The sequence below is a fragment of the Alteromonas sp. 38 genome, assembly GCF_902506055.1.
GTDB lineage: Bacteria > Pseudomonadota > Gammaproteobacteria > Enterobacterales > Alteromonadaceae > Alteromonas > Alteromonas lipotrueae.
Genome location: NZ_LR733300.1, coordinates 576,713 through 807,398, shown reverse-complemented (window position 1 = coordinate 807,398; position 230,686 = coordinate 576,713). Strand labels below are relative to the sequence as shown.

The 230,686-nt window shown below is 44.2% G+C and carries 194 protein-coding genes, 2 tRNA genes, 1 pseudogene and 1 riboswitch (2 of these 198 cut by a window edge); of the genes and pseudogenes, 101 read left to right on the top strand and 96 right to left on the bottom strand.

What is annotated here, in order from left to right; translation table 11 throughout:
• The 7 genes from FLAVO9R_RS03415 to FLAVO9R_RS03385 all read left to right on the top strand — a co-directional run.
• Positions 1-977, top strand: the 3' end of a protein-coding gene (locus FLAVO9R_RS03415) for an LPS-assembly protein LptD (RefSeq protein ID WP_159528784.1). It extends 1,258 nt beyond the left edge of the window; only the last 977 of its 2,235 coding nucleotides appear in the window; its start codon lies beyond the left edge, outside the window; its stop codon occupies positions 975-977.
• A 54-nt stretch (positions 978-1,031) separates the two neighbouring features.
• On the top strand, positions 1,032-2,318 hold the full coding sequence (surA, locus tag FLAVO9R_RS03410) for a peptidylprolyl isomerase SurA (RefSeq protein WP_269748487.1): 1,287 nt from the start codon (positions 1,032-1,034) through the stop codon (positions 2,316-2,318).
• Between the two features lie 15 nt (positions 2,319-2,333).
• Positions 2,334-3,317 (top strand): 4-hydroxythreonine-4-phosphate dehydrogenase PdxA, encoded by a 984-nt coding sequence (pdxA, locus tag FLAVO9R_RS03405; RefSeq protein ID WP_013785394.1) that lies wholly within the window; start codon positions 2,334-2,336, stop codon positions 3,315-3,317.
• Positions 3,314-4,141, top strand: coding sequence for a 16S rRNA (adenine(1518)-N(6)/adenine(1519)-N(6))-dimethyltransferase RsmA (rsmA, locus tag FLAVO9R_RS03400; protein WP_159528780.1), 828 nt, complete (start codon positions 3,314-3,316; stop codon positions 4,139-4,141). The genes pdxA and rsmA overlap by 4 nt, the downstream gene beginning before the upstream one ends.
• Before the next feature lie 9 nt (positions 4,142-4,150).
• Positions 4,151-4,525, top strand: a complete 375-nt coding sequence (gene apaG / locus FLAVO9R_RS03395) for a Co2+/Mg2+ efflux protein ApaG (RefSeq protein ID WP_013785396.1) — start codon at positions 4,151-4,153, stop codon at positions 4,523-4,525.
• A 12-nt stretch (positions 4,526-4,537) separates the two neighbouring features.
• Positions 4,538-5,353 carry a symmetrical bis(5'-nucleosyl)-tetraphosphatase gene (locus tag FLAVO9R_RS03390; protein ID WP_159528778.1) on the top strand — a complete coding sequence of 272 codons (816 nt, stop codon included), beginning with the start codon at positions 4,538-4,540 and terminating at the stop codon, positions 5,351-5,353.
• A 226-nt stretch (positions 5,354-5,579) separates the two neighbouring features.
• Positions 5,580-7,604 carry a HAMP domain-containing methyl-accepting chemotaxis protein gene (locus tag FLAVO9R_RS03385; protein ID WP_159528776.1) on the top strand — a complete coding sequence of 675 codons (2,025 nt, stop codon included), beginning with the start codon at positions 5,580-5,582 and terminating at the stop codon, positions 7,602-7,604.
• A 99-nt stretch (positions 7,605-7,703) separates the two neighbouring features.
• On the opposite strand, the gene lysC is transcribed toward FLAVO9R_RS03385, so the two are convergent.
• The 6 genes from lysC to FLAVO9R_RS03355 form a co-directional block, all read right to left on the bottom strand.
• Positions 7,704-9,068: a lysine-sensitive aspartokinase 3 gene (gene lysC / locus FLAVO9R_RS03380; protein WP_159528774.1), complete on the bottom strand. Its 1,365-nt coding sequence runs from the start codon at positions 9,066-9,068 to the stop codon at positions 7,704-7,706.
• 72 nt (positions 9,069-9,140) lie between these two features.
• Positions 9,141-9,590, bottom strand: a complete 450-nt coding sequence (locus FLAVO9R_RS03375; RefSeq protein ID WP_159528772.1) for a DUF192 domain-containing protein — start codon at positions 9,588-9,590, stop codon at positions 9,141-9,143.
• A 70-nt stretch (positions 9,591-9,660) separates the two neighbouring features.
• Positions 9,661-12,273 carry a bifunctional aconitate hydratase 2/2-methylisocitrate dehydratase gene (acnB, locus tag FLAVO9R_RS03370; RefSeq protein WP_159528770.1) on the bottom strand — a complete coding sequence of 871 codons (2,613 nt, stop codon included), beginning with the start codon at positions 12,271-12,273 and terminating at the stop codon, positions 9,661-9,663.
• 309 nt (positions 12,274-12,582) lie between these two features.
• On the bottom strand, positions 12,583-13,503 hold the full coding sequence (locus tag FLAVO9R_RS03365) for a DNA ligase (protein WP_159528768.1): 921 nt from the start codon (positions 13,501-13,503) through the stop codon (positions 12,583-12,585).
• 202 nt (positions 13,504-13,705) lie between these two features.
• Positions 13,706-16,519, bottom strand: a complete 2,814-nt coding sequence (locus FLAVO9R_RS03360; RefSeq protein WP_159528766.1) for a bifunctional aconitate hydratase 2/2-methylisocitrate dehydratase — start codon at positions 16,517-16,519, stop codon at positions 13,706-13,708.
• 437 nt (positions 16,520-16,956) lie between these two features.
• Complete coding sequence (locus tag FLAVO9R_RS03355; RefSeq protein ID WP_232370570.1) at positions 16,957-18,114, bottom strand: PQQ-dependent sugar dehydrogenase; 1,158 nt, start codon at positions 18,112-18,114, stop codon at positions 16,957-16,959.
• Positions 18,115-18,319: 205 nt separating this feature from the next.
• Between FLAVO9R_RS03355 and FLAVO9R_RS03350 the strand changes: the two genes are divergently transcribed.
• The 5 genes from FLAVO9R_RS03350 to FLAVO9R_RS03330 all read left to right on the top strand — a co-directional run bounded on the left by FLAVO9R_RS03350 (position 18,320) and on the right by FLAVO9R_RS03330 (position 25,898).
• A complete protein-coding gene (locus FLAVO9R_RS03350) occupies positions 18,320-18,790 on the top strand; it encodes a hypothetical protein (RefSeq protein ID WP_159528762.1) in 471 nt (156 codons plus the stop codon).
• A 200-nt stretch (positions 18,791-18,990) separates the two neighbouring features.
• Positions 18,991-20,559: an AMP-binding protein gene (locus FLAVO9R_RS03345; protein ID WP_159528760.1), complete on the top strand. Its 1,569-nt coding sequence runs from the start codon at positions 18,991-18,993 to the stop codon at positions 20,557-20,559.
• Between the two features lie 139 nt (positions 20,560-20,698).
• The gene (locus FLAVO9R_RS03340; protein ID WP_232370569.1) at positions 20,699-24,022 is read left to right on the top strand and encodes a hybrid sensor histidine kinase/response regulator; all 3,324 of its coding nucleotides are present in this window, start codon (positions 20,699-20,701) and stop codon (positions 24,020-24,022) included.
• Positions 24,015-25,118, top strand: coding sequence for a response regulator (locus FLAVO9R_RS03335; protein ID WP_159528758.1), 1,104 nt, complete (start codon positions 24,015-24,017; stop codon positions 25,116-25,118). The genes FLAVO9R_RS03340 and FLAVO9R_RS03335 overlap by 8 nt, the downstream gene beginning before the upstream one ends.
• Before the next feature lie 198 nt (positions 25,119-25,316).
• Entirely contained in the window at positions 25,317-25,898 is a 582-nt protein-coding gene (locus FLAVO9R_RS03330) for an acyloxyacyl hydrolase (RefSeq protein ID WP_159528756.1), read from the top strand.
• Positions 25,899-26,098: 200 nt separating this feature from the next.
• Here FLAVO9R_RS03330 and FLAVO9R_RS03325 read toward each other — a convergent pair whose 3' ends face one another.
• The 12 genes from FLAVO9R_RS03325 to phoB all read right to left on the bottom strand — a co-directional run bounded on the left by FLAVO9R_RS03325 (position 26,099) and on the right by phoB (position 42,230).
• On the bottom strand, positions 26,099-27,424 hold the full coding sequence (locus FLAVO9R_RS03325; protein ID WP_159528754.1) for a tetratricopeptide repeat protein: 1,326 nt from the start codon (positions 27,422-27,424) through the stop codon (positions 26,099-26,101).
• A 4-nt stretch (positions 27,425-27,428) separates the two neighbouring features.
• Positions 27,429-28,037: an energy transducer TonB gene (locus FLAVO9R_RS03320; RefSeq protein ID WP_159528752.1), complete on the bottom strand. Its 609-nt coding sequence runs from the start codon at positions 28,035-28,037 to the stop codon at positions 27,429-27,431.
• A gap of 3 nt (positions 28,038-28,040) precedes the next feature.
• Positions 28,041-28,448, bottom strand: a complete 408-nt coding sequence (locus FLAVO9R_RS03315; protein ID WP_013785412.1) for an ExbD/TolR family protein — start codon at positions 28,446-28,448, stop codon at positions 28,041-28,043.
• Between the two features lie 29 nt (positions 28,449-28,477).
• Complete coding sequence (locus FLAVO9R_RS03310; RefSeq protein WP_159528750.1) at positions 28,478-28,996, bottom strand: MotA/TolQ/ExbB proton channel family protein; 519 nt, start codon at positions 28,994-28,996, stop codon at positions 28,478-28,480.
• 2 nt (positions 28,997-28,998) lie between these two features.
• A complete protein-coding gene (locus FLAVO9R_RS03305) occupies positions 28,999-30,366 on the bottom strand; it encodes a MotA/TolQ/ExbB proton channel family protein (protein WP_159528748.1) in 1,368 nt (455 codons plus the stop codon).
• 13 nt (positions 30,367-30,379) lie between these two features.
• On the bottom strand, positions 30,380-31,138 hold the full coding sequence (locus FLAVO9R_RS03300) for a DUF3450 domain-containing protein (protein ID WP_057793840.1): 759 nt from the start codon (positions 31,136-31,138) through the stop codon (positions 30,380-30,382).
• Positions 31,139-31,293: 155 nt separating this feature from the next.
• Positions 31,294-33,990 carry a TonB-dependent receptor domain-containing protein gene (locus tag FLAVO9R_RS03295; protein WP_159528746.1) on the bottom strand — a complete coding sequence of 899 codons (2,697 nt, stop codon included), beginning with the start codon at positions 33,988-33,990 and terminating at the stop codon, positions 31,294-31,296.
• 95 nt (positions 33,991-34,085) lie between these two features.
• A complete protein-coding gene (locus FLAVO9R_RS03290) occupies positions 34,086-38,159 on the bottom strand; it encodes a hypothetical protein (protein ID WP_159528744.1) in 4,074 nt (1,357 codons plus the stop codon).
• A gap of 208 nt (positions 38,160-38,367) precedes the next feature.
• Positions 38,368-39,177, bottom strand: a complete 810-nt coding sequence (locus FLAVO9R_RS03285; RefSeq protein WP_159528742.1) for a prolyl hydroxylase family protein — start codon at positions 39,175-39,177, stop codon at positions 38,368-38,370.
• Between the two features lie 25 nt (positions 39,178-39,202).
• Positions 39,203-40,165, bottom strand: a complete 963-nt coding sequence (locus FLAVO9R_RS03280; protein WP_159528740.1) for a PstS family phosphate ABC transporter substrate-binding protein — start codon at positions 40,163-40,165, stop codon at positions 39,203-39,205.
• Entirely contained in the window at positions 40,166-41,467 is a 1,302-nt protein-coding gene (gene phoR / locus FLAVO9R_RS03275) for a phosphate regulon sensor histidine kinase PhoR (RefSeq protein WP_159528738.1), read from the bottom strand. It abuts the gene before it with no gap.
• 73 nt (positions 41,468-41,540) lie between these two features.
• Entirely contained in the window at positions 41,541-42,230 is a 690-nt protein-coding gene (gene phoB / locus FLAVO9R_RS03270) for a phosphate regulon transcriptional regulator PhoB (protein WP_013785421.1), read from the bottom strand.
• A gap of 202 nt (positions 42,231-42,432) precedes the next feature.
• Between phoB and FLAVO9R_RS03265 the strand changes: the two genes are divergently transcribed.
• Both FLAVO9R_RS03265 and rdgC read left to right on the top strand, forming a co-directional pair.
• Positions 42,433-44,169, top strand: coding sequence for a sensor histidine kinase (locus FLAVO9R_RS03265; protein ID WP_159528736.1), 1,737 nt, complete (start codon positions 42,433-42,435; stop codon positions 44,167-44,169).
• A 93-nt stretch (positions 44,170-44,262) separates the two neighbouring features.
• Positions 44,263-45,174, top strand: coding sequence for a recombination-associated protein RdgC (rdgC, locus tag FLAVO9R_RS03260; RefSeq protein ID WP_159528734.1), 912 nt, complete (start codon positions 44,263-44,265; stop codon positions 45,172-45,174).
• A 119-nt stretch (positions 45,175-45,293) separates the two neighbouring features.
• On the opposite strand, the gene FLAVO9R_RS03255 is transcribed toward rdgC, so the two are convergent.
• Positions 45,294-45,860, bottom strand: coding sequence for a helix-turn-helix domain-containing protein (locus FLAVO9R_RS03255; protein WP_159528732.1), 567 nt, complete (start codon positions 45,858-45,860; stop codon positions 45,294-45,296).
• A 167-nt stretch (positions 45,861-46,027) separates the two neighbouring features.
• Here FLAVO9R_RS03255 and FLAVO9R_RS03250 point away from each other — a divergent pair, with 167 nt between their 5' ends.
• Positions 46,028-47,191 carry a benzoate/H(+) symporter BenE family transporter gene (locus FLAVO9R_RS03250; RefSeq protein ID WP_159528730.1) on the top strand — a complete coding sequence of 388 codons (1,164 nt, stop codon included), beginning with the start codon at positions 46,028-46,030 and terminating at the stop codon, positions 47,189-47,191.
• 48 nt (positions 47,192-47,239) lie between these two features.
• Here FLAVO9R_RS03250 and FLAVO9R_RS03245 read toward each other — a convergent pair whose 3' ends face one another.
• A complete protein-coding gene (locus FLAVO9R_RS03245) occupies positions 47,240-48,076 on the bottom strand; it encodes an HDOD domain-containing protein (RefSeq protein WP_159528728.1) in 837 nt (278 codons plus the stop codon).
• Between the two features lie 385 nt (positions 48,077-48,461).
• Here FLAVO9R_RS03245 and FLAVO9R_RS03240 point away from each other — a divergent pair, with 385 nt between their 5' ends.
• On the top strand, positions 48,462-50,171 hold the full coding sequence (locus FLAVO9R_RS03240; protein WP_159528726.1) for a dipeptidyl-peptidase 3 family protein: 1,710 nt from the start codon (positions 48,462-48,464) through the stop codon (positions 50,169-50,171).
• A 151-nt stretch (positions 50,172-50,322) separates the two neighbouring features.
• On the opposite strand, the gene FLAVO9R_RS03235 is transcribed toward FLAVO9R_RS03240, so the two are convergent.
• From FLAVO9R_RS03235 to folB, 4 genes are all read right to left on the bottom strand, one after another.
• Positions 50,323-50,691, bottom strand: coding sequence for a histidine triad nucleotide-binding protein (locus FLAVO9R_RS03235; RefSeq protein WP_159528724.1), 369 nt, complete (start codon positions 50,689-50,691; stop codon positions 50,323-50,325).
• A gap of 148 nt (positions 50,692-50,839) precedes the next feature.
• On the bottom strand, positions 50,840-51,640 hold the full coding sequence (locus FLAVO9R_RS03230) for an undecaprenyl-diphosphate phosphatase (RefSeq protein WP_159528723.1): 801 nt from the start codon (positions 51,638-51,640) through the stop codon (positions 50,840-50,842).
• 8 nt (positions 51,641-51,648) lie between these two features.
• Entirely contained in the window at positions 51,649-52,143 is a 495-nt protein-coding gene (gene folK, locus FLAVO9R_RS03225; protein WP_159528721.1) for a 2-amino-4-hydroxy-6-hydroxymethyldihydropteridine diphosphokinase, read from the bottom strand.
• On the bottom strand, positions 52,143-52,496 hold the full coding sequence (folB, locus tag FLAVO9R_RS03220; protein ID WP_159528719.1) for a dihydroneopterin aldolase: 354 nt from the start codon (positions 52,494-52,496) through the stop codon (positions 52,143-52,145). The genes folK and folB overlap by 1 nt, the downstream gene beginning before the upstream one ends.
• 238 nt (positions 52,497-52,734) lie before the next feature.
• On the opposite strand from folB, the gene plsY reads away from it, so the two are divergent.
• Entirely contained in the window at positions 52,735-53,337 is a 603-nt protein-coding gene (plsY, locus tag FLAVO9R_RS03215; protein ID WP_159528717.1) for a glycerol-3-phosphate 1-O-acyltransferase PlsY, read from the top strand.
• A gap of 63 nt (positions 53,338-53,400) precedes the next feature.
• Here plsY and FLAVO9R_RS03210 read toward each other — a convergent pair whose 3' ends face one another.
• Positions 53,401-54,744 carry an alkaline phosphatase family protein gene (locus tag FLAVO9R_RS03210; RefSeq protein WP_159534359.1) on the bottom strand — a complete coding sequence of 448 codons (1,344 nt, stop codon included), beginning with the start codon at positions 54,742-54,744 and terminating at the stop codon, positions 53,401-53,403.
• 68 nt (positions 54,745-54,812) lie between these two features.
• Positions 54,813-55,826 (bottom strand): tRNA (adenosine(37)-N6)-threonylcarbamoyltransferase complex transferase subunit TsaD, encoded by a 1,014-nt coding sequence (tsaD, locus tag FLAVO9R_RS03205; RefSeq protein ID WP_159528715.1) that lies wholly within the window; start codon positions 55,824-55,826, stop codon positions 54,813-54,815.
• A gap of 550 nt (positions 55,827-56,376) precedes the next feature.
• On the opposite strand from tsaD, the gene rpsU reads away from it, so the two are divergent.
• The 4 genes from rpsU to rpoD all read left to right on the top strand — a co-directional run bounded on the left by rpsU (position 56,377) and on the right by rpoD (position 61,465).
• A complete protein-coding gene (gene rpsU / locus FLAVO9R_RS03200) occupies positions 56,377-56,592 on the top strand; it encodes a 30S ribosomal protein S21 (RefSeq protein ID WP_012517258.1) in 216 nt (71 codons plus the stop codon).
• A 352-nt stretch (positions 56,593-56,944) separates the two neighbouring features.
• Complete coding sequence (locus FLAVO9R_RS03195) at positions 56,945-57,391, top strand: GatB/YqeY domain-containing protein (RefSeq protein WP_159528713.1); 447 nt, start codon at positions 56,945-56,947, stop codon at positions 57,389-57,391.
• A 141-nt stretch (positions 57,392-57,532) separates the two neighbouring features.
• Positions 57,533-59,314 carry a DNA primase gene (dnaG, locus tag FLAVO9R_RS03190; RefSeq protein ID WP_159528711.1) on the top strand — a complete coding sequence of 594 codons (1,782 nt, stop codon included), beginning with the start codon at positions 57,533-57,535 and terminating at the stop codon, positions 59,312-59,314.
• Between the two features lie 324 nt (positions 59,315-59,638).
• Positions 59,639-61,465, top strand: a complete 1,827-nt coding sequence (gene rpoD, locus FLAVO9R_RS03185; protein ID WP_013785437.1) for an RNA polymerase sigma factor RpoD — start codon at positions 59,639-59,641, stop codon at positions 61,463-61,465.
• 229 nt (positions 61,466-61,694) lie between these two features.
• Here the strand turns inward: rpoD and FLAVO9R_RS03180 are convergent, their stop codons facing one another.
• The 5 genes from FLAVO9R_RS03180 to FLAVO9R_RS03160 all read right to left on the bottom strand — a co-directional run bounded on the left by FLAVO9R_RS03180 (position 61,695) and on the right by FLAVO9R_RS03160 (position 69,761).
• A complete protein-coding gene (locus FLAVO9R_RS03180) occupies positions 61,695-63,314 on the bottom strand; it encodes a methyl-accepting chemotaxis protein (protein ID WP_159528710.1) in 1,620 nt (539 codons plus the stop codon).
• A gap of 149 nt (positions 63,315-63,463) precedes the next feature.
• Positions 63,464-64,621, bottom strand: coding sequence for a topoisomerase IV (locus FLAVO9R_RS03175; protein WP_159528708.1), 1,158 nt, complete (start codon positions 64,619-64,621; stop codon positions 63,464-63,466).
• Positions 64,622-64,653: 32 nt separating this feature from the next.
• The gene (locus tag FLAVO9R_RS03170; protein WP_159528706.1) at positions 64,654-65,058 is read right to left on the bottom strand and encodes a phosphate ABC transporter substrate-binding protein; all 405 of its coding nucleotides are present in this window, start codon (positions 65,056-65,058) and stop codon (positions 64,654-64,656) included.
• 527 nt (positions 65,059-65,585) lie between these two features.
• The gene (locus FLAVO9R_RS03165) at positions 65,586-68,696 is read right to left on the bottom strand and encodes an efflux RND transporter permease subunit (RefSeq protein ID WP_159528704.1); all 3,111 of its coding nucleotides are present in this window, start codon (positions 68,694-68,696) and stop codon (positions 65,586-65,588) included.
• Between the two features lie 3 nt (positions 68,697-68,699).
• Entirely contained in the window at positions 68,700-69,761 is a 1,062-nt protein-coding gene (locus FLAVO9R_RS03160) for an efflux RND transporter periplasmic adaptor subunit (protein ID WP_159528702.1), read from the bottom strand.
• Positions 69,762-69,972: 211 nt separating this feature from the next.
• Here FLAVO9R_RS03160 and FLAVO9R_RS03155 point away from each other — a divergent pair, with 211 nt between their 5' ends.
• From FLAVO9R_RS03155 to FLAVO9R_RS03135, 5 genes are all read left to right on the top strand, one after another.
• Positions 69,973-70,428, top strand: a complete 456-nt coding sequence (locus FLAVO9R_RS03155) for an NUDIX hydrolase (RefSeq protein ID WP_232370567.1) — start codon at positions 69,973-69,975, stop codon at positions 70,426-70,428.
• A gap of 116 nt (positions 70,429-70,544) precedes the next feature.
• Complete coding sequence (locus FLAVO9R_RS03150) at positions 70,545-71,312, top strand: class II aldolase/adducin family protein (RefSeq protein WP_159528698.1); 768 nt, start codon at positions 70,545-70,547, stop codon at positions 71,310-71,312.
• A 66-nt stretch (positions 71,313-71,378) separates the two neighbouring features.
• The gene (locus FLAVO9R_RS03145) at positions 71,379-72,563 is read left to right on the top strand and encodes a mandelate racemase/muconate lactonizing enzyme family protein (RefSeq protein ID WP_159528696.1); all 1,185 of its coding nucleotides are present in this window, start codon (positions 71,379-71,381) and stop codon (positions 72,561-72,563) included.
• Between the two features lie 64 nt (positions 72,564-72,627).
• Entirely contained in the window at positions 72,628-73,914 is a 1,287-nt protein-coding gene (locus FLAVO9R_RS03140; RefSeq protein ID WP_159528694.1) for a hypothetical protein, read from the top strand.
• The gene (locus FLAVO9R_RS03135; protein ID WP_159528692.1) at positions 73,911-74,264 is read left to right on the top strand and encodes a hypothetical protein; all 354 of its coding nucleotides are present in this window, start codon (positions 73,911-73,913) and stop codon (positions 74,262-74,264) included. The genes FLAVO9R_RS03140 and FLAVO9R_RS03135 overlap by 4 nt, the downstream gene beginning before the upstream one ends.
• A 55-nt stretch (positions 74,265-74,319) precedes the next feature.
• On the opposite strand, the gene FLAVO9R_RS03130 is transcribed toward FLAVO9R_RS03135, so the two are convergent.
• Positions 74,320-75,189 carry an amidohydrolase family protein gene (locus tag FLAVO9R_RS03130; protein WP_159528690.1) on the bottom strand — a complete coding sequence of 290 codons (870 nt, stop codon included), beginning with the start codon at positions 75,187-75,189 and terminating at the stop codon, positions 74,320-74,322.
• A complete protein-coding gene (locus tag FLAVO9R_RS03125; RefSeq protein WP_159528688.1) occupies positions 75,186-75,935 on the bottom strand; it encodes an SDR family NAD(P)-dependent oxidoreductase in 750 nt (249 codons plus the stop codon). Before FLAVO9R_RS03125 ends, FLAVO9R_RS03130 begins: the two co-directional genes overlap by 4 nt.
• Before the next feature lie 244 nt (positions 75,936-76,179).
• On the opposite strand from FLAVO9R_RS03125, the gene FLAVO9R_RS03120 reads away from it, so the two are divergent.
• Entirely contained in the window at positions 76,180-77,940 is a 1,761-nt protein-coding gene (locus FLAVO9R_RS03120) for an acyl-CoA dehydrogenase family protein (protein WP_159528686.1), read from the top strand.
• Positions 77,941-78,081: 141 nt separating this feature from the next.
• Here FLAVO9R_RS03120 and FLAVO9R_RS03115 read toward each other — a convergent pair whose 3' ends face one another.
• Together FLAVO9R_RS03115 and FLAVO9R_RS03110 are read right to left on the bottom strand one after the other, a co-directional pair.
• Positions 78,082-78,612 carry a DUF3016 domain-containing protein gene (locus tag FLAVO9R_RS03115; protein ID WP_159528684.1) on the bottom strand — a complete coding sequence of 177 codons (531 nt, stop codon included), beginning with the start codon at positions 78,610-78,612 and terminating at the stop codon, positions 78,082-78,084.
• 248 nt (positions 78,613-78,860) lie between these two features.
• The gene (locus FLAVO9R_RS03110; protein WP_159528682.1) at positions 78,861-79,226 is read right to left on the bottom strand and encodes a hypothetical protein; all 366 of its coding nucleotides are present in this window, start codon (positions 79,224-79,226) and stop codon (positions 78,861-78,863) included.
• A gap of 309 nt (positions 79,227-79,535) precedes the next feature.
• On the opposite strand from FLAVO9R_RS03110, the gene ccoG reads away from it, so the two are divergent.
• From ccoG to FLAVO9R_RS03085, 5 genes are all read left to right on the top strand, one after another.
• Positions 79,536-80,969 (top strand): cytochrome c oxidase accessory protein CcoG, encoded by a 1,434-nt coding sequence (ccoG, locus tag FLAVO9R_RS03105; protein ID WP_159528680.1) that lies wholly within the window; start codon positions 79,536-79,538, stop codon positions 80,967-80,969.
• On the top strand, positions 80,966-81,937 hold the full coding sequence (locus FLAVO9R_RS03100; RefSeq protein ID WP_159528678.1) for a serine/threonine protein kinase: 972 nt from the start codon (positions 80,966-80,968) through the stop codon (positions 81,935-81,937). Before ccoG ends, FLAVO9R_RS03100 begins: the two co-directional genes overlap by 4 nt.
• Positions 81,938-81,981: 44 nt before the next feature.
• Positions 81,982-82,197: riboswitch (cobalamin riboswitch) on the top strand.
• Between the two features lie 52 nt (positions 82,198-82,249).
• On the top strand, positions 82,250-84,178 hold the full coding sequence (locus tag FLAVO9R_RS03095; RefSeq protein ID WP_159528676.1) for a TonB-dependent receptor plug domain-containing protein: 1,929 nt from the start codon (positions 82,250-82,252) through the stop codon (positions 84,176-84,178).
• A 197-nt stretch (positions 84,179-84,375) separates the two neighbouring features.
• On the top strand, positions 84,376-85,008 hold the full coding sequence (locus tag FLAVO9R_RS03090) for a thiol:disulfide interchange protein DsbA/DsbL (protein ID WP_159528674.1): 633 nt from the start codon (positions 84,376-84,378) through the stop codon (positions 85,006-85,008).
• 121 nt (positions 85,009-85,129) lie between these two features.
• Complete coding sequence (locus tag FLAVO9R_RS03085) at positions 85,130-85,732, top strand: HD domain-containing protein (protein ID WP_159528672.1); 603 nt, start codon at positions 85,130-85,132, stop codon at positions 85,730-85,732.
• A gap of 163 nt (positions 85,733-85,895) precedes the next feature.
• Here the strand turns inward: FLAVO9R_RS03085 and FLAVO9R_RS03080 are convergent, their stop codons facing one another.
• The 11 genes from FLAVO9R_RS03080 to FLAVO9R_RS03030 form a co-directional block, all read right to left on the bottom strand.
• Positions 85,896-87,071 carry an alginate export family protein gene (locus FLAVO9R_RS03080; RefSeq protein WP_232370714.1) on the bottom strand — a complete coding sequence of 392 codons (1,176 nt, stop codon included), beginning with the start codon at positions 87,069-87,071 and terminating at the stop codon, positions 85,896-85,898.
• 274 nt (positions 87,072-87,345) lie between these two features.
• Positions 87,346-88,212, bottom strand: a complete 867-nt coding sequence (locus tag FLAVO9R_RS03075; protein ID WP_159528668.1) for an ABC transporter ATP-binding protein — start codon at positions 88,210-88,212, stop codon at positions 87,346-87,348.
• Between the two features lie 15 nt (positions 88,213-88,227).
• A complete protein-coding gene (locus FLAVO9R_RS03070) occupies positions 88,228-89,223 on the bottom strand; it encodes an ABC transporter permease (protein ID WP_159528666.1) in 996 nt (331 codons plus the stop codon).
• Positions 89,224-89,259: 36 nt separating this feature from the next.
• The gene (locus tag FLAVO9R_RS03065; protein ID WP_159528664.1) at positions 89,260-90,675 is read right to left on the bottom strand and encodes a CmpA/NrtA family ABC transporter substrate-binding protein; all 1,416 of its coding nucleotides are present in this window, start codon (positions 90,673-90,675) and stop codon (positions 89,260-89,262) included.
• A 421-nt stretch (positions 90,676-91,096) separates the two neighbouring features.
• Positions 91,097-92,413: a methyl-accepting chemotaxis protein gene (locus tag FLAVO9R_RS03060; RefSeq protein WP_159528662.1), complete on the bottom strand. Its 1,317-nt coding sequence runs from the start codon at positions 92,411-92,413 to the stop codon at positions 91,097-91,099.
• 199 nt (positions 92,414-92,612) lie between these two features.
• Positions 92,613-93,608 carry a glycosyl transferase family protein gene (locus tag FLAVO9R_RS03055; protein WP_159528660.1) on the bottom strand — a complete coding sequence of 332 codons (996 nt, stop codon included), beginning with the start codon at positions 93,606-93,608 and terminating at the stop codon, positions 92,613-92,615.
• On the bottom strand, positions 93,592-94,491 hold the full coding sequence (gene cobA, locus FLAVO9R_RS03050) for a uroporphyrinogen-III C-methyltransferase (RefSeq protein ID WP_159528658.1): 900 nt from the start codon (positions 94,489-94,491) through the stop codon (positions 93,592-93,594). The genes FLAVO9R_RS03055 and cobA overlap by 17 nt, the downstream gene beginning before the upstream one ends.
• Before the next feature lie 150 nt (positions 94,492-94,641).
• On the bottom strand, positions 94,642-97,431 hold the full coding sequence (locus FLAVO9R_RS03045; RefSeq protein WP_159528656.1) for a nitrate reductase: 2,790 nt from the start codon (positions 97,429-97,431) through the stop codon (positions 94,642-94,644).
• Positions 97,432-97,474: 43 nt separating this feature from the next.
• The gene (gene nirD / locus FLAVO9R_RS03040; protein WP_159528654.1) at positions 97,475-97,828 is read right to left on the bottom strand and encodes a nitrite reductase small subunit NirD; all 354 of its coding nucleotides are present in this window, start codon (positions 97,826-97,828) and stop codon (positions 97,475-97,477) included.
• A gap of 14 nt (positions 97,829-97,842) precedes the next feature.
• Positions 97,843-100,392 (bottom strand): nitrite reductase large subunit NirB, encoded by a 2,550-nt coding sequence (gene nirB, locus FLAVO9R_RS03035; RefSeq protein WP_159528652.1) that lies wholly within the window; start codon positions 100,390-100,392, stop codon positions 97,843-97,845.
• 349 nt (positions 100,393-100,741) lie between these two features.
• The gene (locus FLAVO9R_RS03030; protein ID WP_159528650.1) at positions 100,742-102,307 is read right to left on the bottom strand and encodes a SulP family inorganic anion transporter; all 1,566 of its coding nucleotides are present in this window, start codon (positions 102,305-102,307) and stop codon (positions 100,742-100,744) included.
• A 331-nt stretch (positions 102,308-102,638) separates the two neighbouring features.
• Here FLAVO9R_RS03030 and FLAVO9R_RS03025 point away from each other — a divergent pair, with 331 nt between their 5' ends.
• Complete coding sequence (locus FLAVO9R_RS03025; RefSeq protein WP_057793943.1) at positions 102,639-102,923, top strand: hypothetical protein; 285 nt, start codon at positions 102,639-102,641, stop codon at positions 102,921-102,923.
• A 242-nt stretch (positions 102,924-103,165) separates the two neighbouring features.
• The gene (locus tag FLAVO9R_RS03020; protein WP_159528648.1) at positions 103,166-104,530 is read left to right on the top strand and encodes a nitrate regulatory protein; all 1,365 of its coding nucleotides are present in this window, start codon (positions 103,166-103,168) and stop codon (positions 104,528-104,530) included.
• On the opposite strand, the gene FLAVO9R_RS03015 is transcribed toward FLAVO9R_RS03020, so the two are convergent.
• The 4 genes from FLAVO9R_RS03015 to FLAVO9R_RS03000 form a co-directional block, all read right to left on the bottom strand.
• Positions 104,507-105,112, bottom strand: coding sequence for a nucleotidyltransferase family protein (locus FLAVO9R_RS03015; RefSeq protein ID WP_232370566.1), 606 nt, complete (start codon positions 105,110-105,112; stop codon positions 104,507-104,509). The genes FLAVO9R_RS03020 and FLAVO9R_RS03015 overlap by 24 nt on opposite strands.
• 77 nt (positions 105,113-105,189) lie before the next feature.
• Complete coding sequence (locus FLAVO9R_RS03010) at positions 105,190-105,864, bottom strand: phosphatase PAP2 family protein (protein ID WP_159528646.1); 675 nt, start codon at positions 105,862-105,864, stop codon at positions 105,190-105,192.
• 79 nt (positions 105,865-105,943) lie between these two features.
• Entirely contained in the window at positions 105,944-106,258 is a 315-nt protein-coding gene (locus FLAVO9R_RS03005) for a BolA family protein (RefSeq protein ID WP_159528644.1), read from the bottom strand.
• Between the two features lie 7 nt (positions 106,259-106,265).
• Entirely contained in the window at positions 106,266-106,895 is a 630-nt protein-coding gene (locus FLAVO9R_RS03000; protein ID WP_159528642.1) for an alpha-ketoglutarate-dependent dioxygenase AlkB family protein, read from the bottom strand.
• A gap of 30 nt (positions 106,896-106,925) precedes the next feature.
• Between FLAVO9R_RS03000 and FLAVO9R_RS02995 the strand changes: the two genes are divergently transcribed.
• Together FLAVO9R_RS02995 and FLAVO9R_RS02990 are read left to right on the top strand one after the other, a co-directional pair.
• On the top strand, positions 106,926-108,176 hold the full coding sequence (locus tag FLAVO9R_RS02995; RefSeq protein WP_159528640.1) for a methyltransferase: 1,251 nt from the start codon (positions 106,926-106,928) through the stop codon (positions 108,174-108,176).
• Between the two features lie 9 nt (positions 108,177-108,185).
• The gene (locus FLAVO9R_RS02990; RefSeq protein ID WP_159528638.1) at positions 108,186-108,809 is read left to right on the top strand and encodes a peptidylprolyl isomerase; all 624 of its coding nucleotides are present in this window, start codon (positions 108,186-108,188) and stop codon (positions 108,807-108,809) included.
• Here the strand turns inward: FLAVO9R_RS02990 and FLAVO9R_RS02985 are convergent.
• From FLAVO9R_RS02985 to efp, 5 genes are all read right to left on the bottom strand, one after another.
• Positions 108,806-109,324 carry a GNAT family N-acetyltransferase gene (locus FLAVO9R_RS02985; protein WP_159528636.1) on the bottom strand — a complete coding sequence of 173 codons (519 nt, stop codon included), beginning with the start codon at positions 109,322-109,324 and terminating at the stop codon, positions 108,806-108,808. The two genes, FLAVO9R_RS02990 and FLAVO9R_RS02985, sit on opposite strands and share 4 nt — an antisense overlap.
• A complete protein-coding gene (locus FLAVO9R_RS02980) occupies positions 109,312-110,025 on the bottom strand; it encodes a gamma-glutamylcyclotransferase (RefSeq protein WP_159528634.1) in 714 nt (237 codons plus the stop codon). Before FLAVO9R_RS02980 ends, FLAVO9R_RS02985 begins: the two co-directional genes overlap by 13 nt.
• A 24-nt stretch (positions 110,026-110,049) precedes the next feature.
• A complete protein-coding gene (locus FLAVO9R_RS02975; protein WP_159528632.1) occupies positions 110,050-112,494 on the bottom strand; it encodes a TonB-dependent receptor in 2,445 nt (814 codons plus the stop codon).
• Positions 112,495-112,733: 239 nt separating this feature from the next.
• Positions 112,734-113,702: an elongation factor P--(R)-beta-lysine ligase gene (gene epmA, locus FLAVO9R_RS02970; RefSeq protein WP_159528630.1), complete on the bottom strand. Its 969-nt coding sequence runs from the start codon at positions 113,700-113,702 to the stop codon at positions 112,734-112,736.
• 191 nt (positions 113,703-113,893) lie between these two features.
• The gene (efp, locus tag FLAVO9R_RS02965) at positions 113,894-114,463 is read right to left on the bottom strand and encodes an elongation factor P (RefSeq protein ID WP_013785484.1); all 570 of its coding nucleotides are present in this window, start codon (positions 114,461-114,463) and stop codon (positions 113,894-113,896) included.
• 36 nt (positions 114,464-114,499) lie between these two features.
• On the opposite strand from efp, the gene epmB reads away from it, so the two are divergent.
• Positions 114,500-115,525: an EF-P beta-lysylation protein EpmB gene (gene epmB, locus FLAVO9R_RS02960; protein ID WP_159528628.1), complete on the top strand. Its 1,026-nt coding sequence runs from the start codon at positions 114,500-114,502 to the stop codon at positions 115,523-115,525.
• 2 nt (positions 115,526-115,527) lie between these two features.
• Here the strand turns inward: epmB and FLAVO9R_RS02955 are convergent, their stop codons facing one another.
• The gene (locus FLAVO9R_RS02955) at positions 115,528-115,719 is read right to left on the bottom strand and encodes a hypothetical protein (RefSeq protein WP_013785486.1); all 192 of its coding nucleotides are present in this window, start codon (positions 115,717-115,719) and stop codon (positions 115,528-115,530) included.
• Positions 115,720-115,878: 159 nt separating this feature from the next.
• On the opposite strand from FLAVO9R_RS02955, the gene FLAVO9R_RS02950 reads away from it, so the two are divergent.
• The gene (locus tag FLAVO9R_RS02950) at positions 115,879-116,193 is read left to right on the top strand and encodes a hypothetical protein (RefSeq protein ID WP_159528626.1); all 315 of its coding nucleotides are present in this window, start codon (positions 115,879-115,881) and stop codon (positions 116,191-116,193) included.
• A gap of 92 nt (positions 116,194-116,285) precedes the next feature.
• Here FLAVO9R_RS02950 and FLAVO9R_RS02945 read toward each other — a convergent pair whose 3' ends face one another.
• The 9 genes from FLAVO9R_RS02945 to nudF all read right to left on the bottom strand — a co-directional run bounded on the left by FLAVO9R_RS02945 (position 116,286) and on the right by nudF (position 129,547).
• Complete coding sequence (locus FLAVO9R_RS02945) at positions 116,286-117,635, bottom strand: hypothetical protein (RefSeq protein WP_159528624.1); 1,350 nt, start codon at positions 117,633-117,635, stop codon at positions 116,286-116,288.
• 103 nt (positions 117,636-117,738) lie between these two features.
• A complete protein-coding gene (locus FLAVO9R_RS02940; RefSeq protein WP_159528622.1) occupies positions 117,739-118,416 on the bottom strand; it encodes an HAD family hydrolase in 678 nt (225 codons plus the stop codon).
• A gap of 142 nt (positions 118,417-118,558) precedes the next feature.
• Positions 118,559-120,061, bottom strand: coding sequence for a GAF domain-containing protein (locus FLAVO9R_RS02935; RefSeq protein ID WP_159528620.1), 1,503 nt, complete (start codon positions 120,059-120,061; stop codon positions 118,559-118,561).
• A gap of 7 nt (positions 120,062-120,068) precedes the next feature.
• The gene (locus FLAVO9R_RS02930; protein WP_159528618.1) at positions 120,069-124,571 is read right to left on the bottom strand and encodes a chemotaxis protein CheB; all 4,503 of its coding nucleotides are present in this window, start codon (positions 124,569-124,571) and stop codon (positions 120,069-120,071) included.
• A gap of 469 nt (positions 124,572-125,040) precedes the next feature.
• Entirely contained in the window at positions 125,041-126,936 is a 1,896-nt protein-coding gene (gene parE / locus FLAVO9R_RS02925; RefSeq protein ID WP_159528616.1) for a DNA topoisomerase IV subunit B, read from the bottom strand.
• Positions 126,937-127,150: 214 nt separating this feature from the next.
• A complete protein-coding gene (locus FLAVO9R_RS02920; protein WP_159528614.1) occupies positions 127,151-127,735 on the bottom strand; it encodes a YqiA/YcfP family alpha/beta fold hydrolase in 585 nt (194 codons plus the stop codon).
• The gene (locus FLAVO9R_RS02915; protein WP_159528612.1) at positions 127,732-128,487 is read right to left on the bottom strand and encodes a metallophosphoesterase family protein; all 756 of its coding nucleotides are present in this window, start codon (positions 128,485-128,487) and stop codon (positions 127,732-127,734) included. The genes FLAVO9R_RS02920 and FLAVO9R_RS02915 overlap by 4 nt, the downstream gene beginning before the upstream one ends.
• On the bottom strand, positions 128,484-128,879 hold the full coding sequence (locus tag FLAVO9R_RS02910) for a DUF1249 domain-containing protein (RefSeq protein ID WP_171008969.1): 396 nt from the start codon (positions 128,877-128,879) through the stop codon (positions 128,484-128,486). Before FLAVO9R_RS02910 ends, FLAVO9R_RS02915 begins: the two co-directional genes overlap by 4 nt.
• 41 nt (positions 128,880-128,920) lie before the next feature.
• On the bottom strand, positions 128,921-129,547 hold the full coding sequence (gene nudF, locus FLAVO9R_RS02905) for an ADP-ribose diphosphatase (RefSeq protein WP_159528610.1): 627 nt from the start codon (positions 129,545-129,547) through the stop codon (positions 128,921-128,923).
• Between the two features lie 292 nt (positions 129,548-129,839).
• Here nudF and tolC point away from each other — a divergent pair, with 292 nt between their 5' ends.
• A complete protein-coding gene (gene tolC, locus FLAVO9R_RS02900) occupies positions 129,840-131,207 on the top strand; it encodes an outer membrane channel protein TolC (RefSeq protein ID WP_159528608.1) in 1,368 nt (455 codons plus the stop codon).
• Between the two features lie 258 nt (positions 131,208-131,465).
• Complete coding sequence (locus tag FLAVO9R_RS02895) at positions 131,466-132,308, top strand: ion transporter (RefSeq protein ID WP_159528606.1); 843 nt, start codon at positions 131,466-131,468, stop codon at positions 132,306-132,308.
• 116 nt (positions 132,309-132,424) lie between these two features.
• Here the strand turns inward: FLAVO9R_RS02895 and prsT are convergent, their stop codons facing one another.
• Positions 132,425-135,202, bottom strand: a complete 2,778-nt coding sequence (gene prsT, locus FLAVO9R_RS02890; RefSeq protein ID WP_159528604.1) for an XrtA/PEP-CTERM system TPR-repeat protein PrsT — start codon at positions 135,200-135,202, stop codon at positions 132,425-132,427.
• 216 nt (positions 135,203-135,418) lie between these two features.
• On the opposite strand from prsT, the gene FLAVO9R_RS02885 reads away from it, so the two are divergent.
• The 3 genes from FLAVO9R_RS02885 to FLAVO9R_RS02875 all read left to right on the top strand — a co-directional run bounded on the left by FLAVO9R_RS02885 (position 135,419) and on the right by FLAVO9R_RS02875 (position 139,852).
• Positions 135,419-137,185, top strand: coding sequence for a DEAD/DEAH box helicase (locus tag FLAVO9R_RS02885; RefSeq protein WP_126873180.1), 1,767 nt, complete (start codon positions 135,419-135,421; stop codon positions 137,183-137,185).
• Positions 137,186-137,309: 124 nt separating this feature from the next.
• Complete coding sequence (cysG, locus tag FLAVO9R_RS02880) at positions 137,310-138,695, top strand: siroheme synthase CysG (RefSeq protein ID WP_159528602.1); 1,386 nt, start codon at positions 137,310-137,312, stop codon at positions 138,693-138,695.
• Between the two features lie 179 nt (positions 138,696-138,874).
• Entirely contained in the window at positions 138,875-139,852 is a 978-nt protein-coding gene (locus FLAVO9R_RS02875; protein WP_232370565.1) for a hypothetical protein, read from the top strand.
• Positions 139,853-140,117: 265 nt separating this feature from the next.
• Here FLAVO9R_RS02875 and FLAVO9R_RS02870 read toward each other — a convergent pair whose 3' ends face one another.
• The gene (locus tag FLAVO9R_RS02870) at positions 140,118-141,095 is read right to left on the bottom strand and encodes a transposase (protein WP_159528600.1); all 978 of its coding nucleotides are present in this window, start codon (positions 141,093-141,095) and stop codon (positions 140,118-140,120) included.
• 131 nt (positions 141,096-141,226) lie between these two features.
• On the opposite strand from FLAVO9R_RS02870, the gene FLAVO9R_RS02865 reads away from it, so the two are divergent.
• Complete coding sequence (locus FLAVO9R_RS02865; RefSeq protein ID WP_232370564.1) at positions 141,227-143,137, top strand: agarase; 1,911 nt, start codon at positions 141,227-141,229, stop codon at positions 143,135-143,137.
• 57 nt (positions 143,138-143,194) lie between these two features.
• Here the strand turns inward: FLAVO9R_RS02865 and FLAVO9R_RS02860 are convergent, their stop codons facing one another.
• Together FLAVO9R_RS02860 and FLAVO9R_RS02855 are read right to left on the bottom strand one after the other, a co-directional pair.
• Complete coding sequence (locus FLAVO9R_RS02860; protein ID WP_232370563.1) at positions 143,195-145,375, bottom strand: multiheme c-type cytochrome; 2,181 nt, start codon at positions 145,373-145,375, stop codon at positions 143,195-143,197.
• 90 nt (positions 145,376-145,465) lie between these two features.
• Positions 145,466-146,104, bottom strand: coding sequence for a family 16 glycosylhydrolase (locus tag FLAVO9R_RS02855; protein WP_159528598.1), 639 nt, complete (start codon positions 146,102-146,104; stop codon positions 145,466-145,468).
• 59 nt (positions 146,105-146,163) lie between these two features.
• On the opposite strand from FLAVO9R_RS02855, the gene FLAVO9R_RS02850 reads away from it, so the two are divergent.
• Positions 146,164-147,426: a TonB-dependent receptor domain-containing protein gene (locus FLAVO9R_RS02850; protein WP_159528596.1), complete on the top strand. Its 1,263-nt coding sequence runs from the start codon at positions 146,164-146,166 to the stop codon at positions 147,424-147,426.
• A 73-nt stretch (positions 147,427-147,499) separates the two neighbouring features.
• Here FLAVO9R_RS02850 and FLAVO9R_RS02845 read toward each other — a convergent pair whose 3' ends face one another.
• Complete coding sequence (locus FLAVO9R_RS02845; protein WP_159528594.1) at positions 147,500-148,897, bottom strand: PhoH family protein; 1,398 nt, start codon at positions 148,895-148,897, stop codon at positions 147,500-147,502.
• Between the two features lie 383 nt (positions 148,898-149,280).
• Here FLAVO9R_RS02845 and rapA point away from each other — a divergent pair, with 383 nt between their 5' ends.
• The 6 genes from rapA to FLAVO9R_RS02815 all read left to right on the top strand — a co-directional run bounded on the left by rapA (position 149,281) and on the right by FLAVO9R_RS02815 (position 158,217).
• Positions 149,281-152,109, top strand: a complete 2,829-nt coding sequence (rapA, locus tag FLAVO9R_RS02840; protein ID WP_159528592.1) for an RNA polymerase-associated protein RapA — start codon at positions 149,281-149,283, stop codon at positions 152,107-152,109.
• Positions 152,109-152,897, top strand: a complete 789-nt coding sequence (locus FLAVO9R_RS02835) for a pseudouridine synthase (RefSeq protein ID WP_159528590.1) — start codon at positions 152,109-152,111, stop codon at positions 152,895-152,897. The genes rapA and FLAVO9R_RS02835 overlap by 1 nt, the downstream gene beginning before the upstream one ends.
• 127 nt (positions 152,898-153,024) lie before the next feature.
• Positions 153,025-153,891 carry a DUF3530 family protein gene (locus FLAVO9R_RS02830; RefSeq protein ID WP_159528588.1) on the top strand — a complete coding sequence of 289 codons (867 nt, stop codon included), beginning with the start codon at positions 153,025-153,027 and terminating at the stop codon, positions 153,889-153,891.
• Positions 153,892-154,027: 136 nt separating this feature from the next.
• Positions 154,028-154,351, top strand: a complete 324-nt coding sequence (locus tag FLAVO9R_RS02825; protein ID WP_159528586.1) for a hypothetical protein — start codon at positions 154,028-154,030, stop codon at positions 154,349-154,351.
• A gap of 118 nt (positions 154,352-154,469) precedes the next feature.
• Complete coding sequence (locus FLAVO9R_RS02820; protein WP_159528584.1) at positions 154,470-155,804, top strand: AmpG family muropeptide MFS transporter; 1,335 nt, start codon at positions 154,470-154,472, stop codon at positions 155,802-155,804.
• A gap of 226 nt (positions 155,805-156,030) precedes the next feature.
• Positions 156,031-158,217, top strand: coding sequence for a response regulator (locus tag FLAVO9R_RS02815; protein ID WP_159528582.1), 2,187 nt, complete (start codon positions 156,031-156,033; stop codon positions 158,215-158,217).
• An 81-nt stretch (positions 158,218-158,298) separates the two neighbouring features.
• On the opposite strand, the gene FLAVO9R_RS02810 is transcribed toward FLAVO9R_RS02815, so the two are convergent.
• The 7 genes from FLAVO9R_RS02810 to rppH are packed head-to-tail and all read right to left on the bottom strand — an operon-like array spanning position 158,299 to position 165,704.
• Complete coding sequence (locus tag FLAVO9R_RS02810) at positions 158,299-159,258, bottom strand: sensor domain-containing diguanylate cyclase (protein WP_159528580.1); 960 nt, start codon at positions 159,256-159,258, stop codon at positions 158,299-158,301.
• On the bottom strand, positions 159,258-160,283 hold the full coding sequence (locus tag FLAVO9R_RS02805; protein ID WP_159528578.1) for a response regulator: 1,026 nt from the start codon (positions 160,281-160,283) through the stop codon (positions 159,258-159,260). The genes FLAVO9R_RS02810 and FLAVO9R_RS02805 overlap by 1 nt, the downstream gene beginning before the upstream one ends.
• 9 nt (positions 160,284-160,292) lie before the next feature.
• Positions 160,293-161,126, bottom strand: coding sequence for a thymidylate synthase (locus tag FLAVO9R_RS02800; RefSeq protein ID WP_159528576.1), 834 nt, complete (start codon positions 161,124-161,126; stop codon positions 160,293-160,295).
• 12 nt (positions 161,127-161,138) lie between these two features.
• Positions 161,139-161,942 carry a prolipoprotein diacylglyceryl transferase gene (gene lgt / locus FLAVO9R_RS02795; RefSeq protein WP_159528574.1) on the bottom strand — a complete coding sequence of 268 codons (804 nt, stop codon included), beginning with the start codon at positions 161,940-161,942 and terminating at the stop codon, positions 161,139-161,141.
• Positions 161,943-161,946: 4 nt separating this feature from the next.
• On the bottom strand, positions 161,947-162,753 hold the full coding sequence (locus FLAVO9R_RS02790) for a sulfite exporter TauE/SafE family protein (RefSeq protein WP_159528572.1): 807 nt from the start codon (positions 162,751-162,753) through the stop codon (positions 161,947-161,949).
• A 60-nt stretch (positions 162,754-162,813) separates the two neighbouring features.
• Complete coding sequence (gene ptsP, locus FLAVO9R_RS02785) at positions 162,814-165,105, bottom strand: phosphoenolpyruvate--protein phosphotransferase (RefSeq protein WP_159534349.1); 2,292 nt, start codon at positions 165,103-165,105, stop codon at positions 162,814-162,816.
• 56 nt (positions 165,106-165,161) lie between these two features.
• Positions 165,162-165,704, bottom strand: a complete 543-nt coding sequence (gene rppH, locus FLAVO9R_RS02780; protein WP_041453052.1) for an RNA pyrophosphohydrolase — start codon at positions 165,702-165,704, stop codon at positions 165,162-165,164.
• A 116-nt stretch (positions 165,705-165,820) separates the two neighbouring features.
• Between rppH and mutH the strand changes: the two genes are divergently transcribed.
• Positions 165,821-166,495, top strand: a complete 675-nt coding sequence (gene mutH, locus FLAVO9R_RS02775) for a DNA mismatch repair endonuclease MutH (RefSeq protein ID WP_159528570.1) — start codon at positions 165,821-165,823, stop codon at positions 166,493-166,495.
• A gap of 69 nt (positions 166,496-166,564) precedes the next feature.
• Here the strand turns inward: mutH and FLAVO9R_RS02770 are convergent, their stop codons facing one another.
• Positions 166,565-167,650, bottom strand: a complete 1,086-nt coding sequence (locus tag FLAVO9R_RS02770; protein ID WP_159528568.1) for a helix-turn-helix domain-containing protein — start codon at positions 167,648-167,650, stop codon at positions 166,565-166,567.
• Between the two features lie 36 nt (positions 167,651-167,686).
• Positions 167,687-169,192 (bottom strand): CYTH domain-containing protein, encoded by a 1,506-nt coding sequence (locus FLAVO9R_RS02765; protein ID WP_159528566.1) that lies wholly within the window; start codon positions 169,190-169,192, stop codon positions 167,687-167,689.
• Between the two features lie 177 nt (positions 169,193-169,369).
• Between FLAVO9R_RS02765 and FLAVO9R_RS02760 the strand changes: the two genes are divergently transcribed.
• Complete coding sequence (locus tag FLAVO9R_RS02760; RefSeq protein WP_201299236.1) at positions 169,370-169,972, top strand: TIGR04211 family SH3 domain-containing protein; 603 nt, start codon at positions 169,370-169,372, stop codon at positions 169,970-169,972.
• A 120-nt stretch (positions 169,973-170,092) separates the two neighbouring features.
• On the opposite strand, the gene FLAVO9R_RS02755 is transcribed toward FLAVO9R_RS02760, so the two are convergent.
• The 5 genes from FLAVO9R_RS02755 to FLAVO9R_RS02735 are packed head-to-tail and all read right to left on the bottom strand — an operon-like array spanning position 170,093 to position 177,987.
• A complete protein-coding gene (locus FLAVO9R_RS02755; RefSeq protein ID WP_159528564.1) occupies positions 170,093-171,430 on the bottom strand; it encodes a sensor histidine kinase in 1,338 nt (445 codons plus the stop codon).
• Positions 171,423-172,103: a response regulator transcription factor gene (locus FLAVO9R_RS02750; RefSeq protein WP_159528562.1), complete on the bottom strand. Its 681-nt coding sequence runs from the start codon at positions 172,101-172,103 to the stop codon at positions 171,423-171,425. The genes FLAVO9R_RS02755 and FLAVO9R_RS02750 overlap by 8 nt, the downstream gene beginning before the upstream one ends.
• A gap of 13 nt (positions 172,104-172,116) precedes the next feature.
• A complete protein-coding gene (locus FLAVO9R_RS02745; protein WP_159528560.1) occupies positions 172,117-175,248 on the bottom strand; it encodes an efflux RND transporter permease subunit in 3,132 nt (1,043 codons plus the stop codon).
• Positions 175,241-176,617, bottom strand: a complete 1,377-nt coding sequence (locus tag FLAVO9R_RS02740; RefSeq protein WP_159528558.1) for an efflux RND transporter periplasmic adaptor subunit — start codon at positions 176,615-176,617, stop codon at positions 175,241-175,243. Before FLAVO9R_RS02740 ends, FLAVO9R_RS02745 begins: the two co-directional genes overlap by 8 nt.
• On the bottom strand, positions 176,614-177,987 hold the full coding sequence (locus FLAVO9R_RS02735; protein WP_159528556.1) for a TolC family protein: 1,374 nt from the start codon (positions 177,985-177,987) through the stop codon (positions 176,614-176,616). Before FLAVO9R_RS02735 ends, FLAVO9R_RS02740 begins: the two co-directional genes overlap by 4 nt.
• 165 nt (positions 177,988-178,152) lie before the next feature.
• On the opposite strand from FLAVO9R_RS02735, the gene FLAVO9R_RS02730 reads away from it, so the two are divergent.
• Positions 178,153-179,400 (top strand): YHYH protein, encoded by a 1,248-nt coding sequence (locus FLAVO9R_RS02730; RefSeq protein ID WP_159528554.1) that lies wholly within the window; start codon positions 178,153-178,155, stop codon positions 179,398-179,400.
• Positions 179,401-179,548: 148 nt separating this feature from the next.
• Here FLAVO9R_RS02730 and putA read toward each other — a convergent pair whose 3' ends face one another.
• On the bottom strand, positions 179,549-183,346 hold the full coding sequence (putA, locus tag FLAVO9R_RS02725) for a bifunctional proline dehydrogenase/L-glutamate gamma-semialdehyde dehydrogenase PutA (RefSeq protein ID WP_159528553.1): 3,798 nt from the start codon (positions 183,344-183,346) through the stop codon (positions 179,549-179,551).
• 423 nt (positions 183,347-183,769) lie between these two features.
• Between putA and FLAVO9R_RS02720 the strand changes: the two genes are divergently transcribed.
• From FLAVO9R_RS02720 to rpoS, 11 genes are all read left to right on the top strand, one after another.
• Complete coding sequence (locus FLAVO9R_RS02720) at positions 183,770-185,392, top strand: methyl-accepting chemotaxis protein (RefSeq protein ID WP_159528551.1); 1,623 nt, start codon at positions 183,770-183,772, stop codon at positions 185,390-185,392.
• 141 nt (positions 185,393-185,533) lie between these two features.
• Positions 185,534-187,252: a TIGR03545 family protein gene (locus tag FLAVO9R_RS02715; RefSeq protein ID WP_159528549.1), complete on the top strand. Its 1,719-nt coding sequence runs from the start codon at positions 185,534-185,536 to the stop codon at positions 187,250-187,252.
• 107 nt (positions 187,253-187,359) lie between these two features.
• Positions 187,360-187,650 (top strand): cell division protein FtsB, encoded by a 291-nt coding sequence (gene ftsB / locus FLAVO9R_RS02710; RefSeq protein ID WP_159528547.1) that lies wholly within the window; start codon positions 187,360-187,362, stop codon positions 187,648-187,650.
• A gap of 5 nt (positions 187,651-187,655) precedes the next feature.
• Complete coding sequence (ispD, locus tag FLAVO9R_RS02705; protein ID WP_159528545.1) at positions 187,656-188,387, top strand: 2-C-methyl-D-erythritol 4-phosphate cytidylyltransferase; 732 nt, start codon at positions 187,656-187,658, stop codon at positions 188,385-188,387.
• Positions 188,378-188,851, top strand: coding sequence for a 2-C-methyl-D-erythritol 2,4-cyclodiphosphate synthase (gene ispF / locus FLAVO9R_RS02700; RefSeq protein WP_159528543.1), 474 nt, complete (start codon positions 188,378-188,380; stop codon positions 188,849-188,851). The genes ispD and ispF overlap by 10 nt, the downstream gene beginning before the upstream one ends.
• Positions 188,848-189,918, top strand: coding sequence for a tRNA pseudouridine(13) synthase TruD (gene truD, locus FLAVO9R_RS02695; RefSeq protein WP_159528541.1), 1,071 nt, complete (start codon positions 188,848-188,850; stop codon positions 189,916-189,918). The genes ispF and truD overlap by 4 nt, the downstream gene beginning before the upstream one ends.
• A gap of 10 nt (positions 189,919-189,928) precedes the next feature.
• The gene (gene surE / locus FLAVO9R_RS02690) at positions 189,929-190,672 is read left to right on the top strand and encodes a 5'/3'-nucleotidase SurE (protein ID WP_159528539.1); all 744 of its coding nucleotides are present in this window, start codon (positions 189,929-189,931) and stop codon (positions 190,670-190,672) included.
• A gap of 42 nt (positions 190,673-190,714) precedes the next feature.
• Complete coding sequence (locus tag FLAVO9R_RS02685; protein ID WP_159528537.1) at positions 190,715-191,350, top strand: protein-L-isoaspartate(D-aspartate) O-methyltransferase; 636 nt, start codon at positions 190,715-190,717, stop codon at positions 191,348-191,350.
• Positions 191,347-191,925, top strand: coding sequence for a YqaA family protein (locus FLAVO9R_RS02680; protein ID WP_159528535.1), 579 nt, complete (start codon positions 191,347-191,349; stop codon positions 191,923-191,925). The genes FLAVO9R_RS02685 and FLAVO9R_RS02680 overlap by 4 nt, the downstream gene beginning before the upstream one ends.
• A gap of 10 nt (positions 191,926-191,935) precedes the next feature.
• Positions 191,936-192,799, top strand: a complete 864-nt coding sequence (locus tag FLAVO9R_RS02675) for a peptidoglycan DD-metalloendopeptidase family protein (RefSeq protein WP_159528533.1) — start codon at positions 191,936-191,938, stop codon at positions 192,797-192,799.
• A gap of 72 nt (positions 192,800-192,871) precedes the next feature.
• Positions 192,872-193,864: an RNA polymerase sigma factor RpoS gene (gene rpoS, locus FLAVO9R_RS02670; RefSeq protein ID WP_129736278.1), complete on the top strand. Its 993-nt coding sequence runs from the start codon at positions 192,872-192,874 to the stop codon at positions 193,862-193,864.
• Positions 193,865-193,926: 62 nt separating this feature from the next.
• On the opposite strand, the gene folA is transcribed toward rpoS, so the two are convergent.
• Entirely contained in the window at positions 193,927-194,415 is a 489-nt protein-coding gene (gene folA, locus FLAVO9R_RS02665; RefSeq protein ID WP_159534347.1) for a type 3 dihydrofolate reductase, read from the bottom strand.
• Positions 194,416-194,762: 347 nt separating this feature from the next.
• Here folA and FLAVO9R_RS02660 point away from each other — a divergent pair, with 347 nt between their 5' ends.
• Genes FLAVO9R_RS02660 through FLAVO9R_RS02640 form a run of 5 tightly spaced genes read left to right on the top strand, consistent with a single transcriptional unit; the run spans position 194,763 to position 196,746 of the window.
• A complete protein-coding gene (locus FLAVO9R_RS02660; protein ID WP_159528532.1) occupies positions 194,763-195,131 on the top strand; it encodes a hypothetical protein in 369 nt (122 codons plus the stop codon).
• Between the two features lie 12 nt (positions 195,132-195,143).
• Entirely contained in the window at positions 195,144-195,689 is a 546-nt protein-coding gene (locus FLAVO9R_RS02655) for a hypothetical protein (protein WP_159528530.1), read from the top strand.
• 31 nt (positions 195,690-195,720) lie between these two features.
• Entirely contained in the window at positions 195,721-195,927 is a 207-nt protein-coding gene (locus tag FLAVO9R_RS02650; protein WP_159528528.1) for a hypothetical protein, read from the top strand.
• Between the two features lie 4 nt (positions 195,928-195,931).
• On the top strand, positions 195,932-196,429 hold the full coding sequence (gene sodN, locus FLAVO9R_RS02645) for a superoxide dismutase, Ni (RefSeq protein ID WP_159528526.1): 498 nt from the start codon (positions 195,932-195,934) through the stop codon (positions 196,427-196,429).
• Positions 196,430-196,431: 2 nt separating this feature from the next.
• Positions 196,432-196,746: a S24/S26 family peptidase gene (locus FLAVO9R_RS02640; protein ID WP_159528524.1), complete on the top strand. Its 315-nt coding sequence runs from the start codon at positions 196,432-196,434 to the stop codon at positions 196,744-196,746.
• A 56-nt stretch (positions 196,747-196,802) separates the two neighbouring features.
• Here FLAVO9R_RS02640 and cgtA read toward each other — a convergent pair whose 3' ends face one another.
• The 3 genes from cgtA to rplU form a co-directional block, all read right to left on the bottom strand.
• Complete coding sequence (cgtA, locus tag FLAVO9R_RS02635; RefSeq protein ID WP_159528522.1) at positions 196,803-197,999, bottom strand: Obg family GTPase CgtA; 1,197 nt, start codon at positions 197,997-197,999, stop codon at positions 196,803-196,805.
• Between the two features lie 172 nt (positions 198,000-198,171).
• The gene (gene rpmA, locus FLAVO9R_RS02630) at positions 198,172-198,429 is read right to left on the bottom strand and encodes a 50S ribosomal protein L27 (RefSeq protein ID WP_013785541.1); all 258 of its coding nucleotides are present in this window, start codon (positions 198,427-198,429) and stop codon (positions 198,172-198,174) included.
• A gap of 15 nt (positions 198,430-198,444) precedes the next feature.
• On the bottom strand, positions 198,445-198,756 hold the full coding sequence (gene rplU, locus FLAVO9R_RS02625) for a 50S ribosomal protein L21 (RefSeq protein ID WP_013785542.1): 312 nt from the start codon (positions 198,754-198,756) through the stop codon (positions 198,445-198,447).
• A gap of 792 nt (positions 198,757-199,548) precedes the next feature.
• Here rplU and ispB point away from each other — a divergent pair.
• Positions 199,549-200,523, top strand: a complete 975-nt coding sequence (gene ispB / locus FLAVO9R_RS02620) for an octaprenyl diphosphate synthase (protein ID WP_159528520.1) — start codon at positions 199,549-199,551, stop codon at positions 200,521-200,523.
• A 5-nt stretch (positions 200,524-200,528) separates the two neighbouring features.
• Here ispB and FLAVO9R_RS02615 read toward each other — a convergent pair whose 3' ends face one another.
• The 3 genes from FLAVO9R_RS02615 to FLAVO9R_RS02605 all read right to left on the bottom strand — a co-directional run bounded on the left by FLAVO9R_RS02615 (position 200,529) and on the right by FLAVO9R_RS02605 (position 205,094).
• Positions 200,529-201,248, bottom strand: coding sequence for a ZIP family metal transporter (locus FLAVO9R_RS02615; RefSeq protein ID WP_159528518.1), 720 nt, complete (start codon positions 201,246-201,248; stop codon positions 200,529-200,531).
• Between the two features lie 178 nt (positions 201,249-201,426).
• Positions 201,427-202,746, bottom strand: a complete 1,320-nt coding sequence (pepQ, locus tag FLAVO9R_RS02610; protein WP_159528516.1) for a Xaa-Pro dipeptidase — start codon at positions 202,744-202,746, stop codon at positions 201,427-201,429.
• 284 nt (positions 202,747-203,030) lie between these two features.
• Entirely contained in the window at positions 203,031-205,094 is a 2,064-nt protein-coding gene (locus tag FLAVO9R_RS02605) for a transglycosylase SLT domain-containing protein (RefSeq protein ID WP_232370562.1), read from the bottom strand.
• Positions 205,095-205,543: 449 nt separating this feature from the next.
• Between FLAVO9R_RS02605 and fadB the strand changes: the two genes are divergently transcribed.
• Positions 205,544-207,694 carry a fatty acid oxidation complex subunit alpha FadB gene (fadB, locus tag FLAVO9R_RS02600; RefSeq protein ID WP_159528512.1) on the top strand — a complete coding sequence of 717 codons (2,151 nt, stop codon included), beginning with the start codon at positions 205,544-205,546 and terminating at the stop codon, positions 207,692-207,694.
• An 18-nt stretch (positions 207,695-207,712) separates the two neighbouring features.
• Complete coding sequence (gene fadA, locus FLAVO9R_RS02595) at positions 207,713-208,876, top strand: acetyl-CoA C-acyltransferase FadA (RefSeq protein WP_013785548.1); 1,164 nt, start codon at positions 207,713-207,715, stop codon at positions 208,874-208,876.
• A gap of 89 nt (positions 208,877-208,965) precedes the next feature.
• Here the strand turns inward: fadA and FLAVO9R_RS02590 are convergent, their stop codons facing one another.
• Positions 208,966-209,934: an integron integrase gene (locus FLAVO9R_RS02590; RefSeq protein ID WP_159528510.1), complete on the bottom strand. Its 969-nt coding sequence runs from the start codon at positions 209,932-209,934 to the stop codon at positions 208,966-208,968.
• Positions 209,935-210,218: 284 nt separating this feature from the next.
• Between FLAVO9R_RS02590 and FLAVO9R_RS02585 the strand changes: the two genes are divergently transcribed.
• The 16 genes and pseudogenes from FLAVO9R_RS02585 to FLAVO9R_RS02515 all read left to right on the top strand — a co-directional run bounded on the left by FLAVO9R_RS02585 (position 210,219) and on the right by FLAVO9R_RS02515 (position 220,835).
• Positions 210,219-210,464 (top strand): hypothetical protein, encoded by a 246-nt coding sequence (locus FLAVO9R_RS02585; RefSeq protein ID WP_232370561.1) that lies wholly within the window; start codon positions 210,219-210,221, stop codon positions 210,462-210,464.
• A gap of 146 nt (positions 210,465-210,610) precedes the next feature.
• Positions 210,611-210,946: a hypothetical protein gene (locus tag FLAVO9R_RS02580; protein ID WP_159528508.1), complete on the top strand. Its 336-nt coding sequence runs from the start codon at positions 210,611-210,613 to the stop codon at positions 210,944-210,946.
• 109 nt (positions 210,947-211,055) lie between these two features.
• Positions 211,056-211,382, top strand: a complete 327-nt coding sequence (locus tag FLAVO9R_RS02575; protein WP_159528506.1) for a hypothetical protein — start codon at positions 211,056-211,058, stop codon at positions 211,380-211,382.
• 118 nt (positions 211,383-211,500) lie between these two features.
• Positions 211,501-211,827 (top strand): hypothetical protein, encoded by a 327-nt coding sequence (locus FLAVO9R_RS02570; RefSeq protein ID WP_061997017.1) that lies wholly within the window; start codon positions 211,501-211,503, stop codon positions 211,825-211,827.
• Positions 211,828-212,047: 220 nt separating this feature from the next.
• Positions 212,048-212,269: pseudogene (locus tag FLAVO9R_RS20415) on the top strand (hypothetical protein); the annotation flags it as partial.
• A 423-nt stretch (positions 212,270-212,692) separates the two neighbouring features.
• Complete coding sequence (locus tag FLAVO9R_RS02565; RefSeq protein ID WP_159528504.1) at positions 212,693-213,193, top strand: YcxB family protein; 501 nt, start codon at positions 212,693-212,695, stop codon at positions 213,191-213,193.
• A 114-nt stretch (positions 213,194-213,307) separates the two neighbouring features.
• The gene (locus FLAVO9R_RS02560) at positions 213,308-213,712 is read left to right on the top strand and encodes a hypothetical protein (RefSeq protein ID WP_159528502.1); all 405 of its coding nucleotides are present in this window, start codon (positions 213,308-213,310) and stop codon (positions 213,710-213,712) included.
• Positions 213,713-213,838: 126 nt separating this feature from the next.
• Positions 213,839-214,240 carry a hypothetical protein gene (locus FLAVO9R_RS02555; protein ID WP_159528500.1) on the top strand — a complete coding sequence of 134 codons (402 nt, stop codon included), beginning with the start codon at positions 213,839-213,841 and terminating at the stop codon, positions 214,238-214,240.
• Positions 214,241-214,801: 561 nt separating this feature from the next.
• Entirely contained in the window at positions 214,802-215,209 is a 408-nt protein-coding gene (locus tag FLAVO9R_RS02550; RefSeq protein WP_159528498.1) for a hypothetical protein, read from the top strand.
• A 1,066-nt stretch (positions 215,210-216,275) separates the two neighbouring features.
• Positions 216,276-216,773: a hypothetical protein gene (locus FLAVO9R_RS02545; protein ID WP_159528496.1), complete on the top strand. Its 498-nt coding sequence runs from the start codon at positions 216,276-216,278 to the stop codon at positions 216,771-216,773.
• Positions 216,774-216,890: 117 nt separating this feature from the next.
• Positions 216,891-217,553, top strand: coding sequence for a hypothetical protein (locus FLAVO9R_RS02540; protein WP_232370560.1), 663 nt, complete (start codon positions 216,891-216,893; stop codon positions 217,551-217,553).
• A gap of 535 nt (positions 217,554-218,088) precedes the next feature.
• Positions 218,089-218,526 (top strand): hypothetical protein, encoded by a 438-nt coding sequence (locus FLAVO9R_RS02535; RefSeq protein WP_159528492.1) that lies wholly within the window; start codon positions 218,089-218,091, stop codon positions 218,524-218,526.
• A gap of 149 nt (positions 218,527-218,675) precedes the next feature.
• Complete coding sequence (locus FLAVO9R_RS02530) at positions 218,676-219,005, top strand: hypothetical protein (protein WP_159528490.1); 330 nt, start codon at positions 218,676-218,678, stop codon at positions 219,003-219,005.
• Between the two features lie 59 nt (positions 219,006-219,064).
• Positions 219,065-219,442, top strand: coding sequence for a hypothetical protein (locus tag FLAVO9R_RS02525; protein WP_159528488.1), 378 nt, complete (start codon positions 219,065-219,067; stop codon positions 219,440-219,442).
• Between the two features lie 382 nt (positions 219,443-219,824).
• Positions 219,825-220,196 (top strand): hypothetical protein, encoded by a 372-nt coding sequence (locus FLAVO9R_RS02520; RefSeq protein WP_159528487.1) that lies wholly within the window; start codon positions 219,825-219,827, stop codon positions 220,194-220,196.
• 126 nt (positions 220,197-220,322) lie between these two features.
• Positions 220,323-220,835: a hypothetical protein gene (locus tag FLAVO9R_RS02515; RefSeq protein WP_159528485.1), complete on the top strand. Its 513-nt coding sequence runs from the start codon at positions 220,323-220,325 to the stop codon at positions 220,833-220,835.
• 2,628 nt (positions 220,836-223,463) lie between these two features.
• Here FLAVO9R_RS02515 and FLAVO9R_RS02510 read toward each other — a convergent pair.
• Together FLAVO9R_RS02510 and FLAVO9R_RS02505 are read right to left on the bottom strand one after the other, a co-directional pair.
• Positions 223,464-223,539: transfer RNA gene (locus tag FLAVO9R_RS02510), tRNA-Ala, on the bottom strand.
• Positions 223,540-223,596: 57 nt separating this feature from the next.
• Positions 223,597-223,673 (bottom strand) — tRNA-Ile (locus FLAVO9R_RS02505).
• A gap of 399 nt (positions 223,674-224,072) precedes the next feature.
• Between FLAVO9R_RS02505 and FLAVO9R_RS02500 the strand changes: the two genes are divergently transcribed.
• The 12 genes from FLAVO9R_RS02500 to FLAVO9R_RS02445 all read left to right on the top strand — a co-directional run bounded on the left by FLAVO9R_RS02500 (position 224,073) and on the right by FLAVO9R_RS02445 (position 230,167).
• Positions 224,073-224,462, top strand: coding sequence for a hypothetical protein (locus FLAVO9R_RS02500; RefSeq protein WP_159528483.1), 390 nt, complete (start codon positions 224,073-224,075; stop codon positions 224,460-224,462).
• Positions 224,463-224,593: 131 nt separating this feature from the next.
• The gene (locus FLAVO9R_RS02495; protein ID WP_159528481.1) at positions 224,594-224,980 is read left to right on the top strand and encodes a RidA family protein; all 387 of its coding nucleotides are present in this window, start codon (positions 224,594-224,596) and stop codon (positions 224,978-224,980) included.
• Positions 224,981-225,073: 93 nt separating this feature from the next.
• On the top strand, positions 225,074-225,523 hold the full coding sequence (locus FLAVO9R_RS02490; protein ID WP_159528479.1) for an acyltransferase: 450 nt from the start codon (positions 225,074-225,076) through the stop codon (positions 225,521-225,523).
• Between the two features lie 146 nt (positions 225,524-225,669).
• Positions 225,670-225,903 carry a ribbon-helix-helix domain-containing protein gene (locus FLAVO9R_RS02485; protein ID WP_159528477.1) on the top strand — a complete coding sequence of 78 codons (234 nt, stop codon included), beginning with the start codon at positions 225,670-225,672 and terminating at the stop codon, positions 225,901-225,903.
• Positions 225,890-226,153, top strand: a complete 264-nt coding sequence (locus tag FLAVO9R_RS02480) for a type II toxin-antitoxin system RelE family toxin (protein WP_159528475.1) — start codon at positions 225,890-225,892, stop codon at positions 226,151-226,153. Before FLAVO9R_RS02485 ends, FLAVO9R_RS02480 begins: the two co-directional genes overlap by 14 nt.
• A gap of 78 nt (positions 226,154-226,231) precedes the next feature.
• A complete protein-coding gene (locus tag FLAVO9R_RS02475; protein ID WP_159528473.1) occupies positions 226,232-227,050 on the top strand; it encodes an alpha/beta fold hydrolase in 819 nt (272 codons plus the stop codon).
• A gap of 46 nt (positions 227,051-227,096) precedes the next feature.
• A complete protein-coding gene (locus FLAVO9R_RS02470; RefSeq protein WP_159528471.1) occupies positions 227,097-227,471 on the top strand; it encodes a hypothetical protein in 375 nt (124 codons plus the stop codon).
• Position 227,472: 1 nt separating this feature from the next.
• Positions 227,473-228,030, top strand: a complete 558-nt coding sequence (locus FLAVO9R_RS02465) for a hypothetical protein (RefSeq protein ID WP_159528469.1) — start codon at positions 227,473-227,475, stop codon at positions 228,028-228,030.
• Between the two features lie 531 nt (positions 228,031-228,561).
• Positions 228,562-228,774 carry a hypothetical protein gene (locus FLAVO9R_RS02460; protein ID WP_159528467.1) on the top strand — a complete coding sequence of 71 codons (213 nt, stop codon included), beginning with the start codon at positions 228,562-228,564 and terminating at the stop codon, positions 228,772-228,774.
• Positions 228,775-228,920: 146 nt separating this feature from the next.
• A complete protein-coding gene (locus tag FLAVO9R_RS02455; protein WP_159528465.1) occupies positions 228,921-229,388 on the top strand; it encodes a nuclear transport factor 2 family protein in 468 nt (155 codons plus the stop codon).
• Positions 229,389-229,399: 11 nt separating this feature from the next.
• Positions 229,400-229,888 carry a GNAT family N-acetyltransferase gene (locus FLAVO9R_RS02450; protein WP_159528463.1) on the top strand — a complete coding sequence of 163 codons (489 nt, stop codon included), beginning with the start codon at positions 229,400-229,402 and terminating at the stop codon, positions 229,886-229,888.
• 45 nt (positions 229,889-229,933) lie between these two features.
• Complete coding sequence (locus FLAVO9R_RS02445; RefSeq protein ID WP_159528461.1) at positions 229,934-230,167, top strand: hypothetical protein; 234 nt, start codon at positions 229,934-229,936, stop codon at positions 230,165-230,167.
• 482 nt (positions 230,168-230,649) lie between these two features.
• Here FLAVO9R_RS02445 and FLAVO9R_RS02440 read toward each other — a convergent pair whose 3' ends face one another.
• Positions 230,650-230,686, bottom strand: the 3' end of a protein-coding gene (locus FLAVO9R_RS02440) for a 2OG-Fe(II) oxygenase family protein (protein WP_159528459.1). Its footprint extends 875 nt past the window's final position; 37 of the gene's 912 nt are visible here — the last part of the coding sequence; its start codon lies off the right edge, out of view — the gene reads right to left on this strand; its stop codon occupies positions 230,650-230,652.

The following is a 230,686-nucleotide window of genomic DNA, read 5'->3' as shown; positions in this document are numbered from 1 at the left end:
CTATGCCTATTCGTGCTGCATGGGGTGAATTTGTTGCTGAAACCACCGTGTTGCAAACTGTCTATAAACAAGAAAATATTCAAGATACTGACTTAGAAGAAAATGTAGAGCGTACTTTAGGTCAAGCTCGCCTATTCGGGGCGCTGTATTTCGAAAAAGATTCTTCATGGTTTGGTAACGATACCGCCATGACGTTAGAACCTAAAATTCAGTATCTTTACACCTCGTATGAAGACCAAACAGCGATTGGGCTGTATGATTCAACGCCTCTGTTAACCGACGTTGAAGGGTTATTCAGAGGACAAGAATTTACCGGATTGGATAGAATTTCAGATAACAACCAAGTTACCCTCGGCATAACCAGCCGAATATTGGATAAAAACAATAGGGAACAATTTGTACTTAGCTTGGGTCAGATATTCTACCTTGAAGATAACAAGGTCATTGCCGCGACTAAAAATCAAGACCGTTCGGCGCTAGCCGCTGAGATGGACTGGCGGTTTAACAAAAACTGGTACGCCCATTCTGATATTCAAGTGACCACCGACACCGACAAAGTTGACTTAAGCAGTGTTGGCTTAGAATATCGACAAGATGCAAAGCGATTTATTCAGTTAAGTCATCGATATGTTCGTGATTTAAGTGGTGAAACCATTGACCAAGTGGGAATATCGGCGAGTTGGCCGATTGCTGAAAACTGGCAATGGGTGGGTCGAACTTACCGTGACATTGAGCGCGACCGCAGTATTGAGACTTATGCAGGTATCCAGTATGAATCCTGCTGCTGGGCAATACGATTAGTGGCAGAAAGAAGTTTAAGTAACCGCTACGATTCATCGGGAGAGCAATCTACCGACGATTTCGATACTGGTGTGTCATTACAATTTATATTCAAAGGTATCGGTACGTCTGGTACACAAAGAAGCATGTTACAAGATGGCATGTTTGGCTATCGTCAGCCATATAGTTTAAATTAATCCGTTGTAGCGTAGGGAGTAGCCCTACGTTAAGCATTAACCAATAATAAAAGAGTGAGTATGAAGTTCATAATCCGGGCCTTGTTAGTCAGTGCAGTGTTGTCGTTTAGCAGCTACGCGCAAGAAGTAATGCTTGACCGCGTAGCGGTTATTGTCGATCAGGGTGTTGTACTTCAAAGTGAAGTAGATGCACTGATGAATGACGTTAAACGTAACGCAGAGGCAAATGGGCAAGACCTTCCTTCTGACCGCGCACTGCGTACTCAAGCCATTGAGCGTTTGATCACCAAGAGTCTTCAGTTGCAGATGGCACAAAGAATGGGTATACAAATAAGCGACCCACAGCTTGAACAAACCATTGCAAATATTGCTGCAAACCAAAATACCACGGTCGATGAATTACGCAGACAATTGCGTTTAGAAGGCATCGCTTATGAAGATTACCGTGAAGATATACGCGAAGAAATCGTGATGGGTGAAGTGCGTCGCGCGAATGTTCGTCGCCGTATTTATATTACCGATCAAGAAAGAGAAACCCTTATTGAACTCATGGAACAACAAGGTGCAGAACAAGAAGAATACCGTCTAGGCCACATTCTTGTTGGTTTCCCATCTGATCCTTCTGACGACCAAATCAATGCAGCAAGAGAGCGAGCAGACAAAGTACTTTCTCTATTAAATTCTGGGTCAGATTTTGCTAAAATAGCTATCGCATCATCATCAGGTAACGAAGCGTTAGAAGGTGGTGACATGGGTTGGCTGAACATTAACGCTATGCCTACCTTGTTTGCTGAAGCGATTCAGGGTAAAGCAAAAGACGAGCTAGTCGGCCCTATCCGAAGTGGTGCTGGTTTTCATATCTTGAAAGTATTAGATACTCGAGGCATTGAAAAAGTCACTATTGAAGAGGTTAACTCTCGTCATATTCTCGTTAAGCCTTCAATCATACTTAGTGAAGACAAAGCAAAAGCGATGCTAGTTAAGTTCAGAACTCAACTTGAAGCGGGTGAAGTTGAATTTGAAGAGCTCGCTAAAGAACATTCAGAAGATCCAGGTTCAGCCCTTAAAGGCGGCGAACTTGGTTGGTCAGATCCAAACAACTACGTACCAGCTTTTAAAGACGCCCTTGCGCAATTATCAGCCGGTGAATACAGCGACCCAGTACGTTCAGTACACGGTTGGCACTTAATCCAATTAATCGATAGACGTGTAGACGACGCAACAGAGCGCCGCAAAGAAGACAAAGCGTATCAGCTTATTTTCAATAGAAAGTTTGCAGAAGAAACGGAAAACTGGTTACGTGAAATGCGCGACGCTGCCTACATTGAAGTTATCGAGTAATATATAGAAGCATAAATGACACCGATAAAAATTGCAGTAACACCAGGTGAGCCCGCCGGTATTGGGCCAGACTTAATCATAAAGCTGGCTCAAGAATCATGGCAGGCTCAGTTAGTAGTATTCGCCGATGGCGAAATATTAGAGACCAGAGCGAAAGCACTTGGTTTACCGCTTACATTGCTTCCTTATGATGCATCAAACCCGCAGGTTCAGCCCGCGGGTTCGCTGTTTATTAAGCAAATAGATAAAGCCGCCGATGTGGTTGCCGGAACCCTAGATAGCGAGAACGGTTTATACGTAGTAGAAACCCTTCGACAAGCATGCCAAGCAAACATGGAAGGTGACTTTCATGCGGTAGTCACCGGGCCGGTGCACAAGGGCATTATCAATAAAGCTGGCGTATCTTTTAGTGGCCATACCGAGTTTTTTGCTTATCAGTCCAATACGATTGATGTTGTCATGTTGTTGGCAACAGAAGGCTTAAATGTCGCACTAGCAACTACTCATATTCCTTTAGAATATGTGTCTCGCGCCATTACTAAAGAACGCCTTCACAAAGTGCTCCATATTATTAACACCGACTTTAAACTAAAATTTGGTGTTCGCAATCCGCATATTTACGTGTGTGGGCTTAACCCCCATGCAGGTGAAGATGGACATATTGGCACAGAAGAAATTCAAACCATTATTCCGGCGCTAAACGAGTTACGTGAAGAAGGGCTAAATATTACCGGGCCACTTCCTGCCGATACTATATTTCAGCCTAAATATCTGGAAGATGCAGACGTTGTGCTAGCGATGTACCACGACCAAGGCCTTCCCGTGCTAAAATATAAAGGGTTTGGTGCTTCGGTTAACATTACCCTTGGCCTCCCATTTATAAGAACATCCGTCGATCACGGTACTGCACTCGATTTAGCAGGCCATGGTAATGCCGATCCTGGCAGTTTCAGAAAAGCATTGGAAAAAGCCATTGAGCTTGCACATCATCAACAATGAGTAAAACACATTTAGGCCACACGGCCAGAAAACGCTTCGGACAAAACTTCCTACACGACGATTATGTGATTGGACAAATCGTGTCGGCCATTAATCCGCAACACGAACAAAACTTGGTTGAAATAGGCCCCGGATTAGGCGCGCTCACCGATCCAGTTTGCGATGAAGTTGAAGCACTTACCGTTATCGAGCTTGACCGAGATTTGGCTAAGCGTTTACGAGAACATCCGTTTAACGGCGATAAGCTAACTGTTATTGAACAAGACGCGATGACCATGGATTTCACTGAGCTGGCTAAAACTATGCACGTGAAAGATAAAGGGTTGCGCGTTTTTGGTAACTTACCGTATAACATTTCAACACCGCTTATGTTTCACCTGTTCTCTCACGCAGCGTGCGTAAATGACATGCACTTCATGCTACAAAAAGAAGTGGTGAACCGTTTAGCCGCAGGGCATGGCTCTAAAAGCTATGGTCGATTATCGGTAATGGCGCAATATTATTGTAAAGTTATGCCGGTACTCAATGTACCACCAGGTGCCTTTAAGCCCCCCCCAAAAGTTGATTCTGCGGTAGTACGTCTAATCCCACATAAAACACCGCCAGTGGATGTGGTATCAGTGGCTACCCTTGAGCGAGTATGCGCACAGGCGTTCAATCAACGTCGCAAAACAATACGAAATTCGCTGAAAGAAAGTCTTACTGAAGCACAAATCAGCGCGCTGGGTATAAACCCAACCGTAAGGGCTGAAGTACTATCCTTGCAGGATTTCGCCACATTAGCGAATGCAGTATCAGCGTTAGAAGAAGCACAAGAAAATTAAAGTTAGCTTATGAATGAGTCTGAAATTAAGGTGCGGGTGAAAACCCGTCACCTGCCCGAGCACCTCCCCTCTGATTCGCCACAATTTGCGTTCGCTTATCACGTGACCATTGTGAATGACAGCCAAGAAACGGTTCAACTTATTAATCGTTACTGGCAAATTACCGATGCTAACGGTAAAACATCAGAGGTGAGCGGCTCAGGTGTTGTTGGAAAACAGCCTATATTAAAACCAGGCGAAGATTTTGACTATACCAGTGGGGCTGTACTTGATACCCCTGTAGGTAATATGCAAGGCTATTACGAAATGGAGCGTGAAAACGGGGAACGTTTTCGAGTTCCGATTGAAGTATTCCGTTTAGCGGTTCCCAACATTCTTCACTGATTTTTGAGATTTATGACTTATCGCAACACCTTCGTCGTGGGTGATATTCAAGGCTGTTATCGCGGGCTACAGCAACTGCTGGAGAAAGCCGAATTCTCTGCGGATAAAGATAAACTCTTCGCCGTTGGCGACCTAGTTGCCAGAGGCGAAGACTCGTTAAGCACCTTAAGGTTTCTAAAAAGCTTAGGTAGCAGTTTCGAGACAGTGCTAGGAAATCACGACCTTCACTTGCTGGCGGTAGCGAACAACATTCGCAAACCTAAGAAAGCTGATAACCTTGAGCCTTTACTTAATGCTCCCGACTTAAAAGCACTACTCGATTGGCTTCGTCAATTTCCCTTAGCTAAAAAAATTAATGCTAACCATACCATCGTACATGCCGGTCTCTACCCACATTGGAGTACTGACACCCTCGTCAGCTTAAGCGATGAAGTTAGCAAACAGTTACAAGCGAAGCACTATACTGACTTTTTAAAAAACATGTACGGCAACACACCGGTCACGTGGTCTGATAAACTTGAAGGTGTACCACGAACCCGCTTTATTGTGAACGCATGCACTAGAATGCGCTTTCTAAACGCAGATACTAGTTTAGAGTTTGAGACCAAAACCCACCCTGCTCAAGCTTCGAAATCGGTTACGCCTTGGTTCAAGATAGACAATGCTCACCTCCAGGCGCAAGAACAGGTTCTTTTCGGTCATTGGGCTGCACTAAACAGCGAGACGCAAGATAATCGTTTTGTCGCGCTAGATACCGGGTATGTTTGGGGTCAAGAAATGACCATGCTGGATATCAATACAGGTAAACTCATCAGAGTACATGCGTAATTTGCTTAATTGATGCAGCAGACTACTAAATCGCATATTCTTGTGCTTTACTTGTTAACTTAATGGCTTACCTGCCGATACTTTGGTTATATACGTTAGTCTATAATCCCATTACCGTTCATGTTATACATTTTAATACCTTCCTCTAGGGCATTGGGGTGTATTTTGGACGTAGTGCGGGGTAGTATCGTCACGCAAAAAAATAAAAAATAGTCTAGGAGTTTCAATGAAGATTACAGTAGCCACTCGCGTAATCGGCGGTTTTGTAGCAATTACTTGTCTACTGATTGTCATTAGCGTTGTTTCGTTGTTCAACCTCAATTCCATCGGTTCAGCAACCGAAGAGGTAAATGACATAGCGCTTCCTACAGTAGCGGGTAGTAACGCCCTAAAAGCGAACTTCCTAAACATGGGTAGATTGACGTTCGAAGCCTATATTGAAGAAGATTTATCGGGTCTTCAAGAAAAGCGCACAGCATTCAATAAAAGCCGAGATATGTTCGAAGCTGAATATAAAAAGCTTGCCAGTGCAGTTGCCGACGAACCTGAACTTCAACGTAAATTGAATAGCATTCGTGCCTCCTATGACAATTACATAAAGAATGTTGAAGCGGTTTATCTGAATCACCAAAAATTTATGGACATTCGCAACACCATTGACGATCGACTAGGTGACGCTGAAGATAACGCTGACGATGCATCTACTTACTTACTAGACTTCTCTGACCTAGATACAGTGCAAAGCGATCCTAACCTTAGACGCGCAGCCGACATTGGTAGTCAACTAGAAACCTCACTACTCTCTCTACTTACCGTTTCATATGAATACGTAAAGACCGAAACTATCGTACGCTCACAAACCCTAGGTAACGAAGTTGACTTGGTGGTAGACAAGGTTGCTACTTTGCTTAGTGATATGGGCCAAGCAGCTGGACAGCGAGATCAATCTGGTACCCTTAGCGATATTAATGAATTGGTAAACGATGCCCTAAACGCTATTAAAGCCAGTGACGGCGTTATGGCGCTGCATGTAGAAAGACTAGAGCGCAGAAATGATTCTGAAAGTGCGCTGAATGCGTCAGATAAAAATATTGCGAACGGTATTGTGGAACTTGAGCAGCTTCTCGCCCTTGCAGATGCCAAAGCAAAAGACATCGAAAACCAAGTTAACAGCGCTATCACTACAGGTAATATTATTATTAGTGCAGTGGTTATTCTCTCTATCGCGATAGCTATCATTATTGGTTACATAACAGTACGCGCGATTACTCGCCCGCTTTACCGCGTGAACGAATTACTTACCGTGGCATCATCTGGAGACTTAACACATCGCCTAGACGATTCTGCTCAAGATGAGTTTGGCTTATTAGCTAAAAACTGTAATAACCTAATTGGCAACCTCAAAGAGCTGATTTCAGGAATTAATACCCGTGCAGAGCAACTTGCCGCGGCATCAGAACAAACCTCAGCCGTTACCGCGCAAACCACGCATTCAATTCAAGATCAAAAGTCACAAATTGGTCAAGTGGCAACGGCCACTACAGAAATGCATTCTACCTCGCAATTGGTAGTGCAAAACGCTGAAGATACACTGAGTCAAATTCGCCATGCTGACGCAGAAGCTGAAAATGTACGTCAAATCTCGCTTGAGAATAAACGTATTATCGAAATTCTTGCAAAAGACGTACAAGACGCAGCAGATGTTATTAACAAACTTCATCAAGACAGCGCCAGCATCGGTGGCATTCTTGATGTTATCCGCGGCGTGGCCGACCAAACTAACCTTCTAGCCTTGAATGCGGCCATTGAAGCTGCACGTGCGGGTGAGCAAGGTAGAGGCTTTGCGGTAGTTGCTGATGAAGTACGTACGCTAGCGAGCCGTACGCAACAGTCTACGCAAGAAATTAACGCTATGATTGAGGTGCTTCAAGCGGGTGCTGAACGCGCGGTATCGGTAATGAATCAAGGTAAAGAGCAGACCGTAGCGTGTGTCGAGCAAACGGAAAAAGCGACTCAGGCGCTTGATATTATTTCTGAAGCTGTACATAAAGCCCACGACGTAAGTTCTCAAATTGAACAATCAGCACGTGAGCAAAATACCGTGTCTCAAGAAATTAGCGAGAAGCTTGAAACTATCGTTAATATTGCTGAAGAAACTACGTCGGGTGCTCAGCAAACCTCTGACTCTAGCCACGAAGTGGCAAGGCTTGCTGAAGAACTACAGCAATCTATCCGTCAGTTTAAGGTATAACACCACATTGGGTATTTAGTGTCATTGAATACTCTACGTTAAATGAAAAAGGGAAGGTTAACACCTTCCCTTTTTTGTATATGAAAAACACATAACACGCTACTCAAAGAGCGCTTTATGTAAATCCTTCACTATTTTATCGCTGTCTGTTTCATTCACTAGGAATGAAAGGTTGTGCGGGTTAGCACCGAAACAAATCATGCGTAAGTTAAAGTCAGATACCGCAGCAAAAATCTTGCTAGACACCCCAATTGCGGTTTGCATGTGGTTACCCACCACCGTGACTAAGTCGTAACCGTTCTCTACTTTCACATCACAGATAGTTTCAAGTTCTGCAATGGTTTCTTTATTTAAGCGCTGTGCCACTGAATTGGCAGGATTGTCTAAGGTAAACGACACCGAGATTTCTGATGTAGTCACCAAGTCCACACTTAGCTTGTGCTTAGCAATAATGGCAAAAACCTGCTGTAGGAAGCCCTGTGCGTACATCATCTTAGGTGTTTTCACTGTTACCATAACTTGGTCTTTACGGCGAGTAATGGCACGATAAGGTGGCTCTTCCACGCAATCTCGAACAATCCAAGTACCGCCTTTTTCTGGCTCTTTACTTGAACCTACAAACACTTTAATGTTTTTACGAAGGGCTGGTTCCATGGTGGCAGGATGCAGTACCTTAGCACCAAAGGTCGCCATCTCAGCCGCTTCCTCAAAACTAAGCTCTGGCAATGGGCGAGCCGCAGCAGTAATACGTGGGTCGGTGGTATAAACCCCTATCACATCGGTCCATATTTCACAGGCATCGGCATCTAAGGCTTCAGCAATAAGCGCAGCCGTAAAGTCAGAACCGCCACGCCCCAATGTAGTAGTGCGACCTTCATCATCGGCGCCCACAAACCCTTGTGTAACCACAATGGCATTTTCAATTTCAGGGGCCAGCAATTGCTTTGCCAAAGCTTCAATAGTGTCTATCTGTGGCACTGCTTCACCAAATTCACTGTCGGTGCGCAAGACTTTGCGTACATCGAAGTTCATGGTAGTCACATTTTGTTCGCCTACTTTTTGTTCGGCTAAGACTGCACTGAACATCAATGACGACATGCGCTCACCCATAGAAAGCAACTGATCTTTCAAATCGTTTCTATGTAAAATCTCTTCGTGGAATGCTAGCGATTTCATTTCATCTAGCAAATCATTTAGCTTGCTTTCAACCGAGCTCTTATCTGCAAGCTTGTTGAGAATGGCAAGTTCAATATCAACAATAGATTGGCAAGTAGATTCTATTTGCTCTTGGGTAAGTGGGCTGTGCGCTAAATTCACCAGGTGGTTTGTCACCCCTGCTGATGCACTAACAACCACGATACGGGTCGCACTGTTTGAGGCAACAATTCGCGCACAGTTTTGCATCACTTCATAGTTCGCAACACTGGTTCCGCCGAACTTGGCGATGGTTAAAGCATTTGCCACGATTTTACTCCGAATTTCTTTTACCGAGCATACTGCTCGATACCGACCGGCGAATTAATTATTCGCACCGGTTTAACGATTAATTTCTATCTGGTCACCCACACTTATATTGTGTGAAGCGAACCACCCTTGGTTCATTTCTAGCGCGTAGAGTACCTCTTTAGTTGCCTGCACTGACGTTAGGTCGTGAGGCTCTAGAGGTTTTATATCTGTAATTACGCCATTTCTGTCGATATAGGCGACATCTAAAGCAACATTGGTATTCTTCATCCACATGCTGGCGTATCGCGGCGATGCAAATTTAAAGAACATTCCACAGTCATCACACAGTGATTCTCTGAACATTAACCCTTGAGCACGTTGTTCAAAAGAATGCGCGTATTCCATTTGGTAAAGTTTTCCATCAATCGTTAAAGTAACTTGATCAAACTTTACGCTAGGTTCCATTTGCGCGCTGGCATTTAAAGCGCCATACCCTAGAAGCACAAAAAGCGCGATTGCGATGACAGTAGTTTTAGCCATTAGACATTCCTTTTACCCATAAAAAAAGCCGGACACTTACGGCGCCCGGCTTTGTAGTTTATACACTAAATCAGGCAACATTCAACGTTGGAATGATATTGGCCTTTGCCTCTTCCTCTGCCTTCTTGAAACTTGGCATTTTATCGAAGTTTAAGTAACGGAATACTTCAGACGACATGGAGTTAATTTTGCTCGCATATTCCATGTATTCTTCTGCCGTGGGAATACGGCCAACGATAGCACCTACCGCCGCTAATTCAGCCGACGTAAGGTACACATTCGCCCCGTCACCTAAACGGTTAGGAAAGTTACGAGTAGATGTAGACAGTACTGTGGTGCCCGCATCTACACGGGCTTGGTTACCCATACACAATGAACACCCGGGCATTTCTGTACGCACGCCCACTCGCCCATAAATGTTGTAGTAGCCTTCTTCCATCAACTGAGCCTTGTCCATTTTCGTGGGTGGCGACATCCACAAACGGGTAGGTAGGGTTTTATTGAACTGCTCAAGTAACTTACCGGCCGCTCTAAAGTGACCAATGTTTGTCATACATGAACCAATAAAGACCTCATCTACGTTCTCACCAGCTACTTCTGATAAGGTTTTCGCATCATCAGGATCGTTAGGGCAACAAACGATAGGCTCCTTAATATCGCTAAGGTCTATCTCGATAGTTTCTTTGTACTCAGCATCTGCATCGGCGCGCATAAGTTCAGGGTTGGCCAACCACTCTTCCATCTTCTGAGCACGGCGTTCAAGCGTACGTGGGTCACCGTAACCTTCGTTAATCATCCAACGAAGCATAGTGATGTTTGAGTTCAGGTATTCAGCAATAGACTCTTCTGAAAGGTTAATACTGCAGCCCGCCGCAGAACGCTCTGCCGATGCATCAGATAATTCAAATGCTTGCTCTACCGTTAGGTGTTCCAGCCCTTCAATTTCAAGTACGCGACCAGAGAACGCATTAATTTTGCCTTTCTTCTCTACGGTAAGTAAGCCTTGCTTAATACCGTATAACGGAATGGCGTGTACTAAATCACGCAGGGTAATGCCCGGCTGCATTTCGCCTTTAAAACGAACCAGAATGGATTCAGGCATATCAAGGGGCATCACACCAGTTGCTGCAGCAAAAGCCACTAAGCCAGACCCTGCTGGGAATGAAATGCCCAATGGGAAACGGGTGTGTGAATCGCCACCGGTACCTACTGTGTCTGGCAACAACATGCGGTTTAACCAGCTGTGAATAATGCCGTCGCCGGGGCGAAGGGATACTCCGCCTCGGTTCATCATGAAGTCTGGCAAGGTATGCTGAGTTTCAATATCAACAGGCTTAGGGTATGCCGCGGTATGACAAAACGACTGCATGGTTAAGTCGGCAGTGAAACCAAGACAGGCTAAGTCTTTTAGCTCATCTCGCGTCATAGGGCCTGTAGTATCTTGCGAACCAACAGTGGTCATCTTAGGTTCGCAATAGGTGCCGGGGCGAATGCCTTCTACGCCACATGCTTTACCTACCATCTTCTGGGCAAGAGTGTAGCCCTTACCGGTATCGGCTGGTTGTTCTGGCGTGCGGAACAAATCTGTTGCGCCTAAACCTAATGTTTCTCGTGCTTTTTCAGTGAGCGCGCGGCCAATAATAAGGTTGATTCGACCACCAGCGCGTACTTCATCTAAAATGACTTTAGATTTGTATTCGTACTCAGCTAACACTTCACCTGTTTCATGGTTGGTAATTTTGCCTTCAAACGGGTAGATGTCGATAACATCGCCCATATTCATTTTTTCTACATCAGCTTCAAAAACCAAGGCCCCAGCGTCTTCCATAGTATTGAAGAAAATGGGTGCTACTTTGCTGCCAATACATACACCGCCGCCGCGCTTATTTGGCACGCCAGGTAAATCTTCACCAAAGAACCACAGCACTGAGTTGGTGGCCGATTTACGTGAAGAGCCGGTTCCTACCACATCTCCTACAAAGGCAACGGGATAACCTTGGTTTTTTACATCTTCGATTTGCTTCATTGGACCTTTAACACCATGCTCTTCTGGCTCTAAGCCATTACGGGTCATCTTATAAGCGGCTAAGGCGTGAAGAGGAATGTCTGGGCGCGACCACGCATCTGGGGCGGGAGACAAGTCGTCGGTATTGGTTTCACCGGTTACTTTAAATACAGAGTAAGTGATTTTATCGTCCATTAATTTACGCGAGGTAAACCACTCACCTTCTGCCCACGACTTAATAATGTCAGTGGCAAATTCATTTCCGGCTTTGTGTTTTTCTTCAACATCATGGTAGGCGTCAAACATAAGCAACGTGTGCTTAAGTTCTTTAGCCGCTAGTGGCGCTAGGCCCTCATCGTCGAGAAGCTCAACTAATGTCACGATGTTGTAGCCACCATGCATGTTGCCTAGAAGCTCAATGGCCTTTTCTTTTGAAATTAACGAGCAGCTGTCCTCGCCTTTAACGATAGCACTTAGGAAACCGGCTTTAACGTAAGCGGCCTCATCTACGCCTGGTGGAACACGTTCAGACAACAATTCTAATAGGTTGTCTGCTTCGCCTTCTGGTGGATTTTTAATTAACTCAACCAAGCCTGCTACCTGTTCAGCATTTAGCGGCTTAGGAGGGATCCCTTCAACAGCACGTTCTTCTACGTGTTTGCGATAGTCTTGTAACACGATGTCTTCCTCTTGGTTTAGCTTGCGCAATGGGAATAACGGTCTTGTACGGTCTTGACGCAAGGTGTGATTAAAAATACTTCATAAGTATAACGATTAACCTGCCTAAATTAAATTTTTGAGGCTTTTTATTCGTTTATAGTCGCCATTCAGCGCACTTAATATTGAACGATTAAAACTATTAAAAAACCATAAATAAAACCCTAAAACTAATCAAACTTGTTGAATGTCATTATTCCCATCATTAACGGTATGGCGGCAATATTCGTTAAAAGCAACCTAGGTTTAAAACCACAGAGGCATATTATCTTATAAATCGGGAAGGTCTTTGTCTGGGCGTACATGCCTAAAGCTTGCAAATCGGGGGATCCCCTTCTTTGTTACGCCAAAGTATTTGTAGGTGATCCAACTGTTCTTTGGTGGCGGATATCGGCGCTGTTTCATACTAAACCCCGTGCCGATTTTAAATTGTACACCCTCGGGCGTTTCTACAATAAGCGAGCCCATCATGCCGGCGAACTTCCCCTTCCCTTTTACATAGCCAATCACTTTGGCTTCAGCATCGTTAAACCGTTTCGCTTTTAATAACTGATTACTACGCCCGTCCTGATAAAAGGCCGCTTTATGATGTAGCATTAGGCCTTCACCGCCCTTTGCGGTTACCTCATCTATTTTCGCTTCAAGAAGCCGCTGATTGCTCAGTGTAAACTGCGGGATCATAGTTAAACTATTGCTATTTGCTTGCTTTACCAGTGCCTCCATCGTAGACAAGCGTGTGGCAAACGGGACATGACTGACGGGCATATCAAACAGCATCATCTTCACCGTCCTCCAGCGTTCATCAGGCGTATGACTAAGTACAATAGAAGCGATAGCTTCAAAACTGCTTCGCTGAGTCCATAACTCTCCATCAAGGGCTACATCAGGCCAGTTCTTGGTAAACCACTCAGGTGCGTGAATTTTATTACCGTTTCGGGTAAGAAGCTGCGTGCCCGTCCACCGGGCACGCACCCCATCTAACTTTTCGCTAACGAAATACTCAGCAATATTGATGTAGTCATTTGCCTTGTAGGTCGTTGCCGTTTGAATAGGCGTTACACCCTGCTCGGGCACGCGTTTAATGAGATTAGGCATTGCGTGAGTGACAGGGGTGGCAACGGGAGTGGCAAATGAAACTGGAGGCAAGCTTATCGCGAGTAGCGCCAGTGAGATAACATGTTTAATATTCATTTTGGCATTCTTGTTAAAAAACAAAAAAGCTTACGCTTATCACTCCCTGAGTAAACTGGGCTTAGGGCGGGTTTACATGAAGGCTTAGAATACAGGCGGAATACAGGCGGAAATACAGGTGGGAATAGAGATATAAAAAAGCCCCAACCGAGGTTGAGGCTCTATATGCTAATTGCTATTTAACGTAAGGTTAAATGGCGTTTTAGCTAACTGTTTTAACAGCAACGCTTGGCTCGAACTTAGCTTTAACGCTTAAGTCTTCTGCAGGCGGCGCGAAGTCAGTAAGGTTAATACCCTCAACCGCAGCTTTGTACTCTTCCATAGTAGGGAAGCGACCTAGCACAGCAGACAGCACGACTAATGGTGTTGAACCAAGAAGTGACTCACCTTTCTTCTCGTTAGAATCGGCAACAACACGACCTTGGAACAAGCGCGTAGAGGTAGCAATTACGGTATCACCAGGTTCTGCTTTTTCTTGGTTACCCATACAAAGGTTACATCCTGGACGCTCTAGGTACATGATGTTGTCGTACTTGGTACGCGCAGATTCTTTTGGCTTGTCGTCGTTAAACTCGAAACCTGCGTACTTAGTAAGAATGTCCCAATCGCCTTCCGCTTTTAGTTCATCAACAATGTTGTATGTTGGTGGTGCAACAACAAGTGGTACGTTAAACGACACGCTGCCATTTTGCTTTTCTAAATTACGAAGCATTTGAGCGATAATCTGCATGTCACCTTTGTGAACCATACAAGAACCAACAAAGGCTAAATCAACGGTTTTGCCGTCGTAGAAAGAAACTGGACGAATAACGTCATGGGTATAACGCTTAGAAACGTCATCGTTATTTACGTCTGGGTCAGCTATCATTGGCTCGTCGATTTGGTCTAAATCAACAACCACTTCTGCGTAGTATTTTGCGCTGTCATCTGGTGCAAGCGCTGGCTCTTCGCCAGACTCGATTTCAGCAATACGCTTATCAGCAAGGTCAATCAAACCTTGAAGCATGTTGGCATCGTTTTCCATGCCCTTGTCGATCATTATCTGAATGCGGCTCTTCGCCACTTCTAGCGACTTGATCATAGTCTCGTCGTTAGAAATACAGATTGAGGCTTTCGCCTTCATTTCTGCTGTCCAGTCGGTAAAGGTAAACGCTTGGTCAGCAAGCAAAGTACCGATTTGCACTTCAATAACACGACCTTGGAACACATTCTCACCGCCAAATTGCTTCAGCATTTGAGCTTGAGTAGCATGAACAACGTCACGGAAGTCCATGTGGCTCTTCATGTGGCCTTTAAAGGTCACTTTCACCGACTCTGGAATTGGCATCGCCGCTTCACCTGTCGCAAGCGCTACCGCTACCGTACCCGAGTCAGCACCGAACGCGACACCTTTAGACATACGAGTATGTGAGTCACCACCAATGATAATAGCGCGATCGTCAACGGTAATATCGTTCAATACTTTGTGAATAACGTCAGTCATAGCATGGTAAACCCCTTTAGGGTCGCGTGCCGTGATTACGCCAAAGTTATTCATGAAAGACATAAGCTTAGGAATATTAGCTTGGGCTTTCTTATCCCATACCGACGCTGTGTGACAGCCCGACTGGTATGCACCGTCGACAAGCGGAGAAATCGTTGATGCTGCCATCGACTCTAGCTCTTGGCATGTCATCGGGCCGGTTGTATCTTGTGAGCCTACAATGTTTACTTTAACGCGAACGTCCGAGCCAGCGTGAAGCGGAGTCTCAGACTTAACGCCTACCGCATTGCGGTTAAAGATTTTTTCAACAGCTGTTAGACCTTGGTTCGCTACAGATACTTCTTTCGAACGTGCATAAACTTCAGGTACGTCTGTGCCTAACACTTTCGCAGCAAAAGTTTGTAACTGCTTACCAAACGTTACCGCGTAAGAACCACCGGCTTTCATAAACTCCATTTTTTGCGGAGTGAAAGCGCTTGATATATCGGCAAGTTCTTCTGAGCCGTTGAACAGTTTCTTCGCTTTAGTATCGATAGTAAGCACGGTGCCAGTAGCAACAGAATATGCTTCTTCTAACACTGGATCGCCGTTAGCATCGCGAACCACTTCACCGTTGGCATCCGTCTTTTTAACCCAGTTTTTAAGGTCTAAACCAATACCGCCAGTAACGTCTACGGTCGTTAAGAAGATAGGTGCGATACCGTTAGTACCTGCAACCACTGGCGCTTTGTTCACAAATGGAATGTAAGGGCTTGCTGCCTCACCGGCCCAAAGTGCAACGTTATTCACACCAGACATGCGCGAAGAACCTACGCCCATGGTGCCTTTTTCAGCAATAAGCATTACTTTAGCGTTAGGGTGCTTTTTACCTAGCTCAACAATTTCTTGCTGTGCTTCAGGCGTGATCATGCACTGACCGTGTAGCTCGCGATCTGCACGAGAGTGAGCTTGGTTACCAGGAGAAAGTAAATCAGTAGAGATATCACCTTCTGCAGCAATATAAGTTACTACATCAATTTTTTCTGGTACGTCAGGCAATTTAGTAAAGAACTCTGCTTTTGCGTAGCTCTCAAGAATGTCTTTTGCTATCACATTACCTGCGTTGTACGACGCTTCTAAACGCTCTGTATCAGCCTCGTATAAGTAAACCTGTGTTTTTACTACTTCAGCAGCTGTCTTAGCGACCGCTTCATTGTCTGAAAGTGCCAAATCTAGAAGCACTTCAACAGACGGGCCACCTTTCATGTGTGAAAGCAGTTCTAACGCAAACTCAGGTGTGATTTCAGCAACAACTGACTCACCTAGTACGATTTCTTTAAGGAATGCAGCTTTTACACCTGCCGCACTTGTTGTACCTGGCAGTGTGTTGTAGATGAAGAAGTTAAGAGAATCTTCACGGTGCTCGTTATTCGTATCTTTAATTTGAGCAATAATTTCTGACAGCAAATCGGCACTGTCGATAGGCTTAGGGTGTAAACCAAGTTCCGCTTTACGGGTCTCGATTTCGGCCATGTATTCTGAATACAAACTCATATAATTCTCTCGGTCTTGGTTATACGTAGGTATTTTTTATACGCAGGGGTTAATTATACGTCGGTCTTAGCTATACGCATGAAATTATAGTGGTTATTTTAACTGATTTTTACGCATCAGGTAATCATTAGAAAATGGCAGAATGGCGCAAAGCCCCATTTACACTTTTCATTAACTTCTGCATATTTATATTTTGCTTATTAGGCAGATAAAAACCAATTTATTAAAATAAAAAATAATCACTAATTATCATTGAGTTAGAAAAAACGTCTAGCATTAAGCTCATTCTATACTGCATTTTGAGGCAATATTAAAAGCAAGCTATACAAAGTACGACTTATCTTAGGTATTTTTCGTATTTATGGTCGAACCAGATGAAATAATAAACAATAATGTTGTAAATTTACAATATTTTCTAGTTCTTGGCTTGAATGCACTTAATTTGAGCCTGTTACAGTAGCAAACGACTCAGGTGATAGTAACTGTATTAGCTCAGCACTTTCCCCATCAGTCAGCGCATAAACACCGCCATCTTGCCCCACTGCCACATCGCGAACCCGTTGATTTATTGTAGAAAAAACTCTTCGATACTGAAAGGGTTGGCTTGATAAGTCTACCGCGTAAAGTGCCTTCGCTTTTAAGGCAGAAACAAGCAAGTGATTAGAGAGTGTGGGGAAAGCATTGTGGTTGTATACCGCCATAGACGATGGCGCTATAGATGGCGACCAATCCACGAGTGGATCCACCATGCCCTCATAGTGATTAAACGGGGAAATCGTTGCCCCCGAATAATCTTTACCTAGCGTGACCACCGGCCAACCATAGTTCATTCCAGGCTTGAGCTTGTTTAGCTCATCACCGCCATCCGGGCCGTGCTCATGCAGGTAGACATCACCATTTTGCAATTTCACTAACCCTTGTGGGTTCCTGTGCCCTAAGGTGTAAACAAACCGCGCATTGTTAAACGGAACATTTGAGGCGGGCTTTCCATCTACAGTAAAACGAAGCACTTTCCCTAACTGTGAACTTAATACTTGGGCCTGCTCCCGATAATCGAAACCGTCACCTGTGGTCACCAACCAAGTGCCATCTTTCATGGCGACAAGCTTGCCACCAAAATGCACTGGTGTAGCCTTGCTGTCTTTTATTTCCAATACGGGTGTTAACGCTTTAATTTGCCCATCATCGGCCAAAACACCCCGCATCACGGCCAAACGATTCGCTTTGTCAGTGCCCTTCGAGTAGGAAAAGAGAATGACTTTCGAGGTGCTAAAATCGGGAGAAAGCGCCATGTGCAGTAGCCCGCCCTGCCCTTTTTGATAAAGCTGTGGAAGTGGCAATACCTGTTGAGGCAAGGAGTTTCGTGCCGATGCTTTTGCCAAGCGGGTTTGTTGGAATAGAGCAGGCTTGTCTGAACTAATCACAATAGAGGGCACGGTGACAATCGTGCCGTCTCGTTCGGCTACTAACCAATGACTATTGGGCAATTGCAAAAGTGCTTTGGGATAATGCAGTTCATCGGCAATTACCGTGGTTATTGCTGCGTCAGAAGTTTGTACCTCAAGAGCACCTTTACCAGACGTATTTGCTGACACACAGAATGTTGATAATAAATTCAAGCACGTGAGCATTATTAAGGTTAGATTTCGTGTAGGTCGTGGTGCTTGGTTTTTTATACTACCAGGCATTTCCAACCCGCTTTGGCTAAACATAATTTCCTTCCCCCTATTTATTAAGCTAGCTTAGCATGCAATAGTATTTTGATTGTTATAGCACCTTAAAATAACGTAAAGAGCGGTTATGTGGTCTTTTATCAAAAGTTTTGTTCCTGCCTGGTTAGCAACCTTTTTAGTAGCTAGCAGTTTGCACACGTTCCAAGTACTAAAAGCACTGTCCAGCCTTGGGGTAGAAATATCATTCCCTGAGTGGTTATCAACTGCTTGGAAGGATATTGTAGGCTTGCTCCCAACTTATGGCATTATTATCGCTATTGCACTGTTACTTGCGTTCAGTGTTGTCACTATCATTCGTAAATACGCCATGAAGCATAAGGTTACAAAACCTCGCTTTATCACATTAACGAGCGTAGCGGGCGCCACTAGCATCGCTGTTGCGCTGCTTGCCATGCAGCCTATTCTCAACGTTACGCTGATTGCGGGAGCTCGCGGGTACGATGGCTTTTTATATCAATGTTTCGCGGGTTTATTGGGCGGGTTTATTTATGGCTTACTACGAGTAACTATTACATCGCGCCCACTATCAAATAGCTAACAGTTCCGTACTCCCAAGCGCTAATGCCACGCTCAAGTCAATGCCTTCTGAACCTATTCAATGCTATTCAAGTCGCCGGCAATCATCACTTAGGTGAATATTTAGCTATAATGTAATAGGTATGTAAATAAAAATGAACATTTGTTACTGTATCCGCACAGTCATCTTTCATTGAAACCTCTCATTCAGGATAAAGCATTATGTTAACGTACCCAGAAAACGTTACTTGCCTGGCCGACAATATTGAAGCCGTTCTTACTAAGCATGCTGACAAGCCTGCGTATACCGCATTAGGTCAAACCCTTACCTTCAAAGAGATAGACGAAAAATCAGCTGCCTTAGCGCGCTACTTCGCTCATGAAGCCAAGCTAGAAGCTGGCGATAGAATAGCTATCCAGCTGCCTAACTTAATCCAAAACCCTATTGCCGTTTATGCTGCCCTGCGCGCAGGCTTGATTGTTGTTAACACTAACCCGCTTTACACCGAGCGGGAAATGAAGCATCAATTTACGGATAGCGGCGCGACAGCGTTAGTGATCTTAAGTGATTTACTGCCTAAGTTTGATGCCATTAAAAGTGAAACTCAAATTAAAACCGTTGTTGCTACTTCAGCGACTGAATTATTAGATGCTGCTACGGCTCCGGCTATAGCGGGCACAGTGTCATTAACCGATGCGATGAAAGCTGGTGCAGATTTGCCTGGTGTAGTCAGACCCAAAACAGAGTTTGAAGCCCTTGCCATGTTGCAATATACGGGAGGCACTACTGGTGTGTCTAAAGGCGCAGCCCTTAGCCATAAAAACGTGATGAGCAACAGCGTTCAAATGCTCGATCACCTAGGCGGCTTTTTCAAAGAAGGTGAGGAAGTGGTTGTTTGCCCCCTTCCGTTGTATCACATTTATGCTTTTACCGTTTGTATGATGGCGCTGTTCGCGAAGGGCAGTCATATTGTGCTTATTCCCAACCCTCGTGATATAGACGGCTTTATTCAAACCTTAAAACCGCACAAAATTACGGCGTTTGCAGGTATTAATACCTTATTCGTTGGTTTGGGTCGTCACCCAGAATTTGCCAAACTCGACTTTTCAAAACTACATTTGACCATGTCTGGTGGTACGGCGCTTACCCAAGGGGCGGTGTCTATATGGAAACAAGTAACGGGTAATACGATTACTGAAGGTTACGGATTATCAGAAACCGCGCCAGTGGTTTCTTTCAACCTTCCTGGCAAAGAAGAAATTGGAACCGTTGGTAAACCACTGCAAGATACTGAAGTCGCTTTACTAGATAGCTACGATAACCCGATAGGCGAAGGCGAGTCAGGGCAAATTGCGGTTCGTGGGCCGCAAGTGATGCTTGGCTATTGGAACAGAGACGATGAGACCGCAAAAGTCATGACCAAAGATGGCTTTTTTAAAACCGGTGACATCGGGGTTTGGGTTGAATCAGGGGCACTTAAAATTGTCGACCGTTTGAAAGACATGATTATTGTTTCTGGCTTTAACGTTTACCCCAATGAAGTAGAAGATGTACTCACCGCTCACCCAGACATCATGGAAGCCGCTGTTGTTGGCAAGCCAGATGATAAGTCGGGTGAGCGAGTATGCGCGTTCATCACCGTCAGCAAGCCAGTGAGTAACGATGACATCATTGCCTTTTGCAAAGAAAGCTTAACCAACTATAAAGTCCCTAAGGAACTTACCGTTTTAGAAGAACTTCCTAAATCTACCGTTGGGAAAATTCTGCGTAGAGAGCTTCGTTCAGCCTAAATTGTCTTGGCGATAATTGCCGTTAATATGAATAAAATCAGGTTATTGCTACCAAAGAATAACCTGATTTGTTTGCTGCAATACCATTTTCATTCTATACATAATCTATGAAGCCTAACGTAAGTCTGCTCCCAACGCTGTGAACTCCCTTTTAATCAAGCAAATCAAAGCTGCTTTTTCTTGTGAAAACAACGAAGAAGGCGAACTTTGGTTAGACGATATACTTAATAAAACCTCTTTATTAGACAACCATGATGCATCCCGCCTTACCACGGGCCTTAGTGCATTGCTCGCCTCTATTGACAATACATACCGCCAACATGGTCTTGAAGCAGAAGGTAAGACAACAAGCGGCGGTTATGCACGTCAAAATAATATGGATAGGCCACCTATAGCTCAGGGGCAAACTTCGCCTCAAGAATTAGCAGCCATAACCGACAACCTTGTTCAATCGGTAAATACATTATTAACAGCGCAAGCGCGCCCCGAAATTGATGACGATATTGCTAGCTTAACGTCGCTGTCTACCTTGGTATTAGACTTAATTACTGAGCAGCAACATAAAGAGAACGACATGCTGATCCAAAGGCGAGCTATGGATGAGCACAGCATTGTTGTAACTCTCGACCTAAACGGCACTATCTTAAGTGCTAATGATAAGTGTTGTCAGTTATCTGAATTTAGTCGAGACGAGCTTATTGGAAACAATGCAGATATGCTCAATGTTAAAAATGTTCCCCTGCCCACACGCCTAGCCATTCTTCAGTCCTTATTTAAAGGTGAGATATGGCACGGAGAGCTTCAAAGTATTACTAAATTCGGTACCCCTTGGTTTGTATTTTGTACCATTGTGCCCAACGTTAACGACCAAGGCCGTGTTGAAAACCTCGTGGTACTGTGTACAGATATTTCCAATCAGAAAAGGTTGGAAGAAAGATTAGAGTCCGGTAGACAGTTCTATCAGAGTATTACCAACAGCATCGGTGAAGGCGTATATGCCGTAGATGCAAAAGGCAAAACCCAATTTCTTAACCCTGAAGCATCTCGCTTGTTAGGCTGGGAATTAGAAGATTTACAAAGCCACAGGTTCCACAATGCTGTTCATTATCAAAAAGAAGATGGCACACTTTTATCTCGAGATGAATGCCCCGTAAATCATGCGATTTGTGAGGGAAAAACCTACAACTCTGATGAAGACTTCTTTACCGATAAGCGAGGACGCATCTTTCCGATTTCAATTGTTGCCGTTCCCCTTGAAGACATTCAGGGCGAACCCAACGGGCACGTAGGTGTGTTTAGAGATATAAGTGGCCGCAAAGGGTTAGAGCGACAGCTGCAACATGCCTACAAAGAAGCCGCTAATGCCAACAAAGCCAAGGGTGATTTTTTAGCCACAATGAGCCACGAAATTCGCACTCCAATGAATGCCATCATTGGCTTAACCCATTTAGCACTTGAAACCGACAATTACACGCAGCAGCAAAGTTACATGACTAAGGTAAAAGGCAGCGCTACCTCGTTGCTTACGTTAATAAACGGCATTTTAGATTTTTCCAGAGTTGAAGCCCAACAAATTGAATTACACCATGCTGATTTCAATCTTGCCGATATGATGAACAAGCTCGCACAAGTGTTTCAACATAAAGCGCGCCAAAAGCACTTGCAGTTACTTTTCGATATGCGCTTAGACATAGACGTTACCTGTAAAGGTGATAGCGACAAGATTTATCAGGTATTGGTTAATTTATTGGGAAATGCAATCAAGTTCACTCGTCACGGATTCGTTAAATTAACTGTCAACCAAAAAGCTGAAGCTCTGTCCTTTTGTGTAAGCGATACAGGTATTGGTATTAATGACGACAACAAAGAAAAACTGTTTAACGCCTTCGTACAAGCCGATGCATCTATTTCAAGGGAATATGGCGGTACTGGGTTGGGCCTGGCGATTAGTAAGCGCTTAGTCGAGCTAATGCATGGTGAACTTGAATTTACCAGTGAGCTTGGCAAGGGAACTCAATTTTGTTTTACCCTCCCGGGTATGGTTCATGAAAAGCGTCATGGAAAGGTTAGTGAAATAGACACTAAAAATTTGAAGCAAGCCATGCCCATACGGGAATTGAATCACCCATTATTGTGTGTGAATACGAGCCATGATATGGATGAAGCGAATAATATTTTAGCACACACACTGTCGCGACTAGCCATACCCTGTAAATTTATTAAGCCAAATGCAGGCGCTTTCCCAGTCACGCCTCACGACGCAATTGTGATACTTCCGGCTCAGGTTGCAGCATGGCAAACCTTCGTTAACCACGTAAAACTTGGTGAATATGAAAATCTGAACCTTGTGTGTATTGTAACGCCTATCGACACTGAAGAAGCCAAGCGACGATTACAACCTATTAAACTCAACACGCTTAATATTATAGAGTTACCCTTTACTGACGTTCACATCTTACGAGAGTTATTCCCTACCTCTAGCTCCACTTCGCCAACTCACGCTGATGGACTGGAAAGCAAGATATGGCGTAAGCGACGATTAGCTGGAAAGCACGCCTTGTTGGTTGATGATGACAGTATAAGTCTTGAAATTGCGCAACAAATTTTACTTGATGCGGGGTTGAAAGTAACCACAGCAACCTCTGGAGAGCAAGCCTTAGCACTGGGTAAGAGCAACGATTTCGACGTAGTTCTGCTCGATTGCATTCTTCCAAATATGAGCGGATTCACTGTTGCTGAGGAACTAAATAATTTAAATGGCTGGCACTGCCCTATTATTGCACTTAGTGCGGATGATAGTCGCGAGAACAAACAAGAAGCATCTAGCGTTGGTATGTGTGCGCACTTGTTAAAGCCCGCAACCGCGGCTGAAATATTACATGTCATCGACATCAATATTCACACTTCTGCCAATTTAAATAACATGCATGACAGTAACGACCCCTACCTCACTTCCCTCGGTGAATTTTACTCTAATTACGGAAATGCAGAGTTACTCGCGCAGCTTATTAACATTATGATTGAGAATGACTCAAAGCATGATGCTATTAACTCGCTATTGGAGGATGCTAGAAAAATAGGTGCTAATACCTTGGTTTCCGCGTTAGAAGGGCTGCCAAACAGCTTTGAAAAAAACACCAATTATGCGCATAAAATATCCAACATATCTTTCACTTTAGACGCCACTCTTCGACTTATTGCGCATACGCTTTCATTGCCAATAGAGTATGATGAAAACGAAGTAGAAGAGACATTATCTATCTCAGATTTGTCAGCGGTGATCACAAGCCTTGAATCTTACGATGCCGAGGCGGTGTCTATGCTATCAGCGCTTTACAATAAACATGCATCATCAGCATCGGCACATACGTTAAACCATGCAAGGCAACTTGTCAGTGTTTACGATTACGGCCGAGCGCTAGAAGAACTTTTACGTTTAAGGGATACACTGCTAAATGGCTGATAACCAAAAGTCGAAAAAAACGGAATTCAGCGTGCTAGTCGTTGACGACGAGCCAGCAAATATCGATTTATTGCAGGGAATTTTGTCGCCCTATTATCAAGTAAAAGTAGCGCCCACTGGGCATATCGCATTAAAAGTCGTAGAGCAATTCACCCCAGACCTTATCTTACTCGATATTATGATGCCGGGTATTGATGGTCATGAGGTATGCAAACAAATTAAGACTTCCCCCGAGCTTGCCCCAAGACTCGCTAAGGTGCCTATCATTTTTGTTACGGCTTTAGGTCAAGGTCAAGATGAAGAGAAAGGATTTGCATTAGGTGCAGTGGATTATATTACAAAGCCTATCTCACCTGCGTTGGTGCTTGCTAGAGTAAAAACTCACATCTCGTTAGCACATCAAGTGAGAGTAACTGAACAAGAAGTTAAAATCAGAACCCAAGAGCTGCTTCTCAGTCAGCAAAGCGCTATTAGCATGTTGGCCGCAGCAGGGCATTACAACGATAATGACACCGGTCATCACATCTGGCGCATGGCCGCTTATTGTCAATGCTTAGCGTTAGCCTCTGGTTGGTCCCCCGAAAAAGCCTCTTTATTGGCACAAGCCGCGCCAATGCACGACACCGGGAAAATCGGTATCCCTGATAGCATTTTAAAAGCCCCTAGGCGACTTACCTTTGATGAAATGGAAGTGATGCGTACGCATGCGGCAATAGGGTATGAAATATTAACTCGCAGTAATTCCCCTTTATTTAGCTTAGCGGCAGAAATTGCGCGCTATCATCATGAGAAATGGGATGGCAGTGGATACCCTTATTCATTGAAGAGTGAACAAATTCCATTAAGCGCGCGCATTGTGGCAATTGCAGATGTGTTTGATGCCCTGACGATGAAGCGCCCTTATAAAAAAGCCTGGTCGGATGAAGAAGCATTTACCTACATCGAAGGTGAATCAGGCAATCACTTCGACCCAGAATTAGTGTCCACTTTTTTGTCTATCAAAGAAGAAGTGTTGAAAACAAAAGTTTATTGGAATGAACTTGAAACTAGAAATGAACTCCCGTCAATAGAAGCCTTCCTCCCCAAAACGTTATAAAGGCGGCCCTATTAAGAGAAAGCCGTTATTTGCGAAGAAGTTTACGGTAAAACCGCGAATTTTAGCGTTCATGTGTTAGTTTAATTTACGCTAACTTATCAGAATAAAATTGTTATATTTAATCGATTAAAACACGTCTTTTTTTAGAATTGGGTTACCCGTGTTCTTCCCTCATATAGGGCGTTGGAGGAACACACTATGACTAACACACACATCGTTACACTTACGGCATTACTCGCACTATTACTTACCCCACTTTCTGCTAGTAGCAGCGAGAGCCAATCGACTAGCCTATGGCCCACGCAAACACAAAGCGCCCATGGCTATGCTATCGACTTTATACGCGGGGAAGGCGCTGTAAATGGCATCAAATTAGCTTATCAATATAATATCGACCAGCCTTTAAACGTAAGTTGGCCTATGACTTTAACCATGGAAACCAGCGCAAACTTTTGGGAGTATGGCGACGATAACCAGTACGACTCAAATGTCGTACTCGCCCTTTCACCTATCTTACGGTTTCCACTGACCACGGTGTTTAATAAACCTATCGATTTAGAACTTGGGATTGGGGTGTCGTTGCTAGACGATACACAATTTGCGGGTAAAGACGTGTCTACCCATTATCAGTTTGAAGATAGAATTGGATTTTCAACGACGTTTGGACAATACCAAGAGTACCGCGTGTCGTTGCGATATTTTCATTACTCGAACGCGGGGTTTAAGAAGCCTAATCCTGGATTAGATTTTGTTTCATTATCTTTTAGCCAACGTCTTTAAGGGGGAGAGCTCAGCTAAATGAGCTATTAATTACGTTGGCACAAACAAAAACGCCGCAGGCTCGTTTAACTTAGCTTGCAGCGTTCTCTCAACACGCATTAGGTCACGTGTTACATCAAATTTAACGGCTAATAGCTAGCACTTAAAATACGTTTAAACGTGCTAGCTATTTAAGCAGCGACTGTGTTTATAGATAATGTTTAGCTATTACCAAGTTCAGTTTCAATGATTTCAGCTTGTCTCTTTTCAGATTGAACAAACTGTTTCCACTGCTGCGCCATAGCACGGCTTTTCTGATGCTTTTCAGCTTCAGCAAGTTGATTAAGTGCAAGTGCGTACTGCTTTTGATTGTAAAGGGCCATGCCTTTAATCAAATACACCAAGCCAGGGTTACGCATCTCACCTTTTTCAACGGCGCGATCTGCCGCTGCAATAGCGTCGTCCCAGCGTTGTTCATTAAGTAAGATTTGCGCTAACTGAGCGTCTAACTCACCATCTTCTGATAATTCTGCTGCTTGCATCATCACCGGAATCGCTTTGTCTTGCTCTTTGGCTAGCGTCCAGCTTTGGCCTAAAAACTTAAGGTTTCGAAGGTTTTCTTCCAGCACGCCCTCTTTCATGGCTTGTTCCATCAACAATGCACCTTTATAAGGAGCACGGTGATAGTAATACAATTGAGCCATGTTAAAGATATCAGCAGGCGATGCTATAAAACCCTGCTGGTAAGCCGTTTCCATAATCGCAAGCTGCTTACGCTCTTCGCCTAACTCGCCGTACATACCAGCCAGTTGTATCCAATATTTTGGTTCGCTGTAAAGCTTTACTAGCTTGATCAAAACATCTTTTACTTTAGCAGGCTGCTTAAGTTCATAGAACACCGCGCGTTGAAGAATAAGCCATGCTTCATCGGGCAACATGCCTTCTGCTTCATGTTCCTGAATGGCTTGTGTTATCCAATCAGCTGCATCATCGTAACGCTTGTTCTGGTAATACGCCTGTGCTTTTAACACCTTATTTTTAGGTGGAATAACACCGTCGTTTAATACTTCCCAGCGTTCGATAAACTCAATCGTTTTATCGTAGTTACCTTGCATCAAATGCAACTGCGCTAAGCTGAAAAGTGTCGACATTTCGAACTTCTCAGGAATAGGTTGCTGGTTTACCACGTTTTCAAACGATTCCAACGCTTTGTCGTAGTTTTCATCGTTGTAGTAAATAAAGCCGAAAAAGTTATACATCATGGCTTTTTCGTAGCTATTCATCGAGTCAGATTTATCTTCTACCTCTTTAAGAATAGCAACAGCTTCTTCTACATTCCCCGCATCGTCGGCGGCTGATTGTGCTCGCGCTAACTGCTCGTAAACCTTTCCGCGAAGTGTAGGTACACGACGGGTTTTCTTATCACTGGCTTTTTGTTCCTGGGCAACTGCATCACCGGCAACCAACATAGTAGGGACAGACACAGTTGCACAAACAACTGCAAACGCCAGTGCACTAAGCAATGTATTCGTTTGTTTTTTTCTCATGTCATTATCCGTCTATCTGGAAGGTAATACGGTTTTGAATACCAGACACTTCCGTGGCTTCGCCATTGACCACTCGAGGCTTATATTTAAACTTCATTGCGGCATCCATTGCTGCTTGTTCAAATATGCCTTCAGGGTTGGCTTCTATCACGATAGGGTCTCGTACTGCGCCTTGCTTAGTTACCGTAAACTCAACAATAACAAAGCCTTCAATTCCACGTTGTAAAGCACGTCTTGGATAGACCGGCGCAACCTTAACAATGGGTAAATACTCGCCATCACCAGACTCAAGGGCTAACCCACCGTCTAATGAAATATCATCACCAACATCTGCACCGAAGTCCATGGACGTCCCTTCAGCATCCGGAGTAGGTGAATCCATTTGAGGCTGTTCCATTTGTGGTGGCGGCTGATCTGGCGTAGGTGGCTTCTTAGGCTTACGATCTTTTTTCTCGACCTGTTCGTCCTGCTTAACCCTAACAAAGTCAAGTACACTACCCTTTGGCGGTTCCGTTAACGCACTGCCACCCATCTTGATGAGTGATTGCATCAAGAAGAACAGGCCCAACGTGATCGCAAGGGATATAACAAATGCGATTATATATCGTGGCATGATTTATGGCTCTTGAGCTGCAATCGAAACATCAAAAACACCTGCCGCACGGGAGGCATCCATAACTTTAATAAGAGTTTCAGTCGTCGATTCTTTATCTGCTTGAATCACAACGGTACCCTGCGGATTTTCAGCGTGAAGACGCTCGATGTTCGCCTGTACTGCACGCTCATCAATGCGACGCTTATTGATCCAAATTTCGCCTTTATCAGAGATAGCGATAAGAATGTTAGCCCGGTCTTTTTTAACAGCAGTGGCTGCTTCAGGACGGTTAACATCAATACCCGCTTCTTTTACGAAGGATGCGGTTACGATAAAGAAAATCAACATGATAAATACAACGTCCAGCATGGGCGTCATATCGATGGCTGCTTCTTCTTCATCAACTAGGTTTTGAAAATGTTGCTTCATAATTTTTACCTTACCTTAATGCCGTAGCATTAACGTTGAATAGTCAATGCATCCTCAAGATGCGTGCGTTCAGATTTCACCATACGGTTAAGCCACGTAGAGGCGAATACGCCTGAAAGTGCACCAACCATGCCCGCCATAGTGGGGATAGTGGCTTTCGATACGCCTGATGCCATAGAGCGGGCATTACCCGAACCAGCAATAGCCATTACATCGAACACTTCAATCATACCGGTTACCGTTCCCATCAAGCCAAGTAGCGGACAAAGCGCTACCAAAGACTGAATAATCGGGATGCTACCGTTAAGACGCATAGTTAACTGTGAAATCGTTTTCTGACGAACTTGTTGTGCAATCCAAGAAGCGCGGTCATGACGTGCAGTCCACATCGACACCGCCTCTTTCTTAGCTTGTTTATGCCAAACCATCAGATACATGGCACGCTCGAGGATCAAAAGCCACATAACGAATATCAGCAGACCGATGACCAAGAGAACCTGGCCACCTGTTTCTGTGAAATCGCGAATTGCTTCTAGAAACTCGATCATGATTAGCTCCGCTCTGCGCGCTCTGCAATAACGCCAGACGCTTGTTCTTGAAGAATGTATACAATGTTCTTAGAACGTGTATTTAGCATGGCGTATAGCAGGGTCATCGGAATAGCTACTACCAGGCCAAGAACCGTTGTGACTAGTGCTGTTGAAATACCACCCGCCATTAGTTTCGGGTCGCCTGTGCCAAACAAGGTAATTGCTTGGAAAGTATTAATCATACCGGTTACGGTACCTAATAGACCCATCAGCGGAGCCACTACTGAAATAATCTTGATGATAGTAAGGTTACGCCCTAACTTAGGCACTTCGCCCAAGATAGCTTCAGTAAGGTGAAGCTCTAATGCTTCAACGTCAGCGTTTGGATACTCGTCACGTACTTTAAGTACACGGCCAAGTGGGTTGTTAGCTTTAACTTCTTTGCTCTTAAGCTGCTTGTTCACTTTCATGCGAATAAGCGACAAGGTAATCAAACGCTCAATGGCTAGTAGCAAACCGAACGCACCAACGATAAGGATGATGTACCCTACTACGCCGCCCTGCTCAACACGCTCTTTAAGGTTTGGCGCTTGTACAAGCAGACCTAGAATTGAACCACCTGTTGGGTCTATACCAAACTGAACTAACTCACCGCCAGTCGACTCTTGAAGCTCTGCAGCAGAGCTATTGTAACGGTCAGCAGGCTGACGGATAAGTTCTGAAACCGTACCAGTCACACCGTTGTATTCAAGGTATTTACCGTCAGCAACTAATGCGAAAGGCCCTACGCGTACCACTTCTTTTGATACTTTCTGGCCACCAGCTTCAACAACATCGGTTGTGAACTTAGTGACTTTACCTGACTCAGTCATTTCACGTTGCATTTCAAACCATACACGCTCAATTTCTTCGATAGAGGCAAGCTTTGAGCTTGAGCCCATGTCTTGTGCCATTTTATCCAAAAAGTCTGAACGACCTGAGATTTGAGCTGAAATCATTGAGTTATAAAATTTGTTTTTCGTGTCGCCAGCAATCTGCTGAAGAACACCAAACAATTCTTTTAATGAACCTAAGCGAGTGTCCAATGCACCGTTAAGGTCTGCCAATTTGAATTCATTTTCTTCGAATTGCGTTTCAAGCTGTTCTGATTGGGCCAACATCTGGTCGCGACGAGCGCGGGTGTCACGCAATACTTGATCTTGCTCAGCACGTTGAGCAACGAAATCGCGCTCACGTTGTTTGTTTTGCTCAGACTGGGCAAATTGACCTTCTTCTAGCTGCTTAAGCAGTGCATCAAGGTCCATTGCGCGGTCGTTCTGCGCTACTGCACCAGCGCTTAAGCTAAGGGCTACTAGGCCAAAAGCGATACGTTTTACTGAATTAAACATTCTCATCAACCTCTTAGTCTGTGATAGCCACTGGTAGCATTAATAAGTCTGGGGCAAGTTGCTTCTTCGCCATGCGCAGACCTTTGGTAATTTGTGTGCGGTAGCTGCTGTCTAGCTCTTCCCACTGGCGAGTTTGCTTGTTCCAAACACCTTGTGAACTAGCATCACGAGTTTGATAAATAAGCGCTGTGCGACCTAGGCGTAAAAACTCAACGTCACGCTCTTGGCCATTAATAGTATGCAAACCACTGTAAGCTTCCATGGTGCGACCGTAGTCCATCTCAACTTGGTACGCTTCCATTACACGACGGAATTTTTCAGATGCGGCAACATCTGCACGGTCCATCATGGCTTTTAAATCCATTACGCGGTTTTTACGTTCTTCAGGAAGAAAAGGTACGTCTAGGGCAATGAACTGCTCCATGCCGTCAATCATTCGCATCATAAGCGGGGTAATTTGACGCTCAACAACCGATACTTCATCGATAGCGGCGTTCAAATCATCCATTTCTTGTTCTTGGCTACTAATTTGCTTACGAAGTTGGGTGTTATAAACTTCCAAACCTTCTATTTCTTTCATCAATGTTTTGAATTGCTGAAGTTTGCTGTCAATCTGATCGGTAATACCGTTGATTTTTTCCTGCGACTTCGCAGCAGATTCATTAATTTTCGCCGCCTCATCGATAACGGGATTTAGTACTTCATCGTCTTGTGCTAGTACAGGTGTCGCCACAAGCGCGCCTGCTATAAGCAAAGAATTGATAAGCTTCATACATTCAAACCTTTAAAGTTAAAAGAAATCGGGATTACCGACTATAAAATTCTGGGCGTAGGATAGGAGTTTTCCATGACAGTTTTATTACATAACCGTCATATTCAGTAGACAAACACACAATAAAAAGCCCGGAGAATTCCGGGCTTTCTAAATTAGAAGTCGTACTTCACGCTAGCGCTAATGCCTGTGCCGACTGATTCACGGCGCAACAGTAGCCCCTCCTGTTCAATTTCTTTATCCTCATTGAGGATATTTTGAAACTTTAATTTTACGGTGGTATTAAAGTCAGGGTAGTAGGTGTAAACAAAATCTAAAGAATGGAAAGGGTTTTCAATACCATCTTCAAATCCGCGAACACCTGGCGCAATAATACGTTCACCAAACGAGTTATACACCAATGAAGCCGAGTGCTCTCCATTGTCTGAATCCCAACCTAATTGAAGGTTAGCAACCCACTCTGAATGGCCCACTAAACGACGCTGGTCGTTAGTAATGGTTGCCGTAATAGTACCGCCATAAGCTTCACGTGCTTGCTGTGAGAACAAAGAGTCTTGATCACCGCTGCCAATAGTCACTTCTGAATCCGATACTGTCATGTTACCGGATATGAAGAAGTTGCTCATTGAATCGCTAACGAAGCTAAGGTCGTGTAAAAATTCGACTTCAAGCCCGTACAACTCACCTTCTTCACCGTTAGCGGTAAGCAACTGAGGTACACCCTCACCACCATCGAACTGAACCATCTCGATAGGGTTTTCCATGTCTTTATAGAATAAAGCGACAGATACGTTATTCCCCTGAGACATGTACCATTCCCAGCGAACGTCAATATTCATTAGCTCTGTTTCTACCAAAGATGGTGAGCCACGAACAAGGAATTCGGTAAGCGGATCGATAAAGAATGTGGTGCTGATATCACGTAAATCAGGACGAATTAACGTTTGGCTGATGTTGAAACGATACTGCATTTCATCATCAGCAATATACGTCAACGCGAATGAAGGTAGGATGTCATCTTCGTTGTAAATACTATCAACAATTTCATCTGTCTCTGCTGCAAACTCATTCGAGTGTTCAACATAAGGCACTGAAATTTGCTGGAACTCTTCCCAACGTGCACCACCACTTAGACGCCATTTCTTATCGATAAAGGCATCTACCATCAAGTAACCGGCAGTCAGCTTACTTGCTGCAGAATACTTATCACCTTCACCGGTATTGTCTTGGAATAACGAGCTACCGGTTGAGCTTGCGTAGAAGTCTGGGTTATTAATATTTTCTTCTGAGAAAATATCATACAGACGGTTACCCACTTTAAACTCATCATTGATACCAAAATGACGGATCGCTAAATCGATATTAACGGCATCACGAGTTTTCTCGTAATAGTCGAAACCCGCCTTAATTTCAATATCATACCCGTCTCCATAGAAGGGGGTAGAGACATTAAAACCATAAGTATCAGATTCATCTTGAAGGCTTTGATATTGACGGTTTAAGTTAGTCCCTGAAGTATCATCAATACGTTCAAGCTCTAACGCACCTGCGTCGTCATAAAATAACTGGTAAGTGACTTCCATAATATCTGGCGCTTCACGTGAGGCACGACTCGTACCTGCATACCAATCAAAGAATACGCCGTTAGCAATATCAAGGAAGTTGTGAGTTCCTTTCAACTGAGACGATACCATTTCACGTTCTTCGAAAATGATATCCATACGACTGAATTCTTCAACGCCCACCGTTGTTTCACTGTCGTCGAAGTATTCGCCGTCGCGCAGGCGGTCGCGCATGTCATGCAGCATCATATTAACAAGTTCAATTTTGTGGTTGCTATTTAACTCATAACCCACGTTGAACATGCCGCTCCAACGAACATTTTGTTCGGTAGAAATCATGTCACGATATTTAGTAAAGCGGGGGTTATCTTGTCCGCCACCAATATCATTACCCAATTGCTCTTCGGTTATTGACCATTCGTTACTGTAAGAAACCGTCGCAAGAAAACCCAATACACTGTCATCGTCAAACGTGTAACGATTACCCAAGGTGGCGCCAAAATTGAAGTCTGGTTCGGCAGACTTACTTTCAGGGCCAATATCCCAATTGAATGAATTTAGGATTTCTTGTGTTTGCGCTAACGTGCGTGAAGAATCACCTTCAAACCCGTCTGAACCAGAGGCCGCTAGGTTCGATGCTATGATAGACGGTAAGGCACGTGTGCCATCATCTCGTCCAGTCCAATCGTCGCTGCCACCGTCGTAGAAAAAACCATCGTTACTGTTTTCTGAATTCCAACCTGCCCCACCGGACATACTGAAAACAAATTCAGTAGGAATAGATTTAGTACGAATATTAACGTTACCACCACCAAAATGACCTGGCATATTGGGTGAAAACGATTTTTGAACGTTCAAGCTTTCAATGATGCTTGAAGGGAATAAATCTAGCGGAACCACCGAACGCGTTGGGTCAGGGCTCGGTACTGTCATACCATTTAATTGTGTGCTTGAGTAACGTTCACCCAAACCACGAACGTAGATGAACTTGCCATCTACCAATGTCAATCCAGTTACACGACGAAGTGCCGCCGCAGCATCACCATCACCGGTACGTGCAATTTGATCTGCACCCATGATATCGGCAACAAACGCTTGGTTTTGACGTTCTTGCATTACCGCTGTTGCTGTTCCTTTTAATCGGGTACCTGTAGCAACAACTTCTTCAATCACTTCATCTTCTGATTGTTGCGCTATTGCCGTGGTAGACAATAAGCTTGAACCCAGAATAGTAGAAATGGCAAGCGTCAGACTACCTAACTTGAATATTGACGATTGATTATTTTTCATTATGGAAACTCCTATGGGACTGTAGTTAGGAAGACCTTTCATCACAAAAGCTAAGGCGCGCAAGCGCCTTAGCTTCAATGAATGACGAAAGTGAATTAGTCTTCAAGACCTACAGTTACCCAGCCTAGTGTCCAGTTAGCTTCGCCATCGAATGCACCTTTATAATCGGTGCTATCGAAGAAGCTATCTAGCGTAGACGCATCAAAACCAGAACCAAGTAACGCTGAATCACTGCTTGGAACATAACCGGTTGCATCATCGAAACTTAGCGCGTCAATATCTGCAACAACGGTGTTACCGTCTTGTGCTTCAAACCATTCTTGGGTTGTTGCCGTACCAATTACGTCAGAACCAAATGCGCTTGTAGACTCACAAGCCACTGTAGAGTGGGTAACGGTAAGTGAAGCATCTGCTGCGTTTGCAATTGATTCATCACCATTAACGCGTAGACAGTTTTTGTAATCAACGCCGCCAGTTACTACTAAGTTCTTAATGGTTCCTGCTGTACCGTTGCGAAGACGTACGCCGTTGGTTTCTGTAGAACCAATGATGGTTACGTTAGAAACAGTAGGCGTTGTTAGTGGTGTCCAAGTAGGGTTATCTTCGTTATTGTCAGCTTCAAATGCGTTGTCGCCGCCGTTAAGGCCCTGCTTGATAAGTACGTACTGTGCTTTACCCGTCCAACCGAAAGACCAATCTAGTGAGTCATCACCAATGGCAGTTAGAACTAGGTGACTAACGTTTACCGAGCCACCAAAGAACTCAACACCATCGTCTAAGTTTTCGTGCACTTGGATGAAGTCTACTTCTGTACCACTACCAACACCTGCAAATGAGATACCGTTTAGTTCATCACCAGCAGCAAGTGCTTTACCTGCATGCTTAACAATAACGTAGCGGAAAGTACCAGAGCTATCTTCTGCATCAGCGCCGCCGTATAGACCAGCATCACCTTCAGCAGATACACCACATGATGCTAATTCCGCATCTGAGGTTGCGTCGTCGTCGCCTGTGTTACACAAGTTAGTAGGTGCATTACCTAAGATAACTAGACCACCCCATTGACCGATAGTGGTTTCGCCACCCGTCATATCTTCAGATGAAGTGAAAGTGATAGGCAATGTTGCAGTACCAGACGCTTCCATTTTCGAACCGCGGCGTACTACTAAGAAATCGTCGCCATCTTCACCAAATACGGTAGTACCGCGTTGGATATAAAGCGTAGCGTTATCAGCGTTATCGTTACCTACAGCTGTGCGGCCTTTAATCAACCAATGAGCATCGTTGGTTAAAGAAACGTCTGCGGTAAAGATAGTATCAGCAGCTAGCTGATACACTGGCTTATCAGTAATCGCGGCAAAGCTGCCTGAAACGTCAGTGGCCAATCCTTGCTCAAATGCGTTAGTCACATCAGAAGGAATTGAGTCGTTTACTGCAACAGTCCAACCGTCCATCCAGTTGTTTTCGCCGTCAAATGCACCGATGTAGTCAGTTGATGTGAAGAAATCACTGTCTGCAGACATATCAACGCCAGCGCCAAGCAATGGAGAACCAGAACGAGGTGTGAAGCCATCGGTAGAAAGCATCAGTGCGTCAGCCGTTTGTACACTGTTTCCAGTTTGGCCAGTAAACCATGCTTGTGTCGTTTCGCCACCAATTTCGTCAGAACCGAAATTATTAGCGGTTTCACACGCAACCATTGAGTTTTCTACTGAAAGCGCACCCGATTCTGCGTTGGCGATAGACTCAGCACCGTTAACTCGTAAGCAGTTTTTATAGTCTACGCCGCCAGTGACGACTAAGTTACGTACTGCACCTGCGGTACCGTTACGTAGACGCACACCGTTTGTATCATCGGCACCAACAATAGTTACGTTCGAGATAGTTGGGCTAGTAAGCGGCAACCACGCAGGGTTATCTTCGTTGTTATCCGCTTCGATAGCGTTGTCGCCACCTGCAGCCGATTGCTGGATATAAACATTTTGTGCGTTACCAGTCCAACCAAATGACCAGTCAAGTGAGTCATCGCCAATATCAGTCAACACAATGTTACGAACGCTTACTGTACCACCGAAGAATTCAACGCCGTCATCAAGGTTTTGGTGAACTTGAATAAATTCAACTTCAGTACCAGAACCAATACCTGCAAATGAAATACCGTTTAATTCATCTCCTGCCGCTAATGCGCGACCTGCGTGCTTAACGACAATATAGCGAAGCGTACCTGAGTTATCTTCAGCATCTGCACCACCGTAAAGCCCTGCATCACCTTCCGCTGCTACACCACATGCTGCTAATTCAGCGTCAGAAGTATCTGAATCGTCACCCGTGTTACATAGGTTAGTAGGTGCATTACCAAGAAGTACCAAACCACCCCATTGACCAATAGACGTTTCTTGACCTGTTAAGTCTTGAACCGACGTAAAGGTAATTGGCGCGTTGGCCGTACCTGCAGCTTCAATTTGAGAGCCACGACGCACTACTAAGAAGTCATCGCCTTCTTCACCGAAAACGGTTGTGCCTTGTTCAATGTAAAGTACCGCGTTGTCTGCGTTATCGTTACCAACAGCTAAGCGACCTTTAATTAACCAGTAAGCATCGTTAGTTAACGTTACATCACTGGTTAGTGTTGTATCTTCAGCAAGTTCATAAACTGGCTTGTCAGTTAATTCTGGGAAGTTAGCTGAAACATCTGTCGCAAGACCTTGCTCGAAAGCAGTCTGAATATCAGTTGGGAATCCACCGTTTACACCAACCGTCCAGCCTGTAGTCCAGTCTTCACCAGCAGGGTCAAATGCGCCAATGTAGTTTCCACTGTTTGCTAAAGGCGAAGCTGACGTAGGGAAATACCCGTTATCTTCAAAAAGAAGTTCAGAAGGTGTTAGTACACTATTGCCGGTTTGGCCTTCGAACCACGCTTGCGTAGAATCGCCACCAATTTCATCTGAACCGAAGTTGTTTGCTGGGGTTTCACAAGCAACTACAGAGTTAGTGATTGAAAGCTCACCAGACTCTGCATTCGCAATAGACTCGTCGCCATTTACGCGCAGACAGTTAGCCGCTAATGTAGAGCCGGTAACGACTACATTAGATAGCACCCCTGCTGTACCGTTACGTAACCGCACACCGTTAGTCTTGTCAGCACTTACAATCGTGACGTTAGAAACAGTCGGTTTGGTAAGTGGTAACCAAGAAGGGTTATCTTCGTTGTTATCCGCTTCAATGGCATTGTCGCCACTGTCTGCAGATTGCTGAATGTAAACGTTGGTTGCACTACCCGTCCAGCCAAAAGACCAATCTAGAGAATCGTCACCAATGTCAGTTAGCACTACATTGCTTACGCTAACCGTACCACCGAAAAACTCGATACCGTCATCAAGGTTTTGGTGAACTTGAATGTGATTAACTGTCGTTTCAGAACCGATACCAGCAAATGAAATACCGTTTAGTTCATCACCAGACGCCAAGGCTTTACCAGCATGCTTAACAACCACATATTCTAGTGTACCAGAATCATCTTCTGCGTCGTTTCCGCCGTATAGGCCAGCATCACCTTCCGCAGACACACCACAAGACGCTAGTTCGTCGTCAGACGTCTGGTCATCGTCACCTGTGTTACAAAGGTTAGTGGGTGCATTACCTAGTAATACCACACCACCCCATTGACCAATTGATGTTTCTTCACCAGTAACGTCTTGGATAGATGTCATTACAATTGGCGCTGAAGATGAACCAGACGCTTCAATTTGTGAACCACGGCGTACTACTAAGAAGTCGTCACCGTCTTCACCGATAACTGTTGTACCTTCTTCAATGGTAAGTACTGTTGAATCCGCGTTGTCGTTACCAACTGCCGTACGACCCTTAATGATCCAGTGTGCATCATTCGTTAACGTCATGTCTTGCGTTAACACTAAGTCGTCGTTTAAGCGATAAACAGGCTTGTCAGTAATTGTAGAGAATTCGCTTGATGCATCAGTCGCCAAGCCTAATGAAAATGGCGTATCAACATCAGGGGTAGTTGGCGTAGTTGGGGTAGTCGGCGTGGTAGGAGTCGTTGGAGCTGCAACAACTTCGTCACCTTCATTAATATTTATATCGCCACCGCAACCTGCAAGAATAAGTGCTGTCGTGATTGCACTGATCTTAAAAACATTACGAATTTCCATTAAATTCTCCAGTTAGATCTTAGATTGAATTTCAAAGTCCGGTAGAGATTAAATGAGAAGGGTGACATTTTTGTTACAAATGTACATTAAGATGGAAATATTTGGAACTTTTGTAAGTCGCCTTTTATGGCTTATAGATTGTGTTGTTTTTTAATGGGTTAGAGTGAAGTTTGAGTGTTACAGCAACTGATTTATATTGTTAGAAGGACTAGTTTCTATCTCGAAACCACTTAGTTATGACGTTTTTATTACCCGCGGTCACCGGTTCGGCATAATGCATAGTATTAAAATTAGGCGTGCCTGTTTGGGTCAAATTATTCCATATCAGTGCTGCGCCTCGGCAGGGCTTTACCGACACGCCGATTTTTGTAAAGTGAGTATGCCCCCCCTCCAAGCTATCGTCTAAATAAATCATGCAAGTCCATGTCCGCTGGCCCCTTTTTTTTGCATGTTCTAGATACTGTGGAGTGCCTGGTGGGAAGAAATCAAAATGCGGTTTAAAATATTGCCCCTCCTCATAATGTTGCGCTTGAATCACCTCTTTTTCTCCTATGCCCAAACCTAAGAAGCTGACAATGCGGCTATCTATAGAGGTAACTAATGCACTATCCATGAAAGCGAGTTCGCAGGTTGAAGAAGTTCTGATCCCCTTAGCGGAAGGTGCACCAGTCAGTTTTGAAGGAGTAAGCTTACTTGAGGAAAGACTAATGACATCCTGGCACTCCTGCGCAGATAAAAAGTTATCAACGCGATAAAGCTGAACTACCTTTTCATCGTACAAACAGGCCACATTGTTAATTGAAGGCTGATGTAAAAAAGTGGGATATGCGAGCTTGCGATAAAATTCTACATCCCGATCAAAAACATAGTTTGCTGGTAAATTACTGGCTAAAAGCGTGCGAATTGTTTCTGCATCGAACCCATTTAGGGTCAACTGTTCAGCAATCACAGGCGGTGCCGTGCCAGCTAAAAGGTTTTTTACTACCCATGTTTTCCAGCGTGATGAAACGTGCTCCACAATTATACACCTGCTTTTGCGCTAACTAATCAACCAACCTACGCTGTCGTAGCAGCATATCTTCCCGAATAGGAAAGTACCCATCACGGGATACTTGTTCTTGCCCTTGTTCAGATAAAATATATCGCAAGAACTCCCTTTCAAGCGTAGGCAGCGGCTCACCAGGCTTTTTGTTTATCACCAAATACAAGAAGCGAGAGAACGGATAAGACTCACTGCGTACGTTATCTATGGTAAGTGGCACTAACGAATCTTTAGTTTCACCTAACGGCAGCGCCCGCACCCCTGCGGTTTTATAACCATAGGCCGCATAACCCATGGCGCCTTTGCCTGACGCAACAGAAAGTACCACTGAAGCCGACCCTGGCTGCTCGTTTACCGTATTTCTAAAATCACCGTCACACATGGCTATAATTTTAAATAGCCCATAGGTTCCTGATACCGAGTTTCGCCCGTACAAGCGAATTGGGGCGCGATATCCATTAGCATCAATGCCTAACTCCGACCATTTATTGATTGGTCCATCCCCACCACAAAATTGTGTTTGGGAGAAAATAGAATCAACTTGATTTAGGGTAAGCCCTTGCAATGGGTTTCTGCGTTCCACAAAAATAGCGATGGCATCCATCGCGACCTTAAGGACTAAAGGCGGATAACCGTGCTTGCGGGTAAAATCTCGAATTTCACTAGGCTTTAATTCTCGGCTCATTGGACCGATAGTGGCTGTACCTTCAATAAGCGCAGGGGGCGCAGTAGAAGACCCCGAAGCTTGAATTTGGAAACCCACCTGCGGATAGAGAGCTTTGAACTCTTGCGACCAAAAAGTCATTAAATTCGCGAGGGTGTCTGAACCTACCGAAGTGATCTTTCCTGCCACCCCAGGTTGGCGTTCGTATTCTAGCTCATGGGCAGTTTCAGCCCTCACCGAGCCTGATACAAGAAGCAATACAGCCACATTGCACAAGGCGATGAATTGCTTTATTCGCATTTAACTTTGCTCCGCAATTAACTCTTTATCCAGCACAAAGGAAAACTGACTGCCGTCACCTAATGTACTCGCAATGTCTAAACGTGAATTGTGATGGCTAAGTACGTGCTTCACTATCGACAACCCTAACCCGGAACCACCGGTCTTGCGAGACCGTGCTTTATCGACACGGTAAAAACGCTCGGTAAGTCGATTCAGGTGATTAGATTCAATACCGTCACCATTATCGTGCACCGCGAACTTTGCGCCTTCCTCATCATGCCGCCAATATACATGAATTTCACCACCAGGTGGAGTGTAGTGCACGGCATTAAATACTAAGTTAGAACAAGCACTTCGCAGCTCGGTTTCAACCCCAAAAACTTTAAGGTCAGTATCAATATGAAACTCAATGTGATGCTGTTTTTCTTTATTCAGCGCCTGCGCTTCTCGCTCTATCTGAGAAAGTACCGTGGGAATATTAACCACATTTTCGTAAATGCGTTCAGAGCTGGCTTCAATGCGAGACAACACCAATAAATCTTCAATCAAATTTTGCATACGATGAGTTTGCGCCGTCATCTCCTTCATGGCTTTTTGCATAAAAGGATCGGCAGTCTCATCCACCGGCAAAATTTCTAAATACCCATTAATTACCGTAAGGGGCGTTCTTAATTCATGTGACACATTGGCGACAAAATCTTTACGCATGGCCTCTAACTGAGAAACACGGGTAATATCACGCGCAATTAACAACAGGTGTTCGTCACCATAAGGCATAACCCGATATTCAAAGGTTTTATGCGGGTTGGTGGGTGATGGTACTTCAATAGGATATTTGAAATTTCCAGCATGGAAGTACTGAATAAACTCTGGGTGACGTAGTAAATTATCGAGCCTTCTGCCCGCATCCTGTGGCCACTTCAAGCCCAAATCCAGCCGAGCTAAGCGGTTACACCAAATAATACATGCTTTTGAATCCACCACTACCGCGGCATCGGGTAAGGCTTCAGAGCCCTCACGAAATCGCTTCACGAGTTCACCTAGCTCTTTACGCTTATTTCTGTTTCTGCGCTGTAGGTAATAAATGCCTTCGTAAATATGTTCCCACACACCACGCACGGTGGGCGGTGACATTTTACGACTATGCCACAACCAGCGATTAAGCTTGTATAAATGCCAATAGTTGAAGATAAGCAGCAAGGTGGCGCCAATGGCTACAGCAAATAACATGTCATTCATATACCAACCGATTAGCGCGAATACCAAAAGGTATAGCACTAGTCGAAGGGTACTTCTCAGCCATGAGAACGGGTAGTACATAGTGAATGCGCCCTGAAACAGTGAAACGCGGAGAGCGAAGAGACGCTATCGGCGTCTCTTATCCGCTGGGAATTTAGAGTTTGGTAGAGAAACGGTAACCGGCTCCACGCACGGTTTGAATCATAGCATCATGCCCATGACGAGAGATAGCTTTGCGTAAACGTCTGATATGCACATCAACCGTTCTATCTTCCACATATACATTCGTCCCCCAGACATTGTCGAGTAATAGCTCACGGCTATAAACGCGCTCTGGATGGGTCATGAAGAAGTGTAGAAGTTTAAACTCGGTTGGACCCATGTCTAACGGATCTTCGTTGGCCATAACGCGATGAGACACAGGCTCAAGTTTCAAGCCATTAAATTCAATAGGCTCTTCATTTGACGTAGGCGTTACTCGTCGCATCACCGCTTTTATTCGAGCAATAAGCTCTTTAGGTGAGAACGGTTTAGTGACGTAATCGTCAGCACCCGCATCAAGACCGCGAATTTTATCTTCTTCTTCGCCTCTTGCGGTAAGCATGATCACTGGGATATCACGAGTGAACTCATGTTGCTTTAAACTCTTGGCCAATTGAACGCCGCTTCCACCAGGTAGCATCCAATCGAGTAAGATTAAATCTGGGTAAGGTTCACATATTTTTTCTTGTGCTATGTCGTAATCTTCGGCTTCAATAATATTAAAACCAGATTGCTCTAACACAAACTTAAGCATTTCACGGATGGGCGCTTCGTCCTCAACCACCAAAACTGTACGAGACATTATTATTTTCCTGCTCATCACAAAACGCCGCTATTATTAATGTGCACTGTGACACTTTTATTAAAACGATTACATTAATGTGTCAAGTTTTCTACAAAGATAGGTTATATTTTCTTCATAGAGGTTGCTTGTTTATTCATACATTTACGCATATTCTTGGCAATAAAGGTCAAGTAAATTGTAGACAGAGGAATGTTGTTCAATGGCGGCGGTAAAAACTGGGTTATCAAGAAAACTGCTGACACGAGTGCTCTCTGTATACTTCATTCTTACGCTTATTGTTACCGTTGGACAGATTTTCACTGAGTATTTAAGCACCAAAGATCATGTTGAAGACGAATTACAAACGTTAAAAAACACCTTCTCAACCAGCTTAACCCGCGCCCTGTGGGAATTGAACACCGAACAAGCAAGCTCAATAGCAGAGGGGCTATTAGAGCTTCCTATTGTTGAAGGTGTGCAAGTTAGAGATGAAAATGGCAATCAAATTGCCGACTACGGATTAAGTATTCAGCGTGCTCGATCCCCCATTGAAGAAGAACTTATAGAAGACCACCGAGGTGGTATTTTTAGCTATAGCTTTCCATTAATATTTAAATTTTCAGGCAGGGAATCAACCGTAGGCGATGTCACGCTATACTCAAGTTTCGATACTATTTTTGGCCGCATCGAAATTGGGATCTTTTTTCTTATTGGTAATGCGTTAATAAAAACGACCTTCTTGGTATTTCTTTTTATGACCGCGTTTCGCACCATGCTGTCGGAACCCTTGGCTGAAATTACCCATCAAATGGAAGGGTTCGACCCGCTTCATCCGGAAGAAAGTAAGCTTTCAGTAAAAATAAGTGACGATAATGAATTACTGCAACTTAAAGAATCGTACAACAATGTTATCGACGATTTAATTGTATCTAATAACAAGTTAACTAGTGCACAAAATCAGCTGTCACATGCCAATAAAAAGCTAGACGATCAGAACCTTATTCTAGAGCAAGAAGTTGCCAAGAAAACATCTTCGCTCTCTCAAATTATGCTTAGCCTCGAACAGCAAAAAGACGAACTTATCGCAAACCAAAGAGAGCTTCGACAAGAGAACGAAAACAGGCAATACATAGAAGACGAGCTTCGCAAAAGAAATACGGAATTAGCGAACTCAATGGGAAATTTACAACTCGCCAAAGACCAATTGGTAGAGTCTGAGCGCATGGCCTCTCTTGGCGGTTTGGTCGCGGGGATTACCCATGATGTGAATACGCCACTGGGTGTTGGTGTCACCGCAGCCAGTTTTTTACAAGAGCGACTCGATAACTTAAAAACTGGTTTTGAAGAAAAAAGCCTGACGACTAAAAACATGGAAAACTTCATTAATGAAGCAGAACAAACAGCGAATCTCCTCTTAACTAACTTAAATAGAGCGTCTGAGCTTATCGCTAGCTTCAAACAAGTCGCGGTGGATCAAACCAGCGAAACTGAGCGAGAGATAAACCTTAACGATTATATTCGTGACATCATTAAATCGCTTAAACCAAGCTTCAAGCATAGTAATCATGACATTGTGGTACATTGTCCTGAAGATCTTTATATTCGCTGTGCACCAGGAGCCATTGCCCAAATTGTAACAAACATGATTGTAAATTCGTTGGTCCATGGTTTTGAAGACACTAACGATGGCAAAATTACGCTAGATGTGAGTGCTGATAACAACACCATAGAAATGCGTTACGGTGACAACGGAAAAGGCTTGTCCAATGATGACTTAGACAAGTTGTTTGACGCCTTCTTTACCACTAAACGGGGAGAAGGGGGCAGCGGACTTGGCACACACATTATGTACAATCTTGTTACTCAATCTTTGTCTGGCCACATTGAAGCGCAGAGCAAACCTGGCGAGGGCCTTCAATACACCATTCGCTTTCCGATGAAGAGTAAACCTGCTTAACAAAAAATCTCTTTAGCTCCCGTACTATATCCGTTGCACCGCATTCGCTAGCTTGGTACGCTTGCCCACCATTTTTAAAAGAGATAGCCTCAAATGTGGTTTAAAAATATAAAAGCCTACCAAATTACACAGCCACTTTCCCTTGACGATGGCGATCTGGAGCGCGTGCTAAGCGAACAAGCTTTTCGCCCTTGTAAGAGTCAAGACTTAGCCACTATGGGCTTTGCCTCCCCTTTCTCTCAAGCTGGCAAACAAGGCACCATGTTTCAGCGCGTTGGACAACGTTACTGGCTTACCGTTAAGAAACAAGAAAAACTACTGCCTGCCGCGGTGATTAATGCCGAACTGGACGATATGGTTGCCAAAATTGAAATGGAAACCGGTTCGCCTGTGGGGAAAAAGGCGAAAGCCGATCTTAAGCAGGAAATTCAAACTCGCTTGTTACCTCAAGCGTTTACTAAAAACACTTATACCCATGGGTTTATATCGTTAGAAGATAACCTTGTGGCTGTTGATGCATCTGCCGATGGCAAAGCTGAAGCCTTTTTAGCATTGGTAAGAAAAGCCATTGGCTCACTGCCTGTTGTGCCTTTAGCACGACACAGTTTGCAGTCTGAACTTACTCACTGGCTTACTGATGCTGCGCCAGATGGCATAGCACTACTTGAAGAAGCTGAGTTCAAGTCGACAGATGATGCTGGCAGCATTATTCGCTGCAAAAACCAGCCTCTTGATAGTGATGAAATCACGATTCATTTGGATGCAGGAAAGCTGGTACAAAAAGTGGCTTTTGAATACCAAGATACCCTAACGGCTGTTATTGCTGAAGACGGTTCGCTAAAGCGTATTAAGTTTACCGATAGATTAAAAGAAGAGACTGAAGACATTCCTAAAGACCAAGTTGAAGCGCGCTTAGATGCGGAATTTGCGTTGATGTCTGCAGAGCTTTGTACTTTGCTAAACTTCTTGCGAGAAACGCTCAAATTGAATGACGCGAACACTTAATATAATTTTTAACTAGCGCATAACTAATACGTGTTGAGCAGTGCCTCATGGGCACCGCTCAACACTTTATTTATCTTACCCACCAGCTTTTCATCTAACCATTTTCCTCTCATCTGCCTCTACAACACCGGATAGTGGATAATGTTAATAAACCGGGTCTCCCCACTTTCGTCTTTATAGCCATGTACTTGATCGGCCTTTATTAAATACTGCTCGCCCGCCGTGATGGTTTTACTCTCATCGCCTTGCCTCAAGCTCAACCTGCCCTCAACACAATGAATATGCTCTGTCACCCCACTTTGATGGGCCGTAGAACACTGCTCATGAAAATGCGTTAAGGTAATCTCAAAGACCTCAAAACCTTTGTTTACATCAAAAGGAAAAAGGGTTTTCACTTGCATGTTTGGGTCGTGAATAAAGCCGTGATTAACGTCGAATTCAGACTGTGCGTTTGACGCTATAAAGGAGGAAAACGAGGCGTTTAACCCTGTCGCAATCTTCCACAAGGTAGCGATAGTAGGGCTTGATTCTTGCCGCTCTATTTGGCCTAACATAGCTTTAGACACACCGGTTAGCGTGGCGGTTTTATCAAGAGACAAGCCCATATCATTACGTAATTGCTTCAAACGCGTAGAAATACTTAACGAAAAATCCCCCGCATGTAGTGCATCGCTGTTGTTATTCATATGTCACTGCTACTTATCGAATACCCACAAATAGAATCGATTGAGTATTTTAAAAACAAAATACCTTGTGCGTTATAACGCACAAGTGTAAAGTAAGTTAAACCTGTACGTTATAACGCACAGAGTATGAAGTAATTTTGAAACGGGTTCAAATCATTGAGGCAAAGATGAAATCAAAATGGCAGATTAGCCACATTTCTTCAGGGTTAACCGCAGTCACCGTTGGCTATAGCAGCGCCGTTGTTATTGTTATCGATGTTGCCCGTAAAGCGGGGGCGAGCCCAGATATGGTCATAAGCTGGCTTCTCGCATTAGGCTTAGGAATGGGCATTTCCTGTATCTTCTATTCTTGGCTAATGAAAATGCCAGTGGTCACCGCCTGGTCTACCCCTGGTGCGGCCTTTTTATTAGGTAGCGTTGAACAGTACAGCCTTCCTGAAAGTATTGGTGCCTTTATCATCTGCGCAGTACTTTCCCTAGTTACCGCGCAAAGTCGCAGTTTGCTCAATCAAATAAGCCGAATTCCGGCAAGTATCTCATCAGCGCTTCTGGCAGGTATTTTACTGCCTATCTGCATATCAATATTCACTGATGTAGAACAATACCCTTATATCGTTGCCGGTTTTCTGGCAATCTATCTTATTGGAAGCCGCTTTTTCCCTCGCTACCTTATGTTGTGTTTACTGGCCGTTTCTATCGCTACAAGTAGCTGGTTAAACCAAGCGCTCGCGTTAACGCTCGCACTACCAACCCCCGTATGGGTAAGCCCTGAATTTTCAGTAACCGCCTCTATAGGGCTTGCCGTTCCCCTGTATATTATCACTACCCTTTCTCAGAATTTACCTGGCATTGCGATACATCATGCCCACGGTTATCACCCCGACCATAAAAAAGTGCTAAGCGGCATTGCAATATTGCAGGGTGTGCTGGCGCCGTTTGGCGGGTTCACGTTTAATCTTGCGGCAATAACCGCAGCTTTGTGTATGGGGGAAGAAGCAGACAAAGATAAAACCCAGCGCTACAAAGCGGCCATTGCCGCAGGCATTGGCTACCTATTTATGGGTCTGCTCGCGTCTGTTGTGGTGGTTCTATTCGTTTCAATGCCTCCTATTGTGGTGCACTTACTGGCAGGGCTTGCGCTACTGGCTACCTTACAAGCCGCCTTGGTTAAAACGGTAGAAAGTGACAAGTACCGTCACGCAGCCTTGGTCACCTTTTTATGTACGGCGTCAGGCTTCAGTCTTTTCTCCATCACGTCAGCGGTGTGGGGCCTATTACTGGGCTTATTACTCATGTTGGTTGAAAGCAACAAACAAAAAAGCCGAACATAAGTTCGGCTTTAATTAGTCATGCTTTACTCGCATTATTGTAGCAAAGCGTTAGGCAAATATTTGCTTCGCTGCACTGGCAAGGTCGGTAAATTCATCGGAGTGAAGTACCGCCACATCATCAATAACATCACGCTGTATGGCTAAGTTCAAAACAGCGTCTTTTTGACTGTCCATTGCGCCAGAAACGGCCGCACCAACACGAACGAAATCTATGTAGGTAACCTGTTCAGGTATATAGCTCAAATCTTTCCAGCATTTGGCTACATTCACAAACTCTTCACCGAAGCCCCATTCTCGCATGATGCTAGCGCCAATTTGACCCGCTAGTTTGTCGATGGCCACTTCTAAAAAGGTTGGATTCGCAAACACTTCAGGGTGTCTTTCGGCTTCGGTCAGAATAGGTAATACGCCAATGTTATGGGTTAACGCTGTTAGCGTCATAATATCCATACTCATTTCACGCTTTTTCGTACGAGTAATATAGAGCTGCATTACCGCCATTGAATTGGCCACGATATTAACCGTATTCGCCCACTCTTTTTGTAGATAAGCGCTCACTACGTCGTTTTTAGAAACGAACAGCTGTTCCATGGCAAGCGCGGTTGAAATGTTTTTGATTTGGCGTAAACCAATACGGGTTACCGCTTGGCTGATAGAATTTACTTTGATACTGCGGCCCATATAAGCACTGTTCGCAATTTTAATCATTCTTGCGCTTAGCGAGGGGTCTTGACCGATAACATCCCCCATAGCACTTAGATTGATATTAGGATCATCCGCTGACTTTCTCACTTTTAAAGCAATAGCCGGTAACGTAGGAAGTACGAGTGTGTCGTTTGTTATTTTTTCAACAAGAATTGTTGAGAGCGCATTTTGTGTAGACATATACCTACCCTTAGATATGTTTCAAATAGCCACTAAAAGGCAATGAATTTAAGATACCCGCGGTTACACTGTAATCCTTGTTTGCGAGTAAATGACCAAGTTGCAGTTGCTCAGAGACTTATTATCCCACTATACGCTACGCATATGAAAAGCATAGCTTTATGATAGCAGGAAATCACATTCCCCATATGTTATAACCGTTATTGAGCTTAAATAATATTGAACCTTTTACTAACTCAATATTGAATAGTATTATTACGCGTTATGAACAGTGTAGTACATATGCCTTTACATGAAACCTTGATACACATCAAAACGCCGCTCGCTAACGTGTTACTTTATTGTATATTCTTATCCTGCTAATAAATCTAAAACAGAAAACGTTATGATAAAATTTTCACCTAAACATTACTCTACTCTTGCCGTGGCGGTTGCCACAAGTTTATTTATGAGCGCCTGCTCCAAGGCCCCCCAAGAAGCCGTATCAAAGGCCCCCCCTTCTGTAGAGGCTTCGCACACCGCATCACCAGATAGTACGCTTCTTGTGGATGAGTCTCGATTATCTATTTATCATCCCGTTGAACTGACCAGTGACTTATCCCATTTAAGCGACAACCAACAAAAGATGATAGGTTTGCTTATTGATGCGTCTAAAATAATGGACGACTTATTTTGGAAACAAGCTTTCTTCGGCGATAAAAATGCGTTTTTAAATAGTATTGAAAGCGACGACGTTAAACACTTTGCTTCAATCAACTATGGCCCATGGGACAGATTGAACGGCGATAACGCGTTTCTAGCGGGCTATGAAGAGAAAGCCCTAGGTGCTGAATTTTATCCTCACAACATGACAAAGGCTGACTTCGCGACCGCCACGTTCGATGACAAACAAGGCTTATACTCGTTGGTGAAGCAAGATGAAGCTGGCAACCTTTACTCTGTGCCCTACTCTGAGGCGTACAAAAGTGAACTAACCGCTGCATCAAAGATTCTAAAAGAGGCAGCTGAACTTGCCGAAGATCCAAGCTTTAAAGCCTACTTAACCCTGCGTGCACAAGCATTACTTACCGACGATTACTTAGCCTCGGATATGGCGTGGATGGACATGAAGACCAACCCTGTAGAGTTGGTAATTGGTCCGATCGAAAGCTATGAAGACCAGCTATTTGGTTATCGCGCTGCCTTTGAAGCCTACGTTTTGGTAAAAGATTTAGCGTGGAGTGAAAAACTCGCAAAATACGCCGCTTTTCTTCCAGAGCTACAAAAAGATTTACCTGTACCTGCCCAGTACAAAGCGGAAGTACCTGGCTCCGATGCCGACTTAAACGCCTATGACGTGGTGTATTACGCGGGGCATTCAAATGCTGGCAGTAAAACCATTGCAATCAATTTGCCTAACGATGAGCGTGTACAGCTTGAAAAAGGCACCCGTCGTTTGCAACTGAAAAACGCGATGCGTGCCAAATTCGACAATATTCTTATTCCTATTGCGGATATGTTAATTGCACCTGAGCAACGTGATCATATTACGTTTGATGCGTTTTTTGCTAACACCATGTTTCATGAAGTGGCGCATGGCTTAGGTATAAAAAACACCCTTGATGGTAGCGATACAGTAAGAGGCTCACTTAAAGAACACGCCTCTGCATTAGAAGAAGGTAAAGCTGACATTTTGGGTCTTTACATGATTCAAAGCTTACTTGAAAAAGGTGAAATTTCAGAGGGTACACTTGAAGATTACTACGTCACCTTTATGGCCGGCATTTTCCGCTCAGTACGTTTTGGGGCGTCTAGTGCCCACGGTAAAGCGAATATGATCCGCTTTAATTTCTTTGCACAAGAAGGCGCTTTTGAGCAAACTGAAGAAGGTGTTTATCGCGTTAATGTTGAGAAGATGGGCGCAGCAATCGCCGCATTATCTGAGCTTATTTTAACCCTGCAAGGTGATGGCGACTACGATGGTGTTGCAGAGCTTGTAGCCAGTATGGGCGTGATTAAACCACAGCTAGCGGCAGATTTAGCGCGCTTAGAAGCGGCAAACATTCCTGTCGATATTCACTTCGAACAAGGTAAAAAGGTACTTGGTTTGAACTAACCACTATTTATCGATAACTGGCTCAGTAAAGACTAAGCCAGTCAGTTGCCTATCTATGTCAAGCAACTGACTGGCTATTTAACTCACTATTCTACCTTGAAAGGTTTTTCAGAACGTTTTTCAATTCAAGGGCTTTTACTCCAAGCGCTATCTATTCTAAGCGCTTTGCGGTATCAGTATATGGCGGCCAGCCCATAATTTTACCGGCTAGCACATGTAAATGTATGTGGTACACCGTTTGCCCACCAAATTCATTACAGTTCATTACCGTGCGGTAACCCTGCTCGTCCACGCCTAGGTCAGCTGCAACTTTTGCGGCGACGTACGACAAGTGTCCGACTACCTCTCTATCTTCTTTCGTGATGTCATTGATAGTCGGGATCGCTTTTTTCGGGATCACTAAAAAATGGACCGGCGCTTGCGGGTTAATGTCTCTAAACGCCAACGAGATATCATCTTCATAAAGGATATCTGCTGGTATTTCTTTATTGATAATCTTCGTAAAAATAGTGTCTAACATTGCGTACTCCCTACATCAATTATAGTAACCATACTGCATTGCATAACGCTTCAAAAGAGGCGCGCTCCCTAGAAAGAATTCGCCCCGTTATTACGCTAACACAGTCTTTTGTGAACCCGAGCTTATGCGAACAGCGTGTGCGAACCGCTTATACAAAAACGAACCAAAGCAAAATGACGCCTAATAGTAAACGGTAAATCACAAATGGAAGCATACCAATTCGAGATATCCAGCTAAGGAAAAGGTAAATACATAAGTAAGCACTCACAAATGAAAACGCAGCGCCATAAAGCAACGCAGACCAATCGACCGCTTCGTTAGCTTGCAATAAATCGAGGGTGGCGAGCAAACCTGCGCCCAAAATAACGGGAATAGAAAGTAAGAACGAAAAGCGCGCACAACTCTCTCTATTTAACCCCAACATCAAACCTGCGGTCATGGTAATACCCGAGCGTGAAGTACCAGGAATAAGTGCCAGCACTTGCGCTAACCCAATCAACAATGCTTGTTTCCAATTAAGCGATGTTAAATCTTGGGTGCGTTTCGCGGTGGCGTCGGCATACCATAGGGCAAGGCCAAAAATAATAGTGGTAGCGGCAATAACAAGGGCGGTTCTGGCGTTAAGTTCTATCCAGTCTTTCATTACAAAGCCAATAATCACAGCAGGTATAGTCGCGATAATCACATACCACGCTAACTTACTGTCGGTGTTTTGCTCTTTTGTAAAGCCCTTAGTTACCCAAGCCACTGTCATTTGTGCAATTTCTTGGCGAAAATAAATCATTACCGCCAGTAAGCTTCCCACGTGAACAGCAACATCAAACGCTAACCCCTGACTTACCCAGCCAAATAATTCTGCGGGCAGTAAAAGATGCCCAGAACTGCTGATAGGTAAAAATTCGGTAACGCCCTGAATAATAGCCAATATGATTATTTCGAACAGTGTCATTCCGTTGCTTAGCTCCAAGTAAAATTGATGGGCGAGAGTGTTTGTTTTTCTTTATCAAATGCCTGCCAAAGCGCCTCGTAGGTTTTACCTTCAACAGGATGAATATCATTAGGGACCAATTCAGCTAACGGCCATAATACAAAGGCGTTATACAGAATCTCCTCCCGAGGTAGCACAACGGGTTCATGGGTAATGTGGTCGTCGTATGTGAGTAAATCTAAGTCCAGTGTACGGGAACAAAATTTCTTTTCCCCGTGTTTACGGCCATTGTCGCTTTCAATCTGACGAAAGGTATCTCGCACTTCAATAATACTCATAGAAGTAACGGCTTTCGCCACTAGGTTATAAAAGGCACTGCCATCAAAGCCGACTGACTCACTCTCATATACCGAAGAGTAACTAACGTCATCGAAATTCTGTTTAAGCGCTTTGATACTTTCTCGTATGTAGTGTTCTTTGTCGATATTAGAACCCACACTGATTAAAATGGTATGACGCCCCACTAGGACTTTTCCTGATACATTGCTACTGCCACCGTTTGTGCATTAGGAAGAATATTCGGCTTCACAATTTTAAGGCGAATGGCATGGGCCGGAAAGGTGGTTAATACCTTGTGCATTACCGCGCCGCCAAATGCTTCTAACAGCATAAAACGACTCGTTTTTCCTACCTCGGTAATACAATCAGCCACGTCGGCATAGTTAATGGTATCGTCGACATTATCCGATTGCATTGCTGCATCTAGGTCAGCGTCGAGTTCAACATCGAGCAACAGCGTGGTTAAACGCTCCCGTTCCCAATCATACACACCAATAAGAGTATCGACAGCCAGCCCTGTTATATATATTTTTCCCATAAACCTTTTCATTCTTATGACCATACTGGTCTTACTACCACGTTAACTTCTTCTCAAAAGGTGGTATATCACTTTTGAATGGAGTAGCTTTACGCTTTACGTTATTCGCCATGGGGCGATGGTGGCACAACTATACCGTTGTACTGCAAGTGGGGGCAACACGCACAATAGCATTCGCCCCATATTATTAGTGTAGATATACGTTTAGTGTACAAAGCAGCAGGTTAAAGCAGCAATAATGATACCGTTAGCCCTTTTAATGATTTGCGTAGCCTATTTGTTTGGCTCTTTATCGAGCGCGGTAGTTATTTGCAAGTCATTCTCTCTCCCCGATCCTCGTACTGCAGGCTCTAAGAACCCCGGCGCCACCAATGTATATCGAATTGGTGGCAGAATTCCGGCATTGCTTGTGCTGGTAATGGATATTTTAAAAGGGACTATTCCGGTTTACTCAAGCTACTTTTTAGGCTTAGACCCCGTGCTTTTAGGCCTAGTCGCAATTGCCGCATGTTTAGGTCATATTTTCCCTTTATATTTTGGCTTTAAAGGGGGCAAAGCAGTAGCAACGGCATTTGGTGCCATGTTACCCATTGGCTTAGATTTAGCTGGTTTGCTTATTTTGAGCTGGGTTATTGTGGTGTTTCTTACCGGCTATTCGTCACTTGGCGCCTTGGTAGCAGTAAGCCTTGCCCCGCTTTTTACTTGGTTAATAAAACCCCTTTACACCGTTCCAGTCATCATGCTCTCTTTGCTGATTATCTTGCGACATCGCGACAACATCAAAAGATTAATAAGCCGCTCTGAAGGCAAAATTTGGGACAAAGGCAATACCAAAGAGTAAGTAAAATTACGTTAGCCTGCACGTTGAATTTCAGCTTGGGCGTATGCTAAAGCTTGCTAAGCGTCATTGTTCTTTTAAACCTTCGCGCAATACCTTAATTTCACCATCGATAGAGGAAAGTAGTGCTAAGCCCATAATTTCAGCAAGCGCGGGGTATATTTCTAGATTACTGAAGGCTGGAAGTACTTTACCTTGTTTAAACGAAGGCCCGGACGCCACGAATAGCCCGCCCATGTCAGGTAACGTATTGAGATAACCATGGCTACCCTTACTCACATGAGTATTTCCTTCGCTTTTAAACCGTGCAGGCGGAGCAACTTCCATAATAATATCACCGGTTCGCGCATTGTACTGTGAATGCCTGACGCCGCGCTCAACGGAGGTGAGCACGATGAATTTCCCTTCGGCCAATAACCGGAGTCGGTTTTTCTCATCTTCAATTTGCTCGTGTGTAACCTCTGGCTTAGCATATAGACGCACTTGCGCACCATTGTTAAGCACGGTGAAATAATCGGGAATATTTAATGACTCAACCATAATCTGATGGCTATCTTTGACGTTGGTCATACCGTGATCAGATACCACAACAAAATTAACGTCTATCGAAAGCGCATTTAATCGGTCGTACAATTGCCCGATTAGCCTATCTACCCTTGCAACAGCCTCTTTTGTTTTCTCCGACCTAGGACCTTCGTCGTGCCCCACAGTGTCAGTCAATGAGAAGTAGCCTGAGACAAAAAGTGGCCTTGCAGCTTCCGGCAGACTTAACCATTGAACGATTTGATCTACCCGTTGTTGGTAATCTGCATGCTTCGAGTAGTGATAAAGATAAGTAGGCAGTGCTCCTGCTATTCTAGCGTCAGATTCAGGCCAGAAATAGGTTGCTGCTTTGTGCCCCTGAAACTCGGCCAAAAGCCAAAGGGGCATCGCAGTAATCCAGCTGCTGTCGCCTTGTGCCTTCCCCATAGAATATTGAGCATAGCGCCCCTCTTTACTGGGTCGCAACTTGTCATAAAAACGATTATCGACAATGCCGTGATGTATGGGTAGTAACCCAGTCACTATGGAAATATGGTTGGGGAAAGTATTGGCGGGATAGACAGGTATTAACGACGTGCTTCGAACACCGGCCTTAGCAATTCGTGCGAGATTTTTTGCATTATGCAGCTCGATGTAATCATGTCTAAACCCATCTAAAGATATAAGAACCACATGATTTTTGTGAATTTCAGCCGACTGACTCGAGGCCAGATTCTTATGGGTAACCGCATCCTTATTAATTATGGTGTTATTAATTGCATGCTTATTTACTGCATGGGCACTAAAGGCCGCTAGCGACAACCAACTAGCGGTAAGTAACGTGCCAATAAACTGTATTGTGAGCCAAGCGCTACCACGAAAAAACACCACTAGATTTCCTACATGCTAAAGAAACTTACTATTTAGCATGATAATACCCTGTGATGACAACATTATTATACTGGCGCTAACGTATCCAGCGGCCAGCGAGGTTTAGCTTGCGAAGAAAGCCCTAATACTTCACCAGCTTTCAAACGCTGCATCCCTGCATAAGCTATCATGGCGCCGTTGTCGGTACAGTACGCTAAGTTAGGGTAGAAAACCTCACCGCGTAAATCATCCATCAAGGTTTTCATTTGTGCTCGCAACATCGTATTCGCGCTTACGCCGCCAGCAATTACTAAGCGCTTCATACCCGTTTGTTTGAGTGCTCGCTTACACTTAATAATGAGTGTGTCGATTACCGCTTCTTGAAACGCGTATGCAATATTAGCTTTGGTTTGTTCGTTGTCATCGGCAGCGCGGATGGTATTAGCCGCAAAAGTTTTCAAACCGCTGAAGCTGAAATCTAAACCAGGGCGGTCTGTCATTGGCCTTGGGAATTTGTAGTGTCCTGGCTCGCCTTTTTCTGCCAGCTTGGCTAATAAGGGCCCTCCAGGGTAATCGAGCCCCAATAGTTTGGCCGTTTTATCAAAGGCTTCACCAGCTGCATCATCTATCGACTCACCGAGAACTTCGTAGCTGCCTATACCTTCTACTTTTACCAACATAGAGTGACCGCCCGATACTAACAATGCAATAAAAGGAAATTCAGGCGCGTTGTCTTCTAACATGGGGGCGAGTAAATGCCCCTCCATATGATGTACACCTACTGCGGGTACACCCCACGCGTAAGCTAAAGAACGCCCTACGGAAGAACCTACTAGTAAAGCACCTACAAGGCCTGGGCCTTGGGTGAAGGCTACGCCGTCTAATTCGTTAGGTTGGGTGTTAGCATCACTAAGCGCTTTTTCGATAAGCGGGATAATTTTTCTAACATGATCCCGTGACGCAAGTTCAGGCACTACACCACCGTAATCGGCGTGTAATTTAACTTGGCTGTATAATTCGTGTGACAATAATCCCGCAGTATCGTCATAAACGGCGATTCCCGTTTCATCACAAGAAGTTTCTATTCCTAATATACGCATACTATTCCTAATATTTGCATTGAGCCAAACCTTACTTTTACATCTTTAACATCAATGTTTACGGTACAACAAACACCAAAGGCTTACTTAGTTATCGAACCTGTCGAGCACAAGCTATAGCCGAATCGCAAGTATTGAGCATAAAGTATTGAGCATAATCAGCATCATTTACCCTGCAAGAGGATACTTGAGTTACCTCAGCACTTATTGCAACAAAGTTTATTGCAATAGATCAGCACCTGACCTGTTTGATCATCTGCGATCTGTGATATGATCCACTCAACCAATGCGGGATCGCGCTGAATTCTTCTTCTCACGTAGACAGATAAAAGGTATTACCTTGTCTCAGAGGGCGCAGAGTTTACCTTTATTCCGCATATCTTGGAATGGTGCTTCGTTTATTTGCGCAATATTGCCTATTTTTTGGCAATTCAGTCTTTACTTTCTGTTCGGAAATGATTAGAATTTCGCACCATTTTTAACCCGGGTGGCCTTTTTAGCGCTCAATTTCCCGGAATTATACAGCAAAAGTTTTGAGGTGAGTGTTTAAATGCCTATCGTTAAAGTTAGAGAAAACGAGCCGTTTGATGTAGCGCTGCGTCGTTTTAAGCGTTCTTGTGAAAAAGCAGGTGTATTGTCTGAAGTTCGTCGTCGTGAGTTCTTCGAAAAGCCTACTTGGGAACGCAAGCGTAAGAAAGCCGCTGCGAAAAAGCGTCATCTAAAGAAATTAGCTCGTGAAAACGCACGTCGCGTAAAACTCTACTAAAACAGGGTTAACTTACGAGTCTGAAAGGTGTTGCATTTGCAGCACCTTTCGCGTTTCTGGGGTACAGAAAACTTTCATTCGCGCTTGTTATTCTTTATTAACATCTAGCGCGGCGGTATTAACATCTAGCGCGGCGGTATTAACATGCAGTGCGTCGGTGAATATCAAGACCCTCTGATAGACTCTCGATTTTTAATACCCCACTGACTCGCCCGTTATCGATAGTGTATGCCTTTTTATGAGTATCCCTACATAGAATGTTTTTTTACTTTTTTCTTTTTATAACTTTTTTCTTTATACCTTTATAATGACTTTCCTTCTTTGTTGAAACTTTACTTAATTTGGGAGCATCATGGCTTTAATAGACGATTTAAAATCTGCACAAAAAGATGCAATGCGCGCTAAAGCGAAATTACGTCTAGGCACCATTCGCATGGCAATAGCAGCCATTAAACAACGTGAAATCGACGAGCAAATCACCCTTACTGATAGCGATATTCTTGCAGTACTAACCAAGATGGTTAAACAGCGTCAAGATGCCGCTTCTCAATTTGATGCCGCTGACCGTGATGACTTGGCCAGTAAAGAGCGTGAAGAGATTATCGTGTTGGAAGGTTTTCTTCCGCAGCCTTTAACCGAAGACGAGCTTGCCACCTTAATTGATGAAGCTATGGTAAGTACCGGTGCTCAAGGTATGCAAGATATGGGTAAAGTGATGGGTAGCCTAAAATCACAAGTACAAGGCCGCACAGATATGGGCGCACTAAGCGCTAAAATAAAAGCCCGTTTAAATGCCTAAATATCGATAAAAATCGAGTGGTAGAAATAGAACTAGCCAGGTTTGTGTAATCGCAAACCTGGTATTTTCATTATTTACCTTCCCTGTTAAAGTACTTTTTTGTGCTACCCTAATTACCGTTATAAGCATTAGTGTCTCCCCATGGCCGGAAAAATACCTCGCGATTTTATTGATGATCTTCTCTCACGCACCGATGTTGTAGACATTGTTGATAGTAGGGTGAAGTTAAAAAAAGCGGGCAAAAATTATCAAGCTTGCTGCCCTTTTCATAATGAGAAAAGCCCTTCTTTTACCGTAAGCCAAGAAAAGCAGTTCTATCATTGCTTTGGTTGTGGTGCCCACGGCAACGCGATTTCCTTTTTGATGGAGTTCGACCGCCTTGAGTTTGTTGAGGCTATTGAAGAACTCGCCAAACTCTACGGATTAGAAGTACCGAGAGAAAAAGGCCACTTGCCTGTGGTTAGCGAAGAGAAAAAGCAACAGCAGCAAGACGACTACTCACTAATGGAACAAGTTGTTCGCTTTTTTCAACACCAACTTAAACAAGATGAAAATAGCGGCAAAGCCATAGATTATTTAAAAAGCCGTGGGCTTAGTGGCGATATCGTTAAGCAATGGGAAATAGGCTATGCACCAGACAGTTGGGATGCGTTGCTAAAAACCTTTGGCAAAGACCAAGCCCGAGTAAAACAGCTTATCGACTTAAAATTGGTTAATCAAAACGACCAAGGCAGACGCTACGATTTTTTTCGCGACCGAATCATGTTCCCCATTCGGGACAAACGAGGCCGCGTAGTCGGTTTTGGTGGCCGCGTATTAGAAGACGGCGGCCCAAAATACTTAAACTCCCCTGAAACCCGTATTTTTCATAAAGGCAGCGAGCTCTTTGGTTTTTACCAAGCTCGTCAACAGAACCGTCAGCTCGACGCAGTACTCATAGTTGAAGGTTATATGGATGTGGTGGCGTTAAGTCAATTCGGTATTAACCAAGCAACGGCTGCACTTGGCACCGCCACCACGGCTGAACATATGCAAATGTTAGTGCGCGCAACCCCGCATATTGTGTGTTGTTATGATGGCGACCGAGCAGGTCGAGAAGCGGCGTGGCGCGCATTAGAAAATGCCCTGCCCGCGTTAAAAGACGGTGTCAGACTGTCTTTCTTATTCTTACCTGACGGCGAAGACCCAGATACTATGGTAAGAAAAATTGGTAAAGATGCCTTCATGGAAATGCTTGATAATGCAATGCCATTGTCACGCTTCTTCTTCGAAAACCAATTGAAAACACATAAAGTGGGTACACCGGAAGGTAAAATAGCGCTTCGCAAAGCAGCCATGCCATTAATTGAGAGTGTGCAGGGTGACGACCAAAAGCAAATGCTATTAGAAGAGCTTGCTAAACACACCGGTGAATACGACAGATTTAAGTTGCAGCAGGATATATCCAAAGCGAACCATGCCAGTAGCAAGCCCGCATATTCAGCGAATAGAAACCAAGTGGGTAAAGCTCGCTTGTCACCGCTACGCATGCTGATTAGGTTACTGCTAGACTCTCCCTCGTTAGCCACACGTTGTGATGACGTGCAACCTTCCGTATTTGAAGGGAGTGACGCAACCGGAATGGATCTTTTATTGGATATTCATCGCTATTGCGCGCAATATCCCCAAGCAACCACTGCACAGCTGGTTGAAAACTTCCGTAATCATCCCCATTCTTCTACTATCGCGAAATTATTGTTACAAGAACATCTTGTTAAAGACGAGGATGCTGAGCGTGTTTACAGCGACAGTTTTGCTCGATTACTCGATTGGCATTTCGATAGCCGCATAGAAACTTTAATTTCCCGCTCTCGGGTTCAACCACTCACTCAAGTGGAAAAAGAGGAACTGAACTTGTTAATGAAGGAGCGCCAGAAAAGCTGACCATAAGGTCGAGACTAATAACTGGCTAAAAAAACAGCCGTCAATCTGGTAAAACCATTAGTAATTCTGCTATACTGGCTAATTCGCTGCACGCACGCTTATAAGCATAAATGTGAACAAATTTGCAGCAATGTCAGTAGCAATTATAAAGCCGAACAAAACGGGCAGAACCAAACCCGGGCAGGTGTGCACCGTTTAATATGACGTGACACCGAGCGGAAGCGGCATTGATACAACAGTAGTACTACAGAGAAATAATGTACATACCTCTTTGGTATGGGTATTTCTATTGCAAACTAATTGAATGTGAGAAGTGTAGGTTATATGGCGCAAAGCAAGCAGTCTCAGATTAAACTCCTGATTGCAAAAGGTAAAGAGCAAGGTTACTTAACCTTTGCAGAAGTTAACGACCACCTGCCGCAAGATATTGTCGATTCTGATCAAATTGAAGATATTATTCGCATGATCAACGACATGGGAATTCAAGTTTCTGAATCTGCTCCAGATTCAGATGAACTTCTCATGCAAGAAGCAACCGCCGATGAAGACGCAGCTGAAGCTGCTGCTCAAGCGCTTGCTACAGTAGAAAGCGAAATTGGGCGTACCACCGACCCTGTACGTATGTATATGCGTGAAATGGGTACGGTTGAGCTTCTTACTCGTGAAGGCGAAATTGAAATTGCCAAGCGTATAGAAGATGGAATTAATCAGGTTCAGTGCTCTGTTGCTGAATACCCTGAAGCCATCACCTATTTGCTCGATCAATGGGACTTGTACGAAGCAGAAGAAATTCGCATCAGCGACATTATTTCTGGTTTTGTTGACCCGAATGATGATCAAGATCTTGCTCCTACGGCCACGCACATCGGCTCTGAACTTTCAGAAGAAGAACTGGAAGATGAAGATGACGACGATGATGAAGAAGACGAAGATGAAGGCGGTGTAGACCCTGAATTAGCCCGCGCTAAGTTTGGTGCCCTTCGTGATCAATACATCAAAGCACGTGACGTTATCGAGAAGAAAGGCCGCTCTCATGCTGCCGCTCGTGAACAAATCAATGCATTGAGTGAAGTCTTCAAAGAATTCCGTCTAGTGCCTAAGCAATTTGATCGTATGGTTAAAAACATGCGTTCAATGATGGACAAAGTGCGTATCCAAGAACGTCTTGTTATGAAGTTCTGTGTTGTTAACGCTAAAATGCCTAAGAAAGATTTCATCAAGGCATTTGCAGGAAACGAAACGTCTTCTGCTTGGTTAACAAAAGCGATTAAAGCTAACGCAGCTTATTCTGACGCATTAGCCGTTAACAAAGAAGAAATTGAACGCTGTATTAGCAAGATGAACCAGGTTGAACAAGAAACTGGTTTGGTTATTGCTGATATCAAAGACATCAACCGTCGTATGTCAATTGGTGAAGCAAAGGCTCGCCGAGCGAAGAAAGAGATGGTTGAAGCTAACTTACGTTTGGTTATTTCAATTGCTAAGAAATACACCAACCGTGGTTTGCAATTCCTTGACCTTATTCAGGAAGGTAACATCGGCCTGATGAAGGCGGTAGATAAGTTTGAATATCGCCGTGGTTATAAGTTCTCAACTTATGCTACCTGGTGGATTCGTCAGGCAATTACCCGTTCTATTGCCGACCAAGCGCGTACTATCCGTATTCCTGTGCACATGATTGAAACGATTAACAAACTTAATCGTATCTCTCGTCAAATGCTACAAGAAATGGGTCGTGAGCCAACACCTGAAGAGTTGTCTGAACGCATGCTTATGCCAGAAGACAAAATTCGCAAAGTGTTGAAAATAGCTAAAGAGCCAATCTCAATGGAAACGCCAATTGGCGATGATGAAGATTCGCATCTAGGTGATTTTATCGAGGACAGCACCATTATACAGCCCCTCGATTCTGCGACCGGCGGTAGCCTTAAAGACGCAACACAAGAAGTGTTGGCAGGGCTTACAGCACGTGAAGCGAAGGTACTTCGCATGCGTTTCGGTATCGACATGAATACTGACCATACACTTGAAGAAGTGGGTAAACAGTTTGACGTTACCCGTGAGCGTATTCGTCAAATTGAAGCGAAGGCATTGCGTAAGCTACGTCATCCTAGCCGCTCTGAGCAGCTACGAAGCTTCTTAGACGAGTAGAATATTCACAAGTATTAGAACAATTAAAAATCCCCTGCTTTGTCAGGGGATTTTTTTAACTGAGTTAGCGCTAAGCTGTGGTACAACATGGTCACTTGCCAAAGTAATTACGTTCCATTTGCGGCGCTAATTATTCAGTAGCTCCGCGATTTGTACTGGCCGATAGCAACTTAATGCCAGATACAAAAACGCCCTCAATGTTGAGGGCGTTTTTATATTTAGTTAGCGGTTATACGCGGAACTGCTTTGCTATCAATTCTAAATGCTGTGCTAAATCGGCAAGTTCGTTACACATAACACCTAATTCGCCCGAACGACTAGAAGTTTCCTCTGTACGTTGGTGAATTTCTTCAACGTGCTTCACAATGTCTACCGCCACTGAACGTTGATCTTCAGTGTTGTGCGCAATCTGTTCGTTCATTTGATTAATGCGACCGATTGTACTGGTTATTGTTTCTAAACTAACACCCGCTTTATTAGCTGTTTCAACACTATTGGTTGCTTGCTCGGTGCCGCGAGACATTACTTCCACTGCTGAATGCGCTGCGCTCTGTAGCTGCTCAATAGTGCTCTGAATCTCTTCAGTCGATTGTTGAGTACGTGATGCAAGGGTACGAACTTCATCAGCAACAACAGCGAAACCACGCCCTTGCTCACCCGCCCTAGCAGCTTCAATGGCGGCATTAAGCGCCAGTAAGTTAGTTTGCTCGGCAATGCCTTTAATCACATCGAGTACCGAGCCAACTTTGTTCGAATCTGACTCAAGACGCCCAATCACATCAGCGGTTTCACGCACGTTTTCGGCTAACTGCTGAATACTGGAAACGGTTTGTTGTACAATTTGACGGCCTTCGCCAGCGGCGCTAGTCGCTTCGTTAGCATCACCTGCAGCTTGTGCGGCACTGTGTGCTACGCCGTCTACTGAACCACTCATTGTATCAACCGCGAGTTTGGCGTTTTGTGCAGACTGCTGTTGAATATCAATAGTACGCTGGGTTTCCTCCGTTAGGCCGCGAAGGTTTTGCGCCAAGTTAGATAACGGTAAACTCGCCTCAACCACGTCTTTCACTACGCCTTGCAGTTTGTCCATAAACTGATTAAACCAATACACCAACTCGCCAATTTCATCTTCACTTTTCGTTGCGATACGAACGGTCAAATCACCGTTTTCTTGGGCAATATCTTTAAGCGAGCGCACTACGTCATCGATGCTTTTCTTAATACCTTGGACGATGGGCACCGCGGTAGCAAACAACAACAAGGTGACGACAATAGTCATTATCACACCGGTACTGATTAACGAAATATTTGCCGCGTCGGTTTTCGCAAAAGAAGCATCAAATGCAGATTGCTGCTCATCTCTAAAATTTGTCATTGAAGCAATAACAGCATCGTACGAACCGTTCATCTGCTTAGATAGTTGACCTAAGCGGCTAAAGTCAGCCGTTCCATCAACCATTGACTGAGAAACGTCGTACGCCACTTCAAAATAATCATCGAACCCAGCAGAAATCTTTGATATCGCGGGGCGAAACTCAGGGCTGATTGCACTTATCTCGTCTAGCCCAGCTTTTGCATCTGTGGCCAATTCACTCGCAGCGCTCAATGTATCTTGGTCGCCTGTGGTTACCGCACTACTTAGCGTGTCCCTGACTTTTTGCATATCTACCAAGGTAGAGGCAGACAATTGAAGTGCGGGAAACTGAACGTTTTCAACTTTCTCGAGGGTGTCGTCATTGTTAAGTGCAACGTAAACCGTAATTAAGAGGTAAATAATAAAGCTTAGTGCAGCAATTCCCGGTATCAGAAAAATCTTTGTTGCGATGGGCATTTTTTTTAGAAAACTCATTTTTATCTCACCAGTTACGTCACGTTACTTTAAGCACGGCCACAGATCATGGCTTTATAATTCTATATCTTCACATTCTTAAAAAACTTTAGAAATATCTTAGCCCCCCTCATTACTGAGCGGGGCCTAAACTTTGCTATAAACGAAGACTAGAAAGTGTAGTTAACACCCACTCTCAATAGCGTCGCATCATTCGCGTCGTTTGCATCATCTTCGAACCAAGTGACTTCACCTTTAACCGCGAAACCAGGCTCAACATCGTATCGTAAACCTGCTGTTAATGCAGAAGTATCTTCCAAAGTCGATGCAGCTACAGCTGCAAAGCCTTGATACAACGATGACCATGTTCCGTCAGTAACGGCATCGCCAGTAGATATAGTAGAAGGAACATCGTTTAAGTAAGTTGCAACATCATCAGGATCTGACTCTTTATGTTCATAAGTAATGTGTGGAGTGAACTTACCGAAACGCATTCCCGCGGTAATATACCAAGCATCATCATTTGCGATAGGAGCTTCATCAAATGAAATGTGGGTATATTCTGCACCTACAAACCAATCGTATTTATCTATATTCACGGCAAGTTCGAAGAAACCAACGGTATCATCTTCAATTAAGAAGTTTTTTGAAAACTCAGTGACAGTAGGAACGATCGGAGAAAATTGATTAATGCTATTAGTTAAAAATTCTAGATCTTCATTTGGACTATTAAATTTAGCTTGCGCATAAATAGTACGAATATTGAACCAATCACGAGTGGCCTCAAAAGAAATACCAGTAAGGTTATCCGCCTCTAATGTACCGGATTCTGAACGTCCTGCAAAAAGTTGTGCTCCATATTCCCAGTCACCCGCGTAGTTGCTGTAATCGTAACGAACACCATCAATATTGTTGATAAGTACGCCGTAAACCGATTGTGGCGGTGTTAGCCAGTGGTACGAATAACCCACATCCAAAGAAGCAGAATATTTGAATAATGGCAGGCGAACTCTTCCAGCACTGATACTCGAGTTATTTGAAAGTGCATAAGTCATATATGCCCATTCGAAACTTGCATCGTAATCGTCACTTCCACGACCAACAAGCTGCGCTGTTGCAGAAAGCTTCTCACTAACATCACCACGCACTTGAAGTCCGAAAACACTCGCAGGCTCGAAATTAAAATCGCTGTCGTAACCGTATACCGCTTCGTCATCATCTAGTGTCATACCACCGATAAGGTTGGCGAACCCATTGATTTTTATGTCTGCAACCGCTGGCATGGCGATTAAGCTAGCAACTGATAAAAGGGCAAGTTTGGTTTTCATGTTAAATCCTTAAAAATTCTTAAACTGTGTAATCAAAAAGTGGCAACTACGCGAACGCTTCCGTCTACGGAGCCAGCATCTACATAGCCAATTGCACCTGGGTCTGCAGCAACAGCTGAAACCACCTCGGCGTCGCTACCTAATGCTTTAGGAGGCTGACCTTTCCCAGTAAAAACTAATTTAGACCAAAAAGCGGTAAGCTGAGACGCTGATTTATTCAAAACTTTACCGTTGAATTCGTCTGTAGCGGCCTGCCCTTCAGCAAGTGCTAGCGGTACTACCTTCGTGCCGTTTGGAAAAGCTTTCATTTTGTTAAGGAAGAGTCGGCTGATTGAATCTTTGTCTAATGCATCGCCGTTAGACGGGTGAACTATCACTGCTACATCTGCAAAAGCCATGCTGCTGCACAAACTTGCTGCTAGTATCCACTGTTTCATTACATGTCCTCTAAGTCGTATTTGTTTCGGTAGCGCAATTAAAAGAACGTTAACCTTTAATCTACCTATACCGATGTGCTTATTTTTTATTCTTACTCATACAAATATCTTCTGTGCTTCAAGATTAAGATAAGTATTAGCAAGGATTAGAAAAACTGCCAACTGAGATACAAAAAATTTGCTTTAAATTTCGTTGTGTTCAGCATAGCCCTAATACAGTTGGCGCAGTTTAGGGTAGAGAGGCGTAGAAGCAACTATACAAAAGGATAAAGGTATTGGCAGAACTTATAACTTCATACGTAAAAATAGCAGAGATGTGAAAAACAATTAAATATAGTTGTTAAAATTCAGTTAGATAAAAAATCTCCAGAGTTCTATTTAGGAGTGGCGAACGATATTATTGTATAAAAACATATACCTTAATACCGCCCGACTTTTTGAACTTTTCCGTACTTATTGGTTAAGCACTGAGCAGAATCATAGTAAATGAGTGTCTAAAAACACGATCTTACCCTAGATGTGAGGGCTTAATTTTCTTCGCCTTTACGGTAGGGAATTTCAACTTCTAAGCGTTCTATTTCAACGGTTCTTTGCTGGGGGGAACCTGTGTTTCGAGCAAGCCAACTGTAAGCCGTCGGTACCACATACAATGTCATAAAGGCAGAAACCAGAACACCCGCAGCGATAACCATACCAATTACCATGCGACTTTCTGCGCCAGGACCAGACGCAAACACTAAGGGCAAAGAGCTAAATACCGTAGTAAACCCGGTCATAACGATAGGGCGAAGTCGCTGAGCAGCTGCCCGTCGTAGTGCGTCTTCGAAGTTCATACCTGCATCTCGAAGTTGATTAGCAAACTCCACAATCAAAATACCGTTTTTCGCCGCAAGACCAATCAGCATAACCAGCCCTATTTGGCTATAAATGTTAAGTGTCATACCGGCAAAATAGAGTCCGATAAAAGCGCCCACCAGCGCAAGAGGTACAGTTAACATTATAACTAGCGGATGTACCCAACTTTCAAATTGCGCAGCGAGAATTAGGTATGTGACCGCAAGCGCCAACAAGAACACATAGATAAACGAATTCCCTTGTTCTTGATAAAGCTGTGACTCGCCTTTGTAGTCGATAGACACATTGTCAGGTAGCTCTGTGCGTACGATATTCTCGAGGTAAGCTAAGCCCTCTCCTAACGTATAGTCGCCGGCTAAGTTCGCTGAAATGGTGACAGCACGCATGCGATTATAACGATTTAAGCGTGAGGAAGTCGCCTGCTCTTCGAAAGTAAGCAAGTTGTCCATGGGAATAAGCTCGCCGCTTCTTGAAGAACGAACATAAAGATTATCGATACTATTTGGGCTTCTAAAATCAGCCTCTATACCCTCGATTATAACATCGTACTCTTCGCCCCTATCTAAAAATGTAGAGACCGTACGTTGCCCTAACATGACTTCTAAGGTACGGCCAATATCACTTATAGACCCCCCCAAATCAGCCGCCCTATCTCTGTCTATATTGACCAGAAGCTGAGGTGATGTTTCTTTATAATCAGAGTCGATACGAACTAAGTTTCGATTTTCTGAGGCCTTTTCGATTAGGATGTCACGCCACTCAACTAAGTTCTCGTAGGTATCACCTTGCAATACAAATTGTACGGGCCTACCAAAACCTGCGCCTGAAATACCACTTCGCATAATGGCGAAGGCTCTCACATCAGGCACGGCATCAAGCTTCGCACTTATTTCATCCATCAATGTGAAGGTGCTAAAATCACGCTCATCCCAATCGGCAGAGCCAACAATGGCGATCCCGGCATTGTTGCCAAACCCTGGAGTACGTACCAGTAACCTACCTATTTTACCGCTTTCACGGTAAGGCATTAGGATGTCTTCGATAAGTTTAAGGTTAGCGGCATTACTTTCGAAACTCGCGCCTTCTTGGGCATTCATTAATATGTAAAAGTTTCCCCGATCTTCTTTAGGCACGAATTCACTAGGTAACTTTTCTGAGATTTGTACTAGTGCCACCACTGAAACAATTAGCAATAGCACCATGATAAACGGCTGGTGAATAGTACTTCCCAAGCTTTTAAAGTAGCGGTTTTCGAGGGCATGAAAACGCTTATCCATCCACGCGCCAAATCCTACTGAACGCGTCCTTTTTTTAAGAATTTTCGAGGCCATCATAGGCGAGAGGGTTAATGCGGTGAAACTAGAAAACGCCACAGCAGCAGCAATAGCCAGGGCAAACTCAGTAAACAAACGCCCTACATTCCCTTCAAGAAACACTAAAGGTACAAATACAGATATCAGTACCAAGGTAGTTGCAATAACCGCAAAGCCAACCTCTCTAGCGCCTCGATAAGCGGCTAATATGGGAGGTTCACCCATTTCTATTCGCCGGGAAATATTCTCAAGCACCACGATGGCATCATCTACCACCAGCCCAATCGCTAACACCATAGCAAGTAAGGTAAGTAGGTTGATAGAGAAGCCTAACGCGTACATCACAATAAATGCTGCCACTAGAGACACGGGTACAGTGACTGCAGGAATAAGTGTGGCGCGCACATTTCCCAAGAAGAGGTAAATAACAATTACCACCATAAGCATGGCTATGGCGAGGGTTTCATAAACTTCATTAATCGATGCCTCAATAAATACTGAGGAGTCATAGCTAGGCACAATGAAAATATTGTCCGGCAAGGTTTCTTCAATTTTTCTGATTTGCGCTTTTGCTGAGCGAGCAACATCTAAAGTATTCGCTTTTGATTGCTTTATAATGCCCAAACCAATCATGTTAACGCCGTCACCTCTAAACTCGGTTTCGTCGTCTTCAGCCGCCAACTCTACATTCGCAATTTCCCCTAAGCGAACGAGGTATCCATCGTCCCCTACTGCTACGGTTAACGCCGCAAAATCTTCTGGCGATAAGAACGTACGCGCTACACGTACTTCAAAGTTTCTATCGAGCGACTCAACTTCACCAGCGGGAAGTTCAACGTTTTCAGAACTAATGACACTTTCAACATCGCTTACGGTAATACCACGGGCAGCCATAGCGTTTCTATCAAGAAATACTTTCATGGCATAGCGACGACCACCACCAATTTGAACCCGTGCAACCCCATCGGCTACCGATAGGCGGTCCACTAGGAAGCGCTCTGCGTAGTCGGTAAGCTCCATGGTATTAAGGTTTGTACTACGCAGGTTGTACCACACAATGGCACTTTGATCGGAATCGGCCTTTGAAACTTCTGGAGGATCGGCCTGATCAGGCAAATTATTCAGTGCCCGACTCACTCGCTCTCGCACATCATTAGCGGCAGCGTCGATATCTCTGGATAATTTAAATTCTATGGTGATATCAGAACGTCCATTGGTCGACGTTGAAGTAATATTTTTAATCCCTTCAATACCCGAAATTCTGTCCTCGAGTAGTTGAGTAATGCGGGTTTCAACAATATTCGCCGATGCGCCTGTGTATTTGGTTGAAACCGATACAATGGGCGGGTCGATGTCTGGGTACTCACGAAGCGCCAACATGGAAATGGCGACCACGCCAAATATAATCAGTAGCAGATTGATAACCGTTGCAAATACCGGCCTTTTTACTGAAATGTCAGATAACAACATGGCTTAACCCTCGTTGTTACGGTTAAGAACGTTAACAGCAGATTGATCGCGTACTCTAAGCGTGCCTTCCGTAATCACTTCGTCACCGGCTTTAAGTCCAGAGACAATTTGAACGATACCAGGTCGGCGTTCGCCAATAACCACCTCGCGTTGATGGGCAACATCGCCTTCTACCACATAGACATATTGAATATCTTGCACTGGTACTAAAGCTTTCTCAGGAATAATAAGTGTATCAAGCACACGTTTTTCAACCACGATGGTAAGTAGCATGCCCGGCCTTAATCGTTGGTCTTTATTGTCGATAATTGCGCGTACGCTAATAGCGCGGCTGATGGGGTCTAATCGGGTATCAATATGCGTGATTTCACCACTGAACATTTCACCTGGATAAGCCACCGATGTCGCCGAAACCTTCTGGCCTTTTGCTACACTCGCCAATTGGTTCTCGGCAATGCTAAAATCAACTTTTACTACGCTAATATCATCAAGGGTGGTAATAACACCAGCGGGCTGCACCAATGAACCAATACTGACTTGTCGTGCACCAAGCACACCAGAAAATGGCGCGCGAATTTGCAAGTCATCAACCTGCGCTTCAGCGATGTCTAATTGCGCTTCTAATCCTTTTACACGCGCTTGTTGTTCATCAAGTAACTGTTCTGAAGCCGCGCTAGACTCACGTAAGTTAAAAATACGGGTGTATTGGCGCTTTGCTTCATCAATATTGGCGCGCAATTCAGCAACCCGAGCCAGTTCTTCATTATTGTTTAGCTGAATAAGCACTTGGCCAGCCTTCACACTATCGCCATCTTCGAAGTTAACTGAGCGCACGGTTTCGGTAACTTGCGCAGTGACTGCTATCGATTCATTCGCTCTGGCAGTACCGAGGGCTTCAATGGTTATCGCCATTGCGCCTTGCTCTACCAATATGGTTTTCACTGTTGTCGCCAGAGAGCCGCCTTTTTTCACCTGTTCTTCTGCAGGCAAGTTTACATAGACAACCACAGCCGCTAGCAATAAAGCACCTATTAATAATGGAGATAGTAATTTGCGTGAAGACATAACCTTTCCTATTGGTAAATATGCACCACGTGATAAAGTAACCAAGTTGGTGCATTAACGAGATTCAGGGTCGCGTTCAAACCAAATCCTTTATCTACGTTTTTATTATTATTAACTTTTTCTGAATAGTATTTTACCCAAACTAATGAGTATCAATTTTCGCTTATCATCCATTTTGGTAGTTTTAACGCTTTTTGGATGTACAAAGAAGGTGCCTGAAGCACCTTTTTGCCGAAGCACGAATAACGAGGAGCATACTCAAAATGCCGCCGCATGCATCATTAAAGTGCAAAACAAAGCGCTTTTGATCAAACATCGCCTTTCAAACCGTTTAGATTTCCCCGGTGGCGGAAAAAAAGAGGGCGAATCATTAGTTTGCGCAGCCCACCGAGAAACATGGGAAGAAACAGGTTTCAATGTCGAGGTAGGTGAAAAATTGGCCGTTACACAAAATGGTCTCGCGCTATTTGAGTGTACATTAAATGCTGGGGTAGAACACTTGCCAGATGTGTTTGATGCGCCGCCATGGGCAAAACTAGAAGTGATTGAATTGGTAAAGGCCGACCCCTTTTTGCTCACCCATGTTCAACTTCGCTTTCCTGATGATCTAATTGCGTTTCGCGATAGCTTTAATAAAATTAAAGCAAGCCAATCTCAGCAAGAATAACGTGTGTTTGGTTGTGCCAATGCCCTTGCTTTGGTAATTTGATTACCCGCTGTTATTAGAAGGGGTTAAGCCATCATTATCTTCAAGTTTAGCCTGCTATATTTAGGAGACAGGCCATGTATTCATTAGCTCCTCTTAGCCTTAAAGGCAAAGTGTCTGAAATAGAATGGCAAACGCGCGTCGATTTAGCCGCATGCTATCGACTGGTTGCTGATATGCGTTGGGGCGACCTTATCTATACGCATATTTCGGCTAAAGTCCCCGGCACCGACCATTACTTAGTTAACGCCTTTGGGTTAGGATTTGACGAAGTAACCGCGTCTAACCTTGTAAAAGTTGATCTTGAAGGTAATATCCTTGATGACTCGCCTTACCAAATAAACCCCGCCGGATTTACTATCCATAGTGCCATTCATGAGGTTCGTCACGATGCAATGTGCGTTATTCACTTGCACACACTCGCCACCATTTCTGTGGCATCGGTAAAAGGCGGATTAAAGCCTTGGAGCCAGTATTCTTTATTTTCACTTCCCTCGCTGTCGTACCATAGTTATGAAGGTTTGGCAGTAAACGACAGTGAAAAGAAAAGCCTTCAAGATGATTTAGGCGATACCAACCATATGCTGCTGCCTAATCACGGAGGGTTAACTGTCGGCCCCACCGTAGGCGATGCTTTCATGCGCTTTTATGATTTACAAAGAGCCTGTGAAATTCAGCTGGCGCTCATGCAGTCGAACGAAGAAGTTATTGAGATACCGCAGCCTATTATTGACGGCATTTATCAGCAAGCCAGCGTAGTGCACAGTGGTGAAACCGGCGGCCAGAAGGCCTGGCCCGCCATGCTAAGAAAAGCCTACAAGCTCGACCCTGGCTTTTGTGAATAATCCATATTATGCGTCGTTGCCAGTGCCGCTAGCGACGACGACAAACAGACAATAGAGAAACCATAAATGAAAGTAACCAAAGTAGAAATATTTGATATTGAGTGCCCAAAGCGCCCAGCGTGGAACCCTGTTTTCGTACGAGTGTATACCGATGAAGGCATTACCGGTGTCGGTGAAGCAGGCTTAGCTTACGATTGGGGTCATAGTGCTGCAGCGCACATGATAAAAGAAATTGCAGAAGCCATGCTAATTGGCTTCAACCCATTCCACACTGAGCTATTGTGGTCGCGTATGTTACGTGAAGGCTTTTGGGGCTTAGGTGGTGGACCTGTTATTTATGCAGCCATGAGTGCTATTGATACTGCACTTTGGGACATTAAAGGCAAAGCCCTAGGCTTACCCGTTTACGAACTGCTGGGCGGGAAAACCAATGGCAAACTGCGCAGCTATGCCAGCCAATTGCAGTTCGATTGGGATAAAGAAGTCACTAAGCTAAACGACCCGGCCGACTATGCACGCGCGACCGAAAAAGCGTTAAAAGATGGCTACGATGCCGTGAAAGTAGACCCTATTGTTTACGATAAAGACGGTGTCACCCACTTCGATCGCACTAAACTTTTCTCTAAGCCAGAACTAAAGCTATTTAAAGCCCGTTTACAAGCCATACGCGACACCATGGGTGAAGACGGCGATATTATTTTTGAATGCCACAGCTTGTTAGGGGCATCTACCGCCATCCAGCTTGGCGATATTGTTGAAGAAATTGGCTGCTTGTATTACGAAGAACCCGTCAATTACTTGAATTCAAAACTACACGATAAAGTGGCTAAAAACGTAAACGTACCGATTGCTGGTGGTGAACGCTTGTATCATCGCTGGGACGTGCGCCCTTATTTAGAAGACCAGTCTATTGATGTACTACAGCCTGACGTAGGCTTGTGTGGCGGCTTTACTGAAGCGAAAAAAGTATGTGATTACGCCGATATTTATGACGTGCGCATTCAAGCCCATGTATGTGGTGGGCCGGTGGCGACAGCAGCAAGTTTGCACTTAGAAACCGCAATACCTAATTTCTTAATTCACGAACACCACACCTACGCCATTAAAGACTGGAACCGTGAACTTTGTCTGCAAGACCCACAACCCGTAAACGGCTTTATTGAAGCGCCAGATACCCCAGGGTTAGGCATCGATTTGAATGACGAGATTGTTTACCGCTCGCCTCATATGACAATAACTGAACTTAAATAGCGAAACACATAGATTGGGGCAATGGTTCTCCTTGCCCCGACTGTTTTCAAGGATAAGAAGAAGTATGTCAGCCTCGCCTTCCCCATCGACTATATTATGTTCGTCGCCCGTCTCGATTGTTACTTACACGCCAATCGCGTTAACCCGCAAATTCAGTGCGCTTACGCCGTCTTTAACCAGTAAAGTTGAAGAAGCCATGCACCGCCAAGATTGGGTGCTCAATCAAGAAAGTAAACTGGACATGGGTTATGTATCAACAGACTCAGACTTATTAAGCCCCATGTTTACCCCATTGGTAAAACTTGAAATCGATCATGAAAGTCCGGCTTTTCAGCATGCGTTTTCAACCCTAGAAGAAATAGGTCTTCAGCTTCAGGGGTTGAATTTACGGTTATATCAAACCGGCATTGCGACCTTACAAGCTACATTGGCACCCGCATCTGAGGCTCAACTCACTCTGTGTTGGCAGAAAATTAAAAGCAGAGATATCGAACAAAGCCTGTCTTTAATTTTACAAGCGGCAGGAGGTGTAATGATTAACTTGCTGAACACCACCTTCGATACACTGAGTAAACGCTGTAAGTTACTGACCTCTGAACTTACAGACAATGATGCGGTATTGTGGACTGGACGTTGTTATATTACCCGCGTTCCAGAATCTACCGAAGAAGCCAAACAGGTGTTTTCAATTATCCACGAAAACCCACCCAACAATTGTGAGAACAATGAGGCTTTCTTTCGTTCGGGAAATTGCCTATTTTTAAACAATGATATTTCGCTGTCGTTGGATAACCGACGGGTTTTGTTTTTACTTCAGCATTACAATGCTATGTTGTATGCCTATCAACAATCGATGAGCAACGCCTATCATCAGCTGCAATCGCTTAAGGCACTGTCGTCGGGCAGACGCAGAAAAGCCCTTGAAAAGTTGATCCAGCGCATGGTTTCAATTAGAACCCTAGCGTATATTCGATTGGAGTTTTGCGATTCGCTTCGAGGCCTGCAAGGGAGTCGAAAACCATTGGCGAACGCACTCATAGATGCATGGGAAATTATTGCCGTAGAAGACAGTTTACTTGATAGGGCAGCCTATATTAATAACGCAATATCAAGTTACGAGAACCAACTTAATCGTGCTATAAATAAATCGATTGAAGTAATACTCATGTTAATTGGGGGTATTTCTTTGGTAGATATTACCAATAATTTTGTCGCCGCCTCACACTCTGTGAAGCACGATTCAACGTGGGGTATCTACGATATATTCTCGCTAATGTCATCTGAAAACACGGTTAACTTAGCCTTAATAGCGGTGCTATTAATGGCCTTACTATTTGCGAAGAACAAATGAACAAGCGTACTAAATTTACGATTATATTGACACCAGGTTCACACGCTTACGAGCCAGTGAAACACGCGTTAAACGAATATTTATCTACCTATTATGGTGGATGCACACACATTGATTGTGAAGGTTCATGGCGCGAAGATGCCTGCGAATTCAAGCCTCGCTACGACGCCAGTTTGATCACAGAAAAATCACTCTGTGTGTGGTGCGCGGTAATGCCAGATAAAGCAGAGCGCTTTGTGGATGAGCTTCGTGCCTTCCTCACTATATTGAAAAAACAGCAAAGCGCAGAATTTAGCTTTATTCATATAGAAAGCCAGACGGTGGCCGCCCACCATCAACTTATAGACTAATACGAGGCTTAAGGATTTAGCGTAGCACCTTGTAAGCGGGGCTGAGAAGAGTCGTTTAAATATCTACGCCATACCAACGCGCGGTATTGTTTGCCATTAGGCTACACTTTGCGTCAAGGGTAAAATTTGCCAGCATTTTTTCGTATTGTTGCCACAGTGTTTGATAACTGTGGCTCCAGTTAGAAAGTGGGAAGTTACTTGCTAACATTACTCGCGACACACCAAATATAGCGACTGTTTCCACGACCACATTTTGCGCACTGCGCCAATGCCAATCTCTGCACTGCATTTCCCATCCCGAAAGCTTTACCGCCACGCGAGAACACTGAGCAAGTGCTTTCATATTAATACGCCACTGCTTAACGTAGGCAGCTGTAACGGCAGAACTTAATAGTGCCGCACCTGTGTGATTAATAATAACTTGCAGTGTCGGTCGTGCTTCTAATAGCCTAAGTAATGCATTGACCCCCTTGCTGTCACCCACATCCAATTGGGCATCGAAAGACAACCCATATTCGCTACAACGCTTCAGCGCATGTTTTGTTTTAGGGTGGGTTAATATAGAGGCGGCTTGTTCATCTAAAATATGGCGAAGCCCCGCCACTGAAAAGAACCCTGCTAATATTTCTATATGAGACAAGGTACTTTCACTACACAAATCGATACTTGCAACGCTTTTAAAAGGTAGTTGAGCACGCTGTTCTAAATAACGGATTTCGCGCCAAGGGCGTTGATTATCGAACCCTGCCTCAATATGCACATAACCAGCAAGAGTGTGACCGCTGGAAAGTGTTAAACTTCTCTCACCGCACGCCAACGCAATGGCTTGCTTATCCTGCCAATACGGCGGGTTTTGCGGCTTCAGCCAGTGATAATCACCCGCCTCTTGGGCAAAGAAATGTAGATGACCATCGACGATATTCACTTGGCGGTATAACCGCCATCAACAGCGTGTAAGCTGCCAGTAATAAAGTTCGCTTTTTCACTGCAAAGAAAGTACACCAGTTCAGACACATCTTCGGGTTGGCCAATTCGGCCAATGGGTTGCTCGGCGGCCTCTTGGGCTACGACTGCGGTTTTATCAGCACCTGATGCTGCAACGTACTTGTCAATGGCGTGGTGAAACAAGGGCGTTTCAATCGTGCCAGGGCATACTGCGTTGGCTCTGATATTAAAAGGGGCATAATCCAGTGCTGTGGTTTTTGCCATAGACGCTAAGGCAGACTTTGTTAACCCATAGGCAAAAGAGTTTTGTTTACCCACAAAACACTGATCTGAACCCATCATCACAATAGCCCCGCTTTTTTGTGCTTTCATGATAGGTAATGACGCTTTAATTGCGCCGTACGCCCCCTTAATATTTAGGCTCATCACCTTATCAAGCAATGCTTCATCGGTGTCTTCAATGGTTGCCGACACGTGCATGCCTGCGTTACAGACCAACGCATCTATACGGCCATATTTCACCGCGATATTATCAATAGCATGACGCACCTGTTCCACATTACTGACATCACAAGCCACCCATTCAGCGTTAGTTGGTGTGTCGTCAAAATCTCTTACATCTAGGTTTATCACTCGGTAGTCATTTTCACTGAATGTATGACAAACCGCTAACCCTATTCCTAAGCTACCGCCGGTAACGACACAAACTGATTTTCCGTGGCTCATGAGTACTCAACTTCTTAATACATGGAATTAACTATAGTTATAGGATGCCAGCGAGCTATCGAAAAGCAAGCTTTGGCAAAGATTATGATGGCCTGTGATATAAATTTAAAGGCGTTGAGTGGTTATTGTACAAATACAGCGATATTATTTTTCATTAACTTTCCCTTAACGGGCTACTCTGTCTATGCTATTTGTGTCTATAATGTGGCAAAATTAAAACACTTGTTTGAAAAGGGAGTCTTCCATGCCTCTGTACCACGCCCCTACTACCGATTTTCAGTTCTTACTTAAGGACTGGTTAGGCCTAGATGCCCACTATGAAAAGTTGGGTATCAGCGATTTTGATAGCGAACTGGCTAACGAGATTATTGCACAAGGCGCTAAATTCGCCATTGATGTTGTTGCACCATTAAACCGTGAAGGTGATGAAGAAGGCTGTAAGCTGGAAGACGGAAAAATCACCACACCGAAGGGTTTTGCCGACGCTTATCAGGAGTATGTAGCCAATGGCTGGAACGCCATGCTAGGCACAGCTGAATATGATGGCCAAGAACTTCCCTACACCATGGCAGTGCCTGTGCATGAAATGCTAAATGCCGCAAACCTAAGCTGGCGTTTAACGACTATGCTGACAGAAAGTGCCACATTAGCGGTGACTAAACATGCTAGCAAGGAATTAAAAGACAAGTATCTCGCTAAACTCATCAGCGGCGAGTGGACAGGTACGATGAACTTAACCGAACCGCATGCTGGCACCGACCTTAGCTTACTTAGCACTAAGGCTGAACCACAAGGTGACGGAAGTTATAAAGTGACAGGTAATAAAATATTTATTACTGCTGGCGATCAAGACTGGAGCAGCAATGTTATTCATTTGGTACTTGCTCGCTTACCCGATGCGCCTAAAGGCGTGAAAGGCATTAGCTTGTTTTTAGTGCCCAAGTTAATGCTTGATGATAATAACGAGCCAAGTACTGCGAACTCGTTATCTGTGGGAAGTATCGAACATAAGATGGGTATCAAGGCGAGCCCGACCTGCGTGATGAATTTCGATGAGGCTACGGGCTGGCTAGTGGGTGAAGAAAACCAAGGCTTAGCCTGTATGTTCACTATGATGAACGACGCACGCTTCCAAGTTGGCTTACAAGGTCTGGGAGCTGCAGAAGCTTCTTACCAAGGTGCGTTAACGTATGCCCGTGAGCGAGTTCAATCTCGTGCGCCGCAAGGCATTCAAAACCCTGACGGAAAAGCCGATCCTATTGTATTTCAGCCTGATGTAGCCCGTATGCTACTCACGCAAAAATCACAAATTGAAGGTAGCCGCGCACTCTCTTTGCTTTACGCAAAGTACATGGACATAGAAAAACTAGGCACTGACGAGGAAAAAGAAAATGCAGATAAAGTGTTGCAGTTTCTTACACCAATTTGCAAAGCCTACATGACAGATATGGGCCTTGAAACTACTAGCATTGGGGTGCAAGTATTTGGTGGTCATGGGTTTATTCGTGAGTGGGGCATGGAGCAATTGATGCGTGATGTACGTATCGCTATGCTGTATGAAGGCACTAACGGTATTCAGGCATTAGATTTAATTGGTCGAAAATTAACCCGCGATGGCGGGCAAATGATGGAAGCAACTTACGGGGCGTTTGCACAGTTGGTTGCTGATATTAGCGATGCTGAAAACAAAGGGCTGGCGCAAGGTCTACTTGACGATTGGCGTGCATCATCGGCTGACTGCCTAGGTATGGATGGCACTACTGCAGCAGCGGCAGCAGCAGATTACTTAGCCTATTCTGCCTACTCGCTAATTGGTGTGCTGTGGTACAGCATGGCAGATAAAGCGGCGAGTACAGATAACGCGGTGCTAGCTTCTTCTAAGCAGAAAACCCGTGACTTCTATATGCAGCGAATATTGCCGCGTCGCAATGCACATAAGCAAGCATACTCAGCAGGCTATGAAAGCACACTGGCTATATCTGGCAGTGAATTCGATTACATTTAACTATAATCGTTAAGTAAAAAAAAACCGCCGATAAAGGCGGTTTTTTATTATCTTATCAATACAACAACAGCAAACTAAAACCCGTTAAGCTCTGGTGTTGTTGCTGCTCATTGGCACCATCACAAACGATGAGCAGCGGTGTTAATCGTGACTCACTATGCTTTGTGCAAACGTATCGTTAAACCAATCTTCAATCATGTTCTTCTCGTAAACCAGATTATCGGTGCTCAGCCTACGATTAACAGTATTCATGAACATCATATCTTTAATCTTAACGTCTTCGCTTTTAAGCACGGTGTTATCACTGCCAGAAAGTACATATGAAAACGACATTCTGGGAATGTCTATTTCCTTAATGATCCTTACATCAGTAGCAGACTGCCCCATACCAACAAAAGATGCAGGCCAGACCTGACCGGCTAAATCTAAGTCTGTTACGGTAATTAACAGCTTTTGATCTTCGGGAAGTTTTTCAGCGAGTTCAATAAAAAATTCATCGAGCTCTTTAAAAGTACGCTCTCTAAAGTGCACGCGAGATTCATTCGACGGCTTAACATCTCGGTAAGACTTTGGTTCTTTCCAAGTTACTTCAACCTGTGCTGCTTGCAACACACCAGACATACCCACGCTGGCGAGCAATACCGCACATAAACTTAACTTAGCTATTTTCATGTAACCCCCTACCTTGTTTTTAGAAACCCGGTATTAGTCAGCTACAAAGACTGAGTAAGCGGGTAACGGCGCTTAGTGAAGCATGGTTTCAACCATAGCAATGCTACTACTTTTATCACAACTATATGCTCAATAATAGCACAGGTAGCTGAACGTAAAGTGAATGGCTTTATCTATATACACGGTCAAAATGGGAAGAATTAGAGGACACAAGAAGCAAAGAAAAGAAACAAAGCGTTTATCGCTAATTATTTATCGGGTTCGAGTAACTTTGATTGCTCTATCAGTGTACATAACTGCTTGCGGTTGTCGCGACTAAAGTTAGGGTTTATATCGGTGGTTTCGCAATAAGCGCTATGAAAGCGCGTTACCGTTGAACGACTTGCCAGTATTCTTCGAAGGTAGTTCGCTTCGAATTCTTTTAAAGGAGCCAGCTGCGCCGCGGCCTGATTTCTTAACGTATCCAACTCTCGTTGTTCAGGTAACTCAGAAATAGAAACAAACCAACCTGAGACGGTACTTTGTATATCTGAAAAAAAGTACTGAACAAAAGGCGAGCGCAGCACAATCACCAATAATACAATTTCAGCACAGATGACAAAGAAACGAAGCATTTAAAATTATTCCACTACTACACTTAATTTAAACAACGCAGCTATCGTTAGTTATTTTTAATAAACACTTTCATCAAAAAAATCAAAAAGATAATTACTTGTATAATTTTCATTCGGTATTAAAAACTATTATCGCTATAAGAGTCAACTAGCATTAAGTAAAGGCATACCGATAAAATATAATTTCTGAACTTTCAGTATTGACTGAAAGATAAATAAAGATGATCATTGATCTATGTTAAACACGCTGAAATTTCAGCTGTTATAATGCGCCGCGCAATACAAGAAGTTGGCTAAGGTTTTGAAAAAATGAACGAACAGATTCCGGTTAAAAACGTTACCCCAGTAAAGGTGTACAAACCCGCATCATCCACTGAAGGGAAACGATACGATTCGCGCAGTCGCATTTATGTTCGTGCGGTTAAAGGCCCTCTTGAAACATTCAGGCGTTTCTTTGGTTTGTTTTTCCTCGCCTTATTTGCCGCTATTCCGTGGATTAAATTCAATGGTCAGCAAGCGGTGTTACTCGATATTGTAGAGCAGCGCTTTTCTATATTTGGGTTAACCTTATGGCCGCAAGATTTAACCTTACTTGCTTATATTTTTATCGTGGGTGCATTCGCGCTTTTTTTCGTGACGACCTTTGCAGGCAGAGTGTGGTGTGGTTTCATGTGCCCTCAAACCACCTGGGTATATATCTACACGTGGTTTGAAGAAAAAATAGAAGGCCCAAGAAATAAACGCATAAAGCTAGATGCGCGAAAAATGGACGCGGATAAGTTTGTTCGCAAAATCCTCAAACATACGGCCTGGGTGGCAGTTGCCTTGCTTACCGCACTCACCTTTGTGGGATATTTCACCCCAATCGGCGCGCTCTTTATTGATTTTTTCACCTTCAACACGGGTTTCTGGGCAGCGTTTTCAGTGGTCTTTTTCGCGGTATGCACATATGCCAATGCGGGATATATGCGTGAAATCATGTGTACCCATATTTGCCCTTACGCGCGTTTTCAATCTGCCATGTTCGACAAAGACACCTTTACCGTTTCATACGATGCGAAACGGGGCGAACAACGAGGTCCGCGTCCGCGTAAATTAAGCCATGAACAGGTTCACGAAAAAGGCTTGGGCGACTGTATTGACTGTAATTTATGCGTACAGGTTTGTCCTACCGGTATTGATATTCGTAACGGCTTACAATATGAGTGTATTAACTGCGGCGCGTGTGTAGATGCGTGTAACGGCGTAATGGATAAAATGGGTTACCCCAAAGGGCTAATAAGCTTTACGTCGGAAGAAGAGCTGGCGGGGGGTAAAACACACATTGTACGGCCTAAGCTTATCGGCTACCTTATCGTTCTTATTGTCATGACAGGGTTATTGGTTGCTGACATTGTGACCCGCGTGCCTCTGGAAATTGACATTATTCGCGACCGTAATTCGTTATATCGCGAAACCAATGAAGGGTTAATTGAGAATGTTTATACCGTTAAAGTACTCAACAAATCTCAACAAACTCAGACCTATACCATTTCGGTTCAAGGGCTGCCTGAATACACCTTTATTGGTAATAAAGAAGTGACGGTACAAGGTGGTGAGGTTTATAGCACACCGATTTCGGTTGCAACTGACCCGTATAATCTGGAAGATGTGGTAACAGACATTCAATTCACCGTTACCACTACCACCGATTCAGGTGAAAGTGTAACGGTTAATGAGCCAACCAAATTCCTTTATCGATGAAAGATTTTTCGTTTTCTGGATTAGATCCAGACACTATATTAGATGCCCTGGAAACTCAGGGCATTTTTCTTCAAAGCGGCTTACTTGCTCTCAATAGTTACGAGAACCGGGTTTACCAATTTCAAGCCGATGACAACAAGCGTTACGTGGTTAAGTTTTACCGCCCCGCCCGTTGGACAGACGCGCAAATTATAGAAGAACACAGCTTTGCCCAAGAACTTGCTGATAACGAAATTCCTATTGTGGCGCCCTTAGCGCTAAATGGAAAAAGCCTTCACCATCATGGAGATTACCGCTTTACGGTTTTCCCTTCTGTAGGTGGGCGCCAGTTTGAGAACGATAATTTAGATCAACTTGAATGGATGGGACGCTTTATTGGCCGTATTCACCGCGTATCTCAAGCGAAAACTTTTAAGCAACGCCCAGATATCGACACGCAAAGCTATTTAGATGAACCTAGACAGGTTTTAGAAAATAGTACCTTGTTGCCCGATCACCTCAAAACGGCCTTCTTTGCTATTTTGAACCCCGTTATAACTGCGGCTTCCTCATCATATAAAGCCACCGACGTTATTCGGCTACACGGCGACTGCCACCCTGGAAATATTCTCTGGCGTGATGGCCCTACCTTTGTTGATTTAGATGATTGTCGAATGGGCCCCGCCATTCAAGATTTGTGGATGATGTTAAGCGGTGATCGCCAGCAGCAGTTATTACAACTTGATACATTGGTTGAGGCTTATGAAGAATTTCAGCCGTTTAATACTAATCAACTTGCGTTAATTGACCCCCTTCGCGCCATGCGTATGGTGCACTATATGGCATGGCTGTCTCGCCGCTGGGAAGATCCAGCCTTCCCTCGCGCTTTTCCGTGGTTTGCCGACGATAAATACTGGGAAGGTCAAATTCTTGCGTTAAAAGAACAGCTTTCTGCCATGCAGGAACCGCCTCTTAAAATCGGGTATTAGATCGCAAAACCTGAACACACTCGCTATTTATTAGGCACTTAAGCTATACTCCTTCGCGCTTAGGTGCCCATCAATGGGTTAAACGGGAAATCAGTGAAATCTGATGCTGCCCCCGCAACGGTAAACTCAGTGTGAACACACACATTCTCCTAAACACGCCACTGTGTCATCGCTATTTATATCGCGACATGGGAAGGCCGAGAAACCATACATTGTATTGGTGAGTGAGCCCGGATACCGGCCTAGCTTCACGGCAGTTAATCTGCTTACATTCACCCTTGTACTCGGGCGGAGTACATAGCGAGAAATACAATGAAATTTCAAACACACTTTACCTGCACTGCAGTTTATGCTGCCGTGGCAACACTGCTGTCTGCACCCGTTTTAGCGCAAACTCCTGATACCATTGAAACACTTACCGTTACTGGCACCCGTTTACCTGTACAAATAGCCAAGCTACCTGCATCGGTAAGCGTACTAACCGAGCAAGATATTCAAGCCTCAGGCGCAGTACAACTTACCGATTTAATTCGCGGCTTACCAGGTGTGAGCCTTTCTCAATCAGGTAGCCCAGGCGGCCTTACCGAACTTCGTGTTCGAGGCAGCGAAAGTAATCACTTACTGGTGCTTATTGATGGCGTGGTGTCTAACGACATTGGCCAAGGAAGCTTGATAGACTTGGCCCACTTGACCTCAGCGAACGTGGTACGTATAGAACTACTGCGTGGCCCGCAAAGTGCCTTATGGGGCAGTGGTGCGATTGGTGGCGTATTGAGTATCACCACCAAAGCAGGTGAAGGAACCAGCACAAAACCCAGTGTTAATTTAAGTGCAGGAATAGGCACACAAGGTACTTACCACGGCAGCATAAATGCCGCCACCAAAAATGGCGATGTGGCAGTGCGCACCTACGCCAATTACCTAAAAACAGATGGCGATAACATCTCACGCATTGGTAATGAAGATGATGGTTATGACAACATGACCGCAGGCATCAACATCGATTACGCATTGGCAGATGCACACACATTGAGCGCGAAATTCCGCAGCACCCAATACGAAAATGATTACGATGGTACTGACTATGTTACCACCGGATTGCCTGCAGATGCCGACAATGTGACTGATGGTAGCCAACTGAGCACTAAGCTAGCATGGCGCTTCGCACCAGATGCTTCGGCTTATGCATCTACTGTGTCTTTCGATTACCGAAAAGATGATAATGAAAATACCACATCGGGTGCCGATGCGGGTGGCACGACTGGCGAGCGACTAGCACTTAACTGGACAAGCTTTTATCGCTTCGACAATTGGCAAGTGGCAGGTGGTGCTGAATACTTACAACGTTTGTTTGAACAACGTGGCCCTGTGGTGTTTGGCGATCCTAATCAAAAGCAACATGACAATACCACCAGCCTATTTGGTGAAGCTACAGGTGACCTTGTTGAGAATGTTTTCGCAACCTTAAGCGCACGATTCGATAACAACAGTGAATTTGATGACGCCGTTAGTTATCGCGCGGGCCTTACATGGCAAGTATCAAAAAGCTATGCGCTATTTTCTAGCTACGGCAAGGCCATTAAAACCCCAACCTTTACTGAGCGATTTGGCTATTTCCCAGATAGCTTTATTGGCAACCCAGACTTAACGCCTGAAGAGAGTGAAGAATGGGAAGTTGGCGTAAAAGCACATTGGAATTCGGTTTCGGCACAAGTAAGCGGTTATAGTGCCCAACTTGAAGATGAGATTAATGGCTTCGTTTTTGATACCACTCAAGGCGTGTATACCGCTGCGAATACAGACGGTGAAAGTAGCCGTGACGGCGTAGACGTTGAAGTAACGTGGCTTAGCGATTTAGCGAAGGTATCGGCGTCGTATAGCTATTTAGACGCCGAGCAAAACGATAATGGTATTGCTAACACCGAGCTTCGACGTGCACGACACCAAGGCGCATTATCGGCATTGTCTGATTTAGGCACCAAGAAATTTAGCCTTTATGCAAGACTGGCCTATACCGGAACACATTACGATACTTATTTCCCACCCTACCCAGCTAATGCAGAAACGTTGGGGCTGTCAGCTTACACACTAGCGTCAGTTAACCTTGGTTATAATATTTCTGAAAAGTGGGCGTTATCATTAAAAGTAAATAACCTTTTTGATACCGACTACGAGGATATCGTAGGCTATGCAGGCCAAGAACGTCGTGCATTGTTATCGGTGAGCTACAACCACCAGTAACTCCGAATATGTCGCTTTATAGACTCAAATAGCGATACTTCATTCGCTTCTTCTTTAAGAAGAAGCGAAACTTTCTGGTCTTATATCATCCATTCGTTGCATTTTTCCGCTCGCTTGTCGCGTAAACTAGTGCCCAATAAAAGCCTGTGGTAACCTCAACACTGATAGATAGATTTGAAATCAAAGGATTCAATTACATGAAGAAGTTTGTAGTATTGTTTGTAATGGCAATGCTTTTGCCATTAACCGCATGCGCCCAAGAAGGCGCAGCAAAGTGGAAAGAAGGTACCCATTACACGGTATTAGATGAAGAAGCGACCAAAAAGCCAGTTATCACGGAATACTTCTCTTTCTGGTGCCCACATTGCTTCCAATTTGAGCCAATCGTAAAACAAATTAAAGAGAAAAAAGGCGAGAACACTAAGTTCGAAAAAGTGCATGTTAACTTTATGCGCTTTACAGGCCCTGATGTTCAAGATGCCGCCACCCATGCCATGTTGATTGCCCGCGCAATGAAACAGGAAGATGCGATGAACACGGCTATATTCAACTACATTCATAAGCAACGCGCAACCATTACCAACCTTAAAGATTTGCGAAACATCTTTGTGGTAAACGGTGTTGATGGCGCTGAGTTTGATAAGTTAGCCACCAGCTTTGGTGTAAACAACATGATTCGTAAGAACCAGCAGCTTATCGACAAGAACCGAGATTACTTATCAGGCGTACCAAGCTTCGTTATTAATGGTAAATATCAGCCTACATTTACTGCTGAAATGACATTTGATGATATTGCTGATTTGATTGTTTGGTTATCTGAACAAAAGTAATTGCTAGGATTATTGAAGTAGGCCCCAACATGCCTATTTCAGTACAAGATTAAATGGGCCGTAGCGGTTAACGCTAAGGCCCATTTTCATTTTTCAATGCGAAAAAAAGCCGGAGCTATTCATGTCGTTTCTACCCGAAGATTTCAGTGCCTTTATTTGCGAATTAGACCAACTAAAAAGCGTTAAACGCCAAATAACCTTGCCTTGTGATGGCGATCGTCAGGAAAACTCTGCCGAGCACAGTTGGCATGTTGCATTGATGGCCAGTACCTTGGCACATTATTCCGAGAAGCCTATAGATGTCGCTCGGGTTATACGTATGATTTTAATTCATGATGTAGTGGAAATTGATGCAGGCGATTTGTTTGCCTTCAACGAGGACTCAGAACACGACGCGCAAGCACAAAAAGAGCTTGATGCGGCGAAGCGTATTTTTGGATTACTGCCCAGTACCTACGCCGATGAATTACTGTCATTATGGCTAGAGTTTGAAGAAGCGAAAACCCCTGATGCCGAGTTTGCCAAGGCGATGGACCGGGTGCTTCCTGTGTTTCAAAACATGCAAAACCAAGGTGGTAGTTGGAATAAACATGCTGTTACCAGAGATAAGATAGAAAAGCGTAACTTACATTTGAAGCATTGTGCGCCTAAGTTATGGGATTACGTCACTCGTCAATTAGATACCGCGGTACAAAATAATTGGCTACTTCCAGCACAAAGCTAAAACGGTAAAACGCGCTGACGTTCACACTTATAAGCGACAAAAAAGGCGCTAGAGAATCTGTTCTCTAGCACCTTTTTTATGAGCTTTTTTGGTGCAACCTGTTGGCAACGCTTAGTTGATGTCGCTTTTTATAAAATCTCCATCAAACACCCTTTGAGCTCGATTAAAAACGCGTACTTGCCCACATCCACAACTTGTTGGCATCTACCTTAGTGTCACCCGCAGAGTAGCTACCATACTTCACCGCGAGAGTGACTTTATCCATCACTTTAGTCACGTACTGCACGTTAATCTCGCTACCTAAATCATCCACTTCTGCGGAAGCTTCATCGGCACTAAAATCATGGTAGGCCAACAACCATTTACCACCGGCTAATTTTCCGGATACCGAAAAAGTAATATCTTGAAGTCCCTGTGCAGGCGTACCTAAGAATTGATCAGTCCAACCGTTAAATTTATGCAGGGTGGCCAGTGGCGTGGCAAAGCCGTATGCACCATCGTCAGAACCCAGCAATTCATAGTCAACCTTTGCGGTAATGCCTGAAAAAGTAGCAGCAAGGTTGGCATTAATATAACTAGCATCATAATCGGTAGCGGTGTCGCCTGAACCTGACTCGCTGCTTTGCGTAGCAAATTCAGCGCCGTATGCCCAGTTCACCGTCTCACCTTTCATACTGCCGTTATAGCGAATACCGTAGGTATCAAGCGCATTATCGGTGTCATTGTCAATTTCTAACAAATAGCCATAAGCGGTAAATTTTCCTACCGCTGTTTTGAAACTTGCGTTAAATAAATGGTCTTTTGAATCAAAGTCGGCGGCTTCTGCGAATATTCGATTTCGCTGGGTGAGGTATCCATAAAAGAAATTCACTTTCTCGTTAAGCGCATAGGTAGCAGTAACACCATCAAAGGTCTGCCTATCTTGACGCCATCCCACATGCCCAACGAATCTGTGATTATCGAGGGCAATCACTTGTCTGCCCCCTTTGAGTGTTAGCTTTTCATTCTTATACTGAATAAAGGCTTGATCCACTTCTGTGGTTTCAGGATCTGCAATCACTGAATACTCACCTACTTTATAGCCAGTAGGGCCTACTGTATAATCGCCCTGCCCCATAACAATACGGCTATCTTCCACTTCTGCGGTAAAGGAAAACCCGTTCAACGTTCCGGATTTAAAACCTAGGCGAGTACGAAGTGTTAATGCGCTAGCATCATCAAGTGCATTATCCTGGTCGACTGATTCATAACGTAAGTTCAAGTCTGCCCATGCAGACGCTTCACTAAGTACATCATGCCAGCTCTGCGCCATTGATGGCGCACTAAAACACGCCAACATAGCACTTGTCAGTGCTGCTTGAGCAAAGCGCTTTTGTACCGGTTTAAGTCTATATGACGGTGCTTCTGTCAGCGATGCTGATGCTTTTATATCTTGCGTATTCATGTGCGTTCCCTTGTTATTAACGATGTTAACGTTTGTTGGTTAGCGTTCTTATTGACGATTTTTAGTTAAGGGGCTCCCTCCCAGTAAAAAATGGGATAAGCACCTAAGGGTTTAAATAAGTTTTAGCGACTTATGTTGTCGCGCTTTGAATTAGCGTTAGACGCCTAACTCAAGCTGCGTCGGATTTACTGTTCGCTTTTTTTGCAGAACCACCTCCAGCTTGGTTAGATTTGATATGAGAAGACACTGGCTCAATTTTTTTTTGCTTATCGTACAAAAAGGTCAGCACTTCATGCCGATAGTGGTTGTACTGAGGGTTGTCAGCAAGTTTAAGTCTGTCTCGGGGTCTGGGCAGCTCAATATCAAGTATTTCACCTATAGTCGCTGCTGGGCCGTTATTCATCATCACTATTCTATCGGAAAGCAATACTGCTTCATCGACATCATGCGTGATCATAATCACTGTATTACCTAGATCTGCATGGATTTCCATCAATGAGTCTTGCAAGTGCGCGCGCGTTAGCGCATCTAGTGCCCCAAAGGGCTCATCCATGAGTAAGACTTTAGGCTCCATGGCTAACGCGCGAGCAATACCAACACGTTGCTTCATACCCCCAGATATTTCACTGGGTAATTTATCAAGAGCGTGGGTCATATGCACAAGTTCTAGGTTATGCATGATCCAATCTCGCATTTCCTTTTTAGACTTACCACGCATGGTGTGCTTTACCGCCAGTTCCACGTTTTTATAAACGCTCAACCAGGGCAATAACGAGTGATTCTGAAAAACAACCGCACGTTCTGGCCCGGGGCTTTTTACTTCAGCACCGTCGAGTATGACGCCGCCCGTGGTGGCTTGGTGTAAACCCGCCACAATATTTAGCACGGTTGATTTACCACAGCCCGAGTGACCGATTAATGAAACAAACTCACCTTTCGAAATTTTAAGGTTTACATCAGTAAGTGCCGTAAACGGGCCTTTCGGTGTAGGGAAATCGATGCCTACTTGTTCTAATTCCAAGTGTTTAGCTTGCATGTTCTTTCTCCTTAATTACCGTAATACGCTGGTTTTGTCCCAGCTCACTGCACGTTGAACCGACAACATTATTCTGTCTAGTATGAAACCAATGGCACCTATAGTGAGCACCGCTACCATGATGCGTGCTAAAGATTCTGAACTACCATTTTGAAATTCATCCCAAACAAATTTGCCAAGGCCTGGGTTTTGCGCCAGCATTTCTGCCGCAATCAATACCATCCACCCGATGCCAAGGGAGAGTCTTAACCCTGTGAATATCATAGGGATGGAAGAAGGTAGTATAATTTTTGTTAAATGAGAGGTAGGCGTTAAACGAAGTACCTTGCTCACGTTAATTAGATCCTTATCGATAGCAGACACCCCAACCGCCGTGTTAATTAACGTAGGCCAAAGGCAGCATAAGGATACCGTGAGTGCCGAGGTAACAAATGATTTTGAAAACATAGGATCATCGCTAACGTACAGCGCGCTCACTACCATAGTGACCAATGGCAACCATGCTAAAGGTGACACGGGTTTAAACAATTGAATCAGCGGATTGATAGCTGCATAAGCTGATTTACTTAGCCCACATAAAATACCGACAGGGACGGCAATCACTGAGGCAATGAGAAACCCCACCATGACGGTATAAAGACTTGTCCATATTTGATCAAAGAAGGTCGGTGAACCGGTGAACTCGCGAGTTTTTGGTTCGTAAGTTGGGTCTTGTGCAACCCGCGCGGCGTTGCGCTCTTCTTGTCTTGTGTAAAACGCGTCAGCTTTATCTCGCTGAGCACTGTGCTCAGTAATAAGCGAGCCTGCCTGCTCCCACACTTGAGCAGGGCCAGGAAATTGCCCGAGTGAGGTATCAATACTTTTTGCCACACCATTCCAAATAGCGAGGAACATCAAAAGGCCAATGAGAGGCAGTAGTAAAGCGGGCGCTCGACTATAAACCGCCCCCATGGTGCCGCTCATTGGTGATTTGGCTGGCGAAAAGCTTAATATATTTGCCATCTTACTCATGTTGTTCTCCGCTAATTGTGTATGACAGTGAAACTGTTAAAGAACAGTTTCACCCTTTAGCCCAATACCAAACTGTTCAAGGTAAGCATTTGGCTTGCTACCGTCGTAGGTAACGCCATCGATAAATTCAGATTGAGGTGGTTTGAAACCAGTTTCAGTGGCAAACGCAGGGAAGTCCGTTGCTTTTGCTTTTCCTTCGGCAATAAGCGCTTTTGCCGCCATCGCGTAAACCTCAGGCTTGTACACTTTGCGTGCCGTTTCTTTATACCAGTCGTCTGGTTTAGGCTCTGAAATTTGTCCCCAGCGGCGCATTTGCGTTAAATACCAAATCGCGTCACTGTAAAATGGATAAGTAGCGTTATAGCGGAAGAATACGTTGAAGTCTGGTACTTCACGCTTATCGCCTTTTTCGTATTCGAAGGTGCCTGTCATGCTGTTAGCCAATACATCTTCATCAGCGCCAACATAGTTACTTTTCGCTAAGATTTTTACTGCTTCTGGGCGGTTAGCATTGTCATTTTCGTCTAACCACATGGCGGCGCGAATTAACGCTTTTACTACACGAATGTGGGTATTAGGATACTTTTCAGCCCATGCTTGGCTCACACCAAATACTTTTTCTGGGTTATTTTTCCAAATTTCGTAATCAGTAATAACCGGAACACCAATGCCTTTAAATACCGCCTGCTGGTTCCAAGGTTCGCCTACACAGTACCCATAGATAGTGCCCGCTTCCATCGTAGCTGGCATTTGAGGAGGTGGTGTAACTGATAGCAAAGCTTCAGCATCAATTTGGCCAGCATTATCGCCTTTGTGAGGTGCATAGTAGCCTGGGTGAATACCACCGGCAGCAAGCCAGTATCGAAGTTCGTAATTATGCGTCGATACGGGGAATACCATACCCATGTTAAATGGCTTACCTGCATCACGATATTCATCAACCACTGGCTTTAAGTAATCAGCTTTGATTGGGTGAACAGGCTTGCCATCTTCTACCGGAATATGGGCTTTCATTTTTTCCCATATTTCGTTTGAAACAGTGATGCCATTCCCATTTAAATCCATACTAAACGCCGTCACAACATGTGCTTCAGTACCAAAACCAATGGTTGCGCCAAGCGGTTGCCCTGCCAGCATGTGAGCACCATCAAGTTGGCCGTCGATGGTTCGATCAAGCAATACTTTCCAATTTGCCTGGGCTTCTAAGGTTACATATAAACCTTCGTCTTCAAAAAAACCTTTTTCATAAGCGATGGCCAATGGCGCCATGTCGGTCAGTTTAATAAAACCAAATTTTAATTCTTCTTTTTCTGGCCAACCCACTTTTTCATCGCTTTGTGCGCTAGCGAGTGGCGCGCCTAAGGTGAAGGAAAGGGCAATCGCAGCGGTTATGCCTGCTGCCATTTTTTTCTTTATTTGTTTGAGCACTGAAACGTTTTTAAACTTGGTCATTTATGTTTCCTTTAGCCAAAAAAAAACCCACCAGCGTAGACGAATAAACGTCGCGCTTGGTGGGCTTCGATGCCAGGCCTGTAATCATTAATTAATGAGATACAGGCGAACTTATTGTTTGGGTGTTGGTTGTTGGTTGTTGCTACCAGTACTTAATGTACTTTTTTGTTTTGGTGTCGCTTAATAGTGTAACTACGCCTGATAAAGCAGAGTTCGTGCCAGAACCTTAACCCATTGAATTTACGGGATTTAACAAAATCGCAAATGGTAATCATTCTTTTACATGAACAATAACAGTGCGTTTATTGCACTAGAAGTGTTCGATGCACGGCATAGGGATGATTGATGCACAGCGGGGAAGAGAATAGAAACACGAGGGAGACACCACACTCTCCCTCAGTGCTTTATTTGTCGTTTGAGGCTATAGCCGTTGGGTGAATTGACCAATGGCGTTTACGACTTCTGAAGAGCCATTTTGAATTTCGTTCATAACTTTGCCTGACTCTGTTGAATACTCAAGCGCTTCTCTTGCTTTTTCCTGCCCCGCCTCAATGAGCTGCACCGCATTTTCAGTGAGCTTTCTGTTTTCATTTACAACACTTACAATTTCTTCGGTGGCAGTACTGGTTCTTGACGCAAGTTGACGCACTTCATCCGCAACAACGGCAAAGCCTCTTCCTTGGTCACCCGCTCTGGCCGCTTCAATTGCCGCATTCAGCGCCAGTAGGTTGGTTTGATCGGCAATGCCACTGATGCTTTTAACTAAATCTGCCACTTTTTGCGACTGCTCATCGAGTTCACGAATACCCTCGCTTGCCGTCCCCATCTGCGAAGTGAGTTCCCCCATAATACGCACCATGCTACCCACAACCTCTTTACCTTTCTGGGCTTGCTCTCCTGTACCTTCCGATATATTAAAGGCAACATTAGCGGCTTCGGAAATAGCAAACTCCCGTTGCATTTGTTCGGTAATAACGGTGGCAAACTTAACCACTTTGTAAAGTACGCCTTTGTCGTTTCGTATGGGGTTGTAAGATGCCTCTAACCACACTTCATTACCGCGACTATCCACTCGCTTAAAGCGGCTTGAAAACATTTTCCCCTGCGCAAGGTCGCTCCAAAATTGTCGGTATTCTGGTGTGTCAACTTCATCTGCAGGACAAAATATTTTATGGTGCTTACCGACTATTTGCTCTGATGAATAGCCCATAGAAGATAGAAAGTTATCGTTGGCTTTAAGAATAATACCCGTTAGGTCAAACTCAATCACTGCAGTGGAGCGATGCAAGGCCTCAAGCATGTCTCTCATTTCACGGCTTTTATTGATATTTGAGGTTTGCTCTGCCATATACAAGGCAAGCCGTTCGACCGCCCCGCGGTCGTTAAGAATGGGGTGCAGTATGCCTCTAAACCAACGGTCCTCGCTGTTAGCATTAGCAAGATTAATCGCACCATGCCAATGCTGAGCTTGCTTTATCGCAGAAATAAACTCTTTCGTGGCGGCTTGACTCATTACTCCCTGAGGAATGAGACTATCCATAGTTTTTCCATCAAGTGCATTGGATGAAAAATCCATTACATCTGAAAAGCTGTCGTTGACTCGATTGATTCTTCCGCTTCTATCTAATTCGATGTAGAGCATTTCAGCTCTGAGTTCACTTTCCACCGTATGAAATGATTCAACATCTTTGCGTAAGCGCTCCACTTCTTCTAACAATTGCTTATTCTTAAAAAACATCCCGTACTCCTCGACATTCGGATATAGCATCTCGCTCACATAAACTTCTCATAACGCTCATGAGAGCGAGCGAGGATACAAAGTCGTTATTGCTTAAATTGGTTGATCTAAAGATAGCAGAGGATTTACAAGTTACTTAATTATTAGAATAATTTGGAAATGATTTGATTCTTAGACAACAGCATTAACCCCAAATGGCCTAATGCTGAGTGAAGGGTAACGCGGTTTTATCTCGTTGTACCCACAGATTTGTGGCAAGGCCTCTCGCTTCATCTACGTCACAACCTTCAAGTAAAATAAGGTAGCTCACCAAGGTAGCGTGAATAGCTTGTTCACCATAAAGATGCGAAGTATCGCCCCGCCAAACCGCAAGCATATCGCTCACGTTCATTTGCGTATCTTTAAGAGCCATTTTTTCTGTTAACTCAGGAAGTATGATTTCTTCGGTACTTCCATTGCGCGTGACATAGAGTTCGGTTTTTCGTTCACTGTTTACTTCCGGATCTCCCCCATCGCCACGAAAGCACAGCGCTTCGAACGCGGGAAAACTTTCATTCACACGACAATGTTTATGATCAAGGTGCATGTGATAAACCCCCTGCACACAAAAAGGGGCCGACGTCGGGTTCAGCAAGCGCGCCAAGGTATTTGCGCATGAGCGTAACCCAAATACTTCACGTAATTTTATGATGGTATTGAGCGCTGGCAATAAATGCGACAAATCGAGATAAGTGGCACCAAATTCACGCATTTGGCGAGAGGCATCGGCAATACTGTTTACTTCTACAAGCCCCAATGCAGGTAACGCTTTGCTAGCATATAACCGACCCGAACCTGGCTCATGGGCGCCGTGCAGCATAATGGTATAATTATTTTTAGCCAGCACCGCGCACGATAATAGATACCAAGGTAACTGGCGGCGCTTACCGGCATAACAGCCCACATCTAATGTGGGTGTTAAGTTAGCAAGTTCAGGCTCCAGTAATTCACGGCATGCATCAATAAACCCAATGACTTCTTCTGGGGTTTCTTCTCGCGTACGCAAGAGCATTAAAAATGCACCACGTTGATCGCCGGTAACTTGATTAGACAGTACCATTTTCATAGACTCGTAAGCTTCTTGGCGGGTAAGACTGCGCCCACCTTTTTGGCCCTTGCCGATGATTTTTATATAGTTGCTAAATTGCTGAGACATGCTGCTTATTGTGTAAAAGTGATGTATTGACGAGTTGTCGTGACTCTATCACTTTTCCAAAAATAAGTAACGTAGGGCCGCTAACATTGGCGTTAGAGACTATACTACCAATGGTACTCACAGTACCTTCTATCACCCGCTGTTGCGGACTTGTCGCATTTTCTACTGCGGCTACAGGCCAATCATCGGCAATGCCGTGTTTTACCAAAGCATCACATAGCAAAGACAAACGACTCAACCCCATGTAAACCACCACGGTTTGAGAGGCAACACTTTTAGCCAATTGGGTCATATCTGGCCATGTTTCAGGGTTTTGAAAATGTGCAGTAATAAAGCTCACTGCCTGCGCACAGCGCCTATCAGTAAGTGGGATCCCCGTATAAGCAGACATGCCTGAAGCCGCCGTAATGCCAGGTACAATAGCAAAAGGAATGCTCGCTTCTGTCAGCGCTATGGTTTCTTCGCAGGTTCTAGCAAACAATGCAGGGTCGCCACCTTTAAGTCGCACTACACAATGACCTGCCTTCGCTAGCTCAACCACCTTCGCGCTAATCTCTTGCTGCTTCATACTGTGCTGACCACAGCGTTTACCCACATATTCACGTTTCACATGACGGGGAATTTCCGCAATAACATCTTTGCCCACTAATGCATCAAACAACACTATATCAGCTTGTTTGATTAATCTAAGCGCCTTAAGGGTGAGTAATTCAACATCGCCTGGGCCAGCCCCAACAATGTACACTTTGCCTTCTTTCTTGCTACGTGGCGCGCTTTTTCCGTTGCCTAACCATCCACTTAAAAAACCTGATGTGGAGTAGCTAGCAGGTTGCGATAATGCATTGCGAAACAACAGCCCAAAGGTGTTAACTAAAGTGTTCATGATAACCTCTCCAGAGCAAAGTTCGTCGTCGCTCTTGTGATAATAGCTATTGTAGGAGTCACGTTTATGCAAGATGCTTTGCTAGTAACATTGCCAGTAGCATTCTCGATAGTATCCTGTGTAGCCTTCTTATCAGCTACGCGCTTGGTGTTAACTTTCACGAGCGACGTCTTCTACTGGGGTGGCATATTCGTTAATTAATGTTGCTAAAGCCGGTTTGCAGGAACCGCAATTTGTGCCGCACTTTAACGAATCGCCCAATGCAGAAACTGATGAGCACCCTGCTGCTACCGCTTTATTAATGGTTTTTTCCCTCACAGAAAAACAACTACACACCACAGGGCCATTTAAAAATTCTTCGTCGACTTCACAGTGTAAAAAATTAGCGAGTTTTTCAGGGTTGAAACTTTGCGTTAATGCGCTGTCTACCCATGAATTTGGTACATCATACTTTGGCTTCGTACTGGGGCTGTGCGCACCAAAAAACGCCATAAAACAAAACGAATCTTGATAAGTACAAATAAGCACTTGGCTGTCGGCGGTTTTGTGTTGATAGCACACCCAAGTTTTAGGTAGTTTTTCTAGCAACCCTTTGATTACCGCTTGCGATTCAAGTTGGCTGGCAATGGATACGCCCAGCCCATTATCGATTAAATATTTAGCCCAGTAGCCGTTATTACTTTCCACTACCTCGCTCAGCACTTTTACGATATCCAATTCGCCATTTGCCACTTGAATGTCATCACTAATATAGAGCTTTCCGTAGCTTGAAAAGTTATGGGGCGTAATGGATACCGCACCATGTTTTAGTTCTGGCTGCCCTGAAATAGGATCGGTTGCCGGCGCATAAAGTTTTGCCAGCTTGCTGTGCGAACCCCACCCCCCAGACCAATGAATAGGAACGAACACATCGCCTTGGCGCTGACGTTTATCGATTTGCACAGGGAAAATACAGGGTGTTTCGCCGCTCACTTTACTGCTGAGAGAAACATAGTCATTTGCGGCCACACACAATGCTTTGGCATCTTCGGGATGAATATAAATATTGGCGTGCGCAGTATGGGCATGAAGTAAAGGCGCCTTGCCTGTTCGAGTCATGGTGTGCCACTGGTCACGCATTCGCCCGCTATTAAGCACAAACGGAAATTCACGCGAGGTAACTTGAATAGGAAGAGAAAACTGCACGGCGACAAAATTTGCTTTGCCCGATGGGGTAAAAAACACTTTGTTATAAAAGGGGCGAACAGCTGAAAGCGTTTTATCGCTATTGGTATTAAGTGGCCATTGTACAGGCGCCATTGCATCATATTGAGCCTGAGATTTCCCGGTTAAGGGGGAAAGGTTGAGCAATCGCGTGCCGTCGTTTTTGTATGCCGTTAACCGGGCGTGTTCATCAAATATTTCGCTAGGGTGAGAGTAGGCAAACGCGCTGGCAAAGCCCATTTTATTAGCTACATCACACATAATTTGCCAATCGTGTTTGGCTTCGCCTGGAGGCGGCATAATGCCTCGTTGACGGGAAATTCTGCGCTCGGAATTAGTGACGGTACCGTCTTTTTCAGACCACCCGGTTGCAGGCAGTGCAATATCAGCAAAGGCAAGGGTATCGTTACTTTGTACAATATCTGATACCACCACCATGTCGCACTTTTTCAGCGCCGATTCAACTTGCTCACGATAGGGCATACTCACCACAGGATTTGTGCCCATTATCCACACAAACTTGATTTGTCCCGCATCCATAGCTGAAAACAAGTCTACTGCTTTTAATCCGCCGCACTCTGGCATAGCCGGAGACTGCCAAAACGCTTTTACATTTTCACGGTGGTTGGGGTTTTCAATATCACAGTGGGCCGCCAGCATATTGGCTAAACCACCCACTTCCCTGCCCCCCATGGCATTGGGCTGACCGGTTATAGAAAAAGGGCCGCAACCTGGCTTGCCGATAAAATCCAATGCCAAGTGACAATTAATAATGGCGTTAGCTTTATCTACCCCAGCTGAAGATTGGTTAACACCCATGGAATAGAAAGTAACTGCAGTGTCAGCATTGATAAACCAATCATAAAAAGTGGTTAAATCCGCCTCATTTAAACCGCACAGACTAGCCACGTCTTTTGCATCAATGGCGTTGGCACTGCTGACGGCTTCATCTAGCCCTTGGGTAAATGCGCTAACGGCAATCTTATCTATTGCCCCATTGTTGTGAGCAAATTGAAGTAACCCATTAAATAACGCAACGTCACTGCCTGCTTTTAGCGGTAAATGTAAGTCTGCGATAGTGCAGGTCTCAGTTTCTCTGGGGTCAATCACCACCACTTTCATGTTTGGATTGCGCAGCTTAGCCCTCTGAATACGCTGGAATAGCACAGGGTGCGCCCACGCAGCGTTGCTGCCTGTGAGCACCAATAATGAGGTACATTCCAAATCGGTGTAATCGCAAGGCACCACATCTTCACCAAACGCACGTTTATAACCGGCAACGGCAGATGACATACAAAGCCGTGAGTTCGTGTCTATATTGGCGCTGCCAATAAACCCTTTCATGAGCTTATTAGCAACATAATAATCTTCAGTGAGTAATTGCCCTGAAACATAAAACGCAACGGCATCCGGCCCATGTTCAGCAATAGTCTGGGTGATTTTATCAGCCACCGCGCGGGTAGCCGTGTCCCAATCTACCTTCGCACCTGCCATGGTTGGATGAAGCAAACGGCCGCTAAGATCGTTTGTTTCGAGCAGGTTTGTGCCTTTTACACACAGACGACCATAATTGGCCGGATGCTCGGGCGTACCAGTAACCTTGTCCAGGGAGGTAATACGCCCGCTAACGTTGCAACTGATATCTACACCACAACCCACACCACAATAAGGACAGGTGGTTTGCTTTTGCCGTAGTCGTGGTTCCAGCATAGTGGTTTTTGGTGTAGCCATATTCATGGATAAACTCTCTTAATAAACAAAAACAACATAGAAAAGTGGGTTAGACAGCAACGAGTATTCGCTCACCTTCCACTTTCACGTCATACGCCACTACGCTTACGTCATCACGTTCAATACACTTGCCTGTGGCCAACACGTAGTGCTCTTTATAAAGAGGCGATGCCACCACAATATCATCCGCTATGGAGCCTATAAGGCCACGATATAGCACGTTTGCTTTGCCGATGGGGTCCCAGTTGCTAATGGCGTAAAGAAACTGCTCGCCACCTCTCATCACACTAAACAGTGCCACTTGCTGACCTTCAATAAGTGCACAAACACCGCTGTTTGTTACCACGTCATCAATGCCACACACGTCATGCCAAAGGGGCGCCACTTCTGTATTTGCTGTCATCAGTTTGTTCCTTATTAAATTACGTCAACCGCAATGAGGTTGTCGGCACCTTTAGATTTCTCTAATTCAGTGGCAGGCCTAACTTGACCTCGCTCAGAGACAAACTGAATGTTTGTGTCGGTGCCATCTGTGTTAACGAATTGACGGAAACGTTTACGCGATGCTTCGCTTTCAAGCGTGGTTTTCCACTCACACTGATAAGCACCAACAACGGTTTCCATTTGAGCTTCTAAATCAGCGTTAATGTTAAGCGAGTCATTCATAACAACATCTTGCAGGTAAGCCAAACCACCTTCTAAGTTATCCATCCATACCGATGTACGTTGCAATCTGTCGGCGGTGCGTACATAAAACATCAATACCCGGTCGATGTACTTAACCAGCGTTTCGGTATCTAAATCGGTGGCGAATAAATCGGCATGACGAGGCTTCATACCGCCGTTTCCGCATACATATAAATTCCAGCCATTTTCGGTGGCAATAACACCAATATCTTTACTTTGGGCTTCTGCACATTCCCGCGTACAGCCGGACACGCCGAATTTAATTTTGTGCGGCGCGCGTAAGCCCTTGTAACGGTTTTCTAAATCGATGGCGGTTTTCACCGAATCTTGAACGCCGTAGCGACACCAAGTGCTACCTACACACGACTTCACCGTACGAAGGGCTTTAGCGTATGCATGCCCAGTTTCGAAGCCGCCTTTGACAAGGGCTTCCCAAATATCAGGAAGTTGATCGACCCGTGCGCCAAATAAATCAATTCGCTGACCACCGGTGATTTTGGTATACAGGCTGTATTTCTTGGCAACTTCGCCTAATAAAATTAGCTTTTCTGGCGTAATTTCTCCCCCCGCCACGCGAGGAACCACAGAATAAGTACCGTCTTTTTGCATATTACCAAGATAAATATCGTTGGTATCTTGCAGGGGTAAATGCTCTTGTTTAAGTACGTAATCGTTATACACAGACGCTAAAATAGAGCCTGCTGCTGGCTTACATATTTCACAGCCAAGACCAGTTCCATGCTTGTCGAGTAATTCGTCAAACGAAGTGATGCCGTTCACTTTTACAATATGAAATAGCTCTTGGCGGGTATGATTGAAATGCTCACAAATGGCTTTCGAGACTTCTACCCCTCGCTTTTCAAGCTCACTATCAACCACATTTTTAAGCAGAGCAGTACACCCACCACAACCGGTGCTGGCTTTCGTACAGCTTTTAACTTCGCCAAGGCTGCAACAGCCCTCGTCAATAGCCGATACAATGTCGCTTTTTGCCACGTTGTGACAGGAGCAAATTGTGGCGGTGTCCGGTAATGCATCAGCCCCTAACGCTGGCGCAGCACCTGAACTTGGCAGAATAAGCGTTTCAGGGTTTTCTGGTAAATCAATGCCGTTTAAGGCGTACTGCAATAAGGTGTCGTAGTCGCTGGTATCACCGACTAACACCGCACCCAATACTTTCTGCTGGCTTTCATCTACCACCAACTTCTTGTACACGCCTTCAGGCTGGTTAAAATAGGTGTAGCTTTGTGCGCCAGTATTACGTTCGTGTGCATCGCCAATAGAACCTACTTCTACACCCATCAACTTAAGTTTAGTACTCATGTCGGCGCCAGTGAATACAGTATCACCACCAGTTAACGCACTTACCACTGCGCGAGCCATGGTGTAACCTGGCGCAACTAAACCAAATATGCGGTTTTGCCAAAGCGCACATTCGCCCACGGCAAAAATGTCAGGATCGGAAGTTAAGCAGTTGTCATCGACAACAATACCCCCACGCTCCCCAAGCGCTAGCATGGATTTTCTGGCCAGTTGATCTGATGGACGAATACCCGCTGAAAACAGCACCATATCGGTCTCAAGAAAAGTGCCGTCGGCAAATACCATGCGATAACGTGCTTGCTCCCCAGCTTCGATAACCTGTGTTGCTTTTTGGGTATGAACGGTTACCCCTAACGACTCAATTTTACTGCGAAGTACGTCGCCCCCCGTTTCGTCTAACTGCACGGCCATCAGCTGAGGCGCAAATTCCACCACATGGGTTTCAAGTCCGGCTTCTTTCAACGCGTTTGCCGCCTCAAGGCCCAATAAGCCGCCCCCCACTACCACACCGACTTTGCTTTCTCGAGCAGAGTTTTCAATGGCAATCAGGTCATCAATAGTGCGATACACTAAACAATGTTCTTGATTGTTTCCGGGGATAGGCGGGACAAACGGGTAAGAGCCGGTGGCAAGTACCAATTTATCGTAGGGAAATACCTGACCATCTTCGGTTAACGCCTTTTTTTCGTCGCGCAGCAAGTCAGTTACTATGGCGTTCGTTACCACATTAACGCCCCAATCACGATATACATCAGCGGTTGTCAGCGCTAAGTCATCTGCGCTAGCGCCACTAAAGTAAGAGGATAAATGTACTCTATCGTAGGCCAGTCTCGACTCACCACACAACACGGTGATATCAACGTTATCGCTACTTTGATGAAGCTGTTCAACAAAATGGTGCCCTACCATTCCGTTACCAACGACGAGAATTCGCGTTTTAGATGCCAAAGATGTCATGGTCTCTCCCTTTATTCGGGACAAAAAAAAGCCCGCATCAACTTTCGTTGTTGCGGGCTTCATTGCCTATCAAGCGCTACGAGTTTTCATAGCTATCAAATTTTTGTGAGCTAGGTTGCTCTAAACATACACACAATTTTTCACACTACAAAGTATATCCAATATTAGTGCCATGTCATTACCAGCCTGTTTTATATAGATTTATTAAAAAACCGGCTTTTCGAGTCACCTTATTTTGCACCAAATAAAAGCATTTGCGATATCATTTGGTGCACTCACATTGCTCTACCTTACTCTCCAGCCCTGGCAAGCACCTGAGCATTCACACCAAGGCGATTGCCACCAACTGTTAAGCCAGCTTATCGGTAGCAACACGATAACGAGGATCTTCATTCACGTTAATTTCTACGAACTTGTCAGCTTTACGCAGTAAGTTGCGACACTCGTCACTGATATGGCGAATATGCAGCTTCTTGCCTTGCTGTTCGTATTTATCAGCTAACGTATCTAAGGCATCAATACCTGATGAATCCCAAATTCGCGATTCTTTAAAGTCGATAACCACGTGCTCAGGATCATTGGCAATATCAAACAAGTCTTTGAAGTGGGTCACTGAACCGAAGAACAATGGTCCTTCTAATTCATACACTTTCCAATCATCGCTATCAATGTGGCTCTTAATTTCGATATGACGAGCGTGCTTCCACGCAAATACCAAGGCAGACACAATTACACCCACCACAACCGCAATCGCAAGGTCAGCAATGACCGTTACTGCGGTCACTAAGAACAGAACAAAAGCGTCCTCTTTATTTACACCACGAATAATGCGGAACGATGCCCATTCAAAGGTAGCAATAACCACCACGAACATAACGCCAACCAATGCCGCTAGCGGGATCATTTCAATTAATGGCGCAGCAAAAAGAATAAAGGCAAGAAGCACCAATGCTGCAGTAATACCTGATAAACGTCCACGACCACCAGAGTTGATGTTAATCATGCTTTGACCAATCATGGCACAACCGCCCATGCCGCCAAAGAAGCCATTTACAGTATTAGCCACACCTTGACCCACACATTCTTTGTTGCCACGGCCACGGGTATCTGTCATTTCATCAATAAGCGATAATGTAAGGAGTGACTCAATCAAACCAACCAGACACAGAATGATTGAAGTAGGCAGAACAATCATCACAGTTTCCCAGGTAAACGGCACCATAGGGATAGCAAAAGTAGGTAGTTCACCGGCAAGGGTAGCGCTAGCTTTCTGTGCTTCAGGTAGCAAATCACGCACGAAATCGATAACCGTACGGGCTTCTAAATCTAGCCCGTGCACCATAGCCGTTACGGTAACAATAGCCACTAAAGACGCTGGTACCGCAGTGGTTAACTTAGGCAGTAAGTAGATAATCGCCATAGTAAGCGCAACCAACCCAAGCATCCAGTACAACATGGTTCCTTGCATCCACTCCAACTGACCGAGGGCATTCACTACTTTAAATTGACCTAATTGGGCAAGAAAAATAACAATTGCTAAGCCGTTTACAAACCCGAGCATTACCGGGTAAGGCACCAGTCGAATAAATTTCCCGAGCTTGAACACCCCGCAGAGTATTTGCAGTAAACCGGCTAAAATAACAGCGGCAAACAGATATTGAACGCCATGCTGTGCCACTAATGCCACCATGACCACGGCCATGGCACCTGTCGCACCAGAAATCATTCCCGGACGTCCGCCAATGGCCGACGTGATAAGTCCCATCATAAATGCGGCGTACAACCCAATCATGGGCTCAACGCCAGCAACAAATGCAAAAGCAACCGCTTCTGGTACCAGTGCAAGTGCAACGGTAATACCAGAAAGCACGTCATTTTTTACATTACTATCTCGATTAGTAATTAAATCAAACATGTTTTCTCAGGAGTCTAGAGGTTTTAGGAGTCGTGCGTTGCCAGATTAGCTGTGGATGCTGTAAATCACTGTCATGCACAAATTTTGCGTGCGATTCTACCACTAATAATGCTGAAAATCTTTTAATAGAATGTTAATCGTACAGAGGATTTTAAGCTGACAAGGCTGACTTTCCATGGCATCGTAATAAGCTTAGTTTTTGCCGAGCAATTGATTTGCCATTGATTCGTCATTGGCGCTCTCAGTTGTATTCACACTGACTGTTTCAATCTACGTTGCTGATCCTTTTGTTGGCGGCGAGGTGTATTTGACCAACCGATAAGGAGTGGAAGTGGTCCCTTATTTACTCACAATTTTATGCGTGCTGGTGGCCGGCGCTATTCATTGGGCGTTTCCAAAAACCTTTTGGAAATCTACGTTAATGTCTACTGCAGTCATTTTACTGTTTTCTATTGCCGCATTATTTATCTTCAAAGCATCCGGCATGTTAATGACTGAAACCGGTGAAGATCCTGACTTTTCAGGAAAGTTATTGATGATTACTGCTTTGATGTCTTTCTTCGGCCTTCTTATTTCTATTTTTGTTGGCTGGTTTCTCCGAGTAGTAAGGGCGTAATACCAAATATTGAAGTAGGTGCAAGGCTAAGATCATCTCAACTTGCACCATTATTGAGCATCTATGATGAGACGCTCAGTATTGCTGATTAATATTTGCTGGAAAATCCCCCAACATTGAATCAAACGAAAAAATTATCCGCATAAAAACAGCAACTTAAATCAACTTCATCAAGAGTGGTTCGTTAAGGCATAGGCATTGCTTTTGTTAGAAGCTAAGTCCGCTAAACTCCTAGATGTATCATGCAAACAGACCATGAAATAACGGCCACTACGCATTATAGCGATGCCACTAAGCGTTTCTTGCTTGCCGCTAAACGAGCTGAAATTACTGTGCTTGAGCAGCTATCCAGCAACTGCCGCATTGTTATTTCCGTTCGAAACATGGTGCATGCCCTACAGCGGGAGCGTGGTGCCACCAACATTTATTTAGCGTCTAAAGGCGAAAGATTTTCGCAGCAACGTGCTACCCATATTGAAGCCAGCTGTGAAGCCGAATCTATGTTGCGCAGCCAACTTAAATCATTGTATTTAACCGAAAGTCATGACACCGCAAACCCTCGCTTATTAAGCAGCATTACGTTAGCGCTTCAAGGTATTGACTACCTCCCGGTTCTTCGTGAACAAGCGAAAAAACTCACATTGTCTCCGTTAGACTCCACCCGCGCTTATTGCCGCTTAGTGGCAGGGCTACTTACGGTAATTTTTGAAGCGGCAGACATTGCCAGCGATCCAGTAATTACCCGCCTTTTAGTTGCACTATTTAATTTCATGCAGGGTAAAGAGTATGCAGGGCAAGAACGTGCATGGGGGGCTATTGGCTTTGCAGAGACGCATTTTGATAAACGCCTGTGCGACAAGCTCAGCGCACTACAGCACGCTCAGCAACATCACTTTACCGTGTTCAATGAATTCGCACGGACTTGCCATAAAGACGCCTACGAGCTTTTAGATGACAGCCCTGCCGCACATGATATTAATCAATTACGGAAAATGATTGCACAGCTTGCTGATGGTAGCCCCATTGCGGCTGAAATTAGTGAAGTGTGGTTCGATGTAGCCACGCGGCGTATTGATGCAATGCAAGAAATTGAAAATAAGCTGACCGACAGCTTAACGAAAGAAGCGCAAACCAAAGTAAGTAACGCCCATCATGAAATGAAAAACCATCAGCGGTTAATTGAAAGCTTTACCGATGAACACGCACAAGATGGCTCCCCCCTCACTATGCTGTTCGACCCTAGCATGCCAGGTTTGGTGGAAGACAGTGAGCTCGCGTTGCTACAGACTGATATGACTGGCTCGAGTAAAAATGCTGATATTAGCGAACAGACACAAACCTTGTCTGCACATCGCTCATTTTACGATTTATTGAGAGGGCAAGCACAGTATATTGAAGACATGAGTCGTGAGTTAGAAGAAGCTAAACGCGCCATTACCGAGCACAAGCTGGTGGATAGAGCCAAACTCATTCTGATGCAGCAATTTCAACTAAATGAAAATGATGCGTATCGAAAACTACAAAAGCAGGCCATGAATGAGCATAAAAAGCTGACCGACATAGCCGCGACCGTGGTTGAAATATCAAATAGCGCTAACCAACGCTGAATCTAAAGTAAGTTGCGGCCACGTTACTAGCCAGTTTTTCGTTTTCACCCGCTGGGTAAATACATCGCCTCTAGGATGGCGGGGGTTTATCGAAATCGTACCGGCAAAATTACTTGATAGCCCATAGGGTGCAAGCATATCAAACTTATCGCCCTCTTTATTTGGGCAAAGCCTAATAGCCACACAGGTTTCTTGTTCTATCCAATAGCTAATCGCTTCTTCACAGTCTTTATACGCGTTGTGACCGTGGTGCACATGCATACGAGCCTGATTCTTCACTTGCCAGTGGGCTGAAGGTACCTGCGCAGACAACGCATTTTCTATGTGGAGCTCTGATTCTTTTGAAGTATCTGATGGGTTGAAGTAGATAACATCGATGTCATTTAACGGCGTTGGTTTCTTATAGCCGTGACTATCATCCCATATAGCATTACGCAGAAACCCCGCCGCTAAATAACCTTGGGGTAACTGTAGCGATTTTAATGCAGCCAAGCATTGCATCCGGTATAAGTCGTGAGACATCATACGGATAACGGCTTGCTTAGCGTGTTCTGGGTTTTCTCTAGGATCGCATATGTTCACAACTTGTACCTAGTTTGGTCTTCGTATTGTGGCCGCCCTAATTTCCCCTAGCAGTTTGGCCTTCCACGTCTAGAAAACTAAGGGTTATTTCGAATGCGCAGATTTCTTTGCCATTTAATCACATAAAAACTAAACGCGGCAATGGTTCCGCCACCGAGCCACCCAGCAATGACATCGGTAGGCCAATGCACGCCTAGCTGTACTCGACTCAGGCCAATAACAAATACCAATAGTGTAGTCAGAGAATATACCCATATTTTCAATTTAACTTTTGTAATAGAAAAGCAAAAAAGCCTAGCAATACAGAAGTAAACAAGGGTAGACATCATGGCATGTGCAGATGGAAAGCTTTGCGTTAATACGGTAACTTGATGGCCAGACAGCGGCGGCCTAGGGCGGTCTATACCGACTTTAAGTACAAAGGTAATCACCAATCCTGCAGCTACCGCTATTAATAGCGTAAATGCTTTATTGGGATGCCCGGTTAATTTCAAAAAACCGGCGACGGCAAGTGAAAAAAAGATAAGTACTTCGTTACTGCCAAGCGCAGTGAAATTTTCAAAGAAGCGTTGAATCACCCCGGGCATATCGTCCCACACCAGCATCTGAATGACGGCGTTATCGAAAGGCGCTAGAACCTGCATAGAAGCAAATAGCATTAGCAGCAAAAAGCCCCCCCCTAATAACACCACCTGCACCGTGGGTGTTTTTACTATCTGCAAATACGCGTTTACCGAACTTCTTACTTCCATGTTACCAAGCGCTCCTGTTGGGGCTATAGAAAATTAAAATAAATACTCAATTGAAAAATGAAACGAATATAAAAACGCGTTACGACTTACTGCCACCTAAACAGGCTGGCGAAGTGAGCGCTTCGCCACCTCGCGCCACCCACTCTGTTGGGGTATAAGTATGTAATGCTAGCGCATGCACAGGCCCTTTCAAGGCTTCATCGACCAACGTATTAATTTCACGATGACGGGCAATTAAACGTTTGCCTTCAAAGGCATCCGTGACCACGGTTACCTTGAAATGGCTTTGCGCACCGTCTGGAACGTTGTGCATAAAGCTCTCGTCTTCCACGTTCAACAACGCTGGCGAAAGCGCGCGTGTTAGGGTCGATTCTATAAATTCTTTAACATTCATATGAAAACTACTTGGTTGTAATTAAGTGCCGGAAAGTAAGGTTAATTCTACCACCGATATGTTTAGTCGTCTTAGCAATACCGTGCAGATATTGCGATTGAGTGGTTTCCCCCATGACTAATAGACTACCGTGCTCTAATATTTGGGTAAAACGGGCACCGGTTTCTTTGTGTTTAAACACAAAAGGGCGAGACTCACCAAAAGTGACCGACGCTACCACGGGATTAGGTCCGAGTTCAGGCTCATCATCAGCATGCATACTCATACTGTCTTGCCCATGTCGATACCAATTTGCCAACACACTGTTGAAAGGAATATGACAAACCTCAATGCATTTATCTCGAATGACCGCTAATTCAGGGGTCCAAGGTTGTGGTGCAAGCTTAATACCCGAATATTTATAAAGACACTCAGGATCACCGTGCCAAGCCTGTAACCTAGGCACATCGAGGTATTTTCCATACATACGAATGGTATCTTGTCGCCACGGCAAAGTGCTTTCAAACACACCTTGGTAGTCATTCGCTTGCTCTGAGCTAAGCCATTGCGGATAATAGCGCACCTCAGCTTCTGGCAACGGTAGCGTAATGGGTGAGTTTTTCGCTGCTTTCGCGTCAGTAAAAAGTGGTAATTGCATAACCCCCCGATAACTTTAGACAAGAAAATAATGAATACAGAATTTTCAATGGCAGAGCGCCAGTTTACCTTAATACGCTACCCTGAAAAACATCAGCACAAAAGCCTACAAGCGTGGGATAGTGCCGATGAGCTGCTTATTGAGCATGTAGAAGCGCACCTTGATGCGCTTGTTGAAGCCCTAAATAAAGCCCAAGACGAAAACCAACCTGAAACGTCATCTACCTTGGGCCCCATACTCATTTTTAATGACGACTTTGGTACCCTTGGATGTTGGTTTACGCAGTATAGTCCTATTTGGATTTCAGATTCGTATATTAGCTTGCGATCATTACAAGAAAACCTTAGGCGTAACCATTTAAAACCGGTTATTGATGAGGAAGGTGCGCTAACGTCACCCGTAACCAGTTTAACCAGTGTTGAAAGTCTTACTTTCATGCCAGAGAGTGCCCCAAGCGTTATCATGCTTAAAGTGCCGCGCACGCTAGCGTTACTTGAACAACAGCTTATCGATATTAAACGTTATGCAGCGCCTGGTACGCATATTGTGGCGGCAGGTAAAATAAAAGCCGTGACCAAGTCGGTATCCGCCTTGTTCGAGAAAATCATTGGCCCTGCTAAAACATCCTTGGCAAAGAAAAAGTCGAGATTGGTTTTTAGTACCCTTGATGAAAGTATTGCCCCCATCCCTTCGCCTTATCCTGAAATATGGAAATGTAAGGGCGCCACAGGCCAAACTTTTACACTTAAAAATCACGCGAATGTATTTTCTCGTCAGTCATTAGATATTGGTGCCCGTTTAATGCTTGAGCATATGACGGTAAGTGCTAACGAAACCGTGGTCGATTTAGGCTGCGGCAATGGAATATTAGGCGTAAACGCTTTAGCCTTAGCAGGCGACTGCAAGGTAATATTCATTGATGAGTCTTTTATGGCAGTGGAAAGTGCACGATTAAATGTACTTGAGAATTTTCCAGACAAGATTGATCAATGTGAGTTTATGGCCAGTAACTGCCTTGAGAGCTTGCTAGAGCAGCAACAATCGCCTTGGGTAACTAAGATATTGTGTAACCCCCCTTTCCATCAACAAAATGCCATTACCGACCATATTGCATGGCAAATGTTTAACGATTCGAAACACGCGTTAGTAAAAGGTGGCCAGTTAGTGGTGGTTGGAAACAGGCATCTTGAACATCACGTTAAACTTAAACGCATGTTTGGTGGTTCAGACGTACTGGCAAGCGACAAAAAATTTGTTATTTTGGGCACCGCTAAACGATAAGGAATGCACATGTTAAAACCGCTTATAACGGCCTTAATCTTCTCAGCTTTCGTTTTTACGTCTGCAGCAATTAGCCCTAATGCATTGGCGGCTAAAAAAGATGATGGCTCACAAATTCAGCCTGATAACTATTACCCAAGAGTTAAAATTGAAACCACCATGGGTGATATTGTGGTGGAATTAGACCGTCGCCGCGCGCCCATTACCGTGAATAACTTTTTACGTTATGTAGACAAGCGCAGTTATGAAAACACCATTTTTCATCGTATTGTGCCGGGGTTTGTGGTGCAAGGCGGAGGCTATACCACCGATTTTGAAGGTAAGTCTAACTACCCTGAAATATTCAATGAGTCGGGAAATGGGCTAACCAATGACTTACACACCATCGCTATGGCTCGGCAAGATGATCCGCATACTGCAAATCGTCAGTTTTTCTTTAACGTTAATGACAACGAAACGCTAAACCCAGGGCGAGACTGGGGCTATGCGGTGTTTGGCATGATTGTAGAAGGTGAAGATATTGTAGATGCGATGTCTGAAGTAGAAACCGAGTATTCGCTAATGCTAAACACCAACAATGTACCTATTGAACCTATCATCATTAAAAAGGTTACGGTGCTTCCACCGTTCTAACGGCTAGCGAAATCACTGTTGCGCCAGAATAGGGTTTGAACCGGTGTGGACTTATCAATAAAGTAAGGGCCGCGTTTTTCAAACCCTAGCTGGTGTAATAGATGTTGAGAACGTGCGTTTTCGGGGTGGGTAGAGGCGGTAATGAAATGCATATCTTCTTCCATGTCCACCCAATCAATAACCGCTTTAGCTGCTTCTATCGCAATTCCCTGTTTACGCGCACTCGGTAGCAGTGCAAAGCCTAAATCAGGGCAGCTGAAAACAAAGCGATTAATAAGCCCACAAACACCATAAGGCGCGTTGGTTTTCTTATTTCTTATTGCCAATAAGCCATATCCCCACTCATTAACCTGCGCGTTAACCCGGTCAATATAATCAGCGGCATCTTCAACGCTCGCCACCCCACGATGACCAATAAACTGCTTCCATAACGGGTCTTGGTGCATTTCAACTATCCACAGTTTATCTGCTTGCGTCAGTGGGCTTAATTCCAACCGTTCAGTTAGTAACAACATGAATGAGTACGCCTCTGTGTGGGTTGTTTTACCTTTTTTAGCAGCGTGTCTATTTGCGTTAAATGTTGCTTAGAAATAGCGGCGGCTCTTGGGTAAACAGGATTTGATCTGTCATCAATACTAGGGTGATTCCACCCATGGGTGTGTTCAATAAAAGCGGTAGCTTCACTTATTCCACCATGCTCTAAACAGCCCACAAGACAGGTATCAATGTAGGTTTGTGAAACAGGAAAGTCGGTGCTGGGGTGATGACAAAGTAAGGTTTCACATAACCAGAGTTGATGATGGCTTAACGCATCGCGAAGCGCAGGGGTGAAAGAAGGTTGATTGCACAAGGAGGAACTTACATGTTCGATTGCACTGGCTGGTACTTCGACAAAGCGGTAGTTTTTTTCTCGCGCGCGTAATGAAGGGTTTACTTCGGCGGGAATAAGCTGTGCATTTAATTGAGATGCTTTATCGGCAACGGCGCCTACATAGGTTTGCTTTTCTTGCAGACTACGGGTAACCCATGCGCGCTTAAAACCTGAAACACGCACGGGTAAACCTTGAGTATATATTTGGGAGTGACGCTCTCGGGAATCTCGACTAAGCAAACTGCCGTAACCTAGCACAATATGCTTACTTTTTTGGCTAGCTAAGGTAGCTAACCAACTGTCTTTCACTGATTCTTTCACCGATTCTGCCTTTACGTCTACCAAGCGCACCCCGTTTTCGCTGCAATATTAGAACAGCGCACGTACTCCTAGCGTAAGATTACGGCCAGGTAGTGGCGCCTGATCTTTCAAAAATGATGTATGAACGCGAGCCTCTTCGTCTGTTAAATTGTTTCCTTTTGCATAAACAATCCACTCAACGCCTTGGCCGCCAAATTCGTACTGAACACTAGCATCTAACAAGGTATAACCATCGGTTTGTGTCTCGTAAGACGCAACGTCGTCTTGGTCATCATACCAAGTTACGCCAACATCAGCACTTAGCCCATTGCTCACATAACTGATGTTACCACCAAATCGCATAGGTGGCGTTCGAGGCAGGTTATCATCATCAATTTCTGCGTTAATGTAATCGCTAAATACCGTCACGCGTACTTGCGCGTTTATATCGTAGTAGGCTTCGGCTTCTAAGCCCCAGATATCCGCATCAGCTTGCTGGAAGTAGTAGATAGGTGTGCCTTCTTCTTCATGGCCTTCCTCATCTTCTTCCTCGTGATCTTCGTGCTCTTCAGTTATTGCCAATAACCCAGTATTCGTTTGATAAATATAATCATCCGCTTGGTTATAAAACAATGAAACCGTATAACCCCAATCGCCGGTGAATTTACGGAAAGTAACATCGATATTAGTGCTAACTTCTTTTTCTACGTCTTTTAAGCCTTCTTCAATATGACCGTCTTCATCTAAGTCAAAAACCAAACCTAGCTCGTAGCTTTGTGTGGCCAAATGCTGACCTGCAGAAAACAGCTCTTGTTGGCTAGGCGCACGCTCACTACGTGAAAGTGTAGTGGCAATTGAGCGACCTTCTGCATATTCCCAGTTTAAACCAGCAGATAAAGACGTGCTGGTGAAGTCATACTTATTGAAGCTATAAGACGTGACTTGCTCTTCATGTTCTTCGTGATCCTCTTCTTCTTCATGCTCTTCTTCATCAGCATGGGTCACTTCAAGAGATAATTCACTGTCATCGGCATCGTATTCGGTGTATTCAACACGACCACCTAATTCGAAGGTCACATCACCCACGACTTTTTGCTCTACAAGGTAGACAGCATAGTTAGAAGAGGTATTTGCAGGGGTAAAGGCTTCTTCCCCCTCTGCTTCATAATCACTGTGTTGGAATTGAACACCTAGCACACCATGCCAGCCATCCACTTCTTCGTGAGACACTGAAGCGCGTATATCGCTAGATTTGTTAGTGAAGATAGTCCCTTGCTCGCCATCTTCAATTTCAACGTGTTCGTAATCGGTATAAGCCGCAGCAAACTTAGCATTGGTTAACCCTTTGATAGGTGAATGCCATTCGCCTGCCGCTTGATAACGTGTCATGTCTACGTCAATCAATACGCCTTCTTCTTCGTGCAACTCTTCATCATGATCTTCTTCGTCGTGATCTTCTTCATCATGATCTTCATCATCGTGGTCTTCTTCATGTTCGTGACTGTGACCAGGCACGCCATAACGGTTATCAAGTTGCTCTACCGCAAAGCCAAAGTAACCTTCCTCACCAATATAAGACAAGCCAGCCGTTATATCGCTGGTTTCCATCGCAGTGCTTTCTAATACACCGTATGCTTCGTCTTCATCAGGCTCTACTGAGGCATAACCAGGAATATCAGTGTCATCTGTGTTACGAGAGTAGCCATCGATATGCCATGCAAAATTACCGCTGCCACCAGTGACATCACCGCGAGCGTATTTACCGTTATCTACTGTGCTGTAGCTAACTTCAGCCTCGCCTTCAACACCGTCCATTTGATGTTGCACAATACGCTTATCAACAATATTAACCACACCGCCAATGGCGCCGCTTCCATATTGTAATGTTGCAGGACCACGAAGCACTTCTACTTGTGTGGCACTTGCCAGGTTGCTCGTGACGTTGTGGTCAGGGCCAACACGAGATACATCAGAAACATCTAACCCGTTTTGAACAATTTTAACCCGTGGGCCATCGTTACCACGAATAATTGGGCTACTTGAAACTGGGCCAAAGTACGTGCTTTGTACCCCAGGCGTATTCTTTAAGGTTTCGCCTAATGTAGGCGCTTCAATACGTCTAAGACGCTCTGCTCCAATCACGGTAACGGGCGTAACAGACTCAAGCACTGAAGATTGTAATGCAGTAGCCGTCACAACAATATTTTCAACTGACGAAGGGATAAGTGAAAAATCAACGGTTTTGTCACCCACGATTTCACCAAGGTCGTTGTCACCATGAATATATTGGCTTGAAAATACGTGAAGATGTACATGAGTTTGCTTAACATCGCTAAAACGGTAAACACCATTTTCATCGGTGGTAACGACTCGGCGAGTACCTTCAATGCTAACCTCGGCACCTTCAACGGGCTGACCTGATACATCGGTAACTTTACCGCTAATAACAGTCGCAAAGGATGGAGACGAAAGTAGACCTGCTATCGTAAGACTTAGCAGTGAACGCATTTTCATAACGGTTTCCCTAACAAATTTTTATTCATTTTGACCATTTGCATGGTCACTTTTGTGATGTTATAACATTTTGTAGGTTAGGGCGTTTATTGTCAATGGCAACTTGTCTATGATTTAACTTCATTCAACGACAATGTTTATTATGTAAATAAGTAATTGATTAGTGTACGCAGCGCTCTGGGTTAAGCGGGTACTGATAAGATCTTGAACCAATAATATCTGAGACTGAAAATAAAAATTTACGCCCTACTCACTGGAAAGTTAAGCACCTCTTTAATATGCGACGCGCCTAATTTAAGCATTAACAACCGATCTATACCTAACGCTACCCCTGCGCAGTGTGGCAAGCCGCTTTTCAGCGCAGACAAAAATCGTGTATCAATGGGCTTTGTAGGCTGGCCATTGCTGCGACGCTTTTGATTGTCGTGCTCGAAGCGTTGCTTTTGTTCCGAAGCCTCGTTTAATTCATGAAAGCCATTCGCCAACTCTGCCCCTTTAAAATACACTTCGAATCTGTCGGCAGTACGTGAGTCTTGTTTATTGATACGGGCAAGAGATGCTTGTGAAGCAGGAAACCCAAACACAAAACATGGCCGTTCTTGGCCAATAACCGGTTCAATCGCCGTTGAAAACAGCAGTTGTAGTTTACTGTCTTTATCAAGCTGTTTAGGGCTTGAAATATCGATAGTGCAGTCAGCCATTTTAGCCAGAAGCATCTCATCTGTAGCGGTTAGCGGGTCAATACCCAACTGAAATTTAAACACATCTTGATAACTGATCATCTCGCCGGTATCTGTGCCTAGCGTTTGTATTAATAACGCATCAACTTCCTGCATTAGGGCATGATGGTCGAAGCCCGGTCGATACCATTCCAGCATAGTGAATTCAGGGTTATGCCAGCGCCCTTCCCCTTCGTGTCGAAATGCTTTGCAGATTTGATAAATAGCACCACTTTGGTCACACAATAGGCGCTTCATAGCAAATTCAGGTGAAGTCTGCAGGTAAAGGTCTACCGGTGCGCCATCCTGCGAATGATTGAACTTTGTAAGGAATGCATCGAGATGTTCATCGGTTACCGTGCCGCTGGACAATAATGGCGTTTCTACTTCTAGCACATCTCGGGTATAGAAAAAGTGTCTTATGCTACGCAGTAAATTGGCTCGCGCAATTCGAGAATCATGTGATGAGGTAGGGTGCCAGTCGTTCATGAACAGAGGTGTCTTTGCTTATTAATAAGGATGATGACAAATATGATAAACAGCTTTGGGGCTATCGATTAGCAAGCTTTATTTGGCGAATAACGCATAGGAAAAAATGCGTAACAGTAAGCGAGTTACCGATGCCAAATACGGCATCGGCTAACTGCAGCTGTTTCTTATTTCTAACTTACTTTTGTTACTTACTTTTGCGCGCGAGACGCATACTCACCAGAGCGAGTATCTACTTTAATCACTTCACCTGTTTGCACAAACAAAGGAACACGTACTACTGCGCCCGTTGTTAGTGTAGCTGGCTTACCACCTGTACCCGCTGTATCGCCTTTAAGGCCTGGGTCAGTTTCAGTAATTTCAAGTTCAACGAAGTTGGGTGGCGTTACTGTAATTGGCGTACCGTTCCACAAGGTGATAACGCACACATCGTTTTCTACCAACCACTTAACACTATCGCCTACTGCTTTTTCGTCAGCCGCGATTTGTTCGAATGTTTCGTTGTTCATAAAGTGGTAGAATTCGCCGTCGGTGTACAAGTAAGCAAGCTCAGTGTCTAAAACATCTGCGCCTTCTACTGACTCACCAGAGCGGAAGGTTTTTTCTAAAACCTTACCTGAAATAAGTTTACGAATTTTAACGCGGTTAAATGCCTGACCCTTGCCCGGCTTCACGTATTCGTTTTCTAAAATGTTACAAGGTTCACCGTCCAGCATGATTTTCAGGCCGGCTTTGAACTCGTTAGTGCTGTAATTAGCCATAATTCCTCTGTCTAAACATAAGGTACAAAAAATTTCGTGGAACAAATAATACCTAAAAAAGCGATTTCTGTAGAGCATAACTGGCAAAAAGAATTAGCTAATAGCTTTACCAGCCCTGAAAAGCTGTTGTCTTTTTTAGATTTACCTAGCAAAGACTACGAGCAAGACAGTAAAGCACGACGCCTTTTTCCTATGCGTGTTCCTCGGCACTTTGCCTCGTTAATGGAAAAAGGAAACCCGAACGACCCGCTTTTTCTGCAAGTGATGCCGCTTAAACAAGAGTTTAGTATTGAACCGGGTTACACGAAAGACCCATTAGAAGAACACGACACTGCTGGTAAAGGTTTGCTACATAAGTACGACTCTCGCGTATTATTAATGGTACGTACTGGGTGTGCGGTTAATTGCCGTTATTGCTTTCGCAGACACTTCCCTTATGCCGATAACGCGGTAAATAATACCCAGTGGCAAGAGGCATTAGAATACATTGCGGGCAACCCAGCGATTAACGAAGTGATTTTTTCGGGCGGCGATCCGCTAATGGCAAAAGATGATCACCTAGCCGCATTAGCAAAAGAAATCGCCGCAATACCTCATATTAAACGACTTCGTATTCACACCCGTTTACCGGTTGTACTACCCGAACGCCTCGATAATGCTTTTTTTGACTGGTTTACTCAGCTGCCTATTCAAAAAATACTCGTGTTGCATGTTAACCATACGAATGAAGTATCACCAGCACTTAAGAGCCGCTTAGAGAAATTGCGCACTCACGGTGTTACCCTGTTAAACCAATCGGTGTTACTAAAAGATGTGAATGACTCAGCAGATGCACTGTGTGAATTAAGTGAGCGTTTATTTGATGCGGGGGTTCTGCCCTACTATTTGCATGTACTTGATAAAGTACAAGGGGCAAGTCATTTCTATGTAAGTGACGACATGGCAAGACAGATTATGCAAGAAGCGATAAAGCGCCTACCAGGCTTCCTTGTGCCTAAACTCGTTAGAGAGATAGGCGCTCAGCCTGGCAAAACGCCTATCGACTTACATTTACATCCCTGACCTTAAGCGAAAGTATCTATATTTGCGCCTACCGCTGGGTTAGAAGATGTTGATTTTGGTACGTCAGCTGAATTTTCTAATAGCTGAAGCGCCGCTTTTCCTTCTTGCTCTTGTTGCCCTTTGGCCAACTTAAGCGAAGCGAGTTCAAGTGACGCACCGGACGTTCCAGAGGCACTAGCACCTTGTAGATCCATACCGTTTTCCTTTGTTGCTTGAAGCAAAGTAAAAAAATAGGCAAAATTGCCCACCTTCGAGGTTATCGGCTCAGTATGCTGAAACTTTAATCTAATTTTACACTGCTTTTTAGGCAAAATTTGTGAGACGTCTTTTTGAGGCGCTTTTTGAGGATATATATGCAAGCTATTCACCAGCAACTTCAGGATACTATCCAGACCCTTTACCGAAAGGCGGTAGATGCGGATCAGGCATTGGATCGTTTGCAAAAAGACAGTCAAGGCAAGTTTGCCGCCATATTTGCTGAAGATAGTCCGTTCACCACACAAGCAAAACGCTTTGGCCCTTATGTAGAAGAGATTGCGTTAGATTGGCAAGCTTTGAAAGACATGACAGAGGAAGAAGCAAAAGCAGCTCTGCCCGCACTGATTAAAAAGATTGAATTGGCACTCACTACCGTATCTCAATTTCAGCAGTCGCTAGCAAGTAAATAGACGAGCATTTCAATGCTGAAAATACCGATGCTGTCTTGGCTCACATCTAAACTAGCATGGTTGTTTTTAGGTTTGGGGGCTAGCGCAAGCTATTAGTGTTCCCCGACCTCACCCGCTTCAATTTGATTTATTAAATTCCCTTCAGCATGCGCCTTCTGATACATAGGCACTTGTTTGATAAGGCGCTTAATCTCAGCCACTTCATTTAAATAAGCTTCACTGTCTACACGTCCATACTTCTCGGTAAACGCTTGCTTACTTAATCCTTCAGGAAAGGCTTTTATCGCTGGAACAATATCGGAATCAGATTGGATTCGTGCCACAGCATTTTGCGTACTTTCGGCATGCTCAGGCATGGTCGCCACTCGGGCAAATTGTGAGCCCGACATGTCGGCACCTAAATCCACAAAACTGTAGCCTGAACCACCTGTGCCTCTGTCCATTAACTCTTTAAATTCACCAATTGCCCACGACATGTCTTGCTCGGCAAGTAACTCTAGGGCGGCGGAAATAATGAAATGACGGGCTAAGTCGTTACGCTCTAGTAAAATAGCAGGGGCACGAGGCTTTAATGCTTTTGTCGGATCGGGCTGTAAGTCGCCCACTAAGCTACCAATACGATAGTGCCCCACATACGCTGCAAGAGCCAAAATCACCGCTTTGTTATGTAGAGCAGCCTGTTGTGCAGAATTACTCTGCTCTCTTGCACGGGCCATACCTTCCCGTAAGTACTCAATAAGAGGCACTGGCTGCTTTGATAGCGCTAAATCTCGCCCTGAGATGTAACGCAAATAATAAGCCGCAAGGGTTTGAAGCTCTGTTTCTTCTTCTACGCCCATATTGTTAGAAACCACGGTAAGCTCTTCTAACAAAGAGGCCAGTGGCGCAGTATGTAAAGACACCTCACCGCGGCGCATCGTCACTTTTTCAACCCGCGTCAGGGCAATAGTGGCAATTTCAGACTTTGTCCAATAATTTATACCCTTTTCAGCAAATGCTAGCATGAGAGGCCCAGACAAAGACAAATCGCCCACACTAATATAATCAATTTGCAGGCTGTCGCCGGGTAAAATCAATGCTGATACATTGAAATATAAATCAACACTACTGGGTGAAAAGGTAAAGGTAATAGTACTGCCCACTTCGGTAACGTTCACTACGCCACTAAAATTAGGCACGGCTCGCTGCAATACGCCTACTAAGCTTTCAATTTGGGTTTCTGTCAAATGAATAACGTGGTTAGAACTGCGCTCAGTGAACGCATTTTGTAACTGAGACAGTAAGTCGTTCACGCTATCTGCGCCATCTAATTGGTTTGGTGCACTAGCCACCACTAACGGCGAACGCTGAACCACAGCAACGCTCACCCCTATCAATATGATAAAAGTAACCACGAATACAGTAACGATAACACCAAGAACCCAACGACCCACACTTCTCATGATTTAATCACTTCCCCAAACACCATGAATACATACAACCGTGACATTACCAGCACGCTACGTTGTGAAGAATAGAAATAGTAGCTAAATCTAGTGTTTATGACTAGCGACCTGTGATCTCTTGTTCCACCCATAATTGTAAGCTTTCGTAACGGGAAGTGGCGTTGGTAAAATCGTGGGTAGCCGATTGCGTAGTAGGAATAACTACACACGCTAATTCAGCCGACAACGCCGACTGCATGCCAGTGTGAGTATCTTCAATGGCAATACACTGGGCTGGGGATACACCTAACTTCTCCATTGCTAACTGGTAGCAATCGGGTGCAGGTTTACTGTGAGTAACATCTTCTACCGCCACCACACATGAAATGTAGTTAGCTAGGCCATAATCAGTCAATGTTTTTTCAACTGACAATGTACTTCCCCCCGTTACTATCCCTATGGTGTACCCTGCATTTGCGCACGCCTTGATGGTTTCAGCAGCGTGTGGCATAAGTGGGAAAGCTTGCTGAGAAAGATACGCTTCAATTTTTTCGTGTTTCTTTTTGGCCAATTGCTCAGGGGTTTCGTCTAATGAGAAATGCTCAACGACATCTTTGGCATTTTGCTTAACCGGTATACCCGCCATTGCTTTGCAGTAAAATTCATCTGTTAGCTCTGCACCATAACTGGCCACTATTTCTTGCCACAGTGCAAAGTGGACGTGTTCTGAATTAATCAAGGTACCATCGTGATCAAACAATAGCGTGGTAGTGTTATTGGAAACGGAAGAATTTGCCATCGGTTCACCTCGAATATGAACAAATATTAAAACGACTTTTCGACTTCTTGCGTGAAAGATTGTTGAAAAATGTAGTGGTAACTGTACTTGAAAAAAAGAACCTCCAATCAGGAGGTTCTAGATAGATTGTCAGACTAAATACCTAACGTGTTAGCGTTCGGATTAACGATGCCCGCAGTTTTTTGGAAAACAAAATATCTCGTTTAGTCCACGGTAAGCTTTGCTCACCATCAACTTCACTCCACCGCTCAAAAGACGCACGTGGCGATAGCATGCCTTGTTCGTTAACGCCTTTTTCCGGTTTACCAGCCCAGTGTGTTATTTGCGCTTCGGGCTGTCTAAAAATATACAATCGTGCTTTGGCTAATTCGTAGTTCATACGAATTAGCATCACGCCTCTTACATTTTCTGGGTCTAATGTCTCTAGCCCTGTGTGCTGGCGAATATCTTGTGTATGCAGAATCACATCAGAGGTGTCTGACTGAAAGACTTTATCGATACGCTTTAGTTGTCTTTTATCATAACCATCATCGTTACTGAAAAACCACTCCCCATTAATAAAAATGGCCGCCCCGCATGCGGTGAAATCTCGCTTTACGTCTTCTAGGAAAGCTTGGGTTGCTTGGGCATCTTTCAAGCGAAGCTTATGCGTAATGGCGCCAACCTTCTCGTCCAAAGATGTCAGTAATTGCAGGCGCTTTTTCGATTTGTGCGTGGAGTACACCATAGAAAAATACTTAACCAGCATTTCAGCTTGATGGCGCAATTGCGCATCAATGTGCGATTCGGTGCTATTGTGACAGGACACTATGCCCCACAGCTTACCGGTTTGAATGATAGGAATAGAAAATGACGTAGCCACCCCCATATTTTGCATGTATTCGCCATGAATTGGCGACACACTTCGTAAGTCTGAGTAAGTTAAGTTTAGCGGTTGTTCTGCTTGATTCAGAAAGTGAGCTGGCGGTGTAACACTGCTAGCAATATATCGTGACGGATTCTCATAATACATTTGACGGGCAATAGCAGGTATGTCCGATGCTGGAAATTTTAGTCCGAGATACTTCGCTGCCCCTTCAATCACCTTTTCGGCCACGACTTCGCCGCTCCAAAGCTCATTAAAGCGATAAAGCAGTATACGCTCACAGGGCAAAAACTCATCAAGGGTTGAGATAAGTTGCTCCCAAAAATCTTTATCTTCCCAATGCTGTTCGATAGTCGGAAGTATTGAGGATCTTAATTGTAAGTACTGACGCTGAGAGACGTTGGTAATACTAGACTCTATCTCAATTAAAATACCTTCGTCGCTACGATGGCTTCTAAAATTCATCACATCATCGTTGACGGGCTCGTTAAAGGCATAAGCTCTGTCGCCAGGCTTTGACCCTAAGTTATACAGTAAACTTAACGGCAACCAGTCGAGTGATTTTACCGGGCAGCCCACCAGTTCAGAGGGCGAAAGTTGAATGAAACGGGCCAAATTACTGCTAGCCGCAGTTACCTGTAGGGATTCACTATCGATAAAAAACGCACCACCAAATTGCTGTACCTTGCCACTTAAGTGCAAAGCCTCTTTTTCGCAATTTTCAACCAAGGTGTCCATCTCAGCATCGTGTTTATTTAGGGTAATCGTATCAGTGTTCATAATCTTGTTAGCTAATTTTTTTATTAAGCTCTAAGCAAGTAAGCATAGGTGAAAGAACCAGCCCCTGTACCACATCGCACCCGATATCTCGTAAGTATTCGAGTTGTTGTTGAGTTTCAACTTTATCCGCGATGATTTTAAGGCCTAGGGCTTTTCCTGCATTAACCAATGCTTGGATGAGTTTGTATGTGTCTTTGTTGTCGCTAGCGTCGGCCATTAATCGGCTGGAAAGCTTAATTTCACTCGCACCGCTTCGCTGAAGCTGAGATATCGCACTGTTGTACAGACCATAGTCATCTATACTGATCATACTGCCCATGGCGGCCAAAGTCTTCAACCGATGGAAAATTCGCTCTTCACCACTTTCAATATCTTTTTCTGATACTTCGAATTTAAATAGGCCTGCGGTTAGTTCATAACGCTCAAGTACTGCCACAAAGTTTTTAATAAAATCAGATGTAAGCAACTGCGCTCCAGATAAATTAATCGCTATGGCGGGCAGTTTACTACCAAGCTGAATATATTGAGCAATTTCTCGCGCTACCAACTCAACCGCATGAAAGCCAATTGTTTCAATCAGTTTTCCACGCTCGGCAATATTAATAAATGACTCAGCATTGAGTACTTCACCGTCGCTATTTTTATAGCGCAACAATGCCTCGGCGCCAACTATGACGTTCGAAGTAGACTCGTACTGTGGCTGGTACACCATAGAAAACTGTTTACCTTCTAGCGCCACTTTAAGCTGTTTCTCAACTTCTAACCGCGCCAATGCCTGTTCTTTCATCTTAGCAGTAAAGTACTGATATTGGTTGCGACCAGAAGATTTTGCTAAATACATGGCTTCATCTGCGTGCTGCAAGAGTACTTCTGAGCTGATCCCATCAGCAGGGTAAACGGCGATACCAATGCTCGCAGAAACTGAAATAGAATGGGTAGATACATCAAACTCGTTTTGAACCTGACTGATAATACGCTTTGCAATATCATCAACCTCGTCAATATGAGATGCCGATATTAGGGCTACAAACTCATCGCCACCTATTCGTGCCAACATATCTGTGTCGCGAATACATTGTTGCAGACGCTTCGTGACTTGCTTGAGTAGCAAATCGCCTACCTTATGGCCCAAGTTATCGTTAACCGGCTTAAAGTTATCTAAATCAACAAAGAGTACACCGCATAATTGTTTGCTTCGCTTCGCCCCACTAATCATTAATTCCAGGCGTTCAAGCAACACGGTTCTATTGGGTAGCCCTGTAAGCTCGTCATGGGTAGCGAGATATTCAATACGGCGCTGCATATTCTTTATTTCGTCAATATTACTATAGGCCGCCACGTAGTTAACAATATCGCCATTGGCACCTTTCACCGCATTAACCGTTAACCACATTTTTACGTGGCTACCATTTTTAACTTTGTTAATGACCTCACCTTGCCAAAACCCTCGTTCATTCAACGAGGCTTTCATTGCTACAAAGAAATCTTCCGAGTGCTCCCCTGATTCCAGCATTTTTGGCGTTTTGCCAGTTAACTCTTGCTGAGAAAAGCCCGTCAACTCAGCAAACGTTTCGTTAGTGGTAAGAATGCGCTGGTTTGCATCGGTGACAAGAATCGCTTCGCTGGTACGTTCAAATATCTTGCCGGCTAAACGTAATTGTTCATTGGCATGTAGCTCTTTTGAAATATCAGTTGCTTGTGTGCAAATTGATTTAATCGTGCCTTCGGCATCAAAAATAGGGAATCGCACACTTTTTATAATAACTTTACCGGCCCGTAAGGTGAACTCATCAAGGGTTTCTACCGGAGACAAGTTACGCATAGTATCTAAGTCTTTTTCACGGAACTGACGAGCCGTATCTCGCTCAAAGATTTGAAGGTCGGTTTTGCCAATCACATCCTCTGCGGTTACGCCAAAGACGTCCTCAAACCGCGAGTTAACAAACTCATATCGGCCCGCATTATCTTTAAGTGCAATTAACGCCAATGAGTTATTCATGATAGATAGAAGCTGCTCTTGGCTTTTTTCAATTCGCTCGTGGGCAATAACCAACTCTGAATTATCAATAATAACTAAAATAGCCCCAGTGATGCGGTCTCGGTTGTTTAGAATTGGCGTAATGAACACATTGTAAGTTTCTTGGCTAGATGGCTTGATCACCATGCTGGTATTTACCCCATTGCGCAGGGTTTTACTTAAACGCTTTTCAATGTCTTCAAAATAGTCAGGGAAATTTAGCGAGTACATCGGCTTTTTAAACGAACCGTTATTCAAGTGAAAACGGCGATTGGCGGCGTCATTAGTTCGGCTTAAACAGGTATCAGTATCAAATACCAAAATTGGAAAATCTAACGTGTTGTAAACGCTCATCAATTCACTGTTTATCGCCCCTAAATCAGCAGACTTACGCATGCTTTCTTCATTGACGCTAATGAGTTCTTCGTTGGTAGCCTGAAGCTCTTCATTAGTAGCTTCAAGTTCTTCGTTATTCGCTTGTAGCTCTTCATTAGCAGCTTGCACTTCTTCATTAAGTGCCTGCATTTCTTCTGCAGAGGCAGCCATTTCTTCGGTAAGCGTTTGTAGTTGCTCACGGGCCGCAATCAACTCAGCCACATCAGCCTCATTGTTTGCCACTGCCTCTTTAGGCTCGACATTAATAATAGTGTCGTCTTCGTAAAAATTAACCAAGTAATGCTGAGGACTTTGATTTTCCAGAGGCAGTACCCGTAACTTCCACAGTTGACTGTCATCGTCAGCCAATCGCTTAGCTCGGCTTGTCGCTATTTCACCTGTTCGACTTGCCTTATTTACGCAAGAGATTAAGTCTGCGGCAAAAGGCGCAGCAATCAGTTTCGATAAGTTAAGATCGGGCACCCCAGATGGAAAAGTAATAAAGCGTTGTAAGTTGCCATGCGAGTGCAAAATGGCAAATCTTTCACTTATTAGTAAACTTGGGCCAAAACTATCTAGAACGGAACGAGTGAAAATATTTTCGTAGCTGTTAGTGATAGCCGTTTTCGTTTTGGTGATATCTACATGGCTTTTTAACATTTTCGGGAGTGCGGGAGGCTTAGACGCCTCGCTTACTTTAAAAACTCTACTGCGCCTATCAAGGGCAACAAACATATCTTCTGTTGAGCCAATCGATTCAGACTTACCTAGAAATAGAATACCTTCTTTGGTTAGCGAGTAGCGAAACAGCGATAAAACCCGCTGCTGCAATTCGCTGTTAAAGTAGATAAGTACATTTCTAAACGACACCATATCAAGGTGTAAGAACGGCGGATCGCGAGTGATGTCCTGACGAGAAAAGGTGATCACATCACGCAGTCGCTTTTGCGGATAATATGCATTGTCTGCATATCGAAAGTATTTGTCGGTTAAATCCGATGAAAGGCTCGCTATGGCTTGAACAGAATAAGCACCTTTACGAGCAACTGAGAGCGCATTTTCGTCGATATCAGTCGCAAAAACCTGTAAGTTGGCATCAATACCCTGCTTCTCAATAGCTTCTAGAAACAAGATGGCTAATGAATATGCCTCTTCCCCTGTAGCACATCCTGCTACCCAAAACCGAATAGCGTCGCCACTGTTTTTACGCTCTACAATACTCTCAATATGTGTATTGATAGCTTTAAATGCCGTGTTATCCCTGAAAAAGTCGGTAACTGAAATCAGTAGCTCTTTCGACAACGCAATGACTTCGTCAGCGTTATTATCTAAATAAGCCAGATAAGACGGCAAATCTTCAGTTTGTGTGGCAATTAAACGGCGGTTCACTCTGCGCAATAAGGTCGACTGTTTATAAAAACTGAAGTCTATTTTTGTAGCCGTTCTTATCTTTCCGTAGAGCTCACTCATTAATTCACTTCGAGTGTCTTCCTGCACAGCTAAGAAATTGCGTGCTATGTTCTGAGAAATATGTGCTATTTCTTGCCCCATTTCTTGGGGCTCAAGAATTGAATCCACAGCCACATTTTCGAGAGCTGCTTTGGGCATGCCATCATACTTTGCTGAGGCAGGGTCTTGTACAAAGGCAAATCCACCCACGCTTTTAATAGCTTTCAGCCCTCTGGCACCATCGCTGCCAGTACCCGATAAGATAACGCCAATTGCGTGATCGCCAATTTCATCAGCTAATGATTCAAACAAGAGGTTTACGGAGGGCTTAGGAGATAGTTCATCCGGTGATTTATCGAGGTGTAAATACCCCTCTTTGTATTTAAGGTGGTAACCCGGTGGGCCCACATAAATGGTGTTTGCTTTAATTTTGCAATGCGGCGTAGCCTCAACCACAGGGTATTCAGTTTCTCGCGCCAATATTTCCGTCATTTGGCTTTTATGGGTAGGAGATAAATGCTGAGCAATAATAAAAGACGCATTGATGGCTTTTGGTAATTCGCTTACCAAGTTGATTAATGCTTCTATTCCACCCGCTGAAGAGCCTACGCCAACAATAAAAGGAGCTATCTCAGGCTTAGTCACCCGCGATGACGGTAAAGATTCCATACTACATTTAGCTCCGTTTGAGTTAACTGAATGCCAATGCGAACACTCAGTAATTGCGGCATCTTCACCGCATCTAATACGCTTACTATACCAGTAACTAGCACTCCAGAAATATACTAAAGTCTAATATTATTACGTTAAATAAAACGTGTTATGCGCCTAAAAGGTTCAAAAACCCCAATGTTGATGCTGAAAACTAACGTAAAAATCACGATAACTCGCTGGTCTTAGATAAATAATTTATCAATATTATTTGATAACTATTTCATCACGTTAAATATAGTTTTGAAATCGAGGCGCTAAACAGGAAGATATTAGTGAAGGGGAGCAGCAAAGAAGCTTGAAAGTAATGGGTAAATGCATACTTATTGATAGGCGAATTGCTTGAGGAATTAATACGTGAACAACGAAGGGTATTGGACAGAGTAAAGCCATATCGATACCGATATGGCTAACAGGCAAGTAAGAGTTAAACCCCGACTTCCGCCATGTTTCCTTTACTTTCAAGCCAGACTTTTCTGTCGCCAGAACGCTTTTTAGCTAACAGCATGTCCATCAACTCTAGCATTTCTGCCGAGTCTTCTATAGTGAGTTGAACCAACCGACGGGTATTAGGATCCATCGTAGTTTCACGAAGCTGCAACGGGTTCATTTCACCTAGCCCTTTAAAGCGTTGAACGTTTACTTTACCGCGTTTCTTCTCGGCTTCTATACGATCTAGTATGCCTTGTTTTTCACCTTCATCGAGGGCGTAATATACTTCTTTGCCCACATCGATACGAAATAGAGGCGGCATGGCTACATAAACATGGCCTTGGTCGACTAGCGTTCTAAAGTGCTTCACAAACAACGCACACAGCAAGGTAGCAATATGCAGTCCGTCGGAGTCGGCATCCGCTAATATACAAATTTTACCGTACCGTAAGCCAGATAAATCGGTAGAATCTGGATCGATACCTAACGCTACTGATATATCGTGAATTTCTTGTGATGCTAATACCTGTGAAGAGTCTACTTCCCAGCTATTTAGGATTTTACCGCGAAGGGGCATGATAGCTTGGAATTCTCGGTCTCTAGCTTGCTTGGCAGAACCACCTGCTGAATCTCCTTCCACTAGGAAAAGCTCAGAGTAGGAAATGTCTTGAGAGGAACAATCGGTTAATTTACCTGGCAGTGCTGGCCCTTGGGTGACCTTTTTACGCGCCACTTTTTTGTTTTGGCGTAAACGGCGTTGTGCATTGTTAATACACATATCTGCCAAGGCTTCTGCCACTTCGGTATGCTGGTTTAACCACAAGCTAAACGCGTCTTTTACCACGCCAGATACAAAGGCAGACGCTTGGCGTGACGATAAGCGCTCTTTGGTTTGCCCTGCAAATTGTGGGTCTTGCATTTTGGTAGATAAAATATAAGCACATCGGTCCCAGATATCATCCGGTGACAGCTTCACCCCACGAGGCATTAAGTTTCTAAATTCACAAAACTCGCGCATAGACTCTAACAAGCCTTGGCGCATACCATTTACATGGGTACCGCCTTGGGCAGTAGGAATAAGGTTAACGTAACTTTCGGTGGTTAACTCACCGCCTTCAGGCAGCCACATTACCGCCCAATCAGCGCCTTCGGTGTTACCTTTAAAGCTACCTACAAAAGGTACATCGGTAGGAAGTGTTTCGTATTCTTGTACCGCTTGATACAAGTAATCTTGCAAACCATCTTCGTAGTACCATTCTTGTGAATCTTTGGCGATTTTATTGTCAAAACGAATACGTAAACCTGGACTTAGTACGGCCTTTGCACGAAGATTATGAATAAGACGGCTGGCTGAGAATTTTGCTGAATCGAAGTATTGCGGATCGGGCCAAAAATGTACCCGGGTACCAGTGTTACGTTTGCCACACGTATCTATTACCGCGAGTTCTTCAATTTTATCGCCATTGGCAAAGGCAATTTGATACACGTTACTGTCACGACGAATAGTGACTTCTACCCGTGTGGAGAGGGCGTTAACCACTGAAATGCCCACACCGTGTAACCCCCCAGAAAACGCATAGTTTTTGTTGGAGAATTTCCCCCCAGCATGTAGCTTACTTAAAATAAGTTCTACACCAGAGATTTTCTCTTCTGGGTGGATATCCACCGGCATACCTCGGCCATCATCAATGACTTCAAGAGATTGGTCTTCATGCAAGATAACCTTAATGTTGGATGCATGACCTGCTAAGGCTTCATCCACACTGTTATCGATAACCTCTTGGCCCAAATGGTTGGGTCGAGTGGTATCGGTATACATGCCTGGGCGGCGCTTAACCGGATCGAGACCGTTTAAGACTTCAATTGCATCAGAGTTATATTGATTTGACATAGTTATGGTTATTATTTAAGCCAGCAACAAGGGTTAACGTACGCAGAAGACAACTGCAACGCAAGATAAATTGATGTTACCAAGGCTAGCCTACCCTCGCAATGAAAAGGCGAAAGTCAGCAAGCTTGGTTGGTACGATATGAAGCTAATACTTCTAAAATTAATACTACAAGTAGTAACGCAACAACGAGCAGCAAGATTTCGTTAACGGCTTCTAATCGTTAAGTAGAAAGTCGGCAATAGCGGGCAAGTGATTTTCAAAGCCAATAAAGCTGTGATCGCCGCCTTCCTCAACGACTAGCGTGCTCGATGCGTATTTTGTTTCTGCTAAACGATAATCTAAGGTTTCGTCCTCAGTTTGCAATAGCACCTTGTACGCAGGTCCATGCTGCAATTCTTTAGCATCTAGCTTTTCTATTACATCAATATCGCTTTCAACGATGTGGAATACTTCACCTGTGTACGGGTTGGTATGCTCACCAATAAAACCTTGCAGTAATTCATAAGGTTTTACAGCAGGGTTTATCAATACTGCTTTGCCCGAGAACTTTTCAATCAAAAACGTAGATAAATAACCGCCCATAGAACTGCCAATAACACGCAGCCCATCATTAATTAACGCGGGGTTACTTTTTATCAGTGCCATTAACTGGCTTTCTACTTGGCTTGGGTAATTCGAAAGCGCGGGAATATGCAAGGTAACATCGGGATGATGCTGCTTGAAATAGGCTTTGGTGGCCTGCGCTTTTACAGACTTTGGTGAGCTTAAAAAGCCATGAAGATATAACACGTGTTTCATATTGTTTTTATTCTCTTTATGTCGCAGGTTAACGTTCCATCGCCGTGTAACCTAATGAGTTGATAACCGGGCTGTTCATTACTTACCGCAAATTCAGGCGTCATTTCCCACTGCCAACAACTCGCAGGGCAGCCCATCACTGGTACCGGATTATTTGTACCAAGCGTATAACGAAGGGGGGAATGAACATGGCCATGAATAATCGCCGCTAATGAAATGCCCTCCTCTACCCAGTTTAAAAACTCACCGGCGTTAGACACGTCGTGTTTATCCATCCAACTCTCTGATGGCGAAGCATGGTGGTGCATAGCAAGTAAATGATGGCGATGAGAATTTTCAGCTACCTGCTTGCCTATAGCCTTAAGCTCATGAATATCTACTTGCCCCCTTGCACCTTCAAAACGTGTATCTAGGCCGTGAATTTGCCAACCATTTAATTCAACAGGCACGCCAGCAACAAGGAGGTAAGCAGATAATGTATCAAAGTGAGGGTTATTATCATGATTGCCCGCAATCACATAAACCGGTGTTGTGACGTGGTTTTCCATCAAGGTAGTAAAATGCTGATAGCTTGCTAAGGAATCATCGCCGCTAATATCACCGGTTACGATTACCGCGCTAATATTTTCGCAGTGCTCGAAAGCTTCAATCAATATTTGTTTTAAGCTGTAATAAGGGTTAATTGCGCCGTAGCCTTGGCGAGTGGTATCACCAAATAAATGGCAGTCGCTAATATGCAGCAGGGTACTCACGCTAGCGAGGTTACCTTAGGACGCAATTTGCGGCAAAAATCTAACCACTCAGCAAGGAAGATATTCACCATTTGCTTTTCATTGCGCTGGCGCATTTTTAAGTTAGGGTATTCGTAAGAGGGTTGTAGAGCCCCCGTATTTTGGCTATTTATGACTTCGGCCATTCGGGCATCGTGGTACAAACGTACCGTCATTGATGGCGTTAAATAACTGGGCATATCGTCGGACGTTTGTTTAAGGCTTAACGTACTGGTGTAACGTGCAGACTCAATAATCTTAATTTCGTACGTAAGCGTGTCGCCCACGGTAAATACGTAGTTAAGTTCCTCGGTATCACAATCTGGCAAAATACGAAGAATGTGCGCGTAGTTTAGCTCGCACAATGCCTGCATTGTGGGTAGATGAGGGACGTATTTTCTGTGGGTACGTTGTGTCACGATATCTTCCATTGCTCCATTAGCGTGGATTTGTTCATAAAGAACCATTGTAGCGCAATTACTGCGGCAGCGTTGTCTATATGGCCGTTTTCCAGCCATTCAAGGGCTGTTGCTTCAGGCACTCTATGAACTTTAATATCTTCCGATTCGGTTTCTAATCCGTGAATGCCGTGGGCTTTTTCTGCATTGGTTTTTGCAATAAAGATGTGAATACGTTCGGTCGTGCCCCCAGGGCTAGATAAATAACTCATTGCTTTAGTGAGATTTTCAAGCTCAATACCGGCCTCTTCCATCGACTCTCTATGACATACGTCTACTTCGGTTTCCCCTTCGTCAATCATGCCCGCAATTATTTCTATCAACCAAGGGGTTGAAGATGTCGCCAACGCCCCTATTCTAAATTGCTCAATAAGCACAAATTCTTTCAATACAGGATCGTAGGGCAATACGCCTACAGCATGACCGCGTTCAAATAACTCTCGTTTCACTGTACCGCTATGGGTGCCGTCGAAGCATTTGTGCGTAAACAGATATTCTTGCATGGTAAAAAAACCACGATAAACCGGTTTTACACTCGTGATTTCAACGTCGTTTGAGGTAAATGAAAGGATTTTCTTGCTCATCTGCAGACACTTTTGGTTTGAAACGATTTATCATGCATAGTACATAGACATACAACTTTTGTATACGCGCCCTAACCGCGGACGAAAGCATAAAAAGTTAACACCGAATTTTCTGAGATAAATGTGAATACTTGTCGATGAACAAGGTCGATCACATATTCTGTTACAGTTAAAGCAATACTGTTACGACTGTACTGTTTCGGTTTACGAATAAAATTTATACACTTCACATATTATTTATAATTATTAGCAGTCACTTAGACTCATCTAGACATAACAGGAAGACGTAAGCATGAATCGAAAACTTCTGTCGCTGGCAATCGGTTTCTCAGTAACAACCGGTGCCCTTGCCGATGATCTGACGCAAGTGTATCAACAAGCACTGGCCAATGACCCTTTGGTAAACCAAGCGAAAGCGCAGCGTGATGCTGCATTTGAAGGGATCAGCATTAGTCGTGCAAACCTTCTTCCTCAAATTTCTGGCTCCGTGTCATACACCACCTCTACCACAGAGAGTGCACAGACATTAGGTACTAACGCAGACGACCTACAAGTAGTCACCTTTGAGACAGACAATGACAATATCGATTACGGTATTTCGTTGTCTATGTCGTTGTACGACCACGCAAACTGGGTTGGCTTAGATCGTGCCGAAAAAGTGGCAGAACAAAGCGATGCGCAATTAGCCGCTAGCATGCAAGACCTAATTGTACGTACGGTTACTGCTTATTTTGATGTATTGCGTGCACGAGACAGTGTTGAATTTGTTAATGCAGAAAAACGTGCCATTGAACGTCAGTTAGAACAAACTCGTCAGCGCTTTGAAGTTGGTCTAACTGCTATTACCGATGTTCACGAAGCACAAGCTAATTATGATAGTACTGTCGCCCAAGAGATTCAGGCTGAAAACCAGCTAGAATTTGCCCTTGAAGCGTTACGTGTGATCACCGGCAAATACCACGACCGCTTGTTTGGCTTAGATAAAGAAACGTTCTCTGCCACTATGCCAGTGCCTGCGAAAGTCGATAACTGGTTAGAAACAGCGCAAGATAAAAACTTAGCATTGTTGGTTGACCGTTTAGCGATGGATATTGCTAAAGAAGATATCGCGGCTGCCCGTTCAGGCCACTTACCGACCCTTGATTTATCGGCAAGCGTTGGTCGCTCGAAAAATGACGTAGACTCGCAAGTTATTCAGTACGAAACGCCTTACCTTGATAGCCAGTCAATTGGCCTATCAGTGTCAGTACCTATTTACTCTGGCCACCGTGTAAGCTCGCAAACTGACCAAGCGAAATACCTTTACGTCTCTGCCAGCCAAGCGGCTGAACAAACGTATCGTGAAACCGTACAGTCTATTCGCAGCTCGTTTAATAACGTAAAAGCGTCAATATCAACCATTCGCGCCCTTGAACAGTCTGTGGTTTCAGCTAACAGTGCATTAAAAGCAACTGAAGCGGGTTTTGATGTAGGAACGCGTACTATTGTGGATGTACTTGATAGCACCCGTAATTTGTTTGATGCACGCAACAACTTATCTGGCGCGCGCTACGACTTTATTCAATCGGTTGTTACCTTAAAGCAAGCGGCTGGTACCTTAACCGGTGAAGATGTGGCGATTATCAACCGCGGCTTAAAGCCCTTGGAAGACACTGAATAGTCATCGGCAACACAAACTGAATAAAACTTGGCGATTTAACCAGTGTGATTAAAGAAGGCGGCATTAGCCGCCTTCTTTGTAAATGATATAATGTCAGAACATAATGGCAGGCACTTTAAGCCGGTAATACAATTTTACTTGCATCAAGCACAATGCATCGTCCATGATGTTGCCCCTTTTTTTATTATCCCTAAATAAGCCTATTTATCGTAAATGATTGGCAGCGCTTATTTGTTTGTAATGTGAGCAAAGAAAAACATGCAAGCTTCTGAGTTACAAAGTCGATTTGAACGCATTCGCGCTAATAAATGGTTTGAAGCCTTTGTGGTTAGCGTTATCGTCATCTCAGCGTTATTAGTTGGCGCCAAAACCTATGAACTGCCCGCCGGTTTTGGCAGTGTTACCCTGCTACTAGATTGGTTTATCAGCGCATTTTTCTTAACTGAAATTACTATTCGCTTTTTAGCCGAACGACGAAAACGAGATTTCTTTAAAAGCTTCTGGAATCTTTTCGATACCTTAATTGTCATCATTAGCCTTATTCCTGCTGATGATGCTGAACTTGCCTTGATTGCACGATTAGTTAGGGTATTTAGAGTGCTGCGGATGATTTCTATCATTCCAGAACTTCGCATACTGTTAGTATCGCTGGTAAAAGCATTACCTCAACTGGGCTACGTTATGTTGCTCATGTTTATCATTTTCTACATATACGCCGCGGTTGGCAGCACTTTGTTTGGCGATATCAACCCAACGCTTTGGGGCGACATCACTATTTCGTTGCTTACGCTGTTCAGGGTAATGACGTTCGAAGATTGGACCGATGTTATGTACGAAACCATGGAGGTTTATCCGCTAAGCTGGGTGTATTACTTAACCTTTATCTTCTTTACTGCGTTCGCCTTTTTGAACATGGTGATTGGTATTGTGGTAAACGTGATGGAGCGTGAGAACGAAAAAGCCAGGGAAGAAAAGGAAGCACTGCTAAGAGCAGAATTAGAAGCTGAAGGCCATTGTGAACCTACACTACAAGACGTAATGGCAGAGCTCACCGCTATTAAGGCCAAACTCGAACCAAGTTCGAAAAACAATAACCTGTAGTAATAATTAACAGCCAATAAAAAAGCGCCCAGGGAAGATATAACCTAGGCGCTTTTTTCGTTTTTATTAGCTTAGCTTTAGTTTGGCTATTAGCTTTTATGGTAACGAAAACCCTTTTATAACCCGAAGCGCGCTTTTAGCGTTTCTATACGCTTAAGTGATACTTCTTTTTCGAACGCTCTACTTGCTAGGCGGCGTTTAGCTAACGCACTTTTATCCATCTGCAATAACAGCTCTACGTGATTAAGATAAACCTCTTCGTTCGATATAGGCCGAGTTGCAATATCTGAATACAGCGTAAGGGCGGCTTCTTTATCACCTTTGGCAATCAGTATTTGTGCGAGCGTATCTACTGAATCTGCATTTTCAGGTTGTAAAGATACGGCCTTTCTCGCCATGGCTTCAGCTTTATCTAAGTTTCCATTTTGAAAACTTAAAAACGCTAAGTTATTCAACACCACAAAATTATCTGGGGTTTTAGTCAAAATAGTTTCGTAGGTTGCTATAGCTTTTTGCTTGTCGATACCAATTTGGCGTTCAGCTAATAGCATGGCACTGCGTACATCGTTTGGCGTGTTATCCACATGCTTTTCAAGAAATGAAAATGCTTCGGCTTGCTTACCTGTCATTTCATAAATGGCTACCATCAACAAGGCCATGTCTGAGTTAGGCGTAGCATCATAAGCCACCTCTGCATGTTCCAATGCTTGTTCTGGTTGTTTATCGATAACATATAGTCTTGCAAGAATACCGCGTACGAATGGCAGTGCTTGTACCTCATCAGAGGTATTATTGATAACCTCCCATGCCGGTTTACTTTGCCCCATCATGGCATGGAAATACGCTTTTAATAGACTAATCTGGGCATCCGGACGTTTCGCCAATACTTTTTCAGTAAGCGCTAAACCGTCGCGGTAGTTGTTCTGAGAATCTAGGATAAGCAGCATGCCCAATACCGCGTTTTTATCTTGGGGGTAAAACTCAACCCAACGTTCAAACAACGCTTTAGCTTTTCCAACTTCGTTTGCACGAATCAGCCCTTGGCCTTTTAAATTCCAAAACGCCATTGGGGTGCTTTCATCACCATCCACAGAGGCTAGCAAGCTATTGTTCTTGGCTACTTCACCCATTCTCGAATAAATACGCGCCAATAATAAACGCAAATCAATATTGTCTGATTGCTTTGTAAGTTGCTTCTCTAAGTAATCAACCACTACCGCATCATTTTTATCTCGTGCTTCTAGGGCATACCACATCGTTAACGCTTGCACGTCAGAAGCGTTGTCTTTTATATGAGACTTCACAAGCGTGATAGCATCTGCAAACTGCTTCTGGGCAATTAATAACTTAACTTTTGCATACGCGACTTCTTTTTCAACGCCGTCTAGTTTTTCGGCACTATTAAGTAACTCATCCGCGTTAGAAAACTCTTCTTGAACAATTGCAATGCTGGCTAGATAAACCAACGGCAAGGCGTTGTTTGGCGCTTGGTCACGCCATTCGTTGGCAGCAACTTTGGCTTTTTCAAGCTCCCCAGTAGCGATGTAAGCGCGCAGCAAAGTATTTTGAGAGGCTGTAGATTCTGGTGCTCGTTGAACCGCTTCTTCAATATTTACCAACCCGGTCACATCGTTTAATGAAAGTTGTAGCACGCCTAAACGGGCGAGGTCTTCTGGAGAGGTATCCACAACCGCTTCGGTTTTTTCAACCATTTGTTTAGCACCAAGCACGTTACCTTCACGAAGTAATTGATACCCCGCTTTTGAAAATAACGCTGCGTCTGTGGTCGTACCGCCTTCTACTCGGTTTAATACGGCAAGGGCTTCGTCATTTTCACCCAGTTGCAACATGCTGTCTGCCAGCATTCTTAAGCCTGGGTGATTTTCAGGTAACCGTGATGCCACCATAGTAAGGTGTCGTTGGGCCGCTTCAAAATCTTGAATTTGATATGCGCTGAAACCGGCAACCAATCGCACCACTTGATCGTTACGACCATTTTGCACTGCGGTTTCCAAATGCGCTAAGGCTTTTGCATGATTACCATTAGCTGATTCAATAATGCCTTTAAACGTATTAAGCAATGGATGGGCTTCATTCAGCGTTAATAGTTCATCCACCACTGGCTCAGCACGTGCTAAATCGCGTTGCTCTATTAGCAAAGCAGCGTAAGCGAATTTACTGGTCACGTCTTTAGGAAAGGCTTTAGTGTAATCTTCGTAAACATCAATGGCCTCTGTTTGCTTTTGTTCTAGCAGATAAAGGCGGGCAAGCTGTAGTAAAACATCTTTGTTGCTTGGTGCTTGCTCTCGTAGTGTTTCCGTGGCGATAAGTGCTTGTGCATAGTCTTCTACAAGCACAAATTGGTAACTTTCGATTAAGCCCTTATACACAGACTGGGTATCGAGGGTAAGCAAATCACCGAGTAGCGCTTCTGCCTCTGTCAGTTTTTCCAACTGCACTAAGGCTTGAAGTTTATAAAAACCCACTTCGGCAGATTCTACGGCGGTCATGCCCTCTGCGCGGTAATCAACTTCCCCTAATGCGTTTTCCGCTCCCGATTGTTGATAGGCCACAGAGAGTAAAGGAATGACATCACTGGCTGGGTGCCCTAGCTCTAACGCTTTATTTAATTCTTTTTCAGCTGACACATAATTATCATTTTGAAGGTATAATTTACCTAACTCAAAACGGGGTACCGCTGCATCAGGATCTACCTGAATGGCATTTTTGTATTCAACGATTGCAGCAGCATTATTTTGATTTTGTGCATAAGCACGAGCGTCCTCTAGGTGAGCATCTATCGACTTATCACCGCATCCACCTAACAGACTGCTCAAAAGCAGGACAGCAATGGTAGATCGCTTAAAAATCTGCTGTGGGTAATTCTTATTCATTGTCGTTCCTTTGCCCTACATCATTTGAATTTCGAGGTATACCCGAAGTTTACACTATCAATTGTGCATTTTTTCGTCATTATTGTGCAATTTCGTGGCAACCTGACCATTATTCGAATATAATAACGTTTTTTGCAATACCGCGAGCACACTCCGACGTTTGAAGGCGTCCTACAGTATGCCGCACCCTCCTTACTTAAAGCATCAGGACCCTTAATGACAACAACTGTCGACATGACATTTAAAGATCTAAAACTACCAGAACCTATCTTACAAGCCCTTGAAAAAGTTGGCTACGAGAAACCGTCACCTATTCAAGCCGAGAGTATTCCATTACTGCTTGAAGGTCACGACTTACTCGGTCAGGCCCAGACAGGGACAGGAAAAACCGCAGCGTTTGCCCTTCCAATGTTGGCAAATATCGATCCTGAGCAACGTAAGCCGCAATTACTGGTACTAGCACCTACTCGCGAATTAGCGATTCAGGTAGCAGAAGCGTTCCAAGTGTACGCTAGTTTCAGCCATAAAATTAAAGTACTGCCTGTTTACGGCGGTCAATCTTACGACAACCAAATTCGCCAGCTTAAGCGCGGCGTTCAAGTTGTAGTAGGAACACCAGGTCGTGTTATCGACCATATCAAACGCAAAACGTTGGATTTAAGTGAACTTAAATTCCTCGTACTTGATGAAGCCGACGAAATGCTACGCATGGGCTTTATTGATGACGTTGAGCTTATTTTGAGCCACGCGCCAGCTGAACGCCAAACGGCGTTGTTCTCGGCAACTATGCCAGGTCCAATCAAGAAGATTACTCAGCGTTATCTTAAAGATCCTAAGCACGTAAAAATTGCGTCTAAGGTAAGTACTGCAAGTACTATTCGTCAACGTTACTGCCAAGTAGCGCCTCATCATAAGCTTGAGGCACTTACACGTATCATGGAAGTAGAGCGTTTTGACGGCATGATTATTTTCGTGCGTACTAAGACAGCTACTGTTGAACTTGCTGATAAACTTTCTGCACGTGGATACGATGTTGAACCGCTAAATGGTGACATTCCTCAGAACGCTCGTGAGCGCACTGTTGATAAACTTAAGCAAGGTAACATCGATATTTTAGTGGCAACTGATGTTGTTGCACGTGGTCTTGATGTTGAACGTGTTAGCCACGTTATCAACTACGACGTACCTTACGATAGTGAATCTTATGTTCACCGTATTGGTCGTACAGGCCGTGCAGGTCGTACTGGTGATGCAATCCTTTTCATCTCGCATCGTGAAAAGCGTATGCTTTTCTCTATCGAGAAAACGACTAAGCAGCCAATTGAAGCTATGCCAATTCCTTCAATTAGTGAAATCAACGAAACGCGTTTAAGCCGTTTCAAGCAATCTGTTATTGAAGCTACGCAAGATGACAGCATTGAAACACTTATTCCATTAGTTGAGATGATTAAAGAAGAAGCTGAAGCTTCTCCTGAAGTGCTAATGGCAGCATTGCTTAAGATTGCACAAGGTGATGAGCCGCTTATCTTAAAAGAAAGCGACCGCCCTGACCTTCACAGCAAGCCACCTCGTGACAGCCGTGAACCTCGTGGAGACCGCAGAGATGGTGGCCGTGACGGTCGTGAACGTAAGCCTAGAGCACCTCGCACTGGTCGTAAGCCAGAAGCAGGTATGCAGCGCTTCCGTATCGACGTAGGTCATACACACGGTGCTAAGCCTGGTAATATCGTTGGCGCAATCGCAAACGAAGGTAACATGGATTCTAAGCACATTGGTGCTATCGAAATTTATGATAACTTCAGTACTGTTGATTTGCCGGAAGGCATGCCAAAAGAGACTAAAGACAAGCTTCAAGGTACTCGCGTAGCGGGTCAGCGTTTGTCTATTCGCGAATGGTCAGACACACCACCAGCAAAGCGTGAACGAGGCGACAACCGCGGTGAAAACCGTAGCCGTGATAATCGCGCACGTCGCAAGTCATAAGAACGAAAAACAAGTAAATTTCACCTTTATATAACATTAGTGAATATAAAGGCTGATTTCGTTGTTTATAAATAAAAAGAATTAGCGCAAAATAGCGTTAGTTCTTTTTTTTATGTGCCCCTTAATGGATTACTTTCCCCTATTTTTAGATGCTCGCTCTCTTCGCTGTTTAATTGTTGGCGCTGGAGAAGTCGCTGCCCGCAAACTTGAGCTCATCATGAAAACTCCTGCCACCATCACTGTGGTGGCGCCGTGGGCTTGCGACACCGTAAAACGTTTGGCTAAAAACGAGAAAGTAACGCTTATTGAACGGGAATTTATCGACAGCGATTTAACCGATAAAGACATGGTTTTTATCGCCACCGATAAATCTGAAACCAATCAAGCTATTCACGATTTAGCGCGCGAACAAAAAGTGCTCGTAAATGTGGTTGATAACACGCCACTTTGCCAATTCATCACCCCTTCTATTGTAGACCGTTCCCCTATCATAATTGCTATGAGCAGTGGCGGCGTAGCCCCCGTATTATTGCGCTATTTACGCCAAAAACTAGAAACCGTATTGCCCGCTAATTTAAGTAAACTAGGTGCCTTCTCTGAAAAATTCAGAGAAAAAGTAAAGCAATCTTTGAATGGTGTTACTGCTCGGCGATATTTCTGGGAAGACGTGTTAGACGGTGATATAGCTGAAATGGTTGAAAAAGGCCAAGACAGTAAAGCCGATGCGGCGTTTGAGACTGCGCTAACGGCAGCGGCTGAAAATAACCAAGTTCAAGGTCAAGTTTATTTAGTTGGCGCAGGCCCTGGCGATCCTGATTTATTAACCTTTCGCGCATTGCGCCTAATGCAAAAAGCCGATGTGGTGGTTTACGATAGATTGGTGTCGCCACAGATTTTAGAACTCGTTCGCCGCGATGCCGAAAAGATTTACGTTGGTAAAGCGAAGAGCAACCATAGCTTGCCGCAAGATGACATAAACCAGTTAATGGTTGATGAAGCGAAAAAAGGTAACCGAGTGGTGCGCTTAAAAGGCGGAGACCCGTTTATTTTTGGTCGTGGCGGCGAAGAAATTCAAACCCTTATTCAACATGGAATAGAGTTTCAAGTTGTACCAGGTATTACCGCAGCTAATGGCGCTTCAAGCTATGCAGGCATTCCTCTAACCCATAGAGATCATGCTCAATCTGTGGTGTTTGCTACAGGCCACTTAAAAGACGGTACGATTGATTTGAATTGGCAGTCGTTAGCGCATAAAAACCAAACCATCGTGTTTTATATGGGATTAACTGGCTTACCCATTATCTGTGAAAAACTGATTGAAAATGGCCTTACCCCAGATACGCCAATTGCCCTTATTCAGTCGGCTACCACTGAAAACCAAGTAGTGGTGACAGGCACGCTAAGCGATATCACGCTAAAGCCTGCTACGTCAGAATTAAAACCACCAACGTTAATCATCGTAGGCACTGTGGTGAGTTTACATAAACAGCTGAATTGGTTTGGGGACTAAACCAGCTAGCTAGCCAAAGTAGCAATGAAACGTCTTAACGATTTTGTTGCAATTTGCTCATCCATACGCATACTGAAATAATCGGTTGACCACAAATTGGCATTAGCAAATTGGTAGTAGCATTAAGCTGTACGTTTCCAATAAAGACGCAAATAAATAATGCTAGTAAGCAAGCACAATTGCTGACTAGGACTGTTCTCACTTCATTTATATTGCCACTACTTTTCATTTTGCTTCTGCTTTGTATTTACCCTATTAATACTTACGCGTCACAACTCTCTTTTCAGAAATCGGTTTCGCCTAGTGATATTCAATTTACGTATCGCTGGTTAGATGCTGACGGGGCCGAGCAAAACGTTGAATTTTCGTTGCCGAGCGAAGCATTACATGTAGCCCCTACCACACAGGCTAACTATAAACCTGACATAGCTCAGCGGTACGTGACTGTCTCATTGATGAAAGAGGCAAAAAAGATAAATCCCCGCGAGGCGATTGTTTCAGTAAAGCAAAAAAACGATGACATCACCATTAGTGTTAAATCGACCAAGCCCAACATGAGCGACCAGATACTTAGCCAATTAAAAGACGTGCAACGAACTGCCTATAACGACTACCTCGAAAAACACTACTACACTCGATTCACTACATTATTTAACGAGCAAGCGGTTAAACCCGACCATCTTCGCTATATTGCACAAACCTACGAAGCAATGCGACCTATCTCAGAAGCGTTTTACGACAAAATCGGTCGAGTGGAAAATAACCGTGCATACTTAACATTATTACTTGGATGGATACAAACTATCCCTTACGACACACTGGAAGACCGAGTGGCTAGTAATGGTTCGGGTTTCGCGCCACCTCTAGGGCTATTGACGCAAAATAGGGGAGACTGTGACAGCAAAGCTGTACTCACTGGCGCGTTAGTGCGCGCATTTCTGCCAACCGCTCATATAGTCATGATATTTTTACCTCACCATGCCTTGTTAGGTGTAGATATTAATGCCATCAACAGCGATGAAAAATTAGAGATTGAAGGTAAAACTTACGTGCTATTTGATCCAACAGGCCCCGCACTTATTCGCTTTGGTGATATTTCTGATGATACTAAACGCTATATATCCACCGGCCGCTATCAAGTTGAACATATTGACTAGTATCGGGTAAAAATCATCCTCATTAAATGCAAAAAGGCGCACTCTCGGTAGAATACAGAATGCTACTGTAACAAGACAGGCACCTTAAGAAATGGAAAAGTGGCATGCTTGACGACTCTGAACTAGGTTATTGATGCAGATAAATTTATCTGTTTTGGAGATTGTCATTAAATGTGGATGTGAGCGTAAGTCTAATTTTAACTTAACGGTATTTATTCCTTCACTCGCGTGAAGTGGCAATAGATCTAGCTGTTCAGGCGCAACGCTATCCCAGTAACCGCCTAGCACTTTGTCGCCCCTGAACCCGTTGCTGATATTGATTGTGGGCATACTGTTCAAGGTGTATCACTTTGCCAGCGGCATGTTTAAAGCAGGTTTCAAATTGCGTGGTTAAAATTAGCCATTGTTCGTGTTCAATATTGAGGCGCTCTAGGATGGTAGGCAGGCTGTGTTCGACTATCCCACGTTTGTTTGGGTGGATATACCGGCTAGTTATGTCGACAAGCTGAAGGTAATCTGGGAGGGTAAAAGGTAAACCCTGGAACATATTTTGTTTCGGGCTCCCCGCAAAAGGCATGAGTCGTTTGGGCGTTTTACCTACCCTGGCGGCGTTAATACGATATTGGATACTCGTATGAGCAGAGGTCTCTGGCGTTTTCGCTATCTTTGCCCGTACTGGGTTTAAATCGACATAGGCCATACAAGCTGCAAGGGCCGATTCATCTAATAGCGCTTGAGACTTAAATCGCCCCTCCCAAAAATGCCCGGTGCAGTCATCTTCTTTATTGGCAGCTCTGGCAATATACTCATTGAGAGCACGCATAAACCAACTGATATCAATCAGCCGCTTGCGCCAGACTACTGCTGTTTCCTCTACCGTTTTAATCTGTGTTTCGTGCAAGTCTTTACATAACTCTGGGGATAGGTAGCGCTGTGTGAGCAAGGTGCCTTTATACAACTTGTGCCAACGTTGAATTATTTCTTCTGTGGTAAATGCATCCGCCTTATCTTTAGCAACATGCAGCACCACGTGCGTATGATTGCTCATCACCGCATAGGCGCATACATCAATAGCAAACACTTCACTTAGGGTATGAATTCGGTCTTCCACCCATTGACGACGATGCTCAAAGCTTTTGCCGTCTTGTTCACCACATAAGAATGCGCGGCGTACACAGCGAGAAACGCAGTGATAATATGGCGTATCCAATAAACTAATTTGCGACTTTCTGGCTTTTGGCATCAGGACTTTCTAACGTTGGTTTACTCCTTTAACAGTGTGAATAACTAACCAAATTAAAGAAAGTGTACTGAGGTACAGTTTTGATACCGCGTGTTATGCCTGTCTCATTAATTACTTCTCATTAATTAATTGTGCCTGTCTTAATTAGTTACTATTTCGTACTAAAAGGCAAGGTGCTAGATACCGACCTAGGCTACAAACGCTCGCGCATGGAAGCGTGGCAGAGCGACGAACAAATGGCGCATTTTCGAATAGGTACTATCACACCTGACTTAAGTTCGGTGAAAGAACTGCGCCTATTCACCCGAGATAATATGGTTAGCAAACAGCTTCTTGTGGATAACATCAGATTACGAGAGAACCCTGAATACACTAACGATTATCGGAAAAATATTGTCGATAAATTTGGCCAAAGTGCTAAACACGACTTTCCCCTAAAGGTTCACTCTGAAGCTGAGTTAAAAGAGAAAGCGAATGCCGAGTTAAGCCGGCTTAACGCGTCAAGCCCCCTGCCCGACCGTTCAAGATTTGGTGGCTGGAAGGATGGCCCTAAATTAGAAGCCACTGGGTATTTTCGCACCCATGAAATGAAGGGTAAATGGTGGTTAGTCGATCCAGATGGCTACCTGTTCTTTTCTAACGGATTGTCAAACGTTCGTATGGCCAATCTAACCACGCTTACTGGCATAGATTTTAAAGATGAATCGGTACGCTATGTTGACCCTGAAGCCGTTACCCCAGAAGACTCTATGGGTATTGTAGAAGTTTCAGATGAGGTAAGGGACACCCGTTTTGTGGCATCTGATGTACGCCATGATATGTTTGAATGGCTTCCGAACTATGATGATGAACTTGCCGATCACTATAGTTATCGGCGCTCAGTACATCACGGGCCATTAACCTCAGGAGAAACTTTTAGTTTTTACCGGGCTAACTTAGAGCGCAGATACGGCGAACCGAGCCCGAAGGCATACGAAGAAAAGTGGCAACAAGTTACCCTAGACCGATTCCAAGATTGGGGGTTCACCTCAATGGGCAACTGGGTAGACCCTGCTTTTTACCCCAATCAGCAAGTACCCTATTTCGCAAATGGCTGGATAATTGGCGACTTTAAAACCTTAAGCTCTAAACATGATGTATGGGGCTCTATGCCAGATTCATTTGATCCTGAGTTTGTGCGCAGAGCAAATGTGACAATTACTCAAATTGCTGATGAAATTCAGTCATCGCCGTGGTGTATTGGTGTATTTGTTGACAATGAGAAAAGCTGGGGTCGTACAGAGGGAAGCCTTGAACATCGTTATGGGCTTATCTTGGATGCACTTTCTAAACCTATTGAAACAAGCCCCGCGAAAGCCGCATTTGTTAAAGCGTTAAAGCAAAAGTATGCTTCAATAAGTGAATTAAATAACGGTTGGCAAACCTCATTTACGAATTGGCAAGACCTGGATAATAGCTGGCAACCAGAGCACGACACTTCATCGCTTGAGCAGGATTTGTCGATGATGCTCGAAATGCTATCCGACCAATATTTTAAGGTTGTACATAGCGCACTTGAAAAGGCTTTACCTAATCATTTGTACATGGGCGCGCGTATGGCAAGCTGGGGCATGCCTGATGAAACCATTACTGCGGCAGTACGTTATAGCGATGTTTTAAGTTTCAATATTTACAAAGAGGGTGTACAACCTTCTCAATGGAGCTTTATAAAAGACATAGACTTACCCAGCATTATTGGTGAATTCCATATTGGAACGAATACTGATTCGGGTTTATATCACCCAGGCTTAGTTGCCGCGGCAGATCTAAAAGATAGAGCAAAAATGTATCAGCAATATATGCAATCTGTAGCAGACCACCCTAACATGGTGGGCGCACATTGGTTCCAATATGTCGACTCACCGATTACTGGCAGGGCTTTCGATGGCGAAAACTATAACGTAGGCTTTGTTTCGGTAACCGATATACCTTATAAAGAATTGGTGGACAGTGCCAGGGAATTTAATAGAACCCTATATCCAGAAAGATTCAACCAAGAGTAAAGTACCTTTTACCTGGTAAGAGAATATACGGCAAACGACATATTTCGTTTGCCGTTTTTATTTGGCTTTCTGAAAATACATTAACGCTTTAGCATCATTCATTTTCTGGGCAAAATTAACCCCTAATTGCCGTAATTGCGGATGGTAGTGATAGCGGCCTAACGCTAGTTTTAGCTCACGCAGCGCTTTGTCGGTTTGCCCCACACCGTCTAAAACTAAAAAGTAGACGTATACATATTGCACGTTGTCAGGCGCCAATTTAACGGCTCGCCTAAATGCTTCAATAGAATCTGGTTTTCTCTGTGCACGAAATAGATACATACCATGTGCATAGTGCATAACAGCTGATGTAGGGTTAGCTTTTAGCCCTGCATTTAGCGTCATCCTTTCATTTTCAACCTGCCCTGCTTGGCGATATACATCGGCTAAGTTAACGTAATTAGGTGCAAAGAAAGGGTCTACGTCGATGCCATGTTGCAAGCTATTCAGCGCCTCTTTTGTACGACCTAATTGTAAGTAAACCATACTTTGGTTAAGCGCCGATTCTCCGCGCCACATGGACACTTCGTTAAACTTCAACAAGAGTTCCAACGCAGGCTTAAAGGCAGCATTGTTATTCAAACCAGCATCTAATAAGTGGTTGGCAGCCCTAAGACGTACCGCCTTAAAACGGTCTTCTAGTAGTGTTTGATAAGATTTCAGCCGCTCCGGAACAGGCAGCATATTTCCAATACCAGCTACCGCCAAGCGAATAAGATCGTGCTCTGATTGCACCCAGCCTTTTACATCGTTATCGGAAAGTTGAGCAACACTATTGGGTAACATGGCTATTGCGCTGGCTCGCACAATAACACTAAGTTCCGTATTGTTGATGAGTGCAAAATGACGGGCAACCGGTAAGGTACCGTTATGCATAAGGGCTAGGAAATCATCTTGTGAAGTATCAGGTAACGCATCGCCTTGGCGCCATTGATTAATAATATCGGCAGCCCAGTTGGAAGATTGCATTTCATGACAACCGGTACACACATTAGGCGTATCATACTTCGCGCTTAAATCAGGCCTTGGCACCTTAAAACTATGATCTCTGCGGGCATCAACTCCCATGTAAGTTGTTTCGGGCATATGGCAACTTACACACTGCCCAGCCGTTGAACTAACATCATGGCGAAGGTGAGATTGTTGCTGGTAAACCTCGCTACTGTGGCATTGCAAACATAACCCATTGCCCTGTACTTTTATTTTCATCGTATGTTTGTCGTGGCAGTCTAGGCAATTCACACCAGCGGCATACATTTTACTTTGTAAGAACGAGCCATAGACATACACCTCTTCTTTAATTTGGCCATCAGCATGGTACATCGGCGGCGCCAACAGCGAGGGAACAAACTGGTCTAAAAAGGCTGCATTCGGGTCTATTCCGTCGGTAATAGGGGAGCGTAGAGAATGGCAAGCAAAGCACGTTTCCATGAACTGGTTATCTCTGGGCTCTCCATGCCAAGAGGCAATCTTTGCTCCATCGTCTAGGAGCCACTGGCCTATGGCTTTTTGCTCGTCAGAAGAAAGAGCTAATTTGCCGTGCGACGACTGCCCTGTTAACTGCGACGCTGAAGAGGCGGTGTCGGCGTGATGAGTCATTTCGCCGTGGCAAGACTGACAGCCTACGTTAATATTGTCCCAGGTAGTGTCGAACTGCTTCGTTTCAACAGAATAATTACGGGTTAAGCCGTCTGAATGACAATCTGCGCACATACCGTTCCAGTTTTGCAACGGTTGACGCCAATGCAAGCGGTCAGCAGGTTGAATATCTTCCTGAGAATACATAGGGTACCACCGTTGCCCCCCTTCTTCTTTAGACCGAGAATCCCACGCGAACGGGAACACTTGGAGCTTTCCCGCACTACCTTCAATCAAATATTGTTGTAGCGGATAGTGCCCAAAAGTGTACTTCACTTGGTAATCAGTAGTACTGTCGGCCTCTGTGAAGTTAATCCAAAAATCTTGCCCTTTCTGATAAAACCGAGCCTGTTGGGTATAGTGCGCGACTGCTGTACCCGAAAAATCACCCAGCACCGTGTTTGCCGCTGCCACATCCATCGCTTTTGCATGATCAGATTGCTGCCAGTTAGAGACCGCTTGTTGGTGACAACTAACACAGTTCGTATTTGCCTTTACTGTAAAGGAAAAAAACAAAAGTAGACTCGCCATAAATAGGCAGGTAAAGGTTAAATACTTCATTAATGCTCAACGGTCATTATAGTGATAATAAATTCAAATAGCGCAGCGTCCTAAGCATACGATGGTGTAAAGAGGAATGCTCGCCCTCATTTACTCTGATACCAATTTCCACGTTCTTACCCAGTCAACTTTCATGGTATTACGGCTATCGTCCAGTAATTCTTCTTTTTCTGGTAACCCACAAACCCACGGGCTATCTTGAGTCCAAAGATCCCAAATTAGCTCTTGCTCAAGGGTAAACGGTTGACGAGAAACGACGCTACCGGCGGGTTCACCATTAAGATAAAACTGTACAGTGTGGGCATCTTTCCACCATGCCCCGAATACATGATAGTCTTCGTTCCATGCAACGTCTTTGCGGGTATTCCCTTTAGATAGTTTTTTAGTGCTCCAAGGGCCTTTGTTGCGTTCTGTGTTGCCCTCTTTAACGATAAAATACTGGGAATTCATTTGCCATGGATATTCAGTATTTTCACCACACGCAGGTTTAGAGTTTATTTCAATAATATCAATTTCATCTCGATCATTTGAATCGCCATTATTTAACCAGAAGGTGTTGTAAGCGGGTAGATGTGCTACTTTCAAGCGTGTTTCTGTGTACATGGGAAAGCTAATTCTTGCTTTAGAATGCACCCGAGAAGTTTTAAACCAATTATCGTCAGAAGACGCATCCAAAGTCGCTTTTATCCAAAGATACCCGTCCTTCACCCCCGAATTTGTATCAACCATATTTACCGGGGTGTCAGAGTAATATTTACAGCGCCAACTTCGCCTTAGGCAATGGGGCTATGGATATTAGTGAGCTTGAATACGGATTCATTGATGGCGGAGTAGGATTTGAATATTTACCTGTTTTTAGTGCGAACGAGTTTCTTGATTTAGTTCGCGAACAATCCCTATACAACGAAGCCAATGTGACAAAAGATGGGATAACTGAAGAAACAACTTCGGCATACCTTTCTTTTGATTTTGTTACAGATTTCAACAATATGCCTATTAATGCCAATTTTGGCGTAAGGTACGAAGAGACTGACGTTGAATCCTACTCTATCCAACGCCCTGTGATAGGCTTCAATTGGATAACACCGATACAGCTTGATAAACTCTTCGCCGAGGAAGAAGTCACTGAAATACTCGAAGGCGATTATGAACAGTTTTTACCTAATTTAGACATAAGCTTGGAAATTACTGATGACTTGGTAACAAGGTTTTCTTACAGTAAAACAATAGCTAGAAGTAGCATTGGCGCTATGTTCCCCGCTACCAGCTTAAATCTACATCGCGCCGGCGGCCCTTTTAGAGCTTCTCAAGGTAACCCTAATTTACTTCCGTTTGAATCTCAGAACATCGATTTATCGCTAGAGTATTACTATGACGATGGTAGCTATATTTCCTTAGGCCACTTCCGAAAGCAAGTTGATAACTTTATTTCAACAGGTCAAATAGAGAGCGAGTTAATAGGTCCTAATGGCCCACTAACAGACCCCAGCATTAACCCTAGAGGAAATTGTCCAGACGGCTCGGTAACAAATCCAGTCGCTGACTGCCTATCGCAACCAGGCGACCCTATCATCGAATGGGAAATTACCACACCGCAAAACCTAGACGCCACCCGCGTGTACGGCTGGGAATTCAACGTTCAACATCTGTTTGGCGAAACTGGGTTTGGCACTATTGTCAATTACACCATGGTGAACAGTGCTGATGAATACGATGTGTACTCGCTAGAAAATGATTTTGCATTAACAGGTTTAAGCGACTCGGCCAACCTAGTCGTTTTTTATGAAAAAGATGAGTATCAAGTTAGGGCAGCATATAACTGGCGCGATGAGTTTTTACTTTCAGGCGGTTTAGAGCCTACCTTTACCGAGTCGCACAGCCAACTTGATATCTCTGCTAGCTATGAAATAAATGATCATATTTCTGTATTCCTCGACGGTATCAACATTACGGATGAAAGCACCCGACGCCATGGTCGTTTCAGCAATCAACTTATTGATTATGAAACATACGGGCCGCGCTACAATGTCGGCTTCAGAGGGAAGTTTTAAAACGGTACCCATAACGTTAAAAGCTGGTTTGCCTTGGGGGAATTTCCCTCCAAGGCACACCATTAGTAACACATTATAAATTCTCTTCCGCAAAGCTGGCTAAGCGGCTTCGTACTACACCATCTAAGTTTAAGGTTGCACTGCCCGAGAAGTCTTTAAACTTCTCTACTAAGTAGGTTAGTCCTGAAGTCACAGCGCTTAAGTAATTACTGTCTATTTGGGCCAAGTTTCCGCCCACAATAATCTTAGTACCTTCACCGCATCGGGTGATGATGGTTTTAAGCTGTGATGCCGTTAAATTCTGCGATTCATCTAAAATAACAATAGAGTTTTGAATGCTTCGCCCCCGCATAAAGTTAACCGACTTATACTGAATGTTGGCTTTTTCCATGATGTAGTTCATAGAGCCTTTCACGTTTTCATCGTGTTTATGCAGCACTTCTAACGAATCAGTAATGGCTGCTAACCATGGCAACATTTTCTCTTCTTCGGTTCCCGGTAAGAAACCAATCGACTCCGCTATTTCTGGGGTGCTACGTGTTACGATTATCTTATCGTACATGTTGCGCTCTACCACCATTTCAAGGGCGGCGGCTAGGGCCAATAGGGTTTTACCGCTACCGGCAGGGCCGGTAAGGATCACTAAGTCGATGTGTGGGTCAAGTAACGCATGAAGCGCCATGGCTTGGCCAATATTCTTTGGCGTGATTCCCCACGCATGACGGCCCATTAAGCGCTCATAGCCTAAATCAAGCACCTCAAGAGAGTCGCCGTTAATAGCTTCAACCAGTCCAGCAAAGTCGTTGCTTTCATCGAGTAAAAACTCGTTTATATAAGCTTCTGGCAGCATCGCTTTGGGAATGGTATGAATGGTATCGCGACCTTCGGTGCGACTGTCTACGCTTTTCACCTTGTCCCAGAAGTTCCCCTCAAAGCGATGGAACCCCCGAGAGAGATATTTAATATCACTAATAAGTTGGTCGGTGCGATAATCTTCAACATGCGCAAGACCTGCGCCTTTCGCTTTAAGACGCATGTTGAGGTCTTTAGTGACTAACACCACTTGTTGCGGTGCATTCGCTTTTTGTAAATGCAAGGCCACATTAATGATGCGGTTGTCGTTCTCATTACTGGTGAACACTTGCTGGGATTGGGCCATGCTCAAATCAGTATAAATTGACAAAGATCCCGTCGGCGCTGTTTCGCCTGCGCCCATTCCAACCATAGACACACCGGCCACCATATTTTCAGGTGACGCATCGTGCAGTAAGTCTTCCATTGCACGAATAGATACTCGCGCATCTCGGGCAACGTCTTTCTTGCTGTCTTTGATGTAATCTAGCTCTTCAAGCACGGTCATTGGTACAACAACATCGTGTTCTTTAAAGGAGAGAAATGCGTGAGGTTCGTGCAGCAGAATATTGGTATCGAGGACGTATATTTTTGTATCAGTGGAATTTTTTCTTGGCATCCTTTACTCCGGTAAATAAGGCCAGGCACACACAACAAATTAGCGTGCTAGGAACAGTTCCGCTGAAGGAGAAGAAGTTGTCGCTCGAACAGGACTTCCACTCCTTGTCGCGTCGACCGAAAAGTGGCAGCAACCTAAACACCGCCACTTCACACGCTTGCCCAACAAACAATCACAAGCGCTAAATCCACCATAATCCAGATTTTCATTATTAGCACTGTTTTTCTGCGAAATAATTTTTGTTCTTCGTTCATTACCCTCAAATAGCCGTCCTCCAACCACATTTCACTCACCAAGATTAAAACGCACAAATGGGCTAGTATTAATGACTTATTAATACACAATGCGTACAATACCGCCCCCGCAAAAAAGGTTGGTGATTTATGAGTTCAGGAAATCCGTTTTCCATTGGTCAGCGTTGGTTAAGTAATACTGAAACCGAATTAGGTTTAGGCGCTGTTATTAGTGTTGATTTTCGCTCAGTTGAGTTATTTTTCCCTGCCACGGGAGAAGCGCGAATGTATACAAAGCAAGACGCACCACTGACCCGTTTGGTATTCGATATTGGCGAAACCGTGAAAAGCCAAGACGGCTGGCAAATGACCATCTCTGAAATTGAAGAAAGTCAGGGCGTTTGCATTTATTTCGGCATTCGCGAAGACACCAAAGCACAAGTTCGTCTTTCTGAAACCTTACTTGATCACCACATTCGATTAAACCAACCTGAAAGGCGATTATTCAGTGAACAACTCGACCACCCTAAGTGGTTCGACTTGCGCCTAAACGCACTAAATCATCAATATGACTATTTACGCTCTAGCACACTTGGTTTAGCCGGCGCACGTATTTCCCTTATTCCCCACCAGCTACACATTGCCTCTGAAGTGGGTAGCCGTCATGCTCCGCGTGTTTTACTTGCCGATGAAGTTGGCTTAGGTAAAACCATTGAAGCTGCGCTTATTATCCATCAGCAGCTTCGTACCGGTCGTGCGCAGCGAGTGCTAATTTTAGTGCCAGATTCATTGGTGCATCAGTGGCTGGTTGAAATGCTACGCAGAATTAACCTGCCTTTCGCAATTTTTGATGAAAGCCGGTGCGAAGCCTTAGATGATGACGGTGAAACTAACCCCTTTGATAACGACCAGTTAGTGCTATGTAGCATCGATTTTTTGAGTCAGAGCGAAAAGCGTCAACAACAGATTCAAGCGGCATCGTGGGATTTAATGGTGGTTGATGAAGCCCATCACCTTGCGTGGTCTGCCGATGCGCCCTCTGCTGAGTACACTTGCGTAGAAGCGTTAGCCAATGAAACGCCAGGGGTATTGCTGCTTACTGCAACCCCAGACCAACTCGGCCATGAAAGCCACTTTGCTCGTTTGCGTTTACTCGACCCAGCTCGTTTTCATAGCTACGAAGCCTTTTTAAATGAAGAGTCGCGTTACAGTCAGCTTGCAGACGCCGTAGCCCCTTTACTTTCAGACACCACGCCGGACGAAAAACAACGCACCAAGCTAACCGACTTCGCCCCGGATGTGATGGAAAATGCCGGTGATTTAGCACAACCTGAAGCACGCAGAGAGCTGGTTCATCAGCTTATCGATTGCCACGGTACGGGCAGAATGCTGTTTAGAAACCGCAGAGCCAATATTGAAGGCTTCCCTGACCGCGTATTACTTGGCTACCAACTTGAACTACCCGAGGTATATGAAAGTGCGGTAACCGGCGGTGATTTAACCCATGCGTTATACCCTGAACGTATGCCAAGCGTGGTAAATAGCTGGATGGATGAAGATCCTCGCGTAGGCTGGTTGCTCGATTTCATGCAATCGGTTAAACCAGAAAAAATCTTACTTATTTGTGCCAGTGCGCGCACCGCACAAGAACTCGGTGAAGTCATTCGCACCCAAACCGGTGTACGTCATAGCGTATTCCACGAAGGCATGACCATTGTTGAGCGCGACAAAGCCGCTCACTATTTTTCTGATGAAGAAGACGGCGCGCAAATCTTATTGTGTAGTGAAATTGGCAGTGAAGGTCGTAACTTCCAGTTTGCCCATCACTTGGTGTTGTTCGATTTACCCGTTACACCAGATTTACTGGAGCAACGAATTGGTCGCTTAGATCGTATTGGTCAAACTCAAACCGTTGAAATTCATGTGCCTTATTTAAAAAACACGGCTCAGCATGTGTTGGTGGATTGGTATCATGAAGGGCTGAATGCGTTTGAGAAAACCTGCCCGACAGGCTCAGGCGTGTTTGACGACGTAAAAACCTTGTTGATTGGCGCGTGTTTGCACCCACACGACCTTCATACTCGCGACGAACTGATTAACTTAAGTACCACATTAAATAGCCAGCTAGTGGCACAGCTAGAAGCCGGTCGTGACCGTTTGTTAGAGCTTAATGCGTCTGGTGAAGGCCGTGTTGAACAGTTACTTGAAGACATCATATTGCTTGATAACTCGCAAGATTTATCCCGCTTTATGGGCCGACTGTTTGATGCTATTGGTGTTCAGCAAGAAGAAAAAGGCAGCGATTGCTTTATTCTAATGCCAACCGAATCTATGGTTAGCCAATTACCAGGGCTCGACCCTGAAGGCATGACGGTAACCTATAAACGCCGCGTGGCGACCACCTTAGAAAATGTACAGTTTTTAAGTTGGGATCATCCTCTTGTACATACCGCTATCGATTTAGTGCTTAGTGATGTGCACGGTAAGAGCAGCATTGGCTTTATTGCCGACCCTGACCTTCCCAAAGGCGCTTACTGGTTAGAGGCCCTATTTGTATTAGATGCTAACGCTCCTAAAGCACTTCAGCTTGGCCGTTTCTTACCGCAAACGCCACTGCGTATTTGTTTAGATGCGCAAGGCAATCAAGTAGATTTAACCTTTGATGTAAAACGTAAGGTAAACCGAAAAATTTCGCATCAGCTTATAAAAGCACTGCATCAACCGCTTACCTTAGCCATTGAGAACAGTAGAAAGCTGGCGCATCAACAAGCGAATCAAAAGCTACACGATGCACTGCAAAACATGCACAAAACCCTAAACAGTGAAATTCAGCGTTTAGTCGATTTGCAAAAGCGTAACCCATCAGTGCGTGACAGTGAAATTGAGTTTATTGAAAACCAAATGAATGCGTTAGACAAAGTAATACAAGGCGCTGACGTACAGTTTGATGCATTACGTTTAGTGGTGAACAACCCTTAATGGCTAATCCTGCATTTGTTTACAACCCGCCGCAACAGCCTTATTTAACTATTCTCTACCAAGATGATGACATCTTGGTAGCGAATAAGCCCAGTGGCTTGTTAAGCGTGCCAGGTAAAGCAGAAGAACATAGAGACTCGCTCATAAGCAGAGTAAATACCGTGTTCCCTACGGCCACTGTGGTGCATAGGCTTGATATGGCAACATCGGGCATTATGGTGATGGCGCTAAACAAAGAAAGCCATCGGCGTATTTCAAAGCAATTTGAATTACGCCAAACCAAGAAGCGCTATTTCGCTCGTGTTTTTGGCAAGGTTAAAAGCAACCAAGGGGAAGTGAACTTACCCCTTATTTGTGATTGGCCTAATCGCCCAAAGCAAATGGTGGATTATGAGCGAGGGAAAAAAGCCCTGACCCATTATGAAGTGGTTGATGTAACACCTAACGAATCACACGAAACGGTTAATTCAAAAATGGGGGAAAGCCCTGTTACTAGCCAGGCTCTTAGCCCCATAGAGGACGAGAAAAGCGAGACCCTCATTGCCTTATACCCCGTTACAGGGCGCTCTCACCAACTTCGAGTCCATATGCTTGAGTTAGGCCATCCTATCTTAGGTGATAGGCTTTATGCTCATGAAGAAGCACTAGGTATGGCTGAACGATTACAACTGCATGCAGAAAGCTTGAGCTTTGCGCATCCTGTATCTGAAAACTGGCTAACGTTTCAAACGCCTATTCCATTTACTGCTTATGCGCACTACTCCCCCGCCCCTCTGTCTATTGTTTGAAGCTTTGGGCCGCTTGGTACCAACCTGTTTCACCCGCATTCATAAATGCGGTCAATTAATAGGCGCTAAAAATACTCTTGGTTCGAACTGAAGTTTTCACAGGTTTAGCCGATAATATGACTGTTGAATGCTTTATTGGTACGCCATGTTACGTTTATCTCGTTTTCTCCTGGTGGGTTGCAGCTTATTTTCTTTTTTGCTGTGTTCTGTGCCTTATGCAAAAGGGCAAAGCTTGTATGAGGATATTACCCACGCTTTTTTACCCGATGACATTACCTATGTAATGGCTGGGGAAATCCGCGTGCCTATTTTTGAGAGCCCCTCAGCATTACCTATTTCACGCGGCGCCGCCATTATTTTAGCTGATGCCTCGCCTAGCGGTCTTTCCATAGGGGATGCACGTCACTTAGCCAGTTTACTTAATGCCAAAGGGTGGCATGCGGTGGTTAGCCCAGTTTCCTTCACATTAGAAGCAGACCCTGACCTTCCCGTCGATGAAGCCATTCACCCGAAATCTGACAGTCGACTTCAGCGACAGAGTTACGTGTCGTCCAGCCAACACTTGACTATATTAATCAATGCACTTAATACTCACCTTGAAAGTCATCAAGGCTTTAGAATGAACATTGCCTACGGTATGCAAGCAGCACAGTTGCTGGATTTAGGATCTAAAGGCATGATTCCATCACCAGACTCCTTGGTCGCCATCGCCCCCTTTTGGCCCAACGCCGATATAAACCGCGGTGTACCTGAATTTATTGCCGGAACAGAATTTCCAGTGCTGGACCTATCAATTAACGACACCAACACATGGGCGTCGCAAACAGAAGCGAAACGAAAGCAACTTGCCACCACCTCCCTCAAACTTCACTACAGACAACAGTCATTCCACACGCAAAATTCAACCTTTGGTCTAATAGACAATGAGAATAGTGCTAAAATTCAGTTGATTGCTGGCAGTATTCTTGGATGGACTCAACATTTAGGCTGGTAATTAGAATCTAAACCAACTAGTCTAATTTATATCTTAAAACAGTATCCTACCTCTTTTGCCTTGGGCTTCACGAGGTATCACTGGGTGTTCTGAACTATAATTCATTTTAATCTTTATTAACGGCGGCTGTGTGTCTATGACTGTTCAAACATTCGTAAACAAAAAGGCCAAGCAGCTGTGTTTTTATCTGAGGTCATTTTGGCAAGGAGAGCTTCCGGTCGAGGAAATCGAACTATTCTTTTGGGATAGTATGGAAGAGTGGGGCCAGATAGAGTACACATTTACCCAACCTTACACGTATAAGGAAAGGGTTTTTTGGCATTTGCTCCATCAAGTCCACTTTTGGCAAGAAGATAAGTTACGTTCAGATAAATATCTCGTCGATGAGTTAATGAACTGTATATTGTTCTTAGAAGGTAAAGGGCACTGCCCCATCGACTGTGTAGGTATCCGCCCCTAGCGGCGTTCTTTATTCGTTAATTTATCAGTGATTCAACCCTTTATTGCTCGTTTTCATTGAAACTCAAGCGTGATCATGGCTCAATACGAATGGATCACGCTTTGGCCATGGAACGCATTTGTTAGACTCTCTGAAAACTTATTACGACCGACGTTACCTCAGTATTTTTCTATTTGGCATTACCAGTGGTTTTCCATGGATTATGATTGGCTCAGTGCTATCGGCCTGGCTAAAAGATGAAGGCCTATCTCGGTCAGCCATTGGCTTGTTTGGTGCTATCTTTGCGGTCTATTCATTCAATTTTCTTTGGTCTCCTTTAATTGACCGCGTAAAACCTCGAATTCTTGGTCAGCGTCGAGGCTGGATTTTCATCATGCAAGGCGGCATAGCCCTGTGTTGTGCGTTAATGACACAATTATCAGCCAATAGTCACTTGTTTTATTTGGCAGTGGTGGGTTTACTCATCGCCATTTTTTCTTCTACTCAAGATATTGCGATAGATGGCTATCGAATTGATGTTATTGAAGAAAATGACAATGATGGTTTATCTGCTGCATCTTCCGTTGCCACCGCAGGATGGTGGACGGGCTATGGTGGACTTGGCGCCATTCCGTTTTTTATTGCGGACAATAGCAGCTGGTACTGGCCTGACATTTACGGTTTACTCGCCCTTTTCATGCTTGTGCTTATGGTTACCACGGTGTTTGCCAAAGAGCCAGACATAGATCGGGACCTATTGCGTAGCAAAGCGGTAGGGAGCCCAGCACAAAGCAATACAGGCGCAACGTCTTCTAAAATAGCGCTTTGGTTTAAAGAAACCTTAGTGGCCCCTTTTTCCGAGTTTTTCACACGCAATGGCGTAAAACTCGCTTTGTCGTTTTTACTGTTTATAATCTTGTTTAAAATTGGGGAAGCCTTCTTAGGAAGAATGAGTATCGTTTTTTACAAAGAAATTGGTTTTTCCAATAGCGATATCGGCACTTACTCAAAGCTGCTCAACTGGTGGGTAACCATTATCTTTTCTCTGATAGGTGGGTTGGTCAATATTCGCTATGGTATTTACAAAGGCCTAATGACTGCCGGCATAGCGATGGCGGCTTCTAACCTTATGTTCTCACTTATTGCCACTACAGGGCCTGACGTTACGCTTCTGGCCGCTGCGGTCATTATCGACGGTTTTACGGCTGCTTGGAGCACCGTGGCCATGGTCGCTTTTATTTCCCTTTTGTGTAATCGCGCCTTCAGTGCCACGCAATATGCCCTTATGGCATCGTTGAGCGTAGCGGGAAGAACCTTGGTGGCCTCTAGTAGTGGATTTGTAGTTGATTTCCTTGATGGTAACTGGAGCCAGTTCTTTGTTATTACTGCACTTATGGTTATACCTAGCTTGCTGTTCCTACACAATATTCGGCATAAAATTACACATTTGGAGAAATCTAAAACTTCTGAGTAATAACGTTGCAATAACTCATTTCCCATCTAAAGTTAAACTATTGTGCATATAAGCAATGATGAGGAGATGGATTCGTAAGATGATGACCTAAACGAGTCTTACAATAAGCTTTCACTTGATTGCAATATAGCCTATTAAGACGTAATAGCGGCCTTAGAGAAGTCCAGTAAAAGACAATAAATGGGTATAATAAGACCAAGAGTAAGCGTAGTAGCATGGAGTCGCTATGAGCAAGAATGAAGTACCGTTCAACGAAGCAAAGCATTGGCATCTATACATCGCTACAGGGTTCGCTGTAGTTATATTGTGTTTTTTTGCCTATCTATATCACTTTTTACACACCCATTACACGTTGTCGCAATCGCTAAATGCGAGCAATTCACTGCATCATGCACTCATTGAAATAGAAAGACGCATTGAGACACTTACTGCTCCACAACCTTCAGATGAAATAGCCGCTATCCAGAGGGAATTAATGCCCCTTGCCGTTGAAGCAAAGTACCATTTTCAACATGCTTTTTTAATCGACGATGCACATTTCGATGACTTTACTACGCAATCGCTAAGCCTAGAAACCTTTATCAGAGAGCAACAAAGAAGCACGTCGCTTACCCTTTCCGAGCAGGTTAAAGTCACCCTTAATTTACTACGCACCATTGTTGATTTACCCCCTAATGAAGTCGCGAACTATCTATCCCGCCCGCTTAGGCTTTCGCCACTCATCAAAGATATTCGGCGAGAAGAACAAATCACCTTAAATCGGCTAAGTCACAGTGCTCAGAATCTGAAGGTCAGCCTGTTCGTAACTACCGCCATGTTGGCACTTTCTCTTATGGCGCTGTGGTTATTTGTATCCTCAAAAATTAACCGAAATAGAACTCCCTTGCCTAAGAGCGAAGCGCGTGTTTCTTCGAAACATCGAGAAGCCGAAGCCTTACTTGAGAATGAAAAGCGCGATTTTCTAAACTTAATGAGCCACGAGTTTAGAGGGCCAATTAGTGCCATTATTACTGCGCTAGAACTTATTCCTAACATGAAACAGCAGCAAGGAAAGCTTATTCAACAAGCTGAGCAATCATGCTATCGGCTATTGAATTTAACAAACAACTTACTCGATATCTTGTCGATTGGCAGCGAACAAGATAAACACATCGATCGTGTTGACCTCATCAGCTTGCTCGACGAATGCATCGCCCCTTACTCCGTTCAGGTCAGAGGTAAAAAAGTCGAATTCACGATGCATTGCAATCATAGCGTGCCGCGTTTTATCGAAGGAGATGCCACTAACTTATCTAAAGTCATCCGTAACACGTTAGACAATGCCGTTAAGTTTACACCCAATGGCATTATCCACGTAGATATCACAACCCGGATTAAAAACAAAAAAGTATTTTTGGTCATAAAAGTTAAAGACTCAGGACTAGGCATTGCAGATGACATAAAGCCTAAAATTTTTGAGCGCTTTTTCCGTGGGGAACAGCCGCTAGATCACAGGTTCCCGGGTGCTGGCATTGGGCTCACCATCGTACAAAAAAGCATTGTTCAACTCGGTGGCAGCCTTTCGTTTACTAGCCAAGAGGGCATTGGCACTGAATTTGTTGCTAATATTCCTATTACGCCTTTGCCAGATAACGCCCCCCCACAACCTAATACCAGCAATGCACGCTTCGCCATTGTTGATGATTTAGAAATTTCTCGACTGCATATTCAAAACATTATTACGAGCGAAGGATTTTCCGCGCGTTGTTTTGCTTCAGGTTCAGACCTACTAAGCCTGCATGATGAGTTACTTCAATACACCGCCATTTTCGCCGACCTTTACATGCCGGGTATCGATGGCCTAGAGCTTACTCGAACACTTCATGCTATTTACGGAAAACGTACGCCACCTATTGTGGTGTTATCGGCTACACCGGATATTGCCAACGTTATTGCAAACAGTCAGCTTGAAGTATGGCAATCTTTTGTTAAGCCTGTAGATAAGAACCGTATTGTGGATACCCTTCACCACTTAGCGAAGCCTAACAAATCCGCCTATCAGCCAGTCAATCATGCCAAAATACTGGTGGTAGAAGATGAGCCGATAAACGCACAAATGCTGGAAAACATGCTGATATGCATGGGACACTCACCTAAGACAGTAAGCAATGGTAACGACGCCATCATTCTGGCCCGTGAAGAGCCTTACGACGCTATTTTGTTAGATATTAACTTGCATGATATAAGCGGTTTAGAGGTGGCAAAGATTATCAAAGAGAAAAAACCGAATATCCCCATTGTTGCTATTACGGCTAACGCACATAAAGACGATAGAAAGGCCTCTGAGCTTGCTGGTATTCGCTACCATTTGGTCAAGCCTGTTACCTTTCAAGAGTTGAAAAATACCTTAGGATTAACCCTGCTGAAATTATAAAGAGTAGACGCAGGGTTGTTGCTATAAACTTAGTACCAACTTAGCGTGAAGCGACCGGAAATGACGACGTAAATAGTAGCGTTAAACTTCAGCTAGCGGGCTAATACAGTATTTGTTTCGCCCACTTTCTTTAGCTTCGTAAAGCGCCTGATCGGCTTTTTCAAGCCAAGCCATGGAGCTTTTACTGTGAGGGTCGAACTCAGCTAAACCTAAACTCACCGTAAAAGTAATCTCTTCACCATCATGCTCTACCACCATACGCTCAGTTAAACGACGAATACGCTCAGCCACTATGACGGCTTTTTCAACTGAGGAATCAGTAAGAATAACGGCAAATTCTTCGCCGCCATAACGGCCCGCTAAATCAGTTTCCCTGACACAGCGCTTAATAAGGGCGGAAAGCATTTGAATAACTTTATCCCCTGCTTGATGACCATAAGTATCGTTCACTTTTTTAAAGTGATCGATATCTAACATCATAGCGGTGCTCGCCTTATCTTGGCGCTTTGCTAACTTATAAGATTGCTCCAAACGTTCCTGCCAGTATCGACGGTTGAATAACCCAGTTAAGCCATCAATTCGACTGGCTGTTTTTAACTCTTCATTCAGTCTTTCCATACCAATTTTGCTAAGCGCTTGGTCTGTTACGTCATAAACTACGATACAGAACTTCTCCACTTCACCGGATTCAGAAACTAAGGGAAACATAGTCACATTCTGATACATGTAACTGGCTTGGCAAGTAATAGGTCTATTACCGCCAAATTTAAATAAGTATTGGCGCTGTTCCCAAATAATGAATACGGGGCTTTTCAGATTAAAAACAGGGCCTGATTTAAGCCTTAACCATTTTTCATCAATCTCAGAAAAATGCCTAAACAACAAGGAGCCTTTAATATCGTGCGGTAAGATTGAAGAGTGGTTTTCCATAAATTTGTTCCACGCTTCAACTGTGAAATCTCTGTCTAACACGACAATACCCACTTCTATAGAGTCGAGCAGTTCAGCAGGTAAATTTCCGTTTTTGGTAAGTGAAATCATTATGAAGCTTCCTTTTCTACATCCACTAAACGACCATAAATATGGTTCATCGCTTCATCGGGAAACAGCAGTAATAAATCGAATGCAATATCTCTGGCTTTAATAGCGTAACCAATCTCAATTGCCATTACTTTACCCCACTTCTTAACGTTGTCGTTAAGTAACGCAGCAAGCCCCTGATGACGACCGAGCAATACGGGAAGCGTATGACTAAATGACACGTTTAATTGTTCAGACAGTCCATTTAGGCATGCGCCGATTAAAATGTTCGACACATCCATTAACGCTTCAAGCTCTAAGCTTCCAGTGGATTGGTGGGCATCATATTTTAATAACTCAACAATATTTTGCGAGTTAGTATCATTGAAGATAACCAACGCTTCACCACGAATTCCCGCACTGACGAAACCTTTTGACACCGCCGACACACAGTCGTTGCGATTTATCTCGGCGATAGCCATCGACAGTTCGTTACTTTCTAGCAAATTGACATTGGGAATAGGCAGGTGGACAAACTCGCCCATAAGCTGTGCTAGGCTTTCACCTGCCCGGCCCATAGCGATGTTAACCATTTCGCGATATGCATCTAGTTTGTCGTCCAACGACGACGCATCGGTGTCTCTTGCAACAGCTTCTCGCTGCACTGCAGTCGAAACACCACTATAAACACCATACGAGGCTAAAATGTTGGTGAGCTTTTCGTTATCGATAGGTTTACGAATGAAATCGATGGCACCTAAGGCCAACATTCGCTCTCGCGCTTGCGCTTGCACATCTCCCGATACCACGATAACTAAGCAAGGTAGGTCTTCTTTACGAATGGCTTCCATCGTTTCATAGCCATCCATGACAGGCATATTCAAGTCAAGAAAGACCACATCGCCTTTACCAGCACGTATAACCTCTAGGGCTTCTTGCCCATTGCCGGCAAATGAAATTTCTACATCCCAACCGTCTGGGATACTACGCGCCATTTGACGTCGTGCAAAGCCTGAATCATCACATATAAGAATAGGTGTAGACACAAAACCTCCTTATATTGCGACGGGTGCTTTTATGTGAGGGTGAGACTGATAGCCTTTAAGCGTAAAGTCCTCAAATGAAAAATCAAAAATATCTTTCACGCTTTCGTTTAATTCCATAACGGGCGGCGCGAAAGGCTCTCGGCTTAATTGCAGGTCAACTTGCTCTAGATGATTACTGTATAAATGCGCATCGCCTAATGTCAGAATGAAATCACCTGGTGCTAGGTCACATACTTGGGCGATCATCATGGTAAGTAAGGCATAGCTGGCAATATTAAAAGGTATACCTAAGAAAATATCACCGCTGCGTTGATATAACTGACAGCTCAATTTGCCATCAAGCACATAGAACTGAAACATGGTATGACAAGGCGGCAGCGCCTGCTTGCCCATACTCGCATTTTCACTTGGTGAATATTGCGTATCAGGCAGTACAGACGGATTCCATGCACTGACAATAAGACGGCGAGAATCTGGATTGGTTTTAATTTGTTCAATCACGTCAGCTATCTGATCGATAGTTGTGCCATCGCCATTGTCCCAACTGCGCCATTGCTTGCCGTATACCGGGCCTAATTCGCCATCTTCTGTTGCCCAACCATCCCAAATGCTCACGCCATTTTCTTTTAAATAAGCGATGTTACTTTCGCCTTTCAAGAACCATAGCAGTTCGTGAATAATGGATTTAAGGTGGCATTTTTTCGTGGTAACTAACGGAAAGCCTTGTTGTAAATCAAACCGCATTTGATAGCCAAATACACTTAACGTACCGGTTCCAGTGCGGTCTTCCTTTTTTACACCTGTATCACGTACATGGCGCATCAATGCGAGATATTCTTTCATCTTTCTTCTTATTTATTGTTTAGTTTGTTGCTGTTGGCGGGTGTAGGCTCGCACTATTAACCCTATGCCCAATGCAATCATAGGTAAACATAATAGCTGCCCCTGGCTTAGCCCCATTTGATACAAACCAATGTGAGCATCTGGCTCTCTAAAGTACTCCACGATAAATCGGAAACTCCCATAGCCAAGTAAAAAGACGCCACTTACCGCGCCAACCGGTCGAGGTTTAGCAGAATAAAGCCATAAAATAACAAACAATAATACGCCTTCCAAGGCAAATTCGTATAGCTGGGACGGATGGCGAGGTACATTACCGGCATTCGGAAAAATGATAGCCCAGGGCACATCAGTGGTACGGCCCCATAATTCAGCGTTAAGAAAATTTCCAATGCGCCCAGCGCCCAAACCAATTGGCACTAAGGGAGCAACAAAATCACCTAAACGTAAAAACGTGGTTTTCATTCGCTTAGCTTGCCACATCAAGGCCACTAATACGCCAATAAGTCCACCATGGAACGACATGCCACCTGCCCATATTTTAAACAAGTAGAGGGGGTTTTCTAAAAACATACCAAACTGATAGAAGAACACATAGCCTATGCGTCCACCTAAGATCACACCAACAAAGCTCCAGAACAATAAATCACTAAGTTGCTCTCGCGTCCATTCAGTTCGAGACAAGCGCTTTTGCGCTAACAAATACGCGGCGATAAAACCAACAAGGTACATCATGCCGTACCAACGGACACTTAATGGCCCGAGGCTAAAAATAATAGGGTCTATACTGGGAAAAACCAAATAACTGCTTTCAGCCATACGCTTAATTAATTCCTACAAACATTTTGATACTTACCAACACCAGCAAACACGCTAGCATTGCTTTTAAAACCCGAGTATTTACCCGCTGGCCCAACTTAGCGCCAACACCTGCGGTAAATATTGATGTAGTGACGATACCTGCCGTGGCTGGCAAATATACGTAACCTAAACTCCATTGTGGCATACCTGGTTGCTGCCAACCCGCAGCAACAAAACTGGCGGTGCCAAAAACCGCGATTAACAATCCACTAAATGCAGCGCAGCCAATCGCCAACCTTATATTAATTCTGAACCACACTAAGGCAGGCACTAACAAGGCACCACCACCAATGCCCATCAGTGCGCTAATTAAACCTGTGCCACTACCAACGCAACTTAGCACCCATGGAGATGCTTCACTGTCTGATGTTTTCTGCTTACCAAATATCATTTGTGCAGCAATAATAATCACCAAAATTGCAAAAATGTCTTTTAACAGTGCACCAGAAATATGACTGGCAATTTGTGCCCCTAAGATAGCACCTATGGCTATGCCCAACCCAGTATAAATCACCGTTGGTTTATGGATATTACCTAAGCGGTAGTGTGCGAACGCAGACGACATGCCGGTAAATATGATGGTAGAAAGTGAGGTAGCAATGGCCACTGGCATCACTGTCTCAACGGTCATACCAGCAAAGTGAATCAGTAAATAAGAGAGTACAGGAACGATGATAAGACCACCACCTATACCTAACATACCTGCTAATAAACCGACGACCACGCCAAGGGCTAAGCAGCTCACAAAAATGATGGTTAACGGTTCCATTCAACATCCTTTATCACACAGCAGAATCTAGCATTTACATTGCTAGAGCCATGTCTAATTTTACGCACCTGCCCGTATTAACCCACCTAAGCCTTTTGTCTCTAAATATTCGTTTAAATGTCCGAATACTTGTTCATGGCTTTGCGACGTTAACGCGAGAGAAAGAAGCTGTTTGCTTTCTGCCAGCGACACCTTACGAATAAGCCAATTAATTTTTCGAATGTTGAACGCATTCATACTTAAACGTCGATACCCCATGCCCATTAATAAAATGGCACCTGCTGGTTCACCGGCAATCTCGCCACAAATGGTAACAGGGATCTGGTTCTCGTTTGATTGCTGCACAATATCGTAGAGTGCAGCTAGTACCGCCGGATGGTAACTGTTGTACAGCCCCGCCACACGGGTATTGTTTCTGTCTACGGCCAACAAATATTGCGTTAAATCGTTACTGCCCACCGAGAAAAAATCCACGTGTTTCGCAAGTTGAGGCAGTTGATACAACACCGAGGGCACTTCTAACATAATACCTAACTTAGGCCGCTGAAGTGTTTCACTCGACTCGCAAACCTCGTCACATATCTCAAAGTAAGCCTGGTTAACTAAGCGCTTGGCTTCTTGCACTTCTGCCACCGTGGATATCATCGGTAGCATAATGCGTAAGTTTTTAAGCCCGATACTGGCTCTTAGCATCGCTCGAACTTGTACCAAAAATATCTCAGGGTGATCGAGTGTTAATCGTATGCCCCGCCACCCTAAGAATGGATTCTCTTCATTGATGGGAAAATAAGGAAGAGGTTTATCCCCCCCAACATCAAGCGTACGCATGGTAATAGGTAAATCGGGTGCAGATTCTAAAATTTGTCGGTAAAGCTCGACTTGCTCTTGCTCAGATGGAAAACGCTCCCGCAGCATAAAGGGAATTTCAGTACGGTACAGGCCAATACCCGAGCCAATATGGCCAGCATTTAGCTCGGCTTCGGCTGACAATCCCGCATTGATATACAACGACATGCGGCAGCCATCTACGCTTTCACAAGGCTGCCCAGCTTCAGCGTCTATACGCTCTGTTATCGCAGACTCTTCTTCAATAAGCTGAATAAATTCAGTTTTGATGTTCCGCTCTGGGGAAACAATGACTTCGCCAGCATAACCATCGAGTAAAAGCTCTTTACCTTCAAGCAGTGCAGGAGACACATTCTGACACCCCATTACTGCTGGCACCCCCATTGCCCTTGCTAGAATAGCGGCATGAGAGTTATTCGACCCACGTATAGAAATAATGCCTTTGAGCTTTTCTCTTGGAAATTCAGCCAGCATAGTTGCCGATACTTCATCTGCCACCAAAATACTGTCTTCGGTAGCGAGTTTTTCTACCAGCTTTTGCCCTTGGCCTTCGGTAAGAATGTTGGCCAGTATGCGATCGGAAAGGTCAACAATATCAATGGCACGCTCTTGCATGTAAGGGTCGTCCATGGCGCGAAACCGCGCGGCATACCCATCGACTACCATTTTAAGTGACGACGCGGCATCCCACCCTTGCCTGATTTTCTCTTCTACTTCACGACCTAAACTATTGGCATCTAGCAAATGGTGGTAAAGCTGAAATATAGATTTAACGTCATCAGGAATATCATCATCTAAACTTTTCGATAAACCATCTACATGTTGGCGCGTGACTTCCACGCCTTTACGGTAGGTTTGTATTTCGTCGTTTGGATTTTTACTGCGTTTAACAACCCAGTTTTTTAGGTTAAGTGATTTATCGGGTGAGAAGCCTTTACCGATAGCTAACCCGGGCGACCCCGCAATACCAGAGACATTTTTTTGTAGGGCAATACTGTTCACACTGGCAGTATTGTTCAGTGCACCGCGCATATCAGCATTGGTAATTTCAAGTGCAAGTTGCGCCGCTAGGGTAACTAAGAACGCTTCTTCGTCTTCACTGAAACGGCGCATTTCACTTTGTTGTAGGGTTATGACACCTAACACTTTACGCTGGTGAATAATGGGCGTACCCAAAAATGCGTTATAATTTTCTTCTTTAACTTCAGGATAGTGTTTGAATCGAGGGTGATGCTGGGCGTTTACAATGTTAAGCGGTTCTTCACGCTGACCGACTAGACCAATTAAGCCTTCAGAAAAGCCAATATGAACTTGCTCTACTGCATCAGGGTGCAGACCATCGGTGGCCTTAAGAATAAAGGTTTGTTTCTCGTAATCGGCAAGATAAATAGAGCATGAGTCTACATCCAGCGTTTGCTTAACGCGAGATGCCAGACGAAACAAGGCAGTATCAAGCGCAGGAATTTGATTCATTTCCTGCACAATACGTTTAAGCGTGGTTAACATTGCGCCTTTGTGACCCTTAGTGTCCAATCGCTACTCCCTATACTTTCCTCGTTCGCCTAGCCTCGTCTTCGCTTTTTACCGCGCTTTTGCGACGACGTATTATGACGCTGTTGTGGGCGCTGTTGAGCAGCCATGACAACAGGGGAAAATTCCTTCATAACCCGGCGGTATACGTCTCGCTTGAACGACACGACATTTCTAATTGGATACCAATAGCTCACCCAACGCCAATCATCAAATTCTGGGTGCCCTGTTTTCAATACATTCACGTCCCGCTCATTACAGTCAAGCTGCAGCAGGAACCACTTTTGTTTTTGGCCTATACAGACCGGATTACTTCCCTGACGAATTAATCGCTTAGGTAGCTTATATCTAAGCCAGTTACGTGTAACACTTAAAATGGTGACATCTTTCGGTGTCAGCCCCACCTCTTCGTGCAGCTCGCGGTACATAGCTTGTTCGGCAGATTCCCCTTCATCAATTCCGCCTTGAGGGAACTGCCATGAATGTTGACCATAACGCCTTGCCCAAAATATTTGACCCATTTTGTTGCAAATCACTATGCCCACATTCGCACGGAATCCATCGGCATCTATCACATAGACTCCCGGGCACACTATACTTTTATATCTCTGCATTCTTCCATAATATATACACCATTCAAAGCATTAATCGAAATTCATGCTTTCCTTATAGAAAATTACTGAGCTTAACTATGCGTCCACCCGACTCTCCACCTGAAAATTCAACCACATTATTAGCGCGCTGTGATGCGATTGCGGGCTTAACCTTAGGGGAATTAGCAGCCATGGCTGACGTTGCCATACCAGAAAATTTACAGCGTCATAAAGGGTGGCCTGGCATGCTGATTGAGCGTTGGCTAGGTGCCAGTGCCGGCTCTAAGCCTCAACAAGACTTCCCAGAATTAGGCATTGAGCTTAAAACTATTCCCATTGATGCCAACTTTATGCCCCTTGAAACCACCTATGTTTGCTACGCCCCCTTGTTGATGCAGCCAGGATTAACATGGGAAACAAGTAATGTGCGCAATAAAATTCAACAAGTGCTGTGGTTACCTATCGAAGGAGACAGACGTATTCCATTGGCACAGCGCAGAGTAGCCAGTGCTTTTTATTGGCAGCCCAGTGAGCATGAAAATGCCATGTTACAGCAAGACTGGGAAGAGCTCACAGAGCAAATTCTAACGGGGCATGTGGAATCAATTACCTCTCGCCAAGGCGAGGCATTACACCTTCGCCCTAAAGCCGCCAGCGGCAAGATCTTAACTGATGCTTTAGGTCCGCAAGGTGAACGAATTAAAACTCGCCCTCGAGGGTTCTACTTGCGTAAAACCTTTACCCAGCAAGTGCTTTATAACGCATTTAGCTAATATGACCTTGAGCATGGCGTTGTAGCTTGGAGTAAGTTGGGTAAGTTGAGTAAGTAAAATTCTACTGAACTAGCTTGTCTCTTCGCTGTTGCGTAGATGTTTCACTAACACATCACCTAGAAACTTATCAGAGTTTAGACCTAAGCGTTTTGCTACTTTCGCTATTTTTGCATCACTTCGCAGTAGCACATTTTTGGCGTAGTCTAGCCGGTACTGATACACAAAGCCGCGGAAGTTCTTCTTTAGTTCTTGGTGTAAAGCAATAGCCAGCGTAGTGGGATCTACTCCCGCCTCTTCGCTAAAGCCTTTTAGTGTTAGCCCGAGTTTTTTGTAGTTTTTACCATCAATCATGGTTCGCTTAGCTTGGCCAATAACCGCTCGTATTTCAGCCGGCTTTACCACGCCTTCGTCCAGTCGCTCGTAATCTAACGGTGACGGTGACGTAGTCCTGGGAAAAGTAAGGCTGAATAACACCACAAGTAGAGAAACGCCAAGGGCCATATGGTGTAGGCTTTCCCAATAAGGCACGATAAAAAAGCCAAAGGTAGCAGCAGTCACCAGTAAAATACTGGCAAACGCCACTACAACCGTGTTTGCCATTACGCTGGCAAGCCTTGGTACGCGAAACTCTTGAACGTCAGCCGCCTGCTCAGGTAAATGTCTATGGTACATTTGAATGTGTTCAGTGATGAGAATGCCAATGAGCAGCACGCAGAACCCCGTGGTTAAAGAGGCCAAATAAGCAGGCCAAAGCATTAATGGCTCACCGCTTGGAGAGGCTTCGAGCCACTGTAGTTTGGCTTCAGTCGGAATTAGTAAAATCGTTAGTTGCAACACGGCCATTACCCAAAAAGGCACCCACAATCGTGAGCGCTTAGATGGATAAGCCAACAACATAGGCTTTACCATTCTATAGCTACACGTCATCATCAGCACCGCAAAGACGTCTGACAGCCCATAAAGAGGCGCCAGTTGGGTTAACTGCCACAACCGCATCCATTCATCTAACATGAAAATGGGCCAGCAGAGAATTGCAGCCGCTAGCCAAGGGTTTTTAAATATACGGTGACGATAATAAACAAACCTTACTACCACAATAAAATAGAAGAACAGCGCCGCATAAAGGGCGTAGTTGTACACAATATCTGCTTTCACCTTACTGCATCCTTGTTCGCGATTTACCTAATAGCATTACCAGTAAATATCTCGTTCTAATGCAACTGCGCGGGTTCGCTCCATCACTTTGACGAGCACGGTAAGCTTGCTGCTTGTCCATTTGCTAAGTTCATCTTGCGTTTCTAATTCTGAATCTTGTACTGCTTGGCGAAGCATAAGCAACGCATTAAGCTCTTCAATACCGGTTAACAAATCTAACCAAGGTGCTCTGAAATTGCCCCGCTCTTCTACAAATAAATCGCCGAGTAAAAAACCACTCCACAAGGTTTGTCGAAGCACGATCTCTACTAGCGTATAGTTTGCAGGCCCCATGGTTTTATTGGCAGGCATACTTTGCTGCACCGTTTGCCACCCCTGAGATAACCATCCTTTGGCATGATCTAAAACCAGCAAATCATACCCTGTGGCTTCTCTACGCCATGGCTTCGCGTTGATTAAATCGATAGCTTGTAACTTAATATCGGTAGCCATGCTATCGAAAAACAAACTCGCGGGATCATGGGCATGCAATAGCCCAGCTTTACGCCCCTGCAAGTAGCTGACTATAGCGGGGTGTTTGCTCAACGTTTTGTGAAACAAACTTTTTTTAGACAATAAATACCGCAAGCTTTGTAAATCGTCCTGCCATGCCCATTGCTGCGCATAAGCAATTAGCTTTTTGTGTAACGCGAGCATTTCAGGGCATTGTAGTACCGGCAAATACAAAGACACGCTTTGTAAAAGCAAACGTACGCTTTTGGCCACTTCAGCTAAAGTTTTGATAGAGCCACTTTCAATAAACACGTGTTCATGGTGCTGCCAATGGGCTAAAGCCAATTGAAGTGCATTTGAAAAGGCTTCTTCGGTAGACGACTTTGGATTGAGCGCTAAAAAATCGGGCAAGGGTTTTACTTTGGCGTTAAAACCATGCAGTAACTGATACCCCTGCGCTGCTTTAGACACATCGCTTAGCCTGACATCCATACACGAGTTGATGTGTGTAGCTAATATAAACAGACTGTCTAGGTCACCGTTTTGCAGTTCGAGCTCAATTTCGTTGATGGGCGAACTGGCTTTATCGGTAGCCGCTTCGCCAAAATCGAGTACCACCTCTACACGGCTCTTCTCCACCTCTAGAATATAAGCATGACGGGTAAAGTGGGTACTAAACTGCTTTTCCAATTTACTATTCATGCTGGGAATATTCCAGCTAGAAGGCCATACTGAATTATCAAACAGGGTTAAGTCGGGTTCAGGCGAATCAAGATCAATATTGTATTCTGCACGTTGATGTAAACCACCACTGACTTTCCCATTGGTTTTTAAGGTTTGCTCGTAGCTGCCATTATTGCCGCGTACACGAAACCCCATCTTACTTTCTTGAAAATCATGATTGACGGTATCGTAATAATCGTTTTCAAGCCGAAGTTCGGTGTGAGAAATTAGGGTGATATTATTCTTTTCAAAAAGCGGAAGTACGCGGTCTTTAAATGCTTGATGCGCACCATCTTGAGTAACAAATTTTAGTTCAATTTCAGACATATTTGCGCAGTGGCACACGAGGTAATGTTGCAACCTTACCTGTCTCCAAACTAATTCGCAATGACACTGTTAACTGGTTGCGATGAAATTAACCAGTAGACAAAAGTGGAACAAACTTGCCTTTATCGCGGTCAACCAATACCATCTGATTGTTTTAGACGAGTATTTGGACTACCTATGATTCGAAAGTGGTTAGCAGTTGCCCTTTTTGCATGCTCTTGCCAAGCGCTGGCTCTTCAAGAGAGCGATACGCTAGAAGCGTCGTCGTCGCACTATATTCGCGATGATTTATTTATTTTCCTACACACGGGACCAGGCCGGAACTACCGTATTCTCGGGTCTGTAGAGGCAGGCACCCCGATTACTGTGATAGACCGTGATGCTGATGCTGAGTTTACGCAAGTAACCGATAATGAAGGCCGTAAAGGGTGGGTTGAATCAAAGTTTGTTAGTACAGAAATGTCGCAAGCGGAGAAACTCCCTATGCTAAGTGAGCAATTGGCACAAAGCCAAACCAGCTTACAAACTGCACAGCGGGAGAATGCGAACCTGCGCCAGCAGCTTAATGAAGCCCGCCAGCAAATCACGCAACTTACCACTGACACTGAACAGCAAAGCAACGATATTCAACGCTTAAGTGCACAAGTAGAAAGTGCCGATAAAGATGAATTGGTCACCTGGTTCACCCGTGGCGGTATGGTAGCCGGTATCGGTATTATACTAGGTGTTTTGATTACCTATATGCCTAAAAAGCGTAATCGCAGTAAAGAGTGGATGTAATTTATTGCGAGCACTCGCGATAACGCTGGTACTAAAAATGTAAATAAAGAAGAAGCGGCTTTAAAAGCCGCTTTTTTATTTCAGGACGAAACATCATGCACGCAAAAGCAAATTCATTTTTTAAGTATCTGGATCATTCGGTTCATGTAATTCGAGTTTAACGTGATACCCACTAGGCACAGCGCCCGCTTCAAATTCCCACTCTAACTTCTCTGTTAGCTTGGTAATTAATTTAAGTCCTAGGCCGTAACCTGTATCGTCTAGCTCTGGTTTGTGAAACATAGCATCATCAGCATTGTCTACACCGCCCACTCGCTCATGATTTTCTACCGTTAATGTATTGCCCTGTAAATTAATTTTCACCACACCGCAGTCGGTATGCTGAAAGGCATTACGAATAACATTGCCAATAATTATTCTACTGGCCGTATCAGGAAGGAACATTTCGGTACTCGGTACGATTAACTCGACCTCCACCGACTTTCCTTTTAATAAATAACTAAGATCGTCACAAAGCTGTCGCACCATTTCTGACACATCTACATTGTGATAAGGCAACGCTTGGTCGTTATCGCGGGCAAGCCAAAGTAAGGTTTCAGTTAAATCCGTCATGGTTTTCGACGCATTATCAATACGTGCCAATGCGTTTACTCTTTTACTGTTGGTAGTCGGCATATGCGATTGTTGCTGTTCTTTTGATAACACCCGTTGCAAGAGTTCGGTGCTACTACGTATCACCGCTATCGGGGTACGTAGTTCATGGCTAGCATGGTTCACGAAGGTGCGCTCTCGCTCCAGCGTTTTCCTGACACTTTGCAAACTGTTGTGAATGAGAGAAGCAAGTACATTAAGTTCTTGATATCTAAATGTTGGAATAGGCGCATCAAGTTGCTTTTCATCCAGCCCAGCAGCCCACTGTTGAAGTGTTTCAACGGGCCTGGTTACGCTGCGCATAATCAATAGCAAGCTGGCGGCGAAAATACCCAGCGCCGCTAATCCAATAAAAATACTCACCAATTCATGACTTAGCCATACAGGCCCTTTACCCCTCCCCCGTGGCCCACTAAACATTTGTGAAACATACCGTATTTCGCCATTATCTAGTGGCACCATTACTAGGAATCGTGCCGCATAAGGTCGCGTAAAAAACCAATCTCTTTTAAGGTCTTTTTCAAGCTGGTAGGGAATGAGCTTTTTACTTGAAAATGATTCAAGAATTTCATTTGGCTGCTGATCAAATTGAGCGCTAATGTAGAAGTTCAAAACGCTTTGTGGTGAGCTTTCAGATATGTCTGTGGTCGTGGCGACACGCACCATGGTGTGGCGCAACATACCGTCCATACCTTGGAAAAACCGATCTGAAGAAAATATAGAGAATAAGGTTATCAACACACCGCCGACGGCCAACAACGTCCATAAAACGTATCGTCGTAAACTTAGATGCAAGCCTTTAACCATGGTCTGCATCCTCGGCTAGGTAAAAACCACTATTGGGCTTACTTAATACTGAAATAGAGGCGTTCGCATGCTCTAATGCTTTGCGTAAATGATGCATATGCACTTTTAGCACATTGCTTTCAGGCACACTGTCCTTCCATGCTGCTTCTATCAGGCGTTCACGGCTCACTACTTCACCTTTCGCCAACATCAATTTTTTAAGTAAGGCGTAGGTAATTGGGCTTAGCTTGATATCGTTGCTACCAGCCTGTGCTTCTTGCCCGTTTATTTTCAAGGTTACGTTTCCCATCGCCACCTGATTCACTTGCGCCGAACGACGACCCGCTAAGGCGGTAACTCGTGCGACTAATTCTGCCATAGCAAACGGTTTCACCAGATAATCGTCGGCACCTTTTTGAAAGCCTGCAAGCTTATCTTCAAGCTGATCACGGGCTGTCAGCATGATAACGGGGGTGTCATTTCCATCATTACGCATGCGTTCGCACACGCTCAACCCATCCAATCGAGGCAAATTAATATCAAGTACTAACACATCGTATTGATGTTGATTGATTAGCTGCAAGGCTGCCACGCCGTTGCTGGCATGGTCGCATTGCATATCTTCTAGTTCTAAGTAGTCAAGAACGTTACCGGCTAACCCGATATCATCTTCAACCAGCAACACCCGAATCATCTCTTCCACCTTCTTAACCCGCCACCTGCATGGCGGCATTTTTGGTTTTACTACCAAATCGTGCTACATCTTCATAAATTAACAGCAATGCGGGGATTAATACTAATGTAATGGCGGTGGCAAACAAAATACCATAACCCAGTGATGCGGCGGCTGGTATTAGAAATTGTGCCTGAATAGAGGTTTCACCCAATATTGGGTACAGCCCTAAGAAGGTGGTGATAGACGTGAGTAATACCGCCCGAAGACGACTTGAACAGGCTTCAACCACAGCATCTTGCACCCGCATACCCGCTTCTTTCAATGCATTATAGCGTGACACCAATAGCAAGCTGTCGTTTACCACCACACCGCTTAATGCCAAAATACCATTGAGCGACAAAATGCTGAGCATTAAACCATTACTCCAATGCCCTAATACTGCACCAACAATGCCAAATGGAATGGCGGTCATAATAATCAGCGGCTGAATGTAAGACTTAAGCGGAATAGCCAGCAAAGCATATATAGAGATTAACGCTAATATAAATACGCTTTCCATGGAGCTTTGCGTTTCTTCTTGCTGTTCTGCTTCACCAGCAAAATGCAGTGATAAATCTTGGTACTGGCGAGATAGTGTTGGAACAAAGTTTTCGTTTAGATAGTTCACTAGTTCAGTGGCGGTTATTACATCGCTATCTACTGACGCACTAACAGTGAGTGCACGTAGCCCGTCTATACGCACGACTTGCTTTTGCTGAACAGCTGGCGTCATAGTGGCAATAACACTTAACGGTACTACCGTTCCATCATCTAAACGAACACGAGTATTCATTACATCCGATGGGTCCATTCGGTCTTCTTCTGGGTAACGCACACGCACTTTCACTTCGTTTTTGTTACGTAGGTAACGCTGAACAATTTCGCCGCCAAACGCTTTCAACAACTGTTGTGATAAGCTTTGGGTATCCATTCCAATGGCACGCCCTTCGGGGGTAAGTTCAAAACGCATCATGGCTTCACCTGGCGTTAACGAACTTTCCACGCCGAAGACACCGTCTATCTCTTCTAATGCTTCTTGGAACGCTGTATTTGCAGCGGTTAACGTGGCGTCATCAATACTTTTCAGCTCTACACGAAACGCATCTACCATTTCCCGCCTAGCCTGTATTTTAAGCTTTTTCACGGCCTCTAAGTTTCCACTTAGCGCAGTCCAACGGGCGGCTAATTCATCTAAGGTGTAAGGCTGCTTTTCGGCTAATGATATGGTGATAGTACCACTTTGATCGCCACTTGCAGTTACCTGCAAACTCTTCATACCACTTTCACCAACGCCCTTTTCTTCCATCAATTGTTTATCGGCTTCAATCGCTGCGCGCTCTAAACGTAATAAATTTCGCTCAGTTTGACCAAAACTAGCATCGCTATACAAAGACATATTGGCCGATACCGTATCGCCCTGCATACTTGGAAAAAAGCCTACTCTAACCGCGCCGGTTAACGGCAAACTCATCACCACAATAAATAATGTGATGAACAGCAACACCGCGGCATAGCGATAAGTAATCGTCGCGCTTAGCGCGGGTTGATAAAGTTTTTCGTTAAACCAATTTAACCCATTATCCGCTCCGCCCTGCACTTTTCCCCATAACCCGGCAATGCCCTTTTTGCCCGTTTTTTTAGTGGGAAGGTGTGCTAAGTGGGAAGGTAAAATAAGTTTAGATTCCACTACTGACAGTAAAAGGCAAAGCGTAACAATGGTGCCAAACTGCGAGTACAAGGTACCCAAACCACCTGATACGTTCGACAATGCAAAAAAGGTAGCCACTGTGGTTAACACGCCAAATATGGTGGGCACCGCTACTTTACGGGTTCCTTCAATGGTGTTCGCCAAGGTGTCGCCGTATCGTTGCCGTGTGGAATAAACGCTCTCGCCCACCACTACGGCATCGTCCACCACAATCCCCAACGCCATAATGAAGCCAAAGGTGGTCATCTCATTAAGGGTCATACCGGTATACGAATCGGTCATGAAGTACAAAGTACCGAAGAAGATAAATGGCAAACCTGCCGCCACCCAAAAAGCGACACGCAAATTAAGAAATACTGCCAAGGTGATAAAAACCAGCACGATCCCCATCAAGGCATTGCTGGTTAACAAGTCTAAACGTTCGGTAATAAGCGTACTTCTGTCATACCAGGTTTCTAGCTGCACGCCTTCGGGCAATAAGCCACGCTCGTGCCAGTTATCAACTACGGCATGCGCCTGTGCAACCATGTCAGTCACATCGCCGTATTTATCCATGAGAACTTGCAGGCCATAACCATTTTGACCGTTATACCTCGCTAAAGAATAACTATCGTCGGCGAATGTGTCGGTAACTTCTGCCACGTCACCTACGGTTAACACGGTTCCGTCGTCTGAGGTAACAAGGGGGATCTTGGCAAAATCACCCGCGTAATAAGCTTGTTCTGACGCTTTTAAGCGAATAACCTTCTCTTCGTTACGTAGGCTTGTGGTTAACGCGGTAGAAGACTCTTCGTTTATTCGCGAAGCCACATCAGATAAGGTTAAGCCGTACGCTTGTAGCTTGGCTTCATCTATTTCTATCGACATCATCGGGTCGATAAAACTGCCCGCATTAACATCTCGAATATCGTTTTGAGCCAACAAATCTCGCTCTAATTGCTCTCCTAAATACTGTAATTCGGCATGGCTGGCATTACCGAAAAGCTGCACCCAAATTACGTGTTCGTCACGAGTTGCTTTATCAATAATGGCGTTTTCGGCATCAGAAGGTAAGTTTGAAATACTGTCGACTTCGGTTTTTATGTCGTTGAACAATGTATCTAAATCGTAGTCTGTTTCTTTTTCTACCTGAACACTGGCGCCATTCGAATTAGACGTAGAGGTAATGCGCTTAATTCCCGGCACGGCTTCTAGTGCATTTTCGATTTTTATCGCAATGCCTTCTTCAGCTTGCTCGGCATCACCACTTTCGTAAGTCATAGAAATAGTGACAAACCTAGGCTCCATGCTAGGAAAGGCTTCTTTTCTAATGTCGCCGTAAGACACCAAGCCCAACACGATAAGACCAACCATCAAAAGGTTGGCGGCAACTGAATTTTGCGCAAACCATGCAATAATGCCTTTATGATTATTCATTGCCACTCCCGTCTATTACGGGCTTCACTGGCGTATTCACAAGGTAGTTATTCAATGGCCGCGCTACAATTAAGGCCTCGGAAGTCGAAGCATTGGGCTCAATGTAGGCGTAACCTTCATACTCAAAAAGTACGGTCGGGGTGAATTTATTGAGTAAGTTTGTATCTGGTACAACAAACCATACTTCTTGTTTTTGAGATATTGCCGAAGAGGGGATCTTCCATACATTGTCTAGCTCACGCCCTTCTATTTCGGCCGCTAAAAATGTACCGAAATATAAAGGACTAGAGAGCATAAGCGGGCTCTCTACCACGGCAATAGCGCGGCGCTGTCGGGTATCTTCGTCTTGGTGAAGCTCTATACGTTCAATAGTTGCCTGCCAGTGGTGCTCACCTGTGGTATCGGTTAACGACACGTCCCAACCTGGCTTTTCACCCACCTTTGCTTGCGGTAACTGCGCCCATTGGCTCGGAGAAAGTGGGATGGATATTTCAGCCACATCGATGGAATACAACTCGGCCACTTGTGTGCCAATTTGTACATAGCTTCCAGGTTGAATGCTGCGGCTCACGACCAATGCATTAAATGGCGTACTAATATGTGAAAACGCTAAATCCCGCTTTGCAGCTGCTACGTTTTGCTCGGCTTCACGTAATGCAGCTTGGGCCGATTTGAGCTGTGGCGCGCGCAAAACTAACGCTGACTCAGGCTCACCAGTTAGGCCTGAACGCGTCCATTCATCTTGCGCCTGAATACCTTGAAGTCGTTCCTCTTCAAGGGCTACGTAGGCAGTTTCATAAGTGGCTTCTGCGGCGGCTAACGCTTGGCTATAGTCAGTTTCATCTATATAAGCCAATACTTCGTTTTGCTTCAATAAAGCACCGGTTTCAAAACGTGGCGACAAAGACGTTATTTGTCCGCTTACCTGCGCGGATAACGTTAGCATATGAATGGCTGCTGCCTGTCCATAGCCTTTTACTTTTGCACTGTACGTAGTTGGAAATATTTTAACTACGCCTACTTCAGCTATATCTGCGGCAGTGCTTGTTGTTCCTTGAGCTTGTTGCTGCCCTGAACGTTTTGCCATACCTTGATTTGGGTTAGACATTGCGCGCGGGCCAGGTTTGCCCGACTGAGGTCCACCCGCCGTTTCCATACCCTTTCGGCTAATTTTGTCGCTAGTTGGTTTTTCTGCACGTTGACTATCGGCCTGCTCAATCACGTTTTCGGCGTTAGCATTTCTAGGGCCATTGGCTCCTTTAGATCCTGGCCCCGGACGACCACCGCCTAGTTGGCTCATGGTATAAACTACGGCGATGACAATAGTCATAGCAGCAGCAAGGGTTACGATAATTTTTTTCTTGTTCATAGTGACACTCCAAGGCCTAGCGCAAGACCTAAGTCGATACGATTACTTAATTGAGAATATTGAAGCTCGACGCGCTGCGCCTGCAAATTGAAGGTAGTGTCGTAAACCGACAGTAAATCTAAAATATCCACCAAGCCTTGGCGATACTGCCCCGAAAATGTGTCGGCGCTACTTAAGGCATTCTGATAGGCGATATTTGTGTAGTACTGGCGCTGGCTGAGCGCTTTTTCATTGTCTAATGCGTCTTGTACTTCTTGCACAGCCGTTAGTAAGGTTTCACGATATTCCCACCAGCTATTCAGCGCGGTTAATTCAGCATCATCGATTTGTGCTCGTAAGGCCCCGCCTTGAAATAGGGGCGCGGTTACCTGCCCCAATAAATTCCACAATGGGTTAGTAAATAATGATTGAGAAGGCGAAGTGCCAGTGTCAGTAAGACCTGCTGATAAATTAATACTGGGTAAAAGTGCTTTGTATGCCACTTTTACGTTGGCTTCACTGGCCTTTATTCCGAAATAAGCCGCTTGTAAATCTGGGCGTCTTGCTAAATCTTGTTCGGGTAAAGAAATTAAAGGCTCAAGTACCTCTGGAAATTCGCTGACTAAGGGAAAGTCTGACAAGGATTGCTCTTGGCGACCTAGCAATACGGCCAATGTGCGCTTCGCGACACTAATGCTGTTTTCATACAAAGCGATAGAGGCGCGGGTTGTTGCACTACTCGTCTTCGCGTTGTCTAAATCGTCTAATGTACCTAGCCCTGTGCGATAACGCTTAAGTATAATACTTTCGCTATTTTCATAAACGCGCAAACGTTCTTTTTCAATCGCAAGCAGTTGCTGCTGTGTAATAATATCTAAAAAACTTCGAATGACACTAGCTGCCAGTGCATCGCGAGAAGACTGATAAGCAGAACGTGCGCTGGCAGCATCAAAACTGGCAGCGTCCACGCTATCGCTAATTTTCTGCCATAAGTCCAACTCCCAACTTACGGTTAGCCCTGCAGTATAGCTTTCATTACTACCTTCAATTTTACTGCCTGAAAAGCTCGCATCAAGATTTAGGTTGTCTGCTGAATCTGCCGACTTTATCGCCACCTGTGCTTTTCGCAGCGTGATAAGGGTTTGCTGCAAGCTGGCATTATTTTCAAGTGCTTCATTTAAATAGCCTTGCAGACCTTGCACCGATACCAAGTTCGTTAGTGACGTTGCCGTTGCCGCTTCACTTGATTGTGCTTGCCAAGCAATATCGTCACCTGTCATTTCAGAGGCCGACTCGCTCAGCGAGGGCGTATCATGACTGGCACACGCACTTAAGCCAATCAGAAGCGCTATGGCCATTGGCATGAGTGATTTTTTACCTAACCCGTTCATAAGAATTCTTTTATTACCTATCCTGAACACAGGATGACATAACGAGGGTTAAGGCAGGGTTAACGCAATATTCACGGTAATAAAAACTCAACTTATGAACAATAATCTGAGTTAGGATGTAATGAGACGTACTGAATTTTTTAAGTTTTGATAGGAAATGGACTAATGCATAACTCATGTAAAATTGTGCCCCTCGCAGTCGCTATCGCATTAGCGGGTTGTTATGGCGATCAATCTGATGCCCAGTCAGATGGCAAACTTGGTTCAGAGCCTGAGTCAAAGCTTAGCGCCGTGAATCAAGAGGCGAGAGAAGGCAATACGTCAGCATTTAACAACGCTTCTTTAGTAACACCAGTAACTACTGTTGACTGTACTTTAGAAGATGGGAGTAGCAGTGCGTGCATGCAAATTACGGTTAAGCACGTACCTGACGATTTGGAAATTGGCCCTTTTTGCCCAACAACCCTAGATGATGAAGGCGGCGTATGGGGATGGACTGGCGAAAACGCGGGTACCTATCGAATAAATGCTTCATTTTTAAAGATGCTAAATGAACTGGGCTATCATTTTTATGATGATGACGGCTCTGTACATGTGGTTGATACCCTTATGTCAGCGCCAGAAGAAGACAATACCTGCATTAATGTTGCCTTAGATGACTCGGTGACCATGACGATGTTAATCCCTACCGAGCCAAAGAAAGCGGCCTCGGCTACTCACTTAGATACGGTAGCAAAGGTTGGCGTTGGTTTAGACGGTGTACCTATTTTTGCCGATGCGCCCAGCATTCAAGAGACAGGCCACATGCCTGCGCTTGACGCCTGTGGTGGACATGTCGATCCTGGCGGTTATTACCATTGGCACGCCACAGCTAGTGACATAGATACCGCGTTCGCGACCGAAGGGGTAACCGCCGATTGTCACGTTCATCAAGATAGCTCAGCACAGTTTGGCTATGCGTTCGATGGTTACCCTATTTTAGGCAGTACTGACAACACCCACATTCAACCTGAAGATTTAGATGAATGTAATGGCCATACGGGTGCGTTAAAAGAAGGTGAGGCAGCGCAATATCACTATCATGCATCGACCGAATTTCCCAATCTACCGACATGTTTGGTCGGCGTACCGGCCGCAGATAATTTTTCTACTACTGCCAAGATAGGTATTGGCTCTGTCCGTCCTGAAGGACAAGAAGGCCCGCAAGCAGGTCATCAGCAAGGACCTCAATCAGGCAGAATGCCACCAGGTTTTGGTGAGGCGGCTGAGGCTTTAGGGATAAGTGAGCAAGCCCTAATGGAGGCGCTGAAAGCAAATGGCGGAAGAAACGCCGACTTATCTGCGGTAGCGGCCGACCTTGGCGTAAGTGAAGCCGACCTAAAAGCGGCATTGCCCAAACCTCCCAAGCGCTAAGGGCGTTTGTTGATACAACCCTCTATTGCAAAACCGTTCAGTAACAAAAAAGCCAGTCTTTACCAGACTGGCTTTTTATTTTTTATGCGAGCTAAGCGCTACTCGCTTTGTCTCTAAGGTTTAGTTAGCGACATTTGCGCAATAATAATTACTCGTCATCTTCAACTAAGGTCATTAGTGATGTATTACCACCGGATGCTGTAGTATCGATACTAATGGTTTTTTCAGTCATTAAACGCTGAATCAACTTGTCGTTATATTCAGCGGTGATCACTGGCAAGATAGCCCCTTCACGCGATGACAGCATTGCGGTAATTCGCGCCGTACGTTCAGTGCTTGAATCCACAACCACGCCCGCTAAGTCTTCATCCATCAATAAGGCATCGAAGTGACCTAAACGCGCTACTTGGAATACCCCTTTCGGCGCACCAGTAGATTCAAACTTGTTTTGAATCTCAATAGCTTCTTCGTAGAAGATTTCAGATACCACCGACACCACCGTGTTGCCTGTGGCAAGTGCAGTAACAATAGACAGCATCCAGTACTCAAACGATACGTCTTTATCGGCGAAACATACCAGGGTGCCTCTGGGTTCAAGGTAAAGTTTGTTAGATTCACCTGTAGGACCAGGAAGCTCGGTAGGTTTCGCTAACTTACGCTCAACACTGGTTAACTGCTGGCGGGCAGTGGCCAACGTGCGGTTTAAATCATCAGCTAGGTCGTCAACAATGTCGACCTTCGCAATTTTGGCTAATAGCTGACGCACCATAGATATACGGTCGTTTAACGCCATATGACGCCACTGGGCTTCAACTTCCTTAGCTTGATCCATCACTACATGGGCACGTTCGGCAATTTTATCGTCACCGACTAGCGCGTTATCAGTACCATCAACATCATCAATCAATGTTGGTTTCGGTGTAGCACGTTCCATCATTAAACGTGGCAAGTAGTTAGGCCCACCCGCTTTTGGACCCGTACCTGATAACCCACGTCCACCGAAGGGTTGTACGCCAACAATAGCGCCAATCATGTTGCGGTTAATATAGACATTACCTGCACGGCTCTTCGCAGCAAGCTCGTATGCACGCTCTTCAATGCGCGAGTGAATACCCATGGTTAGGCCGTAACCCGTACCATTAATTTGCTCTAAAACATTGTCTAGCTCTTTAGATTTAAAGCGCACTAGGTGCACCACTGGGCCAAAGACTTCTTTTTCCAACACATCCAAGTTATCAATCTGATAAAGCGTAGGTGGGAAGAAAGTGCCGTTTTCAGTGCCTTCAGGCAGCTCGTTTCGATAAAGCAGTTTTCCTTTTCCTTCCATAAAGTCTACATGGTCGGTTAGGCTCTTCAGTGCTTTTTCGTCAATAACTGGGCCAACATCAGTGGCCAGCATGGTCGGATCGCCAATGGTTAACTCTTTCATGGCACCGGTTAACATCCTGATAAGATCATCAGCAATTTCTTCTTGCACGAATAATACGCGAAGGGCTGAACAGCGTTGCCCCGCACTTTGGAAACCAGAATGAATAACATCATCAACTACCTGCTCTGGTAGCGCGGTTGAATCCACAATCATGCAGTTTTGCCCGCCAGTTTCAGCAATTAACGGTACTTGCTCGCCACCACGGTTGGCAAGCTCTTGCGAAATTAGCGTGCCCGTTTGGGTAGAACCGGTAAACATCACCGCTTTAATGCGTTCATCAGAAAGCAGGGTTTCACCTACTTCTTTACCTGGGGCAATAATGAGTTTTAACGCGTCTTCAGGTAGGCCTACCGACTGCATAATGTCCACAGCGCGTTTCGCCACCATGCTGGTTTGTTCAGCTGGTTTGGCAATAACCGTATTACCGGTAACCAATGCTGCGGATACCTGACCTAAAAATATTGCCAGAGGGAAGTTCCACGGGCTAATACACAGCACCACACCACGAGGAAGCAAGCGCTTGTCTTCTGCAAGTTCTTGGGCACGGGCCGCGTAGTAACGACAAAAATCCACCGCTTCACGTACTTCATCAATGCTGTCTTGCGCGACTTTACCTGCTTCACGCATGCAAATAGCAATAAGTTCTGCCATGTGGCGCTCTAGGGCATCAGCGGAGCGATTAAGAATTTCAGCACGTTCTGAAGTGTCGCGCTTAGACCAGGCGTCAAAGCCTGCATCTGCGTCGTCCAACGCTTTGCGCATATCATCAGGTTGTGCGTAATAATGGTAACCCACCACATCGTCGTGGTTCATTGGGTTTCTTACCGCTGTTGCGCCCTCTGGAACACCATCGGTTACACTGTAAAACTCTTGCCAACGCTCTAGTTCGTGTTGTAGCGCGGTAACCGCGTTCACGTCGGTTAAATCTAGTCCGCGAGAGTTATCACGTTCAGGTGCGTATAAACCACGTGGTGTTTTAATTAGTTTGTTGAAACGCACTTTAAGGCGCTGGGTTTTTTCAACCGGATCTTCAAGCAATGACTCTACCGGCTTTTCATCGTCTACAATAGCGTTAACGAACGACGAGTTTGCGCCATTTTCTAATAAGCGACGAACTAGGTAAGCTAATAAGTCTTCATGTTCACCCACAGGCGCATAAACACGGCACTGAATTTTTTCTTCGGTTACTACCGTATCGTAAAGGGTATCGCCCATGCCGTGTAAGCACTGGAACTCAAATCCTTCTTTATCGTCGCCAGCCAGTTCAATAATTACTGACGCTGAGTAGGCGTTGTGAGTAGCAAACTGCGGGTACAAGGTATCGCGGTATTCTAATAGGCGATTTGCACAGGCATGGTAAGACACATCGGTAGATGACTTACGGGTAAATACAGGAAACTCTTCTAAGCCCGCTTGTTGGGTAAGCTTAATTTCCGTATCCCAGTAGGCACCTTTTACCAGTCGAACCATTAACGAACGGCCGACTTCGAGTGAAAGCACGCGCAAATGTTCAATCACATGGATAGCACGTTTTTGGTAGGCCTGAACTGCGAGACCAAAACCCGTCCATCCGTTTAAATCTTCATCACGGAAAACCGCTTCAATAATATCTAACGATAGCTCTAAACGGTCGGCTTCTTCTGCATCTACCGTTAAGCCTATATCGTACTCTTTAGCCAGCATGCATAGCGCTTTTAAGCGCGGCGGAATATCACGCATTGCGCGCTCTCTGTGCAAGAATTCAAAGCGCGGATGTATTGCCGACAACTTAACTGAAATGCCCGGCGAACGCTTAGGTCCGCGGCCGTTAGCGGCTTTACCAATCACTTCAATGGCTTTAACGTAAGAATCGTAATAGCGGTCTGCATCTTCCATCGTGCGGGCGCCTTCACCCAACATGTCGTAAGAATACACATAGCCTTTGGTTTCTTTTTCCTTCGCTCGTTCTACTGCGTCTTTAATGGTTTCGCCCATCACAAACTGACGACCCATTACCCGCATGGCAATATTCATTGCGCGGCGGATAACCGGCTCACCTAAGCGACCCAAGGTTTTCTTCAACAGTCCAAACTGTTCTTTCTTGCGCTTGTCAGCATAATTGACCATGTTGCCAGTAAACAATAAGCCCCATGCTGAAGCGTTCACGAACAAAGAATCTGAATTGCCAAGGTGTGGTGTCCACTGCCCTTTAGATAATTTGTCGCGGATGAGTTCATCTTGCGTATCGCCATCAGGCACACGCAACAAGGCTTCAGCCAAACACATCAATACCACACCTTCTGAGGTGGATAGTGAATACTCATTTAACAACGCATCTACGCCACCATGGCCTTCTTGGTCTCGACGAATTTGCAGTACCATTTTACGGGCGCGTTCCCACGCACGACTTCTCGCACGAGGGTTTACCTCAGCAATGGGTAAAATTTGATCTACAGCCACAGATTCACTAATTCGATAGTAGTCTCGAATGCGCTGGCGTAGGGGAGATGTAGTATGAAGTGTGTCGTTAATGAGCATTGCAACCCTTTATTCGAATAGCTGTAGAAAATGGTTCCGGTAACGTAAAACTAGCATAACGTTACATGGAAAAAATGAATTAACAAGTAAAGCTAAGCTTTGCTTGAAGCGCCCCACCTAAAGTGGGCCGCGCTTGCGTCAATAGGTATTTAAACTTCGATCTTCTCAATGAAGATCACGATATCGCCGAAATTGCGCGGATACTAGCATAAATGCGTCTTTCGCCAAGCCCTCGCTGTCAACTTTTTGCACCACTGTGATAGGGCACCTAAGAATGCAGATGAATAACATTTCGCAGATATTTATAAATAAGAAGCGACGCGCCAAGAATGTTAATTAAATGTTTAAAAAATCTAAAATTAAGGCCAATATCTCTAATATAAGGTCTACACTAGATAATATAAAAAGTGGAGGTTAACGCTAATGTGGTTACGCAATTTTAGTTTAATTCAAAGGCTCAGCATTATTGTTGCGCTTACAGCGCTGTTATTTCTGGTGCTAACCGGTGTGGTATTAAACCAGCACTATAAGGCTCTGAAAGAAAAGTCGTATAAAGAAAATCAACATCTAGTAGAAGTTGTTCATACCTTGCTGGCTAATTTTGAAGCACTGGAAGGGGTTGATGAGGAAGCTGCTAAACAGCAGGCGCTGACCGCAGTTAGCCGTCTTCGGTATGATGAAACCAATTATTTTTGGATTCAAGACGCCACCCCCGCTATGGTAATGCACCCCATCAAACCATCGCTGAACGGGCAAGATTTACGAAGCTTTAAAGATGGAAACGGTAAAGCGTTTTTTGTGGAAATGGCCCAACTGGTTAAATCTTCAGGCAGTGGCTTTGTTGATTATGTTTGGCCACTACCAGGTGAGGAAACGCCGGTAGACAAAATTTCGTATGTTAAAGAGTTCAAACCATGGGGTTGGACTGTAGGTTCAGGTATTTACTTATCCACTCTTGAAGCAGAGTACGCCAACTTACGCAATTTGCTTATCGTTATTTGTATTATTAGCGTGTTATTGGTGGTAGCGCTTATCTTCTATATTGGCGGCAGTATTGTTAAACCTGTCCATGAAGTCACTGAAAGAATGAAAGATATTGCCATGGGAGAGGGCGATTTAACACGGTCACTTCCAGAATCAGGCCACGATGAAATAACGCGCCTTGCTCGCTACTTCAATGAATACACCAATAAAATGCGGCAATCCTTGTTAGGTATACGTGAAAATATCACCGCCCTAACGCAGCAAGCCGTTCTGGTTGAAACCGTTAGCCAAGACAGTAACAGCCAAGCGCAAAGCCAAAATGAAAACATGATGCAAGTTGCCGTGGCCATGGAACAAATGACCACCCAAATTCAGCAAGTGAGCCAAAATGCAGATACTGCTGAAACTAGTACTAGCGGCGCACGAGCCAATGTAGAACAAGGCACCAGCGTAGTAGAAAGTACCGTGAGTGATATTCGTTCTTTGACGTCGAACATTGAGAGCGTGAGCCATGTAGTGAGCGAGCTTGCCGAACAAACTAACAGTATTGGCGCGGTACTAGACGTTATTCGCGGCATTGCCGATCAAACTAACTTACTTGCATTGAATGCTGCTATTGAGGCCGCTCGCGCTGGGGAACAAGGCAGAGGGTTTGCCGTGGTGGCCGATGAAGTGCGTACCCTAGCCAGTCGTACAGGCCAAAGTACCGATGAAATTCAGGCGATGATTGAGAAGCTACAAAGCAATGCAAAAGCCGCCGTAGACGCCGTGCAAGTCAGTCAGAATGCTTCAGCAAGTACGGTGGATAATGCCAACAAAGCAAACGATAGCTTAAAAGAAGCCGACCGGCTTATGAATGAGATTTCAGGTATGAGTAGCCAAATAGCTCGTGCGACAGAACAGCAGGCAGAGGCCGCCAATGAAGCCAACATTCGCATCAATGCGCTGTCTGGCGCTGCCGATAACAGTCTAAAAACGGCGGAAAAATTAGCGAGTGCCAGTCAGGCACTAAAAGCTAGCTGTATGGCGATAAAAGAAATTGCCAGCAAATTTAAACTTTAGTGAACCAAATTAGTCGTAAAAAGGAAGGTATTCACAGGTTTATACTACTTCCTGCGTATGGAAGTATTTAAGGCGGTGCTTTAGACTGGTTATCTACATACTGTAGATAACCCGCTAAACGTCGTTTACAAGGAGTGATATATGAGCAGTGATAGTAAAGGGATCCCAATCAAATTTTGGGTATTGGGCTTTTTTGTTCTACTTATCTTAGTGTATGTTTTATTTGCTAATACCATTATTAAAGCCGTACTAGAATCAAAATTAGGCGAATCTTATGGTGCTGAAGTCAACATTGCCGAATTTGATCACTCTTTATACCCTACCACTGTTACTCTTAGAGGCATTGGCTTAACCAACGCAACAAAGCCTTCTCACAATCAAGTGCTAGTTGGCGAAGCAAATGCGGACGTTGCCCTCATGCCGCTGCTTTCCAATCAAGTTGTGGTAAACAACCTTAACTTACTTGATGTGCAATTTGACCAGGCCCGCGAGCACGAAGGTGAAGTTTACCGGGTGCCTGAAAGCTCACTGTCCTACGATGAAATAAAAGCAAAAGCCAAAGAAGCGGTGCCTTCTGTAGACGAATTGCTTGCCCGTAATCCACTAAAAACTACCGCCGCCGTTGCCGAGGCAAAAGAAGCCTATGCCACCTACTCTGAAGGCTTAAAGCAAGATTATGAAAACTTGCCTGACAAAGCACGTATCGACTATTACAAAACTCAGGTTGCTGAGCTTAAAGAAACGAATTACAAAGATCCTCAAGCCCTCATTCAAGCCAAATCATCGTTAGATAAATTAAAAGAAGAAATGAGTGCAGATCGTGCGCTTATTAGCAGCTTCACCGATAAAGCGTCGAATGCTAAGAGTGCGTTGAGCAACTCGGTAAAGGCCTTAAAAGAAGCGCCTGGTGAAGATTATGCGTTACTTAAAGGCATAATTGCGGGCGATGAAGCAGCCCTATCTCAAGTGACTTACTTTGTATTTGGCGACAAAGCCGCTGAATATACAGAGTATTTAATGTCGGCCATGCAAATTGTGATGCCACTACTTCAAGGCGGTGATACGCCCGAGGAACCTGCAGCCGATATGCCTTCTATTTTGGTGAAACAAGCAAACGTGTCTGTGCTTTGGCAAAACGAGTCGATAAGCAGCTCATGGCAGAACATCACCAACACCCACAGTGTGTTTGGTGACCCAACGACCTTTACCATTGAAGCGGCAGGCGACATGCTTAAGCAATTTACCTCAAGTGGTGAATTCTGGATTGATGAGAGTGGTGTAGATGCAAGCCAAGTGTGGGAACTAGCTGGTGTGAATATGTCGAATATTCCAGTAAGCGGTAATGAAACACTTAATGCCGTAATGAAAACCGCCCTCATGGCGACTACCGGCTCAATGAAAGTCGTTGATAATCAGCTTAGCGGCAACGGTAAAGTTAACTTGCAAGAGTTAGTGATGGAAGCCACAGGTACTAGCGATGTAACTAGCGCTATTGCCTCTGCACTTCAATCGTTAAGTAGTTTATCAATGACCATGCTACTTGATGGCACCATAGCTAACCCTGGATTTAATATTAAGTCAGATTTAGATAACAAACTGGCGCAAGCCGCTATTTCTCAGCTCACCGCGTCTCAGCAAGATAAGCTTGATGAACTTAATACCAAGCTAAATACGATGGTTGCCAGTGAGCAAGATGCCCTGTCTGGTGAATTGGTTGATATTAATGCAATGCTAAGTGCGGCACAGGGCGACAGCGGCGCCTTACAAGAATTGCTTCAAAGCCAATTGAGCAGTGTGGTTGAAGAACAAAAGAATAAATTGTTCGACAAACTCAAAGGTAAATTAGGACAAGGTGAATAAAGCACCTTTGATTCCTTTGCCCTTCGCGGCATAATAGGTAATAACGCAGAGGGCAGTTTACTGCCCTTTTTAAATTTTCCTCCGCTTACCGGTTTTCAGGTGACTTTGTGTGGCAAGATAAATGGCTTCCTATTGTACTCATCACCCTATTAGGGTTGTTGCAGTATCGGCTATGGTTTGGGAAAAATAGTATTCCTGACTACCTCAGTCGAGAGCAGGAAGTGAAAACTCAAGCGCAGCAAAACGCAAACCTTGCACAGCGAAATGCCCTGCTAAACGCAGATATCACCGACCTTAAAGTGGGTTTAGAGGCTATTGAAGAGCGCGCTCGCAACGAACTAGGCCTGATTAAGCAAGGGGAAACTTTTTACCGGATTTTACCGACAGAAACTAAGTGAGTAACATGACATCCTCCTCTGTAGTTGCGGTTATTCCCGCAGCTGGTATTGGCAGCCGAATGCAGGCTGATCGCCCCAAGCAGTATTTACCTCTTCAAGGGAAAACGATTCTTGAACACACCGCTGAATTACTGCTAAATCATCACGCCATCGATTACCTTGTTATAGCCATCAGCTCTCACGATACTTACTTTCCCTCTCTTTCCCTTGCTAATAATCCCAAGGTGAAAGTTGTAGAGGGTGGCAATGAACGGGCTGACTCTGTGCTAAATGCAATAAATACCCTACCAGAAAATACCTGGGCATTAGTGCACGATGCCGCGCGCCCTTGTGTAAGCGCTCATGACATTACTAATTTGCTGGCGGTGATGGATAATAGACAGGTAGCTGGTGGTATTTTAGCTTCTCGGGTTCGAGACACCATGAAACGAGGCTCTGCCAAGCAAGCGGTTAATGCCGGCTTCCCCACTGTTCTTCATACTGAAAGCAGAGAAAATTTATGGCATGCCCTTACGCCGCAGTTGTTTCCCACTACGCTACTTAAAAGCGCCTTGCGGGATGGCCTAGCTGCTGGCGCAACTATTACCGACGAAGCATCAGCCATAGAGTACGTTGGCCACACGGTTGCACTTATTGATAGCGACCCTGCAAATATTAAAATAACCCACCCAGGGGACTTACCCTTGGCAGATTTTTACTTACATCAACGACAGAAGGCACAAACAGAATGCGAATAGGACACGGTTTCGACGTTCATAAATTTGGTGGCGAAGGCCCCATCGTTATTGGTGGTGTAAGCATTGACTATGAACACGGCCTAGTCGCCCATTCTGATGGCGACGTATTGCTACATGCATTATGTGACGCATTACTTGGTGCTGCAGCCCTAGGGGATATTGGCAAGCATTTTCCCGATACCGATGATGCCTATTCAGGCGCCGATAGCCGTGTATTACTCAGGCATGTTGTTCACGTAATAAATGAAAAAGGCTATACCTTAGGCAATGCAGATATGACGATAGTGGCGCAGGCCCCGAAAATGGCACCCCACATTCAGGCCATGCGAGAAATCATTGCCAAAGACTGTCATTGCGAGCTTGATGCGATCAACGTAAAAGCTACCACGACAGAAAAGTTAGGATATACAGGCAGAAAAGAAGGCATAGCTGCTCACGCGGTAGTGCTACTGGAAAAGATATGAAACCATTACATACACAACACTGGAATTACTATTATAGTAAACCCGTATCTACCGGTTTATTTAAGTTTCAAGCCGACGACTTTCAAGTGGTGGAAGATTTAGGTTACGAGCCCTGCGGTGAAGGCGAGCATCAGTTTGTCTTTGTCGAGAAAGTGAATACCAATACTGCTTTTGTTGCTGAGCAACTTGCTCGTTACACCAAATTACCCCTTCGCCAAGTGACGTACGCAGGCAGGAAAGATAAATATGCTCTTACCCGTCAGTGGTTTGGTTTACATGCGCCAGGGCAAGCTGATTTCGACTTTAGTGATTTTGAGCTAGAAGGTGTACGGGTTATTAAACAAACTCGCCACAATAGAAAACTTCGCACCGGCCAATTAAAAGGCAATGCTTTTACCATTACTCTACGCCAAGTTGTGCATCCAGAAGCCATTGAAGCGCGTCTTCAGGAAATCGCTAAACATGGTGTGCCAAATTACTATGGCGAACAGCGATTTGGCGTCATGCGGGTGAACGAGCAAGGAGAAGTACAGCGCGGTGGCAACCTGGCCATGGCCGAGCGTATGATAAATGGCGAAACCATTCGCCACAGAAATAAGCGCTCTATGGCACTGTCGGCCTTGCGTAGCTGGCTATTCAATGAGGTCATATCTATTCGTTTAGAAAAGGAGACCTTCGATAAAGTACTTACCGGTGACGCATTGGTATTAACCGGCTCAAACAGCTTCTTCATTGACGATGACAAGCAGCAAGACAGTCAGCAACGTTATGAAGACAAAGATGTATGTCCTTCGGCACCGCTGTGGGGTAAGGGTGACTTGATCACCACGTCAGAGGCAAACGCCACCGAAGAGCAGGTTGCATCTACTCACCCAGAAGTTATCGACTTCTTAGGGCAATGTGGGTTCGAGCAAGAACGCCGTGCTATAAAAATATGGCCATCGCAACTTGAATGGCAAAGTAAGGGTGATACATTAACCCTATCGTTTTCATTACCTAGCGGCTGTTTTGCCACATCCGTACTTAGGGAATGTGTTGAAACCGTTTCTCCCATTCATAGTATTTAGTTGAGATTGCATGAAAATCCTAATGAGTAACGACGATGGCGTGTTTGCAAAAGGCTTAGCTATTTTGCACGAAACCATCTCCAGCGAGCACGATATTACTGTTATCGCCCCCGATCGTAACTGTAGTGGCGCAAGTAACGCCCTTTCGTTACATCAACCCCTTCGTATTCAACGTATGGATAGTGGGTTTTATTCTGTCAACGGCACGCCATCAGACTGTGTTCATTTAGGTATCAGCCGAATTCTAAAAGATGACCCAGAATTGGTAGTATCTGGTATTAATCATGGTGCTAACTTAGGCGATGATGTAGTTTATTCGGGTACGGTAGCGGCGGCGACGGAAGGCAGATATATGGGCTTACCCGCCATTGCAGTGTCGCTTGCCAGCAAGAAAGGTGAAAACTTTGAAACGGCGGCACGGGTAGTGCTAGATATTATTCGTAAACTTCAATCTCATCCTTTACCTGCAAATCAAATTTTGAACGTAAATGTTCCGGATATACCTTATGATGAGCTTAAAGGTATAGAAGTAACCAGACAGGGTCGCCGACATCGCGCTGAACCTATGTTTGAAGATAAAGACCCGTTTGGCCAAACCATCTATTGGTATGGCCCAGCAGGTTCAGAACAAGATGCCGGCCCAGGTACAGACTTTCATGCAGTGGCAAACGGGTATTGCTCCGTTACCCCACTCAGTGTTGATATGACTGCCTACCAAAGCTTAGACAATATGAAAGAATGGTTAGCAAAATAACCTAATTGCGCGCAGCAGATAACAAGGATAATAAGCACCACCATGAGAGCCTCCAGAAAAGGGGATGCGCTAGCACAACTGCTTTATGACGAAGGGATCCGTTCGCAGCCTGTGCTCAACGCCATTGCCGGTACACCCCGGGAAACATTCTTACCTGATGCGCTTAAGCATAAAGCCTATCAGAATACTGCGCTGCCTATCGGGCAGGGGCAAACTATTTCGCAACCCTATATTGTTGCGAAAATGACTGAACTGCTGCTAGATAGTCCGAATAAACCCGAAAAAGTGTTAGAGATTGGTACAGGCTCTGGTTATCAGACCGCTATTCTTGCGCAACTTTTTTCGAGTGTATTTAGCGTAGAACGAATCAAATCGCTACAATTTCATGCAAAAAGACGGATGAACCAACTCGATTTACACAATATTGCCATGAAACACGGCGATGGGTGGAAGGGGTGGACATCTAAAGGTCCTTACGATGCCATTATTGTGACGGCTGCGGCCAGTAGTTTGCCGCAAGATTTATGCGATCAATTAAAAGAAGGAGGCCGTCTGATCATTCCTGTAGGAAATGAACAGCAGTCTCTATTATGTATCGACAGGATAGAAGGCGAACTAAAAACCACCACCATAGAGGCGGTACGTTTTGTTCCCTTAGTAGCAGGAGAGCTATTGTGAAATTGTTCGAGCCAATGTACGACATGGCACTTCGATGGGCTAGACACCGCCATGCGGTTAAATATTTAGGGGGGCTTAGTTTTGCTGAGTCAGTATTTTTCCCTATTCCGCCTGATGTCATGCTCGCGCCCATGTCGTTGTCTCAACCCGACAAAGCGTGGCGCTTCGCCCTTATTACTACGCTTGCGTCTATTTTGGGGGGGATTGCAGGTTATTGGCTGGGTTATTTTGCCTTTGATGCATGGTTAGCGCCTATCATTGATAGTTGGGGCTATACCCACAAAATAGAAACTGCCACGCAGTGGTTTGCCGATTATGGCGTTTGGGTGGTGTTTGTTGCTGGGTTCTCGCCTATTCCCTATAAGGTCTTCACCACAAGTGCTGGCTTTCTACAGATGGCCTTTTTTCCTTTTCTTATTGCGTCTGCGGTAGGCCGTGGCGCAAGATTCTTCTTGGTCGCAGGACTTATGCGCTGGGGCGGTGCCCCTATGGAAGCCAAACTGCGCCAATATGTGGAAGTATTAGGCTGGGCAGTGGTGCTATTGGCTGTTGCCGCTTACCTCATCTTGCGATAATGGCAAAGCGATGTCATACCGCTTCTTTCTGATCAGTGTTGTGCTACTGCTACTACAAAGTTGCAGTAGCCGTACCGATCCTGCCCCTGTTGTTTTATTAAATAGTCAAGCAGATCAAGAGTCTGGTGGATTCACATCAGATACCTATAAAGTACAGCCAGGGGACACCCTTTTTGGTATCGCTTGGTACACAGGAAATGACTATCGAGATATTGCTAAATTTAACAGCTTATCAGAACCTTATCGCATTTTCCCTGGTCAAGAATTACGCATTTCTCCCCCACCCAAAATTGTAAAGATTTTGTCAAGACCCAAGCCACAGACCACTCAGTCAGCAGATCCGACCACAACAACAGTAGACAAAAGTTTGATTGACCCCCCTAAACCACGGGCGTATGGTGAAGGTGAAAAAGTTGTTAAGCGACAAAACGTTACGAGCGTCAACAGGCCGCCAGAAAGCGTCAAAATAACGGCACCCAACAGTTTTCCTAACAAGATAAAAAAGTGGGTTTGGCCTAGCAAGGGCAAGATTGTTGAAACGTTTAGTAAGTCAGAGTCGGGCAACAAAGGAATTGATATCGCTGCGGCTAAAGGTACATCGATACACGCGGCAGCAGATGGCAAAGTTGTTTACTCAGGAAGCGCCTTAAGAGGCTATGGTAAATTGGTTATTATCAAACATACCGACACCTTTTTAAGTGCCTACGCATACAACGACACAATAATCGTAAAAGAACGAGATTGGGTGTCAGCGGGGCAAAAAATCGCCACCATGGGAGACAGCGGAACAAATTCGGTAAAACTTCATTTTGAAGTTAGATATCGTGGTAAGTCTTTAGACCCACTGCGTTATCTGCCAGCTACACGACCATAATAATAACAAATAATAATAAGAAACGAATTAAGGAGAAACGTCGTAAGGTAACCTTGAAGCAGGAGATTCATTGTGGGTCATATAAATCAAAGCCTAGAATCAAATACGAAAGATGACTTAAACGTCATTGATATGCCAGCCGATCTGAAAACGGATAAAATAATATCTGATGACACTGACACCAATTCAGAAGAATTAGTGTTAAGCCAAGACGACCAACCAAAAAATCTAGACGCCACTCAGTTATATCTAGGTGAAATCGGTTTCTCGCCTCTGCTTAGTGCAGAAGAAGAAGTGTTTTTCGCCAGAAAGGCTCTACGTGGATGTGAAGCCTCACGCAAGCGCATGATTGTAAGTAATTTACGCCTAGTTGTAAAAATAGCGCGTCGATACAACAACCGCGGCCTTGCTCTGTTAGATCTAATCGAAGAAGGGAATCTAGGACTTATACGTGCTGTTGAAAAGTTCGATCCCGAACGTGGTTTTCGTTTTTCAACGTACGCAACGTGGTGGATTAGACAAACCATTGAACGCGCAATTATGAACCAAACGCGCACTATTCGTTTGCCTATTCACGTCGTTAAAGAACTTAATGTATATTTACGTGCAGCTCGTGAGTTATCTCAAAAACTTGATCACGAACCTACTGCCGAAGAAATTGCACTTGCCTTAGACAAACCTGTCGAAGACGTTACCAAAATGCTGCGACTTAATGAACGTATTACGTCAGTAGATACCCCAATTGGTGGCGAAAACGATAAAGCGTTGCTAGATATTCTGGCCGATGAAAAAGAATTCGGTCCAGAAGAGAACTTACAAGATTCAGACATCAAATCAAATATTGTTGGCTGGCTTGAAGAGCTCAATCCTAAACAACGTGAAGTGTTGGCAAGACGCTTTGGATTAATGGGTTATGAGCCTTCAACGCTTGAAGATGTTGGTGCTGAAATTGGTCTGACTCGGGAACGAGTTCGCCAAATTCAAGTAGAAGCGTTACGTCGGTTGCGAGATATTCTAGGCCATCAAGGCCTATCGCTAGAAAATTTATTTAACCAAATGAATTAATAGCACATTGCACCAACACCATGCCGAGGCGCACTCTGTCCTCGGCATTTTTGTTTGTAGTACTAAGCTCTAGTTAAGCTCACGAAAACATAGTCATGTGGGTTTTTCTCATCCGCAGAGTGTGCTTCGCGGCTAATCTCCTTCCACGATCCCTGGGCTTCATAATCGGGAAATTGCGTATCGCCTTCTACCGCTAATTTGATAAATGTCAGGTGCAAGGTATCAGCCTTATCCAAAAAGGCCTGATAAATGGTCCCACCACCGATAATCATCACCTCATCTGGCTGACTCTCTAAAGCTAAAGCATGCTCAATGGCCGCTTCAGGTGACGATACCACCGTTGCGTCTGGCAAACTGTAAGCACTGTTAGTAGTGATAACGATATTCGGCCTTCCCGGCAAAGCACGGCCGATAGACTCATAAGTTTTACGGCCCATAATGACAGGCTTACCCATGGTGATTTGCTTGAAATGTTTCAAATCTGCTGGCAAATGCCAGGGCATGTCGTTATCTGCGCCGATAACGCGTTTGCTTGCCATTGCGGCAATCATGGCAATTTTCATAGTGATACTGACCAAAAGTGTTTCAATAACGACTATGATAACTGATTACCACCATCGCGATAACTCTTGCGTTAATAACAATCCGTTATTCCCCCGCCTCATTGTGTAAATTGGCCCCTCTATTACACCTTGTCCATTTTATTTACCTATCTTGTTTCAATTAACCGAATATCAACCGATATTATACGAGCTGTGGTGTAGTGGTAAAAACTTCTGTTCCCCTATAGTGATTACTCATTTGCTTCTTATTAAAATCCAATCAAATGTAAATAATAACAATTATCATTTGCGATCGTGATTTATATCGACTAGGGTGTAATCAGGAGGGCAAGCAAATGCAAATAACGTACTTGTGTGCAAAACACGAAGATTGGATTTATAGCAACCCGGAGCAAGCGCTTCACTTTATGGCCAGAGATGAAATGCAGGGCACGCTTTTACTGCATTGCGGCCAATACACCGATGCCATACCTTACTTAGGTTGTGCTTTTGATATTGCAGTCATTCTTTTAGAAGTGGATGGCGGCGAAAATGAAGCCATGAAGAGCAAAGTAAAGGGGTTGGCAGGATTACTCGAAGAAACTTATTACCACCTTAAGCTTCCCGTTTACAGAAATGCCATTTTAGACAGGGCGAATTCCGTATTGCAAGCTACAGAGTCGGCTTTGCTGACCGCATTTTTACTCAAATCTGTACATCCATAAGTTGAAAATACTATGCATACTTATCTTGCAGCACCCCTTAATCGCAACGTTAAAAAGTATGATACTACCGACTTTAAAACCTTATTAGGTAACTGGGAAAAGCGCATAGTAGCAGGCAACAATGCGTTCTCTCAAAAGCACTGGTTATCAAGTATCGCGTTGTACTACCAAGCTATTGCGCTAGCTAACCAATTAATGAGAGTTTCTCCTTACCGTAAGGAAGCTACGGTTTCCTTACTCGTGAGTTTTCATAACCTTTCCGATACCTACTTGCAGTTCGCTACCGAGACTAAACCCGATGAGAGAATGGGTATATACCAAATGGCGCTTACGGCTTTATGTGAAGTGAAGAATCGGATAGATGCAGTAGCCATATTGCTTCCAGATAATCCCGATGTACGCCGTGCTAAATGCATAGCGCATCAACAGCGATGGTTGTTATCAAAGCAACATCCTCAATTGGCGACAGACTTAACTAGCACGCTAGCATTCGACACATCGTCCACCCCCCTAGTGGCTTATACGAGTAAGGTCGCTGCTAGTCAGGCAAACCATTAACAGATGCTATTTCACTTGATTAGGAGTTTATATGAAAACAGCGATTAATAACGCTATCTACGCAGCAGCGCTATCGTCATCACCGGCTTTCGCCCATGCAGGTCATGACCATGGTCATTGGAGCAGCCAAATTTTACACGGACTCTTTTTCCTTTCACTTGCCGCGGTAGGTGCTGCATGTGTATTCGCTGGCTATAAGGCCTTTTCTCGTAAAAAAAGACAACTAAATAGAGCCTGAAACTATGTTAAATACTTTACTCTCTTCTCTTCATCGCCGTGCCCCCTTTGCCAAAGCCAGCGCGCATTGCGATATTCCTTGTAAAATATACGACCCTATTTCAGCGCAATTAGCTGCACTTAGCGTTATTCGTTTTGTTGATTTGCTGAACGAATTGAGCGAAAAAGAAAATCTATCCTTTAGCGACCATGCTCAATTTAGCCGCTTGATCAGCGAAAAAGAGATCCACGCTGAAAAAGTCAAACACGAGACTAGGGTAATTTGGGGCGACTACTTTAAGGCACCTCAGTTTGAACAATACCCCGATACTCACAAACTGGTGCATAACATTATGCTAACCGGCTCGGCATGTAAACAGCATGTTTCACGAGAAAAAGCAGAGGCATTGCTTCGTTTAGTGAATGAGTTTGCCGCGAGTTTCTGGGCAACTAAAGGCGTTGAAACCTATACAGCTACCTGCCCCTACCCACCAGCAGAGAACGTTGTTTACCCTAAGCTTTAATCGTGTTTAGACTATTAGCGATTGAGGGCAACAGCATGCAGCCTGTGCTATTTGCAGGGGATTTTATCTTAACCTGCAAATGGCCAATGGCTTGGCTAAAAAGCGGCCATCTTGTCGTTGTTCACAGTGAAAAATATGGTGTTATCGTTAAACGCGTCATTGAAGTTTGCCGCCAAAGAGGCGTACTACTGCGCGGTGATAATGCTTATGAGAGTGTGAGTACTAAGGCGATGGGTTGGATTAGCCCCAACGCCATTGTAGGCAAGGTTATTTATTCATCGCCCGCTAACCATCTTTTAAACGATAAACGCCGCTAGTTAATGTTAACTCGCGGCGTAATATTTGGATTGTTGCTGTCAGCGATGTGGGTTAATTAACGACGGTACTCTACTTCAACGTCGTAGTCATCTTCGTCCCAATCTTCATCATCATCTAAGTCATCACTTAAATCGTCTTCGAAGTCGTCGCCCAAGTCGGCCTCTTGTGCTTCTAACGTATTACGATGGTAAGTATCCCATTTGAACTCAACATCTTTCGTTTCTTCTTCTGCGATAACTTCGGTTGGAAGCGTATCGATGAAGTTCATGATTTCTCGGCAAAGCGGCTCTAAGCCAATCTTCTGGAAAGCAGATATTTGATAAATTGGGCCTTCCCAACCAAGTTGTGCGGCAATTTCTTTGCAGCGCTCGTTGGCTTCTTCTTCAAGCATCAAATCAACTTTGTTAAACACTAACCAGCGAGGCTTACTGGCTAGTTTAGGGTTGTACTTTTCGAGCTCTTCAACAATAGCCTTGGCGTTTTCAGCTGGATCGCTTTCATCCACTGGCATAATGTCTACAACATGTAGCAGTATACGACAGCGCTCTAAATGCTTAAGGAAACGAATACCTAAGCCCGCGCCGTCAGCTGCACCTTCAATAAGCCCAGGAATGTCGGCGACGACGAAGCTGCGTTGTGCGTCTTGACGAACTACACCTAGGTTTGGCACAAGCGTAGTAAACGGGTAATCAGCCACTTTAGGTTTTGCTGCAGATACAGAGCGAATAAAGGTAGATTTACCTGCATTCGGCATACCTAGAAGACCAACATCGGCCAGAAGCATTAATTCGAGTTTTAAGTTACGAATTTCGCCTGGCGTACCATTGGTTTTATGACGTGGTGCACGGTTAGTACTGCTTTTGAAACGCGCATTACCTAAACCGTGAAATCCACCTTGTGCCACTTTAAGCTGTTGCCCATGACGAGTAAGGTCGCCAAGTACTTCTCCAGTATCGCTATCGGTAGCGCGGGTTCCCACAGGAACACTTACCGTTAAATCTTTACCGCCACGGCCTATACAGTTAGCACCTTGACCATTTTGGCCGCGCTCTGCACGGTGAAAACGCTCGAAACGATAGTCGATCAATGTATTCAGGTTTTCATCGGCAAGAAGAAAAACACTACCGCCGTCGCCCCCATCGCCACCATCAGGGCCACCTTTGGGAACATATTTTTCCCGTCTAAAGCCAATTACGCCGTTGCCACCGTCGCCGGCTTCAACACGAATTTCAGCTTCATCTACAAATTTCATTTATCACTCCGGGCATTGTTGCCGTAGGGGTTATTTATACTCAGTATTCAACTACTAAGTTTACACCAAATTATTATGTACTGCCCAAATACTAAAGCTCGGGTTTCCATAAAACAAAAAACCCCGCAAGCGCGGGGTTTTTCTAAGCCTGTTCGGCGAGTAGCTAAGGCGCTTACTCTGCTACGATGCTTACAAATTTACGGTTGTTCGGTCCTTTAACATCAAACTGAACTTTACCGCTTTTTAATGCAAACAACGTGTGGTCTTTACCGATACCCATGTTGTCACCAGCGTGGAAACGAGTACCACGTTGACGAACAATGATGTTACCAGCAAGAACAGATTCTCCACCAAAGCGTTTAACACCTAGGCGTTTACTCTCTGAATCACGACCGTTTTTGGTACTACCACCAGCTTTTTTATGTGCCATGTGTTCGTGCTCCTATTAAGCGTTAATGCCAGTAATTTTCACTTCCGTGAACCACTGACGGTGACCCATCTGCTTGCGTGAATGCTTACGACGACGGAACTTAACGATTTTAATTTTATCGCCACGACCGTGTGTAACCACCTCAGCAGTCACCTTACCACCAGCAACGTTTGGTGTGCCGATTTTTACGTCGTCACCGTTGCTTACCATTAAAACTTTGTCGAATTCAATCGTGTCACCTGGGGCAACTTCGATTTTTTCTAGACGAACGGTTTGGCCTTCGGCCACACGGTGTTGTTTACCGCCACTTTGGAAAACCGCGTACATAGTTAACTCCGCTCTGCGTCACTGACGCAATCAATTCAAAAAACAGGGCGCGAATTGTACGTGAAACATCCGTAAATCACAACCCCGATTCTGATAAAAGTAGATTATTTTTCCAACATGGGTGAATTTTTGCGTGAATTCACCCAAAAATGCACGATGCCACACTTAGAAAACAGAACTAAGTGAATGACAAACGGTAAAATTCAAGATGATAGCCGCCAAATTCGATAAGCATTTTTTACTTAAAAAAGCATGGGATGCGTTATCTGTAGATGGAAAATCGAATACGATCCAACCGAGGCGATCTGATCATGAAAAACACGCATGAACCACGCACTTTAATCACGATGATCTAAAAACGATCGAATAACAGATCTGAGATTGTAGCATTTTGATCGCCACTTCGCAGCTAGCAAAAAAGAATTTTTCCAAAAATACACATTTCAGACCAAAATTAAGTAGTAGGGCTCATAATGAGACTTATATTAATAATAAAAATCGTATAAAACGCTTAGATGGGATGTGAAAATAGCGCAAACTCACGTTTTTGCATTCGTTCTTACATACTTAACGCAGCCTCGAACATTAAAACAGTATGTTGAGAATTAAGACGAATACAAAAAAGCGCTCCTATTTAAAAGCTGTTCTAGGGCTAAATGAGGTTAATTCAGAGCCTATATAAGTTCAATTGGGTGGCAAAATACGTTTAATTGGGTGGATAGTATGCTGCATTCAGGTACAATCAGCCCCTATAATTGCCTATGAAATGAATAAGTTTTTACGCCCATGCCAATGGATATAAATCAAATACGCGCACTATCAGATAACGATATGCAAGCGGTTAACCACCTGATTCAACAGCAAGTCGACTCTGATGTTGCGCTTATTAATCAATTGGGATTCTACATTGTTAATAGTGGCGGTAAGCGCCTTCGCCCATTATTAACGGTGCTAAGTGCACGTGCAATGGGCATTGAGAATGCGGAGCATCACACCCTTGCCGCTATTGTTGAATTTATACATACCGCAACGTTGTTGCACGATGATGTAGTAGATGAATCGACCATGCGACGTGGACGTGAAACCGCTAACGCTGTATTTGGTAACCAAGCATCGGTTTTAGTAGGTGACTTCCTGTATACCCGCTCATTTCAAATGATGGTAAGTTTGAAGCGCATGCGCGTAATGGACATTTTATCTGAAGCAACCAATCAAATTGCTGAGGGTGAAGTATTGCAGTTAATGAATTGCAACGATGCCTCTACCACAGAAGCACGGTATTTCGATGTAATTTACGGTAAAACCGCCCGCTTGTTTGAAGCGGCTACGCAACTGGCAGCGGTATTAACTGACCAACCAGAAAACGTAGAGCATGCCATGCAAGAATACGGCAAGCACTTAGGTACCGCCTTTCAGTTAGCCGACGATATTTTAGATTACATGGCCGACAGTGATGAAATGGGCAAGAACGCTGGCGATGATTTAGCGGAAGGAAAGCCAACGCTACCTTTGCTATACGCTATGTGGAATACCGACAGCGAAGAAGATAAAGCGCTTATTCGTGATGCTATCGAGCAAAGCAACGGGCTGCCCCATCTTGATCGCATCCAGCAAATTATGGAAAGCACTGGTGCGCTAGATTACACCCGCACGTGTGCCAACAATGAAGTGAAAATGGCCATTGATAGTTTATCTATTATTCCAGATTCACCTTATAAAGAGGCATTGATTGCTCTTGCTCATATTTCGGTAGAACGCACTAGCTAGTGCGTTTAACCCGCTTCAAGCATAGCCCCCACCAGCCCCACCAAGAAGCCGAATATTGCCCCTAATGGTGGCAACCAATGTTTTTCCATGCGAATGCCTGGGGCTATGTCTTGAAATACTGAATACAAAATTCCCCCAGCTGCAAAAAGCATAATGCCACTCATGACTACAGGGAAGCCTGCCAAATAATAAAACCCTATCGCACTCATTATTGGGCCAAGTAAGCTCATCAATACAAAAATCCAAATAAGCTTAGTGCTACGGTTTTTGTTCGTTGGGGTCATTTCACGATAAGCATTAAACCCTTCCGGTAAATTTTGTACCGCAATTAACACGCCTAACAACATAGTACCGCCACCTAATGCGGCAGTGGTGCCTAGCGCTACCGACTCAGGCACAAAATCACTTAACATGGCGGCAAGTTGGCTTCCTGCGGTTTTCTTTTTTGCCAGATAAATATCCAACGTCATAAAGGCAAGTGCCCCGCCGACAAAGCAGCAACACGCCATAAATACTGATACGTCTTTGATACCTTCAGGCACCAACACTAATGCGACCGCTGAAATTAACGCCCCTGCCCCCAAGGCTAAAATACCGTGACGTACTTCTTGCTCTAACCATTTAGGGTGCAAACCTTTCACCCTCGATAACAGCGCACCTGCTGGCATAGCCAGGCCAGCTAACGTTGCCACAATAATTAGATTTAGGATATCGGGTTGCTGCATGTTTGCTCCCTATACGTTGAGTAATTCCATCGTTTGACCTAGCACTATTGGCAGAATGCTCAATCACAACTAAAAAAGACAGCTCAAGTGGCTGTCTTTTTTCATTGTTCTCGCTGAGCGCATTTATAAAATATAAAGCCTTACGCTATTAATCATATAGTAATGCGCCATTATGAGATCATTTCAAATTAAGATCTCGGGTCATGTTTTCGTTTTTGTCGCGGTGCACAATTATATTGTCTTCAATACGAATACCGCCAAATGGCCGATACGTATCTACCGTATCCCAATTGATGTATTTCGACGCTGGGGTTGCTTTTAAGTCTCTGAGTAAGCTATCAATAAAGTACAAACCAGGCTCGATGGTAAACACCTGACGCGCTTCAATCATGCGCGTACAACGCAAGAAAGGATGTTCTTCAGGAGCAGGTTTAGGGGTACCTCTGTCGTCATTTACTAAACCGCCGACATCGTGTACTTGTAGTCCTAAGAAATGACCAATACCGTGAGGGAAGAACGTTCGCGTAATGCCTTGTTTGACAATATCTGCCGCAGGAAGATTCACAATGCCAGTGTCTTGTAGGATTTGAGCTATACCTGCATGGGCAAGCAAATGGATATCGGTATAGGCGACACTTGGCTTAAGGGAATCAACCAAGGTTAGCGTGACTTTATCAACGGCTTGAATAAGGTCGGAAAATAACGTGGAGTTTTGACTGTAGGTTCGGGTGATATCAGCAGCATAGCCGTGGTAATTCGCCCCCGCATCAATCAAGAACGAACGAGACTGCTTAGGTGCAATGGTATCGCACTGCATGTAGTGCAGTATTGCCGCGTGTTCATTCAGCGCAATAATACTGGTGTAAGGCACGTCGTTATCGCCTTGGCGGCACGCTGCGCTGTACGCTAAATTGATATCGAATTCGCTCTTACCTTCAAGAAACGCCTGTTCTGCTGCTTTATGCCCCGCTACCGCCAGCTTGTTTGCTTCTCGCATACACTCTAGTTCGTAATCGGTTTTATACGCCCGTTGGTAATGTAAATAATGCAGCACTCTGTCTGGGTTTACGTTCTCAAACCCTAACGCTTTGGCTACTTCAATGTATTCACCAACATAAGCAAAACCGCGCTTATCGTAAGGCAGGTGCTTTTCAACAGCATCGGCTTGTTGTAGCAAAATGATATTAAAGCTATCGGTCCAAAAATCTTGTGGCGCTGGCGGTACTTTGTGCCAAAAATCTTCAGGGCGATAAAAAATAAGGGTGGGCTTATCTTCACCATTAACCACTAACCAGCAATTGGGGTTATCGATAACCGGCACCCATGCTTTAAACTGTGGGTTTACCTTAAACGGGTAATGGTTGTCGTCTAAGAACAAGCGCTTGCCTTGCCCCGAATGGATGACTAACCCTTCTAGTCCTTCACGCTGAAGTGCTTCGCGAGTGCGAGATTGAAGTTCCTCGATATGTTGCTGATAGCTTGCCTGATGTTTTGACATAACACCTCATTTAAGTTTTTTAATTTGCATGGCTAACTGGCCTTCTTCCATTAGCAATGGGTTACCCGCCGTTTCAAATGCGCTGGTTCCACGCTAGCTTCGCTAAAATGCGAGAAGAGAATAATATTAGCCATTGTCGTTAAGTGCTCTTCTCTTTTAAAGTGACTTAAATACGCTTCTCTTTTAAGGCGACTTAAGTAGGCTTCTCTTAAAGGAGAATAGTGTACCACGATAGCCGCTCGGCTTTCACCGAGCGGCTTGTATGCATTAGTTATACATCTGCGCTAGCGAGGCGCTAATTGCAAGGTTCCCGTTACAGGATGCGTGCTAACTGCACTTGATGAAGGAATAACATCTTGCGTAAGCTGCGGAAATACATTTTTATTTTCCCCCAACTGATGCTCGTAAATATACTGATAAGCCAATACCGCTTTCACGTAACTTCGGGTTTCTTTGTAAGGAATATTCTCAATCCAGATATCTACCGGCAACGCTTCGCCTGCGGGTAACCATTCCAACACTTTACGCCAGCCAGCGTTATACGATGCTGACACCAACACGGGATTATCGTTAAGCTTATCGCCTAAATAACGTAAATACTGCACGCCGTAGTCGAGATTATTATCAACTTGAAACAAGCTATTTCGACTGACTTTCTCTTTAGCCAAATACTGCGCTGTACCGGGCATAAGTTGCATTAACCCTGCCGCACCTACTGGCGATACCGCATCTACCATGAACGAACTTTCACGACGGGCAATAGCCATCGCAAATGCTTTTGATACGTCATAGGTTTCACTCTTTTCACTAAATTGTGACTCGTAGGCCAAAGGAAAACGACGCTCAACATCGTCCCAATAACCACTTTTTGCAAAGCTGATGATGGCTTGGTCGTATATACCCCATTCGTATGCCAGCACACCAGCATCGGTTACCTGAGAGTCGGGTAAATTCGATAGCAAATATCGCCACTCTCGACGTGCACTGGTAGAACGTTCTAAGCGGTAGAATTCCATTGCCCGCTGGGTAGCAGGGGTATTGGCAATAGCGTGCACCGCACTTTGCACTCGAGGCGCGGGTGTATGCGACAAGTTCGGTTGGCTTTTAATACGAGCACTGGCCATAAAGCCATAATAATTGCGTTCGTTGGCTAGCTGCTGATACATCACCGTAGCCTGCATCACATTACCAAGTTCTTCGAGCGCGCGGGCTTTCCAATAGCGGAAGTTTTCCTCTTGCTGGAGTTCAGGACTAGCGGCATCAATCACATCGACGACCCGCTGCCATTGTTTGCCGCGAAGCAAAAACGATACATGCCAAAGTTTCACATCATCGCTGGCACCCGCGATATCGGCTTTATCTAGCCATTCGTGGGCTTCAGGTAAGAAATCTAAGGTAGCGCTTAACGCAATAGCCCGTTGAATAATATGTAATTCAGGCCCTGAGAAAATATCTTTCGGAGCGTATGTATTGTAAGCCTTCATTGCCGCTTTGGGGTTTCTCCACGCCAGCTTTTCTATACCCCAGGTTAATATTTCGGCTTCGCTGTTTTTGTGTTTCAAAGGAAACAAACGGCTTCGATTAACTAAACTCACATCGCGAGATACTGCCGACCACGCATCGGCAAGATATTGATGACTGACTGGCAATTGGCGCTTAAGGTAAGGAATAATGCGGCGATTATCTTCTTTCGCAGCAATGGCTATACGCTTAACTACTTTGTCTGGCGTCATGAGGCCATTACTTCGCCACTTTGCAAATAGAGGGTCGCATTCATCGGGCTGTGATTGACCGCTATACCAAAGTGGGTCGACATCAATTAACACAGGTTTGGGATCGTCGGTACGTTTTAATTTGTAACCCAACGCTTGGCAAGTAAGTTTAGCGCCCATGCCATTTCGATAACTGTTTAAAAACGCGTTTTCGTGCCCCCGGGAGGCAAGGTAGTTTAACCAGCGATAGCGTAAACCATAACTGACAGGTTGCCCCGCGTAATCCTCTAAGAACTGTTCGACTTCACGCTGGGTTTTAAGCGACATGGTGCGTTCTAATCGCAAACGTAGTAGATAGGGATAAAGGGGGTAATTCGCTAACCCGTAAATTTCTGCGTCTAAATCTTCTAAACGCCTTTTAGGTAAGGTTCGTAAGCTTTTTTCTAAAATTAAGAAACGAGCTCGCTCATCGGCGTAGATGTCATCGGGGAATAACGGCGAAACTTGCGCATGACTTAGCTGAAAGCAGCTTGAGATAGCGATCAACGTGAAAACGTGAAACGACTTGTGCAAAGGTAATGGCTTGAAGCACGTTACCGCTGTTGATAGAAAACTTACACCTACTTTATTCGACACAATATGAACTCCTACCCCTTGTTGCATTCAAACACACCAGAGTTGTGTGTAATTATAGAATGATGCTTGCTTGAAAGCCGATAAATTATCGGCGTGGCTCCATGCCACAGAAGTAAAAAGTGCCAGCGCTGTTAGTTATACCTTACAAACATTAGTGCCATGATTGTAGATTATTCTTATGCTGGATTGGCGCTTTGCGCCAATAGTGCCCATTATACAAGCACTATTATTGAAATCGAGCTTGATTTTCAATGAATGGCCACCATTTTTAACAATTGAAACACTCGTTTGAATTTTTCATTGATATTTTGTTTAAGTTTAGTTAAAAAGCTAGCCACCCTAACGCATTAGTGTTGTGGTACGACCAGAATGTATAATTGGTTTATACGCTTATAGCGAATGGTTAGATTGCTTCACTACTATCCCGGCCAACGCCGAAGGAGATGATAATGATATACACAGGCAAGAGTCTATCCGTCAGTCTGTTAGATGACGGCTTTGCTGAACTGGTATTTGATGCCGAAGGTTCAGTAAACAAGTTCGATCGCCAAACAGTGACCGAGCTTGATGAAGCAACCCAAGCACTGCTTAAAGAAAGCGGTGTTAAAGGCTTAGTAGTACGCAGTGCAAAATCTGCATTTATTGTAGGTGCTGATATCACCGAATTTACCGGTTTATTCGCAATGGATGAAGCCGAAGTACTAAACTGGGTAGCAAACACGTCTCAAGTGTTTGACCGCTTCGAAGATTTGCCTTTCCCTACGGTTGCTGCCATTAACGGTTTCGCATTAGGTGGCGGCTGTGAAATGACATTAGCTTGTGACCTTCGCGTTGCAGACACGACAGCCTCTATTGGCCTGCCAGAAGTTAAACTAGGTATTATGCCTGGCTTCGGCGGCACGGTACGTTTACCTCGCTTAATTGGTGCCGACAATGCACTAGAGTGGATGACCACAGGTAAAGACAGAAAAGGCGCAAAAGCCCTTGCTGAAGGCGCCGTTGACGCCGTAGTTGCACCAGAGTCATTACGCGACAGTGCGCTTTCTATGTTGAAAGACGCGGTAGATGGCAAATTCAAATGGGAAGCACGTCGTGCTCAGAAGAAAGCCCCATTACAGCTAAATAAAAACGAAGCTATGATGAGTTTTTCTACCGCACAAGCCATGGTATTTGCCCAAGCAGGCAAGCACTACCCTGCTCCGCACAAAATGGTAGAAACCGTTCAAAAAGCCGCAGGCCTTGACCGCGATGGCGCACTTAAGCTTGAAAACGCTGGCTTTGTTGCCCTAACTAAAACCGATGCAGCGCAAGCGCAAATTGGAATTTTCCTAGCCGACCAGCTAGTAAAAGGAAAAGGTAAGAAACAAGCCAAAGCTGCCACAAAAGAGGTAAAACTTAATGCCGTACTGGGTGCGGGCATTATGGGTGGCGGTATTGCGTATCAAAGTGCTGTTAAAGGCATGCCAGTGATAATGAAAGACATTAACACTGAAGCACTAGATCTAGGCTTAAACGAAGCTGCCAACATTCTTGGTAAAGGTATGCAGCGCGGTAAAGTGGATGCCAAAACCATGGCAAAAACCCTTAACGCTATTACGCCTACCCTTGACTACAACACGCTTAAAGATGCAGATCTTGTGATTGAAGCCGTTGTTGAAAACCCGAAAGTGAAAGGCATAGTGCTTAAAGAAGTAGAAGACGTTGTGGCCGACGACGCTATCATCTGTTCTAACACCTCTACTATTTCAATTAACCAATTAGCGAAAAGCTTAGATAAGCCAGAACGCTTCTGTGGTATGCACTTCTTTAACCCCGTACACCGCATGCCATTGGTTGAAATTATTCGTGGTGAAAACACCTCGGAAGACACCATCAATGCCGTAGTGGCCACCACACTTCGCATGGGTAAAACCCCTATTGTGGTTAACGATTGCCCAGGGTTCTTAGTAAACCGCGTATTGTTCCCTTACTTTGCAGGCTTCAGTAAGTTGCTAATAGATGGCGCTGATTTTGTTGCTGTTGATAAAGTAATGGAAAAACAGTTCGGCTGGCCAATGGGCCCTGCTTACCTAATGGATGTTGTTGGTATTGATACTGGCGACCACGCTGCAGACGTTATGGCTGCAGGTATTCCAGAGCGTATGGCACGTATTGGCGACGACCCAGTAACCGTGCTTTATAAAGAAAAACGCTTAGGCCAGAAAAATGGCAAAGGCTTTTATAACTACGGTAAAGACAAGCGCGGTAAGCCTACGAAAGTGGCTGCTGAAGAAGCATACAGCTTGCTTGCTCCTATTACTGCCGATACCAAAGACTTCGACGCGCAAGACATTATTGCACGCTTGATGATCCCTATGGCTAACGAAGCAATTCGTTGCCTAGAAGAAGGCATTGTAGGTACTGCAGCTGAAGCAGATATGGCCTTACTTTACGGTTTAGGCTTCCCTCCATTCCGCGGTGGTGTATTCCGCTGGATTGAAACAATGGGATTAGCGAATTTTGTCGAACTCGCTGACAAATACGCCAGTCTTGGCCCGATTTACCAAATTTCAGATGGCGTTCGCAAGATGGCCGCTGAAGGTAAATCTTACTTCGCTTAATTCCCAAGGAGACTAATAATGAAAGAAGTCGTAGTTATCGATTGTGTTCGTACCCCTATGGGACGCTCGAAAGCCGGTGTATTTAGAAATGTTCGTGCAGAGACTATGTCTGCCGCGCTAATGACCGCATTACTTGAGCGCAACCCAGGTGTTGATCCAGCAGAAATTGAAGACATTATTTGGGGCTGTGTACAGCAAACCAAAGAACAAGGTTTCAACATTGCGCGTAATGCGCAATTGCTAACCCAAATTCCACGTACTACAGGTGCAGTAACCGTTAACCGTTTATGCGGTTCATCGATGCAAGCATTGCATGATGCGACTAGCGGCATTATGAGCGGTCGTGGCGATATATACATGATTGGTGGTGTTGAGCACATGGGCCATGTACCTATGAACTACAACATCGACTTTCACCCAGGCCTTGCTAAGTACACCGCAAAAGCCTCTGGCATGATGGGTATGACCGCCGAGCTACTTGGTCGTCAAAATGGTATCACTCGTGAAATGCAAGATGCGTTTGGCGCACGTTCGCATCAGCTAGCGCATAAAGCACACCTTGAAGGCCGCTGGGCTAATGAGATTGTGCCTATCGAAGGCCATGATGCCAACGGTACGCTTAAACTGATTGACCATGATGAAGTTATTCGCCCAGAAAGCACAGCTGAAAGCATGGCGCAACTTCGCCCTGTGTTCGACCCAGTAAACGGTACAGTTACAGCAGGTACATCTTCGGCGTTGTCTGACGGTGCGTCTGCCATGTTGCTTATGTCTGCCGACAAAGCAAAAGCACTAGGTTTAACACCTCGCGCTAAAATTCGCTCAATGGCAGTGGCAGGTTGTGATGCAGCTATTATGGGTTACGGCCCAGTACCGGCAACACAAAAAGCCCTTAAACGTGCTGGCCTTAGCATGGACGATATTCAACTGGCTGAGTTCAACGAAGCCTTTGCTGCCCAAGCACTATCATGCATTAAGCAACTAGGTTGGATGGACAATCTTGATGACAAGATTAACCTTAACGGCGGCGCCATTTCACTAGGCCACCCTCTAGGTTGTTCTGGTTCACGTATATCAGGTACCTTGATTAACCTGATGGAATCGCAAGATGTAGAGCTAGGCTTAGCCACCATGTGTATTGGTTTAGGCCAAGGTATAGCCACTGTATTTGAACGTGTTTAATTAGTTATTCACGTTTTATTGAAAGGGCCTTCGGGCCCTTTTTTGTTGCATGAGGTTCGTAAAGCTCAATTCAGCTTGAGCAAACACGACTATTTTAAAACACGGGAAAGCGGGCTAACTACACCCTGCGCCCCCTGTTGTAATACATGAGTGTAAATTTGCGTAGTTTTCACATCAGAATGACCAAGTTGCGTTTGCACAGTACGAATGTCGGCACCCGACTGTAAAAGGTGAGTAGCAAACGAATGTCGCAGAGTATGCGGCGTAACCTTCTTTTTAAGCCCACACGCACTTGCGGTAATTCTTATCGCCTTTTGTATGCTTGACTCATCAATATGATGGCGACGCGTTTTTCCATTCTCGGGATCAACCGATAAACGCGCAGAAGGAAAAAGATAATGCCATCCAAGCTCTCTAGGTGCATTTTGATATTTAACACGTAAACGATGGGGCAAATATACCCCTTGGTAACTAGGGTTTTCTAAATCTGCAACAAGGTAATTTTCAACTACACTTATTTGCCGATTAAGCCCAGGTTTTAGCTCTGCTGCTAAAGTAACAACACGATGTTTTCCGCCTTTACCATCCCAAATTCGAATAGCGTTATAGTCGAAATCAATGTCTTTTACCCGCAACCTCACAGCCTCCATTAAACGTAACCCGCTTCCATAAAGTAACGAAATAGGTAACTTTAAATGAGCAGGAAGTTGAGCAAAAAGCGCAACCACTTCGTCTTGCGTAAGCACAACAGGTAACTTGGCTTGCCTGCGACTTGTAACAAAATCAAGACTCAAGGAAAGAGGCTTTTCTAGTATGTCTCGATAAAGAAATGCCAACGCATTGAGTGCGCTGGCTTGAGTAGCCGGCGCTACATTCTTTTTATTCACTAAGTGAGATAGAAACAACTCTACTTCTTTGTCTCCCATCTCGGCAGGATGCCTAGTATTGTGAAACCGGATATAACTAACAATCCACCCACTATAAAGCTGTATAGAGCGCTTAGCGTAACGGCGATTTCGCATGTGTTGAACCACCATTTGCATAAACATTGATTTCATTTTTATTTTTCACATTTCAACTGTAATTACATACAGCATTACGATTTTTTAGTACGCCGTAAAATAAAAAGGAAACATTCCGTACTTAAGTACAGTGTTTTCAGATACAAAGTGTAGGATATTGATATGAGTTAACTTCCGTGCGAAAGTTAAAATATTATTTGGGTGATATATGGAAACTTTCCGCCTTGCATAAAGGATTTTTTCCGTACACTAAATTGTTATATGCCACTAGGAAAACCTAACTCATCGTTTACTTATTAGCTGGGATTGTGTGTGTTCATTTGGCTTGGGCATTTTTTAATGCTCTAGCTGTTAACAGCACATTGTTTATCAATAATAGCTCTCGAGCTATTACCTTACTTGTTAATTGGCTTATTCCAATAGGTGGCCCTGCTATTACTTTGGTTGTCCTTCGCTCAATAAACCCTAAAGTAAAAGGTCGCAATCCTGTTGCGGACGGTTCTGGTAGTAGCAATCTATATTCGGGGAATGAGGGTTCAGATTCTGGTGGTGGCTGTGGTGATTAACGTAGCTAAACTAGGTTGTATTTAAAATGGCTTATAACAAAAAAATTAAGCACGCCCACTGCGCGGGCTGGGACGCAAACACGCAGGCCGGCTTCGCCATTATGCCCTACGTGCCTGCGCCCCTTATTTAAAAGTTAGGTGTAATGATGAAAATACTTACTTTTGTCGTTGTTATGGCTACGTTCTGCAGTTTTAGTGCTCATGCAGTAAAAGCGCGCAGCTGCGAAAATTTAGAAGTAGAATATATAAAGTTGCAGCTTCAAAACGGTAATTTAAGTCAAAAAAACATTTCAGACAGAGAATTCAAAAGAGGTACGTTAGGTATTGAAGAAGTGTGTGAACTAAGAAGTGCATTGGGTTCAGATAGTTTAGCTTTTACTCTATTTAGACCTAAAGGTGAGTCATTGAGTTATATACTGGTTCACAATGGCTTAGATGGCAGTTTTAAATTGTACGGTCCTTTTATTGGCAATTACACCTAACAAAAAAATTAAGTCACTCACTTCGTTCGCTGGGACGCATACACGCGGGGCGGCTTCGCCATTATGCCCCACATGTCTGCGCCCGTTATTAGAAAGTTAGAAGTACCGTATGAATTACGTTTGGCATTCCATATTTAACAAAAAAATTGATTCATCAGCCGCTAGTAAGCTAGTTTCAATACTCGAGGATATAGAAGCTTTCCTAAACGATTCTGAAGACTCAATTTGGTCAGACATGGAAAATGTAAAGGTACTCTCAATAATCAGAAACTCAATAACATCGCTTAAAGCATCTAGTAAAGCGAAGGTTGCGAGGTTAGATTATTTATTCTTACCTACCGGCCCATTACAAGAAATATCAATGGCAAACGGTTGGTCCGACGAATATTTAGTTCTTGCTGAAAGGTTTGATGATGTTTCTGGCAAGTACTTCTAACAAAGCGCTGAAGTCACTTCCTTCGGTCGTTCGGACGCATTTATGCGGGGCGGCTTCGCCATTATGCCCCACGCAACTGCGCCGCTTAGCTTAAAGTTAGCTGCTAGGAGATAATTTTATGGACGATACGTTTTGGATAGCTCTTACTTTTGCGATGCTCTGTGGATTACCTTGTGTGATTTTGGGGTTTCTGATCGGTGTGAAACAAAAGAGAAGTCTTCTTGCCAGTTGGGATGACTCAAGTTTCTCAGATCCTGTATTAGTTGGAAGAATAATGGGAGCAAGCTCTTTTATAACGGGCTCATTAATTATCTTGTCTTGTACAGGAGTAGCAATGAAGTTAGTGTCAATGTCATTCGCAGGTGTAGCTTTTTGTGTATCAGTTGCAACTCCACTATTAGCTGGGTTGTATGTAAATGTTATGTATACCAAAGAACGCAGCTAACAACTCAATTAACTCACTCACTACGTTCGTTGGGACGCATACACGCAGGGCGGCTTCGCCATTGTGCCCCACGTGCCTGCGCCCCTTATTTAAAAGTTATGTGCTAGGGAGTTTTAGTGAATAAAATATGGAAGTTTATAGTGGTAATTCTCTGCTTTCTCCTTGCAGCTTATCCAATGGCCTCAATGCATGGAACTTGCGCCCATTACCCACTAGAAGNATGGCGGCTTGCTTCAGTCAGATCAGCAACATCACTGCGCTGGCATTTTGCTTGTTTGCTTTAACAATCAATCGTATGCTGGCTTTATTAGTTTTTAATAAGGCCAAAGGTATAGGCTCTGCTTCTAACAAAGCGCTTAAGCCACTCCCTTCGGTCGCTGGGACGCCTATACGCGGGGCGGCTTCGCCATTATGCCCCACGCATCTGCGCCCCTTAGCTTAAAGTTATGTGCTAGGGAGTTTTAGTGAATAAAATATGGAAGTTTATAGTGGTAATTCTCTGCTTTCTCCTTGCAGCTTATCCAATGGCCTCAATGCATGGAACTTGCGCCCATTACCCACTAGAAGATTTCTTCTTTCATATTTATTGGCCTTTTACTAAGTGGCTTTGGCATATTGGATTAAATTATAGCTCTGCTGTAATTTTCAGCGTATTGGTTCCGAATTTATTGGCCTTGTACTTAACATTCTTAGTTATCAAGAAGCTGGCTTTTAACAAAAATGAATTGTAGTGTTTAATAAACACGCACACAACAAAGCGCTCAAGTCACTCCCTTCGGTCGCTGGGACCCATACGCGGGGCCGCTTCGCGATTATAGCCCCACGTATGTGCCCCTTAGCTTAAAGTTAGGCATTCAGGAGTAACATGGAAATTACAACTAACATTGTCAGATCGGATCTGCTGAAATTAAATCTATCTGTAGCACTAAGAAGTAAAGGAACTTATTACTTTATTTTGGGGATCTCTCTACTCGTACTATGCTTTTCATTTTATAAAAGTGGACTTCCAGACTCACCAGTTCTCTGGGCTACTGCTTTCTTCATAGCTTTATTCTCTGGATTTTTAGGTGCAGCGCCATCATTCGCAATAAACGTTTTTTGCCTTCTTATAATGTCTAAGCAATCAAATGGAGTATTAGGCACTCATATTTACCAAATTTCGGAAGCTGGGTTATTTGAAAAAACGGATGCGAATGAAACCCTTACGAAATGGTCTGGAGTTCTCTCCGTAAAAGTGCATGGCCCTATTCTGTATATCCAAATAGCACCAGGATTGTTCCATACAATACCGTCTCGTAGTTTTTCGGATTCAAAGGCATTTATAGATTTTGCAAATGCTGCAAGGAAGTTTTGGGAGCATGCCTAACAAAAAAATAAAGGCACTCACTTCGTTCGCTGGGACGCATACACGTGGGCTGCTTCGCATTTTAGCCCACGCGCCTGCGCCCCTTATTTAAAAGTTAGCTGCAAGGAGAAGTTTTTGAGCAAGCCAGATTTTTCAAGCTATTCGATTGAAGAGTTGCTGGACTGTAAACAGAACATTGATAAAGATAGATATCCCGAACGCTATAAAGAAATTCTTGATTTAATTGCTTTACGCACCCAAGACCCCAACATTAAACGCTCTCACGACGAGATTGTTTTCATAGAGTTTTGTGAAGCACTCAGAGATGACTTAAGAATTACATTAGACGATAACTTATGGCCTATCTTAAAGTTATTTTCAAAGCGCTTGAGGGATAGCGTACCAAGCACTTTTCAAGATCAAGTTTGCCCAGTATGTTCAGGTGATTTACACATTACTCAACGGTTTGGCGCGTGGGAAGTTGAGTGTCAAACCTGCGATATGGTTTATTCTATAACTGAAAGGCATTCGTCAATTTGAGCTTTGCAGCTAACAAACAACTGTAGCCATTCGCTGGCGCTCACTGGGACAATAACACGTAGGCTCAGTCGCTTCGCTCCAATTTTAGCCTACGTGTTATTGCCCCTAAGTTGGGCGTTATACGTAATGAGAAAATTCACCTTAATTTTAGCTTTCTTTGTTTCTGCTTGTTCTTCCATAGAAGATGTATCAAACAAAGATTTCGTAAATATCAATATGGGCTCTGTTTCATCCACAAAGCCTTTGTTTGTGTGTGTTAATAAATTGGATAGTGAATTAACGAATCAATTGTTTATTAACTGGGGATTCGAAAAGTGCCAGTCCGGCGAGCATGTTATTAGTATTCCAGAAAATTCGCCTTTGAAAATAACGAAGGTTGTAAAGCATACACATACGGCGTTGTTTACTCGTGAACGTTGGCTTGCGGTTGGTAACTTCGAAAATACTGAGTTTTACTATTACCTAGATTGGGTTACTCAAACAGATGGTACTTTTTTCAAACAGACCAGCAATGTACCTTGGCGATGATTACGTATAACAAACCGCTGTAGACGCAAGCGGAGCTTGCTGGGACAAAAACACGTGGGCTGTCCTCGCTTCGCTCGATATTATAGCCCACGTATTTTTGCCCCTAAGCGGGGTGTTAGAATGCGTCAGCCTAAACTGCATTTGGCTTAATACAAATAACAGTTCAACCGCCCTCACCTGTTGTTCCCAACATCGCCCTGGCTTTCGGTGGTTTTAACTTCGCCGCTTTAAATTCAAAGATTGCGCAATAGGCGCTTTACCGCCAAGTTCTCATTTTCATCCAGCAAGCACCATTGCACTTGGTAGCTCAAATGGCGGCTTGCTCCAGTCAAATCACCAACATTACTCCATTGGCATTTTACTTGTTTGCTTTAAGAATCAATCGTATGCTGGCTTTATTAGTTTTTAAAACGTCCAAAGGTAAAGGATCTGCTTCTAACAAAGCGCTTAAGTCACTCCCTTCGGTCGCTGGGACGCCTATACGCGGGGCGGCTTCGCCATTATGCCCCACGTATCTGCGCCCCTTAGCTTAAAGTTATATTTCTAAAAGGATGTTTTAAGATGAAAAACTTGTTTTTATTTCTGGCAATTGTAGGTTTGAGTGCTTGCGGTTCAACCGCGATTCAATTCTATGATGGGCCATCAAAATCAAGCAACGAGACTGCGACTATAAGTTTATGGACGGACGCATCTAAGCTTGATGAAGAATTTTCCCCTTCTGCTCTTCAAATTACATCATTAAAACTCAACGACAAAGATATCGTCACTAATTCAGACATTTCTATTCTTGCCGGTGAGTATAGTTTTACAACTAAATGCACTATAGGTAGCTTTTCAAAAACGAGTACTTTTAACTTTGATGCATCTTCAAATAAAAACTATGCGGTTAAAGCTGTTGGTCAAGGTAAAGAGTGTTACTTTAAAAAGTTAAGTTTATTGGTAGATAATTCTCGTTTTGTCGAACTTTGAACCGAAATATAACAAGCCAATTAACGCACTCACTACGTTCGCTGGGACGCATACACGCAGGGCGGCTTCGCCATTATGCCCTACGTGCCTGCGCCCGTTATTGAAAAGTTAGAAGGCGTCAGCCTAAACTGCATTTGGCTTAATACAAATAACAGTTCAACCGCCCTCACCTGTTGTTCCCAACATCGCCCTGGCTTTCGGTGGTTTTGACTTCGCCGCTTCAACTTCATAGGTTGCGCAATAGGCGCTTTATAGCCAAGTTCTTATTTTGAGTCAGTAAGCGCCATTGCGTTTGTCGGCTCGAATGGCAGCTTGCTTCAGTCAAATCAATACCATCACTGCGCTGTCGTTTTACTTGTTTGTATTAATAATCAATCGTATGCTGGCTTTATTAGTTTTTAAAAATGCCAAGGGAACAGGCTCTGCTTCTAACAAAACGCTCAAGTTCACTCCCTTCGGTCGCTGGGACGCTAACACGCGGGCTGACTCACTTCGTTCGGATTTTAGCCCACGCGCTAGCGCCCCTTAGCTTAAAGTTAGCTGCCTCAATATGACACCAAAACTATGGCATAAAATAAGTAAAAGCATTGTTGGGAATAGAAAAAAGATAGTAATTTTATCTTTGGGCTCCTTTGGAATATTGATGCTCTTAAATTTTCTAAGATGGATGGGGATAGACAACTCTTTTATTAATTTCATAGGTATTTGTTCAGCCTTTATCTTTTTCGTGTCCACAAGTCTATTTGTTCCGTGGTCTTGGTTTAGGAAAATCTCAATAACGAACCCAGGTGACAATGCATTTTTAAAAACTGGATATTATGTAGGTTCAGCTCTTGACTGGCTTTTTTCAATTGTTCTCGCGGCATGGTATTTTGGGGTTTTCACACTGTTTTTTGTTGTGGTTTTTACCAACAGCGGCAGCTAACAAAACGCTTAAGACGTTCACTTCGTTCACTGGGACAGCAACGCCGCGCGCCTTCGGCATTATCGCGCGGCATTACTGCCCCTTAGCTCAAAGTTAGCTGCCAAAAGGAATTCAGACGTGGTCGGATATAAATGGAGATGCATGGCTTGTGATAGCTCAAACGAAAGCGGCACCTCAGTATGCGGTAAATGCGGTTGCGCTGCTGGCGCTAGTGTTAAAGAGATAGAACAGCATTTAAACCCTGATAAAGTTCGGATGGATAAGGCGCGGAATACTTTCGATAAAAAACTGACCCAACTTTTATTTTTACCTTTTTGTGCAGTCATTTTTTCGCTTACCGGCAGGCTTGAGATTTTAGCTCTATTGGCTATCAGCTCATTATTTTTCTTTAAGACCCAATCATCATTTATATTGTTTATAAAGTCAGAAAAATGGCTAAGAAACGTCCTCATATCATGCTCAAGTTTGTTAGTAATTTTAATCGTTTCAAGAGTACTGTTCATATCTGACAATAGTATTTTTGTAGGTTGGCTAGTATTTGGCTACCTTATTGTCACTGTTTTTGCTTACTTCCTACTATTTAAACATCAACGAGGAAAAGAGGCTTTTTCAAGGTATTATCAAGCTAATGGCAGCTAACAAAAAAATTAAGTCACTCACTTCGTTCGTTGGGACGCATACACGCAGGGCGGCTTCGCCATTATGCCCTACGTGCCTGCGCCCCTTATTTAAAAGTTAGGTTTTATGGAAGTTGTTATGCCTCACTGGAAGAATGTTTTTATAGAACTAGCTTTATATTCTCTTAGAAAAGTTCATACACAATACCAATTATGGTCTCTTGGTTCACTTGAAAAGACTCACTGTATAGGGCTGAATCAAAGTGAAGGGATTTTACTAGCTTATGAAACTGATGTTTGCTCTGCAATTTCTCAAGAGTTTCTATCCTCTGTTTCTCGTTTTAAAATAACTGAAAATGAAGGAATTCAAGTGTTTAAGCTTTGGCGAGAGTTTGCTTATCAGTACGATACACAAAAAAGATGTGACCTCGTCATTCAAAAAAATGGTCAAAATGATGAGGAATTCCAAAAAGCGTATATTGAAGCTAAGCGTTGGGTAAGGGCTAGCACAAACTTGTGTGATGAAATAAAGAGTGAAAATAGTCCGCAGATTGTAAGTATTATGCAAGATATAGAGAAACTACAAGAAGAGCGCAAACATACTAACGATGACATAATCCCTTGTTTACTGATTTGGGGAGTGTCTGAAAACCCAACAAGTCCGGTTCTAAATAATAAAACTCTAAAGCCGCTATTAAATAAAGAGCAAACAATTTCTGAAAATGTTCCTGTCAAATGGGATAGTAAAACAGGAAAAATTAAAGAGTGGCTATGGGTTACTCTTGCAGAAGTAAAAACCTAACAAGGGTTTTCAAGTCGGACAAATTACAGTTGGCTTTTTGTTCGTACCTCACTTATTTTTAGCCAACTGCAATTTGCCGCTTAAAACGGCGTTATAAGGCGTCAGCCTAAACTTCGTTTGGCTTTATAAAAATCCCAGTACAACTGCCCTCACCTTTTCTAATTAGCATCGCTCTGGCTTGTGGTAGGTGTAAATCCGCCGCTTTCAATTCAAAGGTGGTGTAATAGGCGCTTAATCGCCAAATTCTTATTTTCACTCAGCAAGCGCCATTACACTCGATAGCTCAGATGGCGGCTAGCTTCAGTCAATTCAAAACCATCGTGCACTCGCATTTTGCTTGTTTGTGTTAACAATCAATCGTATGCTGGCTTCAACAGTTTTTAAACAGACCAAAGGAACTGGCTCTGCTTCTAACAAAGCGCTTAAGCCTCTCCCTTCGGTCGCTGGGACGCCTATACGCGGGGCGGCTTCGCCATTGTGCCCCACGCATCTGCGCCCCTTAGCTTAAAGTTATACGTCAAAAGGAATTTAAAGATTGCGAAAGATATTGGATGGTTTTTTCTGGGGCACCGGATTTGCTGTTGCCGTTGTACTGGTTTTAGCAACCTACTTCATTGTTGGACACATAAAAATAGAACAGACTTATAAGTATTCCATGCGTGAACTCGTTAAAGAGGATATGGATACATTTGTAGATTCTCTAAGTCTTGAATTAGTAAATTCTCAAGTAGTAGACAATGAGATCCTACTAACAACCAAAATGATTAATTTGGGCCTAACTCCCAATGCTTTCGGGCTTAGTTTAAGATTCAGCCTATTTAACACAGACGGCGAATTTATGGGGCAATGTGAAGCAAAAATTCCATCTGTAAGCTCAAATGAAGAAAGTATCCATATGTTAACTTCATGCAAGACTAAGCTATACCCAGCGGATACATTTCACAAAGCAACCGTAGATGTTTTACGCCAATGACGTATAACAAAAAAATAAAGTCGTTCCCGTTGGTCACTGGGACGCATACATGCGGGGCGGCTTCGCCATTATGCCCCACATGCCTGCGCCCCTTATTTAAAAGTTATGTGCTTATCTAAAATTGTTTAGGCTATTGAGAGGAAAGTTATTTGATTTCTGTTTTATTAATGTTCGGTTGTGCATTAGCCACATTTGCCAGTCTAGTTGTAATTTATAGAGCATTATTTTTTGCATTTCATACTGGAAGCTTTGTTTCAGCTCTGGTAGGAACTATTTTGGGTGCAATTTCTTTAGTGTTTAGTTTTAAAAATCTAGCGGAATCCGCTAATAAGGCTGAAAATAACGACAGGAAATTGGAGTGGAAAAAGCCGCTTATCACAATATTCTTTTCAGTTGTTGGAACTATAATTGCTATCTATATGGCAGGTTTGAGTGTTGGTGGCTTTTTCAATTATATAGCCAACGGCTTTAACCTTTGACAGAGCGCACATAACAAACGTTTCAAGTCGCCAGCTGGCGCTGGCTGGGACACAAACACATGGGCGGCTTCGCCATTATTGCCCATGTGTTTGCGCCCCTTAAACGGAAGTTATACGTCATGGAGGAACTATTGGATACTAGTCAACTAAAGGCTATGAAGCGATTTCGAAAAGGTGCCAGGTTCATCGGATTTTGGTTTGTTTTTATCGGTGGTTTTATGCTTTACCAGTTTTTGGGTATCTTAAACGACCCCGAAGCCACGATAACTTACAACGGTGTTCCTACTAATGAGTACTCGGTAAAGCTGGATGCTGCTATTTTTATAGGCTTATTTGTTGTTATTGGGTTGTTGGCGGCTTTTTCTCCTTCACGTTGGCTCAATAAATTATTTGTTGCAAAAATGTCCTTTAAATCAGCCATAGGTTTTAAAAAATGACGTATAACAAACAAATGTTGGGGACACAAACACGCGGGCTCTGCTTCGCAGTATAGCCCACGTGTTTGTGCCGCCAAATTAGGGCGTTATATGCCACTAGGAAAACCTAACTTATCGTTTACTTATTAGCTGGGATTGTGTGTGTTCATTTGGCTTGGGCATTTTTTAATGCTCTAGCTGTTAACAGCACATTGTTTATCAATAATAGCTCTCGAGCTATTACCTTACTTGTTAATTGGCAGGTTGTATTTAAAATGGCTTATAACAAAAAAATTAAGCACGCCCACTGCGCGGGCTGGGACGCAAACACGCAGGCCGGCTTCGCCATTATGCCCTACGTGCCTGCGCCCCTTATTTAAAAGTTAGGCACTAAGGAAAATTTATGTTCAAAGGAAGAAATAAAATGCGAATTTGTAAAATTTTTATTTGTTTATTCATACTCGGTGGATGCCAGATGGTCCCTGATGAAAAAGACGAACATATTTTTGTTTTAATGCAGGTTGATGGCAGCTATAAGTATGATGGTCAAATATATAATGCGAAGGATTTGTCAAAAGAGTTAAAAGCTAGGTTTATGGCAAACAGGATCCCTTCTCGCAAAATAGAGATTCATTGCCTTAAATATCTCAAGTTTCATCAATTGGGGGATCTAAATGTATTCTCTCAAAACAATATTAAGCCAGTTGACACTAAGGATTTTCGATTTGAATCTGAGTGCTCAGGAAATGACATAAAGTGGGACTTTGACAGTTAACGTGCCTAACAAAGCGCTTAAGTCACTCCCTTCGGTCGTTCGGACGCAGTTACGCGGGGCGGCTTCGCCATTATGCCCCACGCAACTGCGCCGCTTAGCTTAAAGTTATGTTTCATGGAGGATTTAATGACCAATGGGCCAGACTATAGCTCTTATTCAAATGACGAACTATTTGAAGCTTTAGAGGCAATTGATAGAGATGCTTTCCCACAACGCGTACAGCAAATCAACCATCAAATTACTGCTCGCTCAATTGCACTGACTGAACCCGTGCCACAAAGCACTGAATATATATCAAAACAGGGCGATGAATATGTTCCTAATGAAGTGCCAATTTGGGAGCAGATTAAAAACCTAATCCTTTCAGTATCGGTCATCATATTTGGAGGCATTGGCGTCATAGAAAATGATTTGGCTGTTACAGTATGTAGACGGTGTGAAACGGTCTATCATTTAAAGGATTCGGCTGCTTGGGTCATGTACGCTGCAATGCTATTGATGGCCGCTAGTTTTATTTCTGAGGTAGTAGATCATTATGATAAGAGAGACAATGAACATGTCTATCATAAGATTTCAAACTTCACTAGTTTACCGGGGTTGGCGTTGTTTGCCCTCGCAATGTATATACACACTCAATGAAACATAACAAACCAAGTAAGCGGGACAATAACACGTGGGCTCCCGTCACTTCGTTCCGTATTTTAGCCCACGTATTATTGCCCCTTCTTGGGGGGGTTATATGCCAAAGGAATAATATGAGTAAAAGGAAGTTTTGGGCAGTTGTCTTAACTGTCTGTTTTATCACTCACATTCTTTGTTATTTTCACTTCGTATATACCGGCGACACCGTTGCAGCCATTTTTGGGTATTTTGCATCTCTAGTCGTTATGCCGTTCGCTTTTATCGGTGTTTTAGCTATCGCATTAATATCGTTTCTAAATTTCAGTACAAAACAAAAATGGGCTTTATTTCTTGCACCTACAATTACCCTAACTAGTTTTTTAGTGTATTTTTATTATGTAATTCAATACGGTGGGCCTCATTAGTGCAACTGGCATATAACAAACAAATTATGTCACTCGCTGCCGCTCGCTGGGACGCATACACGTGCGCGGCTTCGCCATTATTGCACACGTGTTTGCGCCCCATATTTGGAAGTTATAAGGCGTCAGCCTAAACTTCGTTTGGCTTTATAAAAATCCCAGTACAACTGCCCTCACCTTTTCTAATTAGCATCGCTCTGGCTTGTGGTAGGTGTAAATCCGCCGCTTTCAATTCAAAGGTGTGTAATAGGCGCTTAATCGCCAAATTCTTATTTTCACTCAGCAAGCGCCATTACACTCGATAGCTCAGATGGCGGCTAGCTTCAGTCAATTCAAAACCATCGTGCACTCGCATTTTACTTGTTTGCTTTAACAATCAATCGTATGCTGACTTTATTAGTTTTTAAAACGTCCAAAGGTAAAGGCTCTGCTTCTAACAAAGCGCTTAAGCCACTCCCTGCGGTCGCTGGGACGCCTATACGCGGGGCGGCTTCGCCATTATGCCCCACGCATCTGCGCCCCTTAGCTTAAAGTTAGAAGGCGTCAGCCTAAACTGCATTTGGCTTAATACAAATATCAGTTCAACAGCCCTCACCTGTTGTTCGCAACATCGCTCTGGCTTTAGGTGCTTTTAACTTCGCCGCTTTAAATTCAAAGGTCGCGCAATAGGCGCTTCATCGCCAAATTCTTATTTTACTCGGTAAGCGCCATTGCGTTTGCTAGTTCAAATGGCGGCTTGCTTCAGTCAGATCAGCAACATCACTGCGCTGGCATTTTGCTTGTTTGCTTTAACAATCAATCGTATGCTGGCTTTATTAGTTTTTAATAAGGCCAAAGGTATAGGCTCTGCTTCTAACAAAGCGCTTAAGCCACTCCCTTCGGTCGCTGGGACGCCTATACGCGGGGCGGCTTCGCCATTATGCCCCACGCATCTGCGCCCCTTAGCTTAAAGTTAGGCCTATGAATGTGAAACTTACCACCATTGTTTTTTTATCCCTGTTTCTGTGTTCGTGTGCACTAAAGGACGATCTCCCTAGTGAATGGGGAAGTTTAAATTCTGATTGCTCGGACGTAANTTTAAACTTCCCCATTCACTAGGGAGATCGTCCTTTAGTGCACACGAACACAGAAACAGGGATAAAAAAACAATGGTGGTAAGTTTCACATTCATAGGCCTAACTTTAAGCTAAGGGGCGCAGATGCGTGGGGCATAATGGCGAAGCCGCCCCGCGTATAGGCGTCCCAGCGACCGAAGGGAGTGGCTTAAGCGCTTTGTTAGAAGCAGAGCCTATACCTTTGGCCTTATTAAAAACTAATAAAGCCAGCATACGATTGATTGTTAAAGCAAACAAGCAAAATGCCAGCGCAGTGATGTTGCTGATCTGACTGAAGCAAGCCGCCATTTGAACTAGCAAACGCAATGGCGCTTACCGAGTAAAATAAGAATTTGGCGATGAAGCGCCTATTGCGCGACCTTTGAATTTAAAGCGGCGAAGTTAAAAGCACCTAAAGCCAGAGCGATGTTGCGAACAACAGGTGAGGGCTGTTGAACTGATATTTGTATTAAGCCAAATGCAGTTTAGGCTGACGCCTTCTAACAATTTAGTGTACGGAAAAAATCCTTTATGCAAGGTGGAAAATTTNTGAGATCTAACTCAGTTGTATGCATGACAAGCTAATCGTGAAATTGCCTTGCTATCAAATAAAGATTGATAACAAGCAATTCAAGTCAAGTAGAGTAGTAAGTACGTCTTTCGACTTCTCAATTACTCAAATTTTGATTGATTTACTAATTAAATATCAGCTTTCCAAATTGTTAAAGAACATAATGCTTTCAAAGAAAGCACTTAAGTTTGATTTTGCAATCAAAATTAAGCGCTCTAAGGCACATCTTTAAACTTTTAAACAAGACAATTTGTGTAGGCACTACACTAACAATGTCACCATCGACATTTTGGTAAGGAGGTGATCCAACCCCAGGTTCCCCTAGGGTTACCTTGTTACGACTTCACCCCAGTCATGAAACACAAAGTGGTAATCGTTTCAAATAAAGATTGATAACAAGCAATTCAAGTCAAGTAGAGTAGTAAGTACGTCTTTCGACTTCTCAATTACTCAAATTTTGATTGATTTACTAATTAAATATCAGCTTTCCAAATTGTTAAAGAACATTCGCGGTAATCAATACCACTTTTAAATACACTTGTGTAAATGCACTTAAAAGTGGTGGAGCTAAGCAGGATCGAACTGCTGACCTCCTGCGTGCAAGGCAGGCGCTCTCCCAGCTGAGCTATAGCCCCATATGTAAAACTAGTTATCTGAGATTTAACTAGTGACATTCCCTATTTAACAGGAAATGGTAGGCTTGGGCAGACTTGAACTGCCGACCTCACCCTTATCAGGGGTGCGCTCTAACCAGCTGAGCTACAAGCCTATGCTTGGTATTTATCGCTCAACTGCCTCGCTACGAAATAAGCTTAATCATAATCATTGATTATAAACTTAAACAAATTTCTGGCGGCGTTGCCTGACCGACAAACCCGCTGCGTAATAGTGTTTGTATTACATTTAGCGTTCTTCATTTAATAACAAAACAATCTGTGTAGGCACTACACTAACAATGTCACCATCGACATTTTGGTAAGGAGGTGATCCAACCCCAGGTTCCCCTAGGGTTACCTTGTTACGACTTCACCCCATATCGGAACGCTTTTCTTTGTTCCAATAGCGGGCACAGAGACTCAGTGGCTTCGTTTTGAAAAGGCCTAACAAATGCATCAAGCGGATTTTGGCAAGAGCGGCCAAAACCGCTTATGCAAAGTGTTATGCGCATATGAAAAATTTAGCTCTTTTTATTCTTATCTCTTTTTCTGCCTCAGCGGAAGAGGTCGAGTTCAGCTCTATTTTTGGTAATAACGACTACCTCAATAAGCAAATCGAATTGATGGGTTTCTTGTCTGCTGCCCCGACTCAAGCCTCAATTAATTCAAACGAGACTTCTATGCTCCCAATCGCGTATTTTCACGCGTCAGAAGAAGCGCTTGCAAGCGGAGATAAAAAGGTACTATTTTTTGATTGGCCTTCTGAACTGTGTCATAAAAACAACTGCGCCAACTATTTGGACAAAACACTGAAAGTTAAATGTGAAATTAGATACTTATCACAACCTGTAAACTTCCATTCAGTGACTAACATTGTCAATATTGAGGTTTTAAATGACTAAGCAAGCGTATAACAAACGCTCAAGTCGCAACCCGCTGCGCGGGTCGCTGGGAAAAAAACACAATGCGGCTTCGCCATTTTCGCATTGTGCTTTTGCCCCTTAGCTTAGTGTTATACCTCAAGGAGGAGCATATGAGAAAACTGGTAAGTTCGGGCTCTCCTTTGGAAGAGCCGATTGGGTTTTCCAGAGCATGTAGAGTTGGAAACATGATTTCTGTCTCCGGCACGGCACCCATAGAGAATGGCGAAACTACCTGCGTTGGGGATGTTTATGGGCAGACCAAGTACTGCCTCGAACTCTCTATTCGGGCTATTGAGAAGGCTGGAGGAAAACCGGCAGATATAATCAGAACTCGCATCATGCTTACTGACATTTCTCGTTGGGAGGAAGCCGCCAAAGCACATGGTGAGCTATTTTCTGCAATAAAGCCCGCGTGTACGTTTGTTGAAGTAAGTCGCTTCATCATTCCGGACTGGCTCGTTGAAACGGAGATCGATTGTGTCTTGGGGCAGGTATAACAAAGCCATTAAGTCTGTTCCGGCCCGATGGCCCTCCACCGGATGTCCCTGTCGGGCCGCCCCTTATTTAAAAGTTAGGCATACGGGATTATCATGCACAGCTCATTGTCACTTTCACAATATGTTAAGAAACGAAATGGCGTTCCTCTGGGTGCAAGTCACTCCTTGAGAAATATGCTTTCTCGTTCTTTCGGTGCCAAATCTTTTCCCGTATTTTGGCACTATTGGAACCCTATATGGGGCTATTATTTATCTCGTAATGTCATGCGACCGCTAGCCACTTTTTTACCCATTCCCATAGCGACTCTCATCACATTCTTAGTCAGTGGCGCACTTCACGATGTGGCAGTATCAATTGTAAAGTGGAAAACCGTTGTATTTTTTACGCCGTGGTTTGGATTAATGGGATTAATGGTTATATTTTCAAAGAGCGCAGGAATAACATACGGTAATTTTGCTTGGCCTGTTCAGGCATCAATCAATACATCTTTTATTTTTATCTCGCTAGGGGCAACGTACTTCGTGGAGAGCATGTATGCCTAACAAGCGCATAAACACTCGCTTCGCTTGTTATTTTAGCCCATGTATTTGTGCCCCAAAGTTGGGTGTTAGGTACTTTTGAGTAAAAATTAGCCCATCCAACACTTTAACGCTATAATGTTTTAACGTTACTTAAGTGGGACTTATTCATGAGTACTTTATCAAAACGATCAACCGTCTATTTCGAGCCAGCAATTCATAATGCTCTGAAACTGCGGGCTGCAACATCAGATACCTCAATATCAGAATTGATTGATGAAGCAGTGAGACTTCTTATGAAAGAAGATCAAGAAGACTTGGCTGCGGTAAGACTACGGGCCAAAGAGCCCGAAATTTCCTATGAGGACTTGCTAAACAGTTTGGAAGCTGATGGAAAAATATAGCGTCACTTTCAAGAAATCAGTAGCAAAAGATTTTATGGCAATTCCCAAATCGGACGTTAAGAAGATCCTCGCCAAAATTGACTTATTAGCTGAAAACCCTCGAAGAGATGGAGCAATTAAGCTTAGTGGACAAGACTTGTATCGTATCCGGCAAGGCCTTTATAGAATCATTTATGAAATCCGAGAAAACGAGCTTGTGGTACAGGTGATAAAAGTCGGGCATCGCTCTGATGTTTATAAACGTACCTAACAACTCAATAAACACACTCACTACGTTCGCCTTCTCAGGGCGACGTTTATTGCTGGCGTTATATTCAAGGAGTTTAAAATGAGCGACTGGAGCCTCCCGTACACCTTTCAATATAACGGGCGGGAAGTAAAGTACGGAATTAAAGGTGAGGGAGAGCCTATAATTTTGGTACACGGCACGCCGTGGTCGTCTTTCAACTTAAGGCATTTGATTGATGACTTAGCCTGTCATTATAAGGTTTACTACTTTGATCTACTTGGATATGGAGAATCGGATAAAAGTGAAGCCGATGTTTCTCTTGGAATACAAAATAAATTATTGAATGCTTTAGTTAAACATTGGGAGTTGGAGTCGCCTTTTATTGTCGGTCATGACTTCGGTGGTACGACAGTGTTGAGAAATCACATTTTAGATAAAGGTAGCTATAGAAAGATTGTTGTCATTGATCCTGTCGCGTTATCTCCTTGGGGATCACCATTCTTTAAGCATATCGAAAAACATGAAAGCGCTTTTTCTGGGCTACCAGATTATATTCATTCAGCAATAGTCGAAGCGTATATACAAACAGCTGCACACCAAAATCTTGCACAAGAAACAATTGATGGAATATTAACGCCATGGAGTGGTGAGCAGGGAAAGCAAGCTTTTTATCGACAGATTGCTCAAGCCGATTCAGTTTTTACTGATGAATTTCAAGATAAGTTTAACGAGGTAAACGCACCTGTTCTCATATTGTGGGGGGAAGAGGATGAGTGGATACCTTGCGAACAAGCTTATGCACTTCAAAGTAAAATAAAGGGTTCCAAGCTTGTGACCGTGCCAGATACGGGGCATCTTGTGATTGAAGAGGCTCCTGCTTTGCTATCTGCTGAGATTAGAGCGTTCTTCGAGAGTTGAATTTAACAAACGCGTCAATTAGGACGCTCCCAAGCTTGCGCCGTTTATGGCGACGTTAGCACTTCAGGTAGAAAACATGAACTTCGACAAGCTTACCGATGAACAAATACTAAATATAGCAAATCCATTAATGGACAACCTCATGGAGGGCTCTACCGAAAGGAATCATCAAAAGCATACTCGCGACTTTACTGATCGCCTTAAAGCAATAGTCACCGAAGACAATCTTCTGGAACAATGGAAGAAAAATAAGATAGGCGAATTTTCGAAAAGGGAATTTCTATCAATTATCCACAAAAGCGACTCTATATTTATATTATGGAAACAGTGGTTTACTAATAGCCATGAAGAATTTTTAGCTGAAATATGCATCATCAAACAAGCTGGTAAGCTTTTAGTAGACCATGTTTGGATAAGGTAACGTGCTACAAAACGCTCAAGCCTCTTCCTTCGGTCGCTGGGACGCCTATACGCAATACGGCTTAGCGTTATATGCGCATGGAAGATTAATGAGATTTATTGTTGTTTTAATTTTTGCTTGTTTTATGTCTGGATGCGCCAGCGGTTATTTGGATCTGTACGGTCAAGATGGCAAAAAGGTAGATGAATGTACCGCGGGTTTCGATTGGCATCCTATTGGTGTCAAACATTCCGTAGATTGGGTGCTTAATTATTGCTACGAATTAGCTATGTTGGAAGGCAATATTGTAAAGAGCGTATCCAATTCGTCTGTCATAGAAAAGGACTACACATATCCTACTCACCCATCGGGAATGCCTTGGAACAAAAAGCGTGCATGGTTATCATTCTGGTCAGATGAAATAGATAAGAAGCAATATGGTTATATCGTTGCGGACCTAGAAAATGAGTACCACCTTGAAACAACACGAATAGAAGCGCAGTTTCTATCTGGTGAAATAACAGAAAACCAATACAAAGCTCTTGTAGAAAAAGCAAAATATGCGTTTTATGGCAAGTAGGGCATATAACAAAACGCTTAACATATTCACAATTCGGTCACTGGGACACGAATACATTAACTCCCTTCGCTTCGCAACGAATTTTAATCTACGGTACTTTTGCCTGTTATGCTGGGTGTCATGTGCTTAAAGGAATTCTTTGTGGTGGAATTACATCTATATCTGTTTTTCTGCGTTGCGTTAAACAATGGAAGTTGCAAGTTAAGCATAACATGCACCTGCATTCATGCTCGCTGAGGTAATTATGAGTTTTGAAAAACCAACAATTTGGGGGAATGGTTCATACAAGCCTTCGGCTAAGTGTCCTAAATGCGCGTTGATAATGCATCTCAACAACCAATGCCCACACTGCCATCATTGGTTAACCGAATTTGAAAAGGGGAAGCAGCAGTATTTTTGGAAACAACAAAAGAAATCTTCAATTCTAAAAGGTATTGTACTATTTCCTGTATTTCTCTTATTGTTGTACGTAGTTTTTACGTTATTTCTATACTGAGATAACTATTTTGCATATTCACACAAGGATGCTTCATGAATATTAATGTAAGTTTCATTTATATCGTTTTAATAGTTTTCGCCATCGCACCAACAATCCTGTCTGTTTTTCTAGCTCGAAAACAAAAGCGCTCAATGTGGATTGCGGGTCTGGTCACTTTTTTTCTTGGCCTGTTCACATGGATAGGTAGTTGGATTTATCTTGGTGTTATGAATCTCATGCCTCCCAAACATGCAGCTAGTGAGTAGCCGTATAGCGCAGTGCGCAGTGCGCAGTGCTCAGCGTTCCCCGTGGCCACATGAAAAAATCATTTAAGTACACGTCAATATGCCTTGCGCCTCGGCGCCTCGGCGCCTCTCGGCCTAAAAAGATTTTTAAATGGAGCTCTTACCCGATGCATAAAATTCAGCGAATTTGTCTTTTTATATTACTTGTCACTAGCACTGCCTCACACGGACAAGAGATTCCATTTAAAACTGTTCAAGATTTATTTTCTGCGATATCAGAAGTCAACCATTCGAAAATGAAGAGTGCTGTAACAGATGACTTTCAACTACTTGAAGTAGGAGAGGATTGGGATATAAATCAGCTTATTAAGGTAGTTAAGCCCTCTGAATATTTTAGAAGAAATTATTTCAGTGTTATTAGGCTAGAAACGAGTGATAATTTTTCTTGGGTGAGTTATTGGAATAAAGCCACTTTTACTAAAGAAGCGTTAGTCGAGGAAGTAGTTTGGTTGGAAAGTGCGGTGCTAATTAAAGAGAATAAAAAATGGAAAATTCAAATGTTGCATTCAACCAAAATAAATCCTGAATACTTACCAAAAAATGTAGAGCTAACTGAGTATAAAATTGAAATATAGTAAGGATTAGAATGGTTACCCTGAGAGACTTCAATCAAAACGATATTGATAGGTTAGTGCGCATCTTAAATGATGAGGCGGTCACCAAGTTTCTTTCTACCAAAATTCCTACCCCTTATACAAAAGAGGATGCCGCTTGGTGGGTTAGTGAAGGCAGTCATTCTGGCATTATTAAAGCCATTTCTTACGATGATGTATTAGTAGGTTGCATTGGGGTTAACCGAGGGCAGTTTGAATACGAGCGCTCTGGAGAAATTGGCTACTGGCTAGATAAACGTTATTGGCGTAAAGGCATAACAGCAGAGGCCATCAGGCAAATGTCAGATTTTGTATTTGACCATACCAATATCGTGAGACTGTTTGGCGCTGTATTTGCGGGTAACCACGCTTCTATGCAGTTGCTTTTAAAATCAGGCTTTAACGAAGAAGCTATACTGAAAAAAGCCATTTATAAAAATGGACGCTTTTACGACAAGCATCTTTTCGCGAAATTGAACTAGATTCATTACTTACTTTTTAAACCTTCTTGTTGATAAAGGGATCTTGTGCCAGTAAAAAAATGGATGCTTCAGTACTGTATTGCCCTTCCAGTGGTGTTTTTATTATTGGCCGGTGTTCAGTACTTAAAAGGCAAGACCCTTTGGTACTCAATTGAGTTCGGAATGATGTGGTCTTTTATTTCTGTGGGTATTTTTGCCGTTCGAAGGGCTTACAATTTTAAGAAACATATTGATTGCCAACTATGTAGAGACTTACCTGATAACAAAGAAAAGCAGTAGTAAAAAAGCCTAATGTATACCACAGTCACCACCCACCGATGCGTAATCGGAATTTCACGCATTTTTTATAGGGAACGTAAAATAAAACTAGTGTTATTAGGTTAATACTTGTTTTAGTAGGTTGTACTTCCCTCCCCCCAGAACGATACTCCTCCCCTGTCAGACACTACGGAAATTATCAGACTTGCTACAGAAATTCGCTAAGCGGCTGGGAGGCGAATATGGTAACAACATGGGCTAATCAGGCGTAGTGATGGTATAAATAGAAGTATTGTCGCTGTGGGCGCCTGTGTGCTCACAAATAACTGAAAAAATTAAGGTACTAGAATGGATTTTTTACTCAATATTTTACTGTCAGTTGGTTTCGTTATTTTTATCATTTTTATCGTCGGACTGATGGCGGCAAAAAAGCTAAATTCGAAGCAAAAGTAACGGCGGCTCCCTCCCCCGTTATCGCTGTTTTGCATTGTCGAACATCGCACCTAAAAAGGCGCAAAATTATCTTGTGCCTGTGATGGT

Excerpts from the sequence above, each read along its gene's own strand:
- FLAVO9R_RS03240 (WP_159528726.1), top strand. The coding sequence starts at position 48,462 with ATGATAAAATTTTCACCTAAACATTACTCTACTCTTGCCGTGGCGGTT.
- sodN (WP_159528526.1), top strand. The coding sequence starts at position 195,932 with ATGTTAAATACTTTACTCTCTTCTCTTCATCGCCGTGCCCCCTTTGCC.
- FLAVO9R_RS03100 (WP_159528678.1), top strand. The coding sequence starts at position 80,966 with ATGAAAGATTTTTCGTTTTCTGGATTAGATCCAGACACTATATTAGAT.
- FLAVO9R_RS03170 (WP_159528706.1), bottom strand. The coding sequence starts at position 65,058 with ATGAAACAGTGGATACTAGCAGCAAGTTTGTGCAGCAGCATGGCTTTT.
- folB (WP_159528719.1), bottom strand. The coding sequence starts at position 52,496 with ATGGGAAAAATATATATAACAGGGCTGGCTGTCGATACTCTTATTGGT.
- FLAVO9R_RS03145 (WP_159528696.1), top strand. The coding sequence starts at position 71,379 with ATGAAAGTAACCAAAGTAGAAATATTTGATATTGAGTGCCCAAAGCGC.
- FLAVO9R_RS03305 (WP_159528748.1), bottom strand. The coding sequence starts at position 30,366 with ATGTTTAATTCAGTAAAACGTATCGCTTTTGGCCTAGTAGCCCTTAGC.
- FLAVO9R_RS03390 (WP_159528778.1), top strand. The coding sequence starts at position 4,538 with ATGACTTATCGCAACACCTTCGTCGTGGGTGATATTCAAGGCTGTTAT.
- FLAVO9R_RS02540 (WP_232370560.1), top strand. The coding sequence starts at position 216,891 with ATGCCTCACTGGAAGAATGTTTTTATAGAACTAGCTTTATATTCTCTT.
- mutH (WP_159528570.1), top strand. The coding sequence starts at position 165,821 with ATGCGTCCACCCGACTCTCCACCTGAAAATTCAACCACATTATTAGCG.
- putA (WP_159528553.1), bottom strand. The coding sequence starts at position 183,346 with ATGCTCATTAACGACACACTTCATACTACATCTCCCCTACGCCAGCGC.
- FLAVO9R_RS02485 (WP_159528477.1), top strand. The coding sequence starts at position 225,670 with ATGAGTACTTTATCAAAACGATCAACCGTCTATTTCGAGCCAGCAATT.
- FLAVO9R_RS02555 (WP_159528500.1), top strand. The coding sequence starts at position 213,839 with ATGAGAAAATTCACCTTAATTTTAGCTTTCTTTGTTTCTGCTTGTTCT.
- FLAVO9R_RS03265 (WP_159528736.1), top strand. The coding sequence starts at position 42,433 with ATGGCGGCGGTAAAAACTGGGTTATCAAGAAAACTGCTGACACGAGTG.
- dnaG (WP_159528711.1), top strand. The coding sequence starts at position 57,533 with ATGGCCGGAAAAATACCTCGCGATTTTATTGATGATCTTCTCTCACGC.
- FLAVO9R_RS03230 (WP_159528723.1), bottom strand. The coding sequence starts at position 51,640 with ATGACACTGTTCGAAATAATCATATTGGCTATTATTCAGGGCGTTACC.
- prsT (WP_159528604.1), bottom strand. The coding sequence starts at position 135,202 with ATGAATAAGAATTACCCACAGCAGATTTTTAAGCGATCTACCATTGCT.
- FLAVO9R_RS02490 (WP_159528479.1), top strand. The coding sequence starts at position 225,074 with ATGCACAGCTCATTGTCACTTTCACAATATGTTAAGAAACGAAATGGC.
- FLAVO9R_RS03110 (WP_159528682.1), bottom strand. The coding sequence starts at position 79,226 with ATGCTTCGTTTCTTTGTCATCTGTGCTGAAATTGTATTATTGGTGATT.
- FLAVO9R_RS02885 (WP_126873180.1), top strand. The coding sequence starts at position 135,419 with ATGACAACAACTGTCGACATGACATTTAAAGATCTAAAACTACCAGAA.
- FLAVO9R_RS03085 (WP_159528672.1), top strand. The coding sequence starts at position 85,130 with ATGTCGTTTCTACCCGAAGATTTCAGTGCCTTTATTTGCGAATTAGAC.
- FLAVO9R_RS02525 (WP_159528488.1), top strand. The coding sequence starts at position 219,065 with ATGGGCGGCTTCGCCATTATTGCCCATGTGTTTGCGCCCCTTAAACGG.
- phoB (WP_013785421.1), bottom strand. The coding sequence starts at position 42,230 with ATGTCTCGTACAGTTTTGGTGGTTGAGGACGAAGCGCCCATCCGTGAA.
- FLAVO9R_RS03235 (WP_159528724.1), bottom strand. The coding sequence starts at position 50,691 with ATGTTAGACACTATTTTTACGAAGATTATCAATAAAGAAATACCAGCA.
- FLAVO9R_RS02460 (WP_159528467.1), top strand. The coding sequence starts at position 228,562 with ATGAATATTAATGTAAGTTTCATTTATATCGTTTTAATAGTTTTCGCC.
- FLAVO9R_RS03330 (WP_159528756.1), top strand. The coding sequence starts at position 25,317 with ATGACTAACACACACATCGTTACACTTACGGCATTACTCGCACTATTA.
- ispF (WP_159528543.1), top strand. The coding sequence starts at position 188,378 with ATGCGAATAGGACACGGTTTCGACGTTCATAAATTTGGTGGCGAAGGC.
- FLAVO9R_RS02545 (WP_159528496.1), top strand. The coding sequence starts at position 216,276 with ATGGCTTGTGATAGCTCAAACGAAAGCGGCACCTCAGTATGCGGTAAA.
- FLAVO9R_RS02745 (WP_159528560.1), bottom strand. The coding sequence starts at position 175,248 with ATGAATAATCATAAAGGCATTATTGCATGGTTTGCGCAAAATTCAGTT.
- FLAVO9R_RS02685 (WP_159528537.1), top strand. The coding sequence starts at position 190,715 with ATGAGAGCCTCCAGAAAAGGGGATGCGCTAGCACAACTGCTTTATGAC.
- lgt (WP_159528574.1), bottom strand. The coding sequence starts at position 161,942 with ATGGCTGAAAGCAGTTATTTGGTTTTTCCCAGTATAGACCCTATTATT.
- FLAVO9R_RS02715 (WP_159528549.1), top strand. The coding sequence starts at position 185,534 with ATGAGCAGTGATAGTAAAGGGATCCCAATCAAATTTTGGGTATTGGGC.
- FLAVO9R_RS03180 (WP_159528710.1), bottom strand. The coding sequence starts at position 63,314 with ATGAGTTTTCTAAAAAAAATGCCCATCGCAACAAAGATTTTTCTGATA.
- FLAVO9R_RS02995 (WP_159528640.1), top strand. The coding sequence starts at position 106,926 with ATGAATACAGAATTTTCAATGGCAGAGCGCCAGTTTACCTTAATACGC.
- surE (WP_159528539.1), top strand. The coding sequence starts at position 189,929 with ATGAAAATCCTAATGAGTAACGACGATGGCGTGTTTGCAAAAGGCTTA.
- FLAVO9R_RS03070 (WP_159528666.1), bottom strand. The coding sequence starts at position 89,223 with ATGAGTAAGATGGCAAATATATTAAGCTTTTCGCCAGCCAAATCACCA.
- FLAVO9R_RS02910 (WP_171008969.1), bottom strand. The coding sequence starts at position 128,879 with ATGCAGGCATTGTGCGAGCTAAACTACGCGCACATTCTTCGTATTTTG.
- truD (WP_159528541.1), top strand. The coding sequence starts at position 188,848 with ATGAAACCATTACATACACAACACTGGAATTACTATTATAGTAAACCC.
- FLAVO9R_RS02835 (WP_159528590.1), top strand. The coding sequence starts at position 152,109 with ATGGCTAATCCTGCATTTGTTTACAACCCGCCGCAACAGCCTTATTTA.
- ptsP (WP_159534349.1), bottom strand. The coding sequence starts at position 165,105 with ATGTTAACCACGCTTAAACGTATTGTGCAGGAAATGAATCAAATTCCT.
- FLAVO9R_RS02930 (WP_159528618.1), bottom strand. The coding sequence starts at position 124,571 with ATGGAATCTTTACCGTCATCGCGGGTGACTAAGCCTGAGATAGCTCCT.
- FLAVO9R_RS03250 (WP_159528730.1), top strand. The coding sequence starts at position 46,028 with ATGAAATCAAAATGGCAGATTAGCCACATTTCTTCAGGGTTAACCGCA.
- FLAVO9R_RS03195 (WP_159528713.1), top strand. The coding sequence starts at position 56,945 with ATGGCTTTAATAGACGATTTAAAATCTGCACAAAAAGATGCAATGCGC.
- FLAVO9R_RS03005 (WP_159528644.1), bottom strand. The coding sequence starts at position 106,258 with ATGAATGTTAAAGAATTTATAGAATCGACCCTAACACGCGCGCTTTCG.
- FLAVO9R_RS02495 (WP_159528481.1), top strand. The coding sequence starts at position 224,594 with ATGAGAAAACTGGTAAGTTCGGGCTCTCCTTTGGAAGAGCCGATTGGG.
- FLAVO9R_RS03030 (WP_159528650.1), bottom strand. The coding sequence starts at position 102,307 with ATGTTTGATTTAATTACTAATCGAGATAGTAATGTAAAAAATGACGTG.
- FLAVO9R_RS02920 (WP_159528614.1), bottom strand. The coding sequence starts at position 127,735 with ATGAAACACGTGTTATATCTTCATGGCTTTTTAAGCTCACCAAAGTCT.
- epmA (WP_159528630.1), bottom strand. The coding sequence starts at position 113,702 with ATGAACGACTGGCACCCTACCTCATCACATGATTCTCGAATTGCGCGA.
- FLAVO9R_RS02950 (WP_159528626.1), top strand. The coding sequence starts at position 115,879 with ATGCAAGCTATTCACCAGCAACTTCAGGATACTATCCAGACCCTTTAC.
- FLAVO9R_RS02550 (WP_159528498.1), top strand. The coding sequence starts at position 214,802 with ATGAAAAACTTGTTTTTATTTCTGGCAATTGTAGGTTTGAGTGCTTGC.
- FLAVO9R_RS02520 (WP_159528487.1), top strand. The coding sequence starts at position 219,825 with ATGTTCAAAGGAAGAAATAAAATGCGAATTTGTAAAATTTTTATTTGT.
- pdxA (WP_013785394.1), top strand. The coding sequence starts at position 2,334 with ATGACACCGATAAAAATTGCAGTAACACCAGGTGAGCCCGCCGGTATT.
- FLAVO9R_RS03375 (WP_159528772.1), bottom strand. The coding sequence starts at position 9,590 with ATGGCTAAAACTACTGTCATCGCAATCGCGCTTTTTGTGCTTCTAGGG.
- FLAVO9R_RS02675 (WP_159528533.1), top strand. The coding sequence starts at position 191,936 with ATGTCATACCGCTTCTTTCTGATCAGTGTTGTGCTACTGCTACTACAA.
- cysG (WP_159528602.1), top strand. The coding sequence starts at position 137,310 with ATGGATTACTTTCCCCTATTTTTAGATGCTCGCTCTCTTCGCTGTTTA.
- FLAVO9R_RS02650 (WP_159528528.1), top strand. The coding sequence starts at position 195,721 with ATGAAAACAGCGATTAATAACGCTATCTACGCAGCAGCGCTATCGTCA.
- FLAVO9R_RS02790 (WP_159528572.1), bottom strand. The coding sequence starts at position 162,753 with ATGGAACCGTTAACCATCATTTTTGTGAGCTGCTTAGCCCTTGGCGTG.
- rpsU (WP_012517258.1), top strand. The coding sequence starts at position 56,377 with ATGCCTATCGTTAAAGTTAGAGAAAACGAGCCGTTTGATGTAGCGCTG.
- FLAVO9R_RS03135 (WP_159528692.1), top strand. The coding sequence starts at position 73,911 with ATGAACAAGCGTACTAAATTTACGATTATATTGACACCAGGTTCACAC.
- FLAVO9R_RS02580 (WP_159528508.1), top strand. The coding sequence starts at position 210,611 with ATGAAAATACTTACTTTTGTCGTTGTTATGGCTACGTTCTGCAGTTTT.
- tsaD (WP_159528715.1), bottom strand. The coding sequence starts at position 55,826 with ATGCGTATATTAGGAATAGAAACTTCTTGTGATGAAACGGGAATCGCC.
- ispB (WP_159528520.1), top strand. The coding sequence starts at position 199,549 with ATGGATATAAATCAAATACGCGCACTATCAGATAACGATATGCAAGCG.
- FLAVO9R_RS02800 (WP_159528576.1), bottom strand. The coding sequence starts at position 161,126 with ATGAAAGAATATCTCGCATTGATGCGCCATGTACGTGATACAGGTGTA.
- nudF (WP_159528610.1), bottom strand. The coding sequence starts at position 129,547 with ATGAGCAAGAAAATCCTTTCATTTACCTCAAACGACGTTGAAATCACG.
- FLAVO9R_RS03310 (WP_159528750.1), bottom strand. The coding sequence starts at position 28,996 with ATGATCGAGTTTCTAGAAGCAATTCGCGATTTCACAGAAACAGGTGGC.
- FLAVO9R_RS03010 (WP_159528646.1), bottom strand. The coding sequence starts at position 105,864 with ATGGAAGTAAGAAGTTCGGTAAACGCGTATTTGCAGATAGTAAAAACA.
- FLAVO9R_RS03150 (WP_159528698.1), top strand. The coding sequence starts at position 70,545 with ATGTATTCATTAGCTCCTCTTAGCCTTAAAGGCAAAGTGTCTGAAATA.
- ccoG (WP_159528680.1), top strand. The coding sequence starts at position 79,536 with ATGAACGAACAGATTCCGGTTAAAAACGTTACCCCAGTAAAGGTGTAC.
- FLAVO9R_RS02615 (WP_159528518.1), bottom strand. The coding sequence starts at position 201,248 with ATGCAGCAACCCGATATCCTAAATCTAATTATTGTGGCAACGTTAGCT.
- FLAVO9R_RS02985 (WP_159528636.1), bottom strand. The coding sequence starts at position 109,324 with ATGTTGTTACTAACTGAACGGTTGGAATTAAGCCCACTGACGCAAGCA.
- FLAVO9R_RS03295 (WP_159528746.1), bottom strand. The coding sequence starts at position 33,990 with ATGAAAAATAATCAATCGTCAATATTCAAGTTAGGTAGTCTGACGCTT.
- FLAVO9R_RS02590 (WP_159528510.1), bottom strand. The coding sequence starts at position 209,934 with ATGAAATCAATGTTTATGCAAATGGTGGTTCAACACATGCGAAATCGC.
- rapA (WP_159528592.1), top strand. The coding sequence starts at position 149,281 with ATGAGTTCAGGAAATCCGTTTTCCATTGGTCAGCGTTGGTTAAGTAAT.
- FLAVO9R_RS03245 (WP_159528728.1), bottom strand. The coding sequence starts at position 48,076 with ATGTCTACACAAAATGCGCTCTCAACAATTCTTGTTGAAAAAATAACA.
- FLAVO9R_RS02860 (WP_232370563.1), bottom strand. The coding sequence starts at position 145,375 with ATGAAGTATTTAACCTTTACCTGCCTATTTATGGCGAGTCTACTTTTG.
- FLAVO9R_RS03065 (WP_159528664.1), bottom strand. The coding sequence starts at position 90,675 with ATGACCAAGTTTAAAAACGTTTCAGTGCTCAAACAAATAAAGAAAAAA.
- FLAVO9R_RS02575 (WP_159528506.1), top strand. The coding sequence starts at position 211,056 with ATGAATTACGTTTGGCATTCCATATTTAACAAAAAAATTGATTCATCA.
- FLAVO9R_RS02655 (WP_159528530.1), top strand. The coding sequence starts at position 195,144 with ATGCATACTTATCTTGCAGCACCCCTTAATCGCAACGTTAAAAAGTAT.
- FLAVO9R_RS03360 (WP_159528766.1), bottom strand. The coding sequence starts at position 16,519 with ATGAGTTTGTATTCAGAATACATGGCCGAAATCGAGACCCGTAAAGCG.
- FLAVO9R_RS02750 (WP_159528562.1), bottom strand. The coding sequence starts at position 172,103 with ATGATTCGGGTGTTGCTGGTTGAAGATGATATCGGGTTAGCCGGTAAC.
- FLAVO9R_RS03095 (WP_159528676.1), top strand. The coding sequence starts at position 82,250 with ATGAAATTTCAAACACACTTTACCTGCACTGCAGTTTATGCTGCCGTG.
- FLAVO9R_RS02515 (WP_159528485.1), top strand. The coding sequence starts at position 220,323 with ATGACCAATGGGCCAGACTATAGCTCTTATTCAAATGACGAACTATTT.
- FLAVO9R_RS02955 (WP_013785486.1), bottom strand. The coding sequence starts at position 115,719 with ATGGATCTACAAGGTGCTAGTGCCTCTGGAACGTCCGGTGCGTCACTT.
- FLAVO9R_RS03385 (WP_159528776.1), top strand. The coding sequence starts at position 5,580 with ATGAAGATTACAGTAGCCACTCGCGTAATCGGCGGTTTTGTAGCAATT.
- phoR (WP_159528738.1), bottom strand. The coding sequence starts at position 41,467 with ATGTACTACCCGTTCTCATGGCTGAGAAGTACCCTTCGACTAGTGCTA.
- rdgC (WP_159528734.1), top strand. The coding sequence starts at position 44,263 with ATGTGGTTTAAAAATATAAAAGCCTACCAAATTACACAGCCACTTTCC.
- FLAVO9R_RS03045 (WP_159528656.1), bottom strand. The coding sequence starts at position 97,431 with ATGAATATGGCTACACCAAAAACCACTATGCTGGAACCACGACTACGG.
- FLAVO9R_RS03060 (WP_159528662.1), bottom strand. The coding sequence starts at position 92,413 with ATGTTTTTTAAGAATAAGCAATTGTTAGAAGAAGTGGAGCGCTTACGC.
- nirB (WP_159528652.1), bottom strand. The coding sequence starts at position 100,392 with ATGACATCTTTGGCATCTAAAACGCGAATTCTCGTCGTTGGTAACGGA.
- FLAVO9R_RS03300 (WP_057793840.1), bottom strand. The coding sequence starts at position 31,138 with ATGAAGCTTATCAATTCTTTGCTTATAGCAGGCGCGCTTGTGGCGACA.
- FLAVO9R_RS03290 (WP_159528744.1), bottom strand. The coding sequence starts at position 38,159 with ATGGAAATTCGTAATGTTTTTAAGATCAGTGCAATCACGACAGCACTT.
- fadA (WP_013785548.1), top strand. The coding sequence starts at position 207,713 with ATGAAAGAAGTCGTAGTTATCGATTGTGTTCGTACCCCTATGGGACGC.
- FLAVO9R_RS02735 (WP_159528556.1), bottom strand. The coding sequence starts at position 177,987 with ATGAACGGGTTAGGTAAAAAATCACTCATGCCAATGGCCATAGCGCTT.
- FLAVO9R_RS02830 (WP_159528588.1), top strand. The coding sequence starts at position 153,025 with ATGCTTTATTGGTACGCCATGTTACGTTTATCTCGTTTTCTCCTGGTG.
- FLAVO9R_RS03365 (WP_159528768.1), bottom strand. The coding sequence starts at position 13,503 with ATGAATATTAAACATGTTATCTCACTGGCGCTACTCGCGATAAGCTTG.
- parE (WP_159528616.1), bottom strand. The coding sequence starts at position 126,936 with ATGTCAAATCAATATAACTCTGATGCAATTGAAGTCTTAAACGGTCTC.
- FLAVO9R_RS03075 (WP_159528668.1), bottom strand. The coding sequence starts at position 88,212 with ATGCAAGCTAAACACTTGGAATTAGAACAAGTAGGCATCGATTTCCCT.
- FLAVO9R_RS02565 (WP_159528504.1), top strand. The coding sequence starts at position 212,693 with ATGGAAATTACAACTAACATTGTCAGATCGGATCTGCTGAAATTAAAT.
- cobA (WP_159528658.1), bottom strand. The coding sequence starts at position 94,491 with ATGAACACTTTAGTTAACACCTTTGGGCTGTTGTTTCGCAATGCATTA.
- nirD (WP_159528654.1), bottom strand. The coding sequence starts at position 97,828 with ATGACAGCAAATACAGAAGTGGCGCCCCTTTGGCATGACGTGTGTGGC.
- FLAVO9R_RS02450 (WP_159528463.1), top strand. The coding sequence starts at position 229,400 with ATGGTTACCCTGAGAGACTTCAATCAAAACGATATTGATAGGTTAGTG.
- FLAVO9R_RS02940 (WP_159528622.1), bottom strand. The coding sequence starts at position 118,416 with ATGGCAAATTCTTCCGTTTCCAATAACACTACCACGCTATTGTTTGAT.
- FLAVO9R_RS02945 (WP_159528624.1), bottom strand. The coding sequence starts at position 117,635 with ATGAGAAGTGTGGGTCGTTGGGTTCTTGGTGTTATCGTTACTGTATTC.
- FLAVO9R_RS02990 (WP_159528638.1), top strand. The coding sequence starts at position 108,186 with ATGTTAAAACCGCTTATAACGGCCTTAATCTTCTCAGCTTTCGTTTTT.
- tolC (WP_159528608.1), top strand. The coding sequence starts at position 129,840 with ATGAATCGAAAACTTCTGTCGCTGGCAATCGGTTTCTCAGTAACAACC.
- FLAVO9R_RS02895 (WP_159528606.1), top strand. The coding sequence starts at position 131,466 with ATGCAAGCTTCTGAGTTACAAAGTCGATTTGAACGCATTCGCGCTAAT.
- pepQ (WP_159528516.1), bottom strand. The coding sequence starts at position 202,746 with ATGTCAAAACATCAGGCAAGCTATCAGCAACATATCGAGGAACTTCAA.
- apaG (WP_013785396.1), top strand. The coding sequence starts at position 4,151 with ATGAATGAGTCTGAAATTAAGGTGCGGGTGAAAACCCGTCACCTGCCC.
- FLAVO9R_RS03115 (WP_159528684.1), bottom strand. The coding sequence starts at position 78,612 with ATGAAAATAGCTAAGTTAAGTTTATGTGCGGTATTGCTCGCCAGCGTG.
- FLAVO9R_RS02720 (WP_159528551.1), top strand. The coding sequence starts at position 183,770 with ATGTGGTTACGCAATTTTAGTTTAATTCAAAGGCTCAGCATTATTGTT.
- FLAVO9R_RS03165 (WP_159528704.1), bottom strand. The coding sequence starts at position 68,696 with ATGTTGTTATCTGACATTTCAGTAAAAAGGCCGGTATTTGCAACGGTT.
- FLAVO9R_RS03255 (WP_159528732.1), bottom strand. The coding sequence starts at position 45,860 with ATGAATAACAACAGCGATGCACTACATGCGGGGGATTTTTCGTTAAGT.
- FLAVO9R_RS03325 (WP_159528754.1), bottom strand. The coding sequence starts at position 27,424 with ATGAGAAAAAAACAAACGAATACATTGCTTAGTGCACTGGCGTTTGCA.
- FLAVO9R_RS03055 (WP_159528660.1), bottom strand. The coding sequence starts at position 93,608 with ATGTCTCAGCAATTTAGCAACTATATAAAAATCATCGGCAAGGGCCAA.
- FLAVO9R_RS03090 (WP_159528674.1), top strand. The coding sequence starts at position 84,376 with ATGAAGAAGTTTGTAGTATTGTTTGTAATGGCAATGCTTTTGCCATTA.
- FLAVO9R_RS02760 (WP_201299236.1), top strand. The coding sequence starts at position 169,370 with ATGATTCGAAAGTGGTTAGCAGTTGCCCTTTTTGCATGCTCTTGCCAA.
- efp (WP_013785484.1), bottom strand. The coding sequence starts at position 114,463 with ATGGCTAATTACAGCACTAACGAGTTCAAAGCCGGCCTGAAAATCATG.
- FLAVO9R_RS03160 (WP_159528702.1), bottom strand. The coding sequence starts at position 69,761 with ATGTCTTCACGCAAATTACTATCTCCATTATTAATAGGTGCTTTATTG.
- FLAVO9R_RS03080 (WP_232370714.1), bottom strand. The coding sequence starts at position 87,071 with ATGTTGGCGTGTTTTAGTGCGCCATCAATGGCGCAGAGCTGGCATGAT.
- ispD (WP_159528545.1), top strand. The coding sequence starts at position 187,656 with ATGACATCCTCCTCTGTAGTTGCGGTTATTCCCGCAGCTGGTATTGGC.
- folA (WP_159534347.1), bottom strand. The coding sequence starts at position 194,415 with ATGATTGCCGCAATGGCAAGCAAACGCGTTATCGGCGCAGATAACGAC.
- FLAVO9R_RS03345 (WP_159528760.1), top strand. The coding sequence starts at position 18,991 with ATGTTAACGTACCCAGAAAACGTTACTTGCCTGGCCGACAATATTGAA.
- rsmA (WP_159528780.1), top strand. The coding sequence starts at position 3,314 with ATGAGTAAAACACATTTAGGCCACACGGCCAGAAAACGCTTCGGACAA.
- FLAVO9R_RS02755 (WP_159528564.1), bottom strand. The coding sequence starts at position 171,430 with ATGGTTAAAGGCTTGCATCTAAGTTTACGACGATACGTTTTATGGACG.
- FLAVO9R_RS03335 (WP_159528758.1), top strand. The coding sequence starts at position 24,015 with ATGGCTGATAACCAAAAGTCGAAAAAAACGGAATTCAGCGTGCTAGTC.
- FLAVO9R_RS02500 (WP_159528483.1), top strand. The coding sequence starts at position 224,073 with ATGAAAAATTTAGCTCTTTTTATTCTTATCTCTTTTTCTGCCTCAGCG.
- FLAVO9R_RS02730 (WP_159528554.1), top strand. The coding sequence starts at position 178,153 with ATGCATAACTCATGTAAAATTGTGCCCCTCGCAGTCGCTATCGCATTA.
- FLAVO9R_RS02850 (WP_159528596.1), top strand. The coding sequence starts at position 146,164 with ATGGATATTAGTGAGCTTGAATACGGATTCATTGATGGCGGAGTAGGA.
- FLAVO9R_RS02825 (WP_159528586.1), top strand. The coding sequence starts at position 154,028 with ATGACTGTTCAAACATTCGTAAACAAAAAGGCCAAGCAGCTGTGTTTT.
- FLAVO9R_RS02455 (WP_159528465.1), top strand. The coding sequence starts at position 228,921 with ATGCATAAAATTCAGCGAATTTGTCTTTTTATATTACTTGTCACTAGC.
- fadB (WP_159528512.1), top strand. The coding sequence starts at position 205,544 with ATGATATACACAGGCAAGAGTCTATCCGTCAGTCTGTTAGATGACGGC.
- FLAVO9R_RS02975 (WP_159528632.1), bottom strand. The coding sequence starts at position 112,494 with ATGAAAATGCGTTCACTGCTAAGTCTTACGATAGCAGGTCTACTTTCG.
- FLAVO9R_RS02870 (WP_159528600.1), bottom strand. The coding sequence starts at position 141,095 with ATGCCAAAAGCCAGAAAGTCGCAAATTAGTTTATTGGATACGCCATAT.
- FLAVO9R_RS02815 (WP_159528582.1), top strand. The coding sequence starts at position 156,031 with ATGAGCAAGAATGAAGTACCGTTCAACGAAGCAAAGCATTGGCATCTA.
- FLAVO9R_RS02845 (WP_159528594.1), bottom strand. The coding sequence starts at position 148,897 with ATGCCAAGAAAAAATTCCACTGATACAAAAATATACGTCCTCGATACC.
- FLAVO9R_RS02475 (WP_159528473.1), top strand. The coding sequence starts at position 226,232 with ATGAGCGACTGGAGCCTCCCGTACACCTTTCAATATAACGGGCGGGAA.
- FLAVO9R_RS02480 (WP_159528475.1), top strand. The coding sequence starts at position 225,890 with ATGGAAAAATATAGCGTCACTTTCAAGAAATCAGTAGCAAAAGATTTT.
- FLAVO9R_RS03120 (WP_159528686.1), top strand. The coding sequence starts at position 76,180 with ATGCCTCTGTACCACGCCCCTACTACCGATTTTCAGTTCTTACTTAAG.
- plsY (WP_159528717.1), top strand. The coding sequence starts at position 52,735 with ATGATACCGTTAGCCCTTTTAATGATTTGCGTAGCCTATTTGTTTGGC.
- FLAVO9R_RS03350 (WP_159528762.1), top strand. The coding sequence starts at position 18,320 with ATGTGGTCTTTTATCAAAAGTTTTGTTCCTGCCTGGTTAGCAACCTTT.
- FLAVO9R_RS02935 (WP_159528620.1), bottom strand. The coding sequence starts at position 120,061 with ATGAACACTGATACGATTACCCTAAATAAACACGATGCTGAGATGGAC.
- FLAVO9R_RS02740 (WP_159528558.1), bottom strand. The coding sequence starts at position 176,617 with ATGAACAAGAAAAAAATTATCGTAACCCTTGCTGCTGCTATGACTATT.
- FLAVO9R_RS03320 (WP_159528752.1), bottom strand. The coding sequence starts at position 28,037 with ATGCCACGATATATAATCGCATTTGTTATATCCCTTGCGATCACGTTG.
- rplU (WP_013785542.1), bottom strand. The coding sequence starts at position 198,756 with ATGTACGCGGTTTTCCAAAGTGGCGGTAAACAACACCGTGTGGCCGAA.
- FLAVO9R_RS03000 (WP_159528642.1), bottom strand. The coding sequence starts at position 106,895 with ATGCAATTACCACTTTTTACTGACGCGAAAGCAGCGAAAAACTCACCC.
- FLAVO9R_RS03175 (WP_159528708.1), bottom strand. The coding sequence starts at position 64,621 with ATGAAAACCAAACTTGCCCTTTTATCAGTTGCTAGCTTAATCGCCATG.
- FLAVO9R_RS02765 (WP_159528566.1), bottom strand. The coding sequence starts at position 169,192 with ATGTCTGAAATTGAACTAAAATTTGTTACTCAAGATGGTGCGCATCAA.
- rpmA (WP_013785541.1), bottom strand. The coding sequence starts at position 198,429 with ATGGCACATAAAAAAGCTGGTGGTAGTACCAAAAACGGTCGTGATTCA.
- FLAVO9R_RS03125 (WP_159528688.1), bottom strand. The coding sequence starts at position 75,935 with ATGAGCCACGGAAAATCAGTTTGTGTCGTTACCGGCGGTAGCTTAGGA.
- FLAVO9R_RS02810 (WP_159528580.1), bottom strand. The coding sequence starts at position 159,258 with ATGATTTCACTTACCAAAAACGGAAATTTACCTGCTGAACTGCTCGAC.
- FLAVO9R_RS02470 (WP_159528471.1), top strand. The coding sequence starts at position 227,097 with ATGGCGACGTTAGCACTTCAGGTAGAAAACATGAACTTCGACAAGCTT.
- FLAVO9R_RS03280 (WP_159528740.1), bottom strand. The coding sequence starts at position 40,165 with ATGCGAATAAAGCAATTCATCGCCTTGTGCAATGTGGCTGTATTGCTT.
- rpoD (WP_013785437.1), top strand. The coding sequence starts at position 59,639 with ATGGCGCAAAGCAAGCAGTCTCAGATTAAACTCCTGATTGCAAAAGGT.
- FLAVO9R_RS03020 (WP_159528648.1), top strand. The coding sequence starts at position 103,166 with ATGCAAACAGACCATGAAATAACGGCCACTACGCATTATAGCGATGCC.
- FLAVO9R_RS03140 (WP_159528694.1), top strand. The coding sequence starts at position 72,628 with ATGTCAGCCTCGCCTTCCCCATCGACTATATTATGTTCGTCGCCCGTC.
- FLAVO9R_RS02855 (WP_159528598.1), bottom strand. The coding sequence starts at position 146,104 with ATGGTTGATACAAATTCGGGGGTGAAGGACGGGTATCTTTGGATAAAA.
- FLAVO9R_RS02660 (WP_159528532.1), top strand. The coding sequence starts at position 194,763 with ATGCAAATAACGTACTTGTGTGCAAAACACGAAGATTGGATTTATAGC.
- cgtA (WP_159528522.1), bottom strand. The coding sequence starts at position 197,999 with ATGAAATTTGTAGATGAAGCTGAAATTCGTGTTGAAGCCGGCGACGGT.
- FLAVO9R_RS03315 (WP_013785412.1), bottom strand. The coding sequence starts at position 28,448 with ATGAAGCAACATTTTCAAAACCTAGTTGATGAAGAAGAAGCAGCCATC.
- FLAVO9R_RS02570 (WP_061997017.1), top strand. The coding sequence starts at position 211,501 with ATGGACGATACGTTTTGGATAGCTCTTACTTTTGCGATGCTCTGTGGA.